The 197,448-nt window shown below is 60.9% G+C and carries 182 protein-coding genes, 2 tRNA genes, 1 other RNA gene and 1 pseudogene; 67 read left to right on the top strand and 119 right to left on the bottom strand.

The features are described from left to right. From GQB03_RS04930 to GQB03_RS04900, 7 genes are all read left to right on the top strand, one after another. On the top strand, window positions 1-3,143 hold a 3,143-nt coding region (locus GQB03_RS04930; RefSeq protein ID WP_159685182.1), incomplete at its 5' end, for an indolepyruvate ferredoxin oxidoreductase family protein. Window positions 3,144-3,225: 82 nt separating this feature from the next. Further along, window positions 3,226-4,386, top strand: a complete 1,161-nt coding sequence (locus GQB03_RS04925) for an ABC transporter substrate-binding protein (RefSeq protein ID WP_159685179.1) — start codon at window positions 3,226-3,228, stop codon at window positions 4,384-4,386. A 78-nt stretch (window positions 4,387-4,464) separates the two neighbouring features. Further along, window positions 4,465-5,346 (top strand): branched-chain amino acid ABC transporter permease, encoded by an 882-nt coding sequence (locus tag GQB03_RS04920; protein ID WP_159685176.1) that lies wholly within the window; start codon window positions 4,465-4,467, stop codon window positions 5,344-5,346. A 4-nt stretch (window positions 5,347-5,350) separates the two neighbouring features. After that, a complete protein-coding gene (locus GQB03_RS04915; RefSeq protein WP_159685173.1) occupies window positions 5,351-6,361 on the top strand; it encodes a branched-chain amino acid ABC transporter permease in 1,011 nt (336 codons plus the stop codon). After that, window positions 6,348-7,112 (top strand): ABC transporter ATP-binding protein, encoded by a 765-nt coding sequence (locus GQB03_RS04910; protein WP_159685170.1) that lies wholly within the window; start codon window positions 6,348-6,350, stop codon window positions 7,110-7,112. The genes GQB03_RS04915 and GQB03_RS04910 overlap by 14 nt, the downstream gene beginning before the upstream one ends. A gap of 1 nt (window position 7,113) precedes the next feature. Further along, window positions 7,114-7,830 carry an ABC transporter ATP-binding protein gene (locus tag GQB03_RS04905; protein WP_159685167.1) on the top strand — a complete coding sequence of 239 codons (717 nt, stop codon included), beginning with the start codon at window positions 7,114-7,116 and terminating at the stop codon, window positions 7,828-7,830. A gap of 32 nt (window positions 7,831-7,862) precedes the next feature. Next, window positions 7,863-8,444, top strand: a complete 582-nt coding sequence (locus GQB03_RS04900; protein ID WP_159685164.1) for a hemerythrin domain-containing protein — start codon at window positions 7,863-7,865, stop codon at window positions 8,442-8,444. Window positions 8,445-8,512: 68 nt separating this feature from the next. Here the strand turns inward: GQB03_RS04900 and GQB03_RS04895 are convergent, their stop codons facing one another. The 11 genes from GQB03_RS04895 to GQB03_RS04845 form a co-directional block, all read right to left on the bottom strand. Further along, window positions 8,513-10,309, bottom strand: coding sequence for an acyl-CoA dehydrogenase (locus GQB03_RS04895; protein ID WP_159685161.1), 1,797 nt, complete (start codon window positions 10,307-10,309; stop codon window positions 8,513-8,515). 74 nt (window positions 10,310-10,383) lie between these two features. Then, entirely contained in the window at window positions 10,384-10,803 is a 420-nt protein-coding gene (locus GQB03_RS04890; protein ID WP_159685158.1) for an acyl-CoA thioesterase, read from the bottom strand. After that, window positions 10,800-12,383: an acyl CoA:acetate/3-ketoacid CoA transferase gene (locus GQB03_RS04885; protein WP_159685155.1), complete on the bottom strand. Its 1,584-nt coding sequence runs from the start codon at window positions 12,381-12,383 to the stop codon at window positions 10,800-10,802. The genes GQB03_RS04890 and GQB03_RS04885 overlap by 4 nt, the downstream gene beginning before the upstream one ends. 20 nt (window positions 12,384-12,403) lie before the next feature. Next, complete coding sequence (locus GQB03_RS04880) at window positions 12,404-13,171, bottom strand: 3-hydroxyacyl-CoA dehydrogenase (protein WP_159685153.1); 768 nt, start codon at window positions 13,169-13,171, stop codon at window positions 12,404-12,406. 14 nt (window positions 13,172-13,185) lie between these two features. Continuing rightward, complete coding sequence (locus GQB03_RS04875; protein ID WP_159685150.1) at window positions 13,186-14,448, bottom strand: thiolase family protein; 1,263 nt, start codon at window positions 14,446-14,448, stop codon at window positions 13,186-13,188. After that, window positions 14,445-15,215 (bottom strand): crotonase/enoyl-CoA hydratase family protein, encoded by a 771-nt coding sequence (locus GQB03_RS04870; protein ID WP_159685147.1) that lies wholly within the window; start codon window positions 15,213-15,215, stop codon window positions 14,445-14,447. The genes GQB03_RS04875 and GQB03_RS04870 overlap by 4 nt, the downstream gene beginning before the upstream one ends. A gap of 16 nt (window positions 15,216-15,231) precedes the next feature. Beyond that, a complete protein-coding gene (locus GQB03_RS04865) occupies window positions 15,232-17,109 on the bottom strand; it encodes a feruloyl-CoA synthase (protein ID WP_235026945.1) in 1,878 nt (625 codons plus the stop codon). 12 nt (window positions 17,110-17,121) lie between these two features. After that, the gene (locus GQB03_RS04860; protein ID WP_159685144.1) at window positions 17,122-18,264 is read right to left on the bottom strand and encodes an ABC transporter substrate-binding protein; all 1,143 of its coding nucleotides are present in this window, start codon (window positions 18,262-18,264) and stop codon (window positions 17,122-17,124) included. A 152-nt stretch (window positions 18,265-18,416) separates the two neighbouring features. Next, on the bottom strand, window positions 18,417-19,175 hold the full coding sequence (locus GQB03_RS04855; RefSeq protein WP_159685141.1) for an ABC transporter ATP-binding protein: 759 nt from the start codon (window positions 19,173-19,175) through the stop codon (window positions 18,417-18,419). Then, on the bottom strand, window positions 19,172-21,040 hold the full coding sequence (locus GQB03_RS04850) for a branched-chain amino acid ABC transporter ATP-binding protein/permease (protein ID WP_159685138.1): 1,869 nt from the start codon (window positions 21,038-21,040) through the stop codon (window positions 19,172-19,174). The genes GQB03_RS04855 and GQB03_RS04850 overlap by 4 nt, the downstream gene beginning before the upstream one ends. A gap of 2 nt (window positions 21,041-21,042) precedes the next feature. Continuing rightward, window positions 21,043-22,080: a branched-chain amino acid ABC transporter permease gene (locus tag GQB03_RS04845; RefSeq protein ID WP_159685135.1), complete on the bottom strand. Its 1,038-nt coding sequence runs from the start codon at window positions 22,078-22,080 to the stop codon at window positions 21,043-21,045. 290 nt (window positions 22,081-22,370) lie between these two features. Between GQB03_RS04845 and GQB03_RS04840 the strand changes: the two genes are divergently transcribed. Next, entirely contained in the window at window positions 22,371-23,276 is a 906-nt protein-coding gene (locus GQB03_RS04840; RefSeq protein WP_159685132.1) for a TetR family transcriptional regulator, read from the top strand. Window positions 23,277-23,301: 25 nt separating this feature from the next. Then, a complete protein-coding gene (locus GQB03_RS04835; RefSeq protein ID WP_159685129.1) occupies window positions 23,302-24,186 on the top strand; it encodes a DMT family transporter in 885 nt (294 codons plus the stop codon). A 42-nt stretch (window positions 24,187-24,228) separates the two neighbouring features. Here the strand turns inward: GQB03_RS04835 and phbB are convergent, their stop codons facing one another. The 3 genes from phbB to clpB form a co-directional block, all read right to left on the bottom strand. Beyond that, window positions 24,229-24,978: an acetoacetyl-CoA reductase gene (gene phbB / locus GQB03_RS04830; RefSeq protein ID WP_159685126.1), complete on the bottom strand. Its 750-nt coding sequence runs from the start codon at window positions 24,976-24,978 to the stop codon at window positions 24,229-24,231. A 206-nt stretch (window positions 24,979-25,184) separates the two neighbouring features. Further along, window positions 25,185-26,054 (bottom strand): lytic transglycosylase domain-containing protein, encoded by an 870-nt coding sequence (locus tag GQB03_RS04825; RefSeq protein ID WP_200832104.1) that lies wholly within the window; start codon window positions 26,052-26,054, stop codon window positions 25,185-25,187. 69 nt (window positions 26,055-26,123) lie between these two features. Next, window positions 26,124-28,715, bottom strand: coding sequence for an ATP-dependent chaperone ClpB (clpB, locus tag GQB03_RS04820; RefSeq protein WP_159685123.1), 2,592 nt, complete (start codon window positions 28,713-28,715; stop codon window positions 26,124-26,126). A gap of 314 nt (window positions 28,716-29,029) precedes the next feature. Here clpB and GQB03_RS04815 point away from each other — a divergent pair, with 314 nt between their 5' ends. Further along, window positions 29,030-29,542, top strand: a complete 513-nt coding sequence (locus GQB03_RS04815) for a phasin family protein (protein ID WP_159685120.1) — start codon at window positions 29,030-29,032, stop codon at window positions 29,540-29,542. 78 nt (window positions 29,543-29,620) lie between these two features. Here GQB03_RS04815 and moaE read toward each other — a convergent pair whose 3' ends face one another. The 6 genes from moaE to GQB03_RS04785 form a co-directional block, all read right to left on the bottom strand. Continuing rightward, complete coding sequence (gene moaE / locus GQB03_RS04810) at window positions 29,621-30,094, bottom strand: molybdopterin synthase catalytic subunit MoaE (RefSeq protein ID WP_159685117.1); 474 nt, start codon at window positions 30,092-30,094, stop codon at window positions 29,621-29,623. Between the two features lies 1 nt (window position 30,095). Then, window positions 30,096-30,350, bottom strand: a complete 255-nt coding sequence (gene moaD / locus GQB03_RS04805; protein WP_159685114.1) for a molybdopterin converting factor subunit 1 — start codon at window positions 30,348-30,350, stop codon at window positions 30,096-30,098. Between the two features lie 5 nt (window positions 30,351-30,355). Next, entirely contained in the window at window positions 30,356-31,558 is a 1,203-nt protein-coding gene (locus GQB03_RS04800; RefSeq protein ID WP_159685111.1) for a molybdopterin molybdotransferase MoeA, read from the bottom strand. Further along, entirely contained in the window at window positions 31,555-32,052 is a 498-nt protein-coding gene (mobB, locus tag GQB03_RS04795; protein ID WP_159685108.1) for a molybdopterin-guanine dinucleotide biosynthesis protein B, read from the bottom strand. The genes GQB03_RS04800 and mobB overlap by 4 nt, the downstream gene beginning before the upstream one ends. Before the next feature lie 108 nt (window positions 32,053-32,160). Next, window positions 32,161-34,128: an ATP-dependent DNA helicase gene (locus GQB03_RS04790; RefSeq protein WP_159685105.1), complete on the bottom strand. Its 1,968-nt coding sequence runs from the start codon at window positions 34,126-34,128 to the stop codon at window positions 32,161-32,163. A 140-nt stretch (window positions 34,129-34,268) separates the two neighbouring features. Further along, window positions 34,269-36,197 (bottom strand): PhoX family protein, encoded by a 1,929-nt coding sequence (locus GQB03_RS04785; protein WP_159685102.1) that lies wholly within the window; start codon window positions 36,195-36,197, stop codon window positions 34,269-34,271. A gap of 278 nt (window positions 36,198-36,475) precedes the next feature. Between GQB03_RS04785 and GQB03_RS04780 the strand changes: the two genes are divergently transcribed. The 12 genes from GQB03_RS04780 to gspN all read left to right on the top strand — a co-directional run bounded on the left by GQB03_RS04780 (window position 36,476) and on the right by gspN (window position 47,285). Further along, window positions 36,476-37,054, top strand: coding sequence for a type II secretion system protein N (locus GQB03_RS04780; protein ID WP_159685099.1), 579 nt, complete (start codon window positions 36,476-36,478; stop codon window positions 37,052-37,054). Next, window positions 37,054-39,195, top strand: coding sequence for a type II secretion system secretin GspD (gene gspD / locus GQB03_RS04775; RefSeq protein WP_235026944.1), 2,142 nt, complete (start codon window positions 37,054-37,056; stop codon window positions 39,193-39,195). Before GQB03_RS04780 ends, gspD begins: the two co-directional genes overlap by 1 nt. Then, the gene (gene gspE / locus GQB03_RS04770) at window positions 39,192-40,661 is read left to right on the top strand and encodes a type II secretion system ATPase GspE (protein ID WP_159685096.1); all 1,470 of its coding nucleotides are present in this window, start codon (window positions 39,192-39,194) and stop codon (window positions 40,659-40,661) included. Before gspD ends, gspE begins: the two co-directional genes overlap by 4 nt. Window positions 40,662-40,683: 22 nt before the next feature. Then, window positions 40,684-41,886 carry a type II secretion system inner membrane protein GspF gene (gene gspF / locus GQB03_RS04765; protein WP_159685093.1) on the top strand — a complete coding sequence of 401 codons (1,203 nt, stop codon included), beginning with the start codon at window positions 40,684-40,686 and terminating at the stop codon, window positions 41,884-41,886. Between the two features lie 154 nt (window positions 41,887-42,040). Then, a complete protein-coding gene (gspG, locus tag GQB03_RS04760; protein ID WP_235026952.1) occupies window positions 42,041-42,451 on the top strand; it encodes a type II secretion system major pseudopilin GspG in 411 nt (136 codons plus the stop codon). Window positions 42,452-42,460: 9 nt separating this feature from the next. Then, the gene (locus GQB03_RS04755; RefSeq protein ID WP_159685087.1) at window positions 42,461-42,970 is read left to right on the top strand and encodes a prepilin-type N-terminal cleavage/methylation domain-containing protein; all 510 of its coding nucleotides are present in this window, start codon (window positions 42,461-42,463) and stop codon (window positions 42,968-42,970) included. Next, the gene (gene gspI, locus GQB03_RS04750) at window positions 42,967-43,344 is read left to right on the top strand and encodes a type II secretion system minor pseudopilin GspI (protein ID WP_159685084.1); all 378 of its coding nucleotides are present in this window, start codon (window positions 42,967-42,969) and stop codon (window positions 43,342-43,344) included. The genes GQB03_RS04755 and gspI overlap by 4 nt, the downstream gene beginning before the upstream one ends. Then, on the top strand, window positions 43,341-43,913 hold the full coding sequence (gene gspJ / locus GQB03_RS04745; protein ID WP_159685081.1) for a type II secretion system minor pseudopilin GspJ: 573 nt from the start codon (window positions 43,341-43,343) through the stop codon (window positions 43,911-43,913). Before gspI ends, gspJ begins: the two co-directional genes overlap by 4 nt. Further along, window positions 43,876-44,847, top strand: a complete 972-nt coding sequence (gene gspK / locus GQB03_RS04740) for a type II secretion system minor pseudopilin GspK (protein ID WP_159685078.1) — start codon at window positions 43,876-43,878, stop codon at window positions 44,845-44,847. The genes gspJ and gspK overlap by 38 nt, the downstream gene beginning before the upstream one ends. Further along, window positions 44,844-46,055: a type II secretion system protein GspL gene (gspL, locus tag GQB03_RS04735; protein WP_159685075.1), complete on the top strand. Its 1,212-nt coding sequence runs from the start codon at window positions 44,844-44,846 to the stop codon at window positions 46,053-46,055. The genes gspK and gspL overlap by 4 nt, the downstream gene beginning before the upstream one ends. Then, window positions 46,052-46,531, top strand: coding sequence for a type II secretion system protein GspM (gspM, locus tag GQB03_RS04730; protein ID WP_159685073.1), 480 nt, complete (start codon window positions 46,052-46,054; stop codon window positions 46,529-46,531). The genes gspL and gspM overlap by 4 nt, the downstream gene beginning before the upstream one ends. A gap of 10 nt (window positions 46,532-46,541) precedes the next feature. After that, window positions 46,542-47,285, top strand: a complete 744-nt coding sequence (gene gspN / locus GQB03_RS04725) for a type II secretion system protein N (protein ID WP_159685070.1) — start codon at window positions 46,542-46,544, stop codon at window positions 47,283-47,285. Between the two features lie 63 nt (window positions 47,286-47,348). Here gspN and zapE read toward each other — a convergent pair whose 3' ends face one another. From zapE to GQB03_RS04670, 11 genes are all read right to left on the bottom strand, one after another. Further along, window positions 47,349-48,461: a cell division protein ZapE gene (gene zapE / locus GQB03_RS04720; protein ID WP_159685067.1), complete on the bottom strand. Its 1,113-nt coding sequence runs from the start codon at window positions 48,459-48,461 to the stop codon at window positions 47,349-47,351. A gap of 96 nt (window positions 48,462-48,557) precedes the next feature. Next, complete coding sequence (gene lpdA / locus GQB03_RS04715) at window positions 48,558-49,991, bottom strand: dihydrolipoyl dehydrogenase (protein WP_159685064.1); 1,434 nt, start codon at window positions 49,989-49,991, stop codon at window positions 48,558-48,560. 91 nt (window positions 49,992-50,082) lie between these two features. Then, on the bottom strand, window positions 50,083-51,276 hold the full coding sequence (odhB, locus tag GQB03_RS04710; RefSeq protein WP_159685061.1) for a 2-oxoglutarate dehydrogenase complex dihydrolipoyllysine-residue succinyltransferase: 1,194 nt from the start codon (window positions 51,274-51,276) through the stop codon (window positions 50,083-50,085). A 43-nt stretch (window positions 51,277-51,319) separates the two neighbouring features. Next, the gene (locus tag GQB03_RS04705; protein ID WP_159685058.1) at window positions 51,320-54,145 is read right to left on the bottom strand and encodes a 2-oxoglutarate dehydrogenase E1 component; all 2,826 of its coding nucleotides are present in this window, start codon (window positions 54,143-54,145) and stop codon (window positions 51,320-51,322) included. Window positions 54,146-54,300: 155 nt separating this feature from the next. Continuing rightward, window positions 54,301-55,596 (bottom strand): citrate synthase, encoded by a 1,296-nt coding sequence (gene gltA, locus GQB03_RS04700; RefSeq protein WP_159685055.1) that lies wholly within the window; start codon window positions 55,594-55,596, stop codon window positions 54,301-54,303. A gap of 70 nt (window positions 55,597-55,666) precedes the next feature. After that, entirely contained in the window at window positions 55,667-55,903 is a 237-nt protein-coding gene (locus tag GQB03_RS04695) for an FAD assembly factor SdhE (RefSeq protein ID WP_159685052.1), read from the bottom strand. Then, on the bottom strand, window positions 55,900-56,610 hold the full coding sequence (locus GQB03_RS04690) for a succinate dehydrogenase iron-sulfur subunit (RefSeq protein WP_159685049.1): 711 nt from the start codon (window positions 56,608-56,610) through the stop codon (window positions 55,900-55,902). The genes GQB03_RS04695 and GQB03_RS04690 overlap by 4 nt, the downstream gene beginning before the upstream one ends. Before the next feature lie 19 nt (window positions 56,611-56,629). Continuing rightward, window positions 56,630-58,423 (bottom strand): succinate dehydrogenase flavoprotein subunit, encoded by a 1,794-nt coding sequence (gene sdhA, locus GQB03_RS04685; protein WP_159685046.1) that lies wholly within the window; start codon window positions 58,421-58,423, stop codon window positions 56,630-56,632. Next, window positions 58,424-58,771, bottom strand: a complete 348-nt coding sequence (gene sdhD, locus GQB03_RS04680; protein ID WP_159685043.1) for a succinate dehydrogenase, hydrophobic membrane anchor protein — start codon at window positions 58,769-58,771, stop codon at window positions 58,424-58,426. After that, a complete protein-coding gene (gene sdhC, locus GQB03_RS04675) occupies window positions 58,765-59,154 on the bottom strand; it encodes a succinate dehydrogenase, cytochrome b556 subunit (protein ID WP_159685040.1) in 390 nt (129 codons plus the stop codon). The genes sdhD and sdhC overlap by 7 nt, the downstream gene beginning before the upstream one ends. A gap of 99 nt (window positions 59,155-59,253) precedes the next feature. Next, on the bottom strand, window positions 59,254-59,982 hold the full coding sequence (locus tag GQB03_RS04670; RefSeq protein ID WP_159685037.1) for a GntR family transcriptional regulator: 729 nt from the start codon (window positions 59,980-59,982) through the stop codon (window positions 59,254-59,256). Window positions 59,983-60,189: 207 nt separating this feature from the next. Between GQB03_RS04670 and GQB03_RS04665 the strand changes: the two genes are divergently transcribed. Both GQB03_RS04665 and GQB03_RS04660 read left to right on the top strand, forming a co-directional pair. Next, complete coding sequence (locus GQB03_RS04665; RefSeq protein ID WP_159685034.1) at window positions 60,190-61,182, top strand: malate dehydrogenase; 993 nt, start codon at window positions 60,190-60,192, stop codon at window positions 61,180-61,182. 86 nt (window positions 61,183-61,268) lie between these two features. Next, window positions 61,269-62,261 carry an HpcH/HpaI aldolase/citrate lyase family protein gene (locus GQB03_RS04660; RefSeq protein ID WP_159685031.1) on the top strand — a complete coding sequence of 331 codons (993 nt, stop codon included), beginning with the start codon at window positions 61,269-61,271 and terminating at the stop codon, window positions 62,259-62,261. 99 nt (window positions 62,262-62,360) lie between these two features. On the opposite strand, the gene GQB03_RS04655 is transcribed toward GQB03_RS04660, so the two are convergent. Together GQB03_RS04655 and GQB03_RS04650 are read right to left on the bottom strand one after the other, a co-directional pair. Continuing rightward, entirely contained in the window at window positions 62,361-63,977 is a 1,617-nt protein-coding gene (locus tag GQB03_RS04655; protein ID WP_159685028.1) for a TRAP transporter large permease, read from the bottom strand. Then, window positions 63,974-64,546: a TRAP transporter small permease subunit gene (locus GQB03_RS04650; RefSeq protein ID WP_159685025.1), complete on the bottom strand. Its 573-nt coding sequence runs from the start codon at window positions 64,544-64,546 to the stop codon at window positions 63,974-63,976. Before GQB03_RS04650 ends, GQB03_RS04655 begins: the two co-directional genes overlap by 4 nt. Before the next feature lie 181 nt (window positions 64,547-64,727). Between GQB03_RS04650 and GQB03_RS04645 the strand changes: the two genes are divergently transcribed. The 4 genes from GQB03_RS04645 (at window position 64,728) to ribD (ending at window position 68,351) form a co-directional block, all read left to right on the top strand. Further along, entirely contained in the window at window positions 64,728-65,366 is a 639-nt protein-coding gene (locus tag GQB03_RS04645) for a histidine phosphatase family protein (RefSeq protein ID WP_159685022.1), read from the top strand. A gap of 83 nt (window positions 65,367-65,449) precedes the next feature. After that, window positions 65,450-66,700: a serine hydroxymethyltransferase gene (glyA, locus tag GQB03_RS04640; protein ID WP_159685019.1), complete on the top strand. Its 1,251-nt coding sequence runs from the start codon at window positions 65,450-65,452 to the stop codon at window positions 66,698-66,700. 66 nt (window positions 66,701-66,766) lie between these two features. After that, window positions 66,767-67,243, top strand: a complete 477-nt coding sequence (gene nrdR / locus GQB03_RS04635) for a transcriptional regulator NrdR (protein WP_159685016.1) — start codon at window positions 66,767-66,769, stop codon at window positions 67,241-67,243. Between the two features lie 46 nt (window positions 67,244-67,289). Next, entirely contained in the window at window positions 67,290-68,351 is a 1,062-nt protein-coding gene (gene ribD / locus GQB03_RS04630; RefSeq protein WP_159685013.1) for a bifunctional diaminohydroxyphosphoribosylaminopyrimidine deaminase/5-amino-6-(5-phosphoribosylamino)uracil reductase RibD, read from the top strand. Window positions 68,352-68,358: 7 nt separating this feature from the next. Here ribD and GQB03_RS04625 read toward each other — a convergent pair whose 3' ends face one another. Genes GQB03_RS04625 through gpmA form a run of 5 tightly spaced genes read right to left on the bottom strand, consistent with a single transcriptional unit; the run spans window position 68,359 to window position 73,204 of the window. Beyond that, complete coding sequence (locus GQB03_RS04625; protein ID WP_159685010.1) at window positions 68,359-69,111, bottom strand: HesA/MoeB/ThiF family protein; 753 nt, start codon at window positions 69,109-69,111, stop codon at window positions 68,359-68,361. Between the two features lie 60 nt (window positions 69,112-69,171). Further along, complete coding sequence (locus tag GQB03_RS04620) at window positions 69,172-69,627, bottom strand: hypothetical protein (RefSeq protein WP_159685007.1); 456 nt, start codon at window positions 69,625-69,627, stop codon at window positions 69,172-69,174. Window positions 69,628-69,650: 23 nt separating this feature from the next. Beyond that, the gene (locus GQB03_RS04615) at window positions 69,651-71,024 is read right to left on the bottom strand and encodes a S41 family peptidase (protein WP_159685004.1); all 1,374 of its coding nucleotides are present in this window, start codon (window positions 71,022-71,024) and stop codon (window positions 69,651-69,653) included. 52 nt (window positions 71,025-71,076) lie between these two features. After that, window positions 71,077-72,501 (bottom strand): murein hydrolase activator EnvC family protein, encoded by a 1,425-nt coding sequence (locus tag GQB03_RS04610; protein WP_159685001.1) that lies wholly within the window; start codon window positions 72,499-72,501, stop codon window positions 71,077-71,079. Next, window positions 72,458-73,204 (bottom strand): 2,3-diphosphoglycerate-dependent phosphoglycerate mutase, encoded by a 747-nt coding sequence (gpmA, locus tag GQB03_RS04605; protein WP_159684998.1) that lies wholly within the window; start codon window positions 73,202-73,204, stop codon window positions 72,458-72,460. Before gpmA ends, GQB03_RS04610 begins: the two co-directional genes overlap by 44 nt. A 124-nt stretch (window positions 73,205-73,328) precedes the next feature. Between gpmA and GQB03_RS04600 the strand changes: the two genes are divergently transcribed. The 6 genes from GQB03_RS04600 to GQB03_RS04575 are packed head-to-tail and all read left to right on the top strand — an operon-like array spanning window position 73,329 to window position 76,302. Next, window positions 73,329-73,658, top strand: coding sequence for an ArsR/SmtB family transcription factor (locus GQB03_RS04600; RefSeq protein WP_159685325.1), 330 nt, complete (start codon window positions 73,329-73,331; stop codon window positions 73,656-73,658). 13 nt (window positions 73,659-73,671) lie between these two features. After that, entirely contained in the window at window positions 73,672-74,082 is a 411-nt protein-coding gene (locus GQB03_RS04595; RefSeq protein ID WP_159684996.1) for a rhodanese-like domain-containing protein, read from the top strand. A 2-nt stretch (window positions 74,083-74,084) separates the two neighbouring features. After that, entirely contained in the window at window positions 74,085-74,354 is a 270-nt protein-coding gene (grxC, locus tag GQB03_RS04590; protein ID WP_200832103.1) for a glutaredoxin 3, read from the top strand. 43 nt (window positions 74,355-74,397) lie between these two features. Then, a complete protein-coding gene (secB, locus tag GQB03_RS04585) occupies window positions 74,398-74,847 on the top strand; it encodes a protein-export chaperone SecB (RefSeq protein WP_159684993.1) in 450 nt (149 codons plus the stop codon). Then, window positions 74,847-75,308, top strand: coding sequence for an SH3 domain-containing protein (locus GQB03_RS04580; RefSeq protein WP_159684990.1), 462 nt, complete (start codon window positions 74,847-74,849; stop codon window positions 75,306-75,308). The genes secB and GQB03_RS04580 overlap by 1 nt, the downstream gene beginning before the upstream one ends. A gap of 10 nt (window positions 75,309-75,318) precedes the next feature. Beyond that, the gene (locus GQB03_RS04575; protein WP_159684987.1) at window positions 75,319-76,302 is read left to right on the top strand and encodes an NAD(P)H-dependent glycerol-3-phosphate dehydrogenase; all 984 of its coding nucleotides are present in this window, start codon (window positions 75,319-75,321) and stop codon (window positions 76,300-76,302) included. Between the two features lie 28 nt (window positions 76,303-76,330). On the opposite strand, the gene GQB03_RS04570 is transcribed toward GQB03_RS04575, so the two are convergent. From GQB03_RS04570 to GQB03_RS23470, 3 genes and pseudogenes are all read right to left on the bottom strand, one after another. Further along, a complete protein-coding gene (locus GQB03_RS04570) occupies window positions 76,331-76,801 on the bottom strand; it encodes a tRNA (cytidine(34)-2'-O)-methyltransferase (RefSeq protein WP_159684984.1) in 471 nt (156 codons plus the stop codon). Window positions 76,802-76,834: 33 nt separating this feature from the next. Further along, window positions 76,835-77,314, bottom strand: coding sequence for a ComF family protein (locus tag GQB03_RS04565; RefSeq protein WP_235026951.1), 480 nt, complete (start codon window positions 77,312-77,314; stop codon window positions 76,835-76,837). A 42-nt stretch (window positions 77,315-77,356) separates the two neighbouring features. After that, window positions 77,357-77,506: pseudogene (locus GQB03_RS23470) on the bottom strand (double zinc ribbon domain-containing protein); the annotation flags it as partial. A gap of 115 nt (window positions 77,507-77,621) precedes the next feature. On the opposite strand from GQB03_RS23470, the gene bioB reads away from it, so the two are divergent. From bioB to GQB03_RS04550, 3 genes are read left to right on the top strand one after another with little or no spacing between them, the layout of a single operon-like run. Continuing rightward, window positions 77,622-78,608 (top strand): biotin synthase BioB, encoded by a 987-nt coding sequence (bioB, locus tag GQB03_RS04560; RefSeq protein ID WP_159684978.1) that lies wholly within the window; start codon window positions 77,622-77,624, stop codon window positions 78,606-78,608. Continuing rightward, window positions 78,609-79,514 (top strand): methyltransferase domain-containing protein, encoded by a 906-nt coding sequence (locus GQB03_RS04555; RefSeq protein ID WP_159684975.1) that lies wholly within the window; start codon window positions 78,609-78,611, stop codon window positions 79,512-79,514. Beyond that, window positions 79,511-80,206 carry a pyrimidine 5'-nucleotidase gene (locus GQB03_RS04550; RefSeq protein WP_159684972.1) on the top strand — a complete coding sequence of 232 codons (696 nt, stop codon included), beginning with the start codon at window positions 79,511-79,513 and terminating at the stop codon, window positions 80,204-80,206. The genes GQB03_RS04555 and GQB03_RS04550 overlap by 4 nt, the downstream gene beginning before the upstream one ends. Here GQB03_RS04550 and GQB03_RS23530 read toward each other — a convergent pair. From GQB03_RS23530 to yihA, 3 genes are all read right to left on the bottom strand, one after another. Then, window positions 80,141-80,701, bottom strand: coding sequence for a GNAT family N-acetyltransferase (locus GQB03_RS23530; protein ID WP_407644528.1), 561 nt, complete (start codon window positions 80,699-80,701; stop codon window positions 80,141-80,143). The genes GQB03_RS04550 and GQB03_RS23530 overlap by 66 nt on opposite strands. After that, the gene (hemB, locus tag GQB03_RS04540) at window positions 80,698-81,711 is read right to left on the bottom strand and encodes a porphobilinogen synthase (protein ID WP_159684966.1); all 1,014 of its coding nucleotides are present in this window, start codon (window positions 81,709-81,711) and stop codon (window positions 80,698-80,700) included. The genes GQB03_RS23530 and hemB overlap by 4 nt, the downstream gene beginning before the upstream one ends. A gap of 170 nt (window positions 81,712-81,881) precedes the next feature. After that, the gene (yihA, locus tag GQB03_RS04535; protein ID WP_159684963.1) at window positions 81,882-82,538 is read right to left on the bottom strand and encodes a ribosome biogenesis GTP-binding protein YihA/YsxC; all 657 of its coding nucleotides are present in this window, start codon (window positions 82,536-82,538) and stop codon (window positions 81,882-81,884) included. 147 nt (window positions 82,539-82,685) lie between these two features. Here yihA and GQB03_RS04530 point away from each other — a divergent pair, with 147 nt between their 5' ends. Continuing rightward, the gene (locus tag GQB03_RS04530; RefSeq protein ID WP_159684960.1) at window positions 82,686-83,324 is read left to right on the top strand and encodes a c-type cytochrome; all 639 of its coding nucleotides are present in this window, start codon (window positions 82,686-82,688) and stop codon (window positions 83,322-83,324) included. A 71-nt stretch (window positions 83,325-83,395) separates the two neighbouring features. Here GQB03_RS04530 and GQB03_RS04525 read toward each other — a convergent pair whose 3' ends face one another. Both GQB03_RS04525 and ffh read right to left on the bottom strand, forming a co-directional pair. Continuing rightward, window positions 83,396-84,196: a ferritin-like domain-containing protein gene (locus GQB03_RS04525; RefSeq protein WP_235026943.1), complete on the bottom strand. Its 801-nt coding sequence runs from the start codon at window positions 84,194-84,196 to the stop codon at window positions 83,396-83,398. Further along, a complete protein-coding gene (gene ffh, locus GQB03_RS04520) occupies window positions 84,193-85,548 on the bottom strand; it encodes a signal recognition particle protein (protein ID WP_159685312.1) in 1,356 nt (451 codons plus the stop codon). The genes GQB03_RS04525 and ffh overlap by 4 nt, the downstream gene beginning before the upstream one ends. Before the next feature lie 40 nt (window positions 85,549-85,588). Here ffh and GQB03_RS04515 point away from each other — a divergent pair, with 40 nt between their 5' ends. From GQB03_RS04515 to argB, 15 genes are all read left to right on the top strand, one after another. After that, window positions 85,589-86,416: a cytochrome C assembly family protein gene (locus GQB03_RS04515; RefSeq protein ID WP_159684957.1), complete on the top strand. Its 828-nt coding sequence runs from the start codon at window positions 85,589-85,591 to the stop codon at window positions 86,414-86,416. 64 nt (window positions 86,417-86,480) lie between these two features. Further along, a complete protein-coding gene (locus GQB03_RS04510; RefSeq protein WP_159684954.1) occupies window positions 86,481-87,752 on the top strand; it encodes an HlyC/CorC family transporter in 1,272 nt (423 codons plus the stop codon). A gap of 89 nt (window positions 87,753-87,841) precedes the next feature. Then, entirely contained in the window at window positions 87,842-89,554 is a 1,713-nt protein-coding gene (gene pilB / locus GQB03_RS04505; RefSeq protein ID WP_159684951.1) for a type IV-A pilus assembly ATPase PilB, read from the top strand. Window positions 89,555-89,577: 23 nt separating this feature from the next. Beyond that, on the top strand, window positions 89,578-90,813 hold the full coding sequence (locus GQB03_RS04500) for a type II secretion system F family protein (RefSeq protein WP_159684949.1): 1,236 nt from the start codon (window positions 89,578-89,580) through the stop codon (window positions 90,811-90,813). Between the two features lie 33 nt (window positions 90,814-90,846). Continuing rightward, window positions 90,847-91,698 carry a prepilin peptidase gene (locus GQB03_RS04495; RefSeq protein WP_159684946.1) on the top strand — a complete coding sequence of 284 codons (852 nt, stop codon included), beginning with the start codon at window positions 90,847-90,849 and terminating at the stop codon, window positions 91,696-91,698. A 138-nt stretch (window positions 91,699-91,836) separates the two neighbouring features. Then, window positions 91,837-92,112: an FmdB family zinc ribbon protein gene (locus tag GQB03_RS04490; RefSeq protein WP_159684943.1), complete on the top strand. Its 276-nt coding sequence runs from the start codon at window positions 91,837-91,839 to the stop codon at window positions 92,110-92,112. 11 nt (window positions 92,113-92,123) lie between these two features. Beyond that, window positions 92,124-92,756 carry a DUF502 domain-containing protein gene (locus tag GQB03_RS04485; RefSeq protein WP_159684940.1) on the top strand — a complete coding sequence of 211 codons (633 nt, stop codon included), beginning with the start codon at window positions 92,124-92,126 and terminating at the stop codon, window positions 92,754-92,756. Window positions 92,757-92,806: 50 nt separating this feature from the next. Further along, window positions 92,807-94,609 carry an aspartate--tRNA ligase gene (gene aspS, locus GQB03_RS04480; protein ID WP_159684937.1) on the top strand — a complete coding sequence of 601 codons (1,803 nt, stop codon included), beginning with the start codon at window positions 92,807-92,809 and terminating at the stop codon, window positions 94,607-94,609. Between the two features lie 181 nt (window positions 94,610-94,790). Continuing rightward, complete coding sequence (locus GQB03_RS04475; RefSeq protein WP_159684934.1) at window positions 94,791-96,419, top strand: response regulator; 1,629 nt, start codon at window positions 94,791-94,793, stop codon at window positions 96,417-96,419. 109 nt (window positions 96,420-96,528) lie between these two features. Then, complete coding sequence (locus GQB03_RS04470; RefSeq protein WP_159684931.1) at window positions 96,529-96,915, top strand: ribonuclease domain-containing protein; 387 nt, start codon at window positions 96,529-96,531, stop codon at window positions 96,913-96,915. Continuing rightward, window positions 96,912-97,361 carry a barstar family protein gene (locus tag GQB03_RS04465; protein WP_159684928.1) on the top strand — a complete coding sequence of 150 codons (450 nt, stop codon included), beginning with the start codon at window positions 96,912-96,914 and terminating at the stop codon, window positions 97,359-97,361. Before GQB03_RS04470 ends, GQB03_RS04465 begins: the two co-directional genes overlap by 4 nt. Before the next feature lie 8 nt (window positions 97,362-97,369). After that, the gene (gene nudB / locus GQB03_RS04460) at window positions 97,370-97,819 is read left to right on the top strand and encodes a dihydroneopterin triphosphate diphosphatase (RefSeq protein WP_159684925.1); all 450 of its coding nucleotides are present in this window, start codon (window positions 97,370-97,372) and stop codon (window positions 97,817-97,819) included. 128 nt (window positions 97,820-97,947) lie between these two features. Then, a complete protein-coding gene (locus GQB03_RS04455; protein ID WP_200832102.1) occupies window positions 97,948-98,328 on the top strand; it encodes an Hsp20/alpha crystallin family protein in 381 nt (126 codons plus the stop codon). Between the two features lie 260 nt (window positions 98,329-98,588). Next, the gene (locus tag GQB03_RS04450) at window positions 98,589-99,779 is read left to right on the top strand and encodes a right-handed parallel beta-helix repeat-containing protein (protein WP_159684922.1); all 1,191 of its coding nucleotides are present in this window, start codon (window positions 98,589-98,591) and stop codon (window positions 99,777-99,779) included. Between the two features lie 69 nt (window positions 99,780-99,848). Next, the gene (argB, locus tag GQB03_RS04445) at window positions 99,849-100,751 is read left to right on the top strand and encodes an acetylglutamate kinase (protein ID WP_159684919.1); all 903 of its coding nucleotides are present in this window, start codon (window positions 99,849-99,851) and stop codon (window positions 100,749-100,751) included. Between the two features lie 54 nt (window positions 100,752-100,805). Here the strand turns inward: argB and GQB03_RS04440 are convergent, their stop codons facing one another. Beyond that, the gene (locus GQB03_RS04440; protein ID WP_159684917.1) at window positions 100,806-101,057 is read right to left on the bottom strand and encodes an acyl carrier protein; all 252 of its coding nucleotides are present in this window, start codon (window positions 101,055-101,057) and stop codon (window positions 100,806-100,808) included. Window positions 101,058-101,237: 180 nt separating this feature from the next. Between GQB03_RS04440 and GQB03_RS04435 the strand changes: the two genes are divergently transcribed. Both GQB03_RS04435 and GQB03_RS04430 read left to right on the top strand, forming a co-directional pair. After that, entirely contained in the window at window positions 101,238-102,839 is a 1,602-nt protein-coding gene (locus GQB03_RS04435; protein ID WP_159684914.1) for an acyl-CoA ligase (AMP-forming), exosortase A system-associated, read from the top strand. After that, complete coding sequence (locus GQB03_RS04430) at window positions 102,836-104,074, top strand: pyridoxal-dependent decarboxylase, exosortase A system-associated (protein WP_159684911.1); 1,239 nt, start codon at window positions 102,836-102,838, stop codon at window positions 104,072-104,074. The genes GQB03_RS04435 and GQB03_RS04430 overlap by 4 nt, the downstream gene beginning before the upstream one ends. 18 nt (window positions 104,075-104,092) lie before the next feature. Here GQB03_RS04430 and GQB03_RS04425 read toward each other — a convergent pair whose 3' ends face one another. From GQB03_RS04425 to GQB03_RS04390, 8 genes are all read right to left on the bottom strand, one after another. Next, entirely contained in the window at window positions 104,093-105,595 is a 1,503-nt protein-coding gene (locus GQB03_RS04425; protein ID WP_159684908.1) for a polysaccharide lyase, read from the bottom strand. Window positions 105,596-105,640: 45 nt separating this feature from the next. Further along, a complete protein-coding gene (locus tag GQB03_RS04420; RefSeq protein WP_159684905.1) occupies window positions 105,641-106,744 on the bottom strand; it encodes a glycosyltransferase in 1,104 nt (367 codons plus the stop codon). Continuing rightward, complete coding sequence (locus GQB03_RS04415) at window positions 106,741-107,895, bottom strand: DegT/DnrJ/EryC1/StrS family aminotransferase (protein ID WP_159684902.1); 1,155 nt, start codon at window positions 107,893-107,895, stop codon at window positions 106,741-106,743. The genes GQB03_RS04420 and GQB03_RS04415 overlap by 4 nt, the downstream gene beginning before the upstream one ends. Then, window positions 107,895-108,617 carry a nucleotidyltransferase family protein gene (locus GQB03_RS04410; protein ID WP_200832101.1) on the bottom strand — a complete coding sequence of 241 codons (723 nt, stop codon included), beginning with the start codon at window positions 108,615-108,617 and terminating at the stop codon, window positions 107,895-107,897. Before GQB03_RS04410 ends, GQB03_RS04415 begins: the two co-directional genes overlap by 1 nt. Window positions 108,618-108,626: 9 nt before the next feature. Further along, window positions 108,627-109,613: an SDR family NAD(P)-dependent oxidoreductase gene (locus tag GQB03_RS04405; protein WP_159684896.1), complete on the bottom strand. Its 987-nt coding sequence runs from the start codon at window positions 109,611-109,613 to the stop codon at window positions 108,627-108,629. A gap of 257 nt (window positions 109,614-109,870) precedes the next feature. After that, window positions 109,871-110,089, bottom strand: coding sequence for a DapH/DapD/GlmU-related protein (locus GQB03_RS04400; RefSeq protein WP_235026950.1), 219 nt, complete (start codon window positions 110,087-110,089; stop codon window positions 109,871-109,873). 407 nt (window positions 110,090-110,496) lie between these two features. Next, window positions 110,497-111,963, bottom strand: a complete 1,467-nt coding sequence (locus GQB03_RS04395) for an MOP flippase family protein (protein WP_159684893.1) — start codon at window positions 111,961-111,963, stop codon at window positions 110,497-110,499. A 138-nt stretch (window positions 111,964-112,101) separates the two neighbouring features. Beyond that, window positions 112,102-112,725, bottom strand: a complete 624-nt coding sequence (locus GQB03_RS04390) for a tetratricopeptide repeat protein (RefSeq protein WP_159684890.1) — start codon at window positions 112,723-112,725, stop codon at window positions 112,102-112,104. 165 nt (window positions 112,726-112,890) lie between these two features. Between GQB03_RS04390 and GQB03_RS04385 the strand changes: the two genes are divergently transcribed. Continuing rightward, window positions 112,891-114,132: a glycosyltransferase gene (locus GQB03_RS04385; RefSeq protein ID WP_159684887.1), complete on the top strand. Its 1,242-nt coding sequence runs from the start codon at window positions 112,891-112,893 to the stop codon at window positions 114,130-114,132. Between the two features lie 147 nt (window positions 114,133-114,279). Continuing rightward, on the top strand, window positions 114,280-115,107 hold the full coding sequence (locus tag GQB03_RS04380; protein ID WP_159684884.1) for a class I SAM-dependent methyltransferase: 828 nt from the start codon (window positions 114,280-114,282) through the stop codon (window positions 115,105-115,107). 18 nt (window positions 115,108-115,125) lie between these two features. Here GQB03_RS04380 and GQB03_RS04375 read toward each other — a convergent pair whose 3' ends face one another. After that, window positions 115,126-116,478, bottom strand: a complete 1,353-nt coding sequence (locus GQB03_RS04375) for a putative O-glycosylation ligase, exosortase A system-associated (protein WP_159684881.1) — start codon at window positions 116,476-116,478, stop codon at window positions 115,126-115,128. A 344-nt stretch (window positions 116,479-116,822) separates the two neighbouring features. Here GQB03_RS04375 and GQB03_RS04370 point away from each other — a divergent pair, with 344 nt between their 5' ends. From GQB03_RS04370 to GQB03_RS04355, 4 genes are all read left to right on the top strand, one after another. Further along, window positions 116,823-118,601, top strand: coding sequence for an asparagine synthetase B family protein (locus GQB03_RS04370; protein WP_159684878.1), 1,779 nt, complete (start codon window positions 116,823-116,825; stop codon window positions 118,599-118,601). Beyond that, the gene (locus tag GQB03_RS04365) at window positions 118,576-120,030 is read left to right on the top strand and encodes a diaminopimelate decarboxylase family protein (protein ID WP_159684875.1); all 1,455 of its coding nucleotides are present in this window, start codon (window positions 118,576-118,578) and stop codon (window positions 120,028-120,030) included. The genes GQB03_RS04370 and GQB03_RS04365 overlap by 26 nt, the downstream gene beginning before the upstream one ends. Before the next feature lie 486 nt (window positions 120,031-120,516). Continuing rightward, on the top strand, window positions 120,517-121,329 hold the full coding sequence (locus GQB03_RS04360) for a PEP-CTERM sorting domain-containing protein (protein ID WP_159684872.1): 813 nt from the start codon (window positions 120,517-120,519) through the stop codon (window positions 121,327-121,329). Window positions 121,330-121,461: 132 nt separating this feature from the next. After that, window positions 121,462-122,172: a PEP-CTERM sorting domain-containing protein gene (locus GQB03_RS04355; RefSeq protein ID WP_159684869.1), complete on the top strand. Its 711-nt coding sequence runs from the start codon at window positions 121,462-121,464 to the stop codon at window positions 122,170-122,172. A gap of 104 nt (window positions 122,173-122,276) precedes the next feature. Here the strand turns inward: GQB03_RS04355 and GQB03_RS04350 are convergent, their stop codons facing one another. The 27 genes from GQB03_RS04350 to GQB03_RS04220 all read right to left on the bottom strand — a co-directional run bounded on the left by GQB03_RS04350 (window position 122,277) and on the right by GQB03_RS04220 (window position 153,954). After that, window positions 122,277-123,440, bottom strand: coding sequence for a hypothetical protein (locus tag GQB03_RS04350; protein WP_159684866.1), 1,164 nt, complete (start codon window positions 123,438-123,440; stop codon window positions 122,277-122,279). Continuing rightward, window positions 123,421-124,167, bottom strand: a complete 747-nt coding sequence (locus GQB03_RS04345) for a class I SAM-dependent methyltransferase (protein ID WP_159684863.1) — start codon at window positions 124,165-124,167, stop codon at window positions 123,421-123,423. Before GQB03_RS04345 ends, GQB03_RS04350 begins: the two co-directional genes overlap by 20 nt. A gap of 15 nt (window positions 124,168-124,182) precedes the next feature. After that, complete coding sequence (locus GQB03_RS04340) at window positions 124,183-124,986, bottom strand: polysaccharide deacetylase family protein (protein ID WP_235026949.1); 804 nt, start codon at window positions 124,984-124,986, stop codon at window positions 124,183-124,185. 878 nt (window positions 124,987-125,864) lie between these two features. Next, on the bottom strand, window positions 125,865-127,226 hold the full coding sequence (locus GQB03_RS04335; RefSeq protein WP_159684857.1) for a phenylacetate--CoA ligase family protein: 1,362 nt from the start codon (window positions 127,224-127,226) through the stop codon (window positions 125,865-125,867). 17 nt (window positions 127,227-127,243) lie between these two features. Then, window positions 127,244-128,464, bottom strand: a complete 1,221-nt coding sequence (locus GQB03_RS04330; RefSeq protein WP_159684854.1) for a carboxylate--amine ligase — start codon at window positions 128,462-128,464, stop codon at window positions 127,244-127,246. Continuing rightward, window positions 128,461-129,564, bottom strand: coding sequence for an acyltransferase family protein (locus tag GQB03_RS04325; protein WP_159684849.1), 1,104 nt, complete (start codon window positions 129,562-129,564; stop codon window positions 128,461-128,463). Before GQB03_RS04325 ends, GQB03_RS04330 begins: the two co-directional genes overlap by 4 nt. A gap of 11 nt (window positions 129,565-129,575) precedes the next feature. After that, complete coding sequence (locus tag GQB03_RS04320; RefSeq protein ID WP_159684846.1) at window positions 129,576-130,094, bottom strand: polysaccharide deacetylase family protein; 519 nt, start codon at window positions 130,092-130,094, stop codon at window positions 129,576-129,578. A gap of 15 nt (window positions 130,095-130,109) precedes the next feature. Beyond that, window positions 130,110-130,550: a polysaccharide deacetylase family protein gene (locus GQB03_RS04315; RefSeq protein ID WP_159684843.1), complete on the bottom strand. Its 441-nt coding sequence runs from the start codon at window positions 130,548-130,550 to the stop codon at window positions 130,110-130,112. A 12-nt stretch (window positions 130,551-130,562) separates the two neighbouring features. Beyond that, window positions 130,563-131,033, bottom strand: coding sequence for an arsenate reductase/protein-tyrosine-phosphatase family protein (locus tag GQB03_RS23525; RefSeq protein WP_407644530.1), 471 nt, complete (start codon window positions 131,031-131,033; stop codon window positions 130,563-130,565). Window positions 131,034-131,215: 182 nt separating this feature from the next. After that, a complete protein-coding gene (locus GQB03_RS04305; protein WP_268817520.1) occupies window positions 131,216-132,253 on the bottom strand; it encodes a glycosyltransferase family 4 protein in 1,038 nt (345 codons plus the stop codon). 53 nt (window positions 132,254-132,306) lie between these two features. Next, window positions 132,307-133,323, bottom strand: a complete 1,017-nt coding sequence (locus tag GQB03_RS04300) for a hypothetical protein (protein ID WP_159684834.1) — start codon at window positions 133,321-133,323, stop codon at window positions 132,307-132,309. Next, the gene (locus GQB03_RS04295) at window positions 133,314-134,630 is read right to left on the bottom strand and encodes a nucleotide sugar dehydrogenase (RefSeq protein WP_159684831.1); all 1,317 of its coding nucleotides are present in this window, start codon (window positions 134,628-134,630) and stop codon (window positions 133,314-133,316) included. Before GQB03_RS04295 ends, GQB03_RS04300 begins: the two co-directional genes overlap by 10 nt. Window positions 134,631-134,677: 47 nt before the next feature. After that, entirely contained in the window at window positions 134,678-135,895 is a 1,218-nt protein-coding gene (locus GQB03_RS04290; protein WP_159684828.1) for a TIGR03087 family PEP-CTERM/XrtA system glycosyltransferase, read from the bottom strand. Further along, complete coding sequence (gene asnB, locus GQB03_RS04285) at window positions 135,892-137,817, bottom strand: asparagine synthase (glutamine-hydrolyzing) (protein WP_159684825.1); 1,926 nt, start codon at window positions 137,815-137,817, stop codon at window positions 135,892-135,894. The genes GQB03_RS04290 and asnB overlap by 4 nt, the downstream gene beginning before the upstream one ends. A 1-nt stretch (window position 137,818) precedes the next feature. Beyond that, window positions 137,819-139,060 (bottom strand): TIGR04063 family PEP-CTERM/XrtA system glycosyltransferase, encoded by a 1,242-nt coding sequence (locus GQB03_RS04280; RefSeq protein ID WP_159685299.1) that lies wholly within the window; start codon window positions 139,058-139,060, stop codon window positions 137,819-137,821. Between the two features lie 18 nt (window positions 139,061-139,078). Then, window positions 139,079-141,004 carry an XrtA/PEP-CTERM system amidotransferase gene (locus tag GQB03_RS04275; protein ID WP_159684822.1) on the bottom strand — a complete coding sequence of 642 codons (1,926 nt, stop codon included), beginning with the start codon at window positions 141,002-141,004 and terminating at the stop codon, window positions 139,079-139,081. A 1-nt stretch (window position 141,005) separates the two neighbouring features. Continuing rightward, window positions 141,006-142,181 carry a TIGR03088 family PEP-CTERM/XrtA system glycosyltransferase gene (locus GQB03_RS04270; RefSeq protein ID WP_159684819.1) on the bottom strand — a complete coding sequence of 392 codons (1,176 nt, stop codon included), beginning with the start codon at window positions 142,179-142,181 and terminating at the stop codon, window positions 141,006-141,008. Beyond that, window positions 142,178-143,842, bottom strand: a complete 1,665-nt coding sequence (gene xrtA, locus GQB03_RS04265; protein ID WP_159684817.1) for an exosortase A — start codon at window positions 143,840-143,842, stop codon at window positions 142,178-142,180. Before xrtA ends, GQB03_RS04270 begins: the two co-directional genes overlap by 4 nt. An 11-nt stretch (window positions 143,843-143,853) precedes the next feature. Continuing rightward, the gene (locus GQB03_RS04260; protein WP_159684815.1) at window positions 143,854-144,891 is read right to left on the bottom strand and encodes a FemAB family XrtA/PEP-CTERM system-associated protein; all 1,038 of its coding nucleotides are present in this window, start codon (window positions 144,889-144,891) and stop codon (window positions 143,854-143,856) included. A gap of 23 nt (window positions 144,892-144,914) precedes the next feature. Then, the gene (locus tag GQB03_RS04255) at window positions 144,915-145,760 is read right to left on the bottom strand and encodes an XrtA system polysaccharide deacetylase (RefSeq protein ID WP_159684813.1); all 846 of its coding nucleotides are present in this window, start codon (window positions 145,758-145,760) and stop codon (window positions 144,915-144,917) included. Then, window positions 145,757-146,830, bottom strand: coding sequence for an XrtA/PEP-CTERM system-associated ATPase (locus GQB03_RS04250; protein WP_159684811.1), 1,074 nt, complete (start codon window positions 146,828-146,830; stop codon window positions 145,757-145,759). The genes GQB03_RS04255 and GQB03_RS04250 overlap by 4 nt, the downstream gene beginning before the upstream one ends. 10 nt (window positions 146,831-146,840) lie before the next feature. Then, a complete protein-coding gene (locus GQB03_RS04245) occupies window positions 146,841-148,370 on the bottom strand; it encodes a TIGR03016 family PEP-CTERM system-associated outer membrane protein (protein WP_159684809.1) in 1,530 nt (509 codons plus the stop codon). Then, window positions 148,348-149,325, bottom strand: coding sequence for an XrtA-associated tyrosine autokinase (locus tag GQB03_RS04240; protein WP_159684807.1), 978 nt, complete (start codon window positions 149,323-149,325; stop codon window positions 148,348-148,350). The genes GQB03_RS04245 and GQB03_RS04240 overlap by 23 nt, the downstream gene beginning before the upstream one ends. A 13-nt stretch (window positions 149,326-149,338) precedes the next feature. Continuing rightward, window positions 149,339-150,889: an XrtA system polysaccharide chain length determinant gene (locus GQB03_RS04235; RefSeq protein ID WP_159684805.1), complete on the bottom strand. Its 1,551-nt coding sequence runs from the start codon at window positions 150,887-150,889 to the stop codon at window positions 149,339-149,341. Window positions 150,890-150,928: 39 nt separating this feature from the next. Next, window positions 150,929-151,516 (bottom strand): XrtA/PEP-CTERM system exopolysaccharide export protein, encoded by a 588-nt coding sequence (locus tag GQB03_RS04230; RefSeq protein ID WP_235026948.1) that lies wholly within the window; start codon window positions 151,514-151,516, stop codon window positions 150,929-150,931. A gap of 279 nt (window positions 151,517-151,795) precedes the next feature. Beyond that, window positions 151,796-153,202, bottom strand: a complete 1,407-nt coding sequence (locus GQB03_RS04225) for a DUF1302 family protein (RefSeq protein WP_235026941.1) — start codon at window positions 153,200-153,202, stop codon at window positions 151,796-151,798. Between the two features lie 5 nt (window positions 153,203-153,207). Further along, window positions 153,208-153,954, bottom strand: a complete 747-nt coding sequence (locus GQB03_RS04220; protein WP_159684803.1) for an ABC transporter ATP-binding protein — start codon at window positions 153,952-153,954, stop codon at window positions 153,208-153,210. A gap of 108 nt (window positions 153,955-154,062) precedes the next feature. Between GQB03_RS04220 and GQB03_RS04215 the strand changes: the two genes are divergently transcribed. Then, complete coding sequence (locus tag GQB03_RS04215; RefSeq protein ID WP_235026939.1) at window positions 154,063-154,788, top strand: outer membrane lipoprotein-sorting protein; 726 nt, start codon at window positions 154,063-154,065, stop codon at window positions 154,786-154,788. A gap of 117 nt (window positions 154,789-154,905) precedes the next feature. Here the strand turns inward: GQB03_RS04215 and GQB03_RS04210 are convergent, their stop codons facing one another. The 5 genes from GQB03_RS04210 to GQB03_RS04190 form a co-directional block, all read right to left on the bottom strand. Next, window positions 154,906-155,964 (bottom strand): porin, encoded by a 1,059-nt coding sequence (locus GQB03_RS04210; RefSeq protein ID WP_159684799.1) that lies wholly within the window; start codon window positions 155,962-155,964, stop codon window positions 154,906-154,908. 284 nt (window positions 155,965-156,248) lie between these two features. Beyond that, window positions 156,249-157,997 carry an autotransporter assembly complex protein TamA gene (locus GQB03_RS04205; RefSeq protein WP_159684797.1) on the bottom strand — a complete coding sequence of 583 codons (1,749 nt, stop codon included), beginning with the start codon at window positions 157,995-157,997 and terminating at the stop codon, window positions 156,249-156,251. Between the two features lie 124 nt (window positions 157,998-158,121). After that, on the bottom strand, window positions 158,122-159,312 hold the full coding sequence (locus tag GQB03_RS04200; protein WP_159684795.1) for a branched-chain amino acid ABC transporter substrate-binding protein: 1,191 nt from the start codon (window positions 159,310-159,312) through the stop codon (window positions 158,122-158,124). Between the two features lie 133 nt (window positions 159,313-159,445). After that, a complete protein-coding gene (gene putA, locus GQB03_RS04195) occupies window positions 159,446-163,114 on the bottom strand; it encodes a trifunctional transcriptional regulator/proline dehydrogenase/L-glutamate gamma-semialdehyde dehydrogenase (protein WP_200832099.1) in 3,669 nt (1,222 codons plus the stop codon). Between the two features lie 293 nt (window positions 163,115-163,407). Then, on the bottom strand, window positions 163,408-164,409 hold the full coding sequence (locus GQB03_RS04190; protein ID WP_159684793.1) for a class 1 fructose-bisphosphatase: 1,002 nt from the start codon (window positions 164,407-164,409) through the stop codon (window positions 163,408-163,410). Window positions 164,410-164,586: 177 nt separating this feature from the next. On the opposite strand from GQB03_RS04190, the gene GQB03_RS04185 reads away from it, so the two are divergent. Beyond that, a complete protein-coding gene (locus tag GQB03_RS04185) occupies window positions 164,587-165,858 on the top strand; it encodes a D-amino acid dehydrogenase (RefSeq protein ID WP_159684791.1) in 1,272 nt (423 codons plus the stop codon). A gap of 51 nt (window positions 165,859-165,909) precedes the next feature. Here GQB03_RS04185 and GQB03_RS04180 read toward each other — a convergent pair whose 3' ends face one another. Continuing rightward, window positions 165,910-166,293, bottom strand: a complete 384-nt coding sequence (locus tag GQB03_RS04180) for a DnaJ family domain-containing protein (RefSeq protein ID WP_159684789.1) — start codon at window positions 166,291-166,293, stop codon at window positions 165,910-165,912. A gap of 67 nt (window positions 166,294-166,360) precedes the next feature. Then, window positions 166,361-166,822 (bottom strand): hemerythrin domain-containing protein, encoded by a 462-nt coding sequence (locus tag GQB03_RS04175; protein WP_159684787.1) that lies wholly within the window; start codon window positions 166,820-166,822, stop codon window positions 166,361-166,363. A 184-nt stretch (window positions 166,823-167,006) separates the two neighbouring features. Between GQB03_RS04175 and GQB03_RS04170 the strand changes: the two genes are divergently transcribed. Further along, window positions 167,007-168,203 (top strand): glycosyltransferase, encoded by a 1,197-nt coding sequence (locus GQB03_RS04170; RefSeq protein ID WP_235026938.1) that lies wholly within the window; start codon window positions 167,007-167,009, stop codon window positions 168,201-168,203. On the opposite strand, the gene GQB03_RS04165 is transcribed toward GQB03_RS04170, so the two are convergent. The 9 genes from GQB03_RS04165 to dnaX form a co-directional block, all read right to left on the bottom strand. Continuing rightward, the gene (locus GQB03_RS04165) at window positions 168,196-168,699 is read right to left on the bottom strand and encodes a ClpXP protease specificity-enhancing factor (protein ID WP_159684783.1); all 504 of its coding nucleotides are present in this window, start codon (window positions 168,697-168,699) and stop codon (window positions 168,196-168,198) included. The two genes, GQB03_RS04170 and GQB03_RS04165, sit on opposite strands and share 8 nt — an antisense overlap. Window positions 168,700-168,753: 54 nt before the next feature. After that, window positions 168,754-169,350 (bottom strand): glutathione S-transferase N-terminal domain-containing protein, encoded by a 597-nt coding sequence (locus tag GQB03_RS04160; protein WP_159684780.1) that lies wholly within the window; start codon window positions 169,348-169,350, stop codon window positions 168,754-168,756. A 114-nt stretch (window positions 169,351-169,464) separates the two neighbouring features. Next, complete coding sequence (locus tag GQB03_RS04155) at window positions 169,465-170,229, bottom strand: cytochrome c1 (protein ID WP_159684777.1); 765 nt, start codon at window positions 170,227-170,229, stop codon at window positions 169,465-169,467. Beyond that, a complete protein-coding gene (locus tag GQB03_RS04150; protein ID WP_159684774.1) occupies window positions 170,226-171,494 on the bottom strand; it encodes a cytochrome b in 1,269 nt (422 codons plus the stop codon). The genes GQB03_RS04155 and GQB03_RS04150 overlap by 4 nt, the downstream gene beginning before the upstream one ends. 3 nt (window positions 171,495-171,497) lie before the next feature. Further along, a complete protein-coding gene (gene petA / locus GQB03_RS04145) occupies window positions 171,498-172,082 on the bottom strand; it encodes a ubiquinol-cytochrome c reductase iron-sulfur subunit (protein ID WP_159684771.1) in 585 nt (194 codons plus the stop codon). 194 nt (window positions 172,083-172,276) lie between these two features. Then, window positions 172,277-173,503, bottom strand: a complete 1,227-nt coding sequence (locus GQB03_RS04140) for a CaiB/BaiF CoA transferase family protein (RefSeq protein ID WP_235026937.1) — start codon at window positions 173,501-173,503, stop codon at window positions 172,277-172,279. Between the two features lie 32 nt (window positions 173,504-173,535). After that, window positions 173,536-174,129: a recombination mediator RecR gene (recR, locus tag GQB03_RS04135; protein WP_159684768.1), complete on the bottom strand. Its 594-nt coding sequence runs from the start codon at window positions 174,127-174,129 to the stop codon at window positions 173,536-173,538. A 67-nt stretch (window positions 174,130-174,196) separates the two neighbouring features. Next, entirely contained in the window at window positions 174,197-174,520 is a 324-nt protein-coding gene (locus tag GQB03_RS04130) for a YbaB/EbfC family nucleoid-associated protein (protein WP_159684765.1), read from the bottom strand. 28 nt (window positions 174,521-174,548) lie between these two features. Next, window positions 174,549-176,480: a DNA polymerase III subunit gamma/tau gene (gene dnaX / locus GQB03_RS04125; RefSeq protein WP_159684762.1), complete on the bottom strand. Its 1,932-nt coding sequence runs from the start codon at window positions 176,478-176,480 to the stop codon at window positions 174,549-174,551. Between the two features lie 437 nt (window positions 176,481-176,917). On the opposite strand from dnaX, the gene GQB03_RS04120 reads away from it, so the two are divergent. Then, a complete protein-coding gene (locus GQB03_RS04120) occupies window positions 176,918-177,154 on the top strand; it encodes a hypothetical protein (protein WP_159684759.1) in 237 nt (78 codons plus the stop codon). A gap of 131 nt (window positions 177,155-177,285) precedes the next feature. On the opposite strand, the gene ffs is transcribed toward GQB03_RS04120, so the two are convergent. From ffs to rnr, 4 genes are all read right to left on the bottom strand, one after another. Further along, window positions 177,286-177,384, bottom strand: an RNA gene (gene ffs, locus GQB03_RS04115) — signal recognition particle sRNA small type. A 48-nt stretch (window positions 177,385-177,432) separates the two neighbouring features. Then, entirely contained in the window at window positions 177,433-178,095 is a 663-nt protein-coding gene (locus GQB03_RS04110; RefSeq protein ID WP_159684756.1) for a HugZ family pyridoxamine 5'-phosphate oxidase, read from the bottom strand. 160 nt (window positions 178,096-178,255) lie between these two features. Further along, entirely contained in the window at window positions 178,256-178,999 is a 744-nt protein-coding gene (gene rlmB, locus GQB03_RS04105; RefSeq protein ID WP_159684753.1) for a 23S rRNA (guanosine(2251)-2'-O)-methyltransferase RlmB, read from the bottom strand. Beyond that, on the bottom strand, window positions 178,992-181,451 hold the full coding sequence (rnr, locus tag GQB03_RS04100; protein ID WP_159684751.1) for a ribonuclease R: 2,460 nt from the start codon (window positions 181,449-181,451) through the stop codon (window positions 178,992-178,994). Before rnr ends, rlmB begins: the two co-directional genes overlap by 8 nt. A 39-nt stretch (window positions 181,452-181,490) precedes the next feature. Here rnr and GQB03_RS04095 point away from each other — a divergent pair. Both GQB03_RS04095 and GQB03_RS04090 read left to right on the top strand, forming a co-directional pair. Then, window positions 181,491-181,577, top strand: a tRNA-Leu gene (locus GQB03_RS04095). Window positions 181,578-181,699: 122 nt separating this feature from the next. Then, window positions 181,700-181,786, top strand: a tRNA-Leu gene (locus GQB03_RS04090). A gap of 141 nt (window positions 181,787-181,927) precedes the next feature. On the opposite strand, the gene GQB03_RS04085 is transcribed toward GQB03_RS04090, so the two are convergent. From GQB03_RS04085 to ndk, 16 genes are all read right to left on the bottom strand, one after another. Continuing rightward, complete coding sequence (locus GQB03_RS04085; protein ID WP_159684748.1) at window positions 181,928-183,238, bottom strand: adenylosuccinate synthase; 1,311 nt, start codon at window positions 183,236-183,238, stop codon at window positions 181,928-181,930. Between the two features lie 2 nt (window positions 183,239-183,240). Beyond that, window positions 183,241-184,398, bottom strand: a complete 1,158-nt coding sequence (locus GQB03_RS04080) for an ATP phosphoribosyltransferase regulatory subunit (RefSeq protein WP_159684745.1) — start codon at window positions 184,396-184,398, stop codon at window positions 183,241-183,243. A 9-nt stretch (window positions 184,399-184,407) separates the two neighbouring features. Further along, complete coding sequence (locus GQB03_RS04075; RefSeq protein ID WP_159684742.1) at window positions 184,408-184,593, bottom strand: DUF2065 domain-containing protein; 186 nt, start codon at window positions 184,591-184,593, stop codon at window positions 184,408-184,410. Beyond that, window positions 184,593-185,477 (bottom strand): protease modulator HflC, encoded by an 885-nt coding sequence (gene hflC / locus GQB03_RS04070; RefSeq protein ID WP_159684739.1) that lies wholly within the window; start codon window positions 185,475-185,477, stop codon window positions 184,593-184,595. The genes GQB03_RS04075 and hflC overlap by 1 nt, the downstream gene beginning before the upstream one ends. Beyond that, window positions 185,477-186,724, bottom strand: a complete 1,248-nt coding sequence (hflK, locus tag GQB03_RS04065) for an FtsH protease activity modulator HflK (RefSeq protein ID WP_159684736.1) — start codon at window positions 186,722-186,724, stop codon at window positions 185,477-185,479. The genes hflC and hflK overlap by 1 nt, the downstream gene beginning before the upstream one ends. 18 nt (window positions 186,725-186,742) lie before the next feature. Beyond that, window positions 186,743-187,903, bottom strand: coding sequence for a ribosome rescue GTPase HflX (gene hflX / locus GQB03_RS04060; protein WP_159684733.1), 1,161 nt, complete (start codon window positions 187,901-187,903; stop codon window positions 186,743-186,745). Window positions 187,904-187,944: 41 nt separating this feature from the next. Then, on the bottom strand, window positions 187,945-188,187 hold the full coding sequence (gene hfq / locus GQB03_RS04055; RefSeq protein ID WP_159684730.1) for an RNA chaperone Hfq: 243 nt from the start codon (window positions 188,185-188,187) through the stop codon (window positions 187,945-187,947). Window positions 188,188-188,294: 107 nt separating this feature from the next. Beyond that, the gene (gene der / locus GQB03_RS04050; protein WP_159684727.1) at window positions 188,295-189,629 is read right to left on the bottom strand and encodes a ribosome biogenesis GTPase Der; all 1,335 of its coding nucleotides are present in this window, start codon (window positions 189,627-189,629) and stop codon (window positions 188,295-188,297) included. Window positions 189,630-189,644: 15 nt separating this feature from the next. Further along, window positions 189,645-190,787 (bottom strand): outer membrane protein assembly factor BamB, encoded by a 1,143-nt coding sequence (bamB, locus tag GQB03_RS04045; protein WP_235026936.1) that lies wholly within the window; start codon window positions 190,785-190,787, stop codon window positions 189,645-189,647. Beyond that, entirely contained in the window at window positions 190,784-191,428 is a 645-nt protein-coding gene (locus GQB03_RS04040; RefSeq protein WP_159684724.1) for a YfgM family protein, read from the bottom strand. Before GQB03_RS04040 ends, bamB begins: the two co-directional genes overlap by 4 nt. Further along, window positions 191,415-192,707 (bottom strand): histidine--tRNA ligase, encoded by a 1,293-nt coding sequence (gene hisS, locus GQB03_RS04035; RefSeq protein WP_159684721.1) that lies wholly within the window; start codon window positions 192,705-192,707, stop codon window positions 191,415-191,417. Before hisS ends, GQB03_RS04040 begins: the two co-directional genes overlap by 14 nt. A gap of 27 nt (window positions 192,708-192,734) precedes the next feature. Continuing rightward, on the bottom strand, window positions 192,735-193,997 hold the full coding sequence (ispG, locus tag GQB03_RS04030) for a flavodoxin-dependent (E)-4-hydroxy-3-methylbut-2-enyl-diphosphate synthase (RefSeq protein ID WP_159684718.1): 1,263 nt from the start codon (window positions 193,995-193,997) through the stop codon (window positions 192,735-192,737). Window positions 193,998-194,000: 3 nt separating this feature from the next. Beyond that, window positions 194,001-194,927, bottom strand: a complete 927-nt coding sequence (locus tag GQB03_RS04025; protein WP_235026935.1) for a RodZ domain-containing protein — start codon at window positions 194,925-194,927, stop codon at window positions 194,001-194,003. Further along, the gene (pilW, locus tag GQB03_RS04020) at window positions 194,924-195,721 is read right to left on the bottom strand and encodes a type IV pilus biogenesis/stability protein PilW (RefSeq protein WP_159684715.1); all 798 of its coding nucleotides are present in this window, start codon (window positions 195,719-195,721) and stop codon (window positions 194,924-194,926) included. The genes GQB03_RS04025 and pilW overlap by 4 nt, the downstream gene beginning before the upstream one ends. Continuing rightward, complete coding sequence (gene rlmN / locus GQB03_RS04015; protein WP_159684712.1) at window positions 195,718-196,830, bottom strand: 23S rRNA (adenine(2503)-C(2))-methyltransferase RlmN; 1,113 nt, start codon at window positions 196,828-196,830, stop codon at window positions 195,718-195,720. The genes pilW and rlmN overlap by 4 nt, the downstream gene beginning before the upstream one ends. 84 nt (window positions 196,831-196,914) lie before the next feature. Continuing rightward, window positions 196,915-197,340, bottom strand: a complete 426-nt coding sequence (gene ndk / locus GQB03_RS04010; protein WP_159685269.1) for a nucleoside-diphosphate kinase — start codon at window positions 197,338-197,340, stop codon at window positions 196,915-196,917. Window positions 197,341-197,448: the final 108 nt, after the last annotated feature.

Genomic DNA, 197,448 nt, shown 5'->3' with positions numbered 1-197,448 from the left:
ACGGCGGCGTGCTGGCGATCGCCGGCGACGACCCGAGTTGCAAGAGCTCCTCGCTGTGCAGCCAGTCCGAGCCGATGCTCATGCACGTGGGCATGCCCTCGCTGTATCCGAGCAACGTCCAGGAGATTCTCGACCTGGGCCTGCACGGCTACCAGATGTCGCGCCTGTCGGGGCTGTGGGTCGGGCTCAAGATCGTCACCAACGTGGCCGACGGCACCGGCACCGCCGACATCAGCCCCGAGCGGCTCGACTTCGTCACCCCCGATCTGACCTTCGACGGCGTGCCCTTCACCCCGCGCATGAACCTGGGCATGAACGTGCGTGCCGAGGCGCTCGAGATGGAGCAGTCGCTCTACACCCGCCGCCTCGAGGTGGCCAAGCGCTACGCGCGGGCCAACAACCTGAACAACGTGGTGTTCCCCAACCCGGATGCGTGGCTGGGCATCATCACCGCCGGCAAGACCTACCACGACCTGCGCCAGGCCTTCCTCGAGCTGGGCCTGGACGATGCCGCGCTCAGGCGCTACGGCATCCGCATCCTCAAGATGGGCATGCTCTTCCCGATGGAGCCCACCATCGTGCGCGAGTTCGCCCAGGGGCTCGAGGAGATCCTCGTCATCGAGGAGAAGCGCCCCTTCCTCGAGATGTTCGCCAAGAACGTGCTCTACGGCATGGCCAACGCGCCGCGCATCGTCGGCAAGTTCGACGAGCAGGAGCAGGAGCTGCTGCCGCACTACGGCGAGTTCGAGTCCGACGTGATCTGCCGCGCGCTCACCAAGCGGCTCTCGCAGAAGGCCCGCATCGAGTCGGCCGAGGCCTGGCTCGCGCGGCTCGACGAGGTGCACTCGCGCGGCAAGCTGCCCACCGCCACGCGTACCGCCTGGTACTGCTCGGGCTGCCCGCACAACAGCTCGACCGTGGCCCCCGAGGGCAGCATCGTCTCGGCCGGCATCGGCTGCCACACCATGGCCATGTGGATGGACCGCAACGTGGTGATGGGCACCCACATGGGCGCCGAGGGCGCGCAGTGGATCGGCATGACGCCCTTCACCGAGACCGGCCACATCTTCCAGAACATGGGCGACGGCACCTACGCCCACTCGGGCAGCCTGGCGATCCGCTACGCCGCCTCGACCGATGTGAACATCACCTTCAAGCTGCTGGTCAATGCCCACACCTCGATGACCGGCGGCCAGGCCATCCAGGGCGCCCACCCGGTGGCCAAGATGGTCTCCGACCTGCTCGCCAACGGGGTGCGCCGGATCATCGTCACCACCGACGATCCGGGCAAGTACACCGGGGTGCGCCTGGACGGGCACACCGAGGTGTGGCACCGCGACCGCCTCGACGAGGCGCAGAAGGAGCTCGCCGCCACGCCCGGCACCACGGTGCTGCTGCACGACCAGGAGTGCGCCGCCGAGCTGCGCCGCGCGAGGAGCCGCGGCAAGGCCGAGGAGCCGCAGGAAGTGGTGGTGATCAACGAGCGGGTGTGCGAGGGCTGCGGCGACTGCGGCGAGAAGTCCAACTGCATGAGCGTCGAGCCGGTGCAGACCGAGTTCGGGCGCAAGACGCGCATCCACGAGTCCTCGTGCAACAAGGACTACTCCTGCGTGAAGGGCTTCTGCCCGTCCTTCCTGACCATCACCCCGAACCCGGCGCCGGCCTCGGCGGAGGCGGGCAAGAAGAAAAAGAAGAAGGGCCGCATTCCGGCGCTCGAGCGCGCGCTGGTCGAGCCGCAGTCCAAGGTCGATGCGAGCTTTGGCTTCGGCATCCACGTGATGGGCATCGGCGGCACCGGCTCGGTGACGGTGGTGGCGACCATCGCCAACGCCGCGCGGCTCGAGGGCAAGCACGTGATCGGCCTCGACCAGACCGGCCTTGCCCAGAAGGGCGGCGCGGTGATCTCGGACATCAAGATCACCCACGCGCCGTTCGACGGCTCGAACAAGATCTCCGACGGGCGCTCGGACCTGTACCTGGGCTTCGACATCCTCAACGCGACCGATCCGAAGAACCTCGACAAGTGCCACCCCTCGCGCACCATCGCGGTGGTCTCGACCACCCAGACGCCGACCGGGCAGATGATCTCGGACCGTCATGTGATGTTCCCGGCGACCGCGCGGCTGACCGCCGGCATCGACCGGGTCACGCGCAAGGAGGAGAACGTCTATATCGACGGCCAGGCGCTGGCCGAGGGCCTCTTCGGCGATGCCATGGCGACCAACAACTTCATGGTCGGGGTGGCCTTCCAGGCGGGGACCATCCCGCTCAAGGCCGAATCGATCGAGGCGGCCATCCGCAACAGCGGGGTGGCGGTGGAGATGAGCCTGGCGGCCTTCCGCTGGGGCCGCATGGCGGTGATCGACCGGGCCTTCGTCGAGGCCGAGATCGCACGTGCCAACGCGGTGTCGGCGAGCGAGGCGGCGGCCCATCCGCAGCTCTCGGCGGCGGCGCGGGCGATCGTCGATGCCGTCGGCGCCAAGGGCGAGACCAGGCGGCTGCTCGAAGTGCGGGTGCCGGACCTGATCGACTACCAGGACGAGGCCTACGCGAAGCGCTACGCCGATGTGGTCAAGCGCGTGGTGGCGGCTGAAGCCAAGGCGGTGCCGGGTCAGTCCGGCCTGTCGGAAGCGGCCGCGCGTTACCTCTACAAGCTGATGGCCTTCAAGGACGAGTTCGAAGTGGCCCGGCTGCACACCGACCCGGCCTTCCTCGCTTCGCTCGATGCGCGCTTCAAGCACGGCTACACGGTCAAGTACAACCTCGCCCCGCCGCTGCTCGCCGAGCGTGACCCGGCCACCGGCGAGCTGCAGAAGAAGACCTACGGGGCGTGGATGCTGAACGCCTTCCGCTGGATGGCCCGCTTCAAGGGGCTGCGCGGCGGCGCGCTCGATCTCTTCAGCAAGACCGAGGAGCGGCGCACCGAGCGGGCACTCATCGAGGACTACATCGGGCTGCTCGAGCAGATCTGCTCGAAGCTGGGCGCCGCCAACCACGGCGCCGCGGTGGCCCTGGCCAGCGTCCCCGACGAGATCCGCGGCTACGGCCACGTCAAGGAAAAGAGCATCGCCGCAGCAAAGGCCCTGCAGCAGCAACGCCTGCAGGACTTCCTCAATCCGAAAACCGAAAAGGTCGCGGCGTGAGCCCGGCACCCCACGCGTCGCATCTACCCGTAACGAAAATTCGTACGAATACGAGCCGTTTGATCACAGGAGGAGAAAAATCATGAAAAAGACATATATCGGGATGTTTGCCGCCACGGCACTTGCTTCGACCGTGACCTTCGCCCAGGCACCAGGCAAGGTCAAGGTCGGCCTGATGCTTCCCGCCACGGGCACCTACGCAGCACTGGGAACCGCCATCGAGAACGGCTTCAGGCTGTATGTCGACGAACAGGGCGGCAAGCTCGGCGGGCGCGAGATCGAGTTCGTGAAACTGGATGACGAATCCGACCCCTCAAAGGCCACCGACAATGCCAAGAAGCTGATCAAGCGCGACAACGTCGACGTGCTGGTCGGTACGGTTCACTCCGGGGTGGCAATGGCCATGGCCAAGGTCGCCAAGGACACCGGCACCCTGCTGATCGTGCCGAACGCCGGCGCCGACGCGGTGACCGGCCCGATGTGCGCCCAGAACATCTTCCGCAGCTCGTTCAGCAACTGGCAACCGGGCTTTGCAATGGGTGAGGCCGCTGCCAAGAAGGGTTACAAGAAGGCGGTCACGATCACCTGGAAATATGCAGCCGGACAGGAATCGATCAACGGCTTCAAGGAGGCATTCGAGAAGAACGGCGGCAAGGTCACCGACGACTTGCAGGTTCCCTTCCCCAATGTCGAATTCCAGGCACTGCTGACCCAGATCGCGGCAAGCAAGCCTGACGTCGTCTACACCTTCTTTGCCGGTGGCGGCGCAGTGAAGTTCGTCAAGGATTACGCAAGCTCCGGGCTCAAGGCCACGATCCCGCTGGTTGGCGCAGGCTTCCTCACCGACGGTACGCTCGATGCCCAGGGCGCTGACGCGGAGGGCATCCAGACCACGCTGCACTACGCCGACAGTCTCGGCACACCGCGTGACAATGCTTTCCGCCTCGCCTATGCCAAGGCTTTCAAGAGCCAGCCCGACGTCTATGCGGTGCAAGGCTATGACGCCGCGCAGATGCTGGGCATCGGCCTGACCGCAGTAAATGGCGATGTGTCGAAGAAAGCCGAATTCGCGGCAGCACTCGAAAAGGCCAAGATCGACAGCCCCCGTGGCGCCTTCACCCTCTCCAAGGCACACAACCCGATTCAGGACATCTACCTTCGCCAGGTAAGCGGCAAGGAAAACAAGGTCGTCGGCATCGCCAGCAAGGCCTTGGCCGACCCCGCCCGCGGCTGCCGCATGTAAAGCGTCGCCCCGCATCTCCGGCACTCCACCAACGGGCCGCCCCCTTGACCGGGCGGCGGTCCAGACGAGGCTACGCGCATGGATTTCACGATTTTTCTGATACAGCTGCTGAACTCGCTTCAGTACGGACTACTGCTCTTCCTGGTGGCCTCGGGCCTGACGCTGATCTTCGGGATCATGGGCGTCATCAACCTGGCGCATGGCAGCTTCTACATGATCGGCGGTTACATGGCCTTCGCGCTCGCGCCGATCGTTGCAGCCACCTTTGGCGGCGGTTTTTTCAGCACCCTGTGCGTCGGCCTGGTGCTGGCCGTCGTACTCGGCTACGTGCTCGAGTGGGCCTTCTATAGCTACCTCTACGAGCGCGAGCACTTGCAGCAGGTCCTCATGACCTATGGGTTGATCCTGGTCTTCGAGGAACTTCGCAGCCTGCTCGTCGGCGACGACGTGCATGGTGTCAAGGTCCCCGACCTGCTGGCCGGCTCGCTGCCGCTTGGCGAGGTGATGACCTACCCGGTCTATCGGCTCTTCATCAGCGCGGTCTGCGTGGCACTGGCACTGGGCATGTACTTCGTTTTCTCACGGACCCGCCTCGGCATGATGATCCGCGCGGGGAGCACCAACCGCGAGATGGTGCAGTCGCTCGGCATCGACATCAAGTTCCTCTACCGCGTGGTGTTCGCGGCCGGGGTGGCGATTGCCGTGCTGGCCGGGATGGTGGCCGCCCCGGTGTCGTCGGTCTATCCGGGCATGGGGAACCAGGTCCTGATCATCTGCTTCGTGGTGGTGGTGATCGGCGGCATCGGCTCGATTCGCGGCGCGCTGGTCGCAGCCCTGCTCATCGGTCTGGTGGACACTTTCGGCAAGGTCTTGTTGCCGGACGCGGCCGGCGTGCTGGTCTACGTATTGATGGCGCTGATCCTGCTGTGGAAGCCGGACGGCCTGTTCAAGGCAGGGTGAAATCATGACAAACAACGACACTTCAAAGTCAGTCTTCGTCGCGGCGATCTTTGCCGCCCTGGCGATCTACCCATTCACCGGCAGCGAATTCGGTACCGATCTGGTGACCACGACCATGGTCTTCGCCATCTTTGCGCTCAGCCTAGAGCTGCTCGTCGGCGGTACGGGCCTGGTGTGCTTCGGTCAAGCCGCGTTCTTCGGTATCGGCGCGTATTCGGCGGTACTGCTGTCCCCGCAGTATGACCCGGGGTCGGTCGCGATACTGCTGCCCGCAGCGGTGCTGACGGCCGCACTCTACGCCCTGTTCGTCGGCGCCCTGTCGCTTCGCACCAAGGGGGTGTACTTCATCATGGTGACCCTGGCCTTCGCCCAGATGGCCTATTTCGTCGTCCATGACACCTCGCTGGGCGGTGGCACCGATGGCATCTACATGACCGTGAAACCCACCCTCGGCGCAATCGACCTGGGCGACACGCAAGCCCTCTACTGGGTCACCTATGTGCTGTTGATCGCGGTGTTCGTGTTTCTCGCAGTGCTTTCGCGCTCGCGCTTCGGCCGGGCCCTGGCAGGCATCCGGGTCAACGAACAGCGCATGCGCGCAACCGGTTTCTCGACCTACCCGTACAAGCTCGCGGCCTTCACCATCTCCGGCGCGATCGCGGGTCTCGGCGGGTTCCTGTTCGCGGTCAAGGACGGTGCGGTCAACCCGGAGCTGATGAGCTGGCACCTTTCGGGCTCGGTCCTGGTGATGATCATCCTGGGTGGCATCGGCCACCTTCGCGGGGCCCTGATCGGCGCCTTCGCGTTCGTTCTGCTGGAAGAGCTTTTCAAATCGGAGGCGATCTTCGGTGAATTCTCGAAGCACTGGCACCTCGGGCTCGGCATGACGATCATCGCCAGCGTCGCGCTGCTGCCGCGCGGTCTGGTCGGCCTGCCCGGTCAATGGGGTCAACATCTGCTGGGGCGTGCGACACGCCGCGCCGAAGACATGGAGGTACAAAATGCCAAAGCCTGACAGCGCATCCAAGGTATTGCTCCGCGGCCGGGATATCACGCGGCGCTGGGGCGGCCTGGTCGCCCTCAACAAGGTGTCGGTGGAGCTCGAGCGCGGCAGCCTGCACGCCGTGATCGGAACCAACGGGGCGGGCAAATCCACGCTCATCAATATCCTCTCGGGCGAGTTCCCGCCTTCCGAAGGACAGGTGGAGCTGCTCGGCCAGGACGTGACCGACTGGTCCCAGCCCAAGCGCGCGCGCTCCGGACTTGGCCGCAGCTACCAGCGCAACACGATCTACCCGAGCTTCAGCGTCATGGAAAACTGCCGGCTCGCGGCCCAGGCGCGCAAACCCGCGCCGTGGGCCTGGTGGCAGAGCGCGGCGCGCTGTGAAGTCAGCACCGCGGCGGCCCACGACGCGGCCGTGCGGGTCGGCCTCGGCAACGCGCTCGATCGTACCGCCGGCCTGCTCAGCCACGGCCAGAAACGCCAGCTCGAGATCGCCATGTGCCTCGCCACCGGACCGGAAGTGCTGCTGCTCGACGAGCCGCTCGCGGGGATGGGCGCCGAAGAGACCGAACGCATGCTGACCCTGCTCGAACAACTGCGCCCCGATCACGCGATCCTGCTGGTCGAACACGACATGGACGCGGTCTTCCGTGCGGCCGATCGCATCACGGTGATGGTCAATGGCCAGGTGATCGCATCGGGCTCGCCCGACTTCATTCGCAACAGCCCCGAAGTCAAGACCGCTTACCTGGGAGATCATTGACATGGCCCCGACGGATCCAATCCTCGACGCCCGGAACATCCATGCCTGGTACGGATCGAGTCACGTCTTGCACGGCATCGATCTTAAGATCGCCCGTGGCGAGACCGTCGGCCTGCTCGGCCGCAACGGCATGGGAAAGAGCACCCTGATCCGCACCCTTCTCGGCCACGTCACCCAGCGGGATGGACAGATCCACCTGTTCGGACACGACGTCTCGAAGAGCAAACCGCACGAGGTGGCACGCCGCGGCGTCGCCTACGTGCCGGAGGGGCGCGGGGTATTCCCGAATCTCACCGTGCGCGAGAACCTCATCATGGCCGCCCGCCCCTCGCGTGAAGCAAGCCGGGGCTGGAGCTACGAACGGGTGCTCGAGACCTTTCCGCGCCTCACCGAACGGCTCACCAACCTCGGCTCGCAACTTTCCGGTGGCGAACAGCAGATGGTGTCGATCGGACGCGCGCTGATGACCCAGCCCGACCTGGTCATTCTCGACGAGGCCACCGAAGGTCTGGCGCCGCTGATCGTGAACGAGATCTGGAACGTGATCGGCGACATTCGCGACAGCGGCATCGCAACGCTGATCGTCGACCGCGATTTCCGGCGCGTGCTGGAGCACAGCGACAACGCGCTGGTATTGCAGAAAGGGCTGGTCGAGCTTGCCGGCCCGGCCTCGAAGGTCGCGGACGATCCGGCGCTGTCCGGACTGCTCGGCGTCTGAACAAGGCTACCAAGACAATCAAGGAGTTTGCGATGCGCAAAGCCATCACCATCATCAAGGACGAGCACCGTGCCCTTGCCGCGGTACTGCGTGGCCTGGAGTACCTGATCGGACAGATTCGCGACGGCAAGCAGAAGCCCGATTTCGCGCTGTTCAAGTCGATGCTCGCCTACGTCAAGGATTTCCCCGACAAGCTGCATCACCCCAAGGAGGACGAGTACGTCTACCACACCCTGCGCGAACGCGATCCCTCGGCCGCGCCGATGCTCGACGAACTCGAAGACGAGCACCGCTGCGGACCCGAGTTCATTCAGCGCGTTGCGACCGCCCTGCAGGAGTACGAGCGCGACCCTTCGCGCTTCGATGCCTTTGCCAAGGCAATGGCCGAGTACACGCAGTTCCAGTGGGAGCACATGCGCAAGGAGGAGGATGTCATCCTGCCGCTCGCCGAAAAATCGCTCCTGCCCGAGGACTGGACCGAGATCGACTCGGCCTTCGGCTCCAACGCTGACCCGCTGGTCGGCGTCGGCACGCAGAAGGAGTTCCGCGACCTGTTCCGCAAGGTGGTCAATCTGATGCCCGCACCGATGGGACTCGGGCCGGAAGCGAAGTAAGAAGGATCGCTCCACCCGTATTCGCCAGCCATCGCTGGCGAATACGGGTTTCAACACCGCACTTCCCGCTAGAAGGTCTCGACCGGAAAGCGGACCATCGCGTCACCGGCTTCTCGCACCGTAGCAGCCAGCGCGGCCGCCTGAGGGCCGACCGTCGCCATGTAAAAGCGCGCCAGTTCGACCAGGCTCTTCAGGTAGTCGCCATCGTAGCCGGGCTCCGGCAAACCAAGCCGCCTTTTTGCCGCCAGCGCAGCGCGGGCAAGCTGCCAGCCCCCGCAGACGGTACCCAGCACGTACAGAAACGGCACCGCGCCGGCCAACACTTCCGCAAGATGGTCGTGGCCATTGCGAAGAATCCACTCGGATGCCGACTCGAGCGCATCGATGCTGTCGGAAAGCGCATCACTGATCTCGCCCAGCGCACCGTCACTGCTGAGTTCGGCCACCGTGGCCCGCAACTCGGCAATCAGTTCGCGCAGCGTCTCACCGTTCTCACGCAGGATCTTGCGACCGACCAGATCGTTGGCCTGGATGCCGGTGGTGCCCTCGTAGATGGTGATGATGCGAGCGTCCCGGAAGAACTGGGCGATACCGGTTTCCTCGACGAATCCCATGCCGCCGAAGATCTGGATCGCGTCGTCGCAGACATCGTTGCCGAGCTCGGTACACCATCCCTTGGCCACCGGCATCAGCAGATCGACGAAGCGCCGATGCCTGTCCGCCACCGCGGCATCGGGATGCTTATGGGCAATGTCGAACCATCCGGCCGCGGTGTACAACAAGGCACGCATCGCCATCACCCGGGCGCGCATCGACAGCAGCATTCGCTTGACGTCGGGATGATGGATGATCGTCTGGCTGCCCTCGCCGGTTGCCATGGTGCGTCCCTGCACCCGTTCGCGGGCATAGCCCAGGGCCATCTGGTAAGCCCGCTCGCCGAGCCCTGCGCCCTGCACCCCGACGCCGAAGCGTGCCTCGTTCATCATGATGAACATGGTTTCGAGACCCCGGTTGGGCTTGCCTACCAGCCAGCCGACCGCTCCCCCGCCGTCACCGAATGACAGGGTGCACGTCGGGCTGCCATGGATGCCCATCTTGTGTTCGATGGAGATGCAGCGCACATCGTTACGCCCGGCCGGATTGCCGTCGGCATCGAGCAGGTACTTGGGCACGATGAACAGCGACAGTCCCTTGACCCCGGCCGGCGCGTCCGGCAGACGGGCCAGCACCAGGTGCACGATATTGGGGGCCAGGTCGTGCTCGCCATAGGAGATGAAGATCTTCTGGCCGAACAGCTTGTAGCTGCCGTCGCCCTGCGGTTCTGCGCGGGTGCGGGTGGCGGCAAGGTCAGAGCCGGCCTGCGGCTCGGTGAGGTTCATGGTGCTGGCCCATTCGCCACTCACCACCTTGTGCAGCCAGGTCTGCTTCTGCTCCTCGCTGGCAGCGATCAGCAAGGCCTCTGCCTGACCGACGTTGAGCTGGGGCAACATCGTGAACGCCATGTTGGTGGAGAACCACATCTCCCACACCGGCGTCGACACCAGCTTGGGCAGTCCCTGCCCGCCGAATTCCTGGGGCAGCGACAGCCCCATCCAGCCAGCCTCGCAAAACTGATCGTAGGCGGACTGCCAGCCGTCCGGCGTGTGCACAGAGCCGTCCTCGTCCAGTCGGCAACCCTGCAGGTCGCCTTGCTGGTTGATCGGTGCCAGCACACCGGCGGCAAACTTGCCGGCCTCTTCCATGATGGCCGAAACCAGGTCCGGCGACGCATCCTCGCAACCCGGAAGCTGGCCGATCTCCTCGAGCCCGGCCAGTTCGGCAAGAATGAACTGCATGTCCCGCAACGGGGCCTTGTAGTCGTACATTGAACACCTCGCATTCCTGAATGGGCGGTCGGGCCGCGGCAAATCTCGCGCCCCGCCCCGCCCGGTGAGACGGATCAGCTGCACATCGCCCGATAGTCCTCGGGTATCGGCACCGCCTTGATGCGCAGCGGGTTGTCGGGATCCTGCACCGCGAAAACCCGCACCTCGCGCCCTTCGCACAACACCGTGTCGCTGCGCCTTGCGACGTGGCGCATGACGAAGCTCTTGCCGCGCCACGCCTCGACACAGGACTCGATCTCGATGTCCTCGCCGTAGGTCGCGGAATTGACGAAGCGCGCCTGGGCGTCAACCAGCGGCGTACCGATGATGCCGCGCTCGGCCTGGGTCTCGCGCCACTGGGGTACCCCGCAAGCAGTGAAGAACTCGCGGGCCGAGGTGTCGAACCACTTGAAGTAGTTGGCGAAGAAGACGATCTGCGCCGGATCGCAATCGCTGAAGGCGATGCGCATGCGGTAGACGTTGCGCACGCTCATCGCGCCTCCCGGCCGGCCGGACGCTGTCCGAGCAATGCGCCGAGCCGCTGCCATTCGGGACGGAATATTTCCACGTCCATCAGGGTCAGATCGCGGATCAGCGGCTTGAAGCGCATGTGGGCGAGGATGTCCCGCTCGAGGTCCACACCGGGGGCGATCTCGATCAACTCGACCCCCGCATCGCCGAGACGGAATACCGCCCGCTCGGTCACATACAGCACGGTCTGGCCGATTCGCCGTGCGTAATCACCGCTGAAGGTGATCTGCTCGACCTCTTCCATGAACTTGCAGCCCGTGCCATCGCTACGGATGGCCAGTTTTCCATCCTCGATGCCGAGATCGGAGTCACCAGCAGTGAAAGTGCCGCAGAACACCACCTTCTTCGCGTTCTGGGTGATGTTGATGAAGCCCCCGCAACCAACCGGCCGGCCGCTGAACTTGCTGACGTTCACATTCCCGTTTCCATCGGTCTGGGCCAGCCCGAGGAAGGCGACATCGATGCCGCCGCCGTCGTAGAAATCGAACTGCGCCGCCTGCTCGATCACCGCGTCGGCATTGCTGGCGTGGCCGAAGTCGAAGCCGCCTGCAGGCACGCCACCGATCGGTCCGGTCTCCAGCGTCAGCGACATCAGGTGATCGATGTGCTCTTCCGCCGCCACCGCGGCCACGCCTTCGGGCATTCCGATGCCCAGATTCACCACCGCGCCCGGTGTCAGTTCCATTGCGGCACGCCGCGCGATGATCTTGCGCGGGTCCAGCGGCATGCTGGCCAGGGAACCCCGCACCACCTTGATATCCCCCGAGTAGGCCGGGTTGTAATAGGTGCTCATGGTCTGCAGATGATTCTCCGGGCGGGCCTTCACCACGTAGTCCACCACGATGCCGGGCACCGTCACGGCGCGCGGATGCAGCGAGCCGGCCTTGACCACATGCTCGACCTGGGCGATCACGATGCCGCCACACGCCCTGGCCGCCTGGGCGACCGACAGGCTCTCGAGCAGCACACCCTCGCGCTCCATGGTGATGTTGCCGTTCTCGTCGGCGACCGAGCCGCGGATCAGGGCCACATCCACCTTCGGCGCCCTGAAGTACAGCCACTCCTCGCCGTCGAGGTGCATCACCTCGACCAGGTCCTCGACCGCAGCGGCGTTTACCTTGCCGCCCTCGATACGCGGATCAACGAAGGTACCCAGCCCGACCCGGGTGATGAAGCCGGGCCGGCGCCCGGCAATCTCGCGCGGCAGCCTGCACAGCGCGCCCTGGGGCATGTTGTAGGCCTCGAGGCGGTTTTCCATGATCAGCTTCATGAGGCTCGGTCCACCGACGCCGAAGTGTCCGCCGACGATGCGCTTGAGCAAGCCCTCATGGGCAAAATGGTGAACGCCCCGGTCGCGCCCGTTGCCCACGCCGGTGGCGTGGTAGAGCGTCAGGTCGCGGGGATGACCGGTGCTCTGGAAGGCTTCGGAAACCGCCTTCGCGACTTCCTCTGCAAAACCGGCAAGACCCATCCCGGTGCAATACAGGGTGGCGCCGTTGGGAATCAGCCGGGCGACGTCACCGGCTTCGATGAATCGTGTCATGGCTACCAGTCTCCGGCTGATCAGCGGGGCGCAAGGCGGATCGCGCCATCCAGCCGGATGGTTTCGCCGTTGAGCATCACGTTGTCGATGATCGACAGCGCCAGCCGTGCGAACTCCTCGGGCTGGCCCAGCCGCGACGGGAAAGGCACCGCCTCGCCGAGCGACTTCTGTACCTCGGCGGGCAGGGTGTGCATCATCGGCGTCAGGAACAGGCCCGGGGCGATGGTCATCACGCGGATGCCGCTGCGCGCCAGCTCGCGGGCGATCGGCAGCGTCATCGCGACGATGCCGCCCTTCGAGGCGGCGTAGGCCGCTTGGCCGATCTGGCCGTCGTAGGCCGCCACCGAAGCGGTGTTGATGATCACCCCGCGCTCGCCGTCCGGCCCCGGCTCGCCCTTGGCCATGGTATCGGCCGCGATGCGGATCATGTTGAAGGTGCCGACCAGGTTCACCTGGATCGAGCGGCTGAAGGCCTCGAGCGGCATCGGCCCTTCCTTGCCGAGCACCCGCGCGGCGTTGCCGATGCCGGCACAGCTCACCAGGCCCTGCAGGCCGCCGAAGCGCGACACCGCGAGGGCGACGGCCGCCTGCGCGTCGGCTTCGTCTGCGACGTTGGTGCGGGCAAAGGCCGCGCGGCTGCCGAGCTCGGCAACCAGCGCGTCGCCCTGCTCGGTGTTGAGATCGGCGATCACCACGTTCGCGCCGGCCCCGTGCAGCGCCCGCACGGTCGCAGTCCCCAGACCGGAGGCGCCGCCGGTGACGATGAAGGTATTGTTTTCGGTTTTCATGATCGAGGCTCCGTTCAGACGTTTTCCAGCACCACGGCGACACCCTGGCCACCACCCGCGCAGGCCGACGAGACGCCGTACTGCACACCATCCGCCTTGAGCTGGCGGGCCACGGTGTGGGTCAGGCGCACACCCGAGGCGCCCAGCGGATGACCGATGGCGATCGCACCGCCGCGGCTGTTGGCGCGCTCCGGGTCGAACCCGAGCTCGTGCTGGCAGGCCAGGAACTGGGCGCCGAAGGCCTCGTTGATCTCGATGCGGTCGATGTCGCTGACCGCGATGCCGCACCTGGCTGCCGCGGCACGGATGGCCGGCGCCGGGCCGATCCCCATGATCTCGGGCGGCACGGCCACCGCGGCACCGCCGACGATGCGCGCCAGCGGCTTGAGCCCGTTGGCCCGCACCCAGTCGCCGCGCGCGACGATCACCGCCGCCGCGCCATCGACGATAGCCGAGCTGTTGCCGCCGGTCTGCACTCCGCCGAAGGCCGGCTTGAGCTTCTGCAGCGTCTCGAAGGCGGTGGCACGCACATGACCGTCGCGCGCAAAGGTCTCGAGGCGGTCTGCCAGCTTGATGCCGCGCGGCTTGTAGCCTTCGAGCTCCCATTTGGCGTTGCTCACGGCCGACACCTCGTCGGCATACCAGCCGGCATCCCATGCGGCGGCAGCCCGGCCGAAGCTGCGCTCGGCAAAGCGATCGACCTCTTCGCGGCTGATGCCGTAGCGCTTGGCCAGGTTCTCCGAGGTGTCACCCATGCTGATGCCCGGTGCGGTGTCCTTGGTGGCTTCCCACAGGAAGTCACGGAAATCGACCTGCCCCATGCGGAAGCCCGCACGATGGGTGTAGGCCGCCACCGGGTTTCGCGACATCGATTCGGCTCCGACCGCCAGCACCACGCTGGCCTTGCCGAGGGCGATGTGCTCGGCGGCGTTGAGGATGGTCTCGAAGCCGGTGCAGCACAGCCGCTGGACCAGCAGTGCCGGCACATTGGGATTCACGCCGGAGTAGAGCCCGATGTGACGCGGCAGGAAGTAGGCGTCGAAGCTCGACTGGGCCATGTTGCCGGCGATGATGGCGTTGACCTCACCGGCCGGGATGCCGCTGCTGGCAAACAGCGCGCGGGCGGCGCAGATGCCCAGATCGGTGGCGGAGGCGTCCCGCAGCGGGCCGTTGTAGTCGGCAAACGGGGTGCGCTGGCCGGCCACCAGCCAGATGTCGTCGTAGGTGGCGGAGAGGGCTGCCGCCTCGGAAGCGGCGAATGCGTTCGAAGTGCTCATGTGCGGGGTCCTTGTCCTTTGCGCTCGAGGAAGGCGCCGATGCGTTCGGCCACTTCCGGGCTGGTCTGGGTGAGTGCGGCGGTCAGCGACTCGACAAAGAAGCCGTCGTCGCTCGCCATGTTGTCGATGCGGGCGATCGCGGTGCACATCGCCCAGTTAGCCATCGGCGCGTTCTCGGCGACGCGCGCCGCGAGTTGCTGGGCCTTGGCGAGGCTCTCGCCTTCGCCGACCAGGTAATGCGACAGGCCCAGGCGCTGGCCTTCGTCGGCATCGAGGATGCGGCCGGTGAGCATCATTTCGCACATCCGGCCCGGGCCGATGATCTTCGCAACCCGAACGGAGGCGCCACCACCGACGAAGATGCCGTGGCGGCCTTCCGGCAGCTGATAGATGGTGTCCGGCTCGGCAACGCGGATGTGGGTGGCGGTTGCCAGCTCCAGTCCGCCGCCGATCACCGCGCCGTGCAGGGCCGAGATGACCGGGATGCCGCCGTTCTGGATGCGATGGAAGATTCGGTGCCAGCTCTGGGAATGCTGCATCACACCGAAGGGCTCGCGGTGCTGGTGCTCGGCGAGATCCAGGCCGGCACAGAAATGCTTGCCGTCACCGCTCAGGATGATCGCCCGGGTCCCCTCCGGCGTTGCCAGGAAGGCCGCCTCCAGCGCAGCCAGCAGGCGATCGCTGACTGCGTTGCGCTTGGCCGGCCGGGCCAGCGCGATGGTGTAGATGTTTCCGTCTTGCGACGTTCTGACGAGTTGTTCGCTCATGCTCGTTTTCCTTGATTCAGACTGCGGAATGGACCGTGATGACGGTCTTGTCCGGGACATCCGCGTACAGATACTCGACCAGGTCGCTGCGCCGGTTCAGCACCGCCCGTTGGTTGATGTAGCCCTTGTCGGTGATCTCGCCCGCCTCGACCGAGGGCGGCTCCGCCAGCAGCAAGGCACGGCTGGCATAGGTGGAGGTGCCCCCGCCGCGCTGCCTGAGCGCCTGCAGGCCGGCGCGCACCTGGTTGATCACGGCCGGGTTGGAGAGCACTTGCTCGACCGGCGCGTCGGGCGGCAGCCCGGGGCACAGGGCCCGGCACTCGGGAACGTTGGGAAACACCAGGAAGCCGATCTCGTCGCGGTCGTGACCGGCCACCACGATGTCCTGGGCCACCGGTTTCATGGCGTCGATGCCGCTCACCCGCAATGAGCCGACGTGCACCCAGGTTCCGGTCAGCAGCTTGAAGTCCTCGCCGACCCGACCGTCGAAGAGCAGCCCCCGTGTCGGGTGGGCCAGGTCGACGAACTCGACCGCGTCGCCGATCATGTAGTAGCCCTCGTCATCGAACGCGTTGGCGGTCATGTCGGGCTGGCGCCAGTAGCCGGGAAAGACGTTGGGCCCCTTGATGCGCACTTCCATCTTGTCGGCCGCGGGCACCAGCTTGAGCGCAGTGCCCGGAATCGGCACCCCGATCACCCCGGGGCGTACCGAGCGGAAGTGACTGTCCGCCGAGAGCGGTGCCGTCTCGGTGGAGCCCCAACCGGACACCATCAGGATCCGGTGACCGGTCGCCTCGACCGACAGATCCTCGAGCGCAACCCACAGGTGATGCGGCAGCGCGGCGCCCGCGTAGAAGATGAATTTCAGCCGGCGGAAGAAGTTGTCGCGCAACTGCTTGTCGGCCCGCAGCACCGGCACCAGCATGTCGTAGGCACGCGGCACGTTGAAGTACACCGTCGGAGAGATTTCCTTGAGGTTCCGGATCGTCTTCTCGAGACCCGCCGGTGTCGGCTTGCCTTCATCGATATAGATGGAGCCGCCCCAGCGCAATACCATGTTGAAGTCGTGATTGCTGCCGAAGGTATGGCTCCAGGGCAGCCATTCGACGAGAACCGGCGGCTCCGACGCAAGGAATGGCCACATCAGTTCCTTCGCCTTCTGGTTCGAGCACAGCATGCGCTGGGTATTGATGACCGCCTTGGGCGTGCCCACCGAACCGGAGGTAAACAGGAACTTGGCGATGGTGTCCGGCGTGATGCGGGAAAAGGCCGACATCACCGCAGCCTCGTTGGCATTCGTCTCCAGTTCGGAAAACGGAATCGTGCCATCCACCACGCCACTCGCCCCGCCCGCCACCACCACCCCGCTGTGCAGGTCCCGCACCGCCTCGATCGCCGGCATGAAACGCTCGATGGGATCGGCGTAGATCACACCCGGACGCAACAGCTCAATATTGCCCTTGAGCTTGCCGTGGTCCGTGGACATCAGCGAATTGCCCGGCGAGATCGCGCAGGAGGGCACCCCGATGTGCATCGCCGCCAGCATCAGCAGCGCATGCTCGATCGAGTTGTCGGAGAGAATCACCACCGGCCGTTCGGGCGACAGGTTCTGCCCCAGCAGCCAGGTCGCGATCGCCACCACCCGGCGCCGTGCGTCGGCATAGGTGAGCCGACGCCATTCGCCGTCCTTGTCGCGTTCGGCCAGGAACAGGCGCTCCGGCGCAGCCCGCGCCCAGTGTTCAAGCCACTCGCCCACGCAGCGACTGTAGTTTTCCGGCAGCGGAATGCCGGAGCGCAGGATGCGCGTACCGTCCGCACGGGCTTCGATCAGCACCGTCGGGTCAACGAACATCTCTTCGCCTGACGCAGCCTTTGCCATTGCACCTGTTTCCATGGCTGCACCTCCTTACTTGCCAAGCAGCTTGTAGCCGCCGTTATCAACGCGGATCAGCACACGACCACGTGCGTCGAGGCCGAAGTGATCGGTCGGGGTCATGTTGAAGACACCATCGGTGCCGACCACTTCCTTTTCGGTCTCGAGCGCGTCACGCAAAGCCTTGCGGAATTCCGGGGTGCCCGGCTTGCCTTTTTTCAGCGCGGCTGGAACGGCGGCCTTGAAGAGCAGCCCGGCATCGAAGGCATAGGCCGCAAACGACGAGAAACTGCCGGCACCGTACTTGGCCTCGTAGTCCTTGACGAAAGCCTGGCCGATCTTCTTCGAGGGATGGGAATCCTCGATCTGGTCGACCACCACGACCGGGCCGATCGGCATGATCACGCCCTCGGCGGCCTTGCCGGCAACCTTCAGGAAGCCAGGATTGGCAGCGGCGTGGGTCTGGTAGATCTGGCCCTTGAAGCCGCGCTCGATCAGCGAGCTCTGCGGCAAAGCGGCCGGACTGCCCGAGGCCACCACCAGCACCGCATCGGGACGACTGGCAACGATCTTGAGCACCTGCCCGTTCACCGAGGTATCGGTGCGGTTGAAGCGCTCGGTGCTGGTGAGCTTGATGCCGGCCGCGTCGAGCATCGGCTTGATGCCGACCAGCCAGTCTTCGCCGTAGGCATCGGAGTAGCCGATGAAGCCGAGGGTCTTCACCCCCTTGAGCTTCATGTGCTCGACCAGCGCGCTGGCCATCAGGTTGACATGCTGCGGGGTCCGGAATACCCACACGTTCTTTTCCGCCGGCAGGTTGATCGGCGACATGCTGATCAGCGGCGTCTGGCTTTCGACCGCAACTTCGGCCATGGCCAGCGACGCCGGCGTGACCGACGATCCGAACAGCACGTCGACCTTGTCCTCGGTCACCAGCTTGCGGGCATTCTTGGTGGCAGCCGACGGATCGGTGCCGTCGTCGAGGACGATGTAGTTGATCTTCTCACCACCGACCGAGGTAGGCAGCAGCGCGATCGCATTCTTTTCCGGAATGCCGAGGGCCGCCCCAGGCCCGGTCGATGACAGCGACACCCCGACGTTGATGTCGGCGAGTACCGGCTGGCTGACGAGCAGCGCTGCGGCTGAACACAGTACGGCGAGTTGCTTGATCTTCATTTTTGCTCCTTCGACTCCTCTGATTTCGTGTATCCCGGCCTGCTGCGAGGCCGGGGCGTGGTACCGCCTCGAGGGCTTGCTGTGCCCTTCTGGTTCTGTATCGGCGACCGGGCCGGGCGGGAGGTCCCTGCTTCCGGTCGCCGCCGGCGATGTCAGGTCGCCAGCATGTCCTGGTGCTTTCCACCCAGGCCGAGATAGGTCTCGATCACGCGCGGGTCGTCGCGCAGATCGTGCGCCGGCCCCTCCATCGCCACGCCGCCGGTCTCCAGCACATAGGCGTAGTCGGCGACGGCCAGCGCGGCGCGGGCGTTCTGTTCGACCAGCAGGATCGAGACGCCGGTCTTGCGCAGCTCGGCGATGATCCGGAAGATCTCGCGGGTAATCAGCGGCGCCAGCCCGAGGCTTGGCTCGTCCAGCATCAGCAGGCGCGGCTTGCCCATCAGGGCGCGGCCGACCGCCAGCATCTGGCGCTCACCGCCGGACAGCGTGCCGGCCTGCTGGGCGCGGCGCTCCTTGAGGCGCGGGAACAGCTCGAAGACCTCGTTCATGGTTTCGGCGTGGTCGCGCTTGCCGGTGCGGTAGCGATGAAAGGCGCCAAGCAGCAGGTTGTCCTCGATGCTCATCTCGCCAAACAGCTCGCGCTTTTCGGGCACCAGGCTCATGCCGCCGGCGACCATCCGCTCGACGTCCGGGCTGACCTCGACCCGGCCGTTGAAAGCCACCTGCCCTTTCGATTCGAGCAGCCCGACGATAGCCGACAGCATGGTCGTCTTGCCCGCCCCGTTGGGACCGATCACGGTGACGATCTGGCCTTCGCCGACGCGGATGTTGGCGTTGGTGAGCGCCTCGACCTTGCCGTAGGCAACGCACAGGTCGCGCACTTCAAGCACCGGTTGTGCAATCGTGTTCATTCCACGCCTCCCAGGTAGGCTTCAAGTACGGCAGGGTTTTTCTGGATTTCTTCCGGCAGGCCCTCGGCGATCTTCTGGCCGAACTCCATCACCACCACCCGATCGACGAGCCCCATCACGAAGTCCATGTCGTGCTCGACCAGCAGGATCGCCATGCCTTCGGAACGCAGCTTGCTGAGCAGCTCGCCGAGCGCCTCCTTCTCCTTGAAGCGCAGACCGGCGGCCGGCTCGTCGAGCAGCAGCAGGCACGGATCGGAAGCCAGCGCACGGGCGATCTCGAGGATTCGCTGCTGCCCGAGGGCCAGCGAGCCCGCCTCTTCGTGCATGTATTCCTCGAGCCCCACCCGCTTGATCTGATGCGCCGCCTCGGCGATCAGTCGCGCCTCCTCGCCACGCTCGAGCCGCCAGGCGGCCGGTACCACGCTGCCGCTGCCGCGCAGGTGCGCGCCGATGGCGACGTTCTCGAGCACGCTCATCTTGGGCAGCAGCTTCACGTGCTGGAAGGTGCGGCTCATGCCAAGCCCGGCAATCTCGCGCGAGGCGTGCCCGGCAATCGACTTGCCGCGAAACAGCACCTCACCGGAGGTCGGCGTATCGACACCGGAGAGCTGGTTGAACATGGTGCTCTTGCCTGCGCCGTTGGGGCCGATCAAGGCCAGGATCTCGCCCGCCTCGACATGCAGGTTCATGTCGTTGTTGGCCACCAGGCCACCGAACTTCCGGGTCACCTTGCGGGCCTCGAGGATGCGTTCGCCACGTGCCGGCATCTCGCGGCGCGGCAGCGCGGCAGCCGTGGCGTCGACCTCGATATGCTGACCGCGCACCGGCACCAGTTTTGCCAGCAACGGCCAGACGCCGTCACGGGCACGGTGCAGGATGACAACCATCATCAGGCCGAACACGATCACTTCGAAGTTGCCCGAAGCGCCGAACAATTTGGGCAGCCAGTCCTGCAGCCACTGCTTCATGACGGTGATGATTCCCGCACCGACGATTGCGCCCCACACCTGACCCGCGCCACCGACGACCGCCATGAACAGGTACTCGATGCCGATGTGCAGACCGAAGGGTGTCGGATTCACGAATCGCTGCATGTGTGCATACAGCCACCCCGACGCGGCGGCATGCAGCGCGGCGATGACGAAGATGACCATCCGCGAGCGCGAGGTATTCACCCCCATCGCCTCGGCCATCACCATGCCGCCCTTGAGCGCGCGGATCGCGCGGCCTTCGCGGGAGTCGAGAAGGTTGCGGGTGGTCAGCACCGCGGCAAGCAGGAAGACCCAGATCAGGTAGAAGATCTCGCGGCCCTCGTCGAGCTCCCAGCCGAAGATCGAGATCGAGGGGATGCCGGTCAGCCCGGTGTGCCCGCCCAGGGTTTCCATGGTGCCGAACAGGAAATACAGGCTGATGCCCCAGGCTATCGTGCCCAGCGGGAGGAAATGCCCCGACAGGCGCAGGGTCAGCGAGCCGACCAGGAGCGCGACCAGCGCAGTGAGCAAGAGGCCGATCACCAGCGCCAGCCAGGGCGAGCCGCCGGCCCACGCAAGCCAGCCGGGCAGATCCGGAGACGCCGTGAGCACGCCGGTGGTATAGGCACCGAGGCCGACGAAGGCGGCCTGGCCGAAGCTGGTCAGGCCTCCGACACCGGTCAGTAGTACGAGGCCGAGCGCAACCAGCGCGTAAAGACCGATGTAGTTCAGCAGCGTGACGTAGAACTCGGGCAGCACCACCGGTGCCAGCGAGACCAGCAGCAGGAACGCGACCAGCACGTGTGCGGGGGCGAATCCGGCGAAGCGACGTCCGGCCACGGGCTCTGTTGCCGGCAGCGCGATCGAAGCGGGGCGTGAATCAGGCTTGCTCATGCTTATTCTTCCTCGTCGATGTGGTGGCTGGTCAGCGACTGCCAGAGCAGCACCGGAATGATCAGGGTGAAGACGATCACCTCCTTGTAGGCACTCGCCCAGAAGGATGAGAAGGACTCCAGCAGGCCGACCGTGAGCGCGCCGGCCGCAGCCAGCGGGTAGGAGGCGAGGCCACCGATGATCGCGGCGACGAATCCCTTGAGGCCGATCAGGAAGCCGGTGTCGTAGTAGATGGTGGTGACCGGTGCGATCAGCACGCCCGACAGGGCGCCGATGAAGGCCGCCAGCAGGAAGGTGAGCTTGCCCGCGAAGACCGGCGAGAAGCCCATCAGCCGCGCACCGTTACGGTTGATCGCGGTCGCCCGCAAGGCCTTGCCGTAAATGGTTCGCCCGAAGAACAGGTAGAGCACTGCGATGAGCAGCGCGGAGGTGCCGACAACCCAGAGCTGCTGCCCGCTGATCATGATCGAGCCGAGTTCGAACTGCGCATCGGAGAAGGCCGGCGTACGGGTTCCCTCGGCACCGAAGAAGAGCAGGCCGAGGCCGACCAGGGTGACATGCAGCGCCACCGAGACGATCAGCAGGATCAGCACCGGGGCTTCGGCGATCGGCTGGAAGGCCAGCCGGTAGATCATCGGCCCCAGCGGCACGACGATCGCCAGCGCCACCAGGATCTGCAGCAACATCGGCATGGCGCCCGGCTGGCTTGCGTAGAACAGGGCGGCGAGGGCCAGCGGATAGGCCAGGTTCCAGCCCAGTATCGATACCAGGCGACGCGCATCGCCGCGCCGCACTGCCGCCAGACCATCCACCGCAGCCACTGCAACGCCACATCCCAGAAGCAGCCACAGCGTCGCCGGCGTATTGCCGCCCTGCAGCGAGGCGAGCGTCAGCGCGCCAAAGGCAACGAACTCCCCCTGCGGAATGAAGATTACGCGGGTCACCGCGAAGACCAGCACCAGCGCCAGCGCCAGCAGTGCGTAGATCGCACCTGTGGTAATGCCATCCTGCCCGAGCAGGATCGCTATCTGTAAATCCATATTTGTCTCCACACCCGCCCCGGTCGAGCGGGTTGCCATGTTTGCGAACCCGTTGCTGGCGGCTTCCTGCCGCTCTGTGCTCCACGTCGTCGATCGAGCGACGACGGTGCTACAGTAGCCCGAACAAACTAACTTGTCAAACACTTGGCCAATAAAGTTTAATGGACAAATGGCCGCACGCTTCCATGCCCGCGGAAGGCCGTCCGGAGACGACGCATCACCGTCGCGCGCCGCCGGTTATCATTCGGGGTCAGCCACGTCGATCGACAGACAGCAGGAATGCCGCAGCAATGAACCAGCACACAGCACAGGGGATGGAAGACGCGCCGGATGCGGAGTCAGCAATTCTCGAGTTCGCCCGCACCGAGCCGACGCTCGGTCAGGCCGCCGTGGCCGAACGTCTTCGTGCACGCGGAATACGGATTTCGCCATCGGGCGTTCGCTACATCTGGCAACGGCACGATCTCGAGACTGCGGTCAAGCGCCTGCAGGCACTCGCCGACCGGGTCCCCGAAGCATTGACGCCGGAGCAGCAACGCTTGCTCGAACGCGGCCAGTTGAGCGCCCGTCTCGCCAGCGGCGTCGTTGCGGACGAGAGCGAAGCAGGTAATTCCGCCGGCGGTGCGGCCGAAGGCGACACGCCGAGCCGTCATGCACTCATTCTTCATGTGGCGGCCGAACGCTTTGCCGCCCAGGGATACGATCGCACCTCGATCCGCGACATCGCCCGCAGCGTGGGACTGTTGCCGGGTTCGGTGTATCACCACTTCCCCGCCAAGGAAGACCTATATCTGGCAATACACCGGGAAGGATTCCAGCGCGTCATGGAGCGCGTCAGGCAAGCTGCCGCGGAAGGAAGCGATCCGTGGGACAGTCTGCGCCGGGCCTGCGAAGTGCATGTCTCGGCAATGGTCGAGGGTTCGCCGGTCGACCGCATCACCGGCCACAGCCTGGCGATGATCGGCGACCATGAACTCTACGACAAGATCACCGACAACCGCCGCGCCTACGAGCTGGTCTTCCGCGACATCATCGGGGGCCTTCCGCTCGCACCGGATGTCGATCGCACCTTGTTGCGGTTGACGCTGCTCGGTGCGATGAACTGGGTAGCGGTGTGGTATCGCGAAGGCAAGCGCAGTCCGCAGCAGATTGCCGACATGATGGTGAACATGATGCGCGGAGGCGTCGAGGGCTGATCCGACGATCGCCCCCGCAGAGTCAATGCCCCCTGAGACCCAGAGCCCGTTGAGGGGGATCGCGCTGCTGATGGGCGCGCTCGTGCTCTTCGTGATGCTCGACACCACGGTCAAGTACCTCGGCAGCCGCTGGCCGGTGCCAATGCTGGTGTGGGCGCGCTACCTCACCCACTTCTTGATGATGCTGGTGGTACTCGGACCTGGCATGCGGTCGCGGCTAGTAGCCAGCAGTCGCTGGCGCTACCAGATCGTGCGCGCCCTGCTCCTGCTATGCACCACCTTCTTCGCAATGTCGGCGCTGCAGCACATGCCGCTCGCCGAGACGACTGCCATCGTCTTTCTTGCGCCGCTGCTGGTCACACTGCTGGCTGGCCCGATGCTGGGCGAAAAGGTGGGAGCCAGAAGCTGGATCGCCATCGCCACGGGATTCGGCGGCGTGATCCTGATTGCGCGGCCGGGCAGCGGATTGGTGCCGGAGGGCGTGGTACTGGCCTTTTCCGCAGCGGTTTGCTATGCCTTCTATCAGATCACCACGCGCAAACTCTCTCCGACCGAGCACCCGGTGACGATGCTTTTCTATACCGCCCTGGTCGGAACCGTATGCATGAGCGTTTCGCTGCCGTGGATCTGGGGCGGGCCGAGCCTCACCATTGTCGACGCGGCCTTGCTACTGTCGCTCGGCGTCTATGGCGGATCTGGACATTTCCTGCTGATCCGCGCCTTTCGGGAAGCCTCCGCGTCCACGCTTGCGCCGATCCTGTATGTACAACTGGCCTGGGCGACACTGGCCGGCTGGCTGATCTTCGGCCATTTTCCGGATCGCCTTGCGCTGACGGGAATCGGCGTCATCGGCCTCGCCGGTGCAATGATCGCACTGGGCAGCAAAGGCGTCGCTTCTCACAAGGTGTGATTGTGCACGGGCACCCGGGAACCCCGGTTGCCCGTCGCTGCATCACTGCATGTGCTGCCCGCCGTTGATGGCGATATTCGCACCGGTAACGAAGGCGGCCTCTTCGGAGGCCAGATAGATGATCAGCCCCGCGACCTCGGACGGCTCACCGAGTCGCCCCAGCGGTATCTGCGGCAGGATCTTGCTATCGAGCACTTCCTTGGGAATGGCGGTCACCATCTTGGTGCCGATATAGCCCGGCGAGATCGTATTGACCGTGACCCCCCGTCGCGCCACTTCCAGCGCCAGCGCCTTGGTGAAGCCGTGCACCCCCGCCTTTGCCGCCGAATAGTTGGTCTGTCCGAACGCCCCCTTCGAGCCGTTCACCGACGAGACGTTGATGATCCGGCCCCAGCCGCGTTCGACCATTCCGTCGGCAACCTGCTTGGTCATGTTGAACAGGCTGTCGAGATTGGTCCGGATCACCGCATCCCAGTTCGCCTTGTCCATCTTCTTGAAAGTCATGTCGCGGGTGATGCCGGCATTGTTCACCAGTACGTCGACCTCCCCCACCTTGCTGCGTACTTCGGCCACGGCCGCCGCGCAGGAATCGAAATCCGCCACGTCGCAGGGCACGGCCATCACGTCGTAACCCTTGCCCTTCATGTCGGCCACCCAGTCGGCATGCTTGTTGTTACCCGGCGAGTAGGTCACCACGACCTTGTAACCGGCATCGACCATCTTGGTGGTGATGGTTTCGCCCAGCCCGCCCATGCCGCCGGTGACCAGTACCACGCGTTGCTTGTCGCTCATATATCTGTCTCCGTTGTTGGTCTTCTGGATGCAGCCTGACGCCGTGTAACGGGCGTCTCGCTCATGCCGAGGAAATCAGCGCATCGGCCGATGACCGTGCGGCGCGTTCAGGGCAGGAGCTCGCCCAGCATACGACAGCATCAACAGGGAGGGAATCGTGAATCGTCCAGCAGTCAGGCCGGATCGGTGCGACAGACCGTGGCGGATCAGGTATCGCGCCTGCCAGCCGGGCGCATATGCTGGCCGGATCCGTAGAAGCTCAGCACCCGCTGCACATACTGACGGGTCTCGGAATACGGCGGTACGCCGTCGTAGCGCATCACCGTACCCTCGCCGGCATTGTAGGCCGCAGCGGTCAGGGCGATGTCGCCGTCGAAGGTGGCAAGCAACCAGCGCAGGTAGGCGAGCCCGCCACGCACGTTCTGCTCCGGATCCAGTCGATCGGCGACGTTGAAGCGTTCGGCCGTGGCGGGGATCAACTGCATCAGCCCCAGCGCGTCCTTGGGAGAGCGCGCAGACGGGTCGAAGCCAGACTCGTTGCGTACGATGGCCAGCGCCAGGCGCGGATCGACACCGAAGCGCGGCGCCAGCCGCTGCACAAGGTGCGCAAGCCGGCGCCGCTCCGACGGCAGCGCCTCGACGTAGCGCTGCGCCTCGGCAGCCGAAATTACGCGATTTACCGGTGGGAGATCGGCCAGCGCCAGAGGCTGATCGAAACACCCCGGCGTGACGATGCGGCCCGGACGATGATTCACCAGCAGCTGCTGCGCGTCGCGGTGACCACGCTGAGCCGCGAAGGAAAGCAGCGTGGTCGCGATCAGCGCTTCGTCGGCCCGCTTGCGCCTGCGCTCTAGGTAGAGCTTGCCGAGGCGGTACTGCCCTTCCACGCTGCCGAGCCTGGCGGCAGCGCAGAAGCGTGCCTCGGCGCCCGCCTCGCTACCGAGCGCCTGCGCCGCAATTCCGTCGTCGAGCAGACGCGCCACCGCCGGCGCCTCGTCCGGGAACAGGCTACCCGCCTGGGCAAAGGCCAGGGCGGGCAAGCACAGCAGGAACAGCAAAAGGCGCAGCACGGTCACGCGAAGCGATCTCGAACAAGAAGACACGGGGCCAGTCTACCGGCCCCGTGCCCGATCGCCCGTGACGCTTTATGCCTGACCGGGCAATTTGGCGAACTCGAGCTTCCCTTGCACCGCATCTACGCGGATACAATCCTTGGCGGCGAACCGACCTTCGAGAATCGCCTTCGCCAGCGGATTCTCGATGCGCTCCTGGATCGCGCGCTTGAGCGGACGCGCCCCGAACACCGGATCGAACCCCGCCTCGGCCAAAGCGGCAAGCGCCGCATCGGTGACCTCCAGCCGCATGTCGAGCCGCGCCAGGCGCTTCTCGAGATACTGCAACTGGATCTTCGCGATGCCGGCGATGTGTTTCTGGTCGAGACTGTGGAACACCACCACCTCGTCGATGCGGTTGATGAACTCCGGCCGGAAGTAGGTCTTCACCTCGGCCATCACCGCCAGCTTGATCACCTGGTAATCATCACCGGCCATCTGCTGGATCATCTGGCTGCCAAGGTTCGACGTCATCACGATGACGGTGTTTTTGAAGTCCACCGTGCGCCCCTGACCATCGGTCATGCGGCCGTCGTCGAGCACCTGCAGGAGCACGTTGAAGACATCCGGGTGCGCCTTCTCGACCTCGTCGAAAAGGATCACGCTGTATGGCTTGCGGCGCACCTGTTCGGTCAGGTAACCGCCCTCCTCGTAACCGACGTAGCCCGGGGGCGCACCGATGAGCCGTGCCACCGAGTGCTTCTCCATGAACTCGCTCATGTCGATGCGAATGAGGTGCTCTTCCGAGTCGAACAGGAATTCCGCCAAACTCTTGCACAGCTCGGTCTTGCCGACCCCGGTCGGGCCGAGGAACAGGAAGGAGCCATACGGACGGTTCTCGTCCGACAGTCCGGCACGCGAGCGGCGGATTGCGTCGGACACCAGCCGGGTCGCCTCGTCCTGGCCAACCACGCGGTTGTGCAGGTAGTCCTCCATCCTGAGCAGCTTGTCGCGCTCGCCCTGCATCATCTTGCTCACCGGGATCCCGGTCGCACGGCTCACCACCTCGGCGATTTCCTCCGCGCCGACCTGGGTCCGCAGCAGCTTGTTCGGCTGCGCGCCCTCACCGGCCTGCTCGGCCGTCTTCAGCTGGGCCTCGAGCTGCGGGAGCTTGCCGTACTGCAGCTCGGCAACCTTGTCGAGCTGACCCTTGCGCTGGAAGTCCGCCATCTGCGCGCGCAGGCTGTCGATCTCTTCCTTGATGTGGGCCGAGCCATGCGCCTTGGCCTTCTCGGCCTTCCACACTTCATCGAGATCCGAATATTCCTTCTCGAGACGACCGATCTCTTCCTCGATCAGGCCGAGACGCTTCTTCGAAGCCTCGTCCTTTTCCTTCTTCACCGCCTCGCGTTCGATCTTGAGCTGGATCATGCGACGGTCGAGCTTGTCCATCACCTCGGGCTTGGAATCGATCTCCATCTTGATCCGCGCCGCCGCCTCGTCGATCAGGTCGATCGCCTTGTCCGGCAGGAAGCGGTCGGTGATGTAGCGATTGGAGAGCTCCGCCGCGGCGACGATGGCCGGGTCGGTGATGTCCACGCCGTGGTGGATCTCGTACTTCTCCTGCAGGCCGCGCAGGATCGCGATGGTGCTCTCCACGCTCGGCTCGTCGACCAGCACTTTCTGGAAGCGACGCTCGAGCGCGGCATCCTTCTCGATGTACTTGCGGTATTCGTCCAGCGTGGTCGCGCCGATGCAATGCAGCTCGCCGCGCGCCAAGGCGGGCTTGAGCATGTTGCCGGCGTCCATCGCCCCCTCGGCCTTGCCGGCACCGACCATGGTATGGAGCTCATCGATGAAGACGATGATGCGCCCCTCGTCCATGGCGATTTCCTTGAGCACCGCCTTGAGGCGCTCCTCGAACTCGCCGCGGTACTTTGCCCCGGCCAGCAGCGCAGCCATGTCGAGCGACAGCACCCGCTTGCCCTTGAGGGTCTCGGGTACTTCATCATTGATGATGCGCTGCGCCAATCCTTCCACGATGGCTGTCTTGCCGACGCCCGGCTCGCCGATCAGCACCGGGTTGTTCTTGGTCCGGCGCTGCAGGATCTGGATCGCGCGGCGAATCTCGTCGTCGCGTCCGATCACCGGGTCGAGCTTGCCCATGCGGGCACGCTCGGTCAGGTCGAGCGTGTATTTCTTGAGCGCCTCACGCTGACCCTCGGCCTCCTGGCTACCCACGTTGGCACCGCCGCGCACGGCCTCGATCGCCGCCTCGAGCGCCTTGCGGTTGAGACCGTGCTCCTTGAGCAAGCGTCCCGTCTCACCCTTGTCGTCGGCGAGCGCGAGCAGGAACATCTCGCTGGCGATGAACTGGTCGCCGCGCTTCTGCGCTTCCTTGTCGGTGAGGTTGAGGAGGTTGCCCAGGTCGCGGCCGATCTGCACTTCGCCGCCATGCCCCTCCACTTTGGGCAGGCGCTCGACGGCCTTTTGCAGGGCGGTCTTCAGCGGACCGGTATTGACACCCGCGCGCTGCAACAGGGACTGCGTACCGCCGTCGTCCTGGCCGAGCAATGCGGACAACAGGTGTTGCGGCTCGATGAACTGCTGATCGTTGCCGACAGCAATGCTCTGGGCATCGGAGAGGGCTTGCTGGAACTTGGTGGTGAACTTGTCGAAGCGCATGGTCGCAAATCCTTGGTAAGGTCAGGGTTGTTTCCGAAGTGGGGGCGCACCTATGTTTTTCAATGGCCTCGCCTCCGGAAGACCGATCGCGGTGCGCACCCAACGATGAACGAGCAATTCATTGCGCACCGCAGCAAACGACCGTTTGAAATTGGTGAAAACCCTAATTTCTTGCCCGCACTTGCGCTTCGATGTGCTATGTTCCACGCCGAGGCAGTAATGGACCCTTGCATATTGCGGTGCAACGCACCGGGGTCTGCAGCAGCGGGAGCAGTGCCTCGTTCAGACACCAAACCGAGTATGGAGGGCAGTAAATGGCTACCAAGCAACAGGACCAGTTCAACGAGCTTCAGAAAAAGAACCTCGAGGCCGCGATGCGCCTCGCCCAGATGTCGATCGAGAACTCCCAGCGCATCATGGAACTCCAGGTCAAGACCGCCAAGGACCTGTTCGAAGAAGGCGTTCAGAACGCCCAGGCCCTGACCTCGGTGAAGGATCCCCAGGAAGCGCTCGGTCTGCGCAGCAAGTATGCGCAGGTCACCACCGAAAAGATGCTCGCATGCGCACGTGAGATCGCCGAGATCACCACCAAGACCCAATCCGAATTCGGTCGTCTGGTGAGCGAGCAACTGACCTCCGGCGGCTCCGACGTCTTCGAAGCCATGCAGAAGATGTTCAAGGGCATGCCGATCACCGATCAGAACGCCATGGGCTCGATCCAGGGCGCAATGGAAACGGCCCGTGCCGCCTTCGAGCAGATGACCCGCGCCCAGACCGATGCCTTCCAGGCCTTCTCGAGCATGACGGCTCCGAAGGGCAAGAAGTAAGCCGGCCTCCCGGTCATTGAAAAGGCGCCCCGCGGGGCGCCTTTTTCATGTCCGTCTGTCCGTGCGGCACCGCCTCGCTCAGTCCGGCACCGACCAGCGCCCGGCCGCCTCGTCATCGCTGTCACGGGCATCCACCCAGCGCCCCCCTTCGGCGGTGTCTTCCTTCTTCCAGAAAGGTGCGCGGGTCTTGAGGTAATCCATGATGAACTCGCAGGCGGCGAAGGCTTCGCCGCGGTGCGCACCGGCGACGCCAACGAAAACGATCCGATCGCCGGGCGCGAGCCTGCCGACGCGGTGAATGACCCTCACCCCGAGTATCGCGGGCCAGCGTGAGCGCGCTTCGACGACGATGGCTTCAAGTGCCTTCTCGGTCATCCCCGGATAGTGTTCGAGCGTCATCGCCTGCACATCGCTGCCCTGCGAACCATTCTGCTTGTCGGCGCGAACCAGTCCGGTAAATGTTGCCAGCGCACCGACATCGTCGCGGCCGGCCGATAGCCGCTCGGCCTCCCGACCCGGATCGAAATCCGCCTCCTGAACACTGACACTCATCTCAACCTCCGGTCACCGGCGGGAAGAACGCGATCTCGTCGCCGTCGGCGATCGCCACATCGTCCTTCACCATCACCTGGTTAACCGCCGCGCGCACGTTACGGCCCCGCGCCAGCGCGGGCACGCCTTCTCCGCGCTCGGCGAGGAAGCGCTGCAGCGCGGCCACGCTCGACACCCCGGAAGGTGCCTCGACCAGTTCCTCCGCCTTGCCGAGCGATTCCCTGAGACTTGCGAAATAGAGCACTTTGAATTTCATGGCAGTCAGTACAACAACTCGGAAAACGGAATGAATCGCACCACGTCACCCTCGGCAATCGCCACACCGGGCGGGTTGTCGATGACGCCATCAGCCCACACGCACGAAGTCAGCACCCCGGAACTCTGATTCGGATACAGCGCCAGCGTACCCTCTGCATCAACCCGCGCGCGCAGGAACTCGCGCCGGCGATCGGGACGGGTCCAGGCGAACCCTGCCCGGACCAGCTGGGCGCGGGGCATCACCTCAGCGACGCCCTGGCTCCGCAGGATAAACGGACGCACCAGCATCTGGAAGGTCACCAGCGCCGATACCGGATTGCCCGGCAAGCCGATGAAAGCCGCTTCGCCGACTCGCCCGAAGGCCAGCGGCTTGCCCGGCTTGATCGCGATCTTCCACATCTCGAGTCGCCCTTCGGCCTCGACGGCCGGCTTGACGTGATCCTCCTCGCCCACCGAAACCCCGCCCGAGGTCACGATCAGATCGCAGGCGGCCGCACGCCGCAAGGCGGCGCGGGTTGCCTCCAGCGTGTCCTCGACGATGCCAAGGTCATCCACCTCGCACCCGAGATTCGTCAACAGGCTCCTGAGCACATAACGGTTCGAATTGTAGATGGCGCCCTCGCGCAGTGCCTCGCCGGGCATCGCGAGTTCGTCGCCGGTGGAAAACAAGGCCACGCGGAACCGCCGGAACACCGGCACGCGCGCCAGACCGACCGAGGCGAGCTGACCGGCTTCGGCAGGGCCGATTCGCGTACCCGCCGGCAGGATCACCTGCCCTTCCGAGATATCCTCGCCGCGCAGTCTGATCGCCTCCCCGGCACGCGGCCGATGATTGACGATCACATCATCGCCATCACGCTCGCACAGCTCCTGCATCACCACCGCATCGGCACCGGCCGGCACCGGCGCCCCGGTAAAGATCCGCGCTGCCGTACCGGCCGCGAGCGAATGCCCGACGCTGCCAGCGGGGATGCGCTGATCGACCGGCAGACGCACGCCGGCCTCCAAAACATCCGCGACACGCACCGCGTAACCATCCATCGAGGAGTTGTCGTGCGGCGGCACGTTGATGGTCGAGATCTGATCTCGGGCGAGCACGCGCCCGTTGGCATCGAAGGTATCGACCTCCTCGACCCCGGCAAGCGGTCTTGCGCCTGCGAGCAGCCGCGCCAGGGCCTCGTCGAAACTGAGCATCGGAGCGTTCATCGTGCGGACTCTTGGTAGGAGAGGATGAAATCGGAAATTGCCTCGGGATCATTCAGATCCAGTCGCGGCAGCCCAAGTTCCAGCTCGGCATCGGTCGCCACTGCCACCACAAAGGGGTTGTCGGGATAGATCGGCGGCTTGCCATGCGACGGACGGTGCACCTCGATCTTGGGAACCGGCGCGGCCTTGAAACCCTCGATGAGCACCACATCGCAGGGCGACAGGACCGCCAGCTGCTGGTCCAGGCTGGGCTCCTCGGCGCCGCGCAGTTCGTGCATCAGCACCCAGCGATCCGAGGAGAGCATCATCACTTCGGTTGCGCCTGCCTCGCGGTGGCGCCATGAGTCCTTGCCCGGCCGGTCGAGGTCGAAGCCGTGGTGCGCATGCTTGATGACCGATACCCGCAGGCCACGTCGATTGAATACGGGAATCAGCTTCTCGATCAGGGTCGTCTTGCCGGAATTCGAATAACCGGCGATGCCGAATACTTTCATGCAAACACGGCGGCCGGGTGCCGCATCGGATGATCAAGCGCCCGAGGATACAACATGCACCGTCCGCGAACTCACGAAGTGGATCAAGCGGCGGGCGCCGAAGCCCGGTCAAGCGCCTGCCGTCGTCGCAGGTGCCGGCAACTGTTCGAGAAAGCTCACCACCTCCGCCACCTCGCGGCTGCGCCGCATCGGCGGCAGGCTGCGCCACACCCGCTTGCCGTAGGGCTTGTCGATCATGCGCGGGTCGCAGATGCACAGCACGCCGCGATCCTGCTCAGTGCGGATGAGCCGCCCGGCCCCCTGCTTCATGTTGATCACGGTGCGCGGCAGCTGATACACGAAGAACGGGTTGAGCCCCTTCTTCTCGAGATACTCGACCCGCGCCGCGAGCACCGGGTCGTCCGGCGGGGCAAACGGCAGCTTGTCGATCACCACCACTGACAGGGCATCCCCCGGCACGTCCACGCCTTCCCAGAAACTCTGACTGGCGATCAGCACCGCATTACCAAGCCGGCGGAAACGGGCCAGCAGATCGCTGCGCGAACCCTCGCCCTGCAGCAACATCGGCAAGGCCAGCTGCTCGCGGGCCATGCGCTCTGCCAGCAGCTCGTGGATCCGCCGCATTGCCCGCAGCGAGGTGCACAACACGAAGGTGCGACCCTGCGCGGCGCGGATCAGCGGAAAAGCCACCTCGGCGACCCGCTCCACGTAGTCGGGCGAATTCGGGTTGGGCATGCCCTGCGGTGCAAAGAGCATGGCCTGCTCGCCATAGTTGAACGGGCTGCCCCATACCGCGGTGTCGGCTGGCGGGTCCAGCTGCGACAGGCCCATCTCGTTGAGGTAGTGCGAGAAATCCGACCCGATGGCGAGCGTCGCAGAAGTGAAGATCCAGGACTTGGGCTGATTGCCCATCTGGCGGCGGAACACATCGGAAACATGCAGCGGCGTGGCATTGAGCGCCAGCGACTGGGTAAATACCTCGACCCAGCGGATCAGCTCCGGCGCCTCGGGCGCTCGCCAGGCGATCAGTCGGGCCTGCATCTCCTCGGTCCGCCGCAGGCAGTTCGCGAGTCCCTCGGAGCGCTCCGCCTGGCTCTCGACGAGCTGATGAAAGCGGTCGAGTTCGCTGCCGAGCGCCTCGACCGCCTTCATGAATTCCTCGTTCTCGAGCATCTGGGCGTAACCGAAGCGGGCGTTCTCGGCCTTGACCGCGAGCCGCAGGTCGCGCGCAACCTTCTCGAGCGCCCGGGTTGCGTCGATCAGGGCCACGAAGTCGCGCGCCGCGGCGATCGTCTCGGAGCGGGTGTCGCGCGCGAGCTCCAGCAGCTGCGAGGTGGTGACACTCTCGCCGAAGAACAGGCTGGCGGTCTCAGGCAGCTGATGCGCTTCGTCGAAAATCACCGCGTTGGCCGCCGGCAGCAGCTCGCCCATGCCCTCGTCGCGCAACATCACGTCGGCGAAGAACAGATGGTGATTGACCACCACCACGTCGGCCTCCATGGCGCGCTTGCGGGCCTTGAGCACGAAGCAGTCATCCTTGTAGTACTGACACTCCTGACCGAGGCAGTTGTCGCGGGTCGAGGTGGCCGACAACCAGGCAGCCGAGTCCTCGGGCACCTCCGCGCATTCGGCCTTGTCGCCGCTCTGGGTGATCTGCGCGAAGCGTGCGATCACCCGCAGGTCGGCCGCATCCTGCGGCGTCTGGAAGCGCCCGTCGCGCCCATTGCGCTCGAGGTGATAAGGACACACATAGTTGGCGCGCCCCTTAAGCAAGGCCACGTCGACCGGTACCCTGAGCGCCGCCCGCACGGTGGGCAGGTCGCGCTTGAACAGCTGATCCTGCAGCGTCTTGGTGCCGGTGGAAATGATCACCTTGCCGCCGGCCAGCAGGGCTGGAACCAGGTAGGCAAAGGTTTTGCCGGTACCGGTGCCGGCCTCTGCCACCAGCACCCGGTGCTCGCGCAGCGCATCGCCGATCCGCGCAGCCATCTCGACCTGCTGCGGGCGGGCGCTGAAACCGGGAATGGCGCGGGCCAGGGAGCCCTGATCAGAGAAATGGTCCGCGAGATTCGACATGACAGGATCCGTTCAGATGCGCGGCGGATCATATCACCGCACTCGCCCGACCAAGGAAAACGGGCCCACCTTGTGGCGGGCCCGGAACGGTCCAGCGTAGCGCTCGCGTCCTCGTTCGGGACGCTCGTTCAAACCGCGATTCAGCCCAATGCCGGCATGCCGGTGATATAACCCACCGCCGCGCCGAAGCGATCCTTGTAGTTGGCATCGATCAGCGGCGCCAGTGTCGGCTCGACCACCGCGTGAAGCGAGGACCAGTCACCGGCGTGCTGGAAGTTGCTGTTGATATAAGTGAACCCGTTGATCGAATCGACCGCCTGCAACCCGGTGGACTCCGCACCCGCCGGGCAGGAAAGGATGCGGGACAGCGCGCGGGTATCGACGTTGAAGGCCCACAGGAAATTATTGACGTGCTGGCCGCTGTCTTCGCCGATGAACAGCGTACGCAGCTCTTCGGAAAACTTGAGGTTGTCCGGATTGGAGATCTTGTCGGCGTTCGCGGTGTTGCCGAGCGCGTCGGGCGTGGCGAGATCTTCGCCGACGAGTTCGGCCACTGCCGCCATGTCGACCGGCACCCATGCACTGTCGATCGCGCCCCCGTCCAGATCGGTCTGGCCGCCGGCCAGGGCAAGCTCGTAAACGGCGCCAGCCGTGATCTTGGCCACATTCACATCGGTGGTGCCATCGGTCATGGTCTTTTCGATGCGGCTCATCGCCAGATAGGCCTTCTTGTCGGCAGCATTCACCGTCACCCCTTCCATCTTGGTGAAGGCGAGGCTGCCGCCCTTGAGGGCTGCGTAACGGTGGGTCTCGAGGAAGGCGGCGGCCTTCTCCTGACCGGGAACGAACTTCACCCAGTTGCTCTTGCCGCCGAAACCGATCTTCGTGTAGCTGGCATCAGCAGGATCGGCCGTTTTCACGTCAACGATGTCCGCTGCGCCGAGGACGTCGGCAAGCGCCCTGATCTCGGCGCTGGTGGCGTGGCCGAGCTTGATCCAGCGGAGTGTCCCTGCGCCACCCGCGGGGCCTCCGACGGGCGAGGTCTGGGTCCATTTGGCAACGTAAAGGACGCCTGCGGAGAGATCCCGCGCGGTGTCGGCAATGAACATGAACACGCCGGCGTTCGTTGCATCGTCACCCATCAGCACGGTGCGCTCGTCGGGCATCACCTGCACCAGTTCGTGAGAGATCCGGCCCATGCAGTAGTGCTTCTCGATGCTTCCGGTGCCGTCGGGGTTCACCGTCACTTCGGGCATGTGGCCGTAGTGGTAGGGATTGGCCACCGCCAGGGCATTGGCGTAGAGATTCTGGCTGTAGGCCAGGAACTGCGCATCGCTCGCTGCGACGGTGGCGTCCGGCTCATACTCCTCGCTCGACAGGTGCGTACCCCACGGCGAGAGGCTGGCGCCACAGGTGATCCACAACCCGTGCACCCCGCTGGTATCCACGTTGTGGTACTTCACGAGTTTGAGCTGGCCGGTCTTCTTGTCCTGGTCCAGGGTCAGCACGGCGATCGGCGAAGGCAGCTTGCCGTACATCGAATCGCCCGCGGCATTCCGGCTGGTGTATTCGAACTGCACCACGGCAAACACGGTGTTGCCGGTCACACCCGACACAGTCGGATTGTCGAGGGTCAGCAGGCTGGAACCGTCCGGGCAGTCGGAGTAGAACTGTTTGCCGTTGGCGTCCTTGATCGGATTGCCGTTGATGTCGTAATAGCCGCCCGCGAGGGTCGTGCCGCCTGCCCCGTCGGCAACCATGTCGCCCGTGATGAAGTACGGCTCGTAGCCCAGCGTGAAGGTCTTGGTGGTGCCGTTCGTATAGTTCACGACCATGCTGGAACCGACGCTGGTGGTGGCCATTGCGGCCGCATCGGCCAACGTGGGGGCAGCCATCGAGGTAAAGCTCACCGAATCGACGACCAGGGCTGCAGGCGAAGAGGAACTACCGCCGCAGCCGGCAAGCATCAGGGTCGATGCGCCGGCGAAACCCGATGCCATCGGCAGCAGTGGCGCTCCGCCAAGGAGCTTCAAGGCGCGGCGGCGGCCAGTATCGATCTGTTGACTCATGATTTCCGAAATCCTTATGGGGTCAGGGGATGGGGTCGGGGTGTGCCCGTTGGCCGCACGATGCGGCAGGTGCCGCAGGGCGCTCGAACTACCCGCGGGGCGTTAGCGACGCGAGAGCTTAACGAGGCTTCGTGACAGTGCTTTGACAGCCTGCCCGATTGCGCCGATGCGGCCATCGGCAAGCGAACCCGACCACCATGCGGCTACAATCGGCCACCTTTCTGGTAAAAAGACCTCTTTCCGGCAGCCCGCCATCAACCGAGTCAGATATCGCGTTCATGACATCGCCCACAGGCCAAGCCCTTTCCCGCCTCCTCGCCAGCAGTGCGATACGGCGTACCATGCCGGCACTCGCATGGCTCGCGGCGCTCTGCTTTACGGCCTGGGTCACGGCCACGCTCTTCTGGCGCTTCAGCGCGCCGGACGACGCTGCGCTGCCGCTCAAGACGGACACCGATCCACGGGCCGCGGCACAACGCATCATCGGCCAGCAACTGCTTGGTGGAAAAGACCGGCTCGCGGCCGACAGACCGGCGCTGGCACCGAGCCTGCCGATCGAGGTCGTCGGTCTCGCGACGGGCTTCGTGGGCGGAAGCGGCTTTGTCATGCTGCGCACTGGCGGCAAGCTCTCGACCTATGCCGTCGGCGACGAGATCAGCCCGGGCCGCAGGTTGAAACGAATCCTCGCCGACCGCATCGAGATAGAACGTGGCGGCAGTACCGAAGAGATCCGCCTGCCTGTCACGCCGGTAAGCGGCATCCTGCCGGCCGGCGTGGCAGCAGAGCCATCCGACGTCCAGCCCAGAGCCTCCGAAAATGCGGCGCGAGCCGCCCTCTCCGACACCGAAGAGAACTGATGCCGATGACCCAACCCCTCAAGCGCCTGAGCGCCCTGCTACTCGCGGCGTCCCTGGCACTACCCGTTGCCGCCCAACCGTCGACCGACGGCGACAAGGTTTCGCTCAATTTCGCGAATGCCGAGATCGACGCGGTCATCAAGGCGATCGGCAAGATCACCGGGCGCAACTTCCTGATCGACCCGCGGGTCAAGGGCAACCTCAACATCGTCACGAATACGCCGGTGGCCAAGGCGCTGACCTATGACATCCTGCTCTCCGCGCTGCGCCTGCAGGGCTATACCGCAGTCGAGTCCTCGGGCGTGACGAAGATCGTCCCCGAAGCGGACGCAAAACTCCACGCGGTGCCGGTCGGAAGTGGCAGCAGGCATAACCGGGGCGCCGGCATCGTCACCCAGGTCTTCACCCTGCAGAACGAATCGGCGGCCCAGATGGTACCGGTCATCCGTCCGCTGATTTCGCCCAACAACACGGTCTCCGCCTACCCCTCGAACAACGCGCTGGTGGTGACCGATTACGCCGACAACGTCGAGCGCATCGCCCGCATCATCGCTTCGGTCGACGTGCCACAGGGCGACCTCCAGGTCATCGAGCTCAAGCACGCCGCCGCGGCCGACATCGCGGGAACGCTCTCCAAGCTGCTTACCGGTGGCACCCGCCTCAGCGCGCCCGGTGCTGCAGCTGATCCCGGCAACGATGTGTCGATCGTCCCGGATGCACGGACCAACGCGCTGCTGGTGCGCGCAAGCAGCCCGTCCAGGCTGTCGGCGGTGCGGCAACTCGTGGCCTCGCTGGACCGTCCGGGCGCCGGCGGCAACATCCACGTGGTCTATCTCAAGAATGCGGAAGCAACCCGCGTTGCCGACACCCTGCGGGCGGTGCTGTCGGGTGACACCTCGAGTTCGATGGTCGAATCCAGCCGACCGCTCTCCGCCAGCGAAAACAAGGGCGGGCTGTCCGTCGGATCAGCCACGAGCAGCTCGAGCAACGCATCGACCGGTACTCCCGCGGCGACCAGCGGCGGCGGCATCATCCAGGCTGACCCGCTCAGCAACGCCCTGATCATCACCGCCCCCGAAGCGATCTACAACAACCTGCGCCACGTCATCGAGCAGCTCGACCGGCGTCGTGCCCAGGTCTACGTCGAGGCGCTGATCGCCGAGATCACGGCTGAACGTGCGGCCGAATGGGGCATTCAGTGGCAGAGCGCCAATACCCCGACGGGAAGCGGCAAGACCACGGTATTCGGTGGCACCAACTTCGGCAGCAAGACGGGCGGCTCGAACATCCTCGGCATCTCGGCGGATCCCACCTCGGTTGGTGGCGGTCTCAATTTCCTGGTCGGCAGCGGCACCCTGACCCTGCCCAACGGTACCGAGATCCTCAACCTCAGCGTGCTGGCACGCTTCCTCGAGACCGACGCCAAGACCAACATCCTGTCCACCCCCAACCTGGTCACCCTCGACAACGAGGAAGCCAAGATCGTGATCGGCCGCAACCTGCCCTTCATCACCGGCCAGTACACCAACACCGGCGGCGGCACCACGCCGGCCAACCCCTTTCAGACGATCGAGCGCCAGGACGTGGGTCTGACGCTCAAGGTCAAACCGCAGATCACCGAAGGCGGCGTGGTGCGCCTGCAGATCTACCAGGAAGCGTCGACCGTGGTCGGCAGCATCGACAACGCCGGACCGATCACCAACAAGCGCAGCATCGAGTCGACCGTGCTCATCGACGACGGGGCGATCATCGCCCTCGGCGGTCTGGTCGAGGACAGCTACGAATCCGGCGAGGAAAAGGTACCCCTGCTCGGTGACATCCCGCTCGCCGGCAATCTCTTCCGCTATGACAGCCGCAAGCGCAGCAAGACCAATCTGGTCGTGTTCCTGCGCCCCGTGATCCTGCGCAGCAAGGAGAGCTATTCCGGCATCACCAATTCGCGCTACGACTATGTCATCGGCCAGCAGCGCGGCGTCGTCGGCGACGACACCCTGCTCCGGAAGGAACGCAGTCCGGCTGAACTGCCGCCGATCGACTCGCCCGCTCCAGCGGTGCCGCGTACCCGCGATCTGACCCCGCACCGGGACGAACGCAGCACGCCACCCGCACCCGTGGAAGAGCGCGGCACCGTGCTGCCATGAGCGGCGGCATCAACATCCCCTACGGCTTCGCCAAGGCGCACGGTGTGCTGCTGGTCGGGGCCGGTGGCGAGAGCGCCGACGTGCTGCTGCGTGAAGACGGCAACCTCGCCGCGCTCACCGAACTGCGCCGGACACTCGGTCTGCCGCTCAACGTGGAGTCGATCAGCCGCAGCGCCTTCGAGGCCCGGCTTGCCGAAACCTACAGCCAGCAGGACGGCAGCGCCGCCGAGGTGGTCGCCGATGTCGGCCAGGAGGTCGACCTTTCGCAGCTCATGACCGAGCTGCCGCCGGTCGAGGATCTGCTCGAATCGCAGGACGACGCGCCGATCATCCGCATGATCAACGCACTGCTCACCCAGGCGGTACGGGATGGCGCCTCGGACGTACACATCGAGCCCTACGAACACAGCTCGGTCGTGCGCTTCCGTCGTGACGGCGTGCTGCACGACGTGGCCAGGCCGCACCGTGCGCTGCACGCCGCGATGGCTTCGCGGATCAAGATCATGGCCAACCTCGACATCGCCGAGAAGCGCCTGCCGCAGGATGGACGCATCACCCTGCGCCTCGCCGGCCGCCAGGTCGACGTGCGCCTGTCGACCCTGCCCACCACCCATGGCGAGCGCATCGTGCTGCGCCTGCTCGACAAGGGCGCCGCGCAGCTCGGCCTCGATGCACTCGGCATGGCCGACGACACCCGCAACCGCTTCGCCACGCTCCTCAGCCAACCCCATGGCATCGTGCTGGTGACCGGCCCCACGGGTTCCGGCAAGAGCACCACGCTTTACGCGGCGCTGCAGGGCATGGACGCCGGCCGGCTCAATATCGTCACGGTCGAGGACCCGGTCGAATTCGATCTGCCCGGTGTCGGCCAGATTCATGTAAACAGCAAGATCGATCTGTCCTTCGCCAAGGCCTTGCGGGCAATCCTGCGTCAGGACCCGGACGTGATCATGATCGGCGAGATCCGCGACCTCGAAACCGCCCAGATCGCGGTTCAGGCCAGCCTCACCGGCCACCTCGTGCTTGCCACCCTGCACACCAACGACGCAGCCTCGGCGGTGAACCGTCTGGTCGACATGGGCGTCGAGCCTTTCCTGCTCGCCTCGACCCTGCGCGGCGTGCTGGCCCAGCGGCTGGTACGGCGACTGTGCACCAGTTGCCGGCAGTCGCGCAGCGCGGACGACGCCGACCGCGAACTGTTCGGGCCCCACACGCCGGAAACGGTAAGCATCGCCGACAGTTGCCCGGCCTGTGGCCACACCGGCTATGCCGGACGTACCGGCATCTACGAGCTGATCACGGTGGACGATACCTTCGGCCGGCAGATCCACAATCGCGCAGACGAGAGCGAACTGCGCGAACACGCTCGCGCGACCGGCGCGCGCAGCCTGCGTGAAGACGGCTTGCGCCTGCTCGCCGCGGGCCTGACCTCCCCCGAAGAATTGTTGCGGGTCACCCGCGACTGATGAACGTCGTACGGGCACGCTCATGACCGCTTTCCGTTACCGCGCTCTCGACAGTGCAGGCAAGGAAACCTCGGGGGTCCTCGAGGCCGACACCGGCCGCGCCGCCCGCAGCATGTTGCGCGAGCGCGGCCTGTTTCCGGTCGATGTGGCAAGCGTCAGCCATAGCGCCGGCAAGGCGGTGCGGCGCCGACGCTTGCGTGATTCCGACCTCACTCTGCTGACACGTCAATGGGCCACCCTGCTGGCCTCGGGCCTCACAGTGGAGCAGGCACTCGCGGCGCTCATCGAGCAGGCCGACAGCGAGGGTCAGCGTCAGCTCCTCGCCGGCGTGCGCTCCGAAATTCTCTCCGGCTACAGCCTGCGCGCGGCACTCGACCGCTTTCCGCAGGCCTTCCCGATGATCTACCGCGCCTCGGTAGCGGCAGGCGAGAAATCCGGCGAACTGGCCACCGTGATGAATCAGCTCGCCGATTATCTCGAACGGCGCAGCGGCCTGCGCCAGAAGACCCTGCAGGCCCTGCTCTATCCGGCAATCGTCGCGGCAGTCGCGCTGCTCGTGGTGATCGGCCTCATGACCTACGTGGTGCCCCAGGTGGTGACCGTCTTCCAGCAGAGCAAGCAGGCCCTGCCATGGCTCACCCGCGCGCTGATCCTGCTCAGCGACCTGTTGCGCAACTGGGGCTGGTTGATGGTGCTGGGTGCGGCCGGAGCCGGCCTGGCCGCGCACTTCGCGCTGCGCAGCAAGGCGGTGCGACGGCAATGGCATGCCCGGCTGCTTCGGCTGCCATTGATCGGGCGTCACCTCAAGAGCCTTGACGCGACCCGCTTCGCCGCGACCCTGTCGATCCTCGCGGGCAGCGGCGTGGCGCTGCTCTCGGCACTCGATGCCGGCCGCCAGGTGCTCACCATGCTGCCGCTGCAGGACGCCGTGGGCGAGGCCACCGACAAGGTGCGGGAAGGCCAGTCGCTGGCGCGCGCGCTGGGCGCGACGCGCGAGTTTCCGCCGCTGCTGGTGCACATGATCGCCAACGGCGAAGCCACCGGCCGCCTCGGCGAGATGCTCGACCGGGCCGCCCGCCTGCAACAACAGGAAGTCGAAAACCGCACCGCTACGCTCACCAGTCTGCTCGAGCCGCTGTTGCTGCTGGCAATGGGTGGCATGGTGCTGCTCATCGTGCTGGCGGTGATGCAGCCGATCATCGAGATCAATACCTTGCTGCGGTAAGCAGAAATGGTCATCAGCAACCAATGGAACCATCACTGCCCGAACGCTGGATCGGGAAATCAAAACCAAGGATAGCCAGATGAAACAAAACGCCCGTCACCGTGCAGCCGCGCTTCGCCCGTCGCCCAAAGCGGGACATCGCGCTACGCAAGCGATGCAGCACGGCTTCACCCTCATCGAAGTCATGGTCGTGATCGTGATTCTCGGCGTCCTGGCCGCACTGATCGTGCCGCGGGTACTTGGCCGGCCGGATGAAGCCCGGGTGGTCGCGGCCAAACAGGACATCGGCGCGATCATGCAGGCGCTCAAACTCTACAAGCTCGACAATCGTCGCTACCCCACCGCCGAGCAGGGCTTGCAGGCCCTGGTACAGAAACCCTCGACCCCGCCGGTACCGGACAACTGGAAAGCCTATCTCGAGAAGCTCCCCAACGACCCGTGGGGCAGCCCGTACCAGTATCTAAACCCCGGAATCCAGGGCGAGATCGACGTCTTCAGCTACGGCGCGGACAACGCCAGCGGCGGCGAAGGTGTCGATGCCGACATCGGCTCCTGGAACCTCTGATTCCGGGCAATGCCGATGCCCGCATACCCGCACCACCCGGCCCTGAGAACGCACGGGTTCACCCTGATCGAGGTGATGGTGGTGCTGGTGATCATCGGCCTTACCGCGACCGGTATCGGCGTGGCGCTCGATGCGGTACAGGGTCGCGAGGCAAGCCGTGCGGTCGAGCGGCTGCGTCTGGTGCTCGAAGCCACGGCCGAGCGCGCCTCGGTGCGCGGTCAGCCGATCGCCGTTGAATTCATCGCGGACGGCTACCGCTTCTCGGCCTTCGAGACCGACGGCAACTGGCGCCCGTTGATCGATCCGCCCGTGTTCGCGGAAAAGTTGCTGCCCGATGACGTGGTACGCGGCAGGCTGATCGTCGAAGGGCAGGATCAGTCGGCCACGCCGCGTCTGGTGTTCGGTACCACGCCGCCGGAATTCACGCTCGAGCTGAGCACTCCGTCCGGCCGCTGGAACCTCGTCGGCCGCCCCACCGGCGCGGTTTCGCTGACAGCGCTACCGCAGGCGGCGCCATGATTCGCCAAGCGCGCGTTCGGGGATTTACCCTGCTCGAAACCCTGGTTGCGCTGGCGATCCTCGCCATTGCGCTGAGCGCAGCATTCCGCGCGGTGGGTGCGACGACGGGTTCGGCCGACGGATTGCGCGAGCGTCTGCTGGCCGACTGGGTGGCGCAGAACCGTCTCGCCGAACTGCGCGCTGCGGGCACCTTTCCGCCACTCGGCCGCAACGAGGGCGAGGCCGAGCAGGCTGGTCAGCGCTTCCAGTGGCGTGAAGAAGTCAAGGGCACGCCCAATCCGCTCTTCAGGCGGGTCGACGTCACTGTCTTCGATGAGGACGGCCATCGATCGCTGAGCTCGCTGTCGGGCTTCGCCGTGCAGCCGCTGCAATGAATCGAAGGCGCGCGCATGGCCTCACCCTGATCGAGTTGATGGTCGCGCTCGCGGTCTTTGCCATCCTCGGCTTGCTGTCTTACCGCGCATTGAGCCAGATGAGCATGCATGAAACGCGCGTGTCGGACGAACTCGAGCGCTGGCGGGTACTCGGGCGAGCGATGCAACGTGTCGAAAGCGACCTGCTGCAGAGCAACGCGCCCGAAAGTCTGCCCAACACCGGGGCGACACCGGCGATGCAGCTGATCCGCCTGCCGGGCATCGATAACGAACTGCAGATGCTGGTGGCCGACGGTAGCCGCCAGCGCGTCATGCGTGTGGCTTACCGCTTCGAAGAGGGGCGCTTCGAATGGCTGCGCTGGCCGGCGCGCATCGCGGACGGTGAACCTGAGATCGACACCTTGATTGATGACGTCCGGCGGGTGCGCTGGCGTTTCGTCTTCCAGGGCCGCCGGCTCGACAGCTGGCCACCCGACAATACCCGGACCGATCTGCTGCCGCAGGCGGTGGAACTTGAACTGGAGCTCGCGCATGTCGGCACCGTCACGCGCCTCATCGCGCTGCGCTGAATCGGGCCGCCGGCGCCACCAGCGCGGTGCGGCGGTGATCACCGCCCTGCTGACCGTGGCGCTGGTGGCCGGGATCGCCTCGGCCCTGGTTGGCAACTACGGCATCAGCCTCGAATCGCTGGCCGGCCGGCACGACCAGTCACAGGCACGCTGGCTGGCACGCGCGGCGGTTGACTGGGGCCGCAACGTGCTGGCGGACGATTTCGGCAGCAATACGGTCGATCACCTGGGCGAAACCTGGGCGGTGAAGGTACCGCCGACGCCCGTCGAAGAAGGCGAGGTCAGCGGCGAACTGCGGGATGTGTCCGGCCGTTTCAATCTCAACAATCTCGTGGTCGGCGAAGACGCGGACGAGGACGCGGCCGCAGCCTTCGTGCGACTGCTCGAATCGGTCGGCGTCTCCAATGCCGAAGCCACCGCGGCCACCCTGAACCTGCTCGACTGGATGGATGCGGACAGCGTCTCCAGGCTGACCCGTGGTGACGAGCGCAGCGCGATGGGCTCCGCCGGATCGCATGCGCTACCGCCCAATGCGCAACTCGCCCACGAGGACGAGCTGCTTCAGGTACCCGGTTTCGACGCGCAGCTGGTGGCGCGACTCAAGCCATTCATCGCAGCCCTGCCCGCGCCCTCGAAACTGAACGTCAACACCGCCTCCGCCGAAGTGCTCCACGCGATGTTGCCCGACCTCAATCTCGACGCAGCCCGCATCCTCGTCGCCGAGCGCGAGCGCGCCTGGTTCAAGGATGTGGCAGACTTCAACGCGCGCCTGCCCGAAGGCGCTCAAGGTTTCGACCCGGCCGTCGCCGACGTGCGCAGCCGCCATATCATCGCCACCGGCCGCGCACGTTTCGGGCTCGCCGTAGCCCGCATGGAAGTGCTGCTGGATCGGCAGCAGCGATGGCCCACCATTGTTTGGCAACGCATCCTATGAGTAACCGCCTCCTCCTTCTTCTCGACGAAAACTGGCCCCAGTCACCCGCTGCCTCGTGGGTGCTGCTCGACGAAGGCAACCGCCCACTGTCAGAAGGTCAGTCGGAACCACGGCACTGGCCGGCCGCCGCGCGCTGCGAAGTGATCCTCGGCGGTGCCCAGTGCATATGGCATGAGGCCCGTCTGCCCAAGGGCGCGCGCCGCGACGAGGCCCGGCTGCTCGGCTACGCGCTCGAAGACCGCTTGCTGCGCGAACCCGATAGCCAGCACCTGACAGTCATTGCACGCGAAACGCGAAACGACGGCGTGCTCGCGGCGGTACTGGTAGTCGGGCGCGATCGTTTGCGTGCCCTCGTCGCGCAACTCGAGGCGATCGGGCGCCAGCCGTCGGCTGTCTATGCCGAAATCGAGACGGCGCCCGCCAGCAACGCGAACTGGAGCCTTTCGCTGCGCGACGAAGTCGTGCTGCTGAGGCATGAAGCGGCCGGCGAGGTGATCGACGGACCGCTGTCGCAAGCCCTGCCGATCGTCGAACATGCCTTGGCTGCCGCCCGAGCGGCCAACCGCGCGCCCGAAGCCGTGGTGCTGCACCTTGCCCCCGGCGTCAACGCCTCCCCGCTCGATCACGACACCGCCTTGCCCGGTACTGCGCTGCGCAGTGGCGCTCCCTACCTGTGGTGGCAGAACACAGCCGGCGCACATAATCTGCTGCACGACGAGTTCGCCTCACGCGCAGGCGGTGCCGGCGCCTTTGCGTGGCTGCGCAAGCCGGCACTGCTGGCAGCCGCTGCGGCCTCGACGCTCCTGTTGGCAACGCTGGGCGAGGTGCTGTGGCAGAAATCGCGACTTTCCGGTATCGAAGAGCGCATGCACAGGATCTTCGTCACCGCCGTGCCGAATACCCCCGCGATCGCACCTGCGGCACAGCTCGCCCGTCAGCTCAATCTCAAGCGCTCGGAAAACGGCCGTCTGAGCGACGACGACCTGCTGGCACTGCTCGCGGCCTACGGCGAGGCACGCGGCGTCGAAGCGCGCAATTCGGTGACCGATCTGCGCTATGCCAACCATAGACTCGAACTCGCCGTGCCTGGCCTCGATGCGCAGCAACGGGCGGTACTCGGCGAGCGGCTCGCCAGCCGCGGTCTCCGGGCCGTATTCAGTGACGGACAATCGCCACGATTGACCCTTAGCCGCGAGGTGGCGCAATGATCGTGACCCAACTCAAGGCCCGCCTCGCCACACTCAATCCACGTGAGCGCCGGCTGATCGGTATTGCAACAGTCGTGATCGCCACGACGCTGCTGTTGCTCCTCGCCGAATGGTCCTTCTCCGAACGCGCCCGCCTCGACAAGCGTCTCCCAGCCGCTGAAGCGGAACTGGCCAGAATGCAGGCGGACGCAGAGGAACTCGCCCAGTTGCGCCGTCTGACGCCGCCGGCGGCGGCGACGCTCGCAGTCCGCACGCAAGCGGCTCGTGCCGCGGCCACGGCACGCGAACTCGACCTGGTCATCGACACCGATACCAACGGTTTGCGCATCTCCGGGACAGTGCAGGCCACAGCCCTGCTCGACTGGCTTGCCAGCATGCAGTCCCAGCAGCAACTGCAGGTCGGCGAGATGTCCCTGCGGGTGGCCGGCGACAAGATCGGGGTGGAGGGTTTGCTGACGCCCACCGCAACCCGCTGACACGCCGGCCATGTGGAAACGTCTACTGCTCGTCACCGCGCTGGTTCTTTCGATCGCGGTGACCATGGCACCGGCAAGCCTGATGGATCGCGTGCTCGCGCGGGCGACCGACGGGCGTCTGCGGCTCATGCATACAAGCGGCACCGTGTGGCATGGCAGCGGTGTCTTCGTCAGCCTGTCGCCCGATGGGCGCAGCGCCCAGCCGTGGCTTTCCGGCACCTGGGCAAGCGAACTCGATCTCACGGGCGCAAGCATTGGCTGGCGTCTTGAAGAAGCCGGACAGACGGTGCTGCGCGTCACGCTGGGGCCGACCGGCATGTCAGTCACTCGCGCGGCCCTGGATGCGCCGCTCAGGGCATTGCTCGACTCCTTGCCATCGCCGATCGCGCGCGCGGGCTGGCGGGGGGTGCTGAGAATCGAGAGTAACGGCGTCACCTGCGGCTGGAATCAGGAATGCCACGGGACGGCCAGATTGACCTGGCTGGATGCAGGCGTCGATCTATTGCCGCAACAGCGATTTGGCGATTACGAGATCGATGCCGAGGCAAGAGGCAGGCTGGGTAGTTTCGAAGTAAACACGCTCGGCGGCGATATACGGATCGATGGCAAGGGCGGTTGGGACGCGCAGGGCCAGCCCCGATTTCGCGGCCAGGTCTCGGGCCCGGAAGCCATCGTCGGCCGCCTGCCGAACGTCATGGACGGTTACGCGTTTCCGACCGCCGATCCGAAACGCGTGAGAATCGATTTCAACTGAACGCTCCGACCGGCCTCCGGCGGCAAGCCGGAGGGCGCAGTGCGATCGAGAGCACAAAGCAATTCAGTCCGTGCGGTGAGCCTCGGCGAGATATTCGCGGGAACGCATCTCGATGAGACGACTCACCGTACGCACGAACTCATGCGCGTTGTGGCCTTCACGGTACAGATCGTGTGCTTCGACCGCAGCACTTGCGACCAGCTTGACCCGGTGGTCGTAAAGCACATCGATCAGCCAGGTGAAGCGCCTTGCCTCCGACGCCTCGCCGGCACTCATTCTGGGTATGCCCGAAATCATCACCGTGTGATGTTCCCGCGCAATCTCGAGGTAATCATTCTGCGACCGCGCACTCCGGCAGAGGTCATCAAAATGGAACCACGCCACGCCCGGCGCTTCCCGGATAACCTTGATCTCGCGCCCCAGCACGCTGATCGTCCCAGCCTCGCCCTCGAGCGCGGCAATCTGGCGGAAATCGACCGCCATCTTGCGATCCGCTTCCTCGCCGGCCGGTACCAGGAAGGTTTCCATCTTCTCCATGGTGCGCAAGCGGTAATCGACGCCGTGGTCGAGTTCAAACACCTCGAAGCGCCGCTTCATCATTTCGATGGTCGGCAGGAAATTCACCCGCATCAAGCCGTTCGGATACAGGCCGTCGGGCGGATAGTTCGAAGTCATCACGAATATCACACCGCGTGCGAGAAGTGCCTCGAGCAATCTGCCGAGCATCATCGCGTCGGCGATATCCGAAACGTGGAATTCATCGAAGCATAGCAGCCGGGTATTGCGGGCGATTCGCTCCGCCACCTTGATCAGCGGATCGGGCTCCTGGCTGAATGTCTTGAGGTCGGCATGCACTTCCTGCATGAAGGCATGAAAGTGAACACGGCGCTTGCGCCGATATGGCACGGCATCGAAAAAGCAATCCATGAGAAAGCTCTTGCCGCGACCGACACCACCCCAGAAGTAGAGGCTGCGCGGTACCCCTGGGCGGGTAAATAGCCGCTTGAACGTGCTTTGCCGAGCCGCCTTGAAACCGATCAGCTCGGAATACATGCCCTGCAATCGCTGGGCTGCCGAACGTTGTGCCGGGTCGGATTTGTAGCCTCGTGTCTTGAGCAAGGCCTCGTAGGCCTCGATCATTCCGTTCTCGGAAACGTTCAGTATGCGATGTGGCATGCTCGTGCTGCGAATTGCTGTATCAAGCGGCGATTGATCGCGGGCAGCGGCAAGCTTGCAGGCCGGCGCGCGAGCAATCGCCTGATCACGTCCCGATCAGAAATGCAGGGGACGTTTATCGACCGCGAGGGCGGCTTCGTGGACCACTTCGGAGAGCGTCGGGTGCGCATGGCAGATACGCGCCAGATCCTCCGATGCGCCACCGAACTCCATCGTCACAACGGCTTCGCCAATCAACTCGGACGCGTTGGCGCCGATGATGTGCACACCGAGGATGCGATCGGTCTTGGCGCAGGCCAGCATCTTCACGAAACCAGTGGTATCGCCGGTCCCGAGCGCGCGTCCGTTCGCGAGGAAAGGAATCTTGCCGGTACGGTATTCGATACCATCGGCCTTGAGTTGCTGCTCGGTCTTTCCGACCCACGCGATCTCCGGACTGGTATAGATCACCCAGGGCACGGTGTCGAAGTTGCAGTGCCCTGCCTGACCCGCCATGAGCTCGGCGACCATCACGCCCTCTTCCATCGCCTTGTGGGCCAGCATCGGACCACGCACCACATCGCCGACCGCCCACACACCGTCAAGGTTGCTCTTGCAGTGATCGTCAACCACGACAAAGCCACGCTCATCGATCTTGAGGCCGACAGCCTCGGCGTTCAGTCCGGCGGTGTTGGGCACCCGGCCGACCGACACGATCAGCTTGTCGAATACCGCCTTCGAGGCACCGTCCTTGTCTTCGTACTCGACGGTGACCGACTTCTTGTTCTTTGCCGGCGTGACCTTGCCGACCTTGACGCCGAGCTTGACGTCCATCCCCTGCTTGACGAAGACCTTCTGGGCCTCCTTGGCGACATCCTGATCAGCCGCGCCGAGGAAGCTGTCCATCGCTTCGAGAATGGTCACCTCGGCACCCAGGCGACGCCACACCGACCCCATTTCCAAGCCGATCACGCCGGATCCGATCAACCCGAGACGCTTGGGCACCTCGCTGAGTTCGAGGGCGCCGATGTTGTCGCAGACGAGTGTATTGTCCACCGGGATTCCCGGCAGGTGGCGAGCGGTCGAACCGGTTGCGACGATGACCTGCTTCGCCTCGACGGTCTCCTCGCCGACCTTGACCTGCCACCCCCCCTCGCCCTTGCCGACGAAGCTGCCGTGCCCGGCCAGGAAGGTGACCTTGTTCTTCTTAAACAGGCCCTTGATGCCTGAGGTGAGCTGATCGACCACCTTGGCCTTGCGGGCGATCATCGTCGGCACGTCAATCGAGACGTCACCTTTCACCTTGATGCCCTGCGCCGCAAATGCATGCTGCGTTTCCTCGAAGAGGTGCGAGGTATGGAGCAATGCCTTGGAGGGAATACACCCCACGTTCAGGCAGGTGCCGCCGAGACGCGGCTCGCCTTTCGGGTCGGCATAGGGATTGGACTCCGCACAGGCGGTCTTGAAGCCAAGTTGTGCGGCGCGAATCGCGGCAACGTAGCCGCCAGGACCGCCACCGATTACCAGTACATCGAATTGCTTGTCAGCCATTTTGTTCTTCCTTTGCTTGACGAAAGGGGGAAGTACGTCGCGCCGGATCACGCCCGCGCCGCCGCCCTCCCCCTTTCAGGTCACTTCAGAATCAGACGTCGAGAATCAGGCGGGCCGGATCTTCAAGCGCTTCCTTCATGGTGACCAGGCCGAGCACCGCCTCGCGACCGTCGATGATTCGATGGTCGTAAGACATGGCCAGATAGTTGATCGGGCGAATCACGATCTGCCCGTTCTCGACAACCGGGCGATCCTTGGTGGCATGGATACCGAGAATTGCCGACTGCGGCGGGTTGATGATCGGCGTCGACAGCATCGAACCGAACACGCCACCGTTCGAGATGGAGAAGGTGCCGCCCGAGAGCTCTTCCATGGTGAGCTTGCCGTCCTTCGCCTTGTTGCCGAATTCGGCGATCTTCTTCTCGATGTCGGCAATCGACATCTGATCGGCGTCACGGAGGATTGGCACCACCAGACCACGCGGCGAACCGACCGCAATGCCGATGTCGATATAGCCGTGGTAGACGATGTCGCTGCCATCGACCGAGGCGTTGAGGATCGGGAACTTCTTGAGGGCTGCGACGGCGGCCTTCACGAAGAAGCCCATGAAACCGAGACGCACGCCATGGGCCTTCTCGAATTTCTCACCATATTGCTTGCGCAGCGCCATGACCGGCGCCATGTTCACCTCGTTGAAGGTGGTCAGGATGGCGTTTTCGTTCTTCGATTGCAGCAGCCGCTCCGCGATGCGCGCACGCAAGCGGGTCATCGGCACGCGCTGCTCGGGACGCTCACCGTCGACCACCTGGGCGGCCGGGGCACTCTTCGGCTGGGCCGCAACCGCATCTTCCTTGGTGATACGGCCACCGCGACCGGAGCCCTTCACCTCGTCGGCGGCGATGCCCTTCTCTGCAAGGATTTTCCGCGCGGCGGGGCTGGCAGCCCCTTCGGCAGCGGTCGGCGCCGCCGTGGCAGGTGCGGGTGCGGTGGCGGCCGGGGCGGCGGCAGGCTTTTCGGCCGGCGCAGCGGCTCCGGCTGCGGCCTTGGCTTCGGTGTCGATCTGGGCGATCAGCTCGCCCGAAGTCACACTGTCACCACCCTGCTTGACGATCTTGACCAGCACGCCATCCGCAGGTGCGGGCGTTTCCAGCACGACCTTGTCGGTCTCGATATCGATCAGGTTTTCGTCGCGCGATACGGCATCGCCTTCCTTCTTGTGCCAGCTCACCAGCGTGGCTTCGGAAACGGATTCGGACAACTGCGGCACTTTGACTTCGATCAGCATTTTTTCTCCCTCTTGTACTTTGGGCTTTGGTTATTGAACGGCTTCAGGCCTTGATTTCGCCAAAGGCGTTTTCGATAACCGCCTTCTGCTGCAAATTGTGCATCGCGTAGTAGCCGACCGCCGGCGACGCAGCAGCCGGGCGCGACACCAGCAGCAAGCGACGCTTGGTGCCGATGACGTTGTCCAGATGCTGACGCGACGACAGCCAGTACCACATACCCTGGTTGCGGGGCTCTTCCTGAACCCACACGATCTCCTTGGCATTCGGATACTTCTCCATCTCCGCCGCGAACTCCTCGGCAGGGAACGGATACATCTGCTCCAGGCGGACGATCGCCATGTCCTTGATATCGTTGGCGCGACGATGTGCGAGCAGTTCGTAGTAGATCTTGCCGCAGCAGATCAGAACGCGCTTGACCTTCTTGGCATCGACCTTGTCGATCTCTCCGATCACCGTCTGGAAAGAACCCTTCGCCAATTCGTCAAGCGATGAAGTTGCGTCCTTGTGGCGCAGCAGCGACTTCGGCGTCATGATCACGAGCGGCTTGCGCTGCCTGCGGACCATCTGGCGGCGAAGCACGTGGAAGATCTGTGCCGGCGTGGAGGGGACGCAGATCTCCATGTTCATCTGAGCGGCCAGGTTCATGAAACGCTCCGGACGTGCCGACGAGTGCTCCGGACCCTGCCCCTCGAAACCGTGTGGCAGCAGCATCACCAGGCCGCACTGACGGCCCCATTTCGCCTCGCCGGAACTGATGAACTGATCGATCACCACCTGTGCACCGTTGACGAAGTCACCGAACTGGGCCTCCCACACCACCAGCTGCTCGGGCTCCGTGGTGCAGTAGCCATACTCGAACGCCAACACGGCCTCTTCGGACAACACCGAGTCGTAAACGTGAAAGTCTGCCTGACCGTCGCGGATATGCTTGAGCGGAACGTAGATGCCGTGGTCGAACTTCTCCCGGTTCTGATCGTGCATGACCGCATGGCGGTGGAAGAAGGTGCCGCGCCCGACGTCCTCACCGGAAATGCGCACGCCGAAGCCCTGAACGACCAGGGTCGCGTAGGCGAGATTCTCGCCCATGCCCCAGTCAAGCGGTAGCTTGCCTTCGCCCATTTCAACGCGATCGGCGTTGATCTTGGCAACCCGGGGATGCAGCGTGAAGCCCTCGGGCATCGTAGTAATCGACTTGGCGAGCCGCTTGAGCTCGGCGAGCGGCACCTTGGTATCTGCGCTCGAGGTGTATTTCTTGTTGAGGTACGGTGCCCAATCGACGGAATACTTGCGCTTGTGGCCAGAAAGCACCGGATTGGCAAGCAGCTCGCCACGATCGAGATGATCGCGATAGCTGCGGATGAATTCCTCCGGTTCGCCATCGGTACACACCGCCTCGCCGACCAAGCGATCGGCGTATAGCTTGCGGGTACCCGGATGCTTTGCGATCTTCTTGTACATCAGCGGCTGGGTCACCATCGGCTCGTCGGCCTCGTTGTGCCCCAGCTTGCGGAAGCAGATCAGGTCGATGACCACATCGCGCTTGAACTCCTGGCGGAAATCGACCGCAAGCTTGGTGACGAAGGCCACCGCTTCAGGATCGTCCCCATTGACGTGGAAGATCGGTGCCTCGACCATCTTGAAGATGTCGGTGCAATACAGCGAGGAACGATAGTCGCGCGGATCAGAGGTGGTAAAGCCGATCTGGTTGTTCACGACGATATGAACGGTGCCACCGGTCCCATAGCCCCGGGTCTGCGAAAAGTTCAGCATCTCCTGGTTCACGCCCTGCCCGGCCACCGCCGAGTCACCGTGGATGAGCACTGGAAGAACCTTGGCCTTGCCCTCGACGATTCCGCGACGCAATTGACGCGCGTACACGGAACCCTCAACCACCGGGTTGACGATCTCCAGGTGGGAGGGGTTGAAGGCCAGGGTCAGGTGCACCGGCCCACCGCTGGTCATCACATCGCTCGAGAAACCCATGTGATATTTGACGTCGCCGGCGGTGAGGTCGCCACCGGCCTTGCCTTCGAATTCAGCAAACAGCATCTTCGGAAGCTTGCCAAGTGTATTCACCAGCACGTTGAGGCGACCACGGTGGGCCATACCCACGACGATCTCTTCGACGCCGCTCGCACCGGCGACGCGGATAAGCTCATCCATCGAGACGATGGTGCTTTCTCCACCCTCGAGCGAGAAGCGCTTCTGGCCAACATACTTGGTATGCAGATACTTCTCGAGGGTCTCGGCAGCCGTGAGGCGCTCCAATATGCGCTTCTTCTGGTCTGCCGAGTAGGTGGGCGTGCCACGCACCGATTCGAGACGCGCCTGGATCCAGCGCTTCTGCGCGATGTCGGAGATATACATGTACTCCGATCCGATCGAACCACAATAGGTCTGGCGGACCGTTTCGAGAATCTCGCGAAGCGAGGCCTGATCACCGGAGAAGCCGCTGAACGATCCGACATTGAAGGTCGCGTTCAGGTCACCCTCGGTAAGGCCATAGTAGGAAGGCTCGAGCTCCTGAATCTCCGGACGCTCGGTGCGCTTGAGCGGATCGAGATTGGCCCAGCGGTTGCCGAGAAAGCGATAGGCGTTGATAAGCTGCAGGACGCTGACCTGACGTTTGTCGCTGCCGCCCGAAATTACACGGGTCGGGCCGCGCTTGGCCATGTCCGCAAAGGCATTGATCACCGGGAAGTGAGCGACGTCGCGCTGAGCGCCCGGGGTGTTCTGCAAACTATCGAAGTATTGCTGCCATTCTTCGGACACCCCGTCCGGATTCTCGAGGTAGGTCTCGTAGAGCTCCTCGATGAATGGGGCATTGCTGCCGAAAAGATGAGAGCTGCTGAAGAGTTGCTTCATCATGAAAGCCACCTGGATTTCTTCATATACATGTTGTTGTGTGCCTGCAAGAGCAGGCTGGAAACGCTGCCGGAATCACGCGATAAGAAAAAGGGACGACCCCGTTGGGGCCATCCCGCATGCAGCGCTCCGGACTTGTCTCCTCCCCCGTGCACGCGTCAGGCGCGCTGCTCGATCGGTGTGACATCGCGCCGCGCGGCACCGATATAGAGCTGGCGCGGACGACCGATCTTGTATTCGGGATCGGTGATCATCTCTTCCCACTGGGTAATCCAGCCCACCGTACGCGCAAGGGCGAAGATGCAGGTGAACATCGAGGTCGGGATGCCGAGTGCCTTCTGGACGATGCCCGAGTAGAAATCGACGTTGGGATAGAGCTTCTTCTCGACGAAGTACGGATCCTCGAGTGCGATCTTCTCGAGTTCCATGGCAAGCTTGAAGAGTCGGTCGTTTTCGAGTCCCAACTCGGTCAGCACTTCGTAGCAGACCTTGCGCATGAGCTTCGCGCGCGGATCGAAGTTCTTGTAGACGCGGTGACCGAAGCCCATCAGCTTGAACGGATCGTTCTTGTCCTTGGCGCGCGCGATGAACTCGGCCACGCGCGAGACATCGCCGATTTCTTCGAGCATGTTGAGGCAGGCCTCGTTGGCGCCGCCGTGCGACGGGCCCCATAGGCAGGCAATACCCGCGGAAATGCAAGCAAACGGATTGGCTCCGGACGAACCGGCCAGGCGGACGGTCGAGGTCGACGCATTCTGCTCGTGATCGGCATGCAGGGTGAAGATCACGTCGAGCGCACGCACGAGCACCGGATTGGGCTCGTATTTCTCGCACGGTGTGCCGAACATCATGTGCATGAAGTTCGCGGTGTAGTCGAGATCGTTGCGCGGATACATGAACGGCTGGCCCATGTTGTACTTGTAGGCCATTGCAACAATCGTCGGCAACTTGGCGATCAGACGGTTGATCGAGACGTTGCGGTGCTCGGCATCGGAGAAGTCGAAGGCATCGTGGTAGAAGGCCGACAGCGCGCCAACCACGCCGACCATGACCGCCATCGGGTGCGCATCGCGGCGGAAGCCCGAGTAGAACTTGGTCATCTGATCGTGCACCATCGTGTGATTCTTGATGGTGTTTTCGAACGTGCTCTTTTCGGAAGCATTCGGCAGTTCGCCGTTCTTGAGCAGATATGCGACCTCGAGGAAGTTGCACTGCTCGGCGAGTTGCTCGATAGGGTAGCCGCGATACAGGAGTTCGCCCTTGTCACCATCGATAAAGGTGATCTTGGACTGACAACTCGCCGTGGACAGAAAACCGGAGTCGTAGGTGAAAAGACCGGTTTTCCCGCCCAGTGTGCGGATGTCGATCACATCGTTCCCATGCGTGCCGGTCAGTACCGGGAAATCGACGGTCTTGCCGTCGACAGAAAGCGTGGCCTTACGTTCAGTCGTCATGATTCGTCCCTATCAGTTTCCCCGTTGATGACTCTTTCTTGTATTGCTCCCTGGCAATCGCCTTGCCGGATCAATTCCGACCCAGCAAGCCGATCAAACCCTGCCAGCGCTCGACCTCGCAGGGTTTGCTGCCGTTGACCATGGCCCACAGGTCATGGTCTTCGAGTTGCAGCAACTCCATGAGGTTGGCCAGCTGATCGTCGTCAAGACGATCAAAATCCCGCGCGAGGAAACGCTCGAAGACGATGTCGAGTTCCAGAAGGGCCCGACGACAATGCCAGCGAACGCGTCCCCGATTGATGCTCATATGGCCCTGCGCAGCATCATGTCCTTGATCTTGCCGATAGCCCGCGTGGGGTTGAGGCTCTTCGGACAGACGTCGACACAGTTCATGATGGTGTGGCAACGGAACAGGCGATACGGGTCCTCGAGGTTGTCGAGGCGTTCCGATGTTGCCTGGTCCCGGGTGTCGGCAATGAAGCGATATGCAGCCAGCAGCCCCGCCGGCCCGACGAACTTGTCCGGATTCCACCAGAACGATGGGCACGAGGTCGAACAGCACGCGCACAGAATGCACTCATACAATCCGTTGAGTTCCTCGCGCTCTTCCGGCGTCTGCAGTCGTTCACGCTCAGGCGCAGGTTCGTTGTTGATCAGGTATGGCGTGATCGAATGATATTGTTTAAAGAACTGCGTCATGTCCACGACCAGATCGCGGATCACCGGCAATCCCGGCAGCGGCCGGAGCGTGATCGGCTGCTGCAGGCTGTCAACATCGGTCAGGCAGGCAAGACCGTTCTTGCCATTGATGTTCATCGCATCGGAACCGCAAACACCCTCCCGGCAGGAGCGACGGAACGACAGGGTGTCGTCCTTCACCTTCAGACGGGTGATGGCGTCGAGCAGCTTCTTGTCGGAGGCCTCGAGCTCGACGCTGATGTCCTGCATGTAAGGCTTGTCGTCCTTGTCCGGATCGTAGCGGTAGATCTTGAATTGAACGGTACGTTTGGTCATCGTGAATTCTCCTCGCGCATCAATATGTACGCTTGGCGAGCGCGATCGGCTCGACATCGTCGGACATCGGCTTGAGGTTAACCGGCTTGTAAGCCAGGCGGTTGCCCTCGGAATACCACAAGGTGTGCTTCAGCCAGTTGGCATCGTCACGACCGTTCGGGGTTTCCGCATTGTCGAGCGCGTCGTCGCGCACATGCGCGCCGCGCGACTCCTTGCGAGCCTCGGCGGAGATCATGGTGGCCTTCGCTACCTCGATGAGGTTATCGAGTTCCAGAGCCTCCATCCGCGCCGTATTCCAGACCTTGGACTTGTCACCGATCTCGGTGTTCTTGGCGCGCTCGGCGACCGCCTTGATGGCTTCTACGCCTTCCTTCAACAGATCGTTGAAACGGAACACACCGGCATGCTTCTGCATGGTCCGCTGCATTGCCAGACGAACCTCATGGACGCTCTCGCCGTTGGTCTGATTTTCCAGACGTGCGAGGCGTGCCAGCGACACGTCGGCTGCGTCATCGGGCAGTGGCTTGAGCGACAGATTGCCCGCCTCAAAGTCTTCCACCACGGTCTCGCCCGCAGATTTGCCGAACACCAGCAGGTCGAGCAGCGAGTTCGTACCGAGGCGGTTCGCACCGTGCACCGAGGCACAGGCACATTCACCCGCGGCATAGAAACCACGCACGGGTACGTTGTTGTTGTCGCCCTGCGGTACCACGACCTGACCCTTGTAGTTGGTGGGAATACCGCCCATCTGATAATGACAGGTCGGCACCACCGGGATCGGAGCCTTGATGGGATCGATGCCTGCGAACTGGATCGAGATCTCACGAATGCCGGGCAGGCGCTTCATGATGTTTTCCGGCGCCAGATGGGTGATGTCGAGCAGCACGTGATCCTTGTCCGGCCCGCAGCCACGCCCTTCATTGATCTCGGTCGTCATTGCCCGCGACACCACGTCACGCGAGGCCAGATCCTTGAGGTTCGGCGCATAGCGTTCCATGAAGCGCTCGCCGGAACTGTTTCGCAGGATGCCGCCTTCGCCCCGCACACCTTCGGTAATGAGCACGCCCGCGCCGGCAACGCCTGTGGGGTGGAATTGCCAGAATTCCATATCCTCGAGCGGAACGCCTGCGCGCGCCGCCATGCCGACACCGTCACCGGTATTGATAAAGGCATTGGTCGAGCTGAAATAGATGCGGCCGGCTCCGCCGGTTGCGAAGATGGTGGCCTTGGCGTGGAAGATCGAAACCTCACCGGTTTCCATTTCCATGGCAGTCACGCCGAGCACATCACCATCGGCATCGCGGATCAGGTCGAGCGCCATCCACTCCACGAAAAACTGGGTATTTGCCCGCACGTTGCGCTGGTACAGCGCATGAAGCATGGCGTGACCGGTGCGGTCGGCAGCGGCGCAGGAACGCATGACCGGTGCCTGGCCGTAGTTCATCGAGTGCCCGCCGAACGGACGCTGATAGATTTTCCCGTCATCGGTGCGGTCGAACGGCATGCCGTAGTGCTCGAGTTCGACCACAACCTCATTGGCCTTCTTGCACATGAACTCGATCGCATCCTGGTCTCCCAGCCAGTCCGACCCCTTGACGGTGTCGTACATGTGCCAGTGCCAGTTGTCTTCCGTCGAGTTGCCGAGCGAAGCGGCTACACCCCCTTGGGCCGCCACGGTGTGCGAGCGGGTCGGGAACACCTTGGTCAGAACGGCAGTTTTCATGCCGGACTCTGAGAGTTGCAGTGCGGCTCGCAGGCCTGCACCACCAGCGCCGACAATTACGGCGTCAAAAGTACGCTTGGCGACTTTCACTTACAGCCTCCAGAGAATTCGGGCAGCCCAGCCGGCATAACCGATGAGCAGAAACAGGGTGATTACATGCAGCGCGAGACGAATGCCGACAGGCTTGATGTAATCCATGTAGATATCACGAACACCAACCCAGGCGTGATAGAAGAGCGCCAGGAAGAAGAGGAAGGTCATGAAGCGCATGAAGCCGCCAGCAAACATGCCACTCCAGGCTTCGTAGCTCATCTCGGGCAGCATCAATGCGTTGATGCCGAAGATCACGGTATAGAGCGCCATGAAAACAGCGGTTACGCGCTGGCCGAGCCAGTCGCGGAAACCGTAGTGCGCGCCAACGACAATGCGACTTACCATAGCTTCACTCCAATGATCAGGGTCAGCGCAATGCTGACGACAAGAACGATCTTCGAGCTGTTGCGGGCGGCCGCAAGATCCAAGCCCTTGTGCATGTCGAGCAACAGGAAACGAATGCCGGCGCAGAAATGGTGGAGGTAGGCCCACAACAATCCGAACAGGATCAGCTTCACGAAGGGATTACCGACGGTTTCCTTGTAGGCGGCGAACGATTCCGGAGAACCGACGCTATTGCCGAAGAGCGCTAGCAACAAAGGCAGGCAAAGAAACAGCCCTGCACCACTGATCCTGTGCAGGATCGAAACAAAACCCGGCAATGGAAGCCGGATCTCGTTCAACGCCAGATGCTTCGGGCGCTGCTTTCTCACAGTCACTTCTGACATTTATATTCTCCCTCAAAATCCGCGGAAAACCTGACTCCGCTTCACTCCCACATAAAAACTTAAAGTATAAACGCTTACCACAGCCTTACTTGACGCCAATCAACTCAACTCATTCAGATAGAAATGGTTCGCGGTAAGGTACAGCCCCCGCCGCCATTCGACCGGTTTGTCGCCATACGTATAGGTCACCCGCTCGACCGAAAGGAGCGGTGTGGACTCGCTGACCCTGAGGGTCTCGGCGGTCGCCCGATCAGCCGCGACCGCACGGATCCGCTCTTGGGCACGGATCATGCGCAAACCAAAGCGCGACTCGAAAAGACTGTAAAGAGACCCGCTCCAACTCTGCAGCAGCTCCAGAGAAAGGCCTTGAAAGATCTCGCCGGGCAGATAGATCTCATCGACCACTACCGGAACGCCGGAAAACCTGAGCACACGACGAACGATTATGATGGGAGCACCCACATCCACGCCCAGCATCCGCGACGCTTCCTGTCCGGCCTTGGCCTTCCAGCACTCCAGGGGTACGCTATCGGGATGAGACAGATCGCCGTCATTCGGCACCAACCTGAGAAAACGGAAAAGGGAGCGTGGGTCGTTGTGGGACGCGACGAACGTACCTTTCCCCTGTTTTCGCACGAGCATGTTCTCAGCAGCCATCTCGTCAACCGCTTTGCGCACCGTTCCCTGGCTCACGCTGAAGCGCAGTGCGAGTTCCTGCTCGCTCGGGATTGCCTGCCCTGGACGCCACTCACCCGCCTCAAGTGCCTGAATGATCAGGTTCTTGATCTGCCGGTAAAGGGGGCTGAAGGTTGGCGACTCTTGAGGCATTGCAATATTTCAGCACAAAAATCCGCGAGAGTCTATCAGCCCTCTTCTATCTTATATAAGACAAAATACATGAATTGACAGGACTTTTCTTTGCTCCTAACATCCTTGCGCCGTCGGCGTCGCGGTGCAATATTGCCGCCGTTGCGCCGCGCCCAGTCGCCAGCGAATTTTCAAGCCACCGCCTTTTGAGAGAGGGAGTACCAAAAAATGAGTAAAGCCCCCGTTCGCGTTGCCATCACCGGCGCCGCCGGCCAGATCGGCTACAGCCTGCTGTTCCGCATTGCCAGCGGCGAAATGCTTGGCAAGGACCAGCCCGTGATTCTCCAATTGCTGGACCTTCCTCAGGCACAGAAGGCCGTGAAAGGCGTCATGATGGAGCTTGAGGACTGCGCTTTCCCGCTGCTCGCGGGCATGATCGCGACCGATGATCCCAATGTCGCGTTCAAGGATGCGAACGTCGCTCTTCTGGTCGGCGCCCGCCCGCGCGGCCCCGGTATGGAGCGGAAGGATCTGCTCACCGAAAACGCCAAGATCTTCACCGTACAGGGTGCGGCGATCGGTCAGCACGCGGCTCCCGACTGCAAGGTGCTGGTTGTGGGTAATCCCTGCAACACCAATGCCTACATCGCCAAGGAAACCGCCAAGAAGTTTGGTCGCGTCTCCGACAAGAACTTCACCGGCATGCTGCGCCTCGACCACAATCGCGCGCTCTCGCAACTGGCGGGCAAAACCGGTCGCGCGGTGTCGAGCCTCAAGAATCTGGTCGTATGGGGCAACCATTCGCCCACGATGTATGCCGATTACCGTTTCTGCACCTCGAACGGAGACGGCGTGAAGGGCCTGGTGAACGACGAAGCATGGAACCGCGACGTGTTCCTGCCCACCGTTGGCAAACGTGGTGCTGCGATCATCGAGGCGCGTGGCCTGTCTTCAGCAGCGTCGGCGGCCAATGCTGCGATCGACCACATTCGCGACTGGGTACTGGGTTCGAACGGTGAATGGGTCACCATGGGCATTCCTTCCGATGGATCCTATGGCATCCCCGAAGGCATCATCTACGGCTTCCCGGTCACTACCGAAAACGGTGAGTACAAGATCGTCCAGGGCCTCGAGATCGACGAATTCTCCCGTGAGCGTATGACTCACACCCTGAACGAACTGCTCGAAGAACGCGAAGGCGTCAAAGACCTTCTCGCCTGATACCTGGCATTGCATGCCTGTCACGAACGGGGGCGGAAACGCCCCCGTTTTTCGTCCAGCACTCGAGGACAAAGCAAGGAGCCGTCATGCCGCAAAGGATGCACCCCGAAACCATCCTTTTCCAGGGAGAAGCAGCGTTTCCGATTCTACCGGCGGTTGATCACTACGCCGGCAGTGAAAAACTGATCCGCAAAGCAATGCGGCTCCAGGAAGAAATCGGCCCCTACTTCGATATCACCTGTGATTGCGAGGACGGTGCGCGAGCCGGCGCAGAGGCAGACCATGCGCATCTGTGTGCCGACCTCATTTCAGACCCTGGCAATCTCTACGGACGCATGGGTGTGAGGATCCACGATATAACTCACCCCCACTGGGAAGACGACCTCAACATCCTCCTTGCCAGGGCCGGCAGCAGGTTGGCATTCGTGACGCTTCCCAAACCCCGAAGCGCCGCCGATGTCAGACAACAACTCGACACACTGCACTCCCTCGAGACCGCGCACGGCATCGGGACGCGAATACCAGTGCACGTCCTGATCGAGACCCACGGCGCCTTGCGCGATGTCCGGGAAATCGCGGCCTTGCCGGGCGTCGAATCGATCGACTTCGGTCTTATGGATTTCGTCAGCGCACACCACGGCGCGATTCCTGGCTCGGCGATGCGCAGCCCGGGTCAGTTCGAGCATCCACTTATCGTGCGTGCAAAATGTGAAATCTCGGCCGCCGCGCTTGGCGCAGGGGTCGTGCCGTCACACAACGTGACTACTGAACTCAAGGACATCGACTACATTCGCCACGATGCGGAACGTGCCCGACGGGAGTTCGGATACATGCGAATGTGGAGCATTCACCCGAATCAGATCCAGCCGATCCTCGACGCAATGCGCCCGGATTTCCGGGAGGTCAGCGAGGCGGCCGAAATAGTGTGTGCCGCCCAGGATGCCGACTGGGGCCCCATCCAGCACGCCGGCAAGCTCCACGACCGGGCTTCGTATCGCTACTATTGGGAACTCCTCAAACGCGCACGGGCAACCGGAGTCGAGCTTGAAACGGGAATTGCAGCGCGCTTTTTTCCTTGATCGGGATCTCGCCCCGAACATGCTCCCGGCCTTGAAAGCAATCGGCAAATGAAAAACGGCCCCGACATTCCGGAGCCGTTTTTCACATGTACCACTACTCTACTTCTTCTCCGCACCTTCCTTGAGAGCGTCCATGAGCATCTGGTTCGGATCCGGCTCGGCAGGTGCAGCACTCTCCTCCGCCGGGGGCGTCGCGGGCGCATCGCCTTCACTTCCCGGAATCGCCGGTTCGGGCAAGGCATAACCCGGCGCGCCGCCACCGTAGCCTGCACCATATCCTCCGCCACCACCCGTATCGTAGCTATCGACATTGATTTCTATCTTGTCGAGATCGATTTTCTTCTTCGGATCGAGTTCGGCTGATACCAACTCGGGGAAGATGAAGATCACGGCAAGAGCAATCAACTGAATGACGATGAAAGGAATGACACCGCGATAGATCATTGCGGTCTTGATGCCGCCTATTCGTTTGCCCGAAACGGCGTCATCGTAGTCGGAAACGGGCGCCACGCTTCGAAGATAGAACAACGCGAAGCCAAATGGCGGGGTAAGGAAAGAAGTCTGCATGTTCATGCCGACAAGAACCAGGAACCACACCATGTCGATTCCGAGCTTTTCGGCGACCGGCCCGAACAGCGGCAACAGAATGAAGGCTATCTCAAAGAAATCGATGAAGAAGCCGAGCACGAACACCAGTAGGCTCACCACGATCAGGAAGCCGATCTGTCCGCCGGGAACCAGGCTGAACAGATGCTCCACCCAGAGGTCACCATTCACCGCCCGGAAGGTGAGAGCAAAAACGGTGGAACCGATCAGGATGAACATCACGAAGGTTGCCAGCTTGGCGGTCGTTTCCAGTGCACCGCGCACCACCACCAAGGACAGACGACGTCGCACGCCAGCCAGGACGAGCGCCCCCGTGGCGCCCATCGCGCCACCTTCCGTTGGTGTGGCAAGACCGATGAAGATCGTGCCCAGCACAAGGAAGATCAGCACGACTGGTGGAAGCATTGCCACCAGCACACTCCTTGCCAGCGCCCCGCCGCGCAGGGTGCGCGCTTCGGGTGGAAGCGCCGGCACCATGTCCGGCTTGAAGATCGACAGAATCATTATGTAGCCGATCAACATGACGACCAGCAGCATCGAAGGAAGGATCGCCCCCGCGTAGGCATCGCCCACCGAGACGCCCAGCACATCGGCGAGAACGATCAGGACGAGCGACGGAGGAATGATCTGGGCCAGCGTTCCCGATGCGCAGATGACGCCTGACGCCACCTCGCGCGAATAGCCATAACGCAGCATTACCGGAAGCGAAATAAGGCCCATCGAGATGACCGAAGCAGCCACCACGCCGGTCGTCGCGGCAAGGAGCGCCCCCACGATAATAACGGCGTAGGTGATACCCCCGCGGATCGGCCCGAACAACTGCCCCGCCGATTCGAGCAGATCCTCGGCCATCCCGCTACGCTCCAGGATGATGCCCATGAAGGTAAAGAACGGGATCGCGAGCAAGGTATCGTTGGTCATGATGCCCAGAACACGTTCCGGCAGTGCCTGCAGCAGTGCTGGCGTCAGCAATCCCAGCTCGATACCCACAAAACCGAAGAAAAGTCCATTGGCCGCAAGCGCGAAAGCCACTGGAAAACCGCTGAGCAGGAAGAACACCAGCGACCCGAACATCAGGGGCGCCATGTTGTCGATCACGAACTGCATCATCTGTCGGCTCCCGGTTGTCCCGGAATTTCAACGGGCGCATGGGCGCTGGGCGCGATCGGGTCGGGACCATGACCCGTGAGGAATGCAATGCGCTTGATCAGCTCCGACACCGCCTGGATCCCCAGCAGCGCAAAACCAACCGGTATCAATAAGCGGACGGGCCAGCGGACAAGGCCACCCGCGTTGGATGACTGTTCGTTGGTCATGTAGGAATCGACAAACGATGGCCAGGACATCCACACGATCATCATCGCCACGGGTAGCAGAAAAACCACGATTCCCACGATGTCTACCCAGTTTCTGCCCCTGGCGCTCATTCGATTTGAGACCAGATCGATCCTGACATGCTCGTTACGCATGAACGTGTAACCGGAGCAAAGCAAGAACACGGCCGAATAGAGATACCACTGAACTTCGAGCATCGCATTCGAACTCAGACTGAACCCATAGCGACTGAGTGCGTTGCCCGCACTGATGAGAGTGGCGAACAGGACCAGCCAGATGCTCGCCCGGCCAATCCGTTCGTTGAGCCAGTCGATCCAGCCCGAAAGCCTTATTAGGAATGACACCTTTTGAGTCTCCTCTACCGATTACAATGACCGCCACGGGCAGGGGCGAGCCCCGGCTGGCCGCTTGGCTTCGCATTATGGACGCCTCGGCAATTCCATAAATCAGGGGAAACGCTTAAACCCCTCCAACAAGACGTACGCGCCAGGCAGCACCTTCGGCTGCGCGTACCCGGGAGTTTCGATGAGGACGCGACTTTGCCTCGTCCGCCACGGTGAGACCGACTGGAATGTCGAGCGTCGGCTGCAGGGACATCTGGACGTTTCGCTCAATGCCCGCGGGCGGGCTCAGGCCCTTGCCACCGCCCGTGCGCTCAAGGGGCACGAATTCGACGCGGTATACAGCAGCGATCTTGCGCGCGCGAACGAAACGGCCCGAGCGGTGGCAGCGGCATCCGGTCTTCCGATACACACCGCTGCCAGCCTGCGGGAACGACACTATGGCGACTTTCAGGGACTGACCTACAACGAAGCAGCCGAGCGCCATCCCCAAGCCTACGCGCGCTTCATGGCGCGCGACACCGGGTTTGATATCCCCGGGGGAGGAGAAAGCCTGGATACGTTTTCGAAACGGATCGGAAAAGCGCTCCTGGCAATCGCAGACCAGCACCCCGGAAGACAGATCCTGATCGTCACGCACGGGGGCGTACTCGATATCGCCCACCGACTCGCTACGAACACGCCCCTGATGGCCGAACGCGATTTTGCAATTCCGAACGCCGCGTTGAACTGGATCGTGCGACGGGACGAGGATTGGCACCTCGAGGCCTGGGCCCAGCAGGGTCATCTTGGCGTCGCACTCGACGAGCTGCAGAATACCTGAGGCGCGCCATCTGAAGCAGCTTGCGGCCATTGTCGCGTGATACTATCCGCGTTTATTTCAGCCTATTTCGAGCACACGAAGCCATGTTTTCCAAGCAGAGCACCATTGCCCAGGCCGACCCGGAACTCTGGTCCGCAATCCAGGCAGAAAATCGTCGCCAGGAAGATCACATCGAACTGATTGCGTCCGAGAACTATGTGAGCGCCCCGGTCATGGAAGCCCAGGGATCGCAACTCACCAACAAGTACGCGGAAGGGTACCCGGGCAAGCGCTATTACGGTGGCTGCGAGTACGTGGATATCGCCGAGCAGCTGGCAATTGACCGGATAAAGAAGATCTTCGGTGCGGAGGCCGCGAACGTCCAGCCGAACTCGGGCTCCCAGGCGAATCAGGCCGTCCTCATGGCATTTGCAAAACCCGGGGATACCATCATGGGCATGAGCCTTGCCGAAGGGGGGCACCTCACCCACGGGATGCCGCTCAACATGTCCGGCAAATGGTTCAATGTGGTCGCGTATGGTCTCGATGCCAACGAGGCAATCGATTACGACGCCATGGAGCGGCTCGCACGCGAGCACAAGCCGCGCATCATCATTGCCGGTGCCTCTGCGTACTCTCTGCGCATCGACTTCGAACGTTTCGCGAAAATCGCCAAAGAGATCGGTGCGATTTTCTGGGTCGACATGGCCCACTACGCGGGCCTTATTGCTGCTGGTTACTATCCCAATCCGGTGCCGCATGCCGACGTGGTGACGTCAACCACGCACAAGACGCTGCGCGGGCCGCGGGGCGGCATCATCCTCATGAAGGCAGAACACGAAAAAGCAATCAATTCGGCCATTTTCCCGGGCCTTCAGGGCGGCCCCCTGATGCACGTCATCGCCGCCAAGGCGGTTGCGTTCAAGGAAGCACTGGAGCCTGGATTCAAGCGCTATCAGGAACAGGTCCTCGCCAATGCACGCGTCATGGCACGTGTGCTCGGAGAGGAGCGTGGTCTGCGAGTCGTATCCGGCCGGACCGAAAGCCATGTCTTCCTGGTCGACCTGCGGGCGAAGAAGATCACGGGAAAGGAAGCCGAAGCCGTTCTCGGAAGCGCCCACATTACCACCAACAAGAACAGCATTCCCAACGATCCCGAGAAACCGTTCGTGACCTCCGGCATCCGGATCGGTTCGCCGGCCATGACCACCCGCGGCTTTACCGAGATCGAAGCGGAAAAGATCGCCCACCTCATTGCTGACGTCCTTGATGCGCCCCATGACGAAGCAGTGATTTCCGGCGTTCGTGCAAAGGTAGCGGAACTCTGCGCCCGCTTCCCGGTTTACGGCAAGTGATCACCGCTCCGTGGGGAACGCTGTGATTCCCCACGGAGCATATGCATCGCGTATGGAACAACCCGGATGAAGTGTCCTTTCTGTGGCGAGCTCTCCACCCAGGTGACCGACACCCGGGAAAATGAGGAGGGAGACACCGTTCGTCGGCGACGGCGCTGCATGCGCTGCGACAAACGGTTTACCACATACGAGCGCATCGATCTCAAGATGCCGCAGATCATCAAGCGCAACGGCAGCCGTACCGAATTCGATCGCAACAAGCTGCTGGCGAGCATGAAACTGGCTCTACGCAAGCGCCCGGTAACGGTCGAGAGCGTCGAGGCTGCGGTCAGCCGCATCGAAGAGCGCCTGCTTTCCCTGGGCGAACGTGAATTGCCGTCCAAGCAGCTCGGAGAGCAGGTCATGCGGGAGTTACGTAAACTCGATAAGGTCGGCTACATCCGTTACGCCTCGGTATACCGGAATTTCGAAGACGTAGACGAATTCTCAGAAGTGATCCGCGAGATCTCCCGACCGCGAGCAAGTCGCGCCAGCAAGACCTGACCCCATACAAACGATGCCGGATTTCTCCGCCGCTGATCACGCTTTCATGGCCCGGGCCCTGCGTCTGGCCGAGCGGGGTCTGCTGACGACCTCGCCCAACCCGCGAGTCGGCTGCGTCATCGTTCGCGATGGTCAGATCGTGGGTGAGGGATGGCATCATCGCGCAGGAGAAGCTCACGCCGAAGTGCATGCGCTCGCGGCAGCCGGCGAGCGGGCGCGAGGCGCGACCGCTTATGTCACCCTTGAGCCGTGCGCCCACCACGGACGTACGCCGCCCTGCGCCGATGCACTCGTTGCGGCCGGGGTCCTCCGCGTAATCAGCGCAATGCGTGATCCAAACCCGAAGGTATCCGGTAGGGGCCTTGAGCGGCTCCGCCAGGCGGGCATCAACGTCACATGCGGATTGCTCGAAGAATCGGCACACGAACTGAATATCGGTTTCGTTTCGCGAATGACGCGCAATCGCCCCTGGGTACGGCTTAAGGCAGCCACCAGCCTTGATGGTCGCACCGCACTCGCAAACGGCATCAGCCAGTGGATCACGGGTCCCGATGCGCGCAGAGACGGCCACCGCTGGCGGGCCAGGAGTTGTGCGATCATGACCGGCATCGGCACTGTCAGAGACGACGACCCCCAACTCACTGTGCGTGCGATCGATACAATTCGACAGCCGCTGAGAGTCGTGGTTGACGCCAGGCTGGAAACCCCTCCCGAGGCCAGAATCCTCGAAGGACAATGTGCCCTGATAGCTTGTGCCAGCGCCGAGCCGGGGCGTCGCAATCGGCTTGAAGCCCGGGGGGCAGAAATTGTCGAGCTACCCAACCCTCAGGGGAAGGTAGACCTTCCGGCGCTCATGCACCTGCTTGCCGATCGCGGCATCAACGAACTACTCGTGGAAGCCGGCTTCGGGCTAAACGGATCACTCGTCGGCGAGGCTTGTGTCGATGAACTCGTGCTTTATCTGGCGCCGTCCTTGCTCGGCCCGGACGGTTTGGGGGCGTTCAACCTTCCGGAGATCGACTCACTTGAAGCGCGTCAAAAACTGAATTTCCACGACATTCGGCAGATAGGTGAAGATCTCCGCATCGTCGCGCGCTGGCGGAGTTGATCGAAGCTCAGCGCTCACCGCCGCAAACCGCGCAGTCGGGATCGCGTGCAAGTCGAATGCTTCGCCATTCCATCGCCAGACCATCGAGCAGCAGCAACCGCCCCACTGCCGCCTCACCGAAACCACCCACGAGCTTGAGTGCTTCCGCAGCCTGGCTGGTGCCGATGATTCCCGTCAGCGGCGCAAACACGCCCATCACCGCGCAGCGTACTTCCTCGACATCCTCTCCTTCCGGAAAGAGGCAGTGATAACAGGGGCTATCCGCCCTGCGCGCATCGAACACGGCCAGTTGACCATCAAAGCGGATGGCTGCACCGGACACGAGGGGCTTGCGATACCTCACGCAGGCACGATTCACGGCATGACGCGTGGCAAAGTTGTCGCTGCAGTCCAGCACCACGTCTGCGGATGCAACCTGCTCTTCAAGCGCACTCCCCTCGAGTCGAACGCCAAGGCTCTCGACCTTTACATGAGGGTTGAGCTGCGTGAGGCTCCGTGCCCCCGAGATCACTTTGGCAACGCCAACCGATTCTTCGACATGCAGTATCTGACGCTGCAGGTTGGTAAGGTCAACGATGTCGCCGTCGCAAAGCACGATCGTACCGACCCCGGCAGCTGCGAGATACATTGCCGCAGGCGAGCCCAAGCCCCCGGCGCCAAGGACCAATACGCGAGAATCCAGGATTGCCTGCTGCCCCTCGATATCGATTTCCGGCAACAGTATGTGCCTGCTGTAGCGCAGCAGTTCCTGATCCGTCATCGATGATGCAGTCCGGTCGAAAGAGACGCCGAGGCAGGGCTCAATCCCCCGACAGGACTCTTATTTGTATTCGCGCAATTCTTGCGGTGTTTCATCGTGATCGCCGTGCGGGTGCTGATCATAGACCTTCACATACACCTCGTTCGACTTCTTGATCAATCGCTCGGGGGAGCTCAGATTATGTCGCTGTGTGCTTTCCACGTAATAGACGAGGGAACGCACGAGCTTGACATACAAGGCATTATCGAGATGGAAGCCGGCATCAGTCAGGGCCTGCTCGATCAACTCCAGTGAATAATCAAGGATCGAATAGGATACGAGCAGAGAACGTGGCCGGGTACCGGGACGCACGGCAAGACCGCGCAGCGCGCGCAGTGCCAGTGCCGCCTGCTCAACCTGATTCGGAGGCAAGGGGCGGAAGCGGATTTCACGCTCTTTCTGCAATCCAGACACAACGACACCGTGATGCTGATCGTGCCGTCGTCCCGCAAGCTTGTAGGCCGTTTCCCGCCGCATGATGCTCCCGCCTCCGATACAACTCAGTGTTTATTCTGGATGATCTGAAGACCCTTGAGAAGACTTATGGCCTGCGACAGCTGACGGTCATCAGGACCCGCAAACTCAAAGCGCGCAGCCGGTGCGTCCGCATCGTCATGCTTGGACTCGACATCCGGTGACTTGGTGGCACCCGCCTCCGCATCCTTGTCGTTGGTAAGGTGACCAACGAGATCGGCCTCCCGAATCCGGTCCGGTGCCGGACCATCCGGCGTTTCCGCTACGACGATGTCCGGCTCGATGCCCTTGGCCTGGATCGACCGGCCACTGGGCGTGTAATAACGAGCGGTCGTGAGCTTGATCGCGGTGCTGTTATTGAGCGGCAGAATGGTCTGAACCGAACCTTTGCCAAACGTTGACGTTCCCATGATCACGGCCCGCTTATGATCCTGCAAGGCACCCGCGACGATCTCGGACGCCGATGCGGAACCACCGTTCACCAGCACAACCATCGGCACATCCTTGACCCCATCGGGGAGATCGTGCAGAACATCGGTGCGAGTACCCCGCAGATAGTCGTCCGGCGATGCAAGGTAGCGGCGCTTGGCGTCCTCGGTACGCCCATCCGTCGAGACCACGAGTTGGTTCGGCGGAAGGAAGGCTGCCGATACGCCAACGGCTCCATGCAAAAGGCCTCCCGGATCGTTCCGCAGATCGAGCACGAGCCCCTTGAGGGCCCCTTCCTTGTAGAGCTTCTGGAGGTGCTGGACCAGATAGCTGGTTGTGGCCTCCTGGAACTGGACGACACGTACATATCCGTAGCCCGGTTCGACCAGTTTCGACTTTACGCTCTGGACCTTGATGACTTCGCGGCTGAGGACCACGATCAGCGGCTTCGCCTCGCCTTTTCGGGCAATAGTCAGCGTAATTTTGGTATTTGGCTTGCCGCGCATACGCTTGACCGCGTCGCCCAGAGTCAGTCCCTTCACGGGCGTGTCGTCGAGCTTGACGATCAGATCGCCTGCCTTGATGCCTGCGCGAAATGCTGGCGTGTCCTCGATCGGCGAAATGACCTTGACGAAGCCATCTTCCATGCCGACTTCGATCCCCAGCCCGCCAAACTGCCCTTGGGTTCCGACCTGCAACTCCTTGAACGCATCCGCATCTAGATAGGCCGAATGAGGATCAAGACCAGAGAGCATTCCGCTGATCGCATTGGTAATCAGCTTCTTGTCCTCCACCGGCTCGACATAGCCCTGCTTGATCGCGTTGAATACATCAGCGAAAGCGCGCAGTTCCTCGACCGGCAAAGCCACCTGCGCCGGCCGATCCGCGTTTGCCGAAAAATTCAGGCTGATGAGAACACCAGCACACAATCCCGTGAAAACCAGACCCGCCTGTTGCAGCTTGCTACCCATGAACGCTCCGTTGGAGTTGCCGCCCGTTTCGAGTCGGCACGAATTCTCGCGACTATCTGAGCCGCACCCACTTCAGGGGATCCACCGGCTGGCCGCGATGTCGAATTTCAAAGTATAAACCCGATTCATCACTACTTCCGCCAGTCCCCACGCTGGCAATTGCATCGCCGCCGGTAACACCTTGGCCGGTTGATCGCAATAGCTGCTCGTTGTTCCCGTAGATGGAAAGATACCCATCACCGTGATCGATGATGATGAGGTTACCAAAACCCCGCAACCAGTCCGCAAAAACGACTTCACCTGCCGCTACCGCCCGGACTTGCGATCCCGCGCCGGCGCGGATGAACACTCCTTTCCAGGTGGTCCCGCCGTTTGCCCTTTGCTCACCGAAACGCCCGATCAATTCGCCGCTCAGAGGTGCCTTGAGCCTGCCCTTCAGACGATCGAAGGGTATTCCCGCAGGTGCCGGACCGGACACTTGATCGGTACGCCCCACAACGGGCTCAGCAGTTACCGGACGTGATCGCCCGGTCACGGACCGTTCCTCGCGCTGCTTCACGCCACTTTGCGCGGCACGTGCCGCAGCCTCCGCCTCAGCGATCCGTGCCTCGCGGCGCTTGCGTTCGAGCTCGGCGCGACGACGCGCCAGCTGTTCGCGCGCCATTCGCTCAAGCCCCTCAATCAGCCGTTCCATTCGACGCTCGTCCTGCTTGAGCGTGCTTACCTCAGTCCGTTGGGCGCGCAGCCGGGAATCGAGTGTTGCAAGTTTCGATGCGTGCTCGGCCCGCGCCCTGGTAAGCTCTGCCTGCTGTTGTTTCTCATTCTGCGCCAACGCAGCAAGCCGGTCCCTACGGGCACGGATCGACTCAGCAAGTTTTTCCTGATCGCCCAGATCCCTGCGCTGAACTTCAATCAATGCCAGATTCGCCTTACCGAGATGACGCAGATACTCCCCGTTTCTCGCGACCTGACTCGGATCACTCTCCGCAAGAAGGCGGGCGAGCCTGCCGTCTGCCCCTTCCCGGTAATGCTGCCGGAGCCAGCGGGCAAGCCGTTCATGCCGGCCATCGATACGCTCCCTCAACTCCACGCTACGTTTTTCCAGCGAAAGCAATTCCGCCTCGACGGAAGCCCGATCGGCAACCATCTGCCGGAGTTTCCGCCCGGACGCCGTAATCGCCTTTCCGGTGCTTGCCAAGGCATCTGCCGCCTCGCTTCGCGACTCCTCGGTGTCTTCGATGTCCTTCTGCAGCTCGCGGATACGCTTCTGGACATCCTGAAGATCCGAACGGGTCTCGCCAATCTGAGGCGCAGCCAAGGCGGCGCGACCTCCGTGCGGAGGTGGCACCAGACATGCGACCAACGCCAGAAGTATCGATGCGCCATGCCGATAGCACGTCGCGAAACGCGTCACGGTTACGTAATCAGGCAAATTACCTTGCTTTGCCCTGGCTCGCCACGGCAGCCTGAGCGGCACGAATGGTATCCTCGTCCGCCAGGTAGTAGCTGCGAATGGGTCGTAATGCAGCGTCGAATTCATACACGAGCGGCTGCGCCGTCGGAATGTTCAGGCCCACGATTGCTTCGTCGGAAACACCATCGAGATACTTGATCAATGCACGTAGGCTATTTCCATGTGCAGCGATCAACAATCGCTGGCCGGCGAGTATCTGTGGCACGATCACCGTTTCCCAGTAGGGCACCACGCGCGCAACCGTATCCTTCAGGCATTCGGTCCGCGGGAAACGTGCCGAAGGCAGCTCCGCATAGCGGGGATCATCAGCGGCAATCCGCTCGTCCCCATCCTCAAGCGCCGGCGGCGGCGTGTCATACGAGCGGCGCCAGATCAAGACCTGCTCATCGCCATACTTGGCGGCCGTCTCCGCCTTGTTGAGGCCCTGCAGCGCACCATAGTGCCTCTCGTTCAGGCGCCACGAGTGGCTTACCGGCAACCACAGTGAGTCCAGTTCTTCGAGGACGATATTGAGCGTCTTGTTGGCACGTTTCAGAACAGAGGTAAAGGCCTGATCGAAAGTAAAGCCCTCAGCCCGTAGCAGGCGACCGGCTGCGTGGGCTTCATTCGTGCCCTGTTCCGTCAAATCGACATCCGTCCATCCGGTAAACCGGTTTTCCTTGTTCCAGATTGACTCGCCGTGACGCAATAGAACGATCTTGTACATGATGGTTACTGATGATTGAGTGAAATCGGGATCCGGCAGGCCATCGATTCGAGCCTCAGCCCGACACGCGCTCCGGCGAAAGGTGGTATTTTATCGCAATCCGAAAATTCGATACGACCACTAAATCTTGACTCACGCAATCATTGACCTCATCGACAAGAAAGAGCAGATAGAGGTAGCTGCCCGGGCGCTGAAGGCGATATCGCATCCTCTGCGTCTCAAGATTCTTTGCGTGATCGGTGACGCCGAGGCCTGCGTCCAGGAAATCGTCGAGGCAGTCGGCACCTCCCAGAGCAACATTTCGCAACACTTGGCAATCCTTCGCGACAAGGGTGTGTTGCTTACTCGCAAGGACGCAAACCGCGTTTATTATCGCGTCGGGGATCAGCGCACCTTGCAGCTGATCGTCATGATGCGCGAGGTATTCTGCGGCGTCCCCCCAGAACAGCAATAGACGGAGTTGGAAATTGGAGTTTCTCCAGCAGAACTGGCAATGGGCAGCCTTGGCCGCAGCAAGCGGCGGCATGCTTCTTTTTTCGATGTTGCGCGGCGGCGGCACGAACGCACTGAACGCAGTCGAAGCGACGCTCAAGATCAACCGTGAAGACGCCATAATCGTGGATGTCCGGACCGCCGACGAGTTCGGCAGCGGCCACATTCCGAACGCCAGGAACATTCCGTTAGGTGACCTGGAGCGTCGTGCAGCCGAAATCGCCAAATCGGGAAAACCGGTAATCGTGTGCTGCGCGTCGGGGGCCAGATCGTCTGCCGCATGTGCCACTTTGCAGAAGGCTGGGATCGAGCAGGTGTATAACCTCAGTGGCGGCATGCAGGCTTGGCAGCAGGCAGGACAGCCGGTAAGTCGCAAGAGGAAGTGACCATGCCTGCGAAAATTGTCATGTACGCGACAGGCACCTGCCCGTATTGCATCCGGGCCGAAAGCCTTCTGCACAGCAAGGGCGTCTCGGATTTCGAGAAGATCCGCGTTGATATCGAACCTTCAAGGCGGGACGAGATGATGACGCGCAGCGGGCGACGTACCGTTCCCCAGATTTTCATCGGCGCTCGCCACGTTGGCGGCTGCGACGATCTGTTTGCGCTCGACCGCACCGGCGAACTCGACCGGCTGCTTCATGGCGACAATACCTGACGCAACACCCGACAACACAAACCATAAACCACCAGGCATTCAGATGACCGAAAACACTCAGCCCGTATTCACGATCGAGAAGCTCTACGTAAAGGATCTTTCCCTGGAGGTGCCGAACGCACCACAGATCTTCCTCGAGCGTGAAACACCGCAGATCAATGTCCAACTCAATACGTCGGGCAATCAAATCGACGAGGGCATCTACGAAGTCGTCCTGACGGTCACTGTTGCCGCCAAGCTCCCCGAAGACCGCACCGTTTTCCTGGTCGAAGTCGCCCAGGGGGGAATCTTCCAGATTCGCAACGTGCCCGCCGACGATATCGAGCCGATCATGATGATCGGCTGCGCGAACATCCTGTTCCCGTACGCGCGGGAAGTCGTCTCCGATGCGGTGACACGGTCTGGTTTTCAGCCGGTTCTGCTGGCCCCGGTCAACTTCGAAGCGCTCTTCCAAGCTCAGAAGCAACAGGCCGGGAGCGAAACGGCCCAATAATGCACGCTCGTTTCAAGCTCCACGCCGTCAGCTCAGCACTGCTGACGGTAGCGCTCGCTTGCGTGGCGCCACCGACGCATGCAGTCGACTATCGCTCCGTCTCGACTCCGGCCATCCTCTTCGACTCGCCTTCGGTTCAGGGAAAACGGCTTTTTGTGATTGCGAGTGGAACCCCGGTAGAGCTGATCGTATCCCTCGACAAGTGGTGCAAGGTGCGCGACTCCGCAGGCACGATCAGCTGGATAGAGCGCAAAGCTCTCACCGAGAAGCGCACCGTTCAGATCACCGCAGAACGGGCCGCAATACGCAAGGCCCCGGATGACAAGGCCGCGACGGAATTCGAGGCTGTTCGCGACGTCGTTCTCGACATTGTTGAAGTCCTCCGAAGCGGCTGGATAAAGGTGAAACACCGGGACGGAGCGACCGGATATGTTCACGTCAGCCAAGTCTGGGGCGTCTGAGGGACGGACCATGAGGATTGGTATTTTTGGTGCCGGCGCGTGGGGAACGGCACTTGCCGTTTCCTTTTCGCATGTGCATCAGGTCGTCCTCTGGGGTCGAAATGCACGCGAGATCGGCGAGATGGGGGCGCACCGTGAGAATCGCCGTTATCTGCCCGAGATCACATTCCCGGCATCGCTGACCGTTTCGTCATCGTTTGATGAGACGGCGCATGACGCCGATCTGCATCTTGTTGTCACACCGCTTTCGGGGCTTCGTGATGCGACCCGCCGACTTCGGAGCCTGTGCCCGGGCACGCCGCTCTTGTGGGCATGCAAGGGCCTTGAAAAGGGTACCGGCAAGCTGCCTCACGAGATCGTTCGCGAGGAGCTTGGTAACGATGCCCCGCACGGAGTGTTGACCGGCCCGAGCTTTGCGCTCGAAGTTGCCAGAGGTCTCCCCACGGCAGTCACCCTTGCCTCGGCCGATGCAGTATTCGCCGAACACTGGGTCGCCGCGTTGCATCAGCCGATCCTGCGCCTTTATGCCAACACCGACATTGTGGGCGCAGAGGTCGGCGGCGCGGTGAAGAACGTCATCGCTATCGCGGCAGGCGTCTCGGATGGAATGGGCTTCGGATTGAACGCCCGTGCGGCCCTGCTTACCCGCGGGCTGGCCGAGATATCACGCCTGGGAGTAAGGCTCGGCGGTCGCCAGGAAACCTTCATGGGCCTCGCGGGGATGGGCGACCTGATTCTCACCTGTACCGGCGATCTGTCGCGTAATCGTCGCGTCGGACTGTCTCTCGCCCAAGGCAAGTCGCTCAACCAGATCCTGACCGATCTCGGTCATGTGGCCGAGGGCGTCAGTACGGCGCGCGAAGTCGCCTTGCTCGGCAGACGAACCGGGGTGGAAATGCCAATCTGCGAAGCGGTGGATACCCTGCTGCACGACGGTGCCGATCCGCGCCAGGTGGTGGAGCAATTGCTCGCTCGCGACCCCAAGCACGAGTGACTCCTCCCGCAGCCGGCAATGCACCGTGTCAGATTTTCGCGCTCCCCGCGAAACCACACTGCCGCCACGCCTCGTAGACCACCACAGCTACACTGTTCGAGAGGTTGAGGCTGCGATTCGCCGGGCACATGGGCAACTTCAAGCGCATCGAAGGCGCCACATCTTCCAGCACTGCACCAGGCAACCCCGCGGTTTCACGACCAAACAGGAACGCATCACCCGACCGGAACGCCTGTAGATCATAACGCCGGGAAGCATGCGAACTCAGTGCGAAGAGCCTTGCGTCGCCAAGTGCGGCCTTGCATGCAGCCCAGTCTTCATGAATGGAGACCCGGGCAAGATCATGGTAATCCAGCCCCGCACGGGCAAGATGTCGATCGTCGAGACTGAAGCCCAAAGGCTTCACCAAATGAAGGTGGGCGCCGGTATTCGCGCAGAGGCGAATCGCGTTCCCCGTGTTGGGTGGAATCTCGGGCTGAAAAAGGATGACGTGAAACATGGGGGGCCATTCTGCCCGCTCAAGCACAAGGACTCAACGCCCCGGTAGGGTTCTCGCAAGGATCAGATTTTCCACGCGGCGGGCGCCGGCGCTCCTGAGCGTGCGGGCGAACTCCTCGGCGGTAGCCCCGGTCGTCATGACATCGTCCACCACCAATACGGATAATCCGGCAAACGACCGAGTGCAACCGAAGGCGCCACGCAGGTTCCGTTTCCGCACCGCCGGAGAGAGGCCGGCCTGCGGTGACGTATCCCGCTCTCGAACGACGGCGTCGACGAGCATCGGCAGGCCGGAGGCCCGCGCCAACGGGCGCGCCAACTCAAGCGCCTGGTTAAAACCACGTTCCCCCAAGCGCCTGCGGTGCAGCGGCATCGGTACGATCACATCGACGCTGCCGACGCTTGCAACATCCACCAGCATTCGCCCCAGTTGCTTCGCCAGATAGATATCGCCGTGATACTTCAAACGCCGGATCATGTCGGAAACGGGAAACCGGTACTCGAACGCCGACACGCTTGCATCGAAGGCCGGTGGCCTGGAAATGCATCGCCCGCAAGTCAGCGTACCGAACGTCGGGAGCGCACAGCGCCTACAGCGGTACGGACCGGGCTCGGGCAGCAGCACTGCGCAGGCCTTGCATAGTGGTCCCCCAGCACTGTTGGCGCCGCATAGAAAGCATGGCTGCGGCAGCAGGAAGTCGACCAACGCGTCAATCAGGCGGGCACTCAAGGGGAATGGGCTCCATCAGCATTTGACAGTCAAAGCATCGATCAACGACCATCTGTAATTTTGAATTACAGAAGAACGGAAAAATAGCACAATGACATCTCACGCCACCATTCCCCTCACCACACTCCGCCCCCGACAAACACCTGTACAGTGCTGGCCGGTCGAGGACATCGAGGCACTCTTTGCCCTGCCCTTCAATGACCTGGTGTTCCGCGCCCAGCAGGTTCATCGCGAACACTTCGACCCCAATGCGGTGCAGCGCTCGACCCTTTTGTCCATAAAGACGGGCGGCTGCTCCGAGGATTGCGGCTATTGCTCACAATCTGCGCGCTACGATACCGGTCTCGAGCGACAACGCCTGCTCCCCCTTGACGAGGTGCTGGAAAATGCGCGGGCAGCCAAGGCAAAGGGCGCATCGCGTTTTTGCATGGGCGCCGCGTGGCGAGGCCCCAAAGACAGCGATCTCGAGCCAGTGCTGGAAATGGTCCGTGAAGTGAAGAAACTTGGCCTCGAAACCTGCGTAACGCTCGGCATGCTCAAGGACGGGCAGGCCGAAAGACTCAAGGATGCAGGCCTGGATTACTACAATCACAACATCGACACTGCGCCCGAGCACTACGGCAAGGTCATCACCACACACACCCTGCAGGATCGCCTCGATACACTCGACAAGGTTCGGAATGCAGGCGTGAACGTCTGCTGCGGAGGAATTATCGGCATGGGTGAAGGTCAGAAGAGCCGCGCAGCATTGGTCGCCGAACTGGCCAATATGACGCCCCCGCCGGACTCGGTGCCGATCAACAATCTGGTTGCGATCGAAGGCACCCCTTTGGCGGATGTCGAGGGCATTGATCCGCTCGATTTCGTCCGTACCATCGCCGTCGCCCGGATCACCATGCCGAAGAGCTATGTTCGCCTCTCGGCCGGACGTCAGCAGATGAGCGACGAGATGCAGGCTCTTTGCTTCCTTGCCGGAGCAAATTCGATTTTCTATGGCGAACGGCTGCTCACCACCGACAATCCGGATGCAGGCGGCGACGAAGCCCTGTTCGCCCGCCTGGGGATCAAAGCCATCTGAATGAACCAGCCTGCCGACTTCGAAATAGATCGCCGGGCGGTCCGCCGTAACTTCTCCCGCCATGCGGCTACCGTCGACTCGGTATCGGTGCTGAGCCGGGAAGTCTCGTCACGCATGGCGGAACGGCTCGATTACATCCGGATCGAGCCGCGCCGAATCATCGACGCCGGATGCGGTACCGGCATGGACCTTGCCGAGCTCGCCCGCCGCTATCCAACAGCCGAGATCTTCGGCATCGACGCCGCGTTACCCGCGATTCTGCGTGCCAGACCCGCACGCGGGTTGCTGGCAAGAATCAATCCGTTTGCGCGAGCAAACGGAGCGCTGCTGGCCTGCGCTGACGTCGAACGCCTGCCGCTTGCCTCGGGTACGGCATCGATGGTGTGGTCGAATCTGATGTTCAACTGGCTGGACGATCCGCTCCCCGGGCTCAAGGAGCTGGGACGCGTGCTCGAAGTGGGCGGCATGGTCATGTTCTCCACGCTCGGGCCCGACACCCTCAAGGAACTACGATCCAGCTTCCCCGAAACGGAACAGAACCGGGTCCACCGCTTCATCGACATGCATGACATCGGCGACGTGCTCGTCAAGGCAGGATTCGGTGATCCGGTCATGGACATGCAGATGATCACGCTCACCTATGCCGACCTCGACGACCTGCTGCGCGACCTTCGCCTCGGCGGCACCACATCGGCGGCACGAAACCGCCCGAAGGGACTGACGGGCCGCGGAATCTGGCGCGAGGTACGCCAACGCTATGAAGCAATGAGATGCGAAGGCCGGCTGCCGGCGACTTTCGAAGTCGTCTTCGGCCACGCCTGGAAGATTCCGCCCAAGACCACTGCCGACGGCCGCTCGGTGATTCAGTTCAGGCCACGCGACGATAAGCAGGGGAAGCTTTCATGACGACCCGCCCGGTCTGGCTGTTCGACCTCGACAATACCCTCCACGATGCCAGCCCACATATCTTTCCGCACATAAATCGCAGCATGACGGCCTACCTGGAAACGCATCTCGGCCTCACGCGCGAGGATGCCGACGGGCTTCGCACTCGCTACTGGCATCGCTATGGCGCGACCTTGCTGGGCCTCATGCGCCACCACGGCACCAATCCAGGCCATTTCCTCAGCGAAACCCATCGTTTCGACGCGCTCGAGCGAATGCTGGTCTTCAACAACGCCGTCAAGGCAATGTTACGGCGCCTGCCGGGACGAAAGCTGGTCTTTTCGAACGGGCCTCGGGACTATGCAGAGTCGGTCCTGAGAATCATTGGAATACGCAGGTTCTTCGACGATGTCTTCGGGATCGAGGACATGCGCCTGCAACCGAAGCCTCGGATCGAGGCCTACCGATATCTGCTGCGGGATCATGATCTGCGGGCATCGCAATGCATCATGGTCGAGGACAGCGCAGTAAACCTTCGCACCGCAAAACGCTTGGGAATGCGCACCGTGTGGATCAGCCGAAGCCTGCGACGCCTGCCCTATGTCGATCTCACGCTGGGGAGCGTTCTCGAGCTGCGCCGTGCAGCATCACGGCTGCGGCCGCACGAAACCGGCCCCTCTGTGCATGCACACCGCACCCGCACCGTAGTCTGAACGTTTCTCTCGGAACGCTGTGGCACCAAGCGTCCGCTCAAATCCGATACGGGCCCAGAACCTCTCTGCACTTCCGACCGCAACCAGCATCGAACGCTCGAATCCTCGCTCCTTGGCCCAGCGTTCGAAGCGGTCGATCAACAAGAGCGCGACGCCGCTCCCACGCGCCTCTGGCCGAACGGCAAGATCATGGAGGTAAGCACAGTCAGTTTCGGGTGGAAGCGCCGCGAGCGGCAGATTCAAGGCAGGGGGCGTGTAACCGGCCCACGGGTGGGCGAACAGATAGGCAATCGTGCGACCGTCATGCTCCGCCAGCCATGCAGAGTCCGGAGCGAGCCGAAGCTTGGCTCGGAAAACCTCGACGGCCTCCTGCAGCGCATCGTCGTACGCTCGCCGCTGGACTTGAATCACGGCGGGCAGATCATCGGGACGAATAGCGCGGACGGCCACCTCATTCTGCACAGCCGTCAGGCCTGGCTCGCAGCAAACACTCATGCCTGCCTGAGCGCACGCGCGGCGTCGAGCGCAAAGTAAGTCAGGATGCCGTCCGCACCCGCCCGCTTGAAGCTCAGCAAAGCCTCGAGCATGCAGGCCTCCTCCGCAAGCCAGCCGTTCAGCGCCGCGGCCTTGAGCATCGCGTACTCGCCACTCACCTGATAAGCGTAAGTTGGCACCTGCAGTTCGGATTTAATCCGACGCACGATGTCCAGATAGGGCATACCGGGCTTGACCATGAACATGTCCGCTCCTTCGGCGATGTCCAGGGCTACTTCGCGGACCGCTTCGTCGGCGTTGGCCGGATCCATCTGATAGGTATGCTTGTTACCTCTGCCAAGGTTCGCTGCGGAGCCCACTGCATCCCTGAAAGGCCCGTAAAAGCTGGAGGCATACTTCGCCGAGTAGGCAAGAATCCGTGTATGTATCCGCTTGTCACCATCCAGCTCTGCACGAATCCGGGCGATGCGCCCGTCCATCATGTCCGACGGGGCAACCACATCGGCACCGGCCTGCGCATGACACAGCGCCTGTTTTGCAAGCACCTCAAGCGTCTCGTCATTGAGCACATAGCCACGTGGATCTGCCGGGTCGATCAATCCGTCCTGCCCATGACTCGTGTAAGGATCCAGAGCAACATCGGTAATGAGGCCAAGCTCAGGGAAACGCGCCTTGAGCGCCTGCAACACCCGCGGCACCAAGCCATCCGGATTGTAAGCCTCCTCGGCCAGCTCGGACTTTCTGTCCTGCCCGACCACGGGGAAAAGTGCCAACGCAGGCACTCCGAGCGACACGACCTCTTCGGCCACGTGCATCAGACGATCAAGCGAGTAGCGATTGACTCCGGGCATCGACGCTACCGACTGTACGACGTTGGTTCCGTCGACGACAAATACAGGGTAGATCAGGTCGTCGACCGAAAGCCTGTTCTCCCGCATCAAGCGTCGGGAGAAATCATCACGCCGCATACGGCGCATCCGCGCCGAAGGGAAACCTGGAGTGGGTCTCATACAGATCTCGCATCCTTGGTGTTTAACATGGGGTTACAGATTGTCCCGGGAACTTTCCACAAGCGCCTTGATCCGATCAGGCAGATGGTGCTGAGCCGTCTCCCGCTTTACCTCCCTGAGCGGGTGCCTTTACCAATTGAGGCAGTTTCAACCCCCGGCGTTTTTCCCCTTTAGCCGGGGGTATGTTTTTTCTCATTTGTCTCGCCCGGAGCGATTTCAGTCTCGCTGAATGGCTGGCTCGCCAACCAGCCGGAGACGGTTTGCTCCACCTCTTCCATGCCTTGTTTCTTGAGGCTCGAGAAAAGCTGTACTGTCACTTGCCCACCGCGGGCAGCGAGTTCTCGCCGAACTTCGAGCAGTGTCTTTTGTGCCTCTCCCCTTGAAAGCTTGTCGCTCTTGGTCAGCAGGATGTGCATCGGCCTTCCGGTGGGCGCAAACCAGTCAAGCATTTGTCGATCCAGCGGCTTCAAAGGATGTCGACTGTCCATGATCACGACAAGACCGATCAGATTTTCCCGTGTCCGCAGATAGCGCTCGAGCAGGGCTTGCCACTGGAGGCGGACCTTCTCCGGGACTTCGGCATAGCCGTAGCCTGGTAGATCGACGAGTGCTGCGCCACACTGCAACCTGAAAAAATTGATCAGCTGGGTACGCCCCGGGGTTTTCGACACGAACGCAAGACGGTTGTGATCGGTCAGCGTATTGATTGCGCTTGATTTTCCGGCATTCGACCGGCCCGCGAAGGCGATTTCGGCGCCGATCGGAGGTGGCAGCCCCCCCGGTTTTGCAATGGAAATCTCGAAACTGGCGTTCTTGAACAGGGACATTGGAGGTCTTCACGACGCCGAAAAATGGCGCAAAGTGGTTCGGGGGGCGTGTTTGAATGCCGCGCTTCATAATCCGGTCGCGCATCCCCCGGGCACTGGTATAGAATATCAGGTTTGAAAATTCCACTCACGGCTTCCGAGGACACCATGATCAAGCGTTCCCTGCTGCTCTCGCTGTTGCTTGCCACCGGCAGCATCCAGGTTCAGGCAGAAACCGGGTCCCAACCCGATCTGGCAAAGGCCAAACAGATTGCTGAAACGGTATGCGCAGGTTGTCACAGCGCGGATGGCAACAGCCAGCTTTCGGCCAATCCAAAACTTGCCGGGCAGCATCCCGAATACCTCTACAAGCAGTTGAGCAATTTCAGTTCTGTGGATGGCAAGGCCCCTGAACGGGTCAACGCAGTCATGAATGGTATGGTCGCCATGCTCAGCACTGATGAAGACAAGAAAGCCATGGCGGCATACTTTGCCAGCCAGCAGCTGAAACCTGAATCGGCCAAGAACAACGATACGATTGTCCTCGGCCAGCAACTCTGGCGCGCAGGAGATGCCAGCAAGGGCCTGCCAGCCTGTGCAGGATGTCACGGCCCCGCCGGCGCGGGCCTGCCCGTCCAGTACCCGCGTCTTTCTGGCCAGTTTGCCGAATATATCGAAGCTCAGCTCAAACTTTTCCGTTCCGGCGAGCGCGCGAACGATCCGGCCAAGATGATGCGCATGATCGCGATCAAGATGACCGATCCGGAGATCAAGGCAGTTTCCGATTACGCTGCCGGCCTGCGCTAAGCGGAAAGATCCGATTATCACAATCCAAAAGGGCGGAACGATCCGCCCTTTTTGCATTCGGGAGCTGGAATTCAGCGCATGCGCGACAGGCGCTCGATCTCGGCGGGACTGAACCCCGCCAGTAAACGCGCAGCTTCGTGTAATGGCGGATGTGGCCACGGTGCGTCGAATTGATCGATGAGTCTTAGATAGGTCGGCTCGGGGTCCAGCCCCGCCAATCCGCAAAAGAGGCGAAACCAGTAATCCCCGAGTGCCACATGGCCAACCTCGTCCCGCAGGATGATATCCAGGATGGCCACCGACTCAAAGTCCCCTATGCTGCGCAATTTCTCGATGATCAGCGGAGTCGCATCGAGGCCGCGCGCCTCGAGGACGCGTGGGACAAGCGCCATGCGCGCAAGTGGATCGGCCGCAGTCTTGACGGCCATCTCCCACAACCCGTTGTGTGCAGGGAAGCTCCCGTAATCGAAACCGAGAGCACGGAGCCGATTACGAACCAGGTCGAAGTGATAAGCCTCTTCGGCTGCCACCCCGACCCAGCCGGTGTAGAAATCGTCGGGGAGCGAAGCAAAACGATAGACGCAATCGAGAGCGAGATTGATCGCATTGAACTCGATATGCGCTATTGCGTGCAGCAAAGCCGCATGCCCTTCGCGACTACCCACCCGGCGCCGTGGCACTTCCTGCGCAGCAACCAGCAACGGCAACTCGGGACGACCCGCTTCGCACACAGTCAACGGATCATCATCATGCCGAAATGCCACGCGGCCAGCCTGTACATCATCTTGCAAAGACTTGGCCAACCGGACTTTTTCGTCAGAGCAACGGCACAGCAGCGCCTCAAGCGCGCGCAGGGAAACCGTATCGATCAACGCAGACCGGGCAGCATGCCCTTCATGCTTCGCATCATCTTCTGCATGCCGCCTTTCGAAAACTGTTTCATCATCTTTTGAGTCTGCTCAAACTGATTCAGAAGACGATTGACCTCCTGAACCGAAACACCGGCACCCGCAGCGATACGGCGCTTTCGCGAAGCCTTCAAGAGTTCGGGCTTGCTTCGCTCGGCAGGCGTCATCGAATTGATGATGCCTTCGATCCGTCCTACCGTCTTCTCTTCCATGCCGCCCTGCAACTGCCCCGCAGCCTGTGCAAACTGGGCAGGAAGCTTGTCCATGAGCGCTGACATGCCCCCCATCTTGCGCATCTGCCCGATCTGTTCCTTGAAATCGTTGAGGTCGAATCCCTTGCCGGACTTGAGCTTCTGCGCAAACGCCTTGGCCTTTTCCTCGTCGACGCCACGCCGAGCCTCCTCGACAAGACCGAGGATGTCGCCCATCCCCAGAATCCGCGAAGCCATCCGTTCGGGATGGAATTCCTCCAGGCCACTCAGTTTCTCGCCCACACCCGCAAACTTGAGTGGCTTACCCGTCACCTGGCGAACCGAGAGGGCTGCGCCGCCACGCGCATCGCCATCCAGCTTGGTCAGCACGACCCCGGTCAGCGGCAGCGCCTCGTTGAAGGCCCGCGCCGTATTGACCGCGTCCTGACCCAACATTGCATCGACCACGAACAAGGTCTCGATCGGCTTGATGCCGGCGTGCAAGTCCTTGATCTCGGCCATCATGATTTCGTCGATGGCAAGTCGGCCCGCCGTGTCGACCAGCAACACATCGAAGTAATGACGACGCGCGTAATCCAGCGCCGCTTTGGCAATATCCAGCGGCTTCTGAGCCACGTCAGAGGGGAAAAACTCGATTCCCGCCTGTCCGGCCACAGTTTGCAACTGCGCGATCGCGGCGGGCCGATAGACGTCGGTGGAAACCGCCAGCACCTTCTTCTTCATGCGCTCGCGCAGCAACTTTCCGAGCTTGCCCGTCGTCGTCGTCTTGCCCGCACCCTGCAGACCCGCCATGAGAATGACCGCAGGGGGCTGGGCGGCAAGATCGAGCCCTTGGTGCGCCCCCCCCATCAACGCGGTCAACTCCTTGTGCACCACGCCGACCAGTGCCTGTCCCGGCGTGAGCGAGGAAATGACCTCCTGGCCAACGGCCTTTTCCTTGACGCCCGCGATGAAATCCTTGACGACGGGTAACGCGACGTCAGCCTCGAGCAGCGCAAGCCTGACTTCCCTCAAGGCCTCCTGGATATTGTCTTCCGTAAGGCGGGCGTGCCCCCGCAGGGTTTTGACGACACGTGAGAGGCGTTGAGAGAGATTGTCCAGCATGTTCGGTCCGCAAACAGAGGCGTTGGGGTAAACTTCGAGAATGCCAAGCATTTTACTCCATCTGCTTCCCGCCTCCATGTATGCCGCGCTAGGCGTCCATTTCTGGCGCTCCCGCTGGCATGAGGCAACGCTTGCCAAACGTCGCGGGTTGAGCGGCTGGGAGCGAGGGGCTCTGCTGTTGGCCCTCGCGGCACACGGGCTGCTCCTTCACCGCGAACTCTTCGCCGCCGGGGGGATGCGCTTCGGGTTCAGCATCGCGATGTCGTTGATGGTTTGGCTGGCAGTGCTTTTCTATTGGATCGAGAACCTCTATGCGAGACTCGACGGGCTCCAGACGCTGGCGATGCCCGCCGCTTCGATCTGCTCGCTGCTGCCCGGACTGTTTCCCATACAGCACCAGCTGCCCAATGCTGATTCTCCTGTGTTCCGAGCCCATTTTGTGGTCGCGATGCTGGCCTACAGCCTGTTCACGCTGGCGGCACTTCACGCACTGCTGATGTCCGTCGCCGAAAGACAGCTGCACAGCGCCCGCCTGAGCAAGGCGCTGGCCAACCTGCCGCCGCTGCTGACGATGGAGACCCTCTTGTTCCGACTCATCAGCATCGCCTTCGTGCTGCTGACCCTGACCTTGCTATCCGGCATCATGTTCTCCGAGGACCTATTCGGCCGAGCCTTCATACTCGATCACAAGACGGTTTTCGCGATCATCTCGTGGGTTATCTTCGGAACGCTCCTCGCCGGCCGCCAGATCTGGGGATGGCGCGGAAAACTCGCCCAGCGCTGGACGCTTGTTGGCTTCGCAGTGCTGCTGCTGGCATACGTCGGAAGCCGATTCGTGATGGACGTTGTGCTGCACCGCGCGGTGTAGCGCACATTGACATGCCTTGCCGGCGCCTTAATACTCGGAGCGGTTTCCAACTCTCCCCGCGGCCGTGACCGACCTTCCTATTGCGACCAAAGCGGTCGCGCTGGCGTTGTTGCTCGTCCTTTCAGGACTCTTTTCCATGGCAGAGACGGCGATGATGGCGGCCAACCGCTATCGTCTGCGTTCCCTTGCCGCAACCGGTCACCGTGGCGCCAAACTCGCCAACGAGTTGCTCGGCCAGACGGACCGGCTGCTGGGCGTGATCCTGCTGTTCAACAATCTCATCAATGCTGCGGCGGCGATGCTGGTGAGCATCATCACCATCGAGCTATTCGGCGACAAGGAATGGGCGCTGGGGGCTGCAACCCTCGTGGTTACGTTCCTGATCCTGGTTTTCTCGGAAATCACACCGAAGGTGATCGGTGCCAACTACGCCGATCGCCTGGCCGTAGTGGTCTCTTATGTGCTTGCGGCGCTGCTCAGAATAACGAGCTTCGTGGTCAGCTTCATCAATTTTTTCGTTTCCGGCCTGTTGGGCCTGATGCGCCTGAAACCCAGCTCCGACGAGGGCCAACACCGCCTCACACCGGAAGAACTCCGTGGGATGGTGCTCGAATCGAGCCACTTCATCCCCCAGAAGCACCGCAGCATCCTGGTTAATCTGTTCGAACTCGAGGACATCACGGTTGAAGACGTGATGACGCCACGCGGCGCAATCGAAGCCCTCGACCTCGGCATGCCGGCAGAAGAACTCCGCCATCAGATTGCGACCAGCTACCATACCCGCCTGCCCGTTTTCGATGGCGAAATGGACAACGTCATCGGATTGCTGCATCTGCGGCGCATGCTTGGCCACACCCTGGATTCTGGATTCGATCCCGCTGAAATCCGCGAACTGCTCGGAAAGCCCTACTTCATTCCGGCGGACACGCCCGTCTATTCACAGCTTCGATTCTTCCAGGAAAACAAGCAGCGGATGGCGCTGGTGGTGGACGAGTACGGAGAACTGCTCGGTCTCGTGACCGTGGAAGACATCATCGAAGAACTCATCGGAAAGTTCACCACGAGCACTCCCGACAGTGGTGACAAGCTGGCCTGGGGAGAGGATGGAAGCGTTCTGGCGGACGGGGGGCAGAGCCTGCGCGACCTGAATCGCAAACTTGGGCTAAATCTTCCGCTCGACGGGCCGAAAACATTGAATGGGTTGCTACTCGAGTACCTTCGCGAGATTCCTGAAACCGGATTGTCGGTCCGCATCGCCGGCGTGCCGATCGAAGTCATCCAGACACAGGACCGGATGGTACGCATGGTACGGATATTTCGGCCTACCGAGCAGTGATCGGGCGGGCGAGGCAAATCTGTGCAAACCCGCTTTACAGCCCCCGGAGGGGCATGCAACATCAGGCAGTTTGGCTAGAGATGTGAGAGATGGCAGCTAATCCACAGATTGCGATGAGCGGTCTCGCCCGGGCACTGGTTCAGCAAGGCCGTGTCACCGAGCAGGATGCGCTCGAATGCACGACGTCCGCGAAGGGTGGACATCGCGCATTCGTGCACGAGCTGGTGGATCGCAAATTCATCAATGCACGCGATCTCGCTCGATTCTGCGCGCTCACCTTTGGCTACCCCTTGTTTGATCTCTCGTCGATCGACATCGCACATCTGCCCAAGGACGCGATCGACGCAAAACTCTGCTCGAAACACGAGGTGATCGCACTCGGCAAGCGTGGGAACCGCCTCGCGGTCGCGATGGCCGATCCCACCAACCTCAGGGCACTTGACGAGATCCGCTTCCAGACGGGCATGTCGGTAGACCCGGTGGTGGTCGAGCAGCCACGTCTGACCCAGCTTCTCCAGACGCTCTCCGAGACCGCCTCCGATTCGCTGCGCGACATCACCGGCGAAGACTTCGACATGGACCTGCTGGATCAGGGGGTCGAAGAAAAGCCGGAAGAGGATACGTCCGGCGAAGTGGACGACGCGCCGGTCGTGCGCTTCATCCAGAAAATGCTCATCGATGCGATCAACGAAGGGGCTTCCGACATCCACTTCGAGCCCTACGAGAAGTACTACCGCATCCGGTTCAGGACCGATGGCGTCCTGCGCGAGATCGCCCAGCCGCCGCTGATCCTGCGCGAAAAGATCGCGGCCCGGATAAAGGTCATTTCACGACTCGACATTTCGGAAAAGCGGGTCCCTCAGGACGGTCGCATGAAGCTCGTACTGTCCAAGAACAAAGCCATAGATTTCCGGGTATCCACGCTGCCAACGCTGCATGGTGAGAAAATCGTCATGCGTATTCTCGACCCCACATCGGCCATGCTGGGGATCGAAGCGCTGGGCTACGAGCCCGAGCAGCGCAAGGCCATCGAGCATGCGATCGAGCGCCCCTACGGCATGGTCCTCGTGACTGGCCCGACCGGTAGCGGTAAGACCGTATCGCTCTATACGTGCCTGAACATGCTGAACAAACCCGGCGTGAATATCTCGACGGCCGAAGACCCTGCCGAGATCAACCTGCCCGGCATCAATCAGGTGAACGTAAACGAAAAGGCCGGGCTCACGTTCGCATCCGCGCTGCGTGCCTTCCTGCGCCAGGATCCGGACGTGATCATGGTTGGTGAAATCCGCGACATCGACACTGCGGAAATCTCGATCAAGGCCGCCCAGACCGGTCACTTGGTGCTGTCCACCCTGCATACGAATGATGCGCCCAGCACGCTCGAGCGCCTGCGCAATATGGGCGTGGCAGCCTTCAACATCGCCTCATCGGTCATCCTCATCACTGCACAACGGCTTGCGCGGCGCCTCTGTACGTGCAAGAAGCCCATGGATATTCCGCGCGAGGCCCTGCTCGACGCCGGTTTCACCGAAGCACAACTGGATGGCAGCTGGCAGCCCTATGGCCCGGTCGGTTGCGATCGCTGCAAGAACAGCGGCTACAAGGGCCGCGTCGGCATCTACCAGGTCATGCCGATCTCCGAAGAGATCTCGAAGATCATCATGAGCAATGGCAACTCCATCGAGATCGCAGCCCAGGCCGAACTCGAAGGCGTGAGCGATCTGCGCCGATCCGGCCTGCTCAAGGTGATGCAAGGTGTCACCTCGCTGGCGGAAGTGCTCGCCACCACAAACGAATGATTCGAAGAACGAGAGTCTGACCAATGGCCACAGCTACCCGCACCGCACGACGACCGGCAACAGGGCCTAAAGAACTGCTCTACACCTGGGAGGGCAAGGACAAGACCGGGAAGATGATCCGGGGCGAAATGCGCGCTGCCGGAGAAAAGGTTGTTCAGGCCACCATGCGCCGCCAGGGCGTGATGGTCACCAAGGTCAAGAAGCAGAAGCTATCCCGCGGCTCGCGGATCGGAGACAAGGACATCGCCCTGTTCACCCGTCAGCTTGCGACGATGATGCGCTCCGGGGTGCCGTTGTTGCAGGCCTTTGACATCGCGATGAAGGGATCGGGAAACCCCACGCTTGCGCGCATGCTCAACGAGATCCGCAATGACGTCGAAACCGGCACCAACCTGTCCAACGCGTTCCGCAAGTATCCGGTCTACTTCGACGCACTGTACTGCAACCTTGTAGAAGCGGGAGAACAGGCCGGTATTCTGGACTCCCTGCTCGATCGGCTCGCGAACTACAAGGAAAAGATCCTTGCCATCAAGAGCAAGATCAAATCAGCATTGTTCTACCCACTGGCCGTTGTGGTGGTTGCTGCGATCGTGATCTCGGTGATGATGCTGTTCGTGATTCCCGAATTCAAGAATGTGTTCGCCTCGTTCGGTGCAGACCTGCCCGCCCCAACGCTGGTCGTGGTGGGAATGTCCGACTTCTTCGTCGAATACTGGTACCTGATGTTCGGGATCGTGATCGGAACGGTCATGATCATTTCGTACTTGTACAAACGATCTCCGAAAATGCAGATTCTCGTCGACCGTGCGGTCCTGCAGCTTCCCGTCATCGGCGACGTCGTACGCAAAGCCACGATTGCCCGCTGGACTCGCACCCTGTCGACCATGTTTGCCGCGGGCGTACCTCTGGTCGAAGCGCTCGATTCGGTCGGCGGCGCCTCCGGCAACTATATCTATCTGATGGCAACGAAGCAGATTCAGACAGAGGTCAGTACCGGCACCAGCCTAACTGTCTCGATGCAGAACGCCAAGGTCTTCCCGACGATGGCTGTCCAGATGGTTTCGATCGGCGAAGAGTCGGGCCAGCTTGACTCGATGCTCGGAAAAGTCGCGGAGTTCTACGAACGTGAAGTCGATGACGCTGTCGCCGGCCTGTCACAGTTGCTCGAACCGCTCATCATGGTCTTCCTCGGCACGGTGATCGGCGGTCTCGTCGTCGCCATGTATCTGCCGATTTTCAAGCTTGGCGCGGTGGTCTGAGCCCGGCGCACACGACATCACCTCCCGCAAATCATGTTTGAATTTCTGAACGATTCCGTCACGCTGACGGCGATGACCGCGCTGCTCGGGCTGTTTGTGGGCAGTTTCCTTAATGTCGTGATTCACCGTCTTCCGAAAATGATGGAGCTCGAGTGGCAGGCCCAGGCTGCCGAGCTCCGTGGCGAGACCCTCGCCGAACGGGAGCGCTTCAACCTCGCCACACCCAGATCGCGTTGCCCTCATTGCGGGCATCAGATCACCGCAGTGGAAAACATTCCGGTGGTCAGTTTTCTACTCTTGCGAGGGCGCTGCCGACACTGCAAGGCCCCGATCGGTATCCGCTATCCGGTAATTGAAGTCCTCACCGGCCTGCTTTCGGCCTTTGCCGCGTGGCGATTCGGCTACGGCATCGCGCTGCTCGGCGCCCTGGCCTTCCTGTGGACCATGGTGGCCCTGACTTTTATCGATCTCGACACCCAGCTCCTACCCGACAACCTGACCCTCCCGCTGCTCTGGCTCGGTCTGCTTTTCAATCTACCGGGCACCTACATCGAACTGTCGTCGGCGGTGATCGGCGCAGTGGCGGGTTATCTCACGCTCTGGTCGGTTTACTGGTTGTTCAAGCTCGTCACCGGCAAGGAAGGAATGGGGTATGGCGACTTCAAGCTGCTCGCAGCGATCGGCGCATGGCTCGGCTGGCAGTTGCTGCCGCTGACCATTCTGCTCTCGTCCGCGGTCGGCGCGGTGGTCGGTATAGGGCTGATCGTGTTTGCGCGCCATGGGCGAAACGTGCCGATCCCGTTCGGCCCCTATCTCGCTGCCGCGGGCGTCCTCGCCCTGTTTTTCGGGGAACAGCTGACGACCCGCTATCTGGCGCTGCTGTGACACCCTCTTGATTTAACCGGCCGCCGCCCCCAGATCCGGGCTGTATACGTCGAGAGCAGGGTCGGCACGGTTCCCTCCCCGCTTTCCGCCAATGTTGCAATGCGCTAGACTCGTGCGCTTGATTTTTCGGAGAGTGAGATGCCGATTTACGAATATCGCTGCGAAAGCTGTGGATTCCAGAAAGAACATCTGCAGAAAATGAGCGATGGTCCGATTCCGGCCTGCCCATCGTGCGGCGCAACCCAGTACAAGCGTCTGCTCAGCGCTGCCGGCTTCCAGCTCAAGGGATCCGGCTGGTACGCGACGGACTTCAAGGGCGGCAGCGGCAAGGCGGCCAGCCCCGCTCCGGCCGAAACATCGAAAAGCGACAGCACGCCTTCAACCGGCTGCGGTGGCTCGTGCGCATGTCACTGACCGCCTGCTGAATGAAGAAATACTTCATCACCGGACTGCTGATCTGGATTCCGCTGGTCATCACCCTGATGGTCCTCGCGTGGATCGTCAGCACGCTCGATCAGCTGTTGTTGCTGATTCCCGCGCACTTCCGTCCCGACAATCTGCTCGGCTTTCACGTCCCGGGCTTCGGCGTGCTGATGAGCCTGCTGATCATCCTGATCACCGGCCTTTTCACCGCCAATGTGCTGGGCCAGCATCTCGTGCGGTATTGGGAAGCGCTGCTGTCGCGCATTCCCGTGGTGAAGTCCATCTACAACAGCGTCAAGCAGGTTTCGGACACCCTGTTCTCCAGCAACGGGCAGGCCTTTCGAAAGGCACTGCTGATCCAGTACCCACGTGAAGGAACCTGGACAATTGCCTTCCTCACCGGACGTCCGGGTGGCGATCCTGCCAGGCATCTGACGGGCGATTATGTCAGCGTCTATGTTCCGACCACGCCCAACCCGACTTCCGGCTTTTTCCTGATGCTCCCGAAAGCCGATGTGGTCGAACTGGACATGAGCGTGGACGAAGCGCTGAAATACATCATCTCGATGGGGGTCGTGGCGCCAAACGGAGCCACAAGGCGAAACAATCCGCCGAGTGCCCTGCTTCAACAATAATGCATCCCTGCGGCTGTGCTGCCGCGCCTCGTATTTCCGGAATTTGAGCCATGCGAACCAACTATTGCGGTCTCGTGACCGCCGAATATCTCGATCAGACCGTCACCTTGTGCGGCTGGGTTCACCGTCGCCGAGACCACGGCGGGGTCATCTTCATTGATCTGCGCGACCGTGAAGGTCTGGTTCAGGTCGTCTGCGATCCCGACCGCGCAGAAGTCTTTGCCACCGCGGAATCGATTCGTAACGAATTTGTAGTCAGGATCACCGGCAAGGTACGCCGCCGTCCCGCGGGCACCGAGAATGCGGCGCTCACCTCGGGGCAGATCGAAGTGCTGTGTCACGAGCTGGAGGTTCTCAACGTATCGGCGACCCCACCGTTCCAGCTGGATGAAGAGAATCTGTCTGAAACCACCCGCCTGACTCATCGTGTGATCGATCTGCGCCGACCGCAGATGCAGAAGAACATGATGTTGCGCTACAAGACGGCGATGGCCTTCCGCCGTTTTCTCGACTCGAAAGGCTTCATCGACATCGAAACGCCGATGCTCACCAAGAGCACGCCCGAGGGTGCCCGCGATTATCTCGTGCCCTCGCGCGTTCACTCCGGCCAGTTCTTCGCATTGCCCCAGTCGCCGCAGCTCTTCAAGCAACTGCTCATGGTGGCCGGCTACGACCGCTACTACCAGATCACCAAGTGTTTCCGCGACGAGGACCTCCGTGCGGACCGCCAGCCCGAGTTCACCCAGGTCGATATCGAGACCTCATTCCTTGGCGAGGCCGAAATCACCGCGTTGATGGAGGAGATGATCCGCAGCATCTTCAAGGAAGTGCTTGACGTCGATCTGCCTGACCCCTTCCCCCGTATGACTTACGCGGAAGCGATGTCGCGCTTCGGCTCGGACAAACCCGACCTGCGCGTGACCCTCGAGATCGCCGACGTCACGGACGCAGTGCGCGACGTCGCCTTCAAGGTCTTCTCCGGCCCCGCCAATTCGGAGAGCGGCCGTGTGGCAGCAATCCGCGTTCCGGGCGGAGCCCAGCTCACCCGCGGCGAGATCGACGAGTACACCAGGTTTGTCGGCATATATGGCGCCCGCGGTCTTGCCTACATCAAGGTAAACGACATCACCAAGCTCAGTGAAGAGGGCCTGCAATCGCCGATCGTCAAGAACCTGCACCAGCAGGCCCTGGCGTCCATCATCGAGCGCACCGGCGCGCAGAACGGCGATCTGATCTTCTTTGGTGCGGACAAGGCCAAAATCGTCAACGACGCGCTTGGCGCGCTGCGCACGAAGCTCGGCCACGAGAAGGGCTACGTCAACGGAAAGTCCTGGGAGCCACTGTGGGTGGTCGATTTCCCGATGTTCGAGTACGACGACGAAGACAAGCGCTGGACGGCTTGCCATCACCCCTTCACCAGCCCCAAGGACGAGCACCTCAAGCTACTCACCACCGACCCTGGAAAGTGTCTTGCAAAGGCCTACGACCTTGCACTCAATGGTTGGGAGCTGGGTGGCGGCTCGGTGCGTATCCACCGCGCCGATGTACAGAGCAGGGTTTTCAGTGCACTCGGAATCGGTGAGGAAGAGGCCCAACTCAAGTTTGGTTTCCTGCTCGACGCTCTGAAATACGGCGCACCGCCGCACGGTGGCCTGGCCTTCGGTCTGGATCGCATCGTGACCATGATGACCGGCGCCGAATCGATCCGCGACGTGATCGCCTTCCCCAAGACCCAGCGTGCCCAATGCCTGCTCACCGATGCCCCGTCGGGCGTCGACGAGCGCCAGCTCAGGGACCTGCACATCCGCCTGCGCCAGAAGGTCGAAACCCAGGTCGAGGTCGCAAAAGACTGAGCCCGCGTCCGGCACGGTCCCCCAAGCCAACGTGCGCCCTCGGGCGCACTTTTTTTGCCCTCATCACTACATGGGAAGCCAAGGCCTCGGGCCCTGCGCGATCCGCACTACTACCGTGCTCATCAAGATCCGCCTATATTGACCGATAAGACTCTGTCACCGCCATCCCCCTTGGTCTCCAATGCTGGCAACCGCAGAAAGCATCTCGACGCTGATCATCGAGCCGCAACCCGGCATGCGGGCACAGGTACGCAACATGCTGGCGCTTTCCGGCGTACAGAAGGTCGAGTTCGCAGTCAGTGCCGGGGCTGCGGTGAGGAAGCTGCGCGACCAGGAGTTCGATCTGGTCCTGTGCGAGTTCCATCTCGGCGACGGTCAGGACGGACAGCATCTGCTCGAGGATCTAAGGCAGAACGCCATCATTCCGTTGGCCACGGTTTTCATCATGCTCACCGGCGAGCGCCAATACGAGAAGGTGGTTGGCGCAGCGGAGCTCGCCCCCAACGATTACATTCTCAAACCCTTCGCGGCAGAGGCGCTGTTTCGCAGGATCGCGAGAGCGCTTGAAAAGCGCGACGCGCTGCTGCCTGCCTACCGGGCGATAGAACGCCAGGACACGCCGACCGCGATTGCGTGCTGTCACGAGGGCAGGACACGGTATCCACAATGGCAGCTTGATTTCATGCGGCTCGAAGCCGAGCTGCACATCGCAGTCGGCGAGGCGGTACAGGCGGAGCAGCTCTACAAGCGGATTCTCGAGTTACGTGCCGTACCTTGGGCGCGCCTGGGTCTTGCAAAATCACTGTTTGCCCAGAAGCGCTTTTCGGAATGCGAGCAGATTCTCGAAAGTCTGGTGTCCGAGAGTGATCAGTTCATCGATGCCTACGAGTTGCTGGCCCGCGCACGTGAGGCCGCCGGACAGCTGGACGAAGCACGAGACATTCTCGCCAAGGCCCACACCCGCTCGCCGTATCGCGTCAGTCGCACGCGGAAACTCGGTGAGCTCTCGCTCGAACTCGGCGATCCGATACAAGCTGAAGAGAAGTTCTCTGAAGTCGTACGCCTCGCGAAGTACTCCGATTTCCGCAACCCGGAAGATCATGTGCAACTCGCAGCCGCGCAGCTTCAACAAGGCAACATGGCCGCTGCCGAAACAACCGTGCGAGACCTCGAACGGTCCATGGCGGGCCTTCCGACGACGTCGATATGTACTGCGATGGCCAATGCCATGCTGCTTGACGGCCGGGGTGACAAACAGGCCGCACGTGAGGCGCTGACAAAGGCCATGGGCGACCCGGAAAACATTTCCCGCCTATCGGTTGCCCTCAAGGCCCGACTCGCTGACACCTGTCTGCGCAACGATCTCGACGGAGCCGCATCGCAGGTTGCGCTGGAAATGATTCGCTCCCGTGGCGATGCCGGTACCCTGCAGACGGTCCGCAACATGTTTGCCCGGCACGACAAAACCGAACTCTCCGGTCAACTGGAGTCTCAGGTCCAGCAGGAAGTGCGCGCCCTGATTTCAACCGGCGCCCAGAAAGCCAAAGATGGGGATTTCAATGGCGCAGTGAGCGAAATGATGAACGCGGTGAGACGATTGCCCGGAAATCCGCACGTGCTGTTCAATGCGGCGCTCGCCCTGCTGCGACATATCGAGAACTGCGGCTGGAACGAGCAGTTCGCCGAACAGGCACGCCGGCTTGCCGAGCAGGTCCGTATCCACGACCCCGAGAACACCCGTCTGCCAGCGTTGAACGAGTTCAGGCGAAGTCTTCTCAAAAAATACGGAATCGCGGCAACGCAGCCCTGATCTGGAAAGGGTCGACACGTGGTCGGCGTCCGGAACCACACTCACAAGAGCAGGCCACGGCTCAAATTGATATATTGGGCACATTAATTCCATTCGAATAGGAATACGCGTGCTCCAAAGGCTCCTCGTCCTGCTCGCCGTTATCCTGGCAATATCCGGCTGCGGCCCACAGAACGCGCCCTCCCCCGCCAGCCATGCCGCTTCGGCGCAACCTGTCCCGATCCGCCACGATGCCGGACTTCCGCAGGAAGTGCTCGAAACGCTCCACCTGATCAGGGCCGGTGGCCCCTTTCCGTACAGAAAGGATGGTGCCGTATTCCAGAACCGCGAAAAACGGCTGCCCCACATGCCGCGTGGCTACTACCGCGAGTACACCGTCCCCACGCCGGGTGCACGTGATCGGGGGGCTCGCAGAATCGTCGCGGGCGGAAACCCGCCCGAAGTCTATTACTACACCTCGGACCACTACCGCAGCTTCAAGCGCATATCGCCATGACCCGCAGATTGCAGGAAATCGAAAATCAGCTGCGCCGGCCTGCCCGCGCAGGCCTTTACAGCATCCCGAGCGCAGATGTGGACGCTTGCGCGCGGATCGCGCGAGCGCTGCAGCTACGCGAGATCTGCGTGAATCTGACCGGCTGTGCCGACAAGGCCGGCCTGCTGCAATGCGTCTCCAGAGCCTACGCCTTTCCGGAATGGTTTGGCCACAATTGGGATGCGCTGGCCGACGCGCTTGGCGATCTCAGCTGGCTGCCTTCGGAAGGCTATCTCACGCTGGTCCGCGGTATTGCGTCGCTACCTCCCGGAATCGATGAGGACACCGCAACCCTGCTTGAGATCCTCGGAGAGACTGCCGATGACTGGACCGCCGACGGAATCCCCTTCTGGATCCTGGTCGAAGAAGGTGCCCCCGGAATCAAACCGCTCTCCGCACCAGACTGAAGCACTTCATGGATAGCAAACAACCGGTCTCGATCCTCGTCGTGATTCACACGAACGACCTGCAGATTCTGCTTCTCGAACGAGTGAAACCCTCACAATTCTGGCAATCGGTGACGGGCAGTCGTGAGGGCGAAGAAGACCTTGCAGAGACTGCCTCGCGCGAAATTCTCGAAGAAACCGGAATCCGCGTCAGCTCGACAGCCCTGCTCGATCACCGCTTGAGCAACCGCTTTCCGATCCCGCCAGCGTGGCGCAACCGCTACGACGGCGGTGTCACCCACAACACCGAGCACGTCTTCAGCGCCTGCCTCGAATCGGCAGTGGCGCCACGCCTCGATCCTGTCGAACATCAGGCATGGGAGTGGCTGCCCTGGCAGGATGCCGTCCGCAGGGTGTGGTCATGGACCAACCGGGATGCGATCCGGCTGGTCGCGCGGCTCGCCGCCAGACAGGGCTGACAGCCCTCGTTTCTTCACGCTGAGGGGCTATCTCGCTGAACTCAGCGCCCCTTGAACGCCGTCTGTGAAGCCATATCGAAAATAAACAAACGCTTACTTTTTTCATAGGCTACCAACAGAAGGCAATCATGAGCAATCTGGTCAGAAACGATCCATTCGACGATTTCTTCCGCGGGTTCTTCGTCCGCCCCGTCGAGTTCGGACAGGGCGGCGAAGCGCCCACGATCAAGGTCGACGTGAAGGGAAATGCAGATGGCTACACGATTCACGCTGAGCTTCCGGGCGTGCGCAAGGAAGATATCCACGTAAGCATCGATGGCCCTATCGTCGCCGTCTCGGCCGAGCGCCAAGAACAGAAAGGGATCAAGGAGGGCGAACGCGTATTGCGTACCGAGCGCCGCTTCGGCAAGGTATCTCGTAGCTTCCAGCTCGGACAGGAGTTTGACGAAGGCCGCGCCACCGAAAAGTACATTGATGGTGTCCTCGAGTTGAGCCTGCCTCGCAAGTAGGCAACCCAGGTCAAGCAACTGACGATCGACGGAGACATCGTCTGATAACGACGAAAGGGGCGGCTTGCCGCCCTTTCCCGTATCCAGCTCATCTGCCCAGTTTGCGATCGATGCACCCATCTCTTTGCCGGTACATAATGGCTTGGAAGAACATTCGATTTACCCCGACGACTGGCCTTTACCCTACGCCACAGAAGCCATGGCGGCGCTATTAGCAGCCGCGCGACATGCCGGCCGATGCGGGCTCGGAAAGGGACGCGATGCATGTGACCACCGCAAAGAGCATTGATCCAACGGCGCTGCGTGCCATCATCGCGGCGGGCATGTTGTTCGTTTCGTCGTGTGCGCTCGCCAAGACATGGATCATCAGCACCGAGCCCGGATCCATTTCCATTGGTGAGGTTGCGCAACAGGCGCAGGACGGTGATACCGTCGAGATCAGGGCCGGACAATATGATGGCGGGGTCGCGGTATGGCCACAGAAACGACTCACGATCCGCGGCATTGGCGCGAGACCGATAATCCGGGCAGGCACTCGAAGTGCAGAAGCGAAGGGAATCTGGGTCATTCGACAAGGCGATTTCACGATCGAGAACATCGAATTCAGGGATGCTCGCGGTGCGGACGCAGTCGGATCGGGCATCAGGCTGGAACGTGGCACGCTGACGGTGCGAAAGTGCGTATTCCTGAACAATGAGATCGGCCTGATGACCGCCAACACTCCGTCAACCAGGCTCACGATCGAGGATAGCGAGTTCGGCAATGCGCCGACGGATGCGGGTGGTTTGCATCATCTCGTGTACGTGGGCAGGATCGAAAGCGTGGAGGTCCGCGGCAGCTACTTTCACACCGGGCATGTCGGACACCTGTTCAAATCGCGCGCGCGCCAGAGCACCTTGAAGTACAACCTTCTCGCTGACGGCCCGGACGGAGAAGCCTCTTACGAACTGGATTTCCCGAACGGCGGAGAAGTGCTGGTGGTCGGCAATACCCTTGTCCAGGGAATGCGCAGTCAGAACCGGGTCGTGATCGCGTTTGGAGCCGAAGGCAACACATGGGACAAGAATCGCCTGCAACTCGCCCATAACACATTGGTGAATGAAAGCTTCATACCTGCGTGGTTTCTCAGGGTATGGAGGGACAGATTCGCATCGCCTCCCGAAATCGTGGCAGTCAACAACCTTACGTCCGGGCTGGGAATCTTCGAATTCGGTAACGATGGTGTCTTCATCGGCAACGCAAACCGTGTGCAGACGCTGGATCATGGCAGAATCCCTCCAAGCGCAGCGTCACTGCTAGCGCTTGATGCCGTCCGGCCGGCCCCCGATCCAGCATTGCGCCCGGACTCGGAGTTTGCACCCGACATTGGAGAGATACGAATCTCCGCGCCGACGCAATGGGTGCCCGGGGCCTTTCAGGCAACCGGGGCGGCAGACAACCGGCCACACTAGTACATAGGGCTGACTTTCGAAAAAACGGCCAGCCCATTAGAATCCTGCGCAATTTCATGGAGTTTTCAGATGTCGATTCGTGACGATGCCGCCAAGACGCAACCCGCAATCAAGGCCGAGATCCTTGCCGAAGCGCTGCCGTACATCAAACGCTTCTTCGACAAGACGATCGTGATCAAGTATGGCGGCAACGCCATGACGGATCCGCATCTCAAAGATTGCTTTGCGCGCGACGTCGTTTTGCTCAAGCTCGTCGGCATGAACCCGGTCGTTGTCCACGGGGGCGGCCCGCAGATCGAAAGCCTGCTCAACCGCGTCGGCAAGAAAGGGGAGTTCATCCAGGGTATGCGGGTCACGGACTCGGAAACCATGGAAGTGGTGGAAATGGTGCTGGGCGGTCAGGTGAACAAGGAGATCGTAAGCCTGATCAATCAGCACGGCGGAAAGGCCGTTGGCTTGACCGGCAAAGACGCCTCCTTCATCCGTGCAAAAAAACTGCTGATGCAGCGCAAGGACGCACCGCCGGGAGACGTGATTGACGTGGGACAGGTTGGTGAAATCACGACCATAGACCCGAGCCTCATTTCCTTCCTGGATCAGGGGGACTTCATCCCAGTGATTGCACCGATAGGCGTCGGAGAGTCCGGCGAAACCTACAACATCAATGCGGACGTGGTCGCCGGCAAACTTGCGGAGATCCTTAAGGCGGAAAAACTCGTGCTCCTGACCAATACGCCGGGCGTGCTGGACCAGCAGGGCAATCTCCTGACCGGACTTACCCCGCGCCAGATCGATGAACTGGTTGAAGACGGTACGCTGTCAGGCGGAATGCTGCCGAAAATCGGTTCGGCTCTCGACGCGGCACGAAACGGTGTCAAGTCAGTCCATATCATCGACGGACGTGTCGAGCACTGCCTTCTGCTCGAGATTCTGACGGATCATGGCGTCGGCACGATGATCAAGAGCAAATGACGCACTAAACCCGAATGTCGCGGCTCCGGCTCGAGCGGAGCCACGGCAGACAGGTCAGTTCATCTGCTTATGGCGAACGAAGTCGACCAACGACCCTACGGTTTCGAAAGTCCCACCGTCGATTTCATCATCACCGATGATGAAATCGAACTGCTCTTCGATGGCATTGATGATTCCGATTACAGCCATCGAGTCAAGCTCCGGTACCGCTCCGAGCAGCGGCGTGGACGCGGTAAACTCCAGAGCCCGACCATCCAGAGCCAATACATCATCAACGAGCAGCAGTACTTTCTTTTCGATTTCCAACGCGGAATTCCTTTCATTCACGTTAAACCCAGCCAAACCCTGGCCGGGACGACATTATAGGTGCCCTTCGCGCTGGCACGGAAGACCCGTGCCCGACCGTAATATTCGTGGCCAACAAGGCACGAGCGAATACCTTGTCGGGCAAACCTCGGCACGAACCATAGACCGGCGAAATAGAGGATGAACCACACGCACCTGCTCCATGAACTCGTTCAAGAAGCGTCGCTGAGGTCACCGGAAACGGAGGCGCTTGTCTACCGCGAGGACACACTGACCTATCAGGCGCTGGCCGACGCATGCCAAAGATTTGCAGGTGCCGTCTGCGCAGCGGGGCTGACTCGCGGTGACCGGATTGCCATCTATCTCGAGAAGCGCTTTGAAGCGGTGATCGCCTCGTTTGGCGCTTGCTGGGCGGGCTGCGTCTTCGTTCCAATCAATCCGCTGCTCAAGCCCGAGCAAGTCGCCTATATTCTGCGGGATTGCGGCGTCCGACTGCTGGTAACCACAACCGACCGCCTTCCGGCACTGCTCCCGGCGCTCGTCGCCTGCCCCGACCTGCTACATATCGTGGTGACCCCCCACCTCCCGGACGAAGTACCGGCCATCGATGGGCAACCGCTGCAGCAAGGCTGGGACGAGTTCCATCAGTCGGGTACCTCCCCGCTGCACCGCGTAATAGACAGCGACATGGCGGCAATCCTCTATACGTCGGGCAGCACCGGCAAGCCAAAAGGTGTCGTGCTCTCGCATCGAAACATGATCGCAGGAGCCAAAAGCGTTGCGAGCTACCTAGAGAACCGGGCGGGGGACGTCGTTCTTGCAGCACTCCCCCTCTCATTTGACGCGGGCTTTTCGCAACTGACCACGTCTTTTCATGCGGGCGCCAGGGTTGTGCTCCTGAACTATCTGTTTCCGAAAGACGTACTGAACGCCATCGACAGACACCACGTGACCGGACTGACTGCAGTCCCGCCGCTCTGGATACAGCTCACCCAATCCACCTGGGGCGAGCAATCGGGTCGAACGCTCCGTTACGTGGCAAACACGGGCGGCCGAATGCCCAGGAACACGCTCGACATGCTGCGGGCCCGTTTGCCACAAGCCAGGGTCTTCCTGATGTACGGCCTCACCGAGGCCTTCAGGGCTACCTATCTCGACCCCTCCCAGCTGGATCTGAGACCCGACTCGATCGGCAAGGCCATCCCCAACTCCGAGATCCTCGTTCTGCGCAGCGACGGTACCCGGTGCGCCCCAAACGAACCCGGGGAGCTCGTGCAGCGAGGCCCCCTCGTCTCGATGGGATACTGGAATGCGCCGGAGAAGACCGCTGAGCGCTTCCGCGCCCTGCCCGCCACGGTGGCGGGCGGTCGAACCGAGCTGCCTCTGCCCGAGATTGCCGTTTTCTCAGGCGATACGGTGCGTATGGACGATGAAGGCTATCTCTACTTCATCGGCCGGAATGACGAAATGATCAAGACTTCGGGATATCGGGTGAGCCCGACCGAAATCGAGGAAATCGTTCTGGCTACCGGTCTGGTTCTGGAGTGTGCGGCCTTCGGCGTGCCTGATCCAACGCTTGGCGAAGCCATCGTGGTCATCGCTCACACCCGTGCCGACGAGAAGGTGGACTCGGCGCGGCTCGTCACCGCGTGTCGCCGCCTGGCCCCGCCCTACATGGTGCCGGCCAGATTCGTCCTTGCGCCGGATCGCCTCCCCCGCAATCCGAATGGCAAACTCGACCGAACCCTTCTCGGCCAAAGACTTCAGCCCGCAGAACCATGACGACATCCCCAGCAAAACCTCGCCACGCCGCCACAGTCGGCTTCCCTGTACGTGATGGCCAGCTCACCATCGGCGGCATAAATATCGACCGTCTCGCGGCCCGCGTCGGCCAGACCCCGTTCTATGCCTACGACCGACGCCTGCTCGACGAAAGGGTGTCACTGCTCAGGCAACGCTTTCCCGAGGAAGTCCGGCTTCACTATGCGATGAAGGCGAACCCGTTTCCCCCGCTCGTTGCACATATGGCACGGCTCGTCGACGGTATTGATGTTGCCTCCGCGGGTGAGCTCAAACTGGCGCTCGATGTCGGGGCCAGGGAGGTCAGCTTCGCAGGCCCAGGAAAGCGCTTCGCGGAACTCCGCCAGGCCGTTGCCTCGGACATTCTGATCAATGTCGAATCTCTAGCCGAAATCGACCGCATCGCCGAGGTGTGCGAAGAGCTCGGGCTTCCGGGACGGATCGCCCTGAGGGTCAATCCGGATTTCGAACTCAAAAGCTCCGGCATGAAAATGGGCGGAGGACCGAAACCCTTCGGTATCGATTCCGAAGTGATTCCTGCCGCACTCGCAAGGATCGCCGGCGCAGGTCTCTCCTTCGAAGGTTTCCACCTCTTCGCGGGCTCACAGAACCTCAAGGCCGATGCAATCATCGAAGCTCAGCTGAAAAGCTTCGATCTCGCCATGCGCCTGGCAGATCTTGCGCAGTCCCCTCTGCGGGTGCTCAATCTAGGAGGCGGTTTTGGCATTCCCTATTTTCCCGGGGAACAGCGCCTTGATCCCGCCCCCATCGCGGCCAATCTGCACGCGCTGGCGGCGAGCCTGGCGGCAAGGCATCCCGCTGCGCACATCGTCGTCGAGCTAGGTCGCTACCTCGTAGGCGAAGCCGGGGTATACATCACACGGATCATCGATCGCAAGATGTCCCGCGGGCAGCTCTTCCTCGTCTGCGATGGAGGTTTGCACCATCACCTTTCCGCGAGCGGCAACTTCGGTCAAGTTATTCGCAAGAACTATCCGGCAGCCATTGCCAATCGCATGGCCGCGGATCAGTCGACCGAAACATCTACCGTGGTTGGTCCGCTTTGTACGCCGCTTGATCTGCTTGCCGACCGCATGGAACTAGCGATCGCACAGCCCGGTGATCTGGTGGCAATCTTCCAGTCCGGCGCATACGGCCCCAGCGCCAGCCCAGCGGCATTTCTGGGTCATCCCCCGGCTTGTGAAGTGCTGGTCTAGCGCAAAGTCGCGCGGCCTCTAAGGCGAACGCTTTCCTTCATCCACAAACTGACCGACGTACCTGCGGGCCACGACGATATCGTCGACATAAAGCGAAAGATCTTTACCGGGAGGTTTGGTCCCCCCATGGTAAACATTCATCCACAATTTCTCGATCTTCAGTTGGCTGGTGTCGCGAAAGCGAATGTCGTATCGGTGCAGCACCAGCCGACCATCGATCCACGCCATCAATACGCCGTCGTGTTTGCCCAGCGTATTCAGCTTCACGTACTGCTCGATCGTATACCAGCGATTAAGCGCCAGCGGCGCCGTCCCGCCTTCGCCCCATTCCCACACCTCGCCGTACTCACCCTGATGATCCGGTTGGTAAACGTAGCTGCCGATACGCTCCAGACCATACAGAGGGTTGCCTTCCGCCGCCATTCGATAGAAAGCGCCACGTGTAGACCAACCGTCAGTGCCATCCACCGCACGATTGCCCCAGCCCGCCCTGCCATAGGTGCCAGAGAGCCCCGGTAGCTTTCCACCGTCCAGCGTCGGTCGCCAGTTATCCGCGAGGCGTAGTGCATAGCGGAAATAAGCTTCCTCGGGCTCGTAACCGAGACGCTGCCTGAAATGCAGGCTCATGTTCAAACCAAGGGTGCTGTTTGCCGGCACGGTCACTTTCAGTGCCTTCCCGTGGCGCGGTTTGAAAAGCAGTCCCGGGTCGTCAGAAACCCGTTCGAAAGTGCCGTGCTTGTCGATCTCGGTCCAATGGCTTTCCCAGTCAGAAGACTCGAAATCCTCCACGAACAGAACATCGGGCATGCCGGCAAGATCGGTCGCGGAGCGGGCACGGGAAGCAATTCCGGACGGTTCCGTCGGGATCTGTCGGGCCGGCACAGGAGGGGCCAGCCGATACACGGAAAACGCCGCCGGCCCATAGTATCCGCCCGAGCGCCTCAACCTCAGGGTCGCCTTGCGGAGCTTGCCGGCGGGTTTTCCCAGCGAAAACTGGAACACCCCCCGGTAATTGCTGCCAAGCTTGATGATCGGTTTCTGCCCCTGCGAAGCCGTTGTCGAGCAATCGAGCACCGAATCCGCAGTCGCATATACCGTCGTGACAGAGCCATCGTGCCATTGCAGATCTATCGACGGCCGCCGGCTCTCGCTCGAAGCCTCTCGACTGAAATACTCCACTACATACGATGCCACCCCTGGCGCCGACGTGATCACGATGCCGTCATTAGGCCAACTGCCATCCAGCCAACCGCTCACCAGCCCGGTTACGTCCCACTCTGTAAAGGACCGGTTATCGGTGGGGGGGACCTGGTCGGTTGCAAACGGCACCTGTCCGTTCCGTAGCCCGCCACGATCAATCCATTCGCCCTGCTTGACACCCCAGCGAACACCACCGCCGAGATTCAGAAATTCGCAGTTCACTCCGTCGGGGCCGTCATACAGCACCACCCCTGCGGACTCTGAAGCCTTGCCCGGCAACGCGAATACAAGGCCGATGACGGCAAGCAGCAGTAACTGCAATACCCTGAATGCGATCGGCGGCAGACCTGGAAGCCGGATTAGCATTTATCCCACAACCCCTCGCAACATGTCGGTCATTCGATTCATATGCGCATCCTGACTGGCGGTCGAGGTCACAAAACCAAGATTCGATGCGGACGCTCGCAGGCGCAGCGCTTCGTTCGAAAGCGCATCATCCATTGCGTCGGCGAGCGCATCGACATCGTCCACCGGAACGATACGCCCGTTTTCACCATCCCTGATCCATTCGCGCAACGAGGGAAGGTCAGAGACGACCGGAATCGACCCGCATGCCATCGCTTCGAGCAACGCCATCGGCGTGGCGTCCGAAAACGGCACCGAGACCGTGACCGACGCCGCACGGTAGAACTCGGGCATCCTTTCATAGGGGACGGAATCGCAAATCCGAACACTCGAAGTGATGCCGAGATCTGAGATCAGCGCCCGGATCGCATCATGGTAAGCGGGGTCGCCCCCATAGCGCTTCATCAACAGCACCACGTCGGATCGCGACTCCAGCAGTTTTGCGAACGCGCGGACGACGGTTTCCTGGTTGTACAAAGGCGTAAAATTGCGCGCGCTGAAGACCACGCGCTTGCCGTCGAGGCCAAGTTCATCGAGGAAGTCCTGGCTTGCGGCAGCGGGGAAAAACGTCTGAGTATCGACCCCCCACTGCACGACCGAAACACGTTCGGCGGGCAGCCCGAATTCAACACGCAACTGTGCCGCCAGATCGTCCGAATCGCACGTAACCGAATCCGCACGACGCAGTGCCACGCCAAGAGCTCGCCACTCGCTGTCCGAAAACTTGTCACGACGATAGATATCGGATCCCCAGGCGGTCACCACGAACGGACCCTTCCACACCGCCGCAACCCCGGTCGCAAAATGCGCCCAGTGCACGTGCACCACCTGCGGGCGCAAACGCGCCAGCAACCACCTCAACCGCAGACGTGCGAACCACTCACCACGCCCATTTGGATTCAGCAGGTGCTGGCCGACCCCCCGCGGATAACTGCCGAAGCCGGACACGGACAGCACATCGACCTTGTGACCCGCACGTGCGAACCATCCCGCCCAACGCTCCAGATGGACATGATCCGCCCAACCGATAAAGCAGATTCGGAGCGGACCAGCGCCGGCACTCATGCCCCCGGCTGCGCAGCCGAGACGGCCCGGCGCAGCGCCTCGCAGACCAGATCGATCTGATCATCCGACATGCGCGGAAAGAGCGGAAGCGTGACGACCCGTTCGCCGACGACATGCGAAAGCGGCACATTGTCCGAGGGGCCCAATCCGGCCTCGACATAAGCGGTAAACGTGTCGACCGGTCGATAATGGATACTGGTCTGAATACCGGCATCCCGCATCGCCGACATCACCGCGTTTCTATCGACCCCCTCCGGAAGGAGTACCGGCATGATATGAAAGGCGGGTTCGCCTCGATGTGTCGCGAAGGGGACAAGGATGCCGGGAATCTCGGCCAGTCGCGAGCGGTATTCGCCGACCACCATGGCACGTTTCGCGTTTCGCTCGGAGACCCGCGCGAGCTGCACCAGACCGAGGGCCGCGTTGAGTTCGCTCATCCGATAGTTGTAGCCCAGTGCCACGACATCGTAACCAAACGCATGGCCCTTGTGACGATCAAGTGTCAGCGTCGTCATGCCATGAGAGCGGAGCCAGCGCAAACGATCGGCGAGTTCGGGACGACGGGTCGTTACCATCCCGCCCTCGGCAGTGGTCATGTTCTTGTTGGAGAAGAAACTGAAACACCCCAGATCTCCCCAGGCGCCAAGCGACTTGCCGTCGATCGACGCACCGGGGGCATGGGCCACATCCTCCACCACGGGAATCCCGAGACGCCCGGACAAGGCCATGATCTCGTGCATGTCGCACGGGTAACCCGCGTAATGCACAACGATGATTGCCCGCGTGCGCGAGCTCACCACGCGCTCGATCGACGCAGCCGTGACGTTCCACTGGTCCAGCGACTCGATGTCGGCAAACACCGGCGTCGCGCCGCAATACCGGACGGCGTTGGCCGTCGCCACGAAGGTCATCGACGGAACAACGACCTCGTCACCCGGCCCGATCTCAAGGGCAGCGAGCGCCATGTGAAGCGCCGCCGTCGCACTATTGCATGCGATTGCAACCGGGACGGAGGTGAACTCGGCAAACGCCTTTTCGAAGCTGCTCGTGCGATCGCCCATGGTGAGCCACTTGGAGCGGATGACGCCGATCAGCGCCTCTTCCTCCTCCACACCCAGATCGGGATCGAAGAGCGGGACAATCCACTGCATCAGGCCGCCTCCCCGGGAAGGAATTCGCTGCGCCGGGACTCGAACTCCTCGATCGCAGTCGCATAGTCGTCCGGACGCCCCATGTCGAGCCAGTATCCGTCGAAGGGATACGACGCCACCTTCTCCTCCGCCTTGATCAGCATCTTTATCAGATCCGGGAAATCGCAATACTCGCCCTTCTTCAGAAAGCCGAGCGCTCTCTTGTCGAAACAGTAGATTCCCATGCTCACCCGGTAGTCAAACGAGGGCTTTTCGACATAACCGGTCAGCAAACCGGTTTCATCCGTTTCGATCACGCCGAAATCGATCTTCACTTCCCGCTTGAACGTGGAAATCGTTGCCGCGGCGCCACTCTCGCGGTGATGCCGGATCAGCGACGTGTAATCCATCGTGCACAGAATGTCTCCATTCATCAGCAGAAAGACGTCTTCGTCAGCAAGATCAGGAATCAGCGTCAATGGGCCGACCGTTCCCAACGGCTTGTCTTCGAACGAATAGTCGATCTGCAAGCCCAGACGCTCTCCGTGCCCGAAAAAAGCCTGCAGCAACTCGGCGAGATAGCCCACCGCCATCGTAACCCGCGTAACCCCGGCAGCCTTGAGCTGGCGCAGGACGACCTCCAGAATCGGCATGTCGCCGATCGGCATCAACGGCTTCGGTAGAACCGTCGTATATGGTCGGAGCCTCTGCCCCTTACCACCGGCAAGTACAATCGCTCGCATGGTCACACCTCAAACGTTATAGATTCCGGCCTTGTACCGCGCCTGGTGTTTCTCGAACCATGCAATCGTCCGTCTCAGACCCTCTTCCAGATCGACAGCCGGACTCCAGCCCAGCAAGGACTTCGCCTTTTCGTTGCAGGCCAGCAAGCGCTCCACTTCGCTCTTGCCGGGGCGGATGCGTTGATCGTCCGATACGATCTCCGACTTGCTACCCACCATCTCGATGATCAGTCGCGCCAGATCGCCCACCGCGATCTCCCTGCCGGAACCGCAGTTGATCACCTCGCCAATCGCCTCCGGCGCCTCGGAAACCCTGAGGAAACCGTCCACCGTGTTGTCCACGTAGTTCATGTCGCGCGTTGGGGTCAGCGAACCCAATTTTACCGGCCCGCCCTTGAGCGCCTGAGCAATCACTGTCGGGATGACGGCACGGGCCGACTGTCTCGGGCCGAAGGTATTGAAGGGGCGAATCGTCGCGACCGGCAGGCCGAAACTGCGCCAATAGCTCTCGGCGATCATGTCGGCGCCGATCTTGCTCGCCGAGTACGGCGATTGCCCCTGCAACGGGTGCTTTTCATCGATGGGAACGTACTGTGCCGTACCGTAGCATTCCGAGGTCGACGTGTGCACCACCCGCTCCACGCCTTCTTCACGCGCGGCCTGCAGCACGTTGATTGCCCCCTGCACGTTCGTCGTCACGTAACTCTGCGGCGCGACATACGAATACGGAATTGCGATCAACGAGGACAGGTGGAACACCTTGGCGCACCCCTTCACCGCGGCACGAACCGCAAACGGATCGGCAATGTCGCCGGTAATGACCTCTACGCTTTCGAGAATGCCGGCCTCCAGAAGCTCGAGGTTCCCCCAATCGTTGCGTGAGTTGTAATGGACAAGTGCCCTTACCGATGCCCCGTCACGCACCAAACGCTCCACGAGATGACTGCCGATGAAACCGCCGGCCCCGGTCACCAAGACCTTAACTCCTGAACCCATTGCTTACATACACTCCAAATTAGTTAGATCTGCCTGCTGCCCACCATCTTGCGGGACCGAACCAGACCTGCAAGGCCTATCCGTTCGCAGGGGCTACCAACTCGAACTAAACTGCTGGACGAATCCAGCCCTGAATGAATAGCACGATTCAATTACCTGCGGTATGCCATACAACACGGCACGCGAGGAACAACCTTCCCACCCGTCCAAACGGCGGCGTCTCTCTTGATGGAACTATGATCAATAGACAATCCGGATCACGAAGGCCGCCCAATCGACCTCGCTGGAATCCCCACCACTACGTCGCCCGCCGACACATCCCTCGTAACGACAGCTCCCGCGCCGATCACTGCTCCCGGCCCAACTCTTACTCCGGGCAACAAGATTGCGCCAGCTCCCACATAGACATCGCTCTCCAACGCAACCGGCCGTGCTCCTCTCGTGGACTCCGACAGGTGATTGCGAGCCTCCCCCATATCCGTATGAGTGAGAATCATGCTCCTCATGGAAAGGGTGACTCGATCCCCAATTTCGATTTTCGAGGCCAAATCAAGAAACACCTGTCGTCCAATGTGGCAACCCGATCCAATCCTAAGCGCACTGAAATCGCCCTGTGCATTCTGTAGCGCAAGCTCACCGACAATCACGGACTTGGATCCAACTACAGCTCCGCACTTTCTCAACACCGAAACCGCCTGCTCTCCACGAAGCTGTTGAACGAGCGCTTGAATCCCATCAAACCCTTCTGCTCGCTCCACCCTTGAAAGGAAGGTTTCCGAATTCGAGAGAAATCTGTTTCTTAAATAGAAAGAAACGATCGATATTCTTGACAGGAATATATTGAGCAAATTTTTCAAAACACCCCCATCACGCCATAAGAGCCTTAGGCTGCGGACACCTCAACTTTTCGAATGGCATTGCGGAGAACATTAATAATAAAATTCGTCTGCTTTTTATTAATAATGAACGACAACAAGACATAAGAAACCACACCAGAAGATATCGCCACCACCAATCGAACAATTTCCTGATAATCACTCATGAGATGAACGATCAACATGACCACTAACACCATGACAATCGAACCGCACAACGGTCGAGCCAACGAGGCGTAGAAACGTGACTGCGGAATATTGGCAACGCCTAGAGCAACGCGAACACTGAAATAAAATATCCCGAATGAGGCCAGAGTGTACCCAACGGCGACACCCTCAATCCCCCAGTACAAACCCGCGACCATTCCGCCGATAAGCACTGGTGCGCTGTAAGTTGAAACTTTGAGCATCAATTTCGTTTCGCCGGTCGCCAAATAGATTGTGCCTACTGTCGTCGCTATGCTCTGCATCATTCCCAGCCATGCGAAAACTTTCAAAACTAGGACCATGCCGACCCATTTATCCCCAAAAACGACAACGACAAAATCATCGGCGACAGCAAAGAGGCCTGCCATTAAGGGGAATGTAATGAACGCTATGACGCCAACAGCCGCGAGGTAGGCAGAAGAGAAGCGATCCACGTCGCCCCGAATCTGCGAGAGCGTTGGGAACAGCACACGGACAATGACCGACGACACATGCTGAAGGGGGTAAAGCATTATTTGGTAAGCAAGAGAATACACACCAAGAGCGGCCTGACCAATAAACCTACCAATGAGCAACTGATCGACGTTTCTCGTTGCGTAGGTAATCATGCTGGAACTTAAGACATGTCCCGAAAAACCCAATAGAGATCGAACTGAAGGCCAGTGCATTGTGAAACTCGGGCGCCACTCCCCGAAGTACATCATCAACGCCAACATTACTGTCGAACCAACGATTGGCTGGAAGACCAACGCCCATACGCCAAACCCGGCGAACGCGAGAACGATAGCAGTCGTCGCCGCAATCAATCCACTAAGAACCTGCGCCTTAGCGGCGTCGGCAAACCTCATCTGTTGTTGCAACCGGGCCATCGGCACGGCTTGCGCCCCGGTGAGAATCAAATTGATGGACAGCATGAGAACTATCGGAACAAGAGATGGCTCTCCATAAAATGCCGCGACCGGTTCTGCACAGAGTGAGACAAGAACTGCCAAACCGGCGGACACAATGACTCCGAACCAAAACGATGACGAAAGTATTCGCTGATCCAACTCCTGGCGATGGATGATGGCGGATCCAATCCCAAAGTCAGCAAAAAGCTGAGCAAAGCCCACAAAGAAAATCGCCATCCCGAGCAGACCAAAATCGGCAGGCAGCAATAGTCGAGCCAACACGACCGAGCTGACCACCTGTATGACCTGGCGCAACACTTGGCCGAAACCAGTCCAAAGAACGCCTCTTGCAGCGATACGGGCAAGACTAGACGCCATTCAGGACACCTCGAACAAACGCAATACCGTCACCGCCACCATAACCGACGGGATCTGAATATTAGACTTGAGAAGAATCTTCATTGAATCCGGAAAATCATCTTGACGAGGTATTCAACCAAAAACGTCGGGAATGATTCATTCACGCCAAAGTCCAGCCTTTTTAAGTTTCATCTTTAGACCCGGCAACGGGAAGCCAAGCTCATAAGCCTTGACCGCATATTTTACGGCCCCTTCCTTATCTCCCGTGTCGAATTTCATGATACCGATGTTGTAAAGCGTGTTCGCATCCTGAGCCCCGAGCTTCTCGGCTTCTTCTATTTGCTCGACAGCCTCTTTACGATGCCCGGTCATCCATAGATGCTGGGCGTAAAGCGTACGTACAGTCGGATCATCCGGCGCCAGTCGCATTGCGCGGTCAAAGTAGCACGTCACTTTGAAATGAGCGCCGTTCAAATCCTCACTTTTCGCCCTTCTACCCAATCGACCCATTGCGTCCAGCCCACCGGGATGATTCGGATATGCTCGTAGCAGGTAATCCAGATCGCCAGCAATTGTTCCGCTCAGGCCCTTTCTCAACATCCTGACGTTATCGTTGAAATGGTTGTGCTCAACGTTGCTGAGCAGACTCTTGTCTTTTCGATAGTCGTACGGCCCTACAGGATTCTCGAGATCTCCGCACTCGAAGCGTCCGCCTTCAAAGGCATGAGCACCCGTACATACCAAGGCCAACGGAAGCAGTAAGACTCGGAGTACGCGCATGAATCGATTCCTCATTGAAGTGGTGCAGCACACCATTGTAATGGTCATCGCCTCCGCAACCGTGACAAGATCCGCACGGCCAGACAACTTGGACCGCACGCGGAGCGACAAGCATCAGCAACCCGGTAAACTTGCCCGAAACCTTTCCCAGCGAAATTCATTGAGATGAAGCGGATCCTTTTCGTCGTATTCCAGTTCCCGCCGTTCACCGGCAGCAGTGCCGTGCAACGTGCGCTACGCTTTGCACGCTACCTGCCCGCACATGGCTGGGAACCGGTAATCCTCACTGCAACCCGTAACGCCTACGAGAACCCCAACGACGATCTCCTGCGCGACATTCCAGAAGGGCTGAGCGTAGAAAGGGCGTTTGCTCTGGACACGGCCCGCCATCTCGGCCTGTTCCGGCGATATCCTGCGTTCCTCGCCAGACCGGATCGGTGGATGTCGTGGAGATACTGGGCGGTTCCCAAGGCGCTCGAAATCATCAAGCGCTACGGCATCGAGGCCATCTGGAGCACTTATCCGATCCCGACCGCCCACGTGATTGCAGGCGAAGTACATGCACGAACCGGGTTGCCGTGGATTGCCGACTTTCGGGATCCGATGGTATTGCCGAACGATCCGGCCGATCCGGCACTCTGGCGGGCCTACGAGAAGATCGAAATCGCCACGGTGAGAAGCGCAACCCGATCGGTTTTCACTACGCCGGGCACCTGCAAGCTGTACCGGGAACGATATCCGGAGATTCCGGCTGAGCGTTTCGGCATTGTCGAAAACGGCTACGACGAAGAAGTCTTTGCCGGATTGTCGCCCGATGACCACCGCGCCGCCGAGCGAAAGAGGTTCGTGCTCCTTCACAGCGGGGCGATCTATCCACTCGAGCGAGACCCGAAACATCTCTTCCAGGCAATTCGCGCCCTCGCCGACGAAGGGGTCATCACATCGGAAACGTTCAAGTTGCGACTGCGCGCCACTTTCCACGATGACGCAATCCGTCCTCTGGTCGCCGAGGCTGGCATCGACGCTTTTGTGGATTTCGAGCCATCGGTACCGTATCGAGAGGCGTTACAGGAGATGTTCGACGCGGACGCGCTGCTGATCCTGCAGGCTGCCGAGGTCGGCACCCAGATTCCCGCAAAGCTGTATGAATACCTCCGCGTGGGCAAACCGATCCTCGCGCTAACCAATCCGGCTGGCGAAACGGCCGCGCTGATGCGCCGTGCGAAACAGCAGGGCGTTGTACCGCTTGACGAACCCGAGCGCATCAAGGCTGGGCTCAGGGAGCTGCTCGAAAAGTGGCGAAACGGTGTTTCGGCGTCCATTGAGCCGGGTTTCATCGCGTCGTGTTCTCGGCAGGCACGTACCTCGGAGCTGGCTACGCTGCTCGATCGTGTCGTAGCCGCGTGACCCCGGAGGCGACCCGGGGTGCGACAGGCACTTACGGCTCGCCTCCCGCGAGCGCGACCTGATTCGTAGTCAATGCTTGCGACGCGGCCGATAGCGAGCTAGTGTTTTTGAGTAGGCTCATCAATCGCCCCGTTCGGGAGAATGGCCATGAACGTCGCCGCTACACCACAGGAACAGTCGAACGGCTGGACCCACGAGACGGCCCCCGATTTTCGTAGGTACTACGAGGACAACCACGACTCCCCGGCCGCACGCGCACGATTCATTCCAGTCATGGAGCGGGTACTTGAGGTGCGGCTCCGTCGGGGGCTTTCCGCCGAGCGACTCAGCGTGCTGGACATCGGATGCGGCCCCGGCGCGCAGTGTCTACTGTGGGCCGAAGGCGGCCACCGGGTTTCGGGCGTTGACATCTCGGCGGATTTTGTCGAACTCGCCCGCAAACGGCTTGAACGACATGGGCTCAACGGCGATTTCGAGACGGCCTCCGCCACCGCCTTGCCGATCGGATCGTCAAGCAAGGATGTAGTACTCCTTCCGGAATTGCTGGAGCACGTGGCTGACTGGCAGTCAGTCATCAGTGAAGCGGATCGCGTGCTCAAACCGGAAGGCGTTCTCTATCTGAGCACCACCAACGTGCTTTGCCCTAAGCAGATGGAGTTCGAACTACCGCTGTACAGCTGGTATCCGGGCTTCGTCAAGAGAAAGGTCAAACGCCTTTCCGTAACAAGCCATCCACACTTTGCCAACCACGCCCAGTATCCGGCGGTGAACTGGTTCACCTACCGCGGACTGATCCACCATCTCGAAGCCATGGGGTACAAGTGCTACACCCGTTTCGATCTGTTTCGCCACGAGGGGCGGGGCAAACTCACCAGCCCCACTCTGCGCTGGGCCCGTGATTCGGGCCTTCTAGGGTTGGCCGGCCAGATTCTAACCGCCTCCACCGTGCTCTACTGCGTCAAAGGCAGACGGTGAGAAAGGGATCGCACCACGCTATCGGTTGGGCACGCCAAGCACGGAACTGACGCCGCTGCGCTGCTCGATGACAGACGGATTCTTCGGACGACCATTCGGCTGCAATGCGGCGTCTCCATGCGTCGGCACCTGAGTAAGCTCCCTGATCATCACCGCGCCCAGGATCATGTAGAGGTAGAGCATGTCGAAATACGCGAGATTCAGGAACGAACCCGACACGCAGTAACCCACCAGACCGATCTGCAACGCGCCTGCATAGGCGAAGAAACTTCCGGCAGCCTGCCCCGCCCGTCTGGCGTGGACCTTCACCCTGCTGAGCGTGATGAAAGTCATGGCCAGCATTGACAGGAACAATCCAAGTCCTACAAAGCCGTGCTCCCCGAGCACCTGAAAATAGATGCTGTGCGCCGAGCGGGTCTGGTTGTACCACTCGCCCAGAAAGAAGGCGTACGAGAGCCACCGCTCGTCCGGCGTGAAGTCGATGGCGAAACCCGCCCCGAGCGGATTGGATTTGGCCACATTGAAGGCCACGCCCCAGGCCTGGATCCGCATCATCGAGGAATGATCCTGTTCGTAGGATTCGATCGTATCCGCACGATTGAACACCTGCTCGGGAATGAACGGCACGGCAGCGATCATCAGTGGGATGATGCATGAAACGATCAGGAGCTTCCGCTTGCTGTAGAAGAACAGCAGCCCCATCACCGCGGCCATGCCAAGCCACGCCCCGCGCGAATAGGTAAAGATCGTCGCGATCACGGTCAGCCAGAAAGTACCCCACCCTGCCCAGCGCCGCCATCCGCGGGGTTGCTCGGCTGCCACGGCATAGATCAGTGGCAACGCCATGGCCATGCCGAGCCCCAGGTCGGTATTTCCGTTCATGAAGCCGGCATGCCCCTGCACCCGGTGCTGGCCGCCTCCGATCACCGAAAATACTCCGCCCTTGATTCCGAAGAAGGCGAGGCAGCCTGCAACCGTGTAGAACAAGGTCTTGATCCGGTACGGACCGAATATGAGCATGCTGGTGACGAAAACCATGAGGTAGATCTTCATCACCTTCCACCATTGCGGCCAGGCGTATTGCGGATTCCAGCTGAAGATCGTCGTCAAGGTAATGAAAGCCGCAAACACGAGCAGCAGAACCATCTCGGGTGACAGCGCAATCGGCCGCTTGTCCTTGGTGAGCAGCAGCCCGATCAGCGTGGCTAGCCCAACGACGTTGGCAACCGGCAGCTCCTGAGCGAATCCCCAGGTCAGCTTGTGAGGATTGACCAGGCTGATCACGAACCAGGCAATGATGCCGATCCAGGGTTTTCGCAGGATGACGGGAACAATGCCAATGGTCAGCAAAAGGATGACGACATCACGCATGAGTCAGTTTTTCTTCCAGCAAGCGAAAATGAGATTGGCCCAGAACATGTCCGTACCGGTCTGACGCCGTGAACCCCAGCCGGGAATCTGCGCTCACGTCGGACTGCATTTGAAGTCGCAAGGATAAGCGAAACCCGGGCAGGCTTACGCCAAACACTTAACGGTTCGCCCTCTGTTCAGATGCTACCATCCGCGTCTGTTGAGCTTCAGCGGTACTCGGGGCAGCGCCGGCAGCAATCCGCCCGGCCTGACCGGTTCCCTGCAACGGCAGGGAGAACCTTCATTGCTTCCGTACCGGGGCAAGCGGGCCGATTCCGTTTCAAGCAGTACGTCGTGAGGAATTTATGAGTAGAGTTTTCGGTTGTACAGGCCGTGCGGCGATGATCGCCTCGGCACCCGGCGAAGAACTGCGTGCTGCGGCCGAAACCAGCATTCCGCCGCTGTTTGTCCACGCGGAATGCGACACGGGAACCGAAGCCTTCGTCGATGACGCCAACAGCTGCGTCTACCTGAGTGGCGGGACGCTGCCTTCGGCACAGGTCGGCAAGCTGGGGGAACCGAAAGCGGCGCTCGAAGCGCTCCGAAGCCTCAATGGCGCTTTTCTGTTCGTCGGAGCGAACAAGCGTACTGGCGAAGTGCTGCTGGCAATCGACCGCTCAGGCGTCCGGAATCTCTACTACTCGGAGGTCCCGGGGGGCTTGGTGTTCGGCAGCTCGGCAGGTGAAGTCGCTCGACACTCCATGGTCGGCTCGGAGATCGACCCGCAAAGCCTGTTCCACTACGCGTATTTCCACATGGTTCCAGGACCACGCACCATCTTCAACAAGGTGCGGCGCCTGGTGCCCGGCGAATACCTGCACTGGGCACCCGATGGCATGAAGCTCGGCCGCTACTGGGAGATCACCTACGATGAATCCCGCACCGAGCCGTTCGATGCGCTCAAACGGGAGTTTCTCGACATTTTCCAACGGTCGGTAGCAGACAGCATCCCGTCGGGCAAGGGCGGCGCGTTTTTGTCGGGAGGCACGGACAGCTCAAGCATTGCGGGCATGCTCTGCAAGGTCACCGGCACTGACTTCGATACCTATTCGATCGGATTTGCCGCCGAGGGCTTCGACGAGATGGAATACGCGCGTATAGCGTCGAAACATTTCGGCACGCGCCATCACGAATACTACGTTACGCCCGATGACATCGTCCACGCGGTGCCACTCCTCGCGGCAAGCCATGAGCAACCTTTCGGCAACTCCTCGGCAATCCCCGCCTACTACTGCGCGCAGATGGCCCGAGCCGATGGCGTCACGGGCCTGATCGGTGGTGACGGCGGTGACGAGATCTTCGGCGGAAACGCGCGCTATGCAAAGCAACGGGTGTTCTCGCTCTACGAGGCACTGCCCGGAACCCTGCGCAGCTCGCTCATCGAGCCCCTGGCCTTGCGTCTTCCTCAGGGCGTTCCGCCCCTTCGCAAGGTACGCAGCTACGTCGAGCAGGCGTCCACACCGATGCCCGATCGTGCGGACAGCTACAACGTATTGCGGCGCTTCGGCTTCGATACCGTCTTTGCGAAGGACTTCCTGGCCTCTGTCGATACCGACGAGCCGCTGGAAATCCAGGCCGCGTGGTACAACAACCCGTCTGCGCACTCGCTGATCAATCGCATGCTCGCAATGGACATGAAGTTCACGCTGGCCGACAACGATCTGCCCAAGGTCACGACCAGCTGCGCAATGGCCGGGCTGCCGGTCGCGTATCCGCTGCTGGACGACCGGATGGTTGCCTTCTCGTGCAAGCTTGCGCCGGAGCTCAAGCTCAAGGGCACCAAACTGAGATGGTTCTTCAAGGAAGCGCTGAAGGGTTTTCTACCCCCGGAGATCATCTCCAAGAGCAAACACGGTTTCGGCCTGCCGTTCGGTCAGTGGGCCCTCGGCCACGGGCCCCTGAAGGCACTCGCATTCGAAAGCATCACGAGCCTCAAGCAGCGCGGACTGTTCGACAATGCGTTTCTTGATCGCCTGCCGGCACTCAACGAGGCGCATCCCAATTATTACGGCAACTTCGTCTGGGTACTGATGATGCTTGAACAGTGGTTCCAGCACCATGCCACTCCTGCCCGGAGTGCTTGAGGTGCGAGCGCTCAGGCAAACGGCCAAGATGGCGGTGATCGGGGCACGTCATCGAAAAAACGACACCCGCCGCCAAGCCCTCGGCTATCGCAACGACACACTTCCGGCCGCACTCTGGAACACTTCCGTCAATGATGCGGGACATCTGGAAATCGGCGGCTGCGATTCGGTTCATCTCGCGCGGGATTTCGGCACGCCACTCCACGTGGTCAACAAGGATCGCCTGGTCGCCGACTTCGAACGCTTCCATGGCGCCTTCGCGCGTTGCTGGCCCGAAGTGATACTAGGAACTTCGTACAAGACGAATCCCCTGCCCGGCGTAATTCGCCAGCTCCACCAACTGGGCAGCTGGGCTGAAGTGATCTCGCACTTCGAGCTCTGGCTGGCGATCCAGCTGGGCATGCCGGGCGCGCGGATCATATACAACGGGCCCGGAAAGACTCGCGAGAGCATTCGCCTCGCCGTTGGTCACGATCTGGCCCTCATCAATCTCGACAATGCATCCGAGGTAGATCAGGTAGCGGCCGAGGCGCAGGCGCTTGGCCGGATCCAGAAAGTCGGCATCCGGGTGGTCACCTCGGTTGGCTGGTCGGGCCAGTTCGGCAACAGCATCGCCAGCGGAGAAGCACTTGCAATGGCGCGCCGAATCGTCGCAAGCGACGGGCTCTCGCTGGCCGGCCTGCATATCCACCTGGGAACCGGCCTCAAGCACCTGCCGACCTATTTGCAGGCCATCCGCGAGGTCTGTGTCTTTGCCCAGACCCTGCAGTCCGAACTGGGCGTGACGCTTTCCTACCTCGACTTTGGTGGTGGTTTCGGCGTGCCAACCGTCCGCCCGATGGACGAGTGGGACCAGCGGCTACAGGCGAACGGTTACCCACCCGGACCGATCGACCCGAGCGCCAACCCGACACCGGAAACCTTTGCCCAGGCGGTGACCGGGCTGCTGCGAGAGTTCTATGACCCGGGACATCCCGGCAACTGCCCCACACTGATTTTCGAGCCAGGCCGCGCTATCACCAGTAGCGCGCAGACGCTGCTTCTCAGCGTGATTGCGATCAAACCCGGACCGAATGGCAGTCGCAAGGTGATCCTCGACGGCGGTAAGAACATAACGATACCGCTCGGCTACGAGCTGCACGAAGTCCTGCCCGCGTCAAAAATGAACTCGCCCTACGGCGGCCAGCACCAACTGTACGGCCCGCTATGCCATCCCGGCGACATCCTCGTGCTGTGGAAACGCCTGCCCGACCTGGAACCCGGCGACGTGGTTGCAATCATGGATGCCGGCGCCTATTTCATCCCCAACCAGATGAATTTCTCGAACCCGCGACCGGCCGTCGTGATGGCCCATGACGGCACGGCCGAACTCATCCGCGCACGGGAGCAGTTCGACGATATCGTGCGGCTCGATCAGCTCGTGGATTGAAGCACGCCATCGAGCCCCTTTTTGCCGCAGCATACGGACACCGACAAGCAGGCTAGCGTTTCGACCCCGCCAACGGCCCCACAAGCCCTTGGCGCGACACCTCAAGCCCTCTCTCTTCCGGCACAGGCCGGAATCGAGGCCCGATGCGCGCCCGCAGCGACTTGCACGGTGGACTCGGCTCCAAAGATGCGGCACCGCTTGCGTTTTCAAACAGAAGGAACGCTAGCGTGCAATGCCCGCGCTTTACCGACAGAGGCCCCACGCCGAGCCAGGTCATTTGCGTCGTCGCCGAACCTGCACCAACTCGAACGCGAGCCGCCGATGTCGGAGAACTTTACAAGCCCCCGCCCAATTGACTCTCCGCGGCCGAACACAAGAAGAAGACACTTTTACATTCAACGCGTTAGGCAGCCTGGCGCACGCCTTGCTTAGTCCGATCGCATTTTCAGCACTTGCAAAAAGCATTATTTCCAACCGGGGATTCGCATGTCGAAAATTCGATCACAGAAAGCCAATACGCAGCCACGCACCCGACATCTCGCCCTTGCGACTGCGCTAGTCTCCATTTCGTTTTCGGCCAATGCCGGCCTCCTGGCAAATGGTGGTTTCGAGACTGGCGACTTTTCAGCTTGGCATACAGTGGGCCTTGCGAGCGTCGTGGGATCCGTCGGCTCCCCGGAAGTTCTCCCAACCGACGGCAATCACCAGGCCATGCTCATCACGCCGTCCGCAAACGCCGGAGCAACGGACGCGTTGGTGGGCCTACCCGCAGGAACGATCAGAAGCTTGATGCTCTCCGCCGATTGGGGTGGCTGCACTTTCGGTGGATGCGGACCGATCGCTGGCTCCGCGATGACTCAGGCGTTTTCGGCATCGGCATATCAGTCGATAAGCTTTGATTGGCGACTCCTCACTTACGAAGGACCCATGGGCCATTTGTACGACGTCCCTTTCGTTGCCGTGATCGGACCTAGCTCAATTGCGGTGTCGCTGCTTCGAGCGTCCGATTTTTCCGCTGCGCCGGAGTCGCTCGCACCAGCAAGCTCTACCGATGCCTACTACCCTCTAGTCAAATCCGAGGTCCAGACCTTTACCTACCGCCTGCCAAGTGCCGGCGAATACACAATCGGCATCGGCATTCTCTCCAACTGGGACACCAACAATACCTCTGCCATTCTTGTCGATAACGTCCACGCCTCGATACCGGAGCCGGAGACCCTTCCCCTGCTCGGCCTCGGCCTCGCGGCATTCCTTTCGATCCGGAGCCTCCCACTGCGCAGGTTCAAGAAGCTCGCTTAAGGCAGACAAGCCGGGCAACGTATCGGAGTAGGTGCAACGCGAAAGCGAAAGCATCTTAGGCGATCAGCCAATCGCAACACCCCGAGCAAGACGTCCTTGCTCTTCACCCCCCCAAAAAAAGGGAGGTCAACCATGCAAATCGAAAACCTTGTCAACAGTGCATGCCGATGCGCCGGAAAGCTACTGACCGTACTTTTTATAACGCTCTCGGGCTCGGCCAGTCATGGCGCGCTCGTGACGATATTCGACAATACCTACCAGCCGACGTCCGGATACGAAAGCGTCTACAACACCATCTATAGCGGGGTAAAACAGGTCGGGCAAGGATTCAACACGGACGAATACTGGTACGAGCTTGAACGAATCATATTGATCCCGGGTTTTGCCTCCGACCCGGGTGCGAGAGGCATTGACTCCGGAGCGGTTCTCGACATCTACGAGAATGGTCTTGGAGGTTCCTATCTCCTGACCTCCCTGCCTCTGGGTCGCGATGGTTTCACCGCCCCCGGCCTGCAGCTCCGCCCGAAATCGGTGTATTTCGTCGTGCTCAATTCCGCCAATGAAAGTGCCTGGGCCTGGACGAGCTTCAGCGAAGGGGTGGGTATTGGTTTTGTTCCGACCTGGGTTCTGGGAAGCGATTTTCGTGCAAACACGGGCCAAGCAATCACCTGGCCCTTGATCGCAAGCGGGTATCCGCTGGTTGACGCCCCAATGATGATGCAGGTTCTCGCACAGCGCCTCCCCGAGCCCTCGACTGGCAGTCTCCTGATTGCGGCAGGAACGCTCGCCCTGATGTCTGGCTTGCGCCGAAGGGCAAAGGTCGCGTCCAGGCTGCAGCGGTGATCGCACGATAGCCCCAGAACCCGCCACGACAACGCCGCTGCGCGGAAGACCGTATGGAGCAGCCACGCCGTGAACTTATGGGCAGCCAGGCTTCGACCAATGCCCTACCTTCCGAGAAACGCCCGCAGCGCGAACCACGCCGGCTTTGGGTCGGCCCAGTCGAAATAGGCGCAACTGCGGACGCGGGCGAGTGAGCGCAGCCATTCGCGGAGCGAAAGCTCGCCGCGGCGCACATGCCCGACGCTGCGGGAGAAACAGAAGAACGCGTCCTGCGTGAGGTTTATCCAGGCGGCACCGGTCGTCACGGCTTGCCCACGGCCTGCGGAGGAAGGATCAAGCATGAAGCCCAGCAGCGGGTGGCCCGTCGCCGGGCCAAGTGGATACTGGACCCATGGTCGTGCGTTGATCTCGATGAGATAGCAGGCTCCGGAACTTTCGTCCCGCAAGATCTCGACTTCAGCGATGCCTTGGTAGTCGAGCAGTTCGAGCGCCTTTCGCGCCAGTGCCTCAACTTGCGCCTGTGGCGAGAGCTGCACGTAGCTACCTACCGCACAGACGTGTGGCAAGGGGCGGCGCTTGATGGCGACGTAGGTCGCGAGGGCCTCGCCAGTTCGGGCTGCACCTACCGAATACTGGACGAGCGGTCGGCCGAGCAGGGATTCGTTGATCTCTACCGGTACACCGGCTGCATCGAAGCGGTTCAGGAGTTCTACCGCCTCGTGCCGGTTGGCGACCTCGGCCGCCTTGGGAAGGCCGGCGGCACGGTGCCCGAACGATGCTGCGGGCCTGACCAGCAGAGGCCAGGGTAGATTCTCTTCACCTTCGCGAACCCCGCGTGCGTCGATGCGGGCCGGAATCGGCAACGCATTGCGCAGGCAGAATTCGCTGAAAGCCGCCTTCTGCGTACAGGTTTCGAGGGCGGTGTTCTGCGGGTGCAGGATTCGGCCAAAGGCGGAATCGAGGGCCGCACGATGCCCAGCCACGAATTCGAGCCATGCATCGCTGGTTGCGATCAGCCACGCCGAGTCCGCCGAGGCGAGCATCAGCAGGGTATCGAGCACCGCGGCATCGGTCGCGTCGGCCGCGAGGATGCGGGTTCGAGCATGGCGGGAGCGGCTTGCGATGTCGGCGCGACGATCGACGACTATCGGCGCCAGGCCGAGGCGGTGAGCATCGCGGACCATCGCCAGCCCGGTCACCGTGCTGCCCAGGATGACGAGCGCATCGGGGCGGTCCCTCGGCGCAGGCCTAGGCGGCAAGGCGGGCATGGACGAGGATGGAGTGAGAGAGCCTCGACGCGACCCAGGGCAGCATGCGCCACATCGATCTGGCAAGCGACGTTTCCACAAGCCACTGCCAGCGGGCCAGCCGCGAGGGCAGGATGGGCAGCCAGAACAGCGTCACCTCGGAGAAGCCGGCGCGGCGCAGCGCCTCAAGCACGTTTTCACGATGCTCGTACCGAAGATGGATGGGCTTGCCGGCCCGCTCCAGGCGACGCTGCTCGAGCACGTTGGCAACGCATTCGGCATTGAGGATATCGACCCACAGGCTGCCTTTCGGCTTGAGCGTGCGGGCAATCGATTGCAGCGCCGTCCCGCTGTCGGCAACGGCCTGAAGGACACCGAAGCAGAGCACCCCGTCGACCGCCGCAGCCTTTACCGGCAGGCGGTTCACATCGGCGGCGAACCAGTCGATCGCGGGGTCGTCCGTGCGTTTGCATGCCTTCACCAGCGATGGCAACGAATAGTCGATGCCGATCACGTGCAAGCCTTCGGAGGCCAGCATCCGGGTATAGGTTCCGGCGCCGCAACCGATGTCGAGCCACAGCGCGCCCTTCGGCGCCCCCGGCCACTGGCGCATGAAATTACGCATCCGGGTTTCAAGGCCCGATGGGCTCCAGCCGGCTATTCCCGCGTCGTCGTCGCGCAGGCCGGCAAATTCCTCGAAGCGGCGGCGCCAGCGCTTTTCGAAATCGGGAGGAAGCTCGTGCTTCATGTCGCCACCCAATGATTACACCATATCTACCGGAAAGCGCTTACGCGAAAGCAGAAGGCGCAAAGCAAAACGCGTTGGTGACCTGTCCCAAGGAGTAAAGCGAGGCAATTGAAACCTGTCACCACCTTCTACACACACCCCGGTGGCGGTAGACACGGCGGCTGAAAAACCAGCTGCTTTCACTTGTGAAACGTGCCGACTCTCGTAATCCTTCCCCGGCATGCCGTTAGGGTATGCAAAAAAAGCTACCGGAGCGTCGATAATCGACTCTAGCTCTGTCCTACTTCCACAAATCTCCCGCTCACTCCGAAGCGAATCCTCCAAGGCGAGAATCGGATGGCTCCTTGTATGTGCGCCAATAGTCATACCCGCAGCGTGGAGATCCCTAACCTGGGATCGTGTCATCATAAGCGAGTCGGGCGGCGAGACTTTAGCCAACGTCGAAACCCGTCCTACCAGTTCACTACGCCGACCTTCCGGAAGGTATTTGATTCGCTCAAGTAACGACTCAATAGCCCCTCGTCGAGCCTCGTTCGAATCGGTGCGTAAACACCCCATCCCCAAAGTTTCCAAATCTATGCGGTCACCCTTAAACGCACGGAATGATTCTATTATGGAGTCGTTCCACATACAGCCCCCATCGAGAAAATCCGTCGCAATGAAGAATGTAGCGGGAACACCCAACGCCTTTAGAATCGGGAGTGCCACTTCAAAATTATCACGATAGCCATCGTCAAATGTTATGACAGCAGCGCGTGCCGGAAGACCCCCACCATACAAACCGTTGACAGCCTCTGAGAGCGAAATAATATTAAACATCCTGCGCATCACATTCAGTTTGGCACGGAAACTGCTTGCACATACTTCATAGGGGAACAACGGATCCGGATTAACCGGAATTCGATGAAAGAGAAGAATTGAAACTGCCGTCCTACCAAGCAGTCCGTCTGCTGTACGTAGATTTATCATTCCAAATACAACCCTGAATCATTAAAGCACTGAAAACAAACAGCTCATTTCCCAACACGCCCTTTTCATCACAAGACAATCAACAAATTGCATTACCGACCCAGCAACACGCCGACGACCTTAGCGCCCCTCTTACGTACTCCGGCGCTCCTTACCTCTTCTGAGAAGCAGGATGGGCGTCACTTGTATCCCCGCGCCTCCCCGTTAATACGCACAAAACGACACGCTAGCGCGCATCTAAGCCAATCACCCGTGGCAAAAAAACCACCTTCAACATCGGGATCGGGGGCCAAGAATTGATTGCCACCGAGGGCCCAACGATCAGCAGAAGTCCGTTCCTGAGCGGGCATCGCAATACTCACGCCCCTCATCGCTCACCAAGCACAATTCAGACAACTCAGATACCGAAAACCGATTCCGTCCATGCACTCAACCACCGATCTCTGTCAAAGATCTTCATCCTGGTTGTTCTCTAGGCCGAGCGCAAAGGTACCGCAACGCACCACTGACGTCCATCCGAACTGTCATCGTTCTCTTGGTCTGCAATTACGACGCGTCGTCAAAAAATGTCTGTGCATAATATCCGACAGATACCAATCGACGAGCGGCTTACGTCTGATACCCTAGGCAAAACGCCGCTGCCCACTCCCCCTACAAAAAGTTTGCACCTCGCCCGATAGAATCAGCAATGCATACTCGAAACCGCAAGATCCAATAGCGAGCCCCAACTAGTCAGCGCACCGAAGCGGGACCTTACTAGTCACATATCGAAACTTCCCAGACGCCTCGGGGGCAATCATATCCACCAGTTCGATTTCAACAACAACGTCACGACCCAGCCGGCCTTGAAGCTCGCGCCGAATCTTGTCACCAACACTATCGTTAAACCCAATATTCGCAACCAACTTCACCACCAGCCGGTGGGTGCTCTCCTGAACAATCTTAAACGACGCAATCTCGACGATATCTCTTAAGACGTAAATGAGCGAAAGACCGTGCATTACTGTTCCATCACTAGCAGTTACGAAGTCTGTAGTCCGCCCCTCAATATTCTTAAGCATTGGCAACTGCCTGCCACACCCGCAATAGCCATGATCAAGCACGCCAATATCACCTGTTCGATACCTCACGAAAGGAAAATCTCGAGTTGCAAGATGTGTCACGACTATTTCGCCACTTTCCCCTTGTGGTGCGATTGCGCCGTTCGTGTCAACAATCTCCACAATGACATCTTCCGCTGAAATATGCATACCACCGTGGGGACATTCATGCGCAATGAATCCAGCATCGCGGGCGCCATAGCCATTCGCTACCGGGCAGCCAAAAACCCGTTGGATCAGATTCCGCTGATGATCATAGAGCCGCTCGGACGTGCAGAACACTACTCGCAGTCCACAATCAGCGAGGCACATACCCTTTGACTCCGCTCTCATGGCAATTAAGGAGAGTGCCGAAGGATATCCGAAAAGCATTCTTGGCTTCCACCGGAGGATCTTTTCTATAAACTTGTCCAGCATCGGATTAGACATATCGAACGCTGGCAATAACCTGCTACGCAATAACGCGTCCCTTAGACTTCTGACTCTGTCCTGGCCTGACAACTCGATTGGAGAACCCCAAACAACGACCTCTGGGTCTCCGATATCCACCCCCCACCACCTAGTTGCGCGCCATTTCGCAGCAACGTCATGACTTCGGCGAGCTTCCCCAATAAAAAAAACAAGGGGCTCACCACTTGAACCCCCAGTGTTGTAGCGCGCCAACCCATTTGAATTGCGTGATTTCAACTTCTCCACATTGGCCCGCACAGTCGCCTTATCGAGCAATGGCAACATTGCCAGATCGGTAGGCCTTTGAATATTGCGTGGATCAACGCCGATATTTCTAAACAGATCCGAATAGAAAACAACATCACGCGCAATTCCAACCATGAAATCTTGGAGGCGCGAATTGCGAAATTTTTCAATATCGGCCCGATCTGCCCACTGCGACTTCTCGAGCTCTCGAAAACGATCGAGAGTGCTGTGCCCCTTAATTTTTTCGTGAAGTGGAAATAGAGCGGTCGAGACAAACTTGGTGTAAAGATCCACTGCGAGCCACCTCCGAACTAAGAAATAAACCTTTTTATTCCATTCAATACATCGCGCCAAAATGGCCAGGGATCCCGGACACTCCAAACGTAATATCGAACGTTGGGTCTAATAAAATCTCGCACGAACCTAATTAACTCACAAGAGACATCTACTTGGAAGCCACGATCGCGGATCTTCTCCCTTTGAAAAATAATTCGATGAAGGCGTTTCATCTCACCCAAAACCGAACGGCACCGTATGGCTTCTTTAAGCCCACCCACTGGTTTCGGGGTAACACCCGCGGCAGAATGAAACAACGCTAGCGCAAACTGCGCGCCGCTGTAATACGCCAAAGGATAGCTTCCCCAGAAGCGGCCGTTGACTTCCATCAACACAAAACGATCAGCTCGATCATCGTATCGATATTCCACCATCGCAACGCCTTCCCACCCAATTTCCCGCAAGAGCCTTATAGACTGCTCCTGAAGCTTGGAGAAGTGGCGAAGCGAAACCCCTTCACAGACGCTTGAAAATCCGCCTTCAGGCGGCCACTCTGCTATTCGGACATGTTGGAATATTCTCTCCGCCACACCATTTCGGATAAGAAAGAATTGCCCAAAACCACGACCAGGACAATACTCTTGAACAAGCGGCCAAGTCCCTACTGATGCGTAACGCTCCCCTGCCAGAGCCAAGTCGGAATCGGAATAGATATACTCGGCCTTCAACAATGGTATGCCTGCGTCTCGCAAGAGAGGCCCAACTACATTGGGATCTCTCCACTTAAGAACCACAGGATATCCAATAGTTGCGCCCGCCCGCTTAAACTCATCTAGTGTTACAGGTGCAATACTTGCCGGCGTTGATATCCCTAGAGCATTGGCTAATATCAGCGTGTGCTCTTTGTCAAGTACAGCCTCAAACGCCTCCTTTCTTGGAACAATCGGAACAATCAACCCAAACTCATCTTCATGTTCGATGAGCCATCGGATGTGTTGTTCAGAAATTGCAATCAGATAGCCACGTCCATACCTAAACCCAATATTGCGAATTTCATCTATGCCCTCTGGGTTTCCTACATGAGACACAATCTCACCCGCTACAGCGTAGCGCGATTCAAGCCCAAGGTCATCGCACGAGGTGGCCAACGCGATGACACGAACGCTAGCCTGCCCAACCTCCCGAATAATCGAGAGTCCAATCTGAGATCCAACCCCAAGCACATAGCAAACAGGATCGTCTTCTGCATCTCTCACAGAAATTCCTCTCGAGCCTTTGCAGCACGATTAAAGCTACTCAAGGCCCTCGCGCTGACAGTTTTTAACCAATCCTTTTTTTTCTCTGTCCAAGATCCAATTAGCACGACGGACAAGAACACAAGCACCGTCACTTGCCACCAAAACATTGAACCGTTTGGATCCCCGTTGACAACAGCCGCCCAGAACAAGAACAGCGGTTGATGCAACAAATACAATGAGAAAGTGTAAGACGCGCAAAATCTCACGACCCTTACAAGCCCATTCTGATCAAGGTCTACCCGTAGAAGAACGGCTTTCATTCCCGCAAAATTCAGCGCAACAGCTATCGCAAGCAGATAGTCAGTCAGAAAAAACTTTGAAAAGGTCAAATACTTGTAGACCTCACTCCCAAGCAGGTTTTCGAGCAAACCCGTAGTCGCCTCTTGCAGTTCCATCACGCGCAGCAACGTAATAAGAAGAACCGAGAGCAACACCATGACGATTCCCTCAAAGAGCTTAAGATCCTCGCCGAGTTTCGAACGATGCAAAAACACTCCTAGATACCAAATCGGAAGAAGAAGCAGAATTTTAGGCCCGAGGATCAGGGCCACCGCTCCAATGGTCACTACCCTCAGTCTTCCGGAAAGGAAGTTTGCCGCTCCAAAAATTAAGTAATACCACCATTCGTAAGTAATCGACCAGTATGGAACATTCGAAAAACTGGTAATTGACACAAACCACAACTCGTTAAGCATGAATATGCTGCTTACAATCCTCACCAATATGTTATCGATAGGATATGAAGCGTACATTTCGGGATACAAGCTTCTACCGGCCAAATCCAATACGCAAGTAAGAAAAACTGCGGGGACAGCCACAGAAAAGACACGAGCAAATCTCGCGACGCCGAAAGAAAATAAATCATTCTCATTCCGCGTCGATACGTAAGAAATCACATAGCCCGAAAGGACAAAGAAAACAATAACAGAGCTGTGCCCATAGTCGCTTAAAGGAAGGGGCTTCTCGATAATGATTCTTTGGTTAGATTGATAAACAAAGACAAGGAATGCAGCCACAAAACGGATGAGGTCGAGATAAACCGAAAACGCTCTGTTCACGCCCCCTCCTCTTAGCGCTCAAGCAAGCGCCGAAACGCCTGCTCTAAGGTTCGAATTGTCGTAGCCATACGCCCTACTTTGGGCAAGTTATTTTCGTCAGGGTGACCTATTTCCGCCGCTCGTGCCTCCCTTACGGTTCTTACAGCACAGGACTCTTGGCTCAATTCTAGGTAATGACAAAACCTTCGGAATCTCCGTTCGACAACGAGATCCGGAATACCTCTTCCCTGGACCATCATTTCAAAATTGTGAGATAAAATAACAACATCTGAAATGTTTTCGAATTGCGCCCGTTCTAAAAGCTGCGTCAATTCCAAATATCCCGCTGCGCCAATTTGGGCGGGGCGCAAGGAACCGTAGCCATCCTTGAACACGGTCATTGGAAGCACGAATACGTCTTCTATCATACTTGGCCGCACAAAGTCATAACAGCCGCGCATATCTTTTCCACTATCAGGGTGCTCGATGTTTAGGCTTGAATCAATGAATATTCGATTAAATGAGAGCGCACGATAGGTATCACGATTCACTGCAAAACTACCTGCTCAAAATGCGGTTACATTACTCGCCCCTGCATTCTTTAAAAGATCTAACGAAATTCTTATCAGTTCACACTGCTCGGAATACGTGTACTCGGACAGATGCTGCCTTTTCGTTGTGCAATTTTCTATCAGTGGACGACTCGCCTCATCCACCCACTCTGGGTGAATATGGAGTTCCACATCATGCCCGGCGTTCAATATCATATCGACGATAATGTTGAGATACTTTAGCCCGAACCTTGCAGAAAAAAACGGCTCCACGAAAAATGTAGCTCTGAGCTTACTTTCATTGAGAAGTTTAAGGACTAGGGGAAGGCCGCAGCAATCTCTATATTTCGAGCCGTAAATATATCGCTCAAAGTTGCGTGGAAAATTCGCATCTAGGGAATTCCAGCCGCCGCACCAAATTTCAACATCAAAGGTTAGATATACGTTGGTCCGCATTCAGCCACCCTCCTACTCTCGTAGCGATGCGATATGGACGATCGCGGAGAAAATAAGGCCCATACATGTAAAGTGAAAATCAGGTGAGAGTGTATGAGGATCATGCAGATGAATTCGTCGAGGCCTAGCCCACTGCCCAAGAACGTTTATGGATTCCCGAGGAAGGCCGGATTCGAGCAGTCGCTTTATGTGCCTCAACTCCATTACAAAGAGAGCATCGCCTTCACGATACTTGTAATCGGTAAGATTCGTCGCTCTATGGTTTCGTAGATTGACTCCATACTGGTCTCCAACCTCGATCGCCGTTTCGGTAGCAGGTGCTCCTGTCGTCGTGGAGAGGCCAATAGAAATTGAATTAAGGCCTTTACTCTGCGCCACAACGTCAGCAAACGCACTTCTGTTTATATTACCAAGGCATACAAATACATACCTTCTTGGGGATGAAGGGCGCAGCTCAGAATCATAACTTTTAAATCTAAACATATAATCGATCTCGGCAAGCACGAATCTAATAAACCCTCTGAAAGTGCCGAAATTAATACTGATGGATTGAACTGGCCTGATAAATATACTTGATAGAAAATGCATTCGCTGCCAACTCCACAACTATTTTAATTTTCCATTAATTGCTCGGCGAACTAGTTCGCTTCATGGGGTGTAGACAGTCAGCCCCGTTTTTTAGCCCCTTGAGTAAGGTGCTCATAGCAGGCTTGCCACTTAACGCGAATGTGTTTCCATGTATAGTTTCTGATTTCTACCAAGCCGGAAGTTGTTAAGCGTTTGACGAGGTCAGGGTCGCGTGCGATCCGAAGAATCGCCTCCGACATTCTGACAGGGTCACCCGAGGGCACCAGCAATGCTGTGCGATCATGCGTTGCAATTTGAGAAACTCCTCCTACGTCTGTCGAAACTACTGGTACGCCGGCAGCATACGCTTCGAGAATTGAGACCGGCTGATTGTCAACCAGACTGGAATTGAGCATCAGATTGGCGGATTGATAGAATTCGTGGATTTTTGAATTTTCAATCCGTCCAACGAATACGACGCGCTCACGAATTCCGAGATTTTCACAGATGTTGATAAGGCGTTTATGCTCTGGCCCGACTCCTGCAATACTGATATATGCCTGCGGAAGTTCTTTTAACACCAAGGAAAACGCTGCCAGTGCGGTTGCAATATCGTAGACTGGCTCCAGATTTCGTGTCATCACGATATGAAACTTCTCGGGATCACGCATTTCTGGACGTGGATGGAATCTGGTTGTATCGACTACGTTTGGTATTATTTCGGTGCGAACCCCAAGATTCGCGAAAACGTTCTCGAGATATTTAGATGGGACTACAATGGCGTCTGCCATTTTTAGTGGCAGCAGTGCGAGAGTTTTTTTGCTAACAAAGAAATCTTTTGCGGCGCCGCCATGGTAATTAACAACTATTGGAACTCTTCGCAGGCGAGAGATAGAGATGGTTGGAACAGCAAATAACCACCATGCCCAACCAGAATTGGCAAATACGTGAATGACTGTGCTTCGACCCACGGCACGCCATAGACGAAAGGTGAACGGAATAAGACGAGCAACCGCCCTTAGACCCCGAACCCTGCGCATCCATGACGGTTGATATGGAGCGTTGGTCTCTATCAGTTCGACGGAGTATCCTTCCTCACGAAGATTTGTCAGCAATTGCATAGCCTGAGTTGCCATACCCCCGACCGGAGGCGGAACGGGACCGACTAAAGAAAGTCTCATTCGGTCCATTACTCGCACGATTTTTCTCGGTCAATTTGGTGGACGATAGAAATCAGACCGACAAGCAAAATTAACGTACCTGCAATTGCAAGTACAAGTGTAATCAATGTGGTGCGAAGTCGCTCCATGCGCGCCCGCTGGGGAGCGTTGGTGGCGCTGGCAACAGCCTTGATGTCCGGCACATCGCCGACGATGCTCGCGTAGGCCCGGGCGAGATAGGGATGGATGCTGCGCAAGCCTGCCTGCAACGATCCGCCCTCACGCCTCAATTGGGCGTTGCCCCACCACAGATACCACTCGTCCGCCCCTGCCCGGTAGTATTCTCGGAGGACTTCCTCGCATGCAAACCCAGGACGACCGGCGCCGGCCTTCCGGATGACGATTGCATCAGGATCCCCCTTCAGTGCATCGCGGAACTCGCGCGCGCTCAATGGCCTCCCGCTTGCGGCATCCTCGACGAAGAAGTTGTTGAATACATCCAGGTAGATCCAGCGTTGCTGTTGGCGGTCGAATACCTCGATGGCGGCGTGCCCATCGCCGCCGTAGCCATCGAAGGAAAACGCCCACTCGCGCGCGAAAAGCCCGCTCGCGGAGGCGATCCCGATGAAAGCCTGGGTAAAATCGGAGCACGCCCCATAGCCTTCACGTATCTTTTTCAGGACCACGAAGAGGCCGTCGTCGATGCCCCCCTTGCCCTCCGCATGCTCGGTCAGATAGGAGGAAATGGCGAGCGCGTTCGCCCAGTCGCCCGCTTCGGGCCTGACACCCGCAGCCGCTGCGGCCTGCAGCAGCCTCTCATCGGCGGGCGCATCCTCGACAAGAAAATCGTCGGGGCGCGACGAGGGCGTCCACTCGAAACTGGCGGCGGGCGCCGAGTCGAAGTGCAGCGCGTTACGAAGGCGCACCGCCTCCGAGAGCGGCACTGCCTTGGAAGCGAGTACGGCAAGAAGCGCGAGCAGCAGACAGCACGTTGCGAGCAGTGCGAATCGCAGGCGCCGCTCGCGACCGGTCGGTGTCACCAGCACAATCCTATGTAGTTGGGTACGACCCCTTTGACATCGGTCATGTGAGCAAGATCCACGATCGTGTGCTCCGCCGTGGCACGCGCCTGCACGGCGTCGGACACCGCTCCGCCGGACAGGCCGACGATCAGCAGTTCCGAATTGTCGATCACCTCATTGATATCCTCGCGGATCAATCGACCGATATGGGGAACGTGGCGCTCGATGAAGCTCTTGTTGGCCCCGAGCAAGCGGGAGAGGTGCACTTCCGGATCGTAGACCAACAGATCTAGTCCCTTGCCGATGAGCTGCTCGGCAAGCGTGACAAGAGGGCTTTCCCTCAGGTCGTCGGTACCCGTCTTGAAGGAAAGACCGATCATGCCGACCTTGCGCTTGCCGGTTGACAGAATGTGGTGCAAGGCAAGTTCGACATGTTGCCGGTTGGAGTCGAGAATCCCCCCGAGCATCGGCAACTCGACGTCGCGCTGTTTGGCCAGGTGCATGGTGGCGCGCAGGTCCTTCGGCAGGCACGAACCACCGAAGGCGTATCCGGGCTTGAGATAGGCCGGAGAGATATTGAGTTGCTTGTCTTTGCAAACCAACTCCATGACTTCGAACGGATCGACTCCAAGAGCATGACTGAGCCGCGCGGTCTCGTTTGCGAAGGTGATTTTCAGCGCATGAAAATTGTTGCAGCAGAGTTTGAGCATTTCGGCCGCCCGCACGGATGTAACGTGGAACTCGCACGGCAGATGCCCGAACAGATCCTTCAACTTTCCGATCGCATAGGGATGATTGGAACCGACGACCGTAAAGGGCGGGCGGTCGTAGTCGCGGATCGACGAGCCCTCACGCAGGAATTCAGGTTGGAAGCAAAGATGGAAGCCCTCGCCGTCTTTCTTTCCCGATTCACGCTCGATGATCGGCCGAAGAACGTCTTCGACGGTGCCGGGAACAAGCGTGGAACGGAACACGAATACATGGGGCTGGGTCTTGTTGCGGATCGCCGCACCGAGGTCCTTCGCCAGCCGCAACGCCGCCGACTGATCCTGGCTTCCGTTAGCCGCCGAAGGCGTGCCGACACAGATCAACGAAATCTCGCTGTCGCCCACCGCTGCGGCAACGTCGGAAGTCACCGACACCCTGCCGCTGGCCGCAACGGCAGCCATCAGTTCAATCATCCCTTCTTCGACCACAGGCGTCTTGCCCTCGCGGATGAGCGAGAGCTTTGCAGGTTCGATATCGACCCCGATCACGTTGTGACCGTCCCTGGCGAGACATGCCAGCGACACTGCCCCGACATAGCCGAGACCGAAAATGCTCAAGTTCATATTATTTGCTCACGAGATAGATTGAATCGTTCGCGGACTGCGCGGGCTCACGCCGCCACGGGTCCGCGCTTTCGCCGGAAGGAGTCGATACACCGGTCAACGATGCCGTCCAGCCGCTGCATCGACGCAGACCAGTCATGGTTTGTCAGCATGCGCTGTCTGCCCGCACGGGCGAGACGCTCACGCTCATCGGCGTCCTCCATGATACGAAGCGCGCGGTCAGCGTACTCTTCGGGGGTCTTGCCAACCAGGAAATGCTCCTCATCAAGCGCATCGACGCCCCCAGCCCCCATCGGACTCGTGACGACCGGCACACCCATTGCCATGGCTTCAAGAATCTTGTTCTGGGTACCCCTGGCTATATTGAGCGGCGCCACCATGGCGGCCGAACGAAGGATGTAGGGGCGGACGTCCGGGACCGATCCGGTCACGGTGACTCCGGGAAGCTCGCCGAGCCTGCGAATTTCGGGCGACGGATCGGCTCCGACAATCAGCAACTTTGCGCTGGGCCGCTTCGCCCGCACGAGGGGAAAGGTCTTTGCACAGAACTCAAGCATGCACTCCTGATTCGGATAGTAATCCATGCGCCCGATGAAGCTCAGCGTATCCTCGTCATAGCCCTCACCGTCGGGCTTGAAAAAGGTGGCATCCACGCCATTGGGAAACCAGTCCGTCAGATTGGCCGCACGGTAGCTTTCAAGCGTTTCCCACTCGGCTCGCGTCGTCGCGGTACTCATGTCGAATCGGCGCGCAAGCCGCTTTTCTTCACGCTCCAGCTTTGCCCCCTCGAGCCTGTAGCCGAGTGAGAGTGGAAAAGGCTTGTACTTCCCGTACTCGAGCCATTTCTGTGAATCCATGTCCCCGAAATCCAGAATCTTCGGGATATCTCGCACATGCTCCACATATTGGGCCACCGACGAACAATGCACGAAGATGAGATCGAATCGCTCCCGTTCGAGCGCGGCATCGATGGCCCGCTGCAAGCCTCGCGAGTAGAAATAGCCCAGTGAGGATGGCGTCGGGGTCGGGAGCCTGGCAACCATCCGAAGTGTCTGAAACGGATTGCTGACGACGGCCATCTCGAAACGCTCGCAGTGCGGCGCGATGCCCCGCCCCTCTTCCGCTTCGTCTTCTGACCGGGCCAGCGAGCAGACCGTCACCTTGTGACCCGCTTCGGAAAAGTGCCGGATCATGTTGAAAGGTCGGATCTTTCCTCCGCGCTTCGGCGGAAACGGAAAGCGATGACACACATAGAGGATGTTCATCGGATGATTGCCTTCAGTTCACCGGTCACGTCTTCAGGCGACCGTCCATCAATATACATGCACGCCCAGATCTCGAAATTCATGAGGGCCAGCAATGCGTCGGTATAGTCTTCGCGATTGGCCCGGTGGGCCGAGATCAGCCCCGCGACCGTCGCCGAATCGAACAAACCGCGCGAGCGGATTGCCTCCGGACGCAATACGTGGTCGAGAACGGTTGCCAGCTGTCCTTTGAGCCATGCGCCAATCGGGGTTCCGAAACCACGCTTCTTCCGATGCAGGATGTCCTGCGGGAGAACGTCCTTGAGGGCCATCTTCATGACGTGCTTAAGCTCCCCGCCCTTCACCTTGATACTCTCGGGCATCGCGGCCGCCAGCTGCACAAGTTCGTGGTCCAGCAGCGGAACGCGACATTCGAGCGACACGGCCATGCTCATCTTGTCAGTCAGCATGAGCAGGTCGTCCGGCAATTGCGTGAGCGCGTCGACCGCCATCATCCGATTCAGGCTGTCCGCGCCGGACGCAAGCGCAAATGCACTCTTTACGGCGTCAAACGGATTCGATGGCGCTGCATTCAAGAGGCTTCTTGCCTGATCCTCCGGCATGATCTGCAAATATGCGCGATAACGCTCCTCGAAACTCAGAGTCGAACTCGCCAGAAACCCCTTTGCAAGCCGCATGACATTCAGCGCCGACGAGTGCCTGTCACTCGGCAGCATTCTGCCAACCGCCCGCGCACCGGATTTCAGAAACCCGGGAAGCCGATCGAAGCGTTCGACGTAATGGTTGCCCAGATAGCGCCGGTAGCCTCCGAAAAGCTCATCCCCTCCAACACCGGAAAGGATCACGGTGACGTCGCGACGCGCAAACTCCGAGACAAGATAGGTCGTGAGGAAAGCACTGTCGGCAATCGGCTCGTCCATGTGCCAGAGCAGGCGAGGCAGGAGGCCGATGACGTCCGGTTTGACGACTATTTCGTGGTGCTCCGTCCCGAACAGTTCGGCAACCCTTCTCGCGTAAGGCAGCTCGTTGTACAGCGATTCGGCGCTGCCGCCCTCGAACCCGATCGAGTAGGTCTTGATCGGCAGATCGGTTTCGCGCGCCATGAACGCGACAACCGCGCTCGAATCGATGCCGCCCGAGAGGAATGCCCCGATCGGTACGTCGCTGACCATCTGGCTTCGGACCGAGCGCTCGATTTCCGCTCGCACCCGGGCAGCCCATTCGGCCTCCGACATCGTACGGTCGATGGACGACGATATCTGCCAATAGCCGCTTTCCGATACGGTGCCACCCTCTACCGAAAGCAGCGTCGCAATCGGCAACTTGCGGATCCCTTCGAAGAGCGAGAACGGAGCAGGAACATAACCGAGCTGGAGGTAGGCATGAAGGGCCGTACCGTCCACCCGTCGAGGAACGCCAGGTACTTCGAGGATCGCTTTCGCCTCGGTTGCGAAGATCAGCCTTGTCCGATCCCTGTAGATGTAGATCGGTTTGATGCCCAGTCTGTCCCGGCCGATGAGGAGTTTCCGCTTTCTCGAATCCCACAGTGCAAAACCGAACATCCCGTTCAGGCGATGAACAAACTCCTCGCCCCACTGTTCGTACGCATGAAGAAGCACTTCACTGTCGGATCTGGTACGAAAACGGTGGCCGACCCCCTCGAGTTCGGCCCGAAGCTCCCGGAAATTGTAGATTTCACCGTTGCACACGAGCCATAGCGTTTCATCCTCGTTCGCAATCGGCTGGTGCCCACCTTCAAGATCGATGATCGATAGACGCGTCATCCCGATGGCACAAGGCCCATCGACGTGTGCGCCAAGGTCGTCTGGACCGCGGTGACGGGTAACCCCACCCATTGCATCGAGAATGGAGCCATCAATCGCTTGTCCGTCGAGGGACACGATGCCGTAGATTCCGCACATGTCAGACGGCTCCGGCCAGACCCAGAAGGCCCTGCTGTTCGGCAGGCAACAGGCGTGAGTAAACCTCGCGATACCTTGCCGCACTGTTGGTCCAGTTGCGCTCCGACTCCACAAACGAGCGCCCGGCCCGCTTCATTCGCTCCCATTCGTCACGATGCGTCAGCATTTCGGTGATGCTCCGCGCGAGCGCCTCGACGTTTCCCGCTTCGAACAGAAGGCCCGTATGGCCGTGCTGAATCAACTCACGATGGCCACCAACGTCGGAGGCGACCAGCAAACGACCCTGCGCCATGGCCTCGAGCGGCTTCAGCGGTGTGACCAGATCGGTCAGTCGCATCGATTTGCGCGCGTAGACAAGGACGTCGATCAGGTTGTAATAGCGATGAACCTCGGAATGCGGAACACGGCCGGTGAAGATCACCCGGTCGTCGAGGCCGAGGGAAGCCACCTGCGCCTTGAGGGCGGACTCCTGGGGTCCACCACCGACGAAAAGTGCCCGGATATCGGGAAAGGCGTTGAGCAGGCGTGGCATCGCCGCGACAACCAAGTCCAACCCCTCGTATCCATAGAACGAGCCCGCGAACCCAAGAACCGTGGCTCCCCCGAGTCCCAGTTCGCTTCTGAGCGCCTCATCGGGCGGCACATCGTACTCGAAGGTATTCACGTCGACGGCGTTGGGAATGACCGTGATCTTTGCCGGGGAAATGCCGCGAGCGATGATATCGCCCCGCAAACCTTCGCAAATCGTGGTCACCTGGTTGGCACGCCTGAGTGCCTGCGTCTCTAGCCAGCGAGACAGCCGGTAGCGCAGGCTTCCTTCCGTCGTCGTACCGTGATCGACGGCGGCGTCCTCCCAGGACGCACGCATCTCGTAAACCACGGGAATACCCAATCGGCGGCCGACCCACGTCGCAGGGAGACCGTTCAGAACCGGGGAGTGGGCGTGGATGACGTGGGGCGACAGGCGTACGGCAAGTTCCTCCAGCCGAAGCTCGACCGCTCTCATCAACTGCAATTCACGCAGTACCGGCAGTTGCCCCAACACGCCTTCCGATGGGGGTGTGCGATAGAACTCCCAGCCATCGAACGACTCGAGTTCTGTCGATGCATGCCCCTGCTTGGGCGATGTCAGCTGGTAAGTCTCCCAACCAAGCTTGCGCTGCTCCTTCAAGATGGAGAGCGTCCGGAAAACATACCCGCTGTGAAGGGGTAATGAATGATCGAGTAAGTGAAGTATCCGCAAAGTCATTGGACAAGAGGCTCAGGCTGCTCGGTCGGACGGAGAAATTGACGCATCCCCTGCATACTGCCGCAGAAATGCATTGAACATCAGCAGCGCCCAGAGTGGCGACGAGTAATCGCGCACACCCGACTGATGATTGTCGATCAATTCCTCCAGATAAGACTGATTGAACCAACCGGTCCCGATCAGCTGCCCCTCGAGCAGCGATTCACGCAGGCGTGCGCGAAGCGGCCCCCGAAACCACCTCGCCAGCGGAACAGCAAAACCCATCTTGCGCCGATAGAGGACGTCGTGTGGCAGAAGGGGTTCAAGCGCATGCTTGAGGATGTGTTTCCCCTCGCCGCCCCTGATCTTCAAATGCGGAGAAAGCCTTGCAACCCACTCGATCAGTTCGTGATCCATGAGGGGCTCGCGGACTTCCAGCGAGTGAGCCATGCTCGCCCGATCGACCTTGGTATTGATATCGCCAACCAAGTAGGTCTTGTAATCGAGATACTGCACCATCGATAACGGATCATCGGTCTGCGCGCGAGCCGCATGCCGGTAGAAGGTATCGTCCGCCCTGTATCCGCCCAGTTCGCTTCGCATTTTCCCGGAGAAAAGCTTCTGCCGGGCGGCAAGCGGAAGAATCGAAACACTGTGCATATACGCTTCGACGGAATCGCGCGCCATGGCTTGAAAGGTTGCCTTTGCACGAAACACCCGCGGGGCCCAGTCCGCTTTCGGGTACAGCCATCCGAGTCCACCGAAGAGGCCTCGTCGCAGCGTGTGCGGCAAGACCGACCTCAACCGCTCTTCCGAAAGGTGCGTCCGATAGCGCGTGTAACCTGCGAAGGTTTCATCACCGCCATCCCCTGATAGGGCCACGGTGACATGTTTTCGCGCAAGCTGGCAGACCCGGTATGTGGGAATCGCGGAGCTGTCGGCAAAGGGCTCGTCGTAGAGCCAGGCCAGCGTGTCAACGAGTTCGAAATCGTCTGTCTGGACCAGATCCTCGTGATGAGCGGTCTCGTATCGTTCAGCGACCAGACGTGCATAGGCGGACTCGTCATAGGCCGGATCATCGAACGATATGGAACACGTATTCACCGGCCCGTTCGACAGACCTGCCATCAAGGCGACCACCGCGCTCGAATCTACCCCACCGGAAAGAAAGGCTCCCAGCGGCACTTCGGAAATCATGCGCAGGCGAATGGAGTCGCGAAGGCGTGCGACGAGTTCTTCTTCGGCAGCCACCGCGTCGATCGAGGCGTCCGGGTCAAATCGGACATCCCAATATTCCCGCGGTACCGGTAGAGATTGCCCGCGCCTGACGAGAAGCGTCGCCGCCGGCGGCAGCTTTCTCGCGGCAGTGAATATGCAGCGGGGCTCGGGAATGTAGCCGAGGGCAAAGTAATCCTCCACCGCCAGAGGGTCGAGGTCGACCGGCATTCCGCCGTGGGCGACCAGCGTCTTCAGCTCGGAACCAAACAGCAATTGCCCGTCAGGCAGCTGAGCATAGTAAAGCGGCTTTACGCCGAGTCGGTCGCGAGCCAGGAAGAGCGATTCGGAATTACGATCCCAAAGCGCAAATGCGAACATTCCGCGAAACCGCTCGACGCACGATTCACCCCACGACTCCCACGCATGAACGATCACCTCCGTGTCGCTGCGCGTCCTGAACTGGTGACCCAGTGCCTGAAGCTCCGGAATGAGGTCCTGATAGTTGTAGATTTCGCCATTGAAGACGACCACGACCGAGCCATCTTCGTTGAACAGCGGTTGCTGCCCCGACGCCAGGTCAATGATGGACAGACGCCGATGCCCGAGCGCAAGACCGGGCTCGATATGGGTCCCCCCCTCGTCGGGGCCCCGGTGGTGCTGCGCTTCATTCATCCGCTGCAGGAGTTCCTGCTGCACGGTGCGACGCTGGCGCATATCGAAGACACCTACGAACCCACACATTTCAGGCGGCCTCCCGTTGGTTCGTCAAGCTGTCCGCAGTCCTCGCGAGCATGCGCCGGTAGAGCTGGTCGTAGGCCGCCATCATCCTTGCCAGGCTGAAGCGCGCCTCGACCTTCTCGCGGGCGGCGCTGCCATGGCTCTCGACAAGGCGGGGCGAATCGACGTATTCGGCCAGTCGCAGCGCCATCGTCTGCGGATCCTCGGGCGCCACCAGGGCACCGTTGACACCATCGTCAATCAATTCGGGGTTGCCCCCCACCGAAGTCGCGACCACCGGCAAGCCGCTCGCCATCGCCTCGAGGATGGTGTTCGAGATCCCCTCGCCACGGGAAGGCAGGACGAAGAGGCTCATGCCGCGCATGAGCGCTGCGATATCGCTTCGCTCGCCGGGCAACCAAGCGAGCTCGTTCAGCCCGGCCTCGTGCAGAAGGCGCTGAGCCTCGCTGCGCAACGGACCATCGCCGACGAGCACGAGCCGCATGCGGCTCAAGCCCCGGGGTCGCAGCTTGGCAAGCTGGATGAAGGCTCGCACCAGGGTCAGTTGGTCCTTGACCGCCTGCATGCGACCGACGGTACCGATGACGAAATGCGAATCGGAGTCGAACGGACGGTCGCTCGCCCGCGCCCCGACGGGCGCAAACCGCTCGGTATCGACGCCGTTGTAGATCTGCGAAATTCGCGTCGCCGGAACGCCTACACCCGTCTGCAGGAAACCGGCCAGGGATGCGGACACCGTGACGTAGTGATCGACCCACGGCCGGTAAATGCGCCTCAGCATCCGCGACTTCATGCTCACCCGGCGATGATCGAGGTCGAGGAATCCGTGCTCGCCGTGAATGCGCACAGGCACCCCTGCCGCCCAGGCCGGCACGCTCGTTTCCAGCGCAGCCAGGTTCCGGCTATGCAGTATCGCAGGCTGGAGCGTTCTGAGCAGCCGGTAGATCTCGGGAAACACCCGCCAGGTCTGCCCTTCGGGTTTGTGGAGCGCATACAGGCCGACCTCGGGATTGCTCAGTCGCACGGAGAACTCGGTGATATCGGTCAGCGATATCAGCGCGTGACGATAACCGTCCCTGGGCAGATTGTTCAGCAGATTTACAACGCCGTTCTCGAGCCCGCCAACCGCAAAACGGTAGATCACATGTGCGATCAAGGGCCGTCTGTCGGAGCCTGTCATCGGCTGTCCACCGGCGAGGTGGTTGCGGACGCCTCCGCGAGCATCGACTCGATCGCCGTTCGATGACTGCGGGTGAATGCGTCCAGCGCGGCACTTGCCACATCCGTCTCGAGGTCCATGGACGTGTAGGTAACCACGACCGCCGAACGGTCGCCCCGCCCGAGGATCTTCGCGAGGACCTGGTAGAACTTGGCCATGCGCGGATCGCTCGTCCAATAGCCCTCGATCCAGAAGCTCTGGCGCGCCAACAGCGTCGCTGCCGGACCCTTGACGACGGACTGAATGGCAGGCCTGCCATGGCCATCGGCACCGTCCATCAATATCCTTTTCTCCGCAAGAACATGCCACTTCTTGTTGTCGACATTGACCAGTTCGTTGCCGAACATGATCATCTCGCTGCCCTGGTGCTGGCCGGCATACAGCAGCACATCGAGGCCGACGGTGGTGTCGCCTTCCTTGAAAGTCTGGGTGAGCTCCTGGTGCGCGCCCTTGAAGTCGGTCTCGAACCCCGCGAGGCGCTCGGGAACGACGGTCCAGCCGATTGCCGGACTGATCGGCGACGCATCGATTCGCACCGCAGCGGCACCGTCAAGGCTTCGCGCCACACCGGGCCACACGATTATCGACGCGAGGCCGACGGCCAGGGCCAGCAGGCAGGCGCTTGGCGTGACGCCGCCAGCGATGCCCGGTCTGCTCGAGGCGACGGGATCTTCGTCCTCCCATCGTCGCCCGAGCCAGAATGCCAAAAGAATGATGATGCCGAACAGTACCCAGCCGAGGAACAGGTGATCGATTCCGGTACCGAGCTTGTTGTCGGAGGCATGTGCGATCAGCACGATCAGCAATGCCCGCAGCCAGTTCGCAAGGATCGGCAGGATCAAGGCGACCACAGCGCAGATGATCCGCTTGAAGCGGCTCTGATAGGCAGTATAGGCGTACAGGAAACCCATCATCGCCGAGGCGATGAGGTAGCGAACCCCGCCGCAGGCTTCGACGACCGACCATGCACCGCTTGGCACAATGAAATGCAGCCCCTCCTGGTAAACCGGTACGCCGAGGAATCTCAGCCCGTCCACCGTGGCCAGGGCGGTCCAGTCCATGAGCACCGGGAGCGCAAAATCGCCGAACGGGACGGCGAAGAGAAGAAATCCGAGCGGAAAGAGAATCTGCGCGCTGATCCGGCGACCTGCGACAAGCCACACCAGCAAGGGAATCATGCCGACCATGGCGAACTGGGTCAGGCTCAGGACACCGCCAATGGTCCCCAGAATCCAGGCGACCCCGGCGGCGAGCAGGAAGGGCAGCGCGATCCACGCGGGTCGCATCTCGAGACCGTTCAGCAAATGTCGCCGCCGCCAGATCAGGTATGCGGAAATCGGTGCGACGAGAAAGCCATGGGAGTAGGTGTCGGTCCGGATCCAGATGGAAACGATGGACTCGAAGGTTTGCAGGTAGATCGCAGGGATCAACACCACGGCAAGAACCAGCGCCGCGAGCAATAGGCGCCGATTCCGGATGGTCTGGCCCATGGCCGCACCACGGGACGCCACCGCAGCTTCATGGGCGAGCGGAGCGCCGCCGTGCGCAAGCTCTTCGCGCGACGACAGGTGCACCCGCGCCGGCGAGGGTCGAAGCTCTGCGTTGGAGAGGCTTTGATTCATCGGATTCCTGTCTAACCGAGATTTCTGACGATGTATGGTCCGATCGCATTCGCCACGCCGATCGGCAGACGCCGCCACAGGGCGATGAAGGCCCGGTACTTGGGGTTCATCGGATTGTTCTGCGGCACACCTTCGCGCTTGTAGAGCCGGTACTCATAGGAGAGTGGCTGCGGCTCGAAACCCCAGTTCTTCTTGAAGCTGTACGGTCCGGTTCCGATCTTGCTGCGACCGTAGTCGAACACCTTGCATCCCCGCTCGCAGGCGCGGCGCATCAACTCCCAATACTTGAAATCGTTGGCGGCAAAGTCCCGCGCGGCCACATCGTCACCTGCGTAATACGGCAGCACCTCATCGCGGAAATAAAAGGAAAGGACGCTCGAGAGCGGTTTGCCAGCCTCGTTCGTCACGGTAAGTACCTCGCAACACTCGCCAAAGGTGTGCTTTAGAGCAGCAAAGAAGCGCTTGGGCAAGGCGGGAGTACCATGGCGAAGCACGTTATCCGCGTAGAGAGCGAAGAACCGGTCGACGTCATCATCGATCCGGCTGACGAGATTGTTCTTGATGCCCTTGCGCACCATCGCCCGCTGTTTTCGCGGAATCGCCAGCATGTTGGCCTCGACATCGGGGTCGATGGCCTTGCGGAAAGTGACATAAAGATCCTGGCGCGGCCAGTCCGTATGTCGCGGCTCAACGTTTCGGTACTCCAGGTGCTGAACGCCCAGTTGGAGGGCGATGCGTTCTGCTTCAGCCTCGAGTTCGCTGACAGCCTCGGCATCACCGATCGCGCCGCCATAGACGCAGAAAGGTAGCGAGGTCAGCGCATGGCCAAAGAGCCGCGACTTTACCTGCGCCAACGGCAGGACGCCGACGAGTTCGCCGGCCCGTTCCGCCATCAGGAACCAGGTCCTGTGACGAAAGATCCCTTCAATCAGCCCGCGCCACGCCGAAAGATGGAAGAATGTTCCCATCGGATGCGCTTCGACAAAGGCATCCCAGCGCGACCGATCCTGTTCTGCCATCACGGCAACGCTAATTCTCACCCGATCCATTTCCTGTCCTGCCGTATCTGTATTCAGCGTGCTTCCTCGAATACCTGATCCACCCGCCCCCAGGCAAAGTCGCCGAGAAGCCTGCTGAGCCGGCTTTCCGTTCGATCGAGGTTAACGTAATGCCTGAAGCGGGTTTTGGCTGTGGCTCCGGTCACACGGGGCTGACCGGGATCGAGCTCCCAAGGATGAAAATAGAATATCGCAGGACGCTTGTCACACTCATTGACACGGGCAATACCCCACCGTGATACGCCGTAAGGAAGCAACCTGAAGTATCCACCGCCTCCCGCAGGCCAGTTCCGTCCCATCCAGCGTACGGTCGTCACGGGAATTTCAAGGAGACCGCTTTCGGCGCGATACGGGAAACGCGGCGCGTCGGGCATGCCGTAATGATCGTGCTGAACCGGGTAGATGCTCGAGCTGTAAGCATGCCCGCTCTCGAGCAGGCAGTCATGCGCCCACAGGTTGGCCTTGCCGATCGAAAAACTCGGCGCACGGTAGCCCCTGACCGGAACCCCGGCGATATCCTCAAGTACCGCCTTGGCGAGCTTCACGTCCGAAAGAAATATCTCGCGGGACTGTTCGCTTGCGCGCGCGTGGCCGTAACCATGGCTTGCAATTTCGTGTCCTGCAGCCGCGATTCGGCGAATCAGTTGCGGATAGCGCTCGGCAATCCAGCCCAAGGTAAAGAAGGTCGCCTTCGTGCCGTGCTCTTCCAGAAGATGGAGAATGAGCTCGACGTTGCGTTCGACTCGACACGGAACGACGTCCCAGGTCTTGCGTGGAAAGTGCGGAGCGAGCGCCGAAACCTGGAAATAATCTTCCACGTCGATGGTCAGCGCATTCGCAATGTCGCTCGAGGTGCTCATGCCGCTCCCGATCGATCCTTTGCCTGACGCTTGTCGGCAAGCTCGTTGAGCAGACTCAGGGTCGCGGCCAGAGTCCTCTCGACGTTCGCAAGACGGGCCTCGAATCGCTGTGCATCGAAACTGCCGGCCAGTTCTGACAGGCGGCCGGCAATCTCGGGGTCCAGCTCGACTCCTGCCAACGAGAGATTCCCTGTCGGCCGTGACGCCACCGGGCCGGAAATCGGACGGACGACCGCATCACCGGCGCCGCCAGCCATGTGCTCTTCGTGCAGTTCCTCGACTACGGCCGCAACATCATCGGGCCCAAGCGCCTTTTTCTCGGCAAGAAAGCCGGCAAGAAGAAGGCGGTCACACAGGGTATTGATTCTGCGCGGAATTCCGCTGCTTGCAGCATAGATTGAGTGAAAGGCCTCGGGCTCTATACGGGGCGACTTCCCGTTCCAGTTCACGTGGCCCAGGCGGTGCTCCACATATGCCCGAGTTTCCTCACCATCAAGTGGTCCGAGGTGGTAGGAAGCGATGACCCGCTGGCGCAACTGCTGCATCTGCGGACTCTGCATCATCTCCCTGAACTCCGGCTGCCCGATCAGAAAACTCTGGAGCAGGGAATGATCCTCTAGCTGGAAATTGGACAGCATGCGTAGCTCTTCCACCGCCCCCTGTGTGAGATTCTGTGCCTCATCGACGATCAACAGGGCGCGCTTTCCGGCCGCGGTCGTGGCCACGAGGAAGGCTTCGAGCGCCAGCAGCAGATCCGCCTTGTCGAGGCTGCGTGATGGAATACCAAACGCAGCAGCCACCAATCGCAGGATGTTGTCAGCATCGATCTGGGTGCTCACGAGTTGCGCTGCCACGACTCTGGACGGATCGAGTTTCTCGAGCAGACTGCGCACGAGGGTGGTCTTCCCAGCGCCGATCTCACCGGTGATAACGATGAAACCTTCGTTCTGATGGAGACCATACTCAAGATAGGCCATTGCCCGTCTGTGTCCCCGGCTCCCAAAGAAAAAAGCAGGATCAGGGTTCAGCTGGAATGGTTTTCCGGAAAATCCGTAATAGGCTTCGTACATCGTGACTTGCTCAGAAGCGCGTGCTGACGGAGCCAACAAGCGCGTTTTCGGTGTAATCGTAGGATCCGGACGCGGACTGGTGGCGAAGCACGAGCGACACGGACGTGCGCGGGCTCAACTTGGTGTTGAACCCTCCGGTCAAGGCACGTCTGCTCACGTCCTGCACCGTTATGCCCTCACCCTTCGCATCGCTCACCGAGTACGACAGGGTCAACGACGAAAGACCGTTCAAGCGATGCTGAAGGGAGATCGACGAGGCTTTGGTGATCGTTCTCGAGTATTTGGCGAGATCATCGCCCGGCACGAGCGCCAGATCCGGGGAGAGCGCCGAGCGCTCCGAGCGGCTCGAACGAAATGCCAGCGTATTCCGTGCACCGTTGATCGTGAAACCGAACCAGGCACTGCGATCAATGAATTCCGTATTGGTGATGAAACCGATCGGTGGCACGCCGCTACCAAGCAGGACAGCCAGGGCACGGGCCTGAGCCTCTCGTTCGGCGGGGTCCGAAATCGTCGTCAGAGCATCATAAATCCCTGGGAAAAGCAGGTCGGCGGCACTGACGAACGCAGTCGTCTCGGTGGATGCGACATCTCGAACATAGCCAAGCTCGAAGCTGCTCAACGGCATTCGGTGATTGAACGAAACGTTATATCCCGTGCCAAAGAAGCGGTTCTCGGCAGTAGCAGAGAAATCTGTACGATCGGTCGGACGCCAGTCGAAGCCGCCGCCGCTGAAGCTCCGCGACACGTCCTTGCCTACCGTATAGTCGTTTCGCTCGTGCCCCCCAAGCACTCTCAGATTGAGCTGAGGCGAAACCGAATATATCAAGGTTGCGCGCGCCGTCTGGCTCGCAACCGATCTGATGGCGCTGCCTCCGTCGCTCTCCCTGTCCTGGTAGTTGATATCCCACCCAAAGGGACCAAATGCCAACGGGTTCGAAAGACTCAGGATAGCCGTGCGCTGGTTGCGACTATCCAGCACTTGACCACCGCCACTTGTCCACTCCTGACGGTAGCTCAGATTTCCATTGATATCCTTGCCAAGACGGAATGCGAGTCTCGGAGCCAGGAAGAAACGCCGGACCAGCTCCTGGTTCGACGAATTCAGCTCGTCGCCTAGCGTTCCCGACGAGAAGGCGGAAACGCTCTCGCGTTTGATGGACGCGCCAAAATCGACGAAGAGCATGTCATCCACCGCAATGAACGCGCCATTGCTGGTCAACTGGAGATACGAGGTATTGCGACTCGAATCATTCGCGTAAAACTGTCCGTTCAACGATGCCGCGAAACTACCGCTCAAGCGTCCGGACTTTCGGGAAATCGCCACCCCGGGCGAAATCTGCGTGATCCAGTCACTCCCGGCAGTCCCGTTATTGGCGGCACCGACATTGTCGGTGTAGGTTTCGGAAACGCTCAAAGTCTCGCTGACCATGACACCCTGTGCCGATGCTGACGCCGACGCGAAAACAAGGCCGCATGCCATCAGCGCCCGACAGATCGGTCGCAACATCGAAGCTTCAGGCTGCTTCGACACGTCCATCCCCACTCCCGCCGTAACCGTAACCGTAGCCATAACCATATCCGTAATATCCGCCCGGACCACTTTCGCGCGCCTTGTTGAGCAGCATCATCTTCACCGGGCAGGCCTCGATCGTCGCGATGGCCTGCTGCACGGTCGAATGCGTCGTACGATTTGCTTCGACGACCATCACAACCTGCCCCATGTGCGTCGCCAGCGTTCGCGCCTCGGTGGTGACCAGCAACGGCGGCGAGTCGAAAATGATTATCCTGTCAGCGTAACGGGTCGCCATTTCTTCGAGGAGCTGGTTCATGCCGTCGCTCGCGAGCAGTTCCGTCGCCCTCTCGTGGGCCATACCCGCCGGAAGAATGCTCAATTTGTCGATATTCGTCCGCAGCAGTACATCGGAAAGGTCCATCTGCTCGCCGACGAGCACGTCCATGAGCCCCTTTGCCGCCGGCAAACCAAGATTGCGCAGCACCGACGGTTTCGACACGTCTGCGTCAACCAACAGGACCGTGTAGTCCAGTTCCATGGCGATACTGATTGCGAGATTGATCGCGGTGAAGCTCTTCCCCTCTCCAGGGAGCGAGCTCGTAACCATGATGAGGTTGCCCGCCTCGATCTGCTGAGCCCCACGGCCTTGTGCATTGGTAAGTAAGGGCCGCTTGACGAGGCGATATTGTTCGGCGATAAGCGATTTCGGCTGATCCGGCGTCACCATGCCGAGCTCATTGAGACGCTTGAGATCAATTTTCACATCGACGACAGGTCGCTGAGGTGCCGGCGAAGCCTCCCCGTCGCCCGCTTGCAGGCCCCGCTCGGCTGGCGCAGCCTTCGTCTGCACCCTGGCCCGCTCGGCAGCGCCCCGGGAATCAGTGGTCTCGGCCGCTTGTTGTTCGTCGGCAGGTGGCAATTGCGCACCAGCCTGTTTGAGTTTGTCCAGTCGCTCTACAGCTTTCTCGATAAGACTCACGGCTAACTCCTGGTCAAGCCTGCATGATGGCAAGCATTGCCGTCAGCACTGCAAAGCAGCCGACCAGCCCGGCCAAGCCACCGGCAAAGAAGAGGTTCGAATTCCTGGCCCTGCGTTTGCGCCCATCGTCAGGAATCATCGACACCGTACCAAGCAAGGGAAGACCGGAGATCTCGCGCAGTACTCTCGCATCCTGGAACGTAGGACGCAGTTGGCTCAAGAGGAACATCAGCGCCAATCCCGCGCCAAGCGCGGCCACACCGCCAGCAGGCATGAGAAGCACCCTGTTCGGAGCCGCCGGTTTCAACGGAATCGAGGGCGGATCGATCAAGCGGAATTCGGCAATGCCCGAGGTCGACTCCATTTCAACCGACATGTTCGCGGACTCGCGGCGAGCGACGAGCGACTCGTAGTTCTTCTTGTTGATCTCGTAGTCTCGGTTCAGCTGCGCGTACTCGGCCTCGATCTGAGGCACCAGCTGCGATGCCTTGCGGAGCGCGTCGTACCGACTCTGGTATTCGGACACCCGTGCCTGCAAGGACGCGACGTTCGCCTCAGCCTCACCCATCGCCAGCTTCATTTGCTGATACACGGGATTGGAATTGAGCGATCCGAACTGGCTCGGGGCCTCCTTGCTGCGAAGCTCGATCTCCTTTCTCTTCTGTTCTTCGAGTTGAGCAATCACTCGCCGGGTACCGATTACGTCAGGATGCGCCTCGGTGAAACGCTGAAGCATTCCATCCAGATTCTTCTTCAGGGCATCAATCCGTCCGTCGATATCGGGAATCGACACCGAGGAGAGCGATGGCGCCTGAGCCTGCGGCAACAGCACCGGCTCTTCACCCAATAATTGACGCTTAAGGGCATCACGCGAATTCTGCGCCTCACGCAGTTCAAGTCTCGCCTGCTCGAGATCGGCAGTTACCTTCGACAGCTGGGAAAAATAGTCGGGCCGCCCCTCGCCCATCATTGCCATATTCTTGAGTTTGAACTCCTTGAGCCGATTCTCGGCGTCTTCGAGCTTCTGCTCATATCCGCTGATCTGTTCTTCGATAAAGCGCCGCGCCGTATCCGTGTCCTTTCGCTTGTCACCCAAACCCGACTCAACAAAGATCGAAACGAAGGACTGAACGACCCGGCGGGCGCGCTCGGCCTGCTCATCCTGATACGACAGGGTAAAGAGATTGTCGCGGCCGGTGCTGCGGATGGCGAGACTCCGAGTCATCTTGTCGATCAAGGCCTCACGGTCCTTTTCATTCTTGATCGTGAGGTCCAGATCCGCCATCCGTATGAGTTTCTCGATGTTCGGCCTGCTGATCAGGGTGCGGCTGAGAATAGTGACCTGTTGGTCGATATTCGGCTGGACCGCCAGCCCCGACATCAGCGGTTTCAATACCGATTGCGTATCAACGAATATCCGCGCCGAGGATTCATACCGATCCGGCAGCATGTAAATGCCGATGGCGGCAGCGATGCCGACCAGCCACGCGGCCAGCAGCCCCCACCAGCGGTAGAGCCACATGGCACGTACATAGCCAATCAATTGTCTGACGATATCTTCCATCAACTCACTCTCAACCGGCCGGCAGGCCGTGGTTTATGCTCAGAACCAACTCTGCGGAATGATCAAAACGTCGCCCGGACGCATCTCGACGTTGGCAGACACATCGCCGTCCTTGATGAGATCCTTGATCCGCACGCTGTATTGCTTGTTGCCCTCGGAGGTGCGCAGAATCGTGGCCCGATTGCCATCGGCAAAGTCAGTGATGCCCCCCACCGCAATCATGAGATCAAGCAGGGTCATCTTCTGGCGATAAGGCAGGGTCTGCGGCTTGGCGGCCTCGCCAACCACACGGATCTGTTCGCTGTACGGCCCGACGAATCCGGTCACGATAACGGTCACGACCGGATCGCGAATGTACTTGGCGAGTTCCTTCTCGATATCACGCGCAAGCGTACTGGGATCCTTGCCCATTGCGGGAAGGTCCTCAACCAGGGGGGCTGTGATCTTGCCGTCAGGCCGCACTGGCACGGAAGACGACAGTTCCGGGTTGCGCCAGACCTGAATGCTTACGCTGTCGCCCGGGCCGATCAGATAGTTGTAATCCGCCGATGCAGCGGCAGGAGGTGCCGGCGGGAACTGGGTGGCACAACCCGCGGCGGCAACAGCAAGCAGCGCAATGGCCACCATGCGGAAAATCGAGAAAACCGAACAACGCAAACTGGACATGATCACCTCACTTCTTCGGCCAGACGGACGGGCAAGCATGCCCGTACAGGATTTCACCGATGCTACCGGCACACGGCGCATGGGCGTAGGAACAAATGCACGCGGCGGGAATATACAAGATACTTCTTCCCAACTATGCAAACTGAAAAAACCCCGCCCGAATCAGCTGTCAGCGCTGCATCGGTTCGGAGCGGCGCTTCCGGCTCGAGCACTCGGCAATTGGGGCAGCCCTTCCGGGCGTCAGAACGATCTGCGGACCTCCACGTAGGCGCGATCGCTGTGATCGAAACGTCCAAAAAGGCCCGTCCGATCACCGCCGAAAAGATCCACCCCGCCCTGCAGTCGCCAAAGAGGATCCATCTGCCAGACCACTTTCGGTCGAACCATGAAATCACCACGATTGAACGTGGCGACGTAGAGCACCTCCGCCTCGAGTGAATCCCCGAAACTCCGGTTAAGCAAAAGACTATAGCCGGTCTCGTTGGCATCGACACCGGTCAGCGGATCGGCGGAAAAATGTCGCCGGCCGAACAGCTGGCCGTTGACGCGCCAGACGTCGCGCACCGGCACGTCGAGGCCAACCACCATGTCGGCCATGTCTGTCTCATGCAAGCCATTCGGTGCCGCCGGATCCGCGGTATTGAGCGCGCGTCCGTGGGTGTGGACCAATTCGCCCTTGAAGACAGCCCCCCCCAGGTCCTTGGAGAAAGTACCTCCGATCTGGCGAATCCGGTCGTGGCGCGGTGTGAACACGATTACCGGAGCGCCTCCGGTCAAATCGACACTCCCATAATAGGTCGGTGATACGTCGGTGCTCCGATAGAAAAATGCACTCATATCCCAACCCGACACCAGCGTAGACAACCTCGCTCCCCAATTGGAATTGCCAAGTCGCTGCTCCGGACGCTCCTCGCCGGCAATCCGGTAGTTCGGCACCGTCGGAACGAAACCATAGAAATCGGAACCGGGTTTACCGATATTGTCTATTGCCGGAAAGGGAATCCACAGCAGCTCCGCATGGACGTCATCCATGAAGTATTCGGCACGCGCGGCCCACTGGGGAATCCGCAACTGATCGAACTCGGGCAGATAGAATTCACGTGTGTCGCGCGCCGAAACCACATCGGCAAAAAAAAGGCCGACCATCTCACCCCAGATGACATGCTGTCGCCCAAGCCGAAAATCCCACTCACCGGCGGAGACATCCAGATAAGCCTCTCGCAGAGACAACTCCGAGCGCTGATTTCGCTGGACGGCGGAAGGATAGAAATCATCCTCCAGCGTGTAGGCGCCATCGATGTCGGCCCTCGCCCCCAGCTTCCACTTAACGCCGGCACCTAGCTGCCCCCCCGCGCTTGCCTCTCCACGAACACGCAGCTTCGACCAATGGGTCGGTTCGGAGAATGTGTAAGCAGCCGCACCTTCCACGAAACCGGCAATTCGGGGCGTTGCGGGTTTGTCGCCAGGCAGCGTCAATAGAGCATCCAGATCGTCCGAGGCAAATACCAATAATGGCAGCATGGTCAGACCGGCGATCAGCGCCTTTCTGGTTTCAGGCATCACATTTTCCTTCTCGAGTAGGGTTGGGCACGAGTCGAAACGGGCGCGCAGCACCGAGCATCCGCGTCGCCGCGCACCGTTGGTCACCGTGTTTATACCTCGGGTGCTTCCTCGCCGCGCGTCTGATCCTGCACGAACACCCATCCTTCGTCGCTGCGGACACCCAGCTGCGTGATTCGGCCATCCTCGATACGTACCAGGCGATCGGCCATGTTCATTACCCTCCGATCGTGGGTAGAAAAGATGAAAGTCGTCTGGTAACGGCGATTGATCTTCTTCATCAATCGAAGAATCTCCTCACCGGTCTTGCGGTCCAGATTCGCCGTCGGCTCATCGGCAAGCACGATCCTGGAATGGGTAGCGAGTGCACGTGCAATCGCGACTCGCTGACGCTGGCCGCCTGAAAGCTGATTGGGCCGGTGATCCGCATACTTGGAAAGCCCGACCATCTTCAGATAACGAGCAACCCGCGCATCGCGCTCGGCCTGGCCAAGCTCAGGAAACTGCAGCAGGGGGTATTCGACGTTTTCTGCCGCAGACAGAACCGGAAGTAGATTAAAGGTCTGAAAGATAAAGCCGATGGTACGGGCACGCAGGTCGGCAAGCTGGTCCGGCGTCTGTCCCGAGACATCCTTGCCTTCCACGACCACCTTGCCACTACTCGGCGTATCGATGCACCCGATGATGTTCAGAAGCGTGGATTTTCCGCTACCCGAAGGGCCGGCGATGGCCAGAAAGACGCCTGGCTCGATTGCGAGCGAAACATCGCTCACAGCCGTCACATCCTGCTCTCCCAAGCGGTAATGCTTGCTAACATTTTCGAGTTTTACGATTGCCATCCCGGTATACAGTCGCAGACAAGATGTTAAGAGGATATCACCATGCCAGCTTTCGAAAGAACACGTCGACGCTTGCTGATTGCGGCCCTGGTCGCTGCATTTGGACCAATGGGCCCGAATCACGCGCTGGCCGCAGAAGAATCGAACGCCCCAGGGGAAGATCCGATCGCCAGGGAGATCGTCCGCAAGGCAGACGAGATCCGTTTTCCGCGTAGTGGTTTCCAGGTCGACATCCGCATCGAGAGCAAGAACGGAGAGAATCAGCAGGATAGCCGCACCTACCGAGTGTTGTCGAAAGGCTCGGAAGACAGCGTGGTGCTCACCATGGAACCCGCCTCGGAACGCGGTCAGGCTCTGCTGATGAAGGGTCGCGACCTGTGGGTCTTCCTCCCCAGCGTATCGCAACCAGTGCGACTTTCCCTCGCCCAGCGATTGACTGGACAGGTGGCCAATGGCGATCTCGCCCGCGCCAATTTTTCGGGTGACTACGTCCCCCGAATACTACGCACCGAGGACTACGACGGCGAAAAAAGCCAGGTGCTCGAGCTCAAGGCAGCCGATCGGGGCGTCACCTACGCAAAGGTGATCTATTGGGTGCGGGAAAAGGACGGGCGGCCGCAAAAGGCTGAATTCTATTCTCTTTCGGGGCGCCTCCTGAAAACCTGCCGCTACGAGGACTACAAACGGATGGCTGGCACCAGTCGCCCGACCCGATTGGTCATGGAGGATGCACTCAAGAAGGGCGAGATTTCAGTGCTGAGCTATTCCGAAATGGCCGAAAAGGATCTGCCGGACAAGCTGTTCACCAAGGAGTATCTGAAGAAGCTTCAGTAACACGTTTGCGCATTGGGGTAAGGAAAATCTCAGTGCGCAAGCAGCACGAACGATCGAACGTCAACAAAAAACGGGTGCCCGAAGGCACCCGTTTCATTTCAGATCGTCTGAGGACGATTAGAAGGTGTGACGAACACCAACGGCGTAGATGGTCTGAGCTTCGCCCAGTTGGCCGAGGTTGTTGCCACCGGTCAGGCCGTAGGCAACTGCGTCGTCGTTGCTGGTGCGGTTAACACCGGCGTAAGCGGTGGTACGCTTCGACAGACCTTGGGTGTAGGCCAGCGCGAAGGATTTCGCGTCGCCCTTGTTCATGTCGGAGTTGAGCATGCCGTAAGCAACGTGCACGTTGCCAGCGCCAACCTTCACGACACCACCGAGTTCCCACAGCTTGGCATCAGCAACAGCCGGGGTGGTTGCACCGTTGGTGTCGCCACCAACAGTCTGGAAGCTACCGACCAGTTGGAACATGCCGAAGTCGTAGGAGCCGCCGAGGTAGTGCTCGCGCTGCTTGTCGTTACCGTTGGTGCCGTTGGCCTGATGATAAACGTAGGCAACGCCGATCGGGCCGTTGGCGTAGTTCACACCCAGACCCAGACGACGGCCAGACTTCTCATCAACAGCGTTCTCGGAACCGACACCCCAAGTTGCATTGACGGTCAGACCACCGAAGTTCGGCGACGAGTAGGCAACCGAGTTATCCCAACGAGCCGGGCTGTTCGGGGTGATGGTCATGCCGCTCTGGGCCGACAGGATGCTCTGGGGAGCGATGATCGCGCCGCCGGTAGCTTCATAGGCAGCGGTGGCGGCGTAGCCCGGAGCGTATTGACGACCAAGACCCAGCTTACCCATGCTGCTGTTCAGGGCAACGTAAGCTTGACGATGGAAGGCGCGACCGCTCAGGCCCGTGCCGTCATCGATGTTGAAGCCTTGCTCGAGCACGAACTCAGCCTTCAGACCGTTACCCAGATCTTCCGAGCCCTTGAAACCCAGACGGTTGCCCGACAGCAGGCCGCCACCGACGACAGCAGCGGTGTCGCCTTTGCCGGAAACGGTTTGCTTGCCGTTAACCAGGCCGAAGTAAGCGTCGGCAACACCGTAGATGGTGACGTTCGACTGTGCGAAAGCCGGGGCGGCCACCAGACCGGCAACAGCCAGGGCGATCAGTTTTTTCTGCATGTGTTTCTCCTCTTGAATGAAGTGGGGACTTGCTTTTGCTTATCCCTGACTTACCTCTCTAATGAGAAGTTGAGCGAATTCTGCAGGCGCACCGGAGGCCGGGCAAGTTGAAACGGGCACTGAAAGCACATTGCTTCAAAATTTGTTGCATGGATGCAACACGACAGGAGTATGAAAAGGCGCCAAGTCTCCTGCGCGCGGGTCGTGGGCCCTACACACCGAATCTGGTTGCGCGGTCCTGAGGCTTCATTCCACGGCATGGCGAGCTTTGCTCGCCCCTTTCATCAGAAAGCAATGGCAATCGAGAAATGCAGCCGGAATTTGCGCTCGGCCTGACCATAGGCAAGATCGAGCGCAAGCGGGCCGGCCGGGCTCTTCCAGCGGGCGCCGGCGCCATAACCCGGCAAAAGCCGGAAATTAGGTCGTTCATCGGCGGCATTGCCAGCGTCGAAAAAGGCTGCGACACCCCACTGCTCATCGAGCCAGTGGGTATATTCCGCGCTAAGCGTTGCCAGATAGCGGCCGCCCACCGTTGCGGCGCCATCCTTTACACCAAGACTCTGAAACGCATAACCGCGTACCGATTGCGAACCGCCGGCACGGAACAAAAAATCCTGCGGGATGCCCTTACTGCTCTCGGCAAAGGTCGTACCCCATTCTCCACGCAGACTGAGAACGTCACGGCCAGGCATCGGGAAATAGTGCTGATAGCGCAGATAGGCGCGAACAAAGTTCTGGTCGGAAAGCACGCTCTTGCCGGCACCGCCGATGCGCGTCGCAAGCACGAATCCGCGTCGCGGGTTGAACACGTTGTTGACGTCCCGCATGGTCCAGCCCCAATCAAGCGTAAGTGCGTCCTGTCTGCTCTCCTCGGCGCCATCCGGATGAGTTCGCTCCCGCTGAAACTTCAGCGCCACACTTGTCTCGATCTTGCCGCGCAGATGACCTCGCGTAATGCCAACAGCTTCGCGAGAGAGCCGCAGGCCCTCCAGGTCGCTACGCTCGGACAGTCCGCCAAAACTGTACTGATAGCCGCCCTTCTCCGGCGGCAGGAAAACGTCGGCGAACAGCAGGCTCTGCTTCTGCTCGAGCCGCACGCCGGATACCAGGTTCCAGGCACGGCCGAACAGGTTGGCGTCACGATAGCCCATCTCGGCCCGATAACCGGTATTGCTGCTGTAACCGGCACCAAAGGTCAATCTCCTGGGTTTAGCTTCGGCCACCTGCACACGCACGGGAACCTGTTGCCCGTCGGTCTCGTCCCTCTGGACGTCGACGATCACCGAGGAAAAGTAGGGCGTGTTCTGAAGCCTGGCCTGAAAGGCCAGCAGGCGGTCCTCATCATATGCGTCACCCGGTTTCGGGGGGTCGTAGCGGGCGACCAGATCAGGGCTGTAATCCCTGAGGCCATTGATCTGAAGTGCCCCCAGGGTAAAGCGCGGACCGGAATCGGCAGTGACGGCAAGACGAACCTTCGCGGCAAGGGGATCGACCTCCGCTCTGCTCGCCGAGATGCGCGCTGCAGCGAAATCACGCCGCGAAAGCTGGTCAACAACGTTCTGCTTCGATTCATCCCACGCCGACTGGGTAAAGGGTTCGCCCTCTTTCAGTTTCCAGCGGCGACGGACGCGTTCCATGCGTTTCTCGCTCGCAGCCGCTCCATCGGCAATCGCACCGGAAAACTCGATGCCCACCGACGATATCTCGGCGCGTCGTCCGGGCTCGACAACCAGACGAAATCCGACATCTGCTTCCTCCAGCCGCACCGACGGAGAAAAATACCCTTCGGTCGCAAGCAGATCGGCGACTTCTCGCCGCGCCCGCCTCGTCACGGCAACACGTTCGACGTCATCACCCAGATCAGGCGGCGGATCCTGCGTCAGAACCGACAGGTAACGCGACAAAACCGGCCTCACTGCGTCCGGCGCACTTAATTCAAGCCTGCCTTGCTGCGCCAGCGCGTTGGCACTCGCCAGACCAACGGTCAAGGCAACACCCAAGGCCCGGAATGAAAGCGATAGTCGAAATGGCATCACGGCATTCTAGCGCGGATGCTGCGTCGCGCTCGGCGGCGCCGCCCGCAGGCAGGCGCGCATCCGAACGCTGCAACGGCGCCGGCAGTCGCAGCCGGACGCGGAAGACGGATCTGCCCGATGCCTATTGCACTGTTTCCATCACCTTCCAGTCGCCACCGAGAACCTGATAGAGCGTGATTCCCCCGGACTTCAGATCACCACGCGCATCGTAGGCGATGTGGCCCGAGGTAATCCCCGAAAACTCGATGCCTGCAAGCGCTGGCAGATAGGTCGACGGAACGACTGAATCCGCCTTCTTCATCGCTTCGACCAGAACACGGGTCGCGTCATATGCATAGGGTGAATAGATCTCGACCTCGCTGCCGAACTTGGTCTTGTAGCGTTCGGCATAGCCAGCTCCGCCGGGCATCTGGTCAAGCGGTACGCCTGCCAGCGAGGCAATGGCGCCTTCGGCCGCATCACCGGCTAGCTTGACGAAGGTCGGCGACTTGATCATTTCGCCACCCATGAATTTCGATTCAATGCCGAGCTGCTTGAGTTGCTTCGCCATCGGGCCCGCCTGGGCGTCTGCACCGCCGTAATAGATGAGATCGGGCTTGACCGCCTTGATATTGGTGAGAATGGCGGTGAAATCGGTGGCCTTGTCATTCGTGAACTCGCGTTTCACGACCTCACCACCGGCCGCAACAACCGCCTTTTCGAACTCGTCGGCCAGCCCCTGGCCGTAGGCGGTTCGGTCATCGATGATGGCGACCTTCCGGGCGGCAAGCTTGTCGACCGCGAATTTGCCAGCGACCGAGCCCTGCTGTGTATCCGAAGTCATCGCACGGAACGTCGTCTTGTACCCCTGCGCGGTATAGACCGGCGAGGTCGCCATCGCGATCTGCGGGATACCGGCATCCGAATACACCTTGGAGGCCGGGATCGAAGTGCCTGAATTGAAGTGTCCGATGATGCCCTGGATGCCTTCGTCGACGAGCTTCTGTGCGACCTGGGTACCGGTCTTGGGATCGGCCTGATCGTCTTCCGACATCAACTCGAAACGGGTCGGTTTGCCACCGATCACGAGCTTCTCTGCATTGAGTTCATCGATCGCCATGACGACGCCGTTCTGCATCTCCTTGCCGTAGTGCGCCTGCGGCCCGGTGAGCGGCGCGGCAAACCCGAGCTTGACGGTCTGCTCTTCCGCCGCTGCAGGCGCTGCGGTCGGGGCACCGGCCTCGGGCGCCTTCGGTTCTTCCTTGCCACAGGCGCCCAGCAGCACGGCAGCAACAGCGACGGTTGTAATCTTGAGTACGAATCTGCGTTCCACGTGTTTCCTCCTCGGGTTTCTCGTTGTCACCACCTCGAACGGTGAAGCTTGCGTATTGTCCGGCGGTCATCGCCGGGTACTCAGTTACTGGCCGCAGCGGCGGACATGCTTTCCGGTGTTCGTCACCAGGCCCTCAGTTGCCGATCGTCATGAGGCTCGCGTTCCCGCCAGCAGCGGCAGTATTCACGCTCACCGTCCGTTCGTGAACCAGTTGGCTCAGATCGTAGTCGGGTTCGGGCCGGCACAAGGCGATGATCGGGCCGTCACGCTCGGCAAGCCGTACTCGCAGCGCGTCCGCCGTCCGGTCATCGCCATCGAAAAGCACGGCGGCGCAATCGACGGCCAATGGATCGCCTGTCAGCGATACCACACTGGCGGGCAGATCGGGCAAGGCCGCCAGCAAGCGCCTCGACACGGATGATTCTTCCAGCACGATGCGATTCCCGCAGGCGAGCGCAGCGACCACCTGATGGATCAGATCCGTCATGCTGCCGGCCAGACCGGCCACCGCTCCCCGCGCCACGAAACCGAGCCGGTTTTCCTCACCGGTAGGCCCCGGCAAGAGAACACTGATCCCCTGTGGGCTCGCCGAGCGGTAGCGGTCGATTCGCGCGAGCAACTGATCTGCGTCGCCGCCGTCGACAAGCACCCGTCCGGCGCGATCGAACCAGGCCGCCAATTCATCGAAAGCAGGCCGCGGCGCGGGCGATCCGCCATGGTTCAACTGCGGTGTCGGCGCAGCACGAACCAGGCGATGCAAGTAGAACGGACCACCGGCCTTCGGTCCTGTGCCTGACAGACCCTCGCCACCAAACGGCTGGACACCGACTACCGCTCCGATGATATTGCGATTGACGTAGATGTTGCCGACGCGCGCGCGCGAGAGGACAGCTGAAATGGTCTCGTCGATACGCGAATGGATCCCGAGGGTAAGACCAAACCCCATGGCATTGATGTCATCCACGAGTTTGATCAGGTTGCACGAAGCGAAACGCACCACGTGCAGCACCGGCCCGAACACCTCGCGCTCCAGTTCGGCAAGGCTGGCGATTTCAAGCAAGGTCGGCGCGACGAAGGTACCGGTTTCGCAGGCGGTTGGAAGCGGGAGCCGGGATAGCCGGTGACCGCGCCCCACCATCCGCTCGACGTAAGCCTCGAGGCCGTCCCGGGCCTCGCCGTCGATAACGGGTCCGATATCAGTCCGTACGTCCGGGGTTGCGCCGATCCTGAGTTCCTTCACCGCACCTTCGAGCATGTGCAGCATCTTGTCGGCGATATCATCCTGCAGGCAAAGCACCCTGAGCGCCGAACACCGCTGACCGGCGGAATCGTAGCTCGACGTGATCACATCGGCCACGACCTGCTCCGCCAGCGCGGTCGAATCCACGATCATGGCATTCTGGCCGCCGGTCTCGGCGATGAGCACGGTCTCTCCGCCACGCCGCGCCAGCGTGCGGTTGATGATGTGAGCCACCTCGGTCGAGCCTGTAAACATCACCCCGCTCACCCGCGCATCGGACACCAGCCGGGCCCCGACGGTTTCGCCCCGCCCCGGCAGAAGTTGCAGAGCCGCAGCAGGAATTCCGGCCTGATGCAGAATGCTCGTCGCCAACGCGGCGACCAACGGCGTCTGCTCGGCGGGCTTGGCGATCACGGGATTGCCGGCCGCCAGCGCCGCGGCCACCTGGCCAGTGAATATGGCGAGCGGAAAATTCCACGGGCTGATACACACCACGGGACCAATCGGACGCTGCACCGCGTTGTCGAAACCCAGAACCTGGTGCGCGTAGTAGCGCAGAAAATCGACCGCCTCGCGGATCTCCGCAACAGCATTTGCCCAGGTCTTGCCGGCTTCGCGCACACACAGCGCGATGAGTTCGGGTGCCCGGGCTTCCATCAGCGATGCAGCACGGGTCAGGCAGGCGGCGCGCTCGTTCGGCGCCAGCACCGACCATTCGCACACTGTGGACCGTGCAATATCCAGAGCTCGCTCGGTGATCGCGTCGTCCGCCTCCTCGACCGTACCCACGATCTCCGCGCGATCGGCGGGATTAGTGATCGGCCGGCCGGGCGCCGCCGGCAAGACATCGGGTACCAGCGGCTTCGCATCATAGCGGCGGGCACGGCTGTCGACGATGGCCTCGGCAAGTTGCCGACGTATCGGTTCGCTGGACAGATCGAAACCGCGTGAATTCAATCTCTCCGGGCCATAGATGTCACGCGGCAGCGGAATCTGCGGATGCGAGGCCCCCTTGAGCCTGTCGGCCAGCGGAACCGGATCGGCGATCAACGCGTCGACGGGAACCGACTCATCCACGATGCGGTTCACGAAGCTGGTATTTGCGCCATTCTCCAGCAGGCGGCGGACCAGATAGGCAAGCAGCGTCTGATGGCTGCCGACCGGAGCGTAGATACGCACCCTCCGATCCAGGTTCTTTTTGCCGACCACCTGATCGTAGAGTGTCTCGCCCATGCCGTGCAGGCACTGGAATTCGTAATCTCCGGCGCGGTATTCACCCGTGTCGGCCATCTGATATACGGCAGCAAGCGAATGGGCGTTGTGGGTTGCGAACTGCGGATATACAACGTCGCGCGCATCGAGCAGCTTTCTTGCGCACGCAAGATATGACACGTCGGTATAGAGCTTGCGCGTGAATACCGGATAGTCCTCGAGACCATCAAGCTGGGCACGCTTGATCTCGGAGTCCCAATAGGCGCCCTTGACCAGCCGCACCATGATGCGATGTCCGCTGCGCCGGGCCAGATCGATGATGAAGTCGAGTACGAAGGGCGCGCGCTTCTGGTAGGCCTGTACCACGAAGCCAATGCCATCCCAGCCGGCAAGCCCCTCGTCCAGCGCCAATGCTTCAAGAAGATCGAGCGACAGATCGAGTCGATCCGCTTCTTCGGCGTCGATGTTCAGACCGATGCTGTAGCCCTTCGCAAGCCGGCAAAGTTCGGTCAACCGCGGCAGCAACTCGGCCATCACACGTCCGCGCTGCGACCACACGTAACGTGGGTGCAGGGCCGAAAGCTTGACGGAAATACCGTTGCCGTCGACTACGCCGCGCTGACCGCTGTCGCTGCCGATGGCGTGAATCGCGCGTTCATACGAAGCGAGGTAAGCCAGGGCATCATCATCGGTCATGGCCGCCTCGCCCAGCATGTCGAAGGAATAGCGATAGCCACGCCGCTCGCACGCCTTGCCGCGTTCGAGGGCCTCTTCGATGGTGCGACCGGTGACGAACTGCTCGCCAAGCAGGCGCATCGCCACATCCATGCCCTTGCGGATCACCGGCTCGCCGCCACGGGCGATCAATCTGGAGAGCGCACGGCCAAGGCCCTCTTCGCTGGAAGTCGCAACCAGGCGGCCGGTCACCAGCAAACCCCAGGTCGCGGCATTCACGAACGGTGACCGGCTGCGACCGAGGTGGGCGCGCCAGTCACCGCAACTGATCTTGTCGCGAATAAGACGGTCCGCGGTGGCACGGTCGGGCACGCGCAGAAGCGCTTCGGCCAGGCACATCAGCGCCACGCCCTCCTGACTGGAGAGCGAAAACTCCTTCATCAGCGCATCGACACCACTCGAACGAACGCGCTTGTCGCGCAAGCCCAAAACCAGCCGTCTGGCAAGCCCGGCAACCTTTCGCGACGATTCCGCATCGAGCCTCGCGGCTGCAACAAGGGGCGAGAGGCACCGGCTTTCGGGCCGGCGACAGGCATCCGCAATATTCTCGCGCAGCATACTGCGCGTTCCTTCGGGAAGAGCCGCCTCGGCTGCGGCAACCATCGGTGCAGACATCTTGCGGACTCTCCGAAATGGCTGCACCGGAGCGGCACAGCACTGACGCATCACGGCCACAAGGCCGTGCTGCCAACGGATCAGGCACAAGTCTAACCTCTTGCTGCGGCGAATATCTGTCCAACGACGACGGCGTCCGGCCGATCGCGCAAAACACAACCGCGCGAGCCCTCGGGACAGAAAGGATTTGCCGGGTGCACCGGCAGCGGGACGAACCCGATCATTCGGAATCGGAAAAAGAAAACGGCGACCGAAGCCGCCGCTACTCTACGCTGACACGACGCGCCAGCGTCTCAGGGCGCTTGATGATAGGACACCACGCGCTCAACCTCCCGTTTCGAGCCAAGAATGACCGGCACACGCTGATGGAGCCGCTCTGGCTGAACATCCAGAATCCGCTGCCGGCCGGTGGAAGCCGCACCGCCAGCCTGCTCTATCAGCATCGCCATGGGGTTGGCTTCGTACATGAGGCGCAGCTTGCCTCCCTGAGCGCGGCACTTTTCATCCATCGGATACATGAAGATCCCCCCACGGGTGAGCACCCGATGAACATCCGCCACCATCGAGGCGACCCAGCGCATGTTGAAATCGCGGCCCCGTGAGCCTGTCCTGCCCGCCTGCAGTTCCGCAATGTAGCGCTGCACCGGCGGCTCCCAATGCCGCGCGTTGGAAGCATTGATGGCGAACTCCTGCGTTTCCTCCGGCACGGTCATGTAGGGATGAGTGTAGATGAAGCTCCCCATTTCGCGATCGAGCGTGAAGGCATGCACCCCCTTGCCCACCGTCAACACCAATTGGGTCGACGGGCCATACACTGCATAGCCTGCAGCGACCTGTTCACTACCGGGCTGCAGGAAACTCTGCTCGGTCGGGTCACCCTTACCCGGCGGGTTGCGCAATACCGAAAAGATGGTGCCAACGGAAACGTTCACATCGATGTTGGAGGAGCCGTCGAGCGGATCAAACAACAACAGATAGCCGCCCTTCGGAAAGTCGAAGGGAATCTGGTGCACCGTCTCGACCTCCTCCGATGCCATCGCGGCAAGATGGCCGCCCCATTCGTTGGCTTCAAGCAGAATTTCGTTGGCAATCACGTCCAGCTTCTTCTGCGCCTCGCCCTGCACGTTGTCGGTCCCGGCTTCACCCAGAACTCCGGCCAGCGCCCCTTTCGATACGTTCACGCCGATCGCCTTGCAGGCACGCGCGACGACCTCGAGCAGGAGACGCAGGTCGGCGGACACCCGCCCGGCACGCTGTTGCTCGATCAAGAACTGGGTAAGGGTCACACGACGCATGAAGTTTCTCCGCTGAACCACGTTTGAAGGTTGGCGCGAATTATCCCGCGATCCGGCCCGAAGCGCACCCTCGTAACGAGAACCGGCTAGAATCCGGCTCCTGCGGAGTCATTCCCGGCGTGGTGCTGCACCCCGTATCTCAACGACCCGAGCGATTTTCCAGAGACTAAATCCGGCATGCATCTGATGGTTCTAGGCGGTGGCCTGGCCGGCGTAACCAGCGCGTGGTATCTGCGCAAAGCGGGGTTCGATGTCACGGTCGTCGATCGACAACCCGATGTTGCGCTCGAAACAAGCTTCGCCAACGGCGGCCAGATCTCGGTAAGCCACCCCGAGCCGTGGGCAAACCCGGGGGCACCATTGACCATCCTGCGCTGGTTTGGGCGCGAGGATGCCCCGCTGCTGTTCCGTGCCAGCAAGGACCCCGCGCAATGGCGCTGGGGCGCAGCATTCCTCGCTGAATGCCTGCCTTGGCGAGCCCGCCGCAATACCGAGGCCATTGCGGCACTGGCGACCTACAGCCGAGATTGCCTGCGAAACCTGCGCGTCGAGTCCGGCATCGAGTATCCGCATCGCAAGACCGGCATCTTGCATCTGTTCAGTACGCACCAGGCGCTCGCCCGCCTCGCCGCGCGTGCCGACGAGCTTGCCAAACTGGGAATCAGCACCGAAGTCTGCAACGCCGAACGTTGCATGGAACTCGAACCGGCGCTGGTCCACGGAGGCCGGGACTTCCTGGGCGGCCTCTTTGCCGCCGACGATGAATCCGGCGACGCGCACCTGTTTACGCGAGCGCTTGCCGACAAGGCTCGTCAGGCCGGCGTCAAGTTCATCCTCGGAGCCAATATCAAGCGGATCCGGGAGATCGAGGGCCGCATCGAATCGATCGATGTCGAGCACGCCGACGGCTGGTGCCAGCAACTCGAAGCCAATGCCTACGTCCTGTGCCTGGGCAGCTTCTCACCGCTGCTGCTCCCGCCCACGGCTGAGCGCCTTCCGATTTATCCGGTAAAGGGTTATTCGATCACCGTGCCGATAAGCGATCCTTCACGAGCGCCGTCAACCAGCATCACCGACGAGGCGCGACGCATCGTCTTTTCGCGTCTGGGTGAGCATCTGCGCGTTGCCGGCACAGCCGAACTCAGCGGCTTTTCGACGGCACCCAATCCCGCACGCAGCCATGCACTCATCGATTGGCTGGAGCGACACTTTCCCGGAGTCGGCGCAATCGATGAGGTGTCTCACTGGAGCGGTCTGCGGCCCGCCACACCAAGCAATCTGCCGATCATCGGCCGAAGCCGATTGCTGAACCTGTGGTTCAACACCGGGCACGGGACACTGGGATGGACGCTTGCCTGCGGCTCCGCGGCAAGCCTGGCGGCCTTGATGAGCGGCAACGCACCAAAGCCCAGGTTTCCGTATTTCGGGCGGGACACGCTTACGCGCTGAGCACCCTGCCACCAAACAGGCTGATCATGCACGGCCAGACATCCATGCAGCCTACCGATCGCTCCTCGCACCGACAAAGCGCTCGATCAGTGCGTCCCGATATTCGGACAGCGCTACATTGCCGACATGCGCCAGTCCAGCGGCTTCGAGTCGCACGACGAGAACGTCTAATCGCCGCAATATGCGTCTGCGGGAAGCTTCGTCGGGCGTCTCGACGAGATTTTCGACCAGCCCCCGCAGTTCCTTGAGACTGGCAATGGCCGGAGGTGGGATGCCGGCGTTCCTGAGAATCCGGACAACCAACCGCATCTCTTCCGGGACCATCGCCATGTCCTCGTCCGGTAAAGGCTTACCCTCTCCGGGCAGGCCGCTCAGATCGCCGCGTTCCGCCGCCGCGCGGATCCTCTCCTCAACGATCCGGTCGAACGCGTTCATCGTCTACAGCCTCCCCCGGACCTGTGCCGTCCTTGCACACTCACACCCGACCGAAGCAGCCCGAACGCTAGCCAACAACCTTTTCGGCCGGGGCACAGCCGCCGCAACCACTCGCTCCGACAGGCGCGTCGGCCAAGGCGGTGCAGGTCGCCGTGTCGAACTTGATCTCCTCGAGATAATAGGCAAGCGCCGCATCCATGCCCGTGGCGTGATTTTCGAACCAGGCGGGCAACTCCTCGACGAGTCGCCTGCCCAAGGTGCGATCGCCCGCAGCGGCCCGATTCCGGATGTCATGCATGACAATCAGCACGCGATCATGCTCGGCCTTGTGGCAGCCCGGAAAGTTGGTGGCCGCCATCCATCCGTTCTCCATCGCAAAATGGGCCTCGGTGTGCTCGATGAATCGATCCATCGCGTCGATGAAGGCAGATTCGTCCGCTGCAGCGAGTTCATTGTAGAGCTCGATGAATTCCTGGTGCACCGCGTCCATAGGAGCCAGACCCAGCTGCAGCTCTTCCGTCCATTTCATATCGTCCCTACCGTCTGAGTTTTTGCAAACGCCTGATATACACCGTAAGTCACCGCATCCGGATGACGATTGTCAATCAAGGCGCAAAAAGAACCGTACTGCAAACAAATCGTCACCGCGATCCTCTAGCGTAGTCCGTGGCAAGATCGCCATAAGCCGGACCACCCGCTCAATGCATAGTCTGATGATCTCGGACGTATTCTTTCCCCGCATCAACGGGGTCAGCACCTCCATCGAAAGCTTTCGCGAGGCACTCGCACCACTCGGCATACGAACCTCGCTGATCGTACCGGCCTATCCCGCGCAGACCGCCAGTTCCGAGATGCCATCGATACACAGGATTCGCTCGCTCCCTCTGCCCTTCGATCCCGAAGACCGATTGATGATGCGCGGCACGATCCGCAAGCTCCTTCCGGCGCTCCGCGAAGACCCGCCCGATCTGATCCATGTACAGACACCGTTCGCAGCCCATTACGCTGGTCTCGAGATCGCGCGCGCGCTCGGCATCCCGTGCGTTGCGAGCTATCACACCTACTTCGAAGAGTATCTTTTCCACTATATTCCGCTGCTGCCTCGCAACTGGCTAAGACGGCTGGCCCGCAGTTTCTCGCGCGGACAGTGCAACGATCTCGATGGGATAGTCGTACCTTCGCGCGCGATGGTCGAGACGCTCGGTAGCTATGGCGTTACTGCACCGCTGCACGTACTACCGACCGGGCTTGCGGAAAGTCGCTTCGTGGGCGGCAACGGAGATTTTTTTCGGCTGCGCTATGGCATTCCCGCAGACCGGAAGGTGCTGCTCTACGTTGGGCGCGTGGCATTCGAAAAGAACATCGAGTTTCTTCTCGACATGTTGCTGACACTGAAGGCACGACAACCGGACGCGATGCTGCTCATCACTGGAGAAGGGCCGGCACTTGGAGAACTGCAGCACCGTTCCGCCAATCTTGGACTCAGTGAATTCGTCCGTTTTATCGGATACCTCGATCGCCACACCGAGTTGCACGACTGCTACCGCGCGGCGGATCTGTTTGTGTTTGCCTCGCGAACAGAAACACAAGGCTTGGTCCTGCTCGAAGCGATGGCATTAGGCACGCCGGCCGTGGCACTTGCCGAGATGGGCACCCGTGACATCCTGGAAGGAGAGCGCGGTTGCCGGATTGCGCCGAACGACCCCGCGGGCTTCGCAGAGCTCGTTGCAGATCTGTTGGAAAACCCCGCAACGCTCAAGCTGCTATCGATCGAAGCCCGCCAGTACGCGCGCAGCTGGAGCGCACAAGGCATGGCGGCTCGCCTGTCCGCACTTTACGGGATGTGGACCGGCAAGAGCGCCGGAATCACACGGATCGACGCGCCAACCGCTGCGGAAAACGCTATTTGATGACCTTGAGATGGCTGCCGCGACCAGCGGGTTTCGCCGGTCTCGGCTTGACACCAGTGCCAACCGGGTCTGGTTCGACCCTTTCAGGCGCGGGGGGCACAGTCGGAGCAGCTGCATTCTCGGCGGATCCCGTCACGTCCTGACTGCCCTCCGGCTCTGCAGACGCAAGGTCCGACTCGGCCGATGCGCTATCCGGCTCGAAAGCCATTCCCTGTCCATTCTCTCGTGCATAGATCGCCACGACATTGGCGACCGGAATTGCCAGACCTTGCGCGACACCGCCGAAGCGTGCCTGAAAGCTGATCAGGTCGTTTGCCATGTTGAGCTGATGCGTTGCCTCCGGCGAAAGATTGAGGACGATCTGGCCGTCCCGTGCGTAGCCTGGAGGGACACGCGTATTCTCGTCCACGATCGCGGCGAGGTAAGGCGTGAACCCCTGATCAACACACCATTCGTGAATGGCGCGAATCAGGTAGGGTTTTGTTGAATCAGTCATCTGAACCATGGCAACGAGTGATTGCCGCGGGCCGCGCGGGCCGCGGCAGATTGATCAACGACGCATGACCTTTTCCGAGGGGGTAAGCGCATCGATGAAGCCTTGGCGGCTGAAGATCCGCTCGGCATATTTCATGACCGGCGCAGCCGATTTGGGCAACTCGATGCCATAGTGCTCGAGGCGCCACAAAAGAGGCGCAATCGCTACGTCGAGCATGGAGAACTCATCGCCCAGCAGGAATTTCTGCTTGGTGAAGATGGGCGCCAGCTGAGTCAGCTGATCCCGAATTTCCTGGCGTGATTTGTCGCCGCTCTTTGCGCCGCTCTCGAGATCTATCACGTGCGAGAAGATCTCTCCTTCGAACGTGTGGAGCAACTGCCGCGCGCGGGCACGAAGAATCGGGTCGGGCGGCATCAGCTGCGGGTGCGGAAAACGCTCGTCGATGTACTCGTTGATGATGTTTGACTCGTACAGCACGAGATCGCGATCGACCAGTACAGGCACCCGGTTGTACGGATTGATGACGGCGATGTCTTCCGGCTTGTTGTACAAGTCGACATCAATCACCTGGAAATCCATGCCTTTCTCGAAAAGCACGATCCGGCAACGGTGACTGAACGGGTCCGTTGTTCCGGAATAAAGGTTCATCATGGGGTTGCAACTCCAGCAGGGCTCCGGAATGCACACCGGGCTTCGTGAGCCCGGTGTGGTCCGCTTTCGGAGCGAAAACGACGGCACGCCAATATGGCTGCGCCGCGCGGATGATTAATGCACGTCTTTCCAGTAGGCCTTCTTGAGCGCCAGGGCCAGCACGAAGAGCAAGGCCAGGGCAGCCAGCACCCAGGTCCCGATGGTCTGACGGGTCTGCGCAATCGGCTCACCCATCCATACCAGGTAGGACACCAGATCGGCTACCGTCTTGTCGTACTCTTCCTTCGACAACATGCCGGCTTTGCCCTGCTCGAGTTCGATGTGCTTGACCATGTTGCCATGGCCATCGTCCTCTTCGGTGACCTTGGCAATCTGGTCACCCTGCAACTGCCAAAGCACGTGCGGCATGCCCACGTTCGGGAAAATGGTGTTGTTCCAGCCGGTGGGGCGCTCGGGATCGCGGTAGAAAGAGCGCAGATAGGTATAGAGCCAATCTCCACCGCTACCGAATTCCGAAGCCCGAGCACGAGCAATCACCGTAAGGTCTGGCGGCGTTGCGCCAAACCAGGCTTTGCCATCAGCCGCCCGCAAGGCAATCTTCATCTGCTCGCCGATCTTGTCGGCGGTAAACATCAGGTTGTCCTTGATCAGTTCCTCGGACAGGCCGATGTCCCTGAGGCGGTTGTAGCGCTGATAACTCGCGCCATGACAGTTCAGGCAGTAATTGACGAAGATCTTCGCGCCATGTTGAAGCGAGGCCGGGTCCATCGAGACCGGTGCCTTGTCGAGATGCACCGCTTCGGAGGCAAAGGCCAGCGCCGGCAGAAGAATCACCGCGCCAAGCAGTTTCTTGATCATGTTCATTCCGCGGGTTTTCATTTGAAGTTCACCCTTTCCGGTTCGGGTTTGCACTTGTCCAGCTTGGAATACCAGGGCATCAGGAGGAAGAAGCCGAAGTAAAGTGCCGAACAGATCTGCGACACCAGCGTGCGCGCCGGGGTCGGCGGCAGAACGCCCAGATAGCCAAGGATCAGGAAGCACACCACGAAGATCGCAATCGCCGTCTTGAAGATCGGTCCCTTGTAGCGGATCGACTTTACCGGACTGCGGTCGAGCCACGGCAGGAAAGCTATGATGACGACACCGGCACCCATCGCGATCACACCCCAGAATTTGGCATCGAGACCGAACAACGGGTAGGTCACGGCGCGCAGCATCGAGTAGAACGGCGTGAAGTACCAGACCGGTGCAATGTGCGGCGGCGTCTTGAGCGGATCGGCGGGGAAGAAGTTGTTGAACTCCAGGAAGTAGCCGCCACCTTCAGGCAGGAAGAACACCACTGCCGAGAAGACGAACAGGAACGCCACCACGCCGACCGTATCCTTCACCGAGTAGTACGGATGGAACGGGATGCCGTCGAGCGGAATGCCGTCCGCCCCCTTCTTCTTCTTGATCTCCACACCGTCGGGGTTGTTCGAGCCGACTTCGTGCAGCGCGATGATGTGCGCGGCGACAAGCCCGATCAGCACTAGCGGAACGGCGATCACGTGGAACGAGAAGAAGCGGTTCAGAGTGGCGTCGGAAACGACGAAGTCACCACGAATGACCAGCGACAGATCGGGACCGATGATCGGGATCGCGGAGAACAGGTTCACGATCACCTGCGCCCCCCAATACGACATCTGACCCCACGGCAAGAGGTAGCCCATGAAGGCTTCCGCCATCAGCGCCAGGAAGATCAGGGTACCGAAGATCCAGATCAACTCGCGCGGCTTGCGGTACGAGCCGTAGATCAGGCCACGGAACATGTGCAGGTACACCACCACGAAGAAAGCCGAGGCGCCGGTGGAGTGCATGTAGCGGATAAGCCAGCCACCCGGCACATCGCGCATGATGTATTCAACCGAAGCGAAGGCCACCGGTACACCGGCCGCATTGAGCGAGGCATCCGGCTTGTAGTGCATCACCAGGAAGATACCGGTAACGATCTGCAGCACCAGTACCAGCAGCGCCAGCGAACCGAAGTAGTACCAGAAGTTGAAGTTCTTGGGCGCATAGTACTCGGAGAGATGCGCCTTCCAGGTCGAGGTAAGCGGAAAACGCGCGTCGACCCAATTGAGCAGTTCTTGAGATTTCGTCGTCATGGCTTAGGCCTTCCCGTCCTCACCGATGAGAATCTTTGCATCCGACAAATACATGTGCGGCGGCACTTCGAGGTTGTCCGGCGCCGGCTTGCTCTTATAGACGCGAGCGGCAAGATCGAACGTCGAACCATGGCACGGGCACAGGAACCCCCCCTGCCAGTCCGGCCCGACCGAACCCGGTTCGAACTTGCTCGAAGGCGAACAGCCCAGGTGGGTACAGATCCCGACCACGACCAGATACTCCGGTTTGATCGAACGGTACTCGTTGTGGGCATATTCGGGCTGCATCGGACGGTCCGAGTTCGGATCGCTGACTTCCCCGTCGACTTTCTTGATCCCAGCCAGCATTTCTTCGGTGCGGCGCAGGATCCACACCGGCTTTCCACGCCACTCGACTGTCATCATCTCGCCAGGCTGCAGCTTGCTGATGTCGGCCTCGACCGGTGCCCCGGCCGCCTTGGCCCGCTCCGACGGAGTCAGGCTGGCTACAAACGGCACCGCGGCGGCACATGCCAAGCCACCACCTACTGCCGAAGTGGCGACGAGCAGCCTCCGACGACTGTCATCCATTTTATTCTCAACGCTCATGGCCCCACTTCCCTAAAGGAAAAATCAAAGATGCAGGATTAAAAAACTTCCGGAGTTTAGCAAAAAACGCTTACACAACGAAAGCACAATCATTCAATTCACTAAATATTCAATCACTTAGACTCAGAATCCCGACCCGATCATGGTTCAAAACGACATTCCCGGCATGCTTCTCGTGCCGCAATGCAAAAAAACTAGACCACACCGTCTGCGCGCAGGGCCGCGATCTCGCCAGCTTCGAACCCAAGCTCTGCAAGCAGCTCGTCTGTATGCTGGCCAAGTGCGGGGCCGGGCCAGTCCGTTCCACCCGGCGTTGCACTGAGTTTCGGCACCACGCCCGGCATGACGAAAGTCCTGCCGTCAGGCAAATTCGCTGTCTGGAACATTTCGCGCGCACAGTACTGCGGATCGCGGAACATGTCGGCCACCGAATAAATATGGGAGCTCGGCACCTCGGCCGCCTTGAGCACGGACAAGACATGCTCTGCCTCGTGTCGCGCCACCCACTGGTCGATGACTGCGTAGATTTCCGCAGCACGCGCGTCCCTGCCGGCGTTGTCCGCGAGGGCCGGATCCCGAGCAAGATCGTCGCGCCCGATCGCCTGCATGAGCCGCTTGAAGATCGCGTCGCCATTCGCGCCGACGATCAGATGCCTGCCGTCCTTGGTCGTGTGCGTATTGGACGGCGTGATTCCCGGCATTACGTTACCGGTGCGCTCGCGAACGAACCCGAAGACATCAAACTCGGGGACCATGCTTTCCATCATTGCAAAGACGGCTTCGTAAAGCGCCACATCCACCACCTGCCCTTCTCCGCCCCGGACTTCCTGCTCACGCAAGGCCATCAAGGCGCCGAACGCTGCCCACAGCGCCGCGATCGAATCGCCGATGGAAACCCCCGTCTTGACAGGTGGCCGGTCCGGGTAACCGGTCACATAGCGAAGCCCACCCATGGATTCGCCAACCGCGCCGAAACCGGGCTGATCCCTCATCGGCCCGGTCTGACCGAAACCCGACAGGCGGACCATGACGAGTCGGGGATTGAGCTCATGCAGCACCTCCCAGCCAAGCCCCAGTTTTTCCATCACTCCGGGTCGAAAGTTCTCGACCACGATCTGCGCCTGTGCAGCAAGTCGACGCGCGATGTCCAGGCCACGCGGGTCCTTGAGATCGAGCGTAAGTGATCTCTTGTTACGTGCCTGGAGGTACCACCACAGCGAGGTGCCTTTGTGCAGTTTCCGCCATTTCCGCAACGGATCCCCACCACGGGGAGACTCGATCTTGATGACTTCGGCGCCGAACTCGGCAAGGATGCGGGTGCAGAACGGCCCGGCGATCAAGGTGCCGAACTCGATGACCCTTACCCCCGCGAGGGGCCGTTCGGTCCTCTGCCCTTCAGCGGCGTCTGCCAATCCACTCACGACACCAACCCCGCCCTGTGGAGCCAGTCCATTCAGACTGCCCGCCTTTCCATCAACGCCTGGGCGATGGTCCCCGAATCGGTGTGCTCCAACTCCCCACCCACCGGAACTCCGCGGCTCAAACGGCTAACCTTGAGTCCGCGCGCATGCAGCAGTTCGGATACGAGATGCGCGGTCGCTTCACCCTCGTTGGTGAAATTGGTGGCCAGCACGACCTCTTCGACCTTGCCATCGGTGGCACGCGCAATAAGCTTATCGAGCTTGAGCTCACGCGGCCCGACCCCATCGAGTGGCGAGAGGCGCCCCATCAACACGTAGTACAAGCCGTTATAGGCCTGCGTCTGTTCGATCATGGCCAGATCGGCAGGCATTTCCACAACACACAGCAAGCTGCCGTCACGGTGCGAATTCGAACAGCGCTGACAGATTCTTTCCTCGCTGAAGGTGTTGCACCGCTCGCAATGCTGCAACACCTTCAGCGCATGTGCGAGCGCGGCGGCAAGTCGCGAGGCGCCTTTCTGATTGCGCTGGAGCAGATGGTAGGCCATTCGCTGGGCAGATTTTGGCCCTACCCCAGGCAGGCAGCGCAAGGATTCGATCAGTTCGTCGAGACTCGAGGGCGACATCGGAACCCTTTTCGAGGCGGGAGTAACGGGTGACCACCGACAGGTGATCCCCGGCGGCAGGACATCGTCAGAACGGCAACTTCATGCCCGGCGGCAGATTCAGGCCGGACGTGAAACCAGCCATCTTTTCCTGCGTGGTCGCCTCGACACGGCGCACGGCATCGTTCACCGCCGCAGCAAGCAGATCTTCAAGCATCTCCTTGTCATCCATCACCGATGGGTCGATGGTAACCCGACGCACGTCGTGCTTGCAGGTCATCTGCACCTTGACCATGCCGGCACCGGACTGGCCCTCGACCTCGATCTCGGCCAATGCATCCTGCATCTTCTTCATGTTTTCCTGCATTTGCTGGGCCTGTTTCATCAGCCCGGCAAGTCCACCTTTCATCATGGCCGTCATACTCCGATTGTTTGAAGGTTTAGAGGGGTCTGACCGACGCCTCGAGGAGCGTCGCATCAAACCGTTCGATCAGTTCGCGTACGAACGGATCCTTTTCCAGCGAGGCAACAGCAAGGGCATGACGCTCGGCGCGGTCCGCCTGATCACGCTGGGCCGGTGTTTCACCCGCAATGTCGCCTATCTCTATGGCAACCCGAACCGGTCGTCCGGCATGAGCCGAAACTTCGGCCTGGAGTTTCTCGGCGATTCCACGGTTAAGCTGCAGCAAATGCCGGTGCGCACTCGACAGTCGGAGCATCAGAGTGTCCGCGTCACGACTGACCAATTCGCAGTGTTGCGCGAGTTCACGAACCATACCACCCAGACCGATTGCACGGATGAGAGCATGCCAGTCGTCTGCAGGTTCCGCCATTGCAGCACCCGGCTCGGCTCGAGAACGTTCCGTCAATACCTCACCGGAGCTCATTTCGGTCGCCGTCACGGGAGGCCGTTCAATCAAGTCGTCTACGGGGCCAGACGACTGTGACGGGAGATTGGACGCAAAGGTATCCGTAGAACAATCACTGCCCTCCCAGGCAGGGCCTCCGATAGCCATTCCCTCCTCTGGCAGGTCTTCCCACGGAGGAGTGTTCGCGTCTTGCTCGACAGCGCTGGTCGAAACAACCGTTCCCGACTCATCCATCGCCGAGGACGACTCCTTCGTATCCGTTGTCGCCTCCCTTGACCCCACACGCTCGGCCGTCGCCGCCCCGCCAGCCATTCCGGAGGGCTGCGCGGACGTACTCGCGGCGGCCACCTCGCCCATGGCGCGGCCATGTCCGAAGCCGCCGGAACCGAGATTGATCGGCTCGTCCCCCAAAGCCGCGGGTTGCTCGGGTCGAAACGCCACGAGACGCAGCAGCGTCATCACGAAGCCGGCGTATTCGTCGGGCGCCAGCGCGAGCTCGTCCCTGCCGTGGATCACGATCTGATACGCAAGCTGCAGGAATTCGGGTGCAAAGACATTCGCATACGACGTCAAGCGGGCACGCTCGAACTCATCCGCGACCGCGGCAGGCGCAAGCTGCAGCACGGCGATCCGCTGGAGCAGGGAGGCCAGCGCCTGGAGTGCCGCATCGAAAGACAGGCTTCTCGTTTCCATCCGATCGGCAACCGCGAGCATGCCGGACGCATCAGCGGTACGCAACGCGTCAAGAATCTCGAAAAGATGGTCGTCACCCACGGTACCGAGCATGTCGACAACCTGCTGCTCCAGCACCTTGCCAGCACCGTGTGCGATGGACTGATCCAATAGCGACAAGGCATCGCGCATGGAACCGTTCGCCGCCTTCGCCAGATGTCGCAGGGCTCCGGGTTCGAAGCTGACGTTTTCGGCTTCGAGCAGGCGGTTCAGGTGCTCGATGATGTGCAGTTGGGGCATCTGCTTGAGATTGAACTGCAGGCAGCGCGAAAGCACGGTGACCGGGATCTTCTGTGGATCGGTAGTCGCCAGAATGAATTTGACGTGCTCGGGCGGTTCCTCGAGGGTTTTGAGCATCGCATTGAAGGCATGGCCGGTCAGCATATGCACTTCATCGATCATGTAGACCTTGTAACGCCCCTGAACCGGCGCATATACCGCCTTGTCGAGCAGCGCCGCCATGTCATCAACGCCACGATTGGAAGCCGCATCCATCTCGACATAATCCGGAAAACGATCGGCATCGATCGCCAGACATGCGTCGCACCGATTGCACGGCGTCGGCGTTACACCAGTCTCGCAGTTGAGCGATTTGGCGAGAATCCTCGAAATCGTGGTCTTGCCGACCCCACGCGTACCCGTAAAAAGATAGGCGTGATGTAACCTCCCCGTCTCAAGCGCGTGGCTCAACGCCCGTACGACATGCTCCTGCCCCACCAGGGTCTCGAAGCTTTTGGGGCGCCACTTGCGGGCCAGCACTTGATAGGACATGGGCGCCATTCTAGCAGGCCGGGTGCGCTAACTGCGTTTCCGATCCGTTGGCAGAATCGCACGGTGCTATCAATTGCATTTGAACAATCAATAACGAAAAACTATTTCGTCGCCTTATGATGAAGCCATCGGAGCAGGAGGCAGAAAACATGATCGAGCATCTTCTGGGTCGCGACACGATGGCAATTCTCATCAACGCAATGGCGGCCATTGCCATGTCGGCCTGACACGAAAGCCACCACCAAGCACATCCGAGACGTTCGACATTTCGGCACATATGGCGATGCGCGCCCCGCCGAGGTCAGGAGCGGCCCAAATTTAATAGTTCAAAACTATTAAAATAACTATTTTAATGAATTTGAACTATTTTTTTGCTCCGAGCCAATACTGGACATGAAAAGCTTGGTGTCCGGATCAACATCGTTGAAGGAGCCGATATGGCAACCAGAATCATCCGTCTGCACTATCAACCCGCGAGTCCGCTCGGCGCAATGCGTGTACTGGGAGGCTGGTTGATCGCACTTTCAGGCATTGTCATCCTGAGCTCGCACGGTCTGCAGGGCGCAGCGACAACTCTGGATGCGCGTTCGTCCATCGTCGCTACCAGTGCAGCGGAACTCACGGCGACCAACCGTGATTGGTCACCCACACCCACGACGGGCTGGCAGCTCTAGACTATTGTCCGCAGGGCCGACTGCGGAGCGCGCGCAGGCGCTGTCTGTCGGTGACATCTGCTCGCCCCCTCCACTATCGCCGACGAGAAAATGGCGTCCCTCGCATCTGGACGCCATTTTCAAGGATTCGGGGTGGCGAGCCTGACCCCCGGCACTTGCAGGGAACGGCTGTGGCTGCTGCCTTCCGGCCCTGACCAGGTTCACCGCACTGCAATGCGGGGAGGCCCGCCACGCCGGATTGTACCAACTATGGCGAAGCGATGCGCTGATAATGCAATTCAGGCGGGATCAGCGATGCCATCAACGCTCGCAAGTACGGCCTGAATAAGTGCATCCGGCTCACACACGGCAGACGGAAATGCCAAGCGCCTTCGCGCACCGTCGCGATCGGCCAGATCCACGCCCTCGACGTCGACACCCAGTGTCCGCCACCCCTCGGGAATACGATCTTCAAGTTCACGGATACAGTCCGACTCCGTTGAAGGGGCAAGAATCGCGGGGGGCATATGAGACGGCGCTTCGATCCAGCCCATGCGCGCGAAACCTCCAACAAGACGGATACGCCGCACGGCGAGCCGATAGAAGCGAAAATCCCCGAGCGAAAGGTAAGAGGTGGCATCCGGCAGATAACGCATGAACCGGTCTACTGCCGCAGGTGGCATGGAGATCGGCACGGCATCCCCGAGCAGGGTCACCCGGGGTGCCTCGAGAGGGGATCGACTCGGCTCCGCCACCATCAGACTTGCACGCGAATCACCTCTCAGGTTGCGCGTGTGTTCCGCCAGATCACTTACCAGAATCAGCGGTGTAGCTTCGGCGTCGAGCACGTAGGGGAGCAGGGTTACGAAGGGGTATCCCGGCATGTTGAGGGACAGGGTGCCGAGGGCACCGCTGGCGCAGCGGTGCAAAAGCTCACGGGCCTGGCGAGGATCGACTCTCATGGTGTCTTCCGGAAATGACGTCTCGGGCTTGGGAATCAGGCGTTCCGGTTCGAGTCTACCGCTGGCGACAAGACTCTGCTTCTGCGGCGTGCCAGTGACTCGTCATTGGATGCTTGTGCCGACCATTGCGCGTCACCGATCCGACTGCGCGAAGCGGCAACTAGCTGTTACGCTGCCGTCTCGCCTCGAACAGGCATACGCCACTGGCAACGGAAACATTCAGGCTCTCAACAGTCCCATACATCGGGATGCGGGCAAGCTCATCGCACGTTTCCCGGGTAAGCCGTCGCAGCCCCTCACCCTCCGCACCAAGAACCCAGGCTACCGGCCCTTTCTGGTCAATCGAATAGATCGATTTGTCGGCCTCACCAGCGGCACCGATCGTCCAGACACCAGCCTCCTGCAGTTCCCGCAGGCTTCTCGCCAAATTGGTGACGGTTACGTAGGGGACGGTATCGGCAGCACCGCTCGCCACTTTCATGGCCGTTGCATTAAGCCCCGCCGAGCGATCCTTGGGAGCAATAACGGCCTGGGCGCCGACCGCGTCGGCGACGCGTAGACAGGCGCCGAGGTTATGCGGATCCGTCACGCCATCGAGTACCAGAAGTAATGCTGGTTCGGTAAGCGTGTCGAGCACATCCACGAGTTTCAACTCCCTGCGACGTCCATCGATTCGAGCGACCACGCCCTGGTGTCGATGGGTTCCGACCATACGTTGAAGTCGGTCGGATTCGGTCGGTGTCAGCTTCACACCTGCCTGCTGCGCCTGCTGGATCAGGTCCCGTGCTCGTCCATCGTTGCGCTGGGCATCGATGTATACCTCCAGCACACCTTCCGGGGTCTGGCGCATCTTGGAAATAACGGCGTGAAAGCCATAGATATAGCGAATCGCGTTTTCAGCCACGTTTTCGGCTCTTGTTGGTCTTGCTGTTTGAGGATGAAACCGATTTGCGCGAAACACGGGCCGGTTTCACCTTTGCCCGAGATTTGGTCGCAGTCTTGCCGGTCTTGGGTTTAGCCGTACCCTTTGGAGCCTCTACCGGGGCACGACGAACAGCCGACGGGGTTTTATCGACGACGGCCGTTGGCGAACGCATCTGCGCATTGTCACGCGTAGTCTTGCCACCGCGTCGTGTTACGCGCTGCGGCCCCTCGATAAGCCGAAAATCGATCTTGGTGGTTTCCAGATCCACCCTCACCAACTGCACCCTGACCCTGTCCGAGAGCCGGTAAGCGGTACCACTGCGTTCGCCAAGCAGTTCGTGACGGGTCTCGTCGAAGTGAAAATAATCACTCCCCAGCTCGGAAATGTGGATCAATCCCTCGATGAAGATGTCGTCGAGCGCCACGAAGAGGCCGAAGGGTACCACCGCCGAGACGCTGCCAGTAAACTCCGCACCAACCTTGTCCTGCATGTAGAAGCACTTGAGCCAAGACTCAACATCACGGGTCGCTTCGTCGGCCCGGCGCTCGGTTTGCGAGCAGTGCAGGCCGATCGCGTCCCAGTCCCCGGGCTCGTAACGGCTTTTTTCAAGCGCCGCCTTGATCGCACGGTGTACCAACAAATCCGGATACCTGCGGATTGGCGAGGTGAAATGAGTATAGGCCTCGTATGCCAACCCGAAATGACCGACGTTATCGGGACTGTAAACCGCCTGGCGTAACGAGCGAAGCATTACGGTCTGCAGCAATTGCGCGTCGGGGCGGTCTTTGACCTTCTCGAGCAAACGCGCATAGTCAGACGCTTTCGGATCGTCCCCGCCGCCGATATCGAGCCCGAACTCGCCGAGGAAGCCTCTCAGGCGCTCGAGGCGCTCGAGCGTAGGGCCTTCGTGAACCCGGTACAGGGCGGGCTGCGACCGCGCCTGCAGGAATTCCGAAGCGCACACATTGGCTGCCAGCATGCACTCTTCGATCAGGCGATGCGCATCGTTACGTCGTTCTGGCACGATCCGCTCGATCTTGCCGTTATCGTCGAAAATCATTCTGGTTTCGGTCGTCTCGAAATCAATCGCACCGCGCTTGGCCCGGGCTTTCAGCAGCACGCGAAAGAGCCTGTCGAGATTTTCGAGCTGGGAAAGCAGGCCCGCAAGCTCTTCGCGCGCCACTGGATCCTTGTCGTAAAGTGCCGCCGCGACCTTGTTGTAGGTCAGCCGGGCGTGAGAGAACATCACCGCCGGGTAGAAGCGATACGTCTTGATCGCCCCCGTCATGGACAATGACATGTCGCAAACCATACACAGGCGATCAACCTCGGGATTGAGAGAGCACAGGCCGTTGGACAGGCGCTCCGGAAGCATCGGAATCACTCGCCTCGGGAAGTACACTGAATTACCGCGATCATGGGATTCTCGGTCAAGTGGCGAGCCAGGCGCAACGTAGTGCGACACGTCGGCAATCGCCACGATCAGCCTAAAACCGCGCCCCTGACGTTCGCAGTACACCGCATCATCGAAATCGCGGGCGGTTTCACCATCGATCGTTACCAGCGGCAGGTGGCGAATGTCTTCCCGGCCAGCGAGATCCTTTTTGCGAACGGCAAGTGGCAGCTTCCTTGCCTGCGCTTTGGCCTCGCTCGAGAACTCGAATGGGAGGTCATGCTTTCGCAAGGCAATCTCGATCTCCATGCCGGCGTCGGCATAGTTGCCAAGGATCTCCACGATCTTGCCGACAGGCTGAGCAAACTTCGTCGGCTGTTCGATCAGCTCGACCGTCACCACCTGTCCGGCGACCGCCTTCTTGCGACCCTTGAGCGCCGCGGGTGCAAGCAAGATGTCCTGAGCAATGCGGCGGTCTTCGGGCACGACGACAAGGACCCCATGCTGCTCCAGCACGCGACCCACGATACGCTGTTTCCCCCGTTCCAGGATCTCGACGATCTTGCCTTCCGGCCGACCACGGCGGTCAGTACCCGCGATGCGCACGATCACTCGATCGCCGTGCAGGACCTCACGCATGGTACGCGGCCCCAGGAACACGTCGGGCCCCTTGTCATCGCGGATGACAAAACCGAATCCGTCAGCATGGCCCTGTACGCGCCCCCGGATCAGATCCGCCTTGTCAGGCAGAAGGCAGTCGCCGCGTCGATTGCGCACCAGCTGTCCGTCACGAACCATTGCCCCAAGCCGGCGCGAAAAGAATTCGAGCTCCTGCTCGCGGATATCAAGCGCCTCGGCAAGCGCATCGACGCTCATCGGAACACCGCGCTCAGCGAGGATCTGCTCGACATACTCACGACTCGGCAGCGGCTGTTCATAGCTGGCCGACTCGCGTTCGAAAAACGGATCGGCCCTGCGGATCGCGCTAAGCTGACTACGGCCCCGGCGAGGCTTGTTGTTTTCTTTGTTTCGGGACATTGACAATTCAATCCTTGTATTTATAATCCGCGTCTCGTTGCCCAGGTGGCGGAATTGGTAGACGCGCTAGCTTCAGGTGCTAGTACTCTTACGGGTGTGGAGGTTCGAGTCCTCTTCTGGGCACCAGACAATTCAGGAAGCCGGTCTTTTGACCGGCTTTTTTGTTTTTCAGCGCTTCTCTGGAAGACACGGGCCTGGCAAAAAAGCGCTTTCCAGATCTGCACTTCGTAACTATAATGCCGGCTCCTGCCCAGATGGCGGAATTGGTAGACGCGCTAGCTTCAGGTGCTAGTGTCCTTGCGGGCGTGGAGGTTCGAGTCCTCTTCTGGGCACCAGTTCTTTGCGAAGGCCGATCGAAAGATCGGCCTTTTTGCATTTTCCACCAAGCGCGCCTGCACGAACTCCGGGCTACAGGCAGGATCGGACTGGCCAGGACCACCCGATCCTCTCCCGCCGCCGGGAGCAACATCCCAGACTCACGCGCCGAACGGATGGCGCCTGAGGATGGTCTCGTCGCGCTCCGGACCGGTCGACACCACATCAATGGAGACCTCACAGATCTCCTCGATGCGATGCAGATAGGCGCGCGCCTCCGGCGGAAGCTCGTCCCAGGTCTGCGCACCGTAAGTCGTACCGCTCCAGCCCGCCATCGTTTCGTAGATCGGTTCGCAATGGGTGACTTCGTCGGCCCCCATCGGCAACAGGTCGACGCGCTGCCCGTCGAGCATATAGCCAGTGCAGAGCCGCAGTTCCGTCAGGCCATCGAGCACGTCGAGCTTGGTGATGCACAGCCCGGAAACACCATTGATGATGATCGAACGCTTGAGTGCGGCCAGATCAAGCCAGCCGCAGCGCCGCTTGCGTCCCGTTACGGTACCGAATTCGCGCCCCTTGACCGACATCTGGTTGCCCGGCGCCCCCTCGGTCTCCATGTCCAGTTCGGTCGGGAACGGGCCTGCCCCCACGCGCGTGCAGTATGCCTTGGTAATGCCCAGAACGTAGTGCAGCCGTCCCGGACCGACGCCAGCACCGGCCGCAGCCTGCCCGGCAACACAGTTGCTCGAGGTGACGAACGGATAGGTACCGTGATCGATATCGAGCAGCGTACCCTGCGCACCCTCGAACAACAGACTGCCACCTGATTTGTTCACCGCGTAGAGCTCGGCGGACACATCGGCAATCATCGGACGGATCTTGTCTGCGTCTGCCAAGGCCTGATCGAAGACCGTCTGAAAATCGACCGGATCGGCCCCAAGATGCTGCGTCAGCACGAAATTATGGTACTCGAGGATGTCCCGCAGCTTGGCTGCGAAGCGCTCGCGGTCGTAAAGATCGTAGAGCCGTACGGCACGCCGTGAAACCTTGTCTTCGTAGGTGGGCCCGATTCCCTTGCCGGTCGTGCCGATCTTGTCGCAAGCCGCTCGTTGCGCCTCGCGTGCCCGATCCAGGGCGACGTGGTAGCCGAGAATCACCGGGCAGCCCGGGCTTATTCTCAGACGATCACGAACCTTGATGCCACCAGCTTCAAGGGTTTCGATCTCAGAGAGGAGGTGATGAATGTCAAGCACCACACCATTGCCGATGTAGCACTTGACGCCCTCGCGGACGATACCCGACGGGACCAGGTTGAGCTTGTACTCGTTCTTGCCGATCACCAGCGTATGACCAGCGTTGTGTCCGCCCTGGAAGCGCACCACGCCTTCCGCATGATCGGTCAACCAGTCGACGATCTTGCCCTTCCCTTCGTCGCCCCACTGGGTGCCGACTACCACGACGTTCTTTGCCATTCCTATTTCTCTCCCTGAAGCGACATGACGACCCACTCGCCATCGCGCTGAACAAGCTGCCGGTCACAGCCGGCCTCGCCCCATGTCCCGTCGTGGCCCGGCAGGCTCGCGACCACGACTTCCCCAGCGGCACGCAAGCGCTCGATCTCGGTCTGCAAGGTCCTGCCGCCGTCGAAGGGTGCCAGAATCGCGCCGGGGGTGCCTGTATCGCCAACACCACGGGCAAGCATGCGCAGATCGAGGCTGAACCCGGTAGCCGGACGACCACGTCCAAAGTTCTCGCCGATGCGGTCGTAGCGACCACCGAGCGCAATCGCCCCGGAAACGCCCTCGGCATAGGCCGCGAGCACCATCCCGCTGTGGTAATGGTAGCCACGAAGATCGGCAAGGTCGAAGCTGACGGGCAGGTCAGCCAGCGCATCCGCAAGCCGTGAAAGTTCGTCCAGTGCGCGCAGCACCTCGGGCTCCGCCGGGAGGATCCCACGCGCCGTTTCGAGGACCGAGCGGTCACCGTACAGGCGCGGCAATGCGAGCAAGGCATTACGGTACCGCTCCGGAACGTCGACCAGGAACTCAGCGAGCGAAGGCGAGTCCTTGGTCTGCAGCAGGTCGAACAACGCGGCCTCTCGCTCCGCGGTAAGCGCTGCGCCACGCGCAAGAGCCCGAAAAAGCCCCATATGCCCCAGGTCGATGCGACTGGCGGCCACGCCTGCAATACCCAGGCTATCCGCGAGCAGTCGCACAACCTCTATATCGGCCTCGAGGCCTTCATGACCATAGATCTCGGCACCCAATTGCAGGGGCTCCCTGCTTGCCGTGAGCGACGCAGGCAGCGCGTGAAGCACGCTGCCGCAGTAACACAGACGACTTACGCCCTCCCGATTGAGCAGGTGGGCATCGATGCGTGCCACTTGTGGCGTCATGTCTGCTCGTACGCCCATGGTCCGGCCGGAGATCTGGTCAACCAGTTTCAGGGTGCGGAGCTTCAGATCCTCGCCGGCGCCTGTCAGCAGAGATTCCAGATATTCAAGAAGCGGCGGCGTCACCAATTGGAAGCCGCGCAGATGGTAGGCGTCGAGCAGCCGTCTGCGCAGGCTTTCCAGCTTGCGCGCCTCGGCGGGTAGAACGTCCTGGATGTATTCGGGTAGAACCCAGCGCATGAAGGAGAATCAACCGAAAAGAAAGAGTAGTCCCAGACCAAGGAGCATCGAAGCGAGACCGATGAAACGGATCTGACCATCGGCGAGCTGAATTACCCGCCTGAATGTTTCACGCCAGGCTGCTGGCGCCACAAATGGAAGCAGGCCTTCGAGCACCAACATCAGCGCGAAGGCCGTGAGCAGCGAACTTTTCATCAATTGCCGCTCTTGCCACCCGTCGCACTACGAAGATAACGGAAGAAATCGCTGTTCGGTTCGACCACCACCACGTCGCTCTTGCTGCGGAAACTCTGACGATAGGCCTCCTGACTGCGATAGAACGCAAAGAACTCGGGATCCTTCTTGAAGGCATCGGCATAGATCGCCGCCGCCTTGGCATCGCCCTCACCCTTGATCTGTTGCGCCTCGCGATAAGCCTCTGCGACGATGACCTCACGCTGGCGATCCGCATCGGCGCGAATCTTCTCCGCTTCGGCTGCGCCCTCGGAACGCAATTCATTGGCGACCCGCTTGCGTTCGGCCTCCATGCGTCGATAAACCGACTCTGAAACCTCGAGCGGAAGGTCGACACGCTTCAGACGGACATCGACGATCTGGACGCCGATCTTGCGGGAATCCTGATCGGCCTTGTTGCGCATCTCTTCCATGATGTTGTCGCGCTGGCCGGAAACCACCTCGTGGACGGTCCGTTTACCGAACTCCTCGCGCAGATTCGCATTGACGGTCTGCTGCAGTCGCGTCCGCGCACGTGCCTCGTCACCACTGACCGAGATGTAGTACAGCGAAGGATCGACAATACGCCACTTGACGAAAAGATCGACCAGAACGTTCTTCTTTTCCGAAGTAATGAAACGCTCGGGCTCCGGGGTATCCATCGTCAGAATTCGCCGATCGAAATAGCGCACGTTCTGGATCAGCGGCCATTTGAAATTGAGGCCCGGCTTGTCGATCACGGTCTTGATCTCACCGAGCTGGAAAACAAGCGCGAACTGGCGCTGATCCACGGTGAACACGGACATCGACACCACGACGATGGCAAGGACGGCAAGCGCACCTAGCATTGATAGCTTGTCACGCATTAACGACCTCCGTCCCGATTGCGCATGCTGTCACGGTCGCGAAAATCGCTGCCGCTCCCCGTCGAACGTCCGGTCGACATGTTCTGGGCCGCCTCGGCCGAGGCGCCTCTCTGGACGTCCCCGCCGACTGCAGTCGATGCCACACCGGATGGCGCAGCGCCTGTCTGTTGCAGGATCTTGTCGAGAGGAAGGACCATCAAATTGCCGTTTGCGCGCGCATCCACCATGATCTTTGTCGTATTGCTGTAGATGTCCTGCATGGTCTCGAGATAGATCCGCCGACGGGTAACTTCCGGCGCCTTCGAATATTCGCCCAGCACCTGGCTGAAACGCGCAGCATCACCTTCGGCTTGCGCCACCACCCGCGACCGGTAGCCTTCCGACTCCTGCAACAGCCGCGAGCTCGTTCCCCGGGCTCGCGGGATCACGTCGTTGGCGTATGCCTGGCCTTCGTTCTTCTGGCGTTCCCTGTCCTGGCCGGCTTTCACCGCGTCGTCGAACGCTGCCTGGACCTGCTCGGGAGGCTGCGCATTCTGCATCGTCACCTTGCTGATCTGGATACCGGTCTGGTAGCGATCGAGAATGGCCTGCATGAGTGTATGGGCCGTTGCTGCGATCTGCTCGCGTCCTTCGTACAACACGAAGTCCATCCGGCTCTTGCCGACGATCTCGCGCATGGCCGTCTCGGCCGCCTGAATGACCGACTCGTCCGGCTCGCGGTTGTTGAACAGATAGTTCTCGGGGTTGTTGAGGATGTACTGCACCGCGAACTGTATGTTGATGATGTTTTCATCGTCGGTAAGCATCAGGGCTTCGTTGAGCACCTTGTTACGCTCCGATCCACGATAGCCGACCTCGACGGTCCGTACGCCGGTGAGATTCACCAACTCTTGCGATTCGATCGGGAATGGCATGCGCCAGCGCAGGCCCGGCTCGGTGGTCTCGACGAATTTGCCGAAGCGCAGGACCACCCCACGCTGGCTCGCATCGACAATATAGAAGCCACTGGCTGCCCATGCCGCGAGCGCAAGGGCAGCGATGACGCCGAAACCACCGCCAAAAAGACGGAAGTTGAATGCTGGGCCACCTTCGCCACCACCACCGGAACCGCCCCGCCGGCCGCCGAAAAGCGCGCTGAGGCGACGATTGAAATCGCGCCACATCTCTTCGAGATCAGGCGGCCCCTGATTGCCGTCGCGGTTGTTGTCGTTCCCCTGGTTTCCCCAGCGCGGATCGTTTAGTGACATGATTTCTGATGCTCGTCGTTACGTTCTGACCGAATCGGTCTCACTACAAGGCGAGGAAGCATCGCCGCCCTGGTCTTCACCATCGGCGGTCCGGGCAAGCGCCTTTTCAGCCAGCGCCTGACGCAGCAGATCCATTCCCTCGCCGCTCCGCGCGCTCAAAAAAACGCGGCGTATGTTATCACACTCGTCCCGCTCTACCCCCGGCTCGGCTCGGGTCAGATCAATCTTGTTCCAGACCAGAATCTGCGGGATTCCACCGGCCCCGATTTCATCAAGAACCTTGTTCACCGCGGCAATCTGGTCATCACGATCCTCACTCGCCGAATCGACCACATGCAGCAGCAAATCCGCTGCGGCCGTTTCCTCTAGCGTTGCGTGGAAGGCGGCAACCAGCGCATGGGGTAGATCGCGAATGAATCCGACAGTGTCGGACACGACTGCGTTCCCTGCATCCCCGAGATAGAGCCGCCGCGAGGTCGTGTCGAGCGTGGCGAACAGCTGGTCGGCAGCATAGGCTCCAGCCTTGGTGAGGGAGTTGAACAGCGTCGATTTGCCGGCGTTCGTATAACCCACCAGCGACACGGCGAGCAGCTTTCCCTTCTCTCGTGCGCGACGACGCACCCGCCGTTGCTTTTCGAGCGCGGCCAGCCTGATCTTCAGGGCCTTTACCCGAACACCGAGCAACCTGCGGTCGGTCTCCAGCTGGGTTTCTCCAGGCCCCCTCAGACCGATACCGCCTTTCTGGCGCTCAAGGTGAGTCCACCCGCGAATCAGTCTTGTGGAAAGATGTTCCAGCTGGGCGAGTTCGACCTGCAGCTTGCCCTCATGACTCTTGGCCCTGAGCGCAAAGATGTCGAGGATCAGAGCGTTGCGGTCAATGACCCGACAATTCAGCGTCCGCTCCAGGTTACGCTGCTGGGCGGGCGAGAGCTCATGGTTGAAGATGACCAGATCCGCAGCGTTCTCGCGAATCGCGTCACCTATTTCCTGAACCTTCCCCTTGCCCGCGTACAAGGCCGGGTCCGGTGCCTGCCTGCGCCCCGAAACCTGCGCGACAACGTCCGCGCCGGCACTTCCTGCCAGCAGCACCACCTCCGAGAGACGCTCGGAATATGCGCCCTGCCCGAAATCCAGTTGCACCAGTACAGCCCTGGTGCCCGACTCAGGCCGGTCAAACATTGATGCCGTTCATGCAGGCACGCTGCCACCCTGTCATCAAATCAGGAATTGCCTTCACCCTGATCATGCTGGATGTTGACCGGACGGGCTGGCACCACCGTCGAAATCGCGTGTTTGTATACCATCTGGGTAACCGTATTCTTGAGGAGCACCACATACTGGTCGAAAGACTCGATCTGGCCCTGCAATTTGATGCCGTTCACGAGGTAGATGGAAACCGGAATATGTTCCCTGCGCAGGGTATTCAAAAACGGGTCTTGGAGGAGTTGCCCCTTGTTGCTCATGGTCTTGGACCTCTTGGTATATGTCTGCGTAATGTAAAGGATTTCACGCTGCACTGCCACATAACGGATTTGGCAGCTTCAACGTTGATCCTGGTGTGGTGTGAATGTCAGTTTTCCCGAGCCGCGTAAGGATTGTTGCTGGTCTTGAATTGTATTCGCAACGGCGTCCCCTGCAATTTGAACGCCTCCATAAAGCTCTTTTCAAGATAGCGAACGTAGGACGTCGCAACGTGCTCCAGGGCATTGCCGTGAATCACGATGATCGGCGGATTACTTCCACCCTGGTGAGCATAGCGAAGCTTCGGACGGAACACCCCATGGCGCGGGGGCTGTTGTTTTTCGACGGCAGCAAGCAACACCCGCGTCAGGCGGGGTGTAGACAACTTGGCCATCGCGGCGGCAAAAGCCCCGTCAACCGAGCGGAGCAGACCAGCGATTCCCTGCGCCCTGAGCGCCGAGACGTAGTGAAAGCGCGCAAAGCCGAGAAATCCGAGCTTCCTGCTGATTTCCTGCTTGACCCGCTCACGCCGGTAATCGTCGGTATCGTCCCACTTGTTGACCGCGACCACCAGCGCACGTCCGGTATCGAGGACGAAACCGGCGATATGCGCGTCCTGATCGGAAATATCCTGGCTGGCATCGAGTACCAGCACCACGACATTGGCCCGCTCGATCGCCTGCAGCGTCTTCACCACCGAGAATTTCTCGACCGCCTCGAATACCTTGCCACGCCGACGCAGGCCTGCCGTATCGATGAGCGTGTAGTTTTTTCCGTCGCGCTCGAAGGGAATCGAAATCGCGTCCCGGGTGGTACCCGGCATGTCGAAGGCGATCACCCGCTCCTCGCCGAGCAGGGTATTGATCAGCGTCGACTTGCCGACATTGGGTCGTCCAACGATCGCAACCGCCGGGCCGCCGTCAAACGCATCTCCCTCTTCGTCCGGCTCGCGCGGGAAATCGGCCAACACCAGATCCAGCAGCGGCTTCACGCCGTCACCGTGAGCCGAAGAAATCACCAGTGGATCGCCCAGACCAAGTGCATGAAACTCCGCTGCCACCAACCCGCGGTTCATCCCTTCGCCCTTGTTGACCACGAGGTAAACCGGCCGGCCTGAGCGGCGCAGATGGGCAGCGATCTGCTCGTCGTGCGGCGTCAGCCCGACCCGGCCATCGGTGAGGAACAACAACGCATCGGCCTCGGCGATCGCTTGTTCGGCCTGCCGCGCCATCTCGTGCATGATCCCGTCCTTGGCCACGGGATCGAAACCCGCGGTATCGACCACCAGGAAATCACGATCGCCCAGCCGCCCGACGCCATAATGACGATCCCGGGTGAGGCCGGGCTGGTCCGCGACCAGAGCATCGCGCGACTTCGTGAGGCGATTGAACAGGGTAGACTTGCCGACGTTCGGCCGTCCGACAAGAACCAGTGTGGGTTTCAACGCGTGCGCTCCGGCTCAACGTGACGAAATCGCATAGACATCGCCCTTGACCGTCTGCACCACGACCGCATCGCTACCAAGACGCACCGGATCCGAGCGGACCTGACTTCCATCGGTTGCAACACGGGCAAGCAGCCCGCCATCCTCTCGCCGCAGCAGGTGTACATAACCCTCGGCGTCGCTGACGACGACATTGTTGCCCATCACCAATGGTCGTCCAGTACGGCGACCGGCGAGCTTTTCCTGCTTCCAGATACTTGCGCCGTTGCTCGCATCGAGTGCCAGAACAGCACCTTTTTCATCCGTGACGTAAAGCTGACTACCGTCTCGATCGATGCCCGTGGCAGAAGAAATGTCGCGAGTCCACAGGACGTTACCATTGGTCGCGTCAAAGCAGGATATCCGCCCCTGGTAGGCCGCAGCACACAGGGTGCGCTGGTACAGGACGGGTGTACCCACGACATCGGCGACCCGCTCCAATTCGGTGGAACCGCGCGGCGTCGCAACCGACAGTTCCCACAGGGCCCCGCCGTTCGACAACTTGACGGCAACCATCTTGCCGCCCGGGAATCCCGCGACGGCGACACCGTCCCGTGCAAGCACGCCGGAATAGCTGCGCAGGGCCAACGGAGGCGTCGCACGCTGATAGACCCAGCGACGCTTGCCGTCTTCCTCAGCCAGGCCGAAAAGACGATTGTCGGAGGTGCGAATCACCACCACGCCACTATCGATTGCCGGAGGCGCAAGCACTTCCGCACTCACCGAGACCTTCCAGCGAACGGTGCCACTGACCGCATCGAGCGCGATGACCTCTCCCGAGCTTCCCACCACCACGGCGAGTCGACCGTCACTACCTACCCCGGCGGAAAGCGGCTGCCCTGCCTCGGCCCGCCATACCGTTCGCCCTCCCTCGATCCTGACGACACCACCATCACCACCCGCGGCGAAGACGGCATCGCCCGAGACGGCCGGCTGAAGTGCCGTCATTGGGCCCGCAGCGAGGCCAACCTGCCAGTCGACCTTGAGCGGCGCACCCTGAACGAACTCCGTAAGAGGCGTGAGCTTGTCCGCAGAGCGGGAAAACGGATTGAGCGAACTACAGGCGGAAAGTACGACGGCGGCCGCAATGGCCATTGGGATCACGGGACGGCGAATCATTTGGAGGCTCCCAATGCATCCATCTTTGCCTGCAGCAGTTCCCGCAGCTGCGCGTCGCTCGACGAGGCCGCAACGGCAAGTGCTGCCTCATAGGCAGCGCGGGCCTCGACCGGCTTGCCCTGTGCCGCGAGCACATCACCCTTCAGATCGGCAAAGGCCAATGCGTACCCCTCCCCCGGAGAAGCTTCCAGTGTCTTCAGGGCCGAATCAAAACTGCCTTCGTCCAGCTGTACGGCAGCCAATCGCAACCGGGCCATGTCGCGGATTGCGGGACTCTCCCCATGCTCGCCGACCCAAGCCAGGAGAATCGCCGCATTCTTGTAGTCTCCGGACTCCGCCTGCACCTTGCCGGCGATGAGCGCCCCCATCGCCGCATAGGCGCTGCCCGAGTGTTTCTCGATCAGCTGGCCAGCCGCCTCGCGAACCTTCTGCGGATCATTCGCGCTACCCGCATTCACAGCAGTGACATAGAGCACCGCGGCCTCACCGGCCTGCTTCCGCTGATACCAGTTCCAGGCCTGCCAGCCGACTGACGACAGGGCCACAGCCAGAACGACCGCGGTTACCAGCGTGCCGTATTTTTCCCACCAGGCCTTGATCTCGGAGATCTGCTCCTGTTCTTCCAGGTCATAAACCGCCATCGTCACCATCCACCGCAAAGAGTTGTTCTGCCAGAGCCGGAGCGAGCTCATCGAGGCTCACCCGGCGCTGTTCGCCACCGCGCATCGGTTTGAGCGTGACCTCGCCCGCGGCAGCCTCGTCGTCACCGATCACGAGCGCAAACGGAGCACCACTCGCATCTGCTTTCTTCATCTGGGACTTGAAGCTCCCGCCGCCACAATGGAGTACGGTCGCAAAGCCATGGCCACGCAAGGCCTCCGCCGCCCGGAAGGCGAGTCGTCCCGCGGCTTCGCCGCTATGCACCACGTAGACTTCGGGGGCAACCCGCTCCGGTTCGCCGCCGGATTCCTGCCACAGGGCAAGAATCCTCTCGACCCCCATCGCGAAGCCGGCCGCCGGTGCCGGCCTGCCACCGAGTTGCTCGATCAGGCCATCGTAGCGACCACCTGCACAGATCGTTCCCTGCGCGCCCAGCCGTGTCGTCACCCACTCGAAAACCGTACGATTGTAGTAATCGAGGCCGCGTACGAGGCGAGGATTGATGCGGAAGGGAATGCCCGCATCCTTGAGCACCACCTGCACGCCTTCGAAATGCCGCAGCGAGTCCTCACCGAGGTAATCGACGAGTCGCGGCGCAGCTTCAACGAGCGCCTGCAAGGCAGGGTTCTTCGTGTCGAGGATGCGTAACGGATTCGTATAGAGGCGACGTCTGCCGTCCTCGTCCAGAGCCTCCTGATGCCGCTCGAGATAGGCAATCAGCGCCTCTCGGTGCCTTGCCCGCTCCTCGCTGCTGCCAAGGGAATTCAATTCCAGGCTGATATCCTCGAGCCCGAGATCGTCCCACAGGCGCGCGCACATCAGAATATGCTCGGCGTCCACGTCCGGCCCTTCGAATCCGAGTGCCTCGACCCCGACCTGATGAAACTGGCGATAACGTCCTTTCTGCGGGCGCTCGTGACGGTACATCGGCCCGTGGTAATAAAGGCGCTGCGGGCCGGCGAAGAGCATCTTGTGCTGGATCGCCGCGCGCACGCATGACGCCGTGCCTTCCGGACGCAACGTAAGCAACTCGCCATTGAGAGCGTCCTCGAAGGAGTACATCTCCTTCTCGACGATATCCGTCACCTCGCCGATGGCGCGTTTGAAAAGCGGCGTCGGCTCGACGATCGGCATGCGGATAGGGCGATAACCATAGGCACTCAACCAGTCGCGGATCAATTCCTCGAACTGCTCCCAGGCTTCCGCCTCGTCGGGCAGGATATCGTTCATCCCGCGCACGGCCTGTATCGTTTGACTCATGTGGCTCCCGGATACGTTTGCGGCGACTCAGGCCGTAACGTTCTTCTTCTGATAGGTTCTGTCGACATAGGCTTCGATGATCGAGACGAATTCGCTGGCGATCTTCTCGCCGCGCAATGTCACCGTCTTGACACCATCCTCGAATACCGGTGCTGCAGGCGTCTCGCCCGTACCTGGCAGTGAAATGCCGATATTGGCGTGTTTGCTCTCGCCCGGCCCGTTCACCACGCAGCCCATGACCGCCAGCGTCATGTTCTCAACGCCATCGTATCGATCCCGCCAAATCGGCATCTTGTCGCGCACGTAGGTCTGGACCTCGGAAGCCAGCTCCTGGAAGAAGGTACTGGTCGTGCGGCCGCAGCCCGGGCAAGCCGTCACCATCGGGGTAAACGCCCGCAATCCCATGGTCTGCAGGATCTCCTGCGCCACCACGACCTCCTGGGTGCGCGCGCCGCCCGGCTCGGGGGTGAGCGAGATGCGGATCGTGTCACCGATACCTTCCTGGAGCAGGACCGCCAGGGCCGCAGTAGAAGCGACGATTCCCTTCGACCCCATACCCGCCTCGGTCAGCCCGAGGTGGAGCGGATAATCGGAACGCGCCGAAAGATCACGGTACACCGCGATGAGATCCTGCACGCTCGACACTTTCGCCGAGAGGATGATCCTGTCGCCGGCAAGCCCGTACTCCTCGGCCTTCGCCGCCGACTCGAGCGCCGAAGTGACCAAGGCCTCGCGCATCACCGCACCGGCATCGCGCGGCACCGCCCGCTTGGCATTTCCGTCCATGATCCTGGCCAGTACGGACTGATCGAGACTGCCCCAGTTCACACCGATGCGAACCGGTTTGTCGTATTTACAGGCAATTTCGATGATGCTCGCGAACTGGGTGTCCCGCTTGACACCCGCGCCGACGTTACCCGGATTAATGCGCAGCTTGGCAAGCGCCTCGGCGCAGGCCGGGTGATCCGTCAGAAGCTTGTGGCCGTTGTAATGAAAATCGCCGACCAGCGGCACATCGACACCCATGCGCTCCAGCTGATCGCGGATTCGCGGCACCGCAGCCGCAGCATCCTCGTTATTTACAGTGATACGCACGAGTTCCGAACCGGCACGGGCCAGCTGGGCGATCTGGATCGCAGTGGCGATATGATCCGCCGTATCGGTATTGGTCATCGACTGCACAACGACAGGCGCCCCCGAACCGATGGCCACCCGCCCAACCCGCACCGTACGGGTGGAACGACGAGCCGAGGGCTGCCCTCTGCTTACTTCAAGATCGCTGACCGACATAATTCACTCAACCTTGAAACGCGCGACCGTGACACGAATGTGCGGGATCATGTCGATCTCACGTCCGTTGTGCTCGAGTTTCACATAGCGGGCGTTACCGACCACCAGCTTGAACGGCGCCTTGCCGATTACTTCCTTCGCCGTACCCTCGCGCCCGGTTCCCGAAAACAGCACCTTGCCATCGGCATCCCTGACCTCGAACCAAGCCTCGCGCTCGAAGCGGAAATCGAGCCGATCGCCTGCAGCCGCTCCGGCCGCGGGTTTTTCTTCAAGCGCCGCGGCACCCGCAGCAGGTGTCGTTGACACCGCCCCCCCTTGAACACTGCCTTCCACTGACGGCGCCACACCCGCCGGGAGTGCCCCTTCGGCATCGCCGGCACCCGCGACCACCGTGGGCGACACGGTATCGGGCCCTGCGGCGGGCGAATCCAGCGCCGTGGGCTCGGGCGGCAACAAGGTCTCTTGAGCAACCACCTCGTCCTGCGGAGCAGGCTGCTGAAACCAGTTGAAGTACCAGCCAGCCAGTACGACCAGGAACAGCCCAAATGCGATCAGCGCCACCGGCAGCGACGAGGGCCGCAGGCGCTCACCTGACGAAGGCATCGTCCCCACGGCGTTTGAGACCGGCGCGAGATCCATTGCATCGCCCGCCGCCTGCTCATCGAGGGCAGCCAACAACGGCGCGGGATCCAGATGAAGATGGCGCGCATAGTTGCGCAGGAATCCCCTCGCAAAAGCGCGCCCCGGGAGAAGGTCGAAGCGGTCCGTCTCTAGCGCCTCCACCTGGCGCCCGGTCAGCTTCAGCGAAGCCGCGACGTCCTGAAGAGTCTCTCCACGGGCTTCGCGCGCCGCGCGCAGCGTGTATCCGATCGGCGGCATGACGGCATACTCTTCGCTACCCGTCCCCTGAGGATTGTGCACCTCGTTCACCGTGACTTTTCCTTGCTGTAAATCTCGTACTCTTTCGACGTAGGAAAGCGGCTGCGCAGCTGGGTCGCAAAGCTCGCTTCATTCTCCTGGTTCCCGAGCTTGCGTGCGATTCGGGCCCCGAGAAGCAGCGACTCGGCCGTCGGGACCGCCTGCTGCTGAAGATTCTGCAAATAGCCGTTGGCAACATCGTAGGCGCCGCGCTGGTATGCGAGCGAGGCCAGATGATAGAGGGCGAGCGTGTTCGACGGATCCGTCTGCACTGCGAGCAGGAACTGCCGCTCCGCAGCCTGATCGTCCTTCAGGCGGAGATAGCACAACCCGGCGTTGGTGTACGGACGGGTCGGCGTACGGTAGTACGGATTGCGGACGACGCGGACCAGCCGCTCGATCCCCGCCTGCTCTTCACCCGAGGCACACAGGAACCATCCGTACGTGTTGTTGATCTCCGGATCCCCGGGAGCAAGATTTGCGGCCCTTTCGAGGTTCTCGCGTGCCGCAAGCTTGTCATCGAGATACATGTAGATCTGGCCGAAAAGGTGATAGACCGGCGCATACGCTGGGTCGAACGCCTGCGCAACGCGCGCCTCATCGAGCGCCACACCGAATCGACCGGCCTTGAAATACGCGGTTCCAAGGTCTACATGAATCTTTGCGCCAGCCTGCCGTTCGTTCGTGGCAGGCAACTCCGACACAGGTCGCTGGATATTCGACTCTGTCGAGACTCCACCCCCGCCCTGCGTGGCACAGCCCGCAAGCAGCAGCACCCCAAGGATTGACAGCAGTTGACGCTTCATCGACGCTCCTCGGTGATCTTCACGACCGGCCGCCCCTCAGCGGTACGTCGGGTCTTGTCCAATACCTGACCCGCCAGCTGCCCGCAGGCCGCATCGACGTCATCGCCCCTCGTCTTGCGCGTCGTGGTCACGATGCCGGCATCGGCAAGGATGCGCGAAAAACGGCGAATGCGTTCGGGCGACGAGCGTCGGTAACCGGAATTGGGAAACGGATTGAAGGGTATCAGGTTGTACTTGCACGAAACCTCGCGCGCAATCGCGACGAGTTCGCGTGCGTGGCTGTCGTGGTCATTCACGCCTTCGAGCATCACATACTCGAAAGTGATGAAATCACGCGGCGCCCGCTCGAGGTAGCGATTGCACGCGGCCAGCAGTTCCTTGAGCGGATACTTCTGATTGATCGGCACGAGCTTGTCGCGCAATCCGTCATTCGGCGCATGGAGCGAGACCGCCAGTGCGACCGGGCAAGCGTCGCGCAGCCGATCCATGGCTGGCACGATGCCCGAAGTCGAGACCGTCACGCGGCGGCGCGAAAGGCCGTAGGCATGATCATCCAGCATTACCTGCAACGCAGTGACGACGTTGTCGAAATTCGCCAGCGGTTCGCCCATGCCCATCATCACCACGTTACTGATGACGCGCTCGCCCTCCCCATCCGGATCCGCCACGGCTCCGAGCAGCCGATTGGCCAGCCACAGCTGACCAACGATTTCGCCTGCCGTGAGGTTGCGATTGAAGCCCTGCTTACCGGTCGAGCAGAACGAACAGTCCAGCGCACAGCCGGCCTGCGACGAAATACACAGCGTACCGCGACGGGCTTCGGGTATGAAGACGGCCTCGACCGCATTGCGATTGCCGACGTCGAGCAACCATTTACGGGTGCCGTCGGTCGAGATGGCGTCACGAATCGGCTGTGGCGCAACGATGGCCGCATCACGCTCGAGCCGGGCACGAAGCGATTTGGCAACGTCGGTCATCTGCGCAAAGTCGGCGCAGCCCTCGCGATGCACCCAACGCATCACCTGCCGCGCGCGAAACGGCTTCTCGCCCATCGTGGCAAACCACGCGACGAGACCGTCCATATCGAAATCGAGAAGATTGACCGGCATCACCAGACCTTGCTCCGGAGCCCCATAACGCAATCGGCCCGAACTGCCGGGCCGACGCTGCGAGGGACCCCGCGGGCTGGAAGTTCAGCGCGAATAGACGTTCATCGCCGGAAAGAAAAAGGCCACTTCGACCGCGGCAGTTTCGGGCGCATCCGAGCCATGCACCGCGTTGGCATCGATCGAATCGGCGAAGTCGGCACGGATGGTACCGGCAGCGGCCTCTTTGGGGTTGGTTGCACCCATCAGTTCACGATTCTTGGCAATGGCATTCTCGCCTTCCAGCACCTGGATCATCACCGGACCCGAGGTCATGAAGGACACCAGATCCTTGTAGAAGGGCCGGGCCTTGTGCACCGCGTAGAATTCGCCCGCTTCGCGCTCGGACAGATGCGCCATCTTCGAGGCGATGATCTTCAGGCCGGCATCTTCAAAACGCTGATAGATCTTGCCGATCACGTTCTTGGCGACTGCATCGGGCTTGATGATTGAAAGGGTACGTTCGATTGCCATGAAAAACTCCGGAATGGACAGAAAACCACACTTAGCGTAACGCGCCATTTTAGCAGCAAAAGGCGGATACGCCCGATGCGATAAAAAAATGCCCGGCACGAGGCCGGG

It is taken from the genome of Cognatazoarcus halotolerans (assembly GCF_009800965.1).
Classification (GTDB): Bacteria; Pseudomonadota; Gammaproteobacteria; order Burkholderiales; family Rhodocyclaceae; genus Cognatazoarcus; species Cognatazoarcus halotolerans.
Note: the sequence above shows the minus strand (reverse complement) of the source record. Positions and strands in the feature narration are given on the sequence as shown.

Excerpts from the sequence above, each read along its gene's own strand:
- GQB03_RS04420 (WP_159684905.1), bottom strand. The coding sequence starts at position 106,744 with ATGAGTGCCGGCGCTGGTCCGCTCCGAATCTGCTTTATCGGTTGGGCG.
- GQB03_RS04260 (WP_159684815.1), bottom strand. The coding sequence starts at position 144,891 with ATGGATCGGGTGAGAATTAGCGTTGCCGTGATGGCAGAACAGGATCGG.
- nudB (WP_159684925.1), top strand. The coding sequence starts at position 97,370 with ATGGATAGCAAACAACCGGTCTCGATCCTCGTCGTGATTCACACGAAC.
- GQB03_RS04155 (WP_159684777.1), bottom strand. The coding sequence starts at position 170,229 with ATGAAAACCCGCGGAATGAACATGATCAAGAAACTGCTTGGCGCGGTG.
- GQB03_RS04075 (WP_159684742.1), bottom strand. The coding sequence starts at position 184,593 with ATGAAAAGTTCGCTGCTCACGGCCTTCGCGCTGATGTTGGTGCTCGAA.
- GQB03_RS04555 (WP_159684975.1), top strand. The coding sequence starts at position 78,609 with ATGAACCAGCCTGCCGACTTCGAAATAGATCGCCGGGCGGTCCGCCGT.
- gspM (WP_159685073.1), top strand. The coding sequence starts at position 46,052 with ATGATCGTGACCCAACTCAAGGCCCGCCTCGCCACACTCAATCCACGT.
- GQB03_RS04130 (WP_159684765.1), bottom strand. The coding sequence starts at position 174,520 with ATGATGAAAGGTGGACTTGCCGGGCTGATGAAACAGGCCCAGCAAATG.
- GQB03_RS04705 (WP_159685058.1), bottom strand. The coding sequence starts at position 54,145 with ATGATGAAGCAACTCTTCAGCAGCTCTCATCTTTTCGGCAGCAATGCC.
- GQB03_RS04275 (WP_159684822.1), bottom strand. The coding sequence starts at position 141,004 with ATGTGTGGGTTCGTAGGTGTCTTCGATATGCGCCAGCGTCGCACCGTG.
- odhB (WP_159685061.1), bottom strand. The coding sequence starts at position 51,276 with ATGCTGATCGAAGTCAAAGTGCCGCAGTTGTCCGAATCCGTTTCCGAA.
- GQB03_RS04380 (WP_159684884.1), top strand. The coding sequence starts at position 114,280 with ATGAACGTCGCCGCTACACCACAGGAACAGTCGAACGGCTGGACCCAC.
- GQB03_RS04315 (WP_159684843.1), bottom strand. The coding sequence starts at position 130,550 with ATGCGGACCAACGTATATCTAACCTTTGATGTTGAAATTTGGTGCGGC.
- GQB03_RS04800 (WP_159685111.1), bottom strand. The coding sequence starts at position 31,558 with ATGAACGCTCCGATGCTCAGTTTCGACGAGGCCCTGGCGCGGCTGCTC.
- GQB03_RS04415 (WP_159684902.1), bottom strand. The coding sequence starts at position 107,895 with ATGCAGTGGATTGTCCCGCTCTTCGATCCCGATCTGGGTGTGGAGGAG.
- GQB03_RS04255 (WP_159684813.1), bottom strand. The coding sequence starts at position 145,760 with ATGAGCACCTCGAGCGACATTGCGAATGCGCTGACCATCGACGTGGAA.
- GQB03_RS04385 (WP_159684887.1), top strand. The coding sequence starts at position 112,891 with ATGAAGCGGATCCTTTTCGTCGTATTCCAGTTCCCGCCGTTCACCGGC.
- GQB03_RS04455 (WP_200832102.1), top strand. The coding sequence starts at position 97,948 with ATGAGCAATCTGGTCAGAAACGATCCATTCGACGATTTCTTCCGCGGG.
- GQB03_RS04915 (WP_159685173.1), top strand. The coding sequence starts at position 5,351 with ATGACAAACAACGACACTTCAAAGTCAGTCTTCGTCGCGGCGATCTTT.
- GQB03_RS04645 (WP_159685022.1), top strand. The coding sequence starts at position 64,728 with ATGAGGACGCGACTTTGCCTCGTCCGCCACGGTGAGACCGACTGGAAT.
- putA (WP_200832099.1), bottom strand. The coding sequence starts at position 163,114 with ATGTCTGCACCGATGGTTGCCGCAGCCGAGGCGGCTCTTCCCGAAGGA.
- GQB03_RS04430 (WP_159684911.1), top strand. The coding sequence starts at position 102,836 with ATGACGACATCCCCAGCAAAACCTCGCCACGCCGCCACAGTCGGCTTC.
- GQB03_RS04170 (WP_235026938.1), top strand. The coding sequence starts at position 167,007 with ATGATCTCGGACGTATTCTTTCCCCGCATCAACGGGGTCAGCACCTCC.
- gspF (WP_159685093.1), top strand. The coding sequence starts at position 40,684 with ATGACCGCTTTCCGTTACCGCGCTCTCGACAGTGCAGGCAAGGAAACC.
- GQB03_RS23525 (WP_407644530.1), bottom strand. The coding sequence starts at position 131,033 with ATGTTTAGATTTAAAAGTTATGATTCTGAGCTGCGCCCTTCATCCCCA.
- GQB03_RS04870 (WP_159685147.1), bottom strand. The coding sequence starts at position 15,215 with ATGAGCGAACAACTCGTCAGAACGTCGCAAGACGGAAACATCTACACC.
- bioB (WP_159684978.1), top strand. The coding sequence starts at position 77,622 with ATGACATCTCACGCCACCATTCCCCTCACCACACTCCGCCCCCGACAA.
- GQB03_RS04620 (WP_159685007.1), bottom strand. The coding sequence starts at position 69,627 with ATGCGGCGGGAAACGGCCTACAAGCTTGCGGGACGACGGCACGATCAG.
- GQB03_RS04885 (WP_159685155.1), bottom strand. The coding sequence starts at position 12,383 with ATGACACGATTCATCGAAGCCGGTGACGTCGCCCGGCTGATTCCCAAC.
- GQB03_RS04210 (WP_159684799.1), bottom strand. The coding sequence starts at position 155,964 with ATGCAGAAAAAACTGATCGCCCTGGCTGTTGCCGGTCTGGTGGCCGCC.
- ndk (WP_159685269.1), bottom strand. The coding sequence starts at position 197,340 with ATGGCAATCGAACGTACCCTTTCAATCATCAAGCCCGATGCAGTCGCC.
- petA (WP_159684771.1), bottom strand. The coding sequence starts at position 172,082 with ATGAGCGTTGAGAATAAAATGGATGACAGTCGTCGGAGGCTGCTCGTC.
- GQB03_RS04755 (WP_159685087.1), top strand. The coding sequence starts at position 42,461 with ATGCCGATGCCCGCATACCCGCACCACCCGGCCCTGAGAACGCACGGG.
- gspJ (WP_159685081.1), top strand. The coding sequence starts at position 43,341 with ATGAATCGAAGGCGCGCGCATGGCCTCACCCTGATCGAGTTGATGGTC.
- xrtA (WP_159684817.1), bottom strand. The coding sequence starts at position 143,842 with ATGAATCAAAGCCTCTCCAACGCAGAGCTTCGACCCTCGCCGGCGCGG.
- gltA (WP_159685055.1), bottom strand. The coding sequence starts at position 55,596 with ATGACGACTGAACGTAAGGCCACGCTTTCTGTCGACGGCAAGACCGTC.
- GQB03_RS04890 (WP_159685158.1), bottom strand. The coding sequence starts at position 10,803 with ATGAGCGTGCGCAACGTCTACCGCATGCGCATCGCCTTCAGCGATTGC.
- GQB03_RS04270 (WP_159684819.1), bottom strand. The coding sequence starts at position 142,181 with ATGACAGGCTCCGACAGACGGCCCTTGATCGCACATGTGATCTACCGT.
- GQB03_RS04575 (WP_159684987.1), top strand. The coding sequence starts at position 75,319 with ATGAGGATTGGTATTTTTGGTGCCGGCGCGTGGGGAACGGCACTTGCC.
- GQB03_RS04160 (WP_159684780.1), bottom strand. The coding sequence starts at position 169,350 with ATGATGAACCTTTATTCCGGAACAACGGACCCGTTCAGTCACCGTTGC.
- GQB03_RS04435 (WP_159684914.1), top strand. The coding sequence starts at position 101,238 with ATGAACCACACGCACCTGCTCCATGAACTCGTTCAAGAAGCGTCGCTG.
- glyA (WP_159685019.1), top strand. The coding sequence starts at position 65,450 with ATGTTTTCCAAGCAGAGCACCATTGCCCAGGCCGACCCGGAACTCTGG.
- GQB03_RS04495 (WP_159684946.1), top strand. The coding sequence starts at position 90,847 with ATGTTTGAATTTCTGAACGATTCCGTCACGCTGACGGCGATGACCGCG.
- GQB03_RS04080 (WP_159684745.1), bottom strand. The coding sequence starts at position 184,398 with ATGCGCTGGGTTCTACCCGAATACATCCAGGACGTTCTACCCGCCGAG.
- GQB03_RS04690 (WP_159685049.1), bottom strand. The coding sequence starts at position 56,610 with ATGACCAAACGTACCGTTCAATTCAAGATCTACCGCTACGATCCGGAC.
- GQB03_RS04815 (WP_159685120.1), top strand. The coding sequence starts at position 29,030 with ATGGCTACCAAGCAACAGGACCAGTTCAACGAGCTTCAGAAAAAGAAC.
- recR (WP_159684768.1), bottom strand. The coding sequence starts at position 174,129 with ATGTCGCCCTCGAGTCTCGACGAACTGATCGAATCCTTGCGCTGCCTG.
- gspD (WP_235026944.1), top strand. The coding sequence starts at position 37,054 with ATGCCGATGACCCAACCCCTCAAGCGCCTGAGCGCCCTGCTACTCGCG.
- mobB (WP_159685108.1), bottom strand. The coding sequence starts at position 32,052 with ATGAAAGTATTCGGCATCGCCGGTTATTCGAATTCCGGCAAGACGACC.
- GQB03_RS04625 (WP_159685010.1), bottom strand. The coding sequence starts at position 69,111 with ATGACGGATCAGGAACTGCTGCGCTACAGCAGGCACATACTGTTGCCG.
- GQB03_RS04180 (WP_159684789.1), bottom strand. The coding sequence starts at position 166,293 with ATGAACGCGTTCGACCGGATCGTTGAGGAGAGGATCCGCGCGGCGGCG.
- GQB03_RS04860 (WP_159685144.1), bottom strand. The coding sequence starts at position 18,264 with ATGAAGATCAAGCAACTCGCCGTACTGTGTTCAGCCGCAGCGCTGCTC.
- GQB03_RS04040 (WP_159684724.1), bottom strand. The coding sequence starts at position 191,428 with ATGGCGGTTTATGACCTGGAAGAACAGGAGCAGATCTCCGAGATCAAG.
- GQB03_RS04295 (WP_159684831.1), bottom strand. The coding sequence starts at position 134,630 with ATGAACTTGAGCATTTTCGGTCTCGGCTATGTCGGGGCAGTGTCGCTG.
- GQB03_RS04910 (WP_159685170.1), top strand. The coding sequence starts at position 6,348 with ATGCCAAAGCCTGACAGCGCATCCAAGGTATTGCTCCGCGGCCGGGAT.
- GQB03_RS04865 (WP_235026945.1), bottom strand. The coding sequence starts at position 17,109 with ATGGAAACAGGTGCAATGGCAAAGGCTGCGTCAGGCGAAGAGATGTTC.
- GQB03_RS04655 (WP_159685028.1), bottom strand. The coding sequence starts at position 63,977 with ATGATGCAGTTCGTGATCGACAACATGGCGCCCCTGATGTTCGGGTCG.
- hflX (WP_159684733.1), bottom strand. The coding sequence starts at position 187,903 with ATGTTTGACCGGCCTGAGTCGGGCACCAGGGCTGTACTGGTGCAACTG.
- gpmA (WP_159684998.1), bottom strand. The coding sequence starts at position 73,204 with ATGTACAAGATCGTTCTATTGCGTCACGGCGAGTCAATCTGGAACAAG.
- GQB03_RS04790 (WP_159685105.1), bottom strand. The coding sequence starts at position 34,128 with ATGTCGAATCTCGCGGACCATTTCTCTGATCAGGGCTCCCTGGCCCGC.
- GQB03_RS04660 (WP_159685031.1), top strand. The coding sequence starts at position 61,269 with ATGCCGCAAAGGATGCACCCCGAAACCATCCTTTTCCAGGGAGAAGCA.
- nrdR (WP_159685016.1), top strand. The coding sequence starts at position 66,767 with ATGAAGTGTCCTTTCTGTGGCGAGCTCTCCACCCAGGTGACCGACACC.
- GQB03_RS04490 (WP_159684943.1), top strand. The coding sequence starts at position 91,837 with ATGCCGATTTACGAATATCGCTGCGAAAGCTGTGGATTCCAGAAAGAA.
- GQB03_RS04905 (WP_159685167.1), top strand. The coding sequence starts at position 7,114 with ATGGCCCCGACGGATCCAATCCTCGACGCCCGGAACATCCATGCCTGG.
- GQB03_RS04580 (WP_159684990.1), top strand. The coding sequence starts at position 74,847 with ATGCACGCTCGTTTCAAGCTCCACGCCGTCAGCTCAGCACTGCTGACG.
- GQB03_RS04515 (WP_159684957.1), top strand. The coding sequence starts at position 85,589 with ATGCCAAGCATTTTACTCCATCTGCTTCCCGCCTCCATGTATGCCGCG.
- zapE (WP_159685067.1), bottom strand. The coding sequence starts at position 48,461 with ATGCCACATCGCATACTGAACGTTTCCGAGAACGGAATGATCGAGGCC.
- GQB03_RS04550 (WP_159684972.1), top strand. The coding sequence starts at position 79,511 with ATGACGACCCGCCCGGTCTGGCTGTTCGACCTCGACAATACCCTCCAC.
- aspS (WP_159684937.1), top strand. The coding sequence starts at position 92,807 with ATGCGAACCAACTATTGCGGTCTCGTGACCGCCGAATATCTCGATCAG.
- GQB03_RS04165 (WP_159684783.1), bottom strand. The coding sequence starts at position 168,699 with ATGACTGATTCAACAAAACCCTACCTGATTCGCGCCATTCACGAATGG.
- GQB03_RS04350 (WP_159684866.1), bottom strand. The coding sequence starts at position 123,440 with ATGCCCGCCTTGCCGCCTAGGCCTGCGCCGAGGGACCGCCCCGATGCG.
- GQB03_RS04370 (WP_159684878.1), top strand. The coding sequence starts at position 116,823 with ATGAGTAGAGTTTTCGGTTGTACAGGCCGTGCGGCGATGATCGCCTCG.
- GQB03_RS04400 (WP_235026950.1), bottom strand. The coding sequence starts at position 110,089 with ATGGGGGAGGCTCGCAATCACCTGTCGGAGTCCACGAGAGGAGCACGG.
- hfq (WP_159684730.1), bottom strand. The coding sequence starts at position 188,187 with ATGAGCAACAAGGGGCAACTCCTCCAAGACCCGTTTTTGAATACCCTG.
- hflK (WP_159684736.1), bottom strand. The coding sequence starts at position 186,724 with ATGTCACTAAACGATCCGCGCTGGGGAAACCAGGGGAACGACAACAAC.
- GQB03_RS04780 (WP_159685099.1), top strand. The coding sequence starts at position 36,476 with ATGACATCGCCCACAGGCCAAGCCCTTTCCCGCCTCCTCGCCAGCAGT.
- GQB03_RS04410 (WP_200832101.1), bottom strand. The coding sequence starts at position 108,617 with ATGCGAGCGATTGTACTTGCCGGTGGTAAGGGGCAGAGGCTCCGACCA.
- GQB03_RS04110 (WP_159684756.1), bottom strand. The coding sequence starts at position 178,095 with ATGAGAGTCGATCCTCGCCAGGCCCGTGAGCTTTTGCACCGCTGCGCC.
- gspK (WP_159685078.1), top strand. The coding sequence starts at position 43,876 with ATGTCGGCACCGTCACGCGCCTCATCGCGCTGCGCTGAATCGGGCCGC.
- asnB (WP_159684825.1), bottom strand. The coding sequence starts at position 137,817 with ATGTGCGGAATCTACGGCATCGTGTCCCTCGACGGACAAGCGATTGAT.
- ribD (WP_159685013.1), top strand. The coding sequence starts at position 67,290 with ATGGCCCGGGCCCTGCGTCTGGCCGAGCGGGGTCTGCTGACGACCTCG.
- GQB03_RS04250 (WP_159684811.1), bottom strand. The coding sequence starts at position 146,830 with ATGTACGAAGCCTATTACGGATTTTCCGGAAAACCATTCCAGCTGAAC.
- ispG (WP_159684718.1), bottom strand. The coding sequence starts at position 193,997 with ATGTCGGTCAGCGATCTTGAAGTAAGCAGAGGGCAGCCCTCGGCTCGT.
- ffh (WP_159685312.1), bottom strand. The coding sequence starts at position 85,548 with ATGCTGGACAATCTCTCTCAACGCCTCTCACGTGTCGTCAAAACCCTG.
- gspG (WP_235026952.1), top strand. The coding sequence starts at position 42,041 with ATGCAGCACGGCTTCACCCTCATCGAAGTCATGGTCGTGATCGTGATT.
- GQB03_RS04925 (WP_159685179.1), top strand. The coding sequence starts at position 3,226 with ATGAAAAAGACATATATCGGGATGTTTGCCGCCACGGCACTTGCTTCG.
- GQB03_RS04405 (WP_159684896.1), bottom strand. The coding sequence starts at position 109,613 with ATGGGTTCAGGAGTTAAGGTCTTGGTGACCGGGGCCGGCGGTTTCATC.
- GQB03_RS04395 (WP_159684893.1), bottom strand. The coding sequence starts at position 111,963 with ATGGCGTCTAGTCTTGCCCGTATCGCTGCAAGAGGCGTTCTTTGGACT.
- GQB03_RS04695 (WP_159685052.1), bottom strand. The coding sequence starts at position 55,903 with ATGAGCATCAATCGGGGACGCGTTCGCTGGCATTGTCGTCGGGCCCTT.
- GQB03_RS04835 (WP_159685129.1), top strand. The coding sequence starts at position 23,302 with ATGCCCCCTGAGACCCAGAGCCCGTTGAGGGGGATCGCGCTGCTGATG.
- GQB03_RS04085 (WP_159684748.1), bottom strand. The coding sequence starts at position 183,238 with ATGGCAAAGAACGTCGTGGTAGTCGGCACCCAGTGGGGCGACGAAGGG.
- pilW (WP_159684715.1), bottom strand. The coding sequence starts at position 195,721 with ATGAAGCGTCAACTGCTGTCAATCCTTGGGGTGCTGCTGCTTGCGGGC.
- phbB (WP_159685126.1), bottom strand. The coding sequence starts at position 24,978 with ATGAGCGACAAGCAACGCGTGGTACTGGTCACCGGCGGCATGGGCGGG.
- GQB03_RS04245 (WP_159684809.1), bottom strand. The coding sequence starts at position 148,370 with ATGGACGTGTCGAAGCAGCCTGAAGCTTCGATGTTGCGACCGATCTGT.
- GQB03_RS04670 (WP_159685037.1), bottom strand. The coding sequence starts at position 59,982 with ATGCCTCAAGAGTCGCCAACCTTCAGCCCCCTTTACCGGCAGATCAAG.
- GQB03_RS04150 (WP_159684774.1), bottom strand. The coding sequence starts at position 171,494 with ATGACGACGAAATCTCAAGAACTGCTCAATTGGGTCGACGCGCGTTTT.
- bamB (WP_235026936.1), bottom strand. The coding sequence starts at position 190,787 with ATGATTCGCCGTCCCGTGATCCCAATGGCCATTGCGGCCGCCGTCGTA.
- GQB03_RS04475 (WP_159684934.1), top strand. The coding sequence starts at position 94,791 with ATGCTGGCAACCGCAGAAAGCATCTCGACGCTGATCATCGAGCCGCAA.
- gspI (WP_159685084.1), top strand. The coding sequence starts at position 42,967 with ATGATTCGCCAAGCGCGCGTTCGGGGATTTACCCTGCTCGAAACCCTG.
- GQB03_RS04390 (WP_159684890.1), bottom strand. The coding sequence starts at position 112,725 with ATGCGCGTACTCCGAGTCTTACTGCTTCCGTTGGCCTTGGTATGTACG.
- GQB03_RS04365 (WP_159684875.1), top strand. The coding sequence starts at position 118,576 with ATGCCACTCCTGCCCGGAGTGCTTGAGGTGCGAGCGCTCAGGCAAACG.
- GQB03_RS04665 (WP_159685034.1), top strand. The coding sequence starts at position 60,190 with ATGAGTAAAGCCCCCGTTCGCGTTGCCATCACCGGCGCCGCCGGCCAG.
- GQB03_RS04465 (WP_159684928.1), top strand. The coding sequence starts at position 96,912 with ATGACCCGCAGATTGCAGGAAATCGAAAATCAGCTGCGCCGGCCTGCC.
- argB (WP_159684919.1), top strand. The coding sequence starts at position 99,849 with ATGTCGATTCGTGACGATGCCGCCAAGACGCAACCCGCAATCAAGGCC.
- GQB03_RS23530 (WP_407644528.1), bottom strand. The coding sequence starts at position 80,701 with ATGAGTGTTTGCTGCGAGCCAGGCCTGACGGCTGTGCAGAATGAGGTG.
- GQB03_RS04375 (WP_159684881.1), bottom strand. The coding sequence starts at position 116,478 with ATGCGTGATGTCGTCATCCTTTTGCTGACCATTGGCATTGTTCCCGTC.
- hisS (WP_159684721.1), bottom strand. The coding sequence starts at position 192,707 with ATGAGTCAAACGATACAGGCCGTGCGCGGGATGAACGATATCCTGCCC.
- grxC (WP_200832103.1), top strand. The coding sequence starts at position 74,085 with ATGCCTGCGAAAATTGTCATGTACGCGACAGGCACCTGCCCGTATTGC.
- hemB (WP_159684966.1), bottom strand. The coding sequence starts at position 81,711 with ATGAGACCCACTCCAGGTTTCCCTTCGGCGCGGATGCGCCGTATGCGG.
- GQB03_RS04305 (WP_268817520.1), bottom strand. The coding sequence starts at position 132,253 with ATGGCAACTCAGGCTATGCAATTGCTGACAAATCTTCGTGAGGAAGGA.
- GQB03_RS04360 (WP_159684872.1), top strand. The coding sequence starts at position 120,517 with ATGTCGAAAATTCGATCACAGAAAGCCAATACGCAGCCACGCACCCGA.
- gspL (WP_159685075.1), top strand. The coding sequence starts at position 44,844 with ATGAGTAACCGCCTCCTCCTTCTTCTCGACGAAAACTGGCCCCAGTCA.
- GQB03_RS04850 (WP_159685138.1), bottom strand. The coding sequence starts at position 21,040 with ATGAGCAAGCCTGATTCACGCCCCGCTTCGATCGCGCTGCCGGCAACA.
- moaD (WP_159685114.1), bottom strand. The coding sequence starts at position 30,350 with ATGAAATTCAAAGTGCTCTATTTCGCAAGTCTCAGGGAATCGCTCGGC.
- GQB03_RS04450 (WP_159684922.1), top strand. The coding sequence starts at position 98,589 with ATGCATGTGACCACCGCAAAGAGCATTGATCCAACGGCGCTGCGTGCC.
- lpdA (WP_159685064.1), bottom strand. The coding sequence starts at position 49,991 with ATGGCTGACAAGCAATTCGATGTACTGGTAATCGGTGGCGGTCCTGGC.
- clpB (WP_159685123.1), bottom strand. The coding sequence starts at position 28,715 with ATGCGCTTCGACAAGTTCACCACCAAGTTCCAGCAAGCCCTCTCCGAT.
- gspN (WP_159685070.1), top strand. The coding sequence starts at position 46,542 with ATGTGGAAACGTCTACTGCTCGTCACCGCGCTGGTTCTTTCGATCGCG.
- hflC (WP_159684739.1), bottom strand. The coding sequence starts at position 185,477 with ATGCGTGACAAGCTATCAATGCTAGGTGCGCTTGCCGTCCTTGCCATC.
- GQB03_RS04895 (WP_159685161.1), bottom strand. The coding sequence starts at position 10,309 with ATGTACGACTACAAGGCCCCGTTGCGGGACATGCAGTTCATTCTTGCC.
- GQB03_RS04875 (WP_159685150.1), bottom strand. The coding sequence starts at position 14,448 with ATGAGCACTTCGAACGCATTCGCCGCTTCCGAGGCGGCAGCCCTCTCC.
- GQB03_RS04205 (WP_159684797.1), bottom strand. The coding sequence starts at position 157,997 with ATGCCATTTCGACTATCGCTTTCATTCCGGGCCTTGGGTGTTGCCTTG.
- GQB03_RS04530 (WP_159684960.1), top strand. The coding sequence starts at position 82,686 with ATGATCAAGCGTTCCCTGCTGCTCTCGCTGTTGCTTGCCACCGGCAGC.
- sdhC (WP_159685040.1), bottom strand. The coding sequence starts at position 59,154 with ATGTCAGAAGTGACTGTGAGAAAGCAGCGCCCGAAGCATCTGGCGTTG.
- GQB03_RS04855 (WP_159685141.1), bottom strand. The coding sequence starts at position 19,175 with ATGAACACGATTGCACAACCGGTGCTTGAAGTGCGCGACCTGTGCGTT.
- GQB03_RS04345 (WP_159684863.1), bottom strand. The coding sequence starts at position 124,167 with ATGAAGCACGAGCTTCCTCCCGATTTCGAAAAGCGCTGGCGCCGCCGC.
- GQB03_RS04900 (WP_159685164.1), top strand. The coding sequence starts at position 7,863 with ATGCGCAAAGCCATCACCATCATCAAGGACGAGCACCGTGCCCTTGCC.
- GQB03_RS04570 (WP_159684984.1), bottom strand. The coding sequence starts at position 76,801 with ATGTTTCACGTCATCCTTTTTCAGCCCGAGATTCCACCCAACACGGGG.
- GQB03_RS04500 (WP_159684949.1), top strand. The coding sequence starts at position 89,578 with ATGGCCACAGCTACCCGCACCGCACGACGACCGGCAACAGGGCCTAAA.
- rnr (WP_159684751.1), bottom strand. The coding sequence starts at position 181,451 with ATGTCCCGAAACAAAGAAAACAACAAGCCTCGCCGGGGCCGTAGTCAG.
- GQB03_RS04220 (WP_159684803.1), bottom strand. The coding sequence starts at position 153,954 with ATGGCAATCGTAAAACTCGAAAATGTTAGCAAGCATTACCGCTTGGGA.
- GQB03_RS04340 (WP_235026949.1), bottom strand. The coding sequence starts at position 124,986 with ATGTTTAATATTATTTCGCTCTCAGAGGCTGTCAACGGTTTGTATGGT.
- GQB03_RS04120 (WP_159684759.1), top strand. The coding sequence starts at position 176,918 with ATGGCAACCAGAATCATCCGTCTGCACTATCAACCCGCGAGTCCGCTC.
- secB (WP_159684993.1), top strand. The coding sequence starts at position 74,398 with ATGACCGAAAACACTCAGCCCGTATTCACGATCGAGAAGCTCTACGTA.
- GQB03_RS04190 (WP_159684793.1), bottom strand. The coding sequence starts at position 164,409 with ATGCGTCGTGTGACCCTTACCCAGTTCTTGATCGAGCAACAGCGTGCC.
- GQB03_RS04485 (WP_159684940.1), top strand. The coding sequence starts at position 92,124 with ATGAAGAAATACTTCATCACCGGACTGCTGATCTGGATTCCGCTGGTC.
- GQB03_RS04845 (WP_159685135.1), bottom strand. The coding sequence starts at position 22,080 with ATGGATTTACAGATAGCGATCCTGCTCGGGCAGGATGGCATTACCACA.
- GQB03_RS04235 (WP_159684805.1), bottom strand. The coding sequence starts at position 150,889 with ATGGAAGATATCGTCAGACAATTGATTGGCTATGTACGTGCCATGTGG.
- GQB03_RS04185 (WP_159684791.1), top strand. The coding sequence starts at position 164,587 with ATGCATCTGATGGTTCTAGGCGGTGGCCTGGCCGGCGTAACCAGCGCG.
- moaE (WP_159685117.1), bottom strand. The coding sequence starts at position 30,094 with ATGAGTGTCAGTGTTCAGGAGGCGGATTTCGATCCGGGTCGGGAGGCC.
- GQB03_RS04215 (WP_235026939.1), top strand. The coding sequence starts at position 154,063 with ATGGGCCCGAATCACGCGCTGGCCGCAGAAGAATCGAACGCCCCAGGG.
- GQB03_RS04175 (WP_159684787.1), bottom strand. The coding sequence starts at position 166,822 with ATGAAATGGACGGAAGAGCTGCAGCTGGGTCTGGCTCCTATGGACGCG.
- pilB (WP_159684951.1), top strand. The coding sequence starts at position 87,842 with ATGGCAGCTAATCCACAGATTGCGATGAGCGGTCTCGCCCGGGCACTG.
- GQB03_RS04840 (WP_159685132.1), top strand. The coding sequence starts at position 22,371 with ATGAACCAGCACACAGCACAGGGGATGGAAGACGCGCCGGATGCGGAG.
- yihA (WP_159684963.1), bottom strand. The coding sequence starts at position 82,538 with ATGTCCCTGTTCAAGAACGCCAGTTTCGAGATTTCCATTGCAAAACCG.
- GQB03_RS04785 (WP_159685102.1), bottom strand. The coding sequence starts at position 36,197 with ATGAGTCAACAGATCGATACTGGCCGCCGCCGCGCCTTGAAGCTCCTT.
- gspE (WP_159685096.1), top strand. The coding sequence starts at position 39,192 with ATGAGCGGCGGCATCAACATCCCCTACGGCTTCGCCAAGGCGCACGGT.
- rlmN (WP_159684712.1), bottom strand. The coding sequence starts at position 196,830 with ATGCCGGTCAATCTTCTCGATTTCGATATGGACGGTCTCGTCGCGTGG.
- GQB03_RS04920 (WP_159685176.1), top strand. The coding sequence starts at position 4,465 with ATGGATTTCACGATTTTTCTGATACAGCTGCTGAACTCGCTTCAGTAC.
- GQB03_RS04615 (WP_159685004.1), bottom strand. The coding sequence starts at position 71,024 with ATGGGTAGCAAGCTGCAACAGGCGGGTCTGGTTTTCACGGGATTGTGT.
- GQB03_RS04290 (WP_159684828.1), bottom strand. The coding sequence starts at position 135,895 with ATGAACATCCTCTATGTGTGTCATCGCTTTCCGTTTCCGCCGAAGCGC.
- GQB03_RS04230 (WP_235026948.1), bottom strand. The coding sequence starts at position 151,516 with ATGGTGGCCATTGCGCTGCTTGCTGTTGCCGCCGCGGGTTGTGCCACC.
- GQB03_RS04355 (WP_159684869.1), top strand. The coding sequence starts at position 121,462 with ATGCAAATCGAAAACCTTGTCAACAGTGCATGCCGATGCGCCGGAAAG.
- dnaX (WP_159684762.1), bottom strand. The coding sequence starts at position 176,480 with ATGTCCTATCAAGTGCTGGCCCGCAAGTGGCGCCCCAAAAGCTTCGAG.
- GQB03_RS04880 (WP_159685153.1), bottom strand. The coding sequence starts at position 13,171 with ATGAAAACCGAAAACAATACCTTCATCGTCACCGGCGGCGCCTCCGGT.
- sdhD (WP_159685043.1), bottom strand. The coding sequence starts at position 58,771 with ATGGTAAGTCGCATTGTCGTTGGCGCGCACTACGGTTTCCGCGACTGG.